Consider the following 225,573-nt stretch of genomic DNA (forward strand, 5'->3'; position numbering starts at 1 on the left):
GACAAGGGCTTCGCCGGACGCGAGTTCGAACGCGACATGACCGAGCTGGGCATCACGTTCGTGCGACCCGACCGCCGCGACGAGAAACGCCGCCACGGCAACCTGTCGATGATCCGGCAACGCATCGAATCGATCATCAACACCGCCAAACGACAACTCTCCCTGGAACAACACGGCGCACGCACCCCGCACGGCGTGCTCGCCCGCGTCGCTCAGCGCATGCTCGCCCTCGCCGCCGCGATCTGGCACAACTGGATCATCGACGCACCCGTCAAGCGCTCACTGATCGCCTACGACCACTGAAGATCCAGGAATCAATCATCTAGAACTTGATGGTGACCGGGAAGGGCCGTTCGGTCTCCAGCACGCCGCCTGCGCTGCGCGCGATCTCGACGTACCGCTCGCCCTGCAACTCCAGCAGCGTGGCCTCGACGACACGCGGCTCCGGGTCGACCATCAGGTAGTACTGGATGCCGGCTTTGGCGTACAGGCTGCGCTTCAGCCCTTCGTCGTTCAGCCGGGTACTCGGGGAGAACACCTCTCCCACGAGGACCACGTCGGAGACGGGGAACATGACGCCCGCCTCCCGCGGCGTCACGACGGTGAAGTCCGGGATGACGAGGCGCCCGCTGGAGAGCAGGACGTTCAGCTCGATCGTCGTCTGGAGGTGGTCCGGGCAGGCTGCTCGAAGGGCAGCCGCGGCGTCGAACACCAGGTTCTGGTGCCGGTAGGACCCGAGCGGGCTCACGAGGAGCATCCCGTCGACGAGCTCGATGCGCTGGCTGTTGTCCTCCGGCAGCGAGAGCACGTCGTCGAGCGACCAGGGGCCCACGTGCCTCGGCAACAGGTAGTCGGCTGGTGCCGTCTCCGCTGGAGCAGCCACAGGGCATCACCTCCGAAAACCGCCCGGCTGGCACCAGTGTGGCACGCCGGGCGAAGGACTGGCTTGTGCATGGAAAGACGATCGCAGGTCAGACCGACGATTCGCGGCGATTCAGGCCCCGTCCGACCCAGTTTCACTCGATCAGGTGTTCGAATTCGTGTCATGCTGTTGGCGGAACCACATGACCTTGAAAGGAGCACAAGAAAACCGCCCGGCCCGAAGGCCGAGCGGCTTCTCCCGAACCGGAGCCTGACCCGCGTCAGACGGTCGCGGCCGCAGCCGAGCGCACTCCCTTGGCGAGGTCCTCGGCCAGCGCGCGCACGGCACCGTCGCCGTCGGCCGCCGCCGACACGAAGGCGGAGCCCACGATCACGCCATCGGCGAACCCGGCGATCTCCGCGGCCTGCACTCCCGACCGCACACCGAGACCGACGCCGACCGGCATGGTCGTGTGCTCACGGACCCTGGCGACGAGTTCGGGAGCGGCGGACGACACCACGTCGCGGGCACCGGTCACGCCCATGACGGCGGTGGCGTACAGGAAGCCGGAGGACGCACGCGCGGTCATCGCGATGCGTTCCTCGGTGGACGAGGGCGCCACCAGGAAGATCCGGTCGAGGCCGTGCACCTCGGACGCGGCCATCCAGTCGTCCGCCTCGTCGGGCACGAGGTCCGGCGTGATGAGCCCGAGGCCGCCGGCGGCGGCGAGGTCGCGGGCGAACGCGTCGACGCCGTAGCGCAGCACCGGGTTCCAGTACGTCATCACGACCGCACGCCCACCGGCGTCGGCGACGGAGGACACCACGTCGAACAGGTCGCGCACGCGGAAGCCCGCGGACCGCGCCTGCTCGGCGGCGGCCTGGATCGTCGGGCCGTCCATCACGGGGTCGGAGAACGGCAGGCCGACCTCGACGAGGTCACACCCAGCTTCGATCATGGAACGGAGGTAGCCCTTGGACCCCTCGACCGTCGGGAAGCCCGCCGGCAGGTAGCCGATCAGCGCGGCCCGCGACTCGGCGCGAGCGGTGGTGAACACCTCGGACAACGACGACATCAGACCTGTCCTCCGTCAGCGAGGCCGAAGTACTTCACGGCCGTGTCCATGTCCTTGTCGCCGCGGCCGGAGAGGTTCACGACCAGCAGGCCGTCCGGACCGAGCGACGGGCCGAGCTTCAGCGCGCCCGCGAGCGCGTGCGAGGACTCGATCGCCGGGATGATGCCCTCGGTGCGGGAGAGCAGCGCGAACGCCTCCATCGCCTCGGCGTCGGTCACCGGGAAGTACTCGGCGCGGCCGATGTCCTTCAGGTGCGAGTGCTCCGGCCCCACGCCGGGGTAGTCGAGACCGGCGGAGATCGAGTGCGCCTCGGTGATCTGGCCGTCCTCGTCCTGCATGACGTACGACATCGCGCCGTGCAGCGACCCCGGCGTGCCCGCGGTCAGCGTGGCGCCGTGGCTCCCGCTGTCCAGGCCGGCCCCGCCGGGCTCGACGCCGACCAGGCGGACGTCGGCGTCGTCGATGAAGCCGTGGAAGATGCCGATCGCGTTCGAGCCGCCGCCGACGCACGCGACGACGGCGTCGGGGAGGCGGCCCGCCTTCTCGAGGACCTGCTCGCGCGCCTCGATGCCGATCACCCGGTGGAAGTCGCGGACCAGCAGCGGGAACGGGTGCGGGCCCGCGGCCGTGCCGAGCAGGTAGTGCGTCTCGTCGACGTTGGTGACCCAGTCGCGCAACGCCTCGTTGATCGCGTCCTTCAGGGTGCGCGAGCCGGACTTGACGGGGATGACCTCGGCGCCGAGCAGGCGCATGCGGGCGACGTTCAGCGCCTGCCGCTCGGTGTCGACCTCGCCCATGTAGACGACGCAGTCGAGGCCGAGCAGCGCGCAGGCCGTCGCCGTCGCCACGCCGTGCTGGCCGGCGCCGGTCTCGGCGATCACGCGCTTCTTGCCCATGCGCTTGGTCAGCAGCGCCTGGCCGAGCACGTTGTTGATCTTGTGGGAGCCCGTGTGGTTGAGGTCCTCGCGCTTGAGGAACACGCGTGCACCGACGCGCTCCGCGAACTTGGGAGCCTCGGTGAGCAGGGACGGACGGCCGGCGAAGTCCTTGAGCAGCCGCTGGAACTCGTTCACGAACTCCGGGTCGAGCCGCGCCTTGTCGTACTCCGCTGCCAGCTCGTCCACCGCCGCGATCAGGGCCTCCGGGACGAACCGGCCGCCCCACGGGCCGAAGTGGCCGCGTGCGTCGGGATCGTGCGGCGTGGGCGTGAACTGGCCCATCGGACAACTCCTCCAGCGCCGTCAGTGACGACGCTTCATCGACTGGGCCGCGGGCACGCGGGGTGCGAACCGGCGGTCACGAGCTTGTTCACGGCGGCCTTCGGGTCGCCGCTGGTCACGAGGCTCTCACCGACGAGCACCGCGTCGGCGCCCGCACCGGCGTAAGCCATCAGGTCGCCGGGGCCGGTCACGCCCGACTCGGCGATCTTGATCGTTTCGAAGGGAAGTCCCGGCGCGATGCGGCCGAAGACGTCCTTGTCGACCTCCAGGGTGTGGAGGTTGCGAGCGTTCACCCCGATGACCGACGCCCCCGCTTCGAGAGCGCGGTCGGCCTCCTCCGCCGTGTGCACCTCGACCAGGGCGGTCATGCCGAGCGACTCCACCCGGTCGAGCAGCGACACGAGCGCGTTCTGCTCCAGCGCCGCCACGATCAGCAGCACCATGTCCGCGCCGTGCACGCGCGCCTCGTGCACCTGGTAGGGCGCCACGATGAAGTCCTTGCGCAGCAAGGGGATCCGCACCGCCCGCCGGACCGCGTCGAAGTCCGCCAGCGACCCGCCGAAGCGGCGCTGCTCGGTCAGCACGCTGATCACCGAGGCACCACCCGCCTCGTAGGACGCCGCGAGCTCGGCCGGCTCGGGGATCTCCGCCAGCGCGCCCTTGGAGGGGCTGCGGCGCTTGACCTCGGCGATGACACCCACGTTCGGCCCGCGCAGCACCGACATCACGTCGAGCGGAGGAGCAGCCTTGGCCGCGCGCTCCTTGATGACGTCGAAGGACAACTGAGCCTCACGAGCGGCGAGATCCTCACGCACACCTTCGAGGATCGACTCGAGAACCGTCACAGTCTTGCTCCCCTTCCCGCTACGGGGATGCTAACCCCGCCGGAGTAACGCCCGAGCCACCGGGGGTTCGCTGTCCACGCAGCTGACCAAGGTCTTGCGGGTGTCACATGCACGAACGCGGATGGTTGATCTTCACACGTTCGAGGACGGAGTGCCGGGGTTTCCGTCGGCCGTCGGGTCGTCGCCGCGCTCCAGCGCGCGCCACATGTCGGTCTCGGGGTCGTCCGCGCGGGTCTTCTGCCCGCCCACACCGATCTTGGGCATGCGGGCACCCAGCAACGCCAGGAGCACGCCGGAGCCCACCACGAGCGCACCACCGGTCACGGAGAGCCAGTGCCCGGAGAACGCGGCCGCGACGCCGACGACGACCAGCAGCGCGCCGAGCACCCGCCGGGCCACACCGCTGAGCGCGACGACCGCCGCGACGGAGGCGAGGCTCAGCAGCGCCAGCGGGACGGACCCGGCGCCCCAGAACGCTCCCGCCGCGCCCACCAGCAGGAGCGCGGCGATCCACAGTGGACGGCTAGCTCTCGTCAACTGCCGGCGCCATCGTCTGGGCGGTGGCGATCGCGGCCAGCACCGCGCCCGCCTTGTTCAGGCACTCGTTGTCCTCGGCCAGCGGGTCCGAGTCGGCCACGATGCCGCCGCCCGCCTGCACGTACGCCACCCCGTCGCGCACGAGGGCCGTGCGGATCGCGATGGCGGTGTCGGCGTCGCCGGCGAAGTCGAAGTAGCCGACGACACCGCCGTAGAGGCCGCGCCGGGTCGGTTCGAGCTCCTCGATCAGCTCCATCGCACGCGGCTTCGGCGCACCGGACAGCGTTCCGGCGGGGAAGCACGCGGCGACCGCGTCGTAGGCCGTCTTGCCGTCGGCCAGCTCACCGGTGACGGTGGACACGATGTGCATGACGTGGCTGTACCGCTCGACCTTGAAGAAGTCGACGACGTGCACGGACCCCGGCTTGCAGACGCGGCCCAGGTCGTTGCGGCCGAGGTCGACGAGCATGAGGTGCTCGGCGCGCTCCTTGTGGTCGGCCAGCAGGTCCTTCTCCAGCAGCGCGTCCTCTTCCGGGTCCTCCGCGCGCCAGCGGGTGCCCGCGATGGGGTGCGTCGTCGCCTTGCCGTCGCGGACGGTGACCAGCGACTCCGGGCTGCAGCCGACGATGTCGAACCCGTCGAGGCGCAGCAGGTACATGTACGGGCTGGGGTTCGACGTGCGCAGCACCCGGTAGATGTCGAGCGCGTCGGCGTCCGTCTCGATCTCGAACCGCTGCGACACCACGATCTGGAACGCCTCGCCCGCCCGGATGGCCTCCTTGGCCTTCTCGACGGCCTCGAAGTGCTCCTCCTGCGACCGGCGGCGCCGGAACTCGGGCTTGGGCCGCGAGAACACGGCGGCGGTCGGCGGCGCGGGCGTGTGCAGGGCCGTCGTCATCTCGTCGAGGCGGCGCACCGCGTCGTCGTACGCCTCGTCGACGCGTTCCGGCGAGTCGTCCCAGTTGATCGCGTTGGCGATGAGCGTGACGGTGCCCTCGTGGTGGTCGAGCGCGGCCAGGTCCGTCGCGAGCAGCATGACGAGCTCGGGCAGCAACAGGTCGTCCTCGGCGATGCTGGGCAGCCGTTCCAGGCGCCTCACCGCGTCGTAGCCGATGTAGCCGACCATGCCGCCGGTGAGGGGCGGGAGGCCCGGCAACGGGTCCGTGCGCAGCACCTCGATGGTCTCGCGCAACGCCTGCATCGGGTCGCCGCCGTCAGGCAGGCCGACGGGCCGCGTGCCCGTCCAGAACGCCTCGCCACCCGTCGCCGTCAGCGCCGCCGACGACCGCACGCCGATGAACGACCAGCGCGACCACGAGCGCCCGTTCTCCGCCGACTCGAAGAGGAACGTGCCGGGCTGGTCGGCCCCGAGCTTGCGGTACAGGCCGACCGGCGTCTCGGCGTCCGCGAGCAGCTTGCGGACCACCGGGATGACCCGGCGGTTGGCCGCGAGCTCGCGGAACTCCTCACGCGTGGGGCTCACGGCCCCCAGACCAGCGGCGGCCACGGCCCCGATGACGCTCACCATGGAGACGATTGTTGCATAATTTCAACATTTGTTGAAATATGACCCTCGTGGAGCAAGTCAACCAGAAACGCCGAGGCAGGCGCGCCGCGGGCGAGGACACCCGGTCCGCGCTCATCGCCGCGGCCCGTGAGGTGTTCGTCGAGAAGGGCTACGACGGCGCCACCGTCCGCGCGATCGCCGCCAAGGCCGGCGTCGACGCCGCCATGGTCAACCACTGGTTCGGCGGCAAGGAGGGCCTGTTCGGCCAGGCCGTCCTGCAGCTCCCGTTCGACCCCGCCGAGGTCCTCAAGCGCCTGCTCGACGGCCCCGCCGAGGACGCGGGCGAACGCATCATCCGCACGTTCGTCACGGTCTGGGACGCCTCCGGCGGCGGCACGTTCGCCGCGCTGATCCGCAGCGTCACGAGCCACCAGGAGGTCGCGAAGGCGCTGAAGTCGTTCTTCGTCAACGCGATCTTCAAGAACGTGCTCGCCGCGTTCGGCGCCGACCAGCTCGAGCTGCGCGCCACGCTGTGCGCGACGCAGATGGTCGGGCTCGGCATCGTCCGCTACGTCGTCCAGTTCGAGCCGCTGGCGTCGGTCGACGCCGACACCGTCGTCAAGGCCATCGGCCCGAACCTGCAGCGCTACCTGACCGGCGATCTCGGCTGACCGGAGCCGTCAGCCGTCCGCGAGCAGCACCGTGGCGTCGAAGCACGTGCGGTCACCGGTGTGACAGGCGGCGCCGACCTGGTCGACCACAAGCAGCAGCGTGTCGCCGTCGCAGTCCAGCCTGACCTCGTGCACGTACTGCGTGTGACCGGACGTCTCGCCCTTCACCCACAGCTTCTGACGGCTGCGCGAGTAGTAGGTCGCGCGGCGCGTGGTGAGCGTGCGGTGCAACGCCTCGTCGTCCATCCACGCGACCATGAGCACCTCACCGGTGCCGCGCTGCTGCGCGACCGCGCAGACCAGGCCGTCCGGGGTGCGCTTGAGCCGCTGGGCCACGGCGGGATCGAGCGGGCTGCTCAACGGGGTCCTCCCAGGTGTTCACGAGCCGGTCCGGTGTTGAGCAGGACCACTCCGTAGATGTGCACGGCGGCCAGCACGCCGGACGCGACGCGGGCCCACGCCGGCCCCTCGGCCAGCACGATGACCAGGTGCAGCAGGCCGACCAGGACGAACATGATCATCGCCGGGTAGTGCATGAAGCGCAGCCGCAGCAACAACGACGCCGCCACCGGCAGCTCGACCAGCGCGATGAACAACGGCAGCTTCAGCACGTCCGCGTCCCCCGTCGAGCGCCACAACGCCAGCCCGACCACGAAGAACACCAGCGCCCCGCCGAACGCCACCGCCGAGGCCACCCGCACCTCGACCGGCTTCACCGCACCACGACACCCGCCTGGCGCAGGCCGTCCTTGACCTCGCCGATGCGCAGCTGCCCGAAGTGGAAGACGCTGGCGGCCAGCACGGCGTCCGCCCCCGCGGCGACCGCCGGCGGGAAGTGGTCGACCGCACCCGCGCCACCGCTCGCGATGAGCGGCACGTCGACCTCGCGCCGGACCAGCTCGATGAGCTCGAGGTCGAACCCGGCCTTGGTGCCGTCGGCGTCCATCGAGTTCAGCAGGATCTCGCCGACCCCGAGCTCCTGCCCCTTGGCGGCCCACCCGACCGCGTCGATGCCCGTGCCGTTGCGACCGCCGTGCGTGGTGACCTCGAACCCGGTGCCACCCGGAACCCGCCGGGCGTCGACCGACAGCACGATGCACTGCGCGCCGTACCGCTCCGAGCACTCCTTGAGCAGCTCCGGCCGCGCGATGGCCGCGGTGTTGAGGCTGACCTTGTCCGCACCGGCGCGCAGCAGCTTGTCGACGTCCTCAGGGCTGCGCACACCACCACCGACCGTGAGGGGGATGAACACCTGCTCGGCCGTGCGCCGGACCACGTCGTACGTCGTCTCGCGGTCACCACTGCTGGCCGTCACGTCGAGGAACGTCAGCTCGTCGGCCCCCTCGGCGTCGTACGCCCTGGCCAGCTCGACGGGATCGCCCGCGTCGACGAGGTTCGTGAAGTTGACACCCTTCACCACCCGGCCCCGGTCGACGTCGAGACAAGGAATGACACGGACCGCGACTGACATGCGGGAAAGCCTACAAGGACGCTCTCGCGGACTACGCTGCGACGCCATGATCACCGAACTGGGCCGGGGCAAGTACCTGCTGCTGACGACGTTCCGCAAGGACGGCACCCCGGTGCCGACGCCGGTCTGGGTCGCACCCGGCCCCGCCGACGGCGTGATCTACGCCTGGAGCGCCAAGGACTCCGGCAAGGTCAAGCGCATCCGCCGCAGCGGCGACGTCGAGGTCGGCCCGTGCGACGTGCGCGGCAACCCGCAGGGCCCCTCGGTCAAGGCCAAGGCCCGCTTGCTGGACGACTCCGCCAGCGACGACGCCCGCGCCCGCATCGCCAAGAAGTACGGCTTCTCCGGCTGGCTGATCATGACGGGCAGCAAGCTGCGCCGAGGCCGCACCGGCACGGTCGGCATCGAGATCACGTCCGCCGACTGACCCATCGACAGAACACGTTGACCGGACACGTCGACATCGAGCCTGACCCGTCAACCTCGACTCGACGCCGTCAACGTCAACGCGTCGTTGTCAAGGTCGACGTCGATGCCGACGTCGTTGTCGATGTCGACCACGCCAGTCAACGTCGATCCGGGCAATCAATGTGGACTGCACACGATCAATGTTGATTGCACGAATCAACATCGACTCAACGTCGACGACTCCAGATCAACGTTGCTCGATGCCCGTCAACATGGACGCAAACGTTGTCCTCACCTACCTCGATCTCGCCGATGACAACGTTGTCATACCTCGACCAACATCACGACCGTCGACATCGACGGGACGAATCAACGTTGATCGCGACGCGTCCATGTGGACTCAACGTCGACTGGACGCGTCCACATCGCAATCAACCTCCCTCGTCAACCCGACGTTGACGACGTGATCAACGTCAACCTAGAGTTGACGGCATGATCCAGTTGACCGACCTCATCGTCACGGTCGCTCAAGAGGCCGACGACGCCCTCACCCGCCTGGCGAAGGCGGTCGAGATGAGCGGTCAGCTGAACGAACTGGGCGACCACCTGATCGGCCACTTCGTCGACGAGGCCCGCCGGGGTGGTGCCAGCTGGGCGGAGATCGGCGAGAGCCTCGGCGTCACCAAGCAGGCCGCGCAGAAGCGGTTCGTGCCGAGGGAGTCGCCGGAGATCAGCAAGCCGTTCATGGACCGCTACACCCAGCGGTCGCGCAGGGTCATCGCGCTGGCGCGCCACCACGCGCGGTTCAGCGAGCGGATCGGGACCGAGCACCTGCTGCTGGGGTTGCTCGACGAGTCGGGCGGACTCGCGGCCAAGACCATCGCGAAGCTGGAGGCGGGCGAGGGCAGCACACGCATCGCCGTCCTGAACCGCCTCGACGCCGAGGCCAAGCAGCGTCCGGAGAAGCAGCCGTTCACCGCGCACTGCAAGAAGGCCCTCGAACTGGCCGTGCGCGAGGCGCTTCGGATGGGCCACATGTTCATCGGCACCGAGCACATCCTGCTCGGTGTCCTCCTCGCGACCGAAGGGACCGCGGCGGACGTCCTGCACACCACCGGTGTCACGCACGCCGCCGCGGCCGCTCACGTCGAGGCCGTCGTCAACCAGGCCGTCGGCGGCTACGCCACGGGCAACCGGGCGGGAGCCGGACCGGGGAACCACCACTCCATCGCCAGCCGCTCAGCCGTCGGCCACGCAACGATCAACCAGATGGTGGTCGACCAGGCAGCGACCAGACCAGTGGTGAGCAGCCCGGCGGCGGATCAGCCGGCAGTCGCCCCGGCCTCGGTCGTCCAGCCCGCGGCCCATGAGCCGACCGCCCACCAGCCGCCGGTCAGCCAGGATCCGGTCAGCCAGGATCCGGTCAACCAGACCTCGCCTGACGGAACCACAGCCGACCAGGCCGCAGCCGACTAGACCGCGATCACCCCGGCTGGGCACGCCCCACAGACCCGGCCGACAGGCCCCGGCCCACAGAACTCGGCCCGGTAAGGGACGTCCCGGCTGTGATCAACCCCGCCAGGTCACCCCGCCGGAGGCCACCTCGCTGGAGGCCACTTCGCCGGGGGCCACTTCGCCGGAGGTCACGCCGCGGAGGTCACCCCGCCTGAGGTCACCCCCGCCGGAAGCCGACCCGGCGGGGGTCAGCGGACCGCGGCGAGCGCCTGCGGGAGGGTGAACGCGCCCGCGTACAGCGCCTTGCCGATGATCGAGCCCTCGACGCCGTCACGCGAGAGCTTCGACAGCGCGACGAGGTCGTCCACGGTGGACACGCCGCCGGAGGCGATGACGGGGGCGTCGGTGCGGGCGCAGACCTCGCTCAGCAGGTCGAGGTTCGGGCCGGTCAGGGTGCCGTCCTTCGAGACGTCCGTCACGACGTAGCGGGCGCAGCCGTCGCGGTCGAGGCGGTCGAGGACCTCCCAGAGGTCGCCGCCGTCGGACGTCCAGCCGCGGCCCTTGACGCGGTGACCCTGGTCGGTGATGCGGACGTCGAGGCCGACGGCGATCTTCTCGCCGTGCGCGGCGATGGCCTTCGCGCACCACTCCGGGTTCTCCAGGGCGGCGGTGCCGAGGTTGACGCGGGCGCAGCCGGTGGCCAGGGCGGCTTCCAGCGAGGCGTCGTCGCGGATGCCGCCGGACAGCTCCACCTTGACGTCGAGCTCGCCGACGACGCGGGCGACGAGCTCACGGTTCGAGCCGCGGCCGAAGGCTGCGTCGAGGTCGACGAGGTGGATCCACTCCGCTCCGTCGCGCTGCCACTGCAAAGCCGCGTCGAGCGGCTCTCCGTAGTTCGTCTCGGTACCGGCTTCGCCCTGCACGAGCCGGACGGCGCGGCCGTCGGCCACGTCCACAGCGGGGAGGAGTGTGAAAGTCACCCGGGAAGCCTAGCGTCCCTGGTGCGGCCGCCCTCGGCGGCCGCTCGATCACGACAGGCTGGTCAGCCAGTTCTTCAGCAGGTGCGCCCCGGCGTCGCCGGACTTCTCCGGGTGGAACTGGGTGGCGCAGAGCGGTCCGTTCTCGACGGCGGCCACGAACTCGTCGCCCGCGTGGTCTGCCCACGTCACGAGCGGCGGCTTGATGTGGTCGGCTTCCTGCAGCTCCCACTTGCGCACGCCGTAGGAGTGGACGAAGTAGAACCGGGTGTCCTTGTCGAGGCCCGCGAACAGCTTGGAGCCTTCGGGGGTGCGGACCGTGTTCCAGCCCATGTGCGGCACGATCGGCGCTTCGAGGCGCTCAACGGTGCCGGGCCACTCGCCGCAGCCCTCGGTGAGCACGCCGTGCTCGATGCCGCGTTCGAAGAGGATCTGCATGCCCACGCAGATGCCGAGCACCGGGCGGCCGCCGGCGAGGCGTTCGCCGATGATCCGGGCGCCCCGCACCGAGTTGAGGCCCTCCATGCACGCCGCGTACGCGCCGACGCCGGGGACGACGAGGCCGTCCGCCTCGCGCGCCGCCTTCGGGTCTGCGGTCACCTCGACATGGGCCCCGACCCGCTGGAGCGCGCGCTCGGCGGAGCGCAGGTTGCCGGAGCCATAGTCAAGTACGACGACACGTGCCACGACCACCACTTTAGTCCGTCGGAACGGCTCCCTGCGTCACCGGGATGACGGGGAGCACGGCGTTGATCGGTTTCCTGCGGACGAGACGGCGGCGCAGGCCGACCATCAGCGCCGCGGTCAGCACCAGCACCAGGCCGGCCACGAGGTAGTACACGACCATCGGGACGCTGAGCAGCATGGTCACCAGCGCGGTGAGGACGATCAGCGGGAAGACGAGTGCGAGGGGCCATCTTTGCGCGTGCGGGGCGTCAAGCGTCCGCAGGACGAGGTCCGCGCGGCCCTCCTCGGTGAGCTCCGCCACCTGCGCCACCTCGGGCAGGCCCGCGGCGCGGAAGAAGCCGGGGATGGCGTCCTCGCCGTCGTCGAAGGCGTGGAGGCGTTCGAGCGCGGCCTTCCGGCTGGCCGGCGGGTAGAGGGTGGTGAGCCGGTCGATGGCGTCGAGCTGCCACTTCTCCGTCTCGCGGAGGTTGAGCAGGCTCACGGTGGAGCGGTCGATCATCTTCCCGGCCGCACCCGACTGCTTCGCCTCCGCCGAGAGCCGCAGGACGGCGTCACGCGTGCCCCACATGGAGGCGCGGCCGAACGCGGTGGTGAAGAGGTACAGCAGGGCGGCGTCGTCGTTCCAGACGGCCAGCGCGGCACCGCCGCCGATCTTGCGCACCCCGTTCGCCATGTATCCGGCCTCGCTGAGCCTGGTGTCCGGAGGAGGCAGCAGCACCGTGCCGGACTGCACCGGGACGAGCGCCGCGGGGCCCACGTTGCCGCTGTGCATGGCCTTCTGCAGCTCGGCGGCGTTCAGCGGGGTCCAGATCAGCATTCTCACGATCCACATCATTCCGCGTCGGCCGTTCGCGCCCACACGGACATGCCCGGCACGTCCCTTCTCCCGGCCCGAAGAAGCATCGAGGGCAGGGCTGGACCCGCGCACCCACTTGGCGCGGTCGTCTCCGTCCACATCAGACCAAGCCCCGACCCTGATCAGCGCCGTCCGCGGACGGCCACACGCGGGATGTGCACGATCAGGCATCTTGCCTGATCGTGCACACACCCGATTCTCAAACGGCGCGGGACGGCGCGCCGGTCCAGTCATCCCCCATGACCGCGAACATGCTCTTCACCCCCTGAAGAAACTCCTCACGGCGCCCCCCAACCCGACCACGTCCAGGTCGTGCGCCGCGTCGTGGTCCTCGGCAGTGCCGTAGTTGCGGAGCTCCGCGTGTCGTTTGACGCCTACACAACGCAGTCGGTGCGGAATCTGTTGCATCGCCACCGACACGAGATGCGCGGAGGTTCCCTCCAGGTACGGCTCGACCACCATGATGTCGGCGTGGTCCGTCTCCTCGACCGCCTTGCGCAGGCCGTCCGAGTCGAACGGCCGGACCGTGGCCGCGTAGAGAACCGTGAGGTCGGCGTTCTCGGATTCGACGGCTTTGAGGACACGGTCGAGCATCGGTCCGACGGCGACCACGACGCCCCGCTTCCCGTGGCGCAGCTCGGTGAACCCCTCACCCACCGGGTGCGCCTGTGCGTTCTCGTGCAGCGAAAGCCTGATGTAGACCCGGTTGTCGTCCTTCAGCGCTTGACGCAGCAGCGGCGTCACCTCGTCCGCGTGCCCCGGCACGTGCACGGTCCAGCCGGGAAGCGTGTCGAACAACGCCACGTCGCCGGGTGACTGGTGGGTGCGTCCCCACACGGGGTCGTCGTAGGAGCCTCCGATGCTGACGAAGACCGCGCCCACGTCCTGGTGACCGATGTCGAGCTTGATCTGTTCGTACGGCCGCTCGACGAGGAACGGGGCGTAGCTGTGCACGACGGGCCGCAGTCCGGTCAACGCCAGACCGCCCGCCACGCCGACCATGGTCTGCTCGCGGATGCCGACGTCGATGACGCGTTCGTGTTCCTGCGGGAACTCGTTGCTGGAGATGACGGCGGTGACGACGGCGACCCGAGGGTCGCGGTCCAGCTCCTCGTTGACGGTCCGGACGAACGCCTGGCGCATCGTGGTCATCAGTCGCCCCTCTCGATCTTGGCGATGACCGCGTGCGGGCGGTCGTGCGGTGCGGTCAGCGCGGCGAAGAGGGCTTCGTGGTCGCGCCCGTCGACCTCGGCGGTCTGCCAGCCCTCGACGGCGAAGCGCCGGGCGATGCCTCCGGGCCACCCGTACATCGCGGAGTCGTTGTCGACCACGACGGCGGTGAGGTTGGCGACGCCGAGCCTGGCCGCCACCGCGATCGCCTCGTGGTTGCTGCCCTCGTCCAGCTCGCCGTCGCCGACCAGCACGAACGTGCGCCCCGCGCTCCCGCCGATCCGCTGGCCGAGCGCTGTGCCGACCGCGATCGGCAGGCCGTGGCCGAGCGAGCCGCTGCTGATCTCCACGCCGGGGACGAGCACCCGGTCGGGGTGCTGGCCGAGCGGACTGTCCCACGACGTCCAGCCGTCCAGTGTGGACTCGTCGATGAACCCCTTCTCGGCGAGGACGGCGTAGTAGGCCATCGGCCCGTGTCCCTTGGACAGCAGGAACCGGTCGCGGCCGGGGTCGTCGGCGGTGGCGGGCGTGACGTTCAGGACGCGGTCGTAGAGGACCCAGAGCACGTCGATCGTGGAAGCCGCCGCCCACTCGTGCTTCTCGTCCCCGGCCATCCTCGCGAAGAGCTCCGGTATTCGTCGCATGGGACCAACTCTTCAACCTCGACCATGCTGGAGGTCAAGCGGTTACCATGATCGGGTGAGCAAGCTGCCGGAACTGCTGACCATCGGCCAGGTCGCCGAGCGCAGCGGTGTCCCCCACACCGCACTGCGCTTCTACGAGGACAGGGGCCTGATCGGCTCCGTCCGCACCGCGGGCAACCAGCGACGCTACCAGCGCTCGGTGTTGCGCCGCCTGGCTTTCATCCGCACCGCGCAACGCGTCGGCCTGACCCTGGAGGACGTCCGCGACGCACTGGCGCAGCTGCCGGACAACCGCACGCCCACGAAGTCCGACTGGGAACGCCTCTCCCGCTCGTGGAAGGCGGAGCTGGACGCGCGCATCGACGCCCTGTTCCGGCTGCGCGACCGGCTCACCGGCTGCATCGGCTGCGGCTGCCTGTCGCTGCGCAGCTGCGCGTTGCAGAACATCGACGACGAACAGGCGTCGCACGGACCCGGCGCACCCAAGCTCAAGCCCGCCCTCGAGGGCGGCACCGCCTAGAAACCTCACGGCGAGAAGGTGGCTTCGCGGCAAAACGGGTGGACACGCTGTGGTTTCCTGAGAACCAAATGGAAAACGAGAGAATCGTCCGCCTGTCGAAGCGGATGTCCAAAGCGCTGCGGCACCAGCCCGAGCGCGTCGGCCTCACCCTGGACGCGGCCGGCTGGGTGCCGGTGGCCGACCTTCTGACCGCACTGCGCATCTCCGCCGAGGAGCTGCGGGAAGTGGTGGAGCGCAACGACAAGAAGCGCTTCACGATCGAGGGCGACCGCATCCGGGCCAACCAGGGGCACAGCGTCGAGGTCGACCTCGGCCTGCCCGTCGCCACGCCGCCGGACGTGCTGTTCCACGGCACGGTCGCGCAGCACCTCGACGGCATCCTGCGGGACGGGCTCCGGCCCATGTCGCGGCACGACGTGCACCTGTCGCCGGACCGGGAGACGGCCCGGCGGGTCGGGGCTCGGCGTGGGCGGCCGGTGATCCTGCTGGTCGACGCCCTCGCCATGCACCGGGACGAGCACGAGTTCCGCCTCAGCGCCAACGGGGTGTGGCTCACCCGGCACGTTCCCGCGAGCTATCTGCGGACGGACTGAGTCAGCCGCACGTGAGGTCGTCCGGTGGCTCCGTGCCGACGTAGCGGCGCCATTCGTCCGGGGTCAGGGTGCGGTCGGCGGACTCGCAGGCCGCTCGAACCCAGTTCTCCTCGGTCAGGTCCCACGAGACCAGGCGCGTGCCGGAGATCGCGGTGACCAGGCGGTCCGGGCCGTCGAAGGCCAGGCCGACACGGCCGAACCTGCCCCGCTGGGAGACGAGCGGGAGGTGGCCGACCTCCTCGCCGGTGGTCAGGTCGGTGATGACGGCGACGTAGTCGCGGCGCACCTGGGCGGCGAGGGTGGTGTCGGCGGAGGCGACGATCCCCGGCAGGTAGGCGGGGTCCGTGGGGACCGTGCGGCGTTCGGTGCCCTCCGCGTTCGTGATCTCGATGGTGCCGGAGCGCTGGACCACCAGGTGGTCGTCGGTGAACGTCACGGCGTCGGCGGTGCCCTGCATCGAGCGGCGTTCGCCGGTGGCGGTGTGGACGAGCTCCACGGAGTCCGCTGTCGCCACGGCGACCACCGAGGTGTCGGCGCTGATGGCCGCGAGCCCGCCGGACGGCGGCCAGCCCGCCTGTTCCAGCGGGTGGTCCAGGGTGATGGTGCGTTCGAGCGCGAGGTCCGGGCCCGTGAAGACCTGGACGTCGCCCTTCTCGTTCACGGTGACGATGCGGTCGTCGGTCGCGTTGGCGCGCAGGGCGACCAGCTTCTCGGCGACCACGTCGCCCTTCCAGCGCTTGCCCGGCCGCAAGGGGCTGGTCTCCCAGGTCTCGCCGATGCCCTCGGGCAGCGTCACGACGTGCAGGCCGTCACCGGCCGCGTTCCAGGCGATCGGGCCGAACTCGCTGTCGGGGCTGGTGGAGTCGGCTTCCGGGCCCACGGCCACGTCGGAGCCCGCGGCGACGGCGGTCTTGCCGTTCGTCACCGCCAGCCACGGGGCGGGGCAGGCGTTGCACGACACCGGCGACCGCGTGGGCAGGGTTGTGGCCAGACGGGTGTTGCGGTTCAGGTCCCACAGCACCAGGCGGTCGCGGGACGCGGACACCAGGCGGTCCTGGGAGCCGAGGAACTCGACGAACTGGGTCTCGCCGTTGCCCTCCAGCCGCACCAGCTCACCCGCGCCGGTCATGTCGTAGACGTGGATCGTGCCGGTGTCGGCGACGGCGGTGCGCGTGCCGTCGTCGGTGATGGCGACGTGGGACGGGTTGGGGCGGCCGGCGCGCACCTCGGAGTTCTGCGAGTTGTAGTCGAACGACGGGCTGTCGGTGCGCCACACGCGGGTCAGGCCGTCGGTCGACCAGCCGAACTGGGAACCGTCTGCGGACGCGCCGATCCAGAAGCCGTTGGCGGGCAACACGAAGCCGGTCGCGGTCGACACCACCTCCTGGGTGGCGGCCGACCGGCGCACCCACTCTCCGGCGGACAGCTCCAGCAGGGTGTCGTCGTCGGGCAGCCGCAGCACGAGCAGCGGCAAGGACTTGGCCTCGCGCCGCACGTGGTCGCGCTTCTGTCCATCGTGGACGATGGTGGTCGAGGGCTGTTCCCCGCCGGACGGGTTGTCGCCGTACGTGCTGTAGAAGGCGCTGTACCGTCCGGACGGCGACACCGCCACCAGGCCGAACGTCTCCGAGTGCGGCAGCTCGAACCGTTGCACGTCACCGGATGCGGCTTCCCAGCGCACCGCCGTGCCGCGGGTGAACGCGGCGACCACGCCCCCGTCGGCGCTCGTCGCCACGGCTATCACCTCGTCCGAACCGACGCGCGTCTCGGAGCGGGCCGACGCCGTCAGGTCCAGCCGCACCACCCGGCCGTCTGCGGTCCCGGCCACCGCGACCTTGCCGTCGGCCGACGCGGCCAGCGCCGTCACCTCGCCGCCGACCTGCACGTAGCGGTGCAGGTGCGGGGAGGCCGTGAGGGACGCCAGCAGGGCGGACCTGGTCTGCGCGCCGGGCTCGGTCCGGTAGGCCCGAGCGGCGAGGGCCTGAGCCAGGGCCAGGTCGGTGCGCAGGTTCGCGGTGGCGGCCGACGCGAGACCGCGGGCCGTGGCGGCACGGGCCTGGGCGACGGCGTCGTTGCGTTGCACCACGGCGATCAGCGCCGCGACCAGCACGCCCACGGCCAGCACCGCCAGCGCGGTGACCGCGCCGCGGGCCAGCCGCATGGTGCGCCGGTGCTGGCGGACGTGCTCGCCGACCAGGTCGTCCTTGGGGACGCCGCGCACCGCGCTCGCGACGTCGGCGACGCACTCGCGCAGCAGCGGGTTCGAGTCGTCCACGTGCGAGGCCGAACGCAGCTGCCGCAGGTCGACCCAGCGCGGTTCCTCGCCCAGCGCCTTGCGGACGCGGGCGGGCACGGACTGCGCGTACTCGCCGGAGGTCAGGACGACGAGGATGCTCTGGGCCGACTTGTGCTCCAGCCACCAGTCCAGCTCGCGGCCGACCCACTCCGACGCCGCCGCCTCCGGCGAGGCCAGGAGCACGAGCCAGCGCGAGCGGGACAGGGCGTTCTCGATGGACGTCCACAGGCCCGGGTTGGCCGACAGGCTGGCGTCGTCGAGGAACACCCGCGTGGCGCGCAGCCGGTTCCAGGGCTTGGCGAACCGCTGCACGCCGCGCTGCAACGCGGGAGCCAGCGTCCCGTCGAGTGCCCGGCTGTACGAGATGAACGCGTCGTAGTCAGGCTCCCCCACGGGCCTGATTCTGTCGGTTCCGGACTAGATCAGCCAGAGCACCGCGCCGCCGACCGCCAAAACGGTCAGCACGAGCAGGATGACCGCCATCACCTTGGCGGTCTTCCACGTCGAGTACACGCCGCCGCCCAGGAAGCCCGCGAGGGCGAGCAGCCCGATGACGACGACCTCCTTCGGCATCTACAGCACGCCCTTGGTCGACGGCACGCCGCCGACCCGCGGGTCGGGCTCCACGGCCGCACGCAGGGCGCGGGCGATCGCCTTGTACTCGGCCTCCGCGATGTGGTGCGGGTCGCGGCCGTACTCGACGCGCACGTGCAGCGCGATCTGGGCGTGGAAGGCCAGCGACTCGAACACGTGGCGGTTCAGCACGAACGGGTAGTTGCCGCCGATGACGAACGAGTTGAACTGCTCCGGCTCGCCCCGGTGGACGGTGAAGGGACGGCCCGACACGTCGACCGCCGCGTGCGCGAGGGTCTCGTCCATCGGGATCCAGCAGTCGCCGAACCGGCGGATGCCCTTCTTGTCCCCCAACGCCTCGCGCAGCGCCTGCCCGAGCACGATCGCGATGTCCTCGACCGAGTGGTGGGCGTCGATGTGCGTGTCGCCCGTGGCGCGGACGATCAGGTCGAAGCAGCCGTGCACGCCGAACGCGGTGAGCATGTGGTCGTAGAACGGCACGCCGGTGCTGATCTCGACCTGGCCGGTGCCGTCGAGGTCGATCTCGACGTAGACCGACGACTCCTTCGTGGTGCGCTCGACCTTACCGACACGACTCACCGGCTGACCTCCTTGCTGGCCGCGAGGAAGGCGTCGTTCTCCTCGGGCGTTCCGATGGTCACCCGCAGGTGACCCGCGATTCCGACGTCCCTGATGAGGACGCCCTGGTCCAGATAGGACTTCCAGGTCTCCCGCGCGTCCTCGAACCAGCCGAACAGCACGAAGTTCGCGTCCGACGGCACGACCCGGAAACCCAGCTCCGTCAACGCGGCCATCACGCGGTCGCGTTCGGAGGCCAGCAGCGCCACCGACCCCAGCGTCTCGGCGGCGTGCCGCAACGAGGCCCGCGCGGCCGCCTGCGTGAGCTGCGACAGGTGGTACGGCAGGCGCACCAGCTGCAGCGCGTCGACCACGGCCGGGGCCGCCGCCAGGTAGCCGAGCCGGCCACCGGCGAAGGCGAACGCCTTGGACATCGTGCGCGAGACGATCAGCCGCGAGCCGAACTCGTCGAGCAGCTCGATCGCGCTGCGCTGCGGCGAGAACTCCGCGTACGCCTCGTCGACGACGATGATCCCCGAGGTGGAGGCGATCAGCAGGCGCAGGTCGTCGAGCGGGATCGACTGGCCGGTCGGGTTGTTCGGCGACGTCACGAAGACGACGTCCGGCCGGGTCTCGGCGATCACCGCGGCCGCCTTCTCCACGTCCAGCGAGAAGTCGGGACGGCGCGGCGTCGGCGACCACTCGGTGCGCGTGCCGGCGGCGATGATCGGGTGCATCGAGTACGACGGCTCGAAGCCCAGCGCGACCCGCCCGGGACCGCCGAACGCCTGGAGGATCTGCTGGAGGATCTCGTTGGACCCGTTGGCGGCCCAGACGTTCTCCGCCGTCAGCGGCACCGACGTGGCCTCGGTCAGGTAGGCGGCCAGGTCGTCGCGCAGCGCCACCGCGTCGCGGTCCGGGTAGCGGTGCAGGTCGCCCGCGATCTCCGCGACGGCCGCCACCACGTCCGCGGCCAGCGCGTCCGTCGGCGCGTACGGGTTCTCGTTGGTGTTCAGCCGGTACGGCACGTCGAGCTGCGGCGCCCCGTACGGCGTGCGTCCGCGCAGGTCCTCGCGCAGCGGCAGGTCGGACAGCTCGACCCTGGCTCCGATCACGGGCTTCATCGGGCGAACCTCGCGGTGACCGCCTGCCCGTGCGCGGGCAGGTCCTCGGCGTTGGCGAGCGCGACGACCTTGGCCGAGACCTCGCGCAGCGCGTCCTCGGAGTAGTCGATCAGGTGAATGCCGCGCAGGAACGTCTGCACGGACAACCCCGACGAGTGCCGCGCGCAGCCGCCGGTGGGCAGCACGTGGTTCGAGCCCGCGCAGTAGTCGCCGAGGGACACCGGGGCGTACGCGCCGACGAAGATCGCGCCCGCGGACCGGATTCGCGCCGCCACCTCGCGCGCGTCGCGCGTCTGGATCTCCAGGTGCTCGGCGGCGTAGGCGTCGACGACCCGGACGCCCTCGTCCACGGAGGAGACGAGCACGGTGCCGGACTGCTCGCCGGTCAGCGCGGTGCGGATGCGCTCCTGGTGCTTGGTGGCGCCGATCTGGCGCTCCAGCTCGGCGTCGACGGCGTCGGCGAGCTCCTCGGAGTCGGTCACCAGGACGGACGCGGCCAGCGGGTCGTGCTCGGCCTGGCTGATCAGGTCGGCGGCCACGTGCACCGGGTCGGCGGTCGAGTCGGCGAGGATCGCGATCTCGGTCGGCCCGGCCTCGGAGTCGATGCCGATGAGGCCGCGCAGCAGGCGCTTGGCCGCGGTCACGTAGATGTTGCCGGGGCCGGTGACCATGTCGACCGGTGCCAGCTCGGACCCGTCGGTGTCGACGGCGCCGTGCGCCATCAGCGCCACGGCCTGCGCGCCGCCCGCCGCCCACACCTCGTCGACGCCGAGCAGCGCGGCGGCGGCCAGGATGGTCGGGTGCGGCAGGCCACCGAACTCCGCCTGCGGCGGCGAGCACACGACCAGCGACTCGACGCCGGCGATCTGGGCGGGCACGACGTTCATGACGACGGTGGACGGGTAGACGGCGAGACCGCCGGGCGCGTAGAGGCCGACGCGGGCGACCGGCACCCACTTCTCGGTCACGGTGCCGCCGGGCACGACCTGCGTGGTCGTCTCGGTCCGGCGCTGGTCGGCGTGCACGCGCCGGGTGCGCGCGATCGTCTCCTCCAGCGCCTCGCGCACGGCCGGGTCGAGCGACGACAGGGCGGCCTGGAGCTCGGCGACGGGTACGCGGACCGCGGCGGGACGGACGCGGTCGAACTTCTCGGTGTACTCCAGAACGGCCTCGACACCGCGTTCCGCGACCGCGTCCACCACGGGACGCACGTGATGCAGCACCGCGTCCACGTCCACCTCGGCGCGCGGCACGGCGGCGCGCAGCTGAGCGGGGGTCGTGGTGCGACCTCGCAGGTCGATGCGGTTGAGCATGTCCCACAGCCTAGTTCCTGCGCAAAAGTGTCAACGGTCAGCCCGCTATCGGCGCTACTCAGCCCGTGAGCGCGCGGCCACGCTCTGTCGGGCACCACTCCGTCGCAAACCCCTGCTGATGATGGAGGAACGATGTTCAGCAAGAGCCGCGGCAAGATCGCCGCAGTGCTCGCCCTCTGCCTGCCCGTGCTGGTCGCGGGCATGGCCTCGCCCAGCACGGCCGACTCCGGCCGGTACCTGCTGGAGGTCACGGCGAACACGTCCGAGGAACGCACCAAGGTCGCCCAGATCGGGGTCGACGTCATCGGTGCGACCAAGCTCACCACCGTTTCGGTGGTCGCCGACAGGTCCCAGTACCGGGCCCTGAAGGCGACCGGGCTGCCGGTCAGGTACGTCGGCGACTTCGAGGAGCAGCTCAAGAGCCTCGGCAAGGTCGACTTCACCGACCCGAAGCCCGGCGAGGTCGGCACGCAGGACTTCCCGTCCGGCTACACCGGCTACCACAACTTCGCGGAGATGACGGCCGAGCTGGAGCAGACCGTCCGCGACCACCCGACGCTCGCGAGCCTGCGCAGCATCGGCAAGAGCTACCAGAACCGGGACATCTGGGCGCTCAAGATCAGCGACAACGTCGGCACCGACGAGAGCGAGCCGGAGGTGCTGTTCACCTGCAACCAGCACGCCCGCGAGCACCTCACCGTCGAGCAGTGCCTGCAGATCATCAAGCGCTACACCGACAACTACAGCAACTCCGCGATCAAGAACATGGTCGACAGCCGGGAGATCTGGTTCGTCCCGATGGTCAACCCGGACGGCGTCGAGTACGACATCGCGACCGGCTCGTTCCGCGGCTGGCGCAAGAACCGCCAGGGCAACGGCACCGACCTCAACCGCAACTGGGGCTACAAGTGGGGCTGCTGCGGCGGTTCCAGCGGTAGCAGCACGTCCGACACCTACCGCGGCACGGCGGCGTTCTCCGCGCCGGAGACCGCCCGCGTGCGCGACTTCGTGAACTCCCGCGTGGTCGGCGGTGTGCAGCAGATCAAGACGCACATCGACTTCCACTCGTTCTCGGAGCTCGTGCTGTGGCCGTACGGCTACACCCGCGCCGACACCGACACCGGTCTCAACGCGGACGAGGCGCGCGCGTTCCAGACGCTCGGCCGGCAGATGGCGGCCTCCAACGGCTACACGCCGGAGCAGGCGAGCGACCTGTACATCACCGACGGCAGCGTCGACGACTGGATGTGGGGCCAGCACAAGATCTGGTCCTACACCTTCGAGATGTACCCGAGCGGAGGCGGCCTCGACAGCTTCTACCCGCGCGACACCGCCATCGCCACGCAGACGGCGCGCAACAACGGCGCCGTCGACCTGTTCGTCGGCTACTCGGACTGCGTGAAGCGGATCATCGGCCAGACCTGCTGATCCTCTCCAGCGCCTGGTCGATCTCCTCGTGAGTGACGAAGTAGTGCGGGGAAGCCCGCACTACTTCGTCGAGGCCCCGCTTCGTCATGTCGATCCGGGTGGACGAGAGCTGCGAGACGGTGACGGCGACGTTCTCCTCCCAGAGCCTGTCCTTGAGCTCCACCGGCGGCACCCGGTCGCTGGTGAACGTGACGATGCCGGACCGGCGTTCGCCCAGGTCGTGGACGGTGATGCCGGGCAGGGCCGCCAAGCCCTCGCGCAGGTGCTCCGCGCGTTCCCGCACCTCGGTCTCGATCACGTCCGGGCCCTTGGCCAGCGCGTACCGGGCGGCCGCGATCAGGCCCAGCCGGTCGGCCACGTTGAACTCCCACAGCTCGAACACCCTGGCGTCGTCGCGCGGCTCGTACCGGCCGGGACCGGTCCACTCGGCGCCGCTGTGGTCGATCAGCCTCGGCCGCAGGCGCCTGCGCACGTCGTCGCGGACGACCAGCGCACCCGTGCCGCGCGGTCCGCGCAGCCACTTGCGGCCCGTGCACACGAGCATGTCGTAGTCGAGGCCGCGCAGGTCGATCTGGCCGGTGGACTGGCAGGCGTCGAGCAGCACCAGCGCGCCCGCCTCGCGGGCCTTCGCCGTGACCTCGCTGACCGGGTTGACCAGGCCGCCGTTGGTGGGCACGTGCACGAGCGAGATCAGCTTGACCCGCTCGTCCAGGTCCAGCGCGGCCACGTCGACCTGGCCGTGCCGGTCGGACGGCATGACCTCGACCGTCGCGCCGGTCTCCTCCGCGCGCCGCAGCATCGGCACGGCGTTGCCGCCGTACTCGACCTCGGTGACCAGGACGCGGTCGCCCGCGGCGAGCGGCACCGCGTCGAACGCGGCGAGCCACGACCGGGTCGCGCTGTCGGTGAAGGCGACCTCCGACGGCGCGCAGCCGAACAGCTCCGCGAGCACGCCGTAGCCCGCCTCCAGGTCGTCGTGGCGCTCGGCGGCGGCGCGGTAGCCGCCGACCTCGGTCTCCCGGCGCAGATGCCCGACCACCTCGTCGACGACGGGGGCGGGCGGGATCGAGGAACCGGCGCTGTCCAGGAAGATCAGGTCGTTCACCGGTCCCACTGTGCCACTCTCGAAACATGGGGGAGAAGACGTTCGACTACAGCGCTCAGGTCAGACCGTTCCTGTGGGTGTTCCTCGTCGTGACACCGCTGGAGATCTTTCTCGTCGACCTGCTCGTGCCGTGGTTCTGGCTGCGCGCGGCGCTGCTCGTGCTGGGGGCGTTGAGCGGGGTGCTGCTCGCGTGGCAGCTGTGGATGCTGCACCGGTTCAAGCACGCGGTCGACGACGAGCACCTGTGGCTGCGGTACGGCCGCGAGTTCGAGTACCGCGTTCCGCTGGCCGCCGTCGGCACCGTGCGGGAGGGCACGACCAGCCGGCCGCGGAACAGGACGCGGTCCGTGGAGGACGGCACGCTGGTGCTGTCGATCTCGTACTCCACCAACGTCGTCGTGGAGCTGACCGAGCCGCTGGAGGCCGACCTGGGCCGGCGCGGCGCGCACGAGGTGACCCGGATCGAGTTCTGGGCCGACAACCCCGGCGAGGTCGTGCGCGCGCTGCGGAAATAGGCTCCGCCGCATGGTGGAGATCCCCTACGGCAAGCGCATGCGGCCGCGCTACTGGCGGTTCCTGGTCATCACGGCGGTCGGGATCGCGCTCGTCGCGTTCGGGCTGGACATCCCGTGGCTGCTGGTCACCCTGTGCGTGCTGGGGGTCCTCAACGCCGTCGTCTGCGTGGGCGCCCTGTACGTCCTGCACAAGCAGCCGCACACGGTCTCCGCCGACGAGCTGCGGCTGCGTCAGCTCGGGTTCTTCGACTGGCGCATCCCCACCGCCGACCTCGGCGCCGCCCAGCTCGCCGAACGCACCCACAAGGGGCAGCGCAGCGTCGAGGTGATCGGCGACGCGCTCGTCGTCCAGTCGCTGACCAAGACGAACGTGTCCGTACCGTTCCGCGAGCCGCAGCTCGTCGACCTCGGCAAGACCGGTGCGCGGAAGGTCGCGCGGGTCGAGTTCTGGGCGGACGACCCGGAGAAGGCCGTCCGCGACATCAACGCCAGGACCACCTGACCGGGTCTACTTGGGCTCCCACTTGTCGAGGTTCCACCACGGTCCCCACGCCAGCGCGCCGTACGAGCTGGGGTCCACGATCGCCTCGTAGCCGTTCCACGAGTCGCGCATCACGTACGCGTGCTCGGGGAAGACCAGCACCACCATCGACGGCGCCGCGACGAACGCCTGCTGGAACAGCTTGTACGCCACCGCCCGCTGAGCCGGGTCGACGAGCCCGCGGCCGTGGTCGAGCGCCTCGTCCGCCGCCGCGCCGCCCTGGCCGCGCAGGCCGTGGAGCACCAGGTCCGGGTCGAACGTCGAGCCTTCGCCGTGCAGCAGCGCGTCGGTGCCGGTGCGCGGGCGGATGGCCTCCCACGACAGCCCGGCGAGCTGCACGTCCACGCCCACCGCCTTGGCGTCGGCGGCGAACGCGGTGGCGAGGTCGGCGCGCAGGTCGTCGCCCAGCGGGTACATCAGCGTGAAGCGGGCGGCGACGCCCTCGCGGACCCGGATGCCGTCGCCGCCGGGCACCCAGCCCGCCGCGTCGAGCAGGCGGGCGGCCTCCGCCTTGTCGAAGCGGAACTTCGCGGCCGGGTCGAACTCCTCGGCCAGCACGTCCGGCACCGGCGTGTACCCGACGGTGCCCTTGCCGTCCAGCAGGGTGTCGAGCATGCCCTGGCGGTTCGTCGCGTGGTTCAGCGCGAGGCGGATGGCGGCGTCGCCGGTGACCGGGTGGCCCGCGGGCAGCGAGACGGCCCGGTAGTCGGCGCTGCGGTGGTACTGCACGAGCAGGTTCGACCGGCCCCGGAACGTCTCGGCGAGCTTGGGCGGGAGCACCGTGCCGTCGAACTCGCCGTCCTGCATGCGGCGGGCGCGCTGGTTGTCGTCGCCGACGAAGACGACGGTCACCTTCTTGATCTTGGGCGCGCCCCCGAAGTAGTCCTCGTTGGCGTCCAGCACCAGCCGGTCGCCCTTGCGCCACTCCGCGACCTTGAACGGGCCGGTGCCGACCACCTCGCCGTCCGGCCTCGCCTGCTCGCTGGGCAGGATGCCGAGCACGAGCAGGTGCGGGAACGCCGCCTGCGTCTGCGACAGCGTGAAGCGGACCGTGGACGGGTCGAGCTGCACGACGCCCTTGAGCGTGCTGAACCGCTCCTTGACCGGGCTCTGCATCACGGCGCCGTAGGTGGCCAGGACGTCCTCCGCGCCGAACGTGCTGCCGTCGGTGAACTTCACGTCGCCGCGCAGCTTCACCGTCCAGCTCAGCCCGTCGACGGACGGTTCCGGCAGCTCGGCGGCGAGCTGGGGGCGCAGCGAGCCGTCCTGGCGGTGCTCGACGAGACCGTCGTAGATCTTCGACACGCCCTGTTCGCCGTAGCCGAGCAGCGGGTTGAGCGTGGTGGGCTCGTCCCGGTCCGCGAGCACGATGGACGTGCCGTTCTCGCCGCCGTCCGGACGCGGTGTGGCGGTCTCGGTGCAGCCCGCGACAGCCAGCGACACGACCAGGAGCAGCAGCAGAGGGGAACGACGCACGGGTCGGACCCTACAGTGATCCCCATGCGCATCGCCGTGAGTCAGATCAGCGCCACCACCGACCCCCGGTCCAACCTGGATCTGGTCCGCGACGCGGTGCGCAGGGCCGACGGCGCGCGGGTCGTGCTGCTGCCGGAGGCGACCATGTGCCGCTTCGGCGTGCCGCTCGGACCCGTCGCCGAGCCGCTGGACGGGCCGTGGGCCTCGGCGGTGCGGGAGATCGCCGTTCAGCACGACGTCGTCGTGGTCGCGGGCATGTTCACACCTTCCGGTGACCGCGTGACGAACACCCTGCTGGTGACCGGGCCGGACGTGCACCTCGGCTACGACAAGATCCACCTGTTCGACGCGTTCGGGTTCCAGGAGTCGCGCACCGTCGCGCCCGGCTCGGACGTGGTGACGTTCGAGGTGGACGGCGTCACGCTGGGCGTGGCGACCTGCTACGACATCCGCTTCCCCGAGCTCTTCCGCGCGCTGGCCGACCGGGGTGCGTCCGCTGTGCTGCTCGGTGCGTCGTGGGGCGCCGGTCCCGGCAAGAAGGAGCAGTGGGAGCTGCTGGTGCGAGCGCGCGCGCTCGACTGCACGTCGTTCGTCGTGGCGTGCGGCCAGGCGTATCCCGGCGATCTGGGGTCGTCGGCGCCGACGGGGATCGGCTACTCGACGGTCGCGGACCCGTTCGGCAACGTCGTGGCGCAGCTCTCGGACCAGCCGGAGGTGGCGGTCGTCGACCTGGACCTCGCGCAGGTGGAGCAGGCCCGCGAGGTGCTGCCCGTGCTGGCCAACCGGCGGCTGCGGTGACGCGCGTCATCGCAGCCGCTCTGCTCGTGTTCTCCGGCACACCACGACGGCACGCTGTACGTGGTGGAAGAGGGCGTGCTGATGCGCTGTACGTGAACCCGGTGGGTGCCCCGCTGTAGCGGGACCCCAGGTGTGTGTTCGAGTGAGCTTGACCTCCAGTTAGGTCGAGCCCACAGGATCGCGGACATGACTCTTCCGGAACTGCCCGAGTTCGTCCGCGACCGCAAGGAGCTCGACGGCTTCACGCTCTACCGCACCGGCGGGACGGCCGGTCCCGGCCAGAACGTGGGCTGCGTCGTCCTCGTCACGGTCGACACCGACGACGAGGCCACCGCCAAGGCGTGGGTCGACTCGGTGTTCACGGCGCTCGCGAGCGAGCCGAACCCGCACCCCGGCGGCATCTCCGCCGCCTTCCACGTCCGCGACGACGGCAAGCAGGTCGTCAACTACGCCGAGTGGGTCAGCGCGGAGGACCACGCCGACGCCGTGTCCGGCGGCAACGGCGTCGGTTCGGTCACCGCGGACTGGCGGCGGGTGCAGAACTTCCCCGGCGTCCGGCACGGCGGTTTCGCGCGCTACCGGCCGAGGGCACACGCCTCGGTGGAATGACGGCCGGGGGCCCGCTCACGCGGGCCCTCCCGCCTACCTCAGGTCCAGTCCCAGGTCGAGCGACGGCGACGAGTGGGTCAGGCCGCCGACCGCGAGGTAGTCCACCCCGGTCTCGGCATACCGGCGGGCCACGTCCAGCGTGAGCCCGCCGGACGCCTCCAGCTCGACGCCCGCCGGCTTGCGGCGCACGGCCTCCGCGCACTGCTCGGGCGTGAAGTTGTCCAGCAGCACCAGTTGCGCGCCCTCGGCGACGGCCTCGTCGAGCTGCTCCAGGCTGTCGACCTCGACCTCCATCAGCAGCTCCGGCGCGTGCTCGCGGGCAGCGCGGATCGCGGCGCCGACCGACCCGGCCGCGGCGACGTGGTTGTCCTTGATGAGGATCGCGTCGCCGAGACCCATGCGGTGGTTCACGCCGCCGCCGCAGCGGACCGCGTACTTCTGCAGCAGCCGCAGGCCGGGCAACGTCTTGCGGCTGTCGCGGATGCGCGCACCGGTGCCCTCCACCGCCTCCACCCACCGCGCGGTCTGCGTGGCGATGCCGGACAGGTGGCAGACCAGGTTCAGCGCGGTGCGTTCGACGGTGAGCAGGCCGCGGGTCGGTCCGGACAGCACCAGCGCGGGCTCACCGGGCACGGCCTTGCCTCCGTCGGTGGCCTCGAAGACCACCTCGACGTCGGGCAGGTAGCGCTGGAAAGCCGTGCGCGCCACCGACACCCCGCACAGCACGCCCGCGGCCCTGGGCGTGATCTCGGCGGTGGCGACGGCCTTCTCCGGCACCGTCGCCAGCGTCGTGGCGTCGAGGCCGTAGCGGAGGTCCTCCTCCAGGGCGAGCTGGATGACGCGGTTCGCGTCGTCCCAGTCGAGATCGAGCCGGTCGAAGCCGGTCATGCGACACCCTCCGCCAGTACTGGATCGGCCAGCACGGGCTGACCGGTCGGGGTGAGCCGGACGAGCTGGCTGCGCTGCCACGCGGCCGACCGCTCGGTGAAGTCGGTGCGGACGTGGCAGCCGCGCGACTCGGTGCGTTCCTGCGCCGCGGCGATCAGGGCGCGGGCGGCCAGCGTGAGCGCCGCGTCCTCGACCAGTTCCCGCGACTCCAGCTGCTTGTCCACGGTGGACACGTCGAGCACCGAGCCGACCACCGCGAGACCTTCGGCGTCGCGGCCGATGGCGGCGTAGCGGGACATCACGCGCTGCAGCATGTCGCGATCCGCCACCGGGGCCGACGGCAGCACCGGGTCGACGGCGCGCGCCGGTGCGATGAGCCCCACCGCGAGGTCGGCGGCCACGGCCTCGGCGGCACGGGTGCCGCAGACCAGACCTTCGAGCAGGCTGTTGGACGCCAGGCGGTTCGCGCCGTGCAGACCGGTGCGGGCGACCTCGCCGATCGCGTACAGACCGGTGACGCCCGTACGTCCGTCCACAGAGGACATGACGCCACCGCAGGCGAAGTGGGCCGCCGGGGCGACGGGGATCGGGTCCACCGCGGGGTCCACCCCCGCGGCGACGCACGCCGCGTACACGGTCGGGAAGCGCGTCGCCATGTCGTGCAACGACGTCGCGTCGAGGAAGACGTGGTCGTCGACGCCGCCGGGTTCGAGCGCCATGTGCCGGGTGATCGCGGCCGCCACGACGTCGCGCGGGGCCAGGTCCTCCAGCGGGTGCACGCCCTTCATCACGCGGGCGCCGGTCGCGTCGACCAGCACCGCGCCCTCGCCGCGCACCGCCTCGGTGACGAGCGGGCACCGGCCGCGGGCACCCCGGCCGGTGTAGAGCACGGTGGGGTGGAACTGGATGAACTCGACGTCCGCCGCCACCGCACCCGCCCGCAGCGCCAGCGCCAGACCGTCGCCCGTCGCGACCGACGGGTTCGACGTCGCCTGGTACATCTGGCCGAGCCCACCGGTGGCGAGCAGCACGGCGGGCGCGGTGAGCACACCGGGGACGCCGTTGCCGTCGAGCACCAGCAGACCGCCGACCGCGCCGAGCGGCGTCTTGACCGCGTCGACCGCGACGTGGTTCTCCAGCAGGGGAACCCGTCCGTCCACAGTGGCCTTGAGCAGCGCGCGTTCGACCTCGGCGCCGGTCGCGTCCCCACCGGCGTGCACGACGCGGAACGCGCTGTGGCCGCCCTCGCGGGTGCGCTCCAGCAGGCCGTCCGGCTTCGCGTCGAACACGGCACCGCGTTCACGCAGCCGCGCCACGGCCTGCGGGCCGTCGCCGATGACCGTCGTGACCGCCGCGGCGTCGCAGAGGCCCGCGCCCGCCGTCAGCGTGTCCTCGACGTGCCTGCCCACCGTGTCACCGGGGTCGTGCTGGTCCTCCATGACGACGGCGACGCCGCCCTGCGCCCAGCGCGTGTTGCCGTCGTCCCCCGCGGCCTTCGTGACGACCAGGACGCGCAGTCCCAGCTCACGAGCCCGCAGCGCGGCGGTGAGACCCGCCACGCCCGTGCCGACCACGATCAGGTCGGCTCGCGCTTCCCAGCGCGCGGCCATCACTCACCGCCGCCGGGCTGGCCGATCTCGATCATGCGCTGCACGGCGCCCTGGGCGCGCTTGGCGGTCTCCAGGTCGACGTGCACCTCGTCCAGGCCCTCGCGCACGCAGCGCAGCAGCGCGGCGGGCGTGATCATCTTCATGTAGGTGCAGGCGGCGCGGTCGTTGACGGCGCGGAAGTCGATCTCCGGCGCGGCCTTGCGCAGCTGGTGCAGCATGCCGACCTCGGTCGCGACGAGCACCTTGCGGGCGTTCGTGCTGCGCGCGGCCGTGATCATGTCGCCGGTCGAGAGGATCTTGACCTTCTCCGCCGGGACGATGCCCTCGCCGCTGAGGTAGAGCGCGCTCGTGGCGCAGCCGCACTCGGGGTGGATGAACAGGTCGGCGTCCGGGTTCGCGGCGGCGCGCTCGGCCAGCTCGGGACCGTTGATGCCGGCGTGCACGTGGCACTCGCCCGCCCAGATGTGCAGGTTCTCGCGGCCGGTCTCACGCTTGACGTGCGCGCCCAGGAACTGGTCGGGGCAGAACAGCACCTCGCGGTCGGCGGGGATCGAGCGCACCACGTCGACGGCGTTCGACGACGTGCAGCAGATGTCGGTCTCCGCCTTCACCTCGGCGGTGGTGTTCACGTACGACACGACGACCGCGCCGGGGTGCTGCGCCTTCCACTCGCGCAGCTGCGCGCCGGTGATCGAGTCGGCGAGCGAGCAGCCCGCGCGCTCGTCCGGGATGAGCACCGTCTTCTCCGGGCTCAGGATCTTGGCGGTCTCGGCCATGAAGTGCACGCCGCAGAAGATGATGGTCTGCGCGTCCGACTGCGCGGCGATCCGGCTGAGCGCCAGGGAGTCGCCTGTGTGGTGCGCGATGTCCTGGATCTCGGGCAGCTGGTAGTTGTGCGCCAGGATGACGGCGTCCCGCTCCTTCGCGAGGCGCAACACCTCGTCCCGCCACGCGGCGTTCGGCTCGACTCCGCCGTACACACCCGACGCGGTTCGCTCCACGGTTGCGGTAGCGACCATCACTGCCTCCTCGATCCGGGGTTTTCGCCTGTTGGTCGAAAACGTGGCCGATAGTATCAGCCGGATGGCCGGTGTGGGACACGAAGTTCTGGCAGCTGTGCTGCGGGTGAGAGGTGCGTCACTTCAGGTCATGCTCTGGGAGCGCGCACGGGAGCCACACGCTCACCGCTGGTCGTTGCCGGGTGGTGGCCTTCGGGACGAAGAGGACGTCGAGACCTCGATCCGCCGTCAGCTGGCGGAGAAAGTCGACGTGCGACAGTTGTCACACGTCGAACAGCTGGCCGTCTTCAGCGCCCCGGACCGCGTCCCCCCGCCCAGGGTGGTCGCGACGGCGTTCCTCGGGCTGGTCCCCTCCGACGTCGACCCCGAGGTCCCGTCCGACACGGCCTGGCACTGCGTCGAACAGCTGCCCCCGATGGCGTTCGACCACTCCTCGATCGTCCACCGGGCCCGGCACCGGCTCGCCTCGAAGCTGTCGTACACGAACCTCGGCTTCGCTTTGGCGCCACCGGAGTTCACCATCTCCCTGCTGCGCGACCACTACTCCGCGGCACTGGGCTACCGGGTCTCCGCGACGAACCTGCAGCGCGTCCTGTCCCGCCGCCTCCTGCTCGAACCCACAGGTGGCACCGCTCCCCCCGGCCCGTCGGGAGGCCGCCCCGCCGCACTCTTCCGGTTCAGCGCCAAGGGAATCAAGGTGACCGATCCGTTCGCCGTGCTCAGGCCGCCGGGATCCGGCCGTCCAGCAGGCGGGGGTGGCACCCCGTAACGTGACACGCGTGGCAGAGACGCTTCCGTTGTTCCCGCTGGGCACCGTGCTCTTGCCCGGAGCGTCGTTGCCGTTGCACATCTTCGAACCCCGTTACCGCCAGCTCGTCGTGGACCTGATGACGGGCTCGCTGTTCGGCCGCACGTTCGGCGTCGTCTGCATCAAGGAAGGCTGGGAGGTCGGGGCCGACAACGTCCGCTCCCTCCAGGACATCGGCTGCTCCGCCGACCTCCTCGACGCCCGCCCCCTGCCGGAGGGCCGCTTCGACATCGTGGCGCGCGGCGTGCGCCGCTTCCGCCTGCTCGACGTGGACGCGACCACCGCGCCGTACCTGCTGGCCCACGTCGACTACCTCGACGACGTACCGGTCCCCGCCGCCGCGGAGGAGGTCGTCCCGCTGCTGGAACGCGGCGCCAGGGCGGCCCACGAGCGGTACTGCGGCGCGGCCTGGCACCAGGAGGACTGGTCACCGCCCGCCGACGACGTGACCGTGGGAGACCTGTCGTACCTGCTGGCGGCGGACTGCCTGCTCCCGGTCGAGGACCGGCAACGCCTGCTGGAGGAACGGTCGCCGGCGCGGCGGCTGCGGTTGGTGCGGCGGATGCTGCACCGGGAGACGGGGATCTTGAGCGCGCTGCGGGCGGTGCCGGTGCCGCTGACGGAGTTCGGGCACGTGCCCAGCCCCAACTAGCCCCCGGGACGAACGGCTTTTGGCGGGCCGCGCGGGGCTGCGCCTGGGGCGGGTTCGTTTTCGCGGCTTGAGTCCGCCGAGCGGAAGCCCGGAGGCAGCGCCGTGGCCAGGCGGTCGACGCGGGCCACCTGCGCTCGCACCCGCACCACGCACGCGGGCCCCCTCCGTTCGCGCTACCCGCACCCAGGGCCTTTCGTTCGCGCTACCCGCACCCAGAGCCCTTCCGTTCGGCGCTACCCGCACGCGGGGCCCTTCCGTCCACACGACCGCCGCACGCACATAGAGACGCTCCACTCCCTCAACGCGTCCGCACGCGGGGCGCTTTCGTACTGTCACACAGTACGAAGGGCCCCCGCGTGCGGCGTTGCCCGGACCAGACCGACGCCTTGGCGGCGATCGTGGGATCGTTGGATTGTGGCCTTGTGGGATTGTTCAACAATCCCCTACTCTGAGGTCTCCGTCACACTCCACCACTCCTCCACCACGCTGCGAGGTGTCCCATGAGCACGACCACGACCGAGGACACAGGCCGCTTCGCCTGGTTCCGCAGTCTCGGACAGAGAGGCCGGCGCGCGTTCGTCGGCGCGTTCGGCGGGTACGGGCTGGACTCCTACGACTACTGGGTCCTGCCGCTGAGCCTGGTCGCGATCACCGGCTACTTCGGCCTCACCAAGGCGGAAGCGGGCCTGCTGGGCACGAGCACCCTGCTGATGAGCGCCATCGGCGGCGCGGTGGCGGGTGTCATGGCGGACCGGTTCGGGCGGTCCAGGACGCTGGTCATCACGGTGGCGGCGTACGCGTTCTTCACCGTTCTGTGCGGGTTCGCGACGAGCTACGAGACGCTGCTGGTCTTCCGGGCGTTGCAGGGCCTGGGTTTCGGCGGTGAGTGGGCGGCCGGGGCGATCCTCGTGGCCGAGTACTGCAAGCCGAAGTACCGCGGGCGCACGGTGGCGTTCATCCAGAGCGCGTGGGCGGTCGGCTGGGGGCTCGCGGTCGTCGTCAACACGCTGGTCGCGTCGCTGGCGGATCCGGCCATCAGCTGGCGGATCATGTTCTGGACGGGCGCGCTGCCGGCGGTCCTCATCTTCTACGTGCGCCGCAACGTCGACGACGCGCCGGAGGTCAAGGCGCAGCCCAAGGAACGCGGCACGTTCCCGAAGATCTTCGGGCCGGGCATCCTGAAGACGACGCTGTTCGCCTCGCTGCTCGCGACCGGTGTCCAGGGCGGGTACTACACGCTGGCCACGTGGTTGCCGGCGTTCCTGCAGACCGGGCGCGGCCTCACGGTCATCGGCACGGGCGGGTACCTCGCGTTCCTCATCTCGGGCGCGTGGATCGGGTACGTGAGCGGCGGCTACCTGACGGACTACCTGGGGCGCAAGAAGACCTTCACGCTGTTCGCGGTCGCGAGCGCGTTGCTGATCGTCGCGTACACGCAGATCCCCAACGGTGCCAACACGTTGGTGATGTTCCTCGGTTTCCCGCTCGGGTTCTGCATGTCCGCGATCTTCAGCGGGTTCGGCAGCTACCTGTCGGAGCTGTACCCGACCGCGCTGCGCGGCACGGGGCAGGGGTTCACCTACAACTTCGGGCGGGCGTTCGGTGCCGTCTTCCCCGGCCTGGTCGGGTTCATGGCCGACAAGCTCGGCATCGGCGGTGCGATGCTGTTCGGGGCCGCGGCCTACGGGATCGCTGTCGTCGCGCTGATCTGGTTGCCGGAGACGGTCAACAAGGAGCTCGAATGACGACCGCGGGCCAGGCGCCGGGACAGGCGCAGGCGAACCTGATCGCCGTGCCGAAGGACTGGGCGTACGACTTCCTGCTCTTCACCCACCGCAACCCGAAGCCGTGCCCTGTGCTCGACGTGCTGGACGCCGGTGAGACGGTCAGCGACCTCAAGCCGGACGCGGACGTGCGGACCCACGCGCCGCGGTACCGGGTCTGGGAGCACGGCGAGCTGGTGGCGGAGCCGGAGAACGCGACCAAGTACTGGCGCGACGACCTGGTGACGTTCCTGATCGGCTGCAGCTTCACGTTCGAGACGGCGCTGACGAACGCGGGGGTGCCGTTGCGGCACGTCGAGCAGGGCAAGAACGTGTCCATGTTCGTCACGGACGTCCAGTGCCGGCCAGCCGGGCGCCTGCACGGGCCGATGGTCGTGTCGATGCGCTGGATCCCGGAGTCCCTTGTGGACCTGGCGCACAAGGTCACCGCGCTCATGCCGTCGGTGCACGGGGCGCCGGTCGGCGCGGGCGACCCGCGGATGCTGGGGATCGCCGACGTCGGACAACCCGACTTCGGCGACGCGGTGGAGCACGAACCCGGTGACGTGCCGGTGTTCTGGGCCTGCGGGGTCACTCCTCAGGCGGTGCTGATGAGCTCTCGGCCGCCGTTCGCGGTCACGCACGCGCCGGGGCAGATGTTCGTGACCGACATGCCGGACTTCGCTTACCGAGTGGGGTAGGCGCGCCGGAGGGCGGTGCCTCAGCCGAGGCGCCGCCCCAGGTCGTCCAGGCCGTTCCACGCCGCGCAGCAGCCGTAGGCGAGGGACGCGGCCAGCGGCCACGCGAGGATTCCCCACCACGTCTCCAGGGCGGGCGCGACGAGCACGGTGTCGTTCGGCTGGATCGTCGGCGGCAGCGGGTACGCGCCCGCCGCGAGCGAACCGCCGAGCCACTGCGCGAACCACGCCGCCGCGGCCGATCCCGCTGTCATCGCCAGCATCACGACCGGGCCGCGCCGCTGCCGCAGCAGCCACACCACCATGCCCGTGACCGCGCCCGCGCCGAGGCCGATGAGCACGAACACCATCAGCGCGTCGAGCCGGTGGTAGCTCTCCACCCCGATCGGGTAAAGCCTGCTGTCCTGCGCCGAGACGATCTTGAGCTGGGCGGGCGCGAGCCACGACCACACGTACGCGGCGGGCAGCCCGCAGGCGAAGATCGTGAGCAGGACACCCAGTGCGGGCACCAGGTCCCGCTTCACCACGACCTTCGCCCGCGGCCGGACGTAGTGGTAGACGTACGGCGGCTCCGGCACGGGTTCGACGCGCACCGGCGCTGCTTCCTCGTCCATTCGCGAGAGGTTACTACCGCGACGAACCGGTCTCGCCATGACGGCTGCACCGCGCCGTCCAGCCGTCCGGGGTCACCTGGACGACCATCCGGCGCGCGCAGTGCGCGCAGTACCGGGGCGGGTCGATCACCGACAGGCGCTGACGGCAGACGGCGTGGTCGCCGTCCGCTTCCTCTTTGCCGCAGAAGGAGCAGTACACAGCGATGATCATCACAGGGTCTGGCTCAGCGCCTTGATCGGCATGGACAGCTCCTCGAGCATGTCGAGGTCCTGCTGCGCCGGGCGGCCGAGGTTGGTCAGGTAGTTGCCGACGATGATGGCGTTGATGCCGCCGAGCATCCCCTGCTTCGCGCCCAGGTCGCCGAAGGTCAGCTCACGGCCGCCCGCGAACCGCAGGATCGTGCGCGGCAGCGCGAGCCGGAACGCGCCGACCGTGCGCAGCGCCTCCGCGCCCTCCACGACCGGGTAGTTCTCGTACGGCGTGCCGGGGTTGGGGATGAGGAAGTTGAGCGGCACCTCGTCCGGCTCCAGCTCGGCGAGCTGCACGGCGAACTCGGCGCGCTGCTCCAGCGACTCGCCCATGCCGATGATGCCGCCGCAGCAGACCTCCATGCCGGCGTCGCGGATCATCTTCAACGTGTCCCAGCGCTCCTCCCAGGAGTGCGTGGTGACGACGTTCGGGAAGTGCGAGCGGGCCGTCTCGAGGTTGTGGTTGTAGCGGTGCACGCCCATCGCCACGAGCTCGTCGACCTGCTCCTGCGTGAGCATGCCGAGCGAGCAGGCGATCTGGATGTCGTTGCCGTCCTCGCGGATCGCCTTGATGCCGTCGCGAACCTGCGAGAGCAGCCGCTTGTCCGGGCCGCGCACGGCCGCGACGATGCAGAACTCGGTCGCGCCGGTCTCGCGGGTCTGCCGGGCGGCGCGCACGAGGCCGGGGATGTCGAGCCACGCCGACCGCACGGGCGACGGGAACTGGCCGGACTGCGAGCAGAAGTGGCAGTCCTCGGGGCAGCCGCCGGTCTTGAGCGAGACGATGCCCTCGACCTCGACCTCCGGGCCGCACCAGCGTTCCCTGACCTGGTGCGCGAGCTCGAGCAGCTCGGGGATGCGGTCGTCGGGGAGCTCGAGGACCTTCAGGACCTGCTCCTGCGACAGTCCGACCCCTCGTTCGAGCACCTGCTCACGAGCCTCGTCGAGCACGTCGATCTGTTCCGGAGCTGCGGTCACGGTCTCTCCTCCTCCTGTGGCCTGGCGAGCAGTCTGCCTCACTGAATCCTTCATCGTGCAGCGACGTAGGTCACTGGACCGCGAACTGAGCCGCGAACGTCTCCGGGTCGAACCGGCCGCCGAACCATGGCGAGAACGATCTTCTGGCGACGGTCAGGAAGTCCACGGAGCCGAGCTTCGTCACGCCCTGGGGCAGCGCGCCGAGCAACGGCGCGCCCGCCGCCTCCGGCAGGTCGGTGAGGTTGGTGAGCGAGGCGAGGTCGGGGTGCAGGGGCCAGCTGCCGACGACGACGCCGACCGCCTCCAGGCCGCGCCGCTGCAGCACCTCCGCCGTCAGGGCGGTGGCGTTGAGGGTGCCGAGGCCCGCCTGGGCGACGATCAGGACGGGCGCGTTGAGGGCCCAGGCGATGTCGGCGAGCGTCGAGCCGGTCTCGTCGAACCGCACCAGCAGCCCGCCCGCACCCTCGACCAGCACCAGGTCGTGGTCCGCGTCGAGCGCGGTCACCGCGGCCGCCACGTCACCGGGGTGCACGGTGGCCAGGCCGGCCCGTCTCGCCGCGGTCGCCGGGGCCAGCGGGTCGGGGTACCGCGCCAGCTCGCGGGTCGTCACGTCGCCCGCCAGCCGTGCGACCTCCGCCACGTCGCCGGGCTCGCCGGGCAGCAGGCCGGTCTGGGCGGGCTTGAGCACCGCGACCCTTCTGCCCTCTGCCCTGGCCAGCGCCGCGATACCCGCGGTGACGGCGGTCTTGCCGACCTCTGTCCCGGTTCCGGTGATCACCAGCACGCTCACGAAACCTCACCTTAGAGCGTGGCCTACGGTGACCACATGAGTGACGAGCCGATCGTGATGTACGGTGCCGAATGGTGTGGTGACTGCCGCCGGGCCAAGTCGTGGCTGACCCGCAACAACGTGCCGTTCACCTACGTCGACGTCGAGCACGACGACGCGGCGCGCGACAAGGCGGTCGAGATCTCCGGGCGCAAGAACATCCCCGTCGTGGTCCTGCCGAACGGCGAGTTCCTCGTCGAGCCGACCGACACTCAGCTCGCGGCCGCGATCACGCCCTGACAGATCGCCGCGATGTCGTCGTCCGTGCTGATGAACGGCGGCATCGTGTAGATCAGGTCGCGGAACGGCCGCAGCCAGACGCCCGCGTCGACGGCCGCACGGGTCGCCCGTGCCATGTCCACGGGCTCATGCAGCTGCACGACCCCGATAGCGCCCAGCACGCGCACGTCCCGCACTCCGGGCAACGCGCGTGCGGGCGCCAGTCCGGTCGTGAGCCCGGCCGAGATCCGTGCGACCTCGCGCTTCCAGTCCTGCGAGAGCAGCAAATCGATCGAAGCCAGCGACACCGCTGACGCGAGCGGGTTGCCCATGAACGTCGGCCCGTGCGCGAGCACCGGCACCTCGCCCTGGCTGATCCCGTCCGCGACGCGGGACGTGCACAGCGTCGCGGCCATCGACAGGTAGCCACCGGTCAGCGCCTTGCCGACGCACATGACGTCCGGGCTGACGTTCGCGTGGTCCGCGGCGAACAGCTCACCGGTGCGCCCGAAACCGGTGGCGATCTCGTCGAACACCAAGAGGACGTCGTGTGTGTACGCGAGTTCTCGCAACACATGCAGGTAGCGCGGGTCGTGGAACCTCATGCCGCCCGCACCCTGCACGACCGGCTCGACGATGATCGCCGCCAGCTCGTCGGCGTGCTGCTCGACCAGGTCTGCGAGGTGCTGGACGTACGCGGTGTCCAGCTCGGCCGGAGGCGCGTCGGCGAAGACCTGCTCCGGCAGGATTCCACGCCACAGCGAATGCATCCCGCCTTCGGGATCGCACACGGACATCGGGTTGAACGTGTCCCCGTGGTAGCCGCCGCGCCACGTCAGCAGCCGCCGCTTCTCCGGCCTGTCGCGCGACCGCCAGTACTGCAGGCACATCTTGACCGCGACCTCGACCGACACCGAGCCGGAGTCGCTCAGGAACACGTGCTGCAACGGCTCCGGCGTGATCTCGACGAGCTTCGCCGCGAGCCGGACGGCGGGCTCGTGCGTGAGCCCGCCGAACATCACGTGGCTCATCCGGCCCAGCTGCGCGGTGACGGCCGCGTCCAGCACCGGGTGCCGGTAGCCGTGGATCGCGGCCCACCATGACGACATGCCGTCGACCAGCTCACGACCGTCCGCGAGGGTCAGCCGGACACCCGCCGCCTCCGTGACGAGCAACGGCTCCTGGGTGCCCGGCATCGGGCCGTACGGGTGCCAGACGTGCGCCTGGTCGAGCTTCAGCAGGTCGTCCACCCGCCGAAGGTTATGCGAGGCGCACGGGCAGGGTGTGCAGGCCGTGGATCAGCGTGCTGTCCCGCCACACGAGCGTCTCCGGCTCCTCGGCGAGCTCGAGGTTCGGGAACCGCGCCAGCAGCTGCGTCAGCGCCACGTCGAACTCCAGCCTGGCCAGCGGCGCGCCCAGGCAGAAGTGGATGCCGTGACCGAACGCGAGGTGCCCCTGCGCGGACCGCGTCACGTCGAGCTCGGCGGGGTCGGGGAAGCGGTCCCGGTCGCGGTTGGCGGACGCGAGCGACACCAGCACGAGCTCGCCCGCGGGCACGGTCACGCCGCCGAGCTCGACGTCCTCCTTGGTGAAGCGGAACGTCGCGTGGTTGATCGGCCCCTCGATGCGCAGGAACTCCTCGGTGCTCGCCGGGATCAGCTCGGGCTTGTCCTTGAGCAGCTGGAGCTGGTCCGGGTTGCGCAGCAGCTGGTACACGGCGTTGCCGATGAGGTTCACCGTCGTCTCGTGACCCGCCACGAGCAGCAGGAACGCCATGGAGACGAGCTCTTCGGTGGTGAGCCGGTCGCCGGACTCGGTGGCGTGCACGAGCGCGGAGAAGAAGGTGTCGTCGGGCTCGGCCGCCTGCACCTTGCCGACGTGCTGGAGCAGGAAGCCCGCCATCGCCTGGCCGGCCGCCTGCACCTCCTCGGTGGTGCCGAAGGTCAGCAGCCGGTTGGTCCAGTCGCGGAACTCCTCGCGGTTGTCGATCGGGATGCCGAGCAGCTCGCAGATGACGGTGATCGGCAGCGGGAAGGCGAAGACCTCCAGCAGGTCGACCACGTCGCCGTCGTCCAGCTTCGCGATCAGCTCGGCCGAGATCTCCTCCACGCGCGGACGCAGCTGCTCCACGCGGCGGGCCGTGAACGCCTTCGTCACGAGCTTGCGCAGCCGGGAGTGGCCGGGCGGGTCCATGTTCAGCATGTGCTCGGAGAGCGCGTCGTCGATGACGCGGCGCCCGTGCGGCGAGTGCGCCTCGACGACCCGGCCGAGCTCGGCGGCGTCCTTGGCGAGCCTGGGATCGGCGAGCGCCGCCCGTGCCTCGTCGTAGCGGGTCACCATCCACACCTTGAGGCCGTGCGGAAGCCGGACCTCGTGCACGGGCCCCTCCGAGCGGAGGACCTCGTGCAGTGCGTGCGGGTTCTGGACGTAGTCCTCGGGAAGCTGGGTGAGTGTCGTCACCTCACCCAGTAAACCCCGTTTACTCAGCCCTCGCCACAATTTCTCGATCGGGTGACGAAATGGCGGGAATCGCCCTTTCGCCCACGAATTCGGTCATCGGGGACCTACCGCTGGATCGTGACCCCGCGGATCGTCTTGAGGTCGCCGAAGAGCGACGGCGTCGGCTGGACGCGGTAGTTCTCCACCACCAGCAGCTCCTTCGACCTGTCGCGCTTCTGCACCTCCAGGTGCACCGCCACGTGGCCCTCGTGCGACTTGAGGGTGATCTTCAGCTCCTCGATCAGCTCGGGCGTGAGCGTCTTCGTGGTGAGCCCGAGGACGAGCGGCGGCTCGGCGTCGGGGTTGTTCTCCGCGTCGCTGATGTCGAGCGGCACGACCCCGTCGCCGAAGATCGCCATCTTGTCCTCGCGCCAGTTCACGCGGCCCTTCACGCACACCGCGGAGTCGAGCTCCAGGTCGTCGCGCAGCACCTCGTAGGACTTCGGGAAGAACAGCACCTCGATCGAGGCGTCGAGGTCCTCGATCACGGTGATCGCCCACGGCAGGCCGTTCTTGTTCACCCGGCGCTCGATCGACGAGATCATGCCCGAGACGATCAGCTCGCCCTCCTTGGGCGGGTCGTCGAGCACGACCGCGATCGGGCGCGGCGCGAACTTGCGCAGGATGCGCTCGGCGCCGTCGAGCGGGTGCGAGGACACGTAGAGCCCCAGCATCTCCTTCTCGAGGCTCAGCATCTGCTTGCGCGGGTACTCCTCGGTGCCGAACTTGAGGTGCGCGAGCGGCGAGGTGCTGTCGTCCTGGTCGTCGGCGCTGTCCCCGCCGAACAGGTCGAACTGGCCCTCCGCCTCCTTGCGCTTGATCGGGACGACGGCGTCGACCGCGTCCTCGTGCACCTGGATGAGCGACAGCCGGGTGTGGCCGAACGAGTCGAACGCGCCCGCCTTGATCAGCGACTCGATCACGCGCTTGTTGCACGCGACGAGCTCGGACTTGTCCATGAAGTCCGTGAAGGACGTGTAGGCGCCCTTCTCCTTGCGGGTCTTGATGATCGACTCGACGACGTTCGCGCCGACGTTGCGGATCGCGCCGAGGCCGAAGCGGATGTCGGTGCCGACCGCGCTGAACCGCAGCGCCGACTCGTTGACGTCCGGCGGGAGGACCTTGATGCCCAGGCGGCGGCACTCGGCGAGGTAGACGGCCGACTTGTCCTTGTTGTCACCGACGGAGGTGAGCAGGGCGGCCATGTACTCGGCGCGGAAGTTCGCCTTGAGGTACGCCGTCCAGTACGAGATCAGGCCGTACGCGGCGGCGTGCGACTTGTTGAACGCGTAGCCGGCGAACGGGAGGATCGTGTCCCACAGCGCCTGGATCGCCTCGTCGGAGAAGCCGCGCGGGTCGGCCCGCATACCGGCCTGGAAGCCCTCGAACTCCTTCGCGAGGACCTCGGCCTTCTTCTTGCCCATCGCCTTGCGGAGCACGTCCGCGCGGCCCATCGAGTAGCCCGCGACCTCCTGGGCGATGAACATGATCTGCTCTTGGTAGACGATCAGGCCGTGCGTCTCGCCGAGGATCTCCTTGAGCGGTTCCTCGAGCTGCGGGTGGATCGGCTTGACTTCCTGACGGCCGTTCTTGCGGTCCGCGTAGTCGTTGTGCGCGTTCACACCCATCGGGCCGGGGCGGTACAGCGCGCCGACCGCGACGATGTCCTCGAACGACGTCGGCTGCATGCGGCGCAGCAGGTCGCGCATGGGGCCACCGTCCAGCTGGAACACGCCGAGCGTGTCACCGCGGCCGAGCAGCGCGTACGTCTCCGGGTCGTCCATCGGGAGCGTGTCGAAGTCCGGGACGGCGTCCTTGCCCCGGTTCATCTCGATGTTCTCGATGGCGTCGCCCATGACCGTCAGGTTGCGCAGCCCGAGGAAGTCCATCTTCAGCAGGCCGATGTTCTCGCACGACGGGTAGTCCCAGCCGGTGATGAACGAGCCGTCGTCGCGGTACCACAGCGGGATGGAGTCGGTGAGCGGGTCCTTCGACATGATCACCGCGCAGGCGTGCACGCCGGCGTTGCGGATCAGGCCCTCCAGGCCGAGCGCGGTGTCGAAGATCTCCTTCACCTGCACGTCGGTCTCGAGCAGCGAGCGGACCTCGGCGGCCTCGTTGTAGCGCGGGTGGCTCTTGTTGATGATGCCGTTGAGCGGGATGTCCTTCGCCATGATCGGCGGCGGCAGCGCCTTGGAGATCTTGTCCGCGATCGCGAAGCCCGGCTGGCCGTGGTGGACGCGCGCCGCGTCCTTCAGGGCCGCCTTCGTTTTGATGGTGCCGAAGGTGATGACCTGCGCGACCTTGTCGGCGCCGTACTTCTCGCTCGCGTACCGGATCATCTCGCCCCGGCGGCGGTCGTCGAAGTCGATGTCGATGTCGGGCATGGCGGTGCGCTCGGGGTTCAGGAACCGCTCGAACAGCAGGCCGTGCGGGATCGGGTCGATGTTCGTGATGCCGAGCGCCCACGACACCGCGGCGCCCGCGGCGGAACCACGGCCGGGACCGACGCGGATGCCCACGCTGCGCGCGTAGTTGATCAGGTCGGCGACGATGAGGAAGTACGCGGGGAAGCCCTTGTCGATGATGACCTTGGCCTCGTAGGCGCAGCGGTCGATGTACTCCTGGGGCACCTCGCCGCCGCGGAAGCGCCGCTCGAGCCCGCTCTGGATCTCCTTGCGGAACCAGGACGCCTGGTCCTCGCCCTCGGGGACCTCGAAGTTCGGGATCCGGTCCTTGGGGGACCAGATGTCGTCGTAGGACTCGACCATCTCCGCGACGAGCAGCGTGTTGTCGCACGCCTCCGGCAGGTCCTTCCAGACCTGGCGCATCTCCTCCGCGGACTTCAGGTAGTAGCCGTCACCGTCGAACTTGAACCGGTTCGGGTCGGTCAGCATCTTGCCGGACTGGACGCAGAGCAACGCGGAGTGCGTGTCGGCCTGGTCCTTGGTCACGTAGTGGCTGTCGTTGGTCGCGAGCGGCTTGATGCCGAGCTTCTTGCTGATCTCCAGCAGGCCCTCGCGGACCCGGCGCTCGATGTCGAGGCCGTGGTCCATGAGCTCCAGGAAGAAGTTCTCCTTGCCGAAGATGTCCTGGTAGTCGGCGGCGGCCTTGAGCGCCTCGTCGGCGTGGCCGAGCCGCAGCCGGGTCTGCACCTCGCCGGACGGGCAGCCGGTCGTCGCGATGATGCCCTCGGAGTGCTGCGCGACGAGCTCGCGGTCCATGCGGGGCTTGTAGTAGTAGCCCGTCTTGCTGGCCTCGGTGTGCAGCCGGAACAGGTTCCGCAGGCCCGTCGCGTTCTTCGCCCACATCGTCATGTGCGTGTAGGCGCCCGCGCCGGAGATGTCGTCGCCGCGCTGACCGGGGTCGCCCCAGAAGACGGGCTTCTTGTGCAGGCGGTTGTGCGGCGCGAGGTACGCCTCGATGCCGATGATCGGCTTGATGCCGGTCTTCTTGGCCGTCTGGTAGAACTCGTCGGAGCCGTACATGTTGCCGTGGTCGCTCATGCCGACCGCGGTCATGCCGAGCCGCTCGGCCTCCTCGAACAGCGGCGACACCTTGGCCGCCCCGTCGAGCATCGAGTACTCGGTGTGCACGTGCAGGTGCACAAACGAGTCCGCCACCGGCAACCCCCTTGTGTAGCAAGCGTTTCTGCGCGAACAAGGGACACTCACGTCCTAGCGCCAGCCAACCCTACAGGCCCCGCGCCGGGCCCGAGCCCATCGGCACGCCAGAGCCGCCAAACCACCTGATGGCGTGCGGTGTGATCACGATCAGCCGGGCGGTGACACGACGGCGGGCGCCGCCGGGTAGCGTTCGTTTTCGTGGTGGTCCCCGATCCCGTAGACGCCCGCCTGCTCGCCGTGCTGGCCGAGTCGGGCCGCGCAGCCGTGCACGAGATCGCCCAGCGCCTGGGCATGGACCCGCGCGAAGCCGCCATGCGCCTGATCACGCTCTCCGGCAGCGGCCTGCCCCTGCTCGTGGGCGTCGAGGGCGACCCGAACGGCCTGCGCCGCGCCCTCGCGAACGCCGCCGCCTACGGCAACTACTTCGGTCCGCCCCCGTCCGGCCCGTACGCCGTGCACCAGAGCGGCCCCCACCAGGTCCAGCAGCCGTACGGCCCGCAGGGACCGAGCAGCCAGCCGTTCCCCGCCCAGCCGCAGGCGGCCCAGCCGCAGACCGGCCCGCAGGCCACCTGGGGCCCGCCCCAGTCGGCCGGGTGGGTGCGCGCGGACCAGCCGCAGCCGCAGGCCAGGCCCGTCGCGCGCACCGGCAAGATCGGCTCGACGCTGGAGGCGGACAGCCTGGAGGGCGCCCACCTGCAGATCCAGCTGGTCGAGGTCGTCGACCCGGCGGACTTCCTGTTCACGGCGGCCGGCTACAAGCTCGCCGAGGGCGAACGGGCCGTCGTCGTGCACACCGAGGTGACGAACGCGTCGCAGGTCTCGTACACCTCGCTGCCGGACATGTACCTCGTCCTGGTCACCAAGACCGGCGAGACCGTGACGAAGGCGCCGGTGTCGCTGTCGTCACGGCCCGCGCACAAGCTCGGCGTGCAGCCCGGCGAGACGGCGGGCGGTCACACGGTGTTCGTGCTGCCGGACGCGACCGAGGTCATCCAGGTCCGCTGGAGCGTGCGTCCCGAGGTGGACCTCAACACGCTCGTGTGGACTATCGAGGACTGAGCACGTCCAGCGCCGCGGCGTGCAGGCCCGGCGCCGCCGCGAGGTACTCCGTGGTGGTCACGTCCCACGGTTCGCCCTTGAGACCGGTCACGACACCGCCCGCCTCCTGGACGAGCAGCACGCCGGACGCGTGCGCGCGCACGTTGTCGAACTGCCAGTGCAGGTCCATCCGCCCGGCCGCGACCTGGGCGAGCTGGTGCGTGACGGGCACCGAGACCCGGACGTAGATGACGTGGCCCAGCATCGCCCGGAACGAGTCACCGATCTTCGCCACCACCTCCCGGCTCTGGCCCGGCTTGGCCTGACCGGTGCCCGTCACGGCGCCGTCGAGCGACGTCTTGGCGGAGACCCGCACCGGCACGCCGTTGAGAAACGTGCCCCCGCCCTTCTCGGCCGTGAACATCTCGTCGAGCAGCGGAAAGTAGACGACGGCCAGCACCGGGACGCCGTCTCGGACGAGGCTCACACCGATGTTCCAGTCGGTCATGCCGTGGACCGCGTTCAGGTTGCCGCCGACCGGGTCGATCAGCCACCACTCGCCGGGGCCTAGCGGACCGGAGCCGTGCTCGTCGTCGAGCCACGTGGCGTCCGGGTTGATCGCTTCCAGCTCCGGCCTGAGCAGGTCGGCGACGGCGGTGGCGTTGCCGTCCATGGCGCTGACCATCTCGTCGCGGTTCGCCGGGCGGGACTCCGTCGAGTAACGCCGCAGCACGAGCGCTCCCGCGCGGCGGACGGCGTCGGTGGTGGCGGTGAGCATGGTGTCCTCCAAGATTGTCTGTTGTGCACGCTGATCTGAACTTGCTGACGGTGCTGGACGCCCTGCTGGAAGAGGGCAGCGTGATGGGGGCGGCGCAACGGCTGCACCTGTCGTCGCCCGCCGTGAGCCGCACGCTGGGCCGGATCAGGAAGGTGACCGGGGACGACATCCTCGTGCGGACGGGTCACACGATGACGCCGACGCCGTACGCGCTGGGGATCGCGGAGGAGGTGCACCGGCTGGTGCGGGAGGCCAACGCGGTGCTCTCGCCGAGCCGGGAGCTCGACCTCGCGTCACTGGACCGCACGTTCACCGTCCAGTGCCACGACGCGCTGGCGTCGTCGCTGGTCCCCGCGCTGGTCGGCCGGATCGCGGAGCAGGCGCCCGGGGTGCGGCTGCGGGTGCTCGCCGAGCACTCCGCCGACACGGACGACCTGCGGCACGGCCGGGTGGACCTGGAGCTGGGCGGCGGCACACCGGTCCTGCCGGAGTTCCGCTCGGAGACGCTCGGCACCGACGCGCTCGCCGTGGTGATGCGCGCGGGCCATCCGTGCACCGGCCGCCTCGACCTGGCGGCCTACGCGGCCCAGCCGCACGTGGTGGTGTCGCGGCGCGGCCGGCTCACCGCGCCGATCGACGCGGAACTGGAGGCCGGTGGCCTGCGGCGGAGGGTGATCGCGACCGTGGCGACGGTCCACTCGGCACTGCAGATCGCGGCGGCGAGCGATGCCCTGGTGACGACGACGGCGATCCTGTGCCGGCCGTTGGTCGACGCGTTCGGCCTGGTCACCGAGCCGTTGCCGGTCGAGTCGGCGGAGGCGGCGGTCAACTGCAACTGGCACCAGCGCTTCGACTCGGACCTCGCCCACGCCTGGCTCCGCGACCAGGTCAGGACGACTCTCGCGGACGTCCTAGGGCAGGGGTAGCGCGACGGCGCCGGGGAAGCGCGGGTCCTCCGCCTCGTCGAGCATCGCGGCGGCAACGGTCTCCCGGCTCACCTTGGCGGTGAGGTCGAGCGGCGGCGCCTGGTCCAGGCCGACCGTGCGCCGGCCGGGGCTCTCCGCCTCGTCGCTGAGCACCCCGGCGTGGAAGACGGTGCCCCCGGCGGCGAGGACGGCGGTGTCGGCCGCGACCTTGTCCGGCAGCCGGTCCCCGAGCAACCTGTCGAGGACGGCGGCGCCCTCACCCGCGGCCTCGGCGGACGGGCCGGTGCCGTAGGCGCCGAGCCAGAGGACGCGGCCCGGGCCCGCGGCGAGAACGGCCTTGGCGCCGTCGGACAGGACCCCGGCGACCTCCGTGCCGAGCGCGGACAGCACGACCGAGCCGGGGCCGACGACCGCGGCGATGCTCGCCGGGTCGCTCACGTCGCCCGCGACCTTGCGGAGGCGGTCGTGGTCCAAGGCGATCCGGGCGGGGTCACGGGCGATGGCCGTGACGGTGTGGCCGCGCTCCAGGGCCTGCCGGGTCAGAGCGAGACCGGTGCGGCCGGAGGCGGCGAGAACAGTGAGGTTCATGCCGAAAACGCTATTGAGCACACCGATTAACATCAAGTGCAACGTCGTCAACCGGTGATTTACCTGGAGTAAATCAGCCCTCGTCGCGGAGCTTCTCCAGCGCCTGCGCCAGGTCGTCCGGGTAGTCCGAGGTGAACTGGACCCATTGGCCGTCCGCGGGGTGGTGGAACCCGAGCTGCCGGGCGTGCAGCCACTGCCGCGAGATGCCGAGGCGCTTGGCCAGCGTCGGGTCGGCGCCGTAGGTCAGGTCGCCGACGCACGGGTGGTGCAGCGCCGAGAAGTGCACGCGGATCTGGTGCGTGCGGCCGGTCTCCAGGTGGACCTCGACGAACGACGCCGCGCGGAACGCCTCGATCACCTCGTAGTGCGTGATCGACGGCTTGCCGGAGTTCATCACCGCGAACTTGTAGTCGTGCTTCGGGTGCCGGTCGATCGGCGCGTCGATGGTGCCCTTGATCGGGTCCGGGTGGCCCTGCACGAGCGCGTGGTAGACCTTGTCGACGGTCCGTTCCTTGAAGGCGTGCTTGAGCGCCGAGTACGCGGACTCGGACTTGGCCACGACCATCACGCCGGTGGTGCCGACGTCGAGCCGGTGCACGACGCCCTGGCGCTCGGCGGCACCGGAGGTGGCGACGCGGTGACCGGCGGCGGCGAGCCCGCCCACGACCGTCGGGCCGGTCCAGCCCGGCGACGGGTGCACGGCGACGCCGACGGGCTTGTCGACGACGATGATGTCGTCGTCCTCGTGGATCACCTTCAGGCCCTCGACGGGGATCGCCTGCACGGTGACCGGCTGCGGCGGCGCGGGCAGCGTGATCTCCAGCATCGACCCGGCGGTGAGCCGGTCGGACTTGCCGACGACCCGGCCGTCGACCAGCACGTCGTCGGCGTCGGCGATGGCCGCGACGGCGGTGCGGGACAGGCCGAGCAGCTTCGCGAGGCCGGCGTCGACGCGCATGCCGTCCAGACCGTCGGGAATCGGCAGCGTTCGGTAACCGCTCACGCGGGGTCCTCGACCTTCTTCTGGCTGGGGTACGCCTCGTGGCACCGGAGCTGGGCTTCTTCACCAGCGACCACGCCAGGCAGAGCCCTCAACCTACCAGTCGCGGTTCATCCGGCCTCCCGCAGCCCGTCCGCCTGCGCAGGTACGGGCACCGGGGCGACCAGCGGCTCGGGGACCTCCTCGACGACGGTGCCGTCGTAGTCGTGGTGGCGCAGCGACAGCACGATGACCACGGCGCCGCCTCCCACGATCGCCAGGTCGGCGAGGTTGAACGCGGGCCACACGCCGCCGTGCGGGTCGAAGAGCGACAGGAAGTCGATCACGTGGCCGCGCATCGGCCCCGGTTCGCGGAAGAGGCGGTCGGCGAGGTTGCCGACCGCGCCGCCGAGCACCAGGCCGAGGCCGGCGGCCCAGCCCTGGGAGCGGAGGTCGCGCGAGATCTGGACGACGAACCCGGCGACGCCGAACGCGATCAGCGCGAGCACCACCGTCCACCCCTCCGCCGGTCCGAAGGCGGCGCCGGGGTTGCGGACGAACGTCAGGTGGAGCAGGCCGCCGAAGATCCGCACCGGGTCGCCGCCTTCGAGGCCCACCGCGGCCAGGGTCTTGGTGAGGAAGTCGGCGGCGAGCACACCGCCCGCGATCACCAGGGCGAGCCTCGTCTTCGGCTCCGGCAGCGAGCCGGTGATCGAGAACTCCACGGCGTCGTCGTCCGAGGCCGCCGGTTTCGCCTCTTCCGAAGCCGTGACCTGCGGTTCCGCGGGTTTCTCCGCTACCTCGGCGGAAACCTTCTCGTCGGCCTCGGGCGCGTCACTCAGCAGGTCGTTGTCCACTTAAGGGACTACGCGAGGAACGGTGGCAGGGTTCGGGTGTCGTTCTCGGGAACCCACCGGCCGTCCTGCTGCGTGTAGCTCCACTTCGGGCCCTCGGTGACGAGAGTGCGCAGTGCGGCCACCAGCCGGTCGACGTGCTCCGCCGTCGTGCCGAGGCCGATCGACGCGCGCACGGCCCGTTCCTCGTGCGACCCGAGCTTCTTGACCAGACGGCCCACGATCACGTGCGCGCAGAACGCGCCGTCGCGCACACCGACGCCGTACTCGGCGGACAGCGCCGCCGCGAGGAAGCCCGCGTCGAAGCCGGAGATCGTGAAGCTCACGACGCCGACCTTGTCCGCGTCGTTCAGGATCGACAGCTCGCGGAAGCCGGGGACCGTGCGCAGGCCCTCGCGCAGGCGCGTCAGCAGCTGCTGCTCGTGCGCGACGGTCTGCTCCCAGTGCCGCGACAGGATCTCGCACGCCGACGCGAGAGCGTGCACGCCGACGACGTTCGGGCTGCCCGCCTCGTGCCGCTCGGGCACCGCGGACCAGGCCACGCCGAGCCGGTCGCCGTGGTCGGTCACCTTCGCCGTCGCGCCGCCGCCCACCAGGTACGGCTGGGCCTGCTGCAGCCAGTCGGCGCGGCCGACGAGCACACCGGCGCCGAACGGCGCGTAGATCTTGTGGCCGGAGAACGCGACGTAGTCGACGTCCAGCTCACGGGCGTCGACCGGGCGGTGCGGGGCGAGCTGGGCGGCGTCGAGCGCGATGCGGGCGCCGTGGCGGCGGGCGACCTTCGCGAGCTCGGCGACGGGCCACAGCTCCCCCGTGACGTTGGACGCCCCGGTGACGATCACGAGCCGAGGACCGACCGGGGCGGCGGCCAACGCCCGGTCCAGCACCGCGGCAGCGGCACCGGACGACGACGGAGCGGGAACGCGCTGGACGTTCGACCCGCGCCACGGCAGCAGCGCCGCGTGGTGCTCGCTGTCGAACAGCACGACGGCGGTGTTGCGGGGGACGCTGCGGGCGAGCAGGTTCAGCGAGTCCGTGGTGTTGCGGGTGAAGACGACGGCGTCGGACGCGCGGGCTCCGACGAACCGGCGGACGCGGTCGCGAGCCTGCTCGTAGACGCGGGTCGAGACCTGCGAGGCGAACCCGGCACCGCGGTGGACGCTCGCGTACCAGGGCAGCAGCTCGTCGACGGCGTCGCGCACCTCCTGCAGGCACGGCGCGCTCGCCGCGTGGTCGAGGTTGGCGTACGTGACGCGCTCTCCGGTGACCAGTGGGACGCGCAGCTCGGCGCCCACGACGGCGGGCACGGCGGTGGTGGTTGCGGGGGTGATCGCGAGCGTCATCGAGCTGCCTCCGAGGCCAGGGGCCCCGTTTCTCGCGAAGGCCCGCGCTTGACCGGCGCCCTGCGCGCCGGACCAGGTCCTCACCAAGGGCACCCCACCGCGGTTGGAGGGTTGCCGGCCAGCAAGCTTGGGCTTGACGCTGGCTCTCATGACCTGCCGACGACGTTAGCGGAGGCGGGCGAGCCCCGTCGACACCCGATCACATGGTGAGAAGCCTCGGAGACCGATCATTCGCCGGTCTCGCCCTTCCAGCGCGCGTAGCGACCGGCCCTGTCGACGGCGCGGACGCGTCGCTCCGCGGCCTCGCGCGCTTCCTCCGTCGTGACGATGAGCAGCTGGTCATCGGTCTGCAACCGGGTCGTCGGCTGGGGCGTGAAGCTCTTGCCCGCGCGCACCACGAGGCTCACCGTGGCACCGCTGGGCAGCCGCAGCTCGGACATGTAGACGCCGTGCATCTTCGAGCCGCGCTGGATGCGCACCTGCAGCAGCTCGGCCCCCAGCTCGTCCAGCGGCGAAGCGTCGACCTGGACCTCCTGCGGCTCACCGGACCGCACCAGCCCGAGCCGCCGCGCGAGGACCGGCAGCGTCGTCCCCTGGACCACGGTCAGCACGATGACCAGCAGGAACACCACGTCGACGAGCTGGCCCGCGCCGTCGACGCCCTGGATCAGGGGGATCAGCGCGAACACGATCGGCACCGCGCCGCGCAGTCCCGACCACGAGAGGAACGCCTGTTCCCGCCAGGGCACCTTGAACGGCAGCGACGAGATCATCACCGACAGCGGCCGGGCCACGAACGTCAGCACGACACCGGCGACCAGCGCGGGGAACAGCACGTCGAGCAGCCGCAACGGCGAGGCGTACAGGCCGAGCAGCACGAACAGGCCGATCTGGGCGAGCCAGCCGAGCCCTTCCGCGAACGAGAGCGTGTCGGCGCGGTGCGGCAGGCGGGCGTTGCCGAGCACGAGCGCGGCCACGTAGGTGGCGAGGAAGCCGGAGGAGTGCACCAGGTCGGCCGCGGTGTAGGCCATGACGCACACGGCGACGGTGGCGAGCGGGTACAGACCGGTGGCGGGCAACGCCGCCCGTCGCAGCCCCACGGCGCCGAGGAACCCCAGCGCGATGCCGACGAGCGCCCCCGCCCCCAGCTCGTAGACCACCAGGAACGGCGCGGTCCAGGTGATCTCGTCCGACGAGGCGAGCAGCACGACGGCGATGTAGACCGGCGCGTCGTTGAGGCCCGACTCCAGCTCGAGCGCGCCGGTGAGCCGCGGGCCGACACCGAGTGAACGCAGCACGCTGAAGACCGCGGCGGCGTCCGTGGACGACAGCACCGCTCCCCACAGCAACGCCATCCGCCAGTCGAGCCCGAGCAGGTAGTGCAGGGCCGTCCCGGTCACGGCGACGCTGACCACAACGGCCACAGTGGACAGTGCCACGCCTAACCAGAGCGACGACTTGACCGCGTGCCAACGAGTCGTGATCCCGCCCTCGGTCAGGATGAGCACGAGAGCGGCGATGCCGAGCGACCGGGTGAGGTCGGCGTCCTCGAAGTTGATGCCCAGCACCGACTCGCCGAGCAGCACGCCGATCCCGAGGTACAGCAGCAGCGAGGGAAGTCCGAGGCGCGTCGACAACCGCACCGCGACCACGCTGACCAGCAGCACGGCGGCACCGATGCCCAGAACGACCGTCACATCACCCACCAGGACATTCTCGTGGATCACCACCGGACCGGACGCATCGGGCGCGTTAACAACTCCAGCCGTTCGCACCTGGCACGGCACCGGGTGACCGGAGCAGGTTGTCCTGTGGCTCAATCCCTACCCTGCACGGAGTTGAACCATGAGGATCCTGATCGCGCTGGCGGCGGCCCTGACGGTGGCCGGCGCAACGACGGCGGCCCAGGCGGCCGCTCCCGCGGCCCTGGCCGCGCCGAACATCTCGGTGGCGAACGTCCAGTCGCACCTGTCCCAGTTCCAGTCCATCGCGAGCGCCAACGGCGGCAACCGCGCGCACGGCCGCCCGGGGTACCTGGCCTCGGTGAACTGGGTGAAGAGCAAGCTCGACGCGGCGGGCTTCACGACCCGCGTCCAGCAGTTCACCAGTGGCGGCGCCACCGGCTACAACCTGATCGCCGACTACCCCGGCGGTGACACCGGCAACGTCGTCATGCTGGGCGGCCACCTCGACAGCGTCACGGCGGGCCCCGGCATCAACGACAACGGCTCCGGTTCCGCGTCGCTGCTGGAGATCGCCCTCCAGATGCGGGCGACGGGCTTCCAGCCGACGAAGCACGTGCGGTTCGGCTGGTGGGGCGCGGAGGAGCTCGGCCTGGTCGGCTCGACCTACTACGTGAACTCCCTGGCCACGTCCGACCGGTCGAGGATCAAGGCGTACCTGAACTTCGACATGACCGGGTCGCCGAACGCCGGCTACTTCGTCTACAGCGCGTCCGGCCAGCCCTCCGGGTCGCTCGCGCTGCAACAGCGGCTGCAGGCGGGCTTCACGTCGCTCAACGTCCAGACGGAGCTGACCAGCGTCGGCGGCCGGTCCGACCACGCGGCGTTCGCCCGCGCGGGCATCCCGGTCGGCGGCACGTTCACCGGCGCCGAGGGCACCAAGACCTCGGCGCAGGCGCAGAAGTGGGGTGGCACGGCCGGGCAGGCGTTCGACCGCTGCTACCACCGCTCGTGCGACACCACGTCGAACATCAACGCCACGGCGCTCGACCGCAACGCGGACGTGATCGCCTACGCGCTGTGGGCGACGGCGGCCTGATCACGTCGCGGTGAGCACCCGCACGGCCTCGTCGAGCACCGGTTCGGCGAGGCCGGGCAGGGTGAGCACCAGCTGTGCCTGGCCCAGGTAGAGGCTGAACGCGATCGACGCGCGTTTCCTCGCCTGGGCCTCGCCGAACCCGAGCTGCTCGAACAGCTCGGTCAGGTAGGCCAGGCGCTTCTCCGTGACGCGGCGCAGCACCGGCGCGATGACCTCGTGGCCGGCGGCGGCCTGCAACGCCATCTCGACCGAGCCCTTGCGCCTGCGGTCGAGCGCCGTCTCGAAGAGCGTCCTGAGCTTGTCGTGCGGGGTCCGCGCGGACTCGACCAGCTCGACGACCTTCTCGGTGTGCTCCCGCTCCCACCGCTCGACCGTCGCCTTCAGCAACGCCTCGCGGTTCGGGAAGTGGTGGTAGACGCTGCCCTTCGTGGCTCCTGCGCGGGCCGCGAGCGGTTCGATCGCCACGGCGGCGAGCCCGCCTTCTGCCAGCGCTCTCAGCGCCATCTCAGTCCAGTCGTCGCGATTCCGCCGCACCACGCTTCCATACGCTACCGTACGTTCCAGGAACATACGCCAGCGTATGGAGGGGGCAGGAGTGATCAGGAACGTCCACACCCGCGATCTCGGGGTGCCCGCGGGCCCGTTCGTCGAACGGATGCCGGAGCTGTGGCCGCCCGCGTGGGGCAGGCAGGAGTTCGACCGGCCGCTGGGGGCCGGCGCGGACGGCGGCCACGGCCCGATCCGCTACCGCTGCACCGAGCTCAGGCCCGGTGAGTCGGTCAGCTTCGAGTTCACCCGGATGTCCGGCACGCACACGCTCTCGGCGTCGGACACCGTCATCCGGCACGAACTGGTCCTGAACCCCGGTCCGGCGACGTGGCTGCGGTGGGCGTTCGTGGTCCGGTGGCTGCACGACGCGTGCCTGGAGGACCTCTTCGACAACTTCGAACGTGCCGCCGGACGCGAACCCGCCGCACCGGCCAGGTGGTCGTGGTGGGTGCGGCTGGTGCGCAAAGCCGTGGTGCGGCGGCAGAAGCAGCGCCAGTGAGCGGAAACGGCGTGCGCGGACCTGCCGCACACGCCGTTCCCAGTGCCCCGCCTACGCCTTCACGACCGCGACCTTGACCTTCAGGCCGTCGCCCACCGAGCCCTCGGACGTGCCCTCACCGAACAGGACCGACGACGTCAGCGTCTCCGCCTGCACGAACGACAGGTGCGGCTCCACCGCGGAACGCACCGACTCCGGCAGCTCCAGCGTCAGCGTGATCCGGTCGGACACGTCGAGCTTGGCGTCCTTGCGGGCCTGCTGGACCACGCGCACCAGGTCGCGCGCGAGGCCCTCTGCCTCCAGCTCGGGCGTCACGACGGTGTCGAGCACGACCACGCCCGCGCCACCCGGCAGCGCCGCCGTGGCGGCCGGGTCCGTCGCCACGAGCCGCTGCTCGTACTCGCCCTCGAACAGCTCGACACCGGCGGCGACGACCTTGCCGTCCTCGCTCGTCCAGTCACCGGCCTTGACGGCCTTGATGACCTTCTGCACGTTCGGCCCGAGCCGCGGCCCGGCCGCACGCGCGTTGACGACCAGCTGGAACTGCCCGTAGGAGTCGACGTCCGTGGACAGCGACACCTCCTTGACGTTGACCTCGTCGCGCACGATCCCGGCGAAGTCCTCCAGCGACGCCGCCACCGGCGACGCGACCGTGAGGCGCGCCAGCGGCAGCCGCACGCGCAGCTTGTTCGCCTTGCGCAGCGACAACGCCGTCGAGCACACGTCGCGGACCTCGTCCATCGCCGCCACGAGCGCGTCGTCGGCCGGAAGGTCGTTCGCCGACGGGAAGTCCGTCAGATGCACCGAACGGCCGCCGGTGAGACCGCGCCACACGACCTCGGCCGTGTACGGCAGCAACGGGGCCGCCACGCGCGTCACGACCTCCAGCACGGTGTGCAGGGTGTCGATCGCGTCCTGCTCGCCATCCCAGAACCGCTGCCGCGACCGCCGCACGTACCAGTTCGTCAGCACCTCCAGGTACTCGCGCACCAATTGGCACGCACCGGAGATGTCGTAGGCGTCCATCGCCGCCTGGACGTCGCGGACCAGGTCGTGCGTCTTCGCGAGCGCGTACCGGTCGAGCACGTTCGTCGAGTCGACGCGCCACGTGCCCTCCTTCCCGGCGGCGTTGGAGTACAACGCCAGGAAGTACCAGGAGTTCCACAGCGGCAGCACGGCCTGGCGCACCGCGTCGCGGATGCCGCGCTCGGTGACGATCAGGTCGCCGCCGCGCAGGATCGGCGACGCCATGAGGAACCACCTCATCGCGTCCGAGCCGTCGCGGTCGAAGACCTCGTTGACGTCCGGGTAGTTCTTCAGCGACTTGGACATCTTCTGGCCGTCGTCACCGAGGACGATGCCGTGCGCCACGCAGTCGCGGAACGCGGGCCGGTCGAACAACGCCGTCGCGAGCACGTGCAGCGTGTAGAACCAGCCGCGCGTCTGCCCGTTGTACTCGACGATGAAGTTGCCCGGGTAGTGGTTCTCGAACCAGTCGGCGTTCTCGAACGGGTAGTGCACCTGCGCGAACGACATCGAGCCCGACTCGAACCAGCAGTCGAGCACGTCCGGGACGCGCCGCATCGTCGACCTGCCCGACGGGTCGTCGGGGTTCGGCCTGGTCAGCTCGTCGATGTACGGCCGGTGCAGGTTGTCCGGGCGCACGCCGAAGTCGCGCTCCAGCTCGTCCAGCGACCCGTACACGTCCGTGCGCGGGAACTCGGGGTCGTCCGACACCCACACGGGCAGCGGCGAGCCCCAGTAGCGGTTGCGCGAGATGTTCCAGTCGCGCGCGTTCTCCAGCCACTTGCCGAACTGGCCGTCCTTGATGTGCCCCGGCACCCAGTTGATCTGCTGGTTGAGCTCGACCATCCGGTCCTTGAACTGCGTGACCGCGACGAACCACGCCGACAGCGCGCGCTGGATCAGCGGGTTGTTGCACCGCCAGCAGTGCGGGTACGGGTGGTCGTAGGTCTCGTGGCGCAGCAGCAGGCCCGCTTCCTTGAGGTCGCGGATGATCAGCTTGTTCGCCTCGAAGACGTGCACGCCCCGGTACGGCGCGACCTCGGCGGTGAACTCGCCGTCCGGCCCGACCGGCACGACGACCTCGATGCCCGCCGCGTCCGTCACGGCCTTGTCGTCCTCACCGAACGCCGGTGCGATGTGGACGATGCCCGTGCCGTCGTCGGTGGTCACGTAGTCGGCCGCGAGCACCTGGTGCGCGTTGGTGCGGCCCACGAAGAAGTCGAACGGTGGCAGGTACTTCCTGCCGACCAGGTCCGACCCCTTGCAGCGGGCGACGACCTCGGGCTCCTCCCCCAGCTCGCGCGCGTACGCGGCGACGCGGGCCTCGGCCAGCAGGTACTTCTCGCCGTCCGAGCCGACGACGGTCACGTAGTCGACGTCCGGGTGCACCGCGGCGGCCAGGTTGCTCGGCAGCGTCCACGGCGTCGTCGTCCAGACCAGGGCGCGCTCACCGGACTCCAGGCGCAGCGCCACCGTGACGGCCGGGTCCTGCCGGTCGCGGTAGGCGTCGTCCATCTTGGTCTCGGTGTTGGACAGCGGCGTCTGGCAGCGCCAGCAGTACCAGAGGACCCGGAAGCCCTCGTAGATCAGGCCCTTGTCCCACAGGGCCTTGAACGCCCACATGACGCTTTCCATGTAGTCGAGGTCGAGCGTCTTGTAGTCGTTCTCGAAGTCGACCCACCGGGCCTGGCGCGTGACGTAGTCGCGCCACTGGTCCGTGTACTGCAGCACGGACGTGCGGCACGCCTCGTTGAACTTCTCGATGCCCAGCTCGTCGATCTCGGCCTTCTGCGTGATGCCGAGCTGCTTCTCCGCCTCGTACTCGGCGGGCATGCCGTGCGTGTCCCAGCCGAACCGGCGCTCGACGTGCTTGCCGCGCATCGTCTGGTAGCGCGGCACGACGTCCTTGACGTAGCCGGTCAGCAGGTGCCCGTAGTGCGGCAGGCCGTTGGCGAAGGGCGGTCCGTCGTAGAAGACGAACTCGTTCTCGCCCTGCTCGCCCGCCGGGTTGCGGTCGATGCTCGCCTGGAAGGTCTGGTCGTCCTTCCAGTACCCGAGCACGTCCTGCTCGAGGTTCGGAAAGGACGGCTGCGCCGGGACCTCGTTCGCGCCGGCCCTGGGGTAGGCCATCTCCACTGCTCCTCGCGGTCTGGTGCGACACACGAGGACGACACGCCGGCCTTGCTCGGCGAACCGCGGTACCACCCCGCTTGCCCGCGTGAGGGCGGGCCTCTCGTTCTTCGGCTGTGACGGGCCGGTCCCGTCCGGTTCTACTGGGACGCTCGCGCGCCCGTTCTTCCGGAGGCTCCCCGGTGATGGCCGGATCGGTGCCTGTGACCACAGGATACGTGCAGGGGCAAACCGTATGCTCGCCGGATGACGTTGACCATCGCGTTGTCGGTCGTGCTGGCCCTGCTGTTCGTCGCGACGGGCGCGGGCAAGCTGTTCGGGGCGAAGGCGTCGCTCGAGGCGCGGGACCAGTTCCGGATGAACCCGGCGCTCTGGCGGACCATCGGCGCGCTGGAGTGGGCGGGCGCCGCGGGTCTCGTCGCCGGCCTCGCCTCGTGGGACTGGCTGGGACGCGCGGCCACCGTCGGGCTGGGGCTGCTGATGGCCGGCGCCACGATCACCCGCCTGCGGTTCGACTCGAAGCCGACGGGCGTCGTGCTCGACCTCGTCCTGCTGGCGCTGCTGATCCTGCTGCTGTTCCTGGACAGGTGACGAGGCGCTAAGCCCCGGGGGCGCACCGCAGCCCGTTGATCAGCAGCCGGACGAGGTGCCGCGCGTCGTGGTCCCGGTTCTCACCGGTCGCCCCGGCGCAGATGCTGCCGACCCCGCGCAGCAGCACGTGCGGGTCCTGACCGGGGACGATCTCACCCGCCGCCGCGGCCTCCTCCAGCAACCGGGCGCACACCGGCACCAGGTGTTCGAGGAAGTAGTCGTGCAGCGGGTCGTAGCACGACTCGCTGGACTGCAGCACCGTCGCCATCCCCTGCTTGGTGACGACGAAGTCGACGAACTGGTCGATCCACCGCACCAGCGCCCGGTGCGGGCTCGGCTCCGAGGCGAGCAGGGCGGGACCACTGGCCGACAGCGACTGCACCTGGGACCGGTAGACGGCGATGATCAGGTCGGCGCGGGTCGGGTAGTGGCGGTAGATGGTCGCGGTGCCGACCCCTGCGCGGGTGGCGATCTCGCGGATCGGCGCGTCGACCCCGGAGGTCACGAACACCGCGGCCGCGGCTTCGAGCACGTTCCCGGCGTTGCGGCGCGCGTCGGCGCGCCGCGCCTGCACCGCGGCACCGGGAACATCGCTCATGACCAAATCCTAGGCCGTCAGCCCCCGGCTCCCACAGGCGAACGCGACTCGGCCAGGTCACCCACGGCCAGCAGCACGTCCGCCAGCTCGCCGGGCACCGTGATCATGCAGTCGTGCCCGGCGTTCAGCTCGCGCACGTCGGCCGGTTCCCCGTTCGGCTGCACGGCGGGCACCGGGCGAGCCTCCAGACCCTCCGGCCTGATCGTGCAGTGGACGTGCGTGCGCGGGATCGCGTCCAGCGCGGGGTTGTCCATCGCGACCGCCTCGGCCAGGCACCGCACGGAGTGGTCGGAGAGCATCGTGTTCAGCCACGCCACGTCGACGGGGTCCGTGACGCCGAACAGCCCGAACGGCGGGGGCGGCGGAGGCAGCCGCCAGTCGTCGCCGACCATGCCGCGGGCGGCGGGCATGGCGTCGAACGCGCTCTCCCCGTGCTCCGGCACCATCGCGTCGAGGTAGACGAGCCGCGCGATCCGTTCGGGCACCTCGTTCGCCACCGCGGAGATCACCATCCCCGCGTAGCTGTGCCCGACCAGCACCACGTCACGCAGGTCCAGGTCGACGAGCAGCCGCACGACGTCGGCCGTGTGCGTGCGGAGCCCGGTCTCCGGCCCCATCAGGTGGCGGGTCTCGCCGTAGCCGGTGAGCGTCGGCGTGACCACCCGCCTGCCGCTCGCGCCGAGCAGCGGCACGACCCGCGCCCAGCACTGACCGCTGTGCCACGCCCCGTGCACCAGCACGTAGGTCACCGGCATGAGCCCTCCTCCATAAGTGGGACACTGTGCCGGTACGTTATGGGACAGTGTCCCACTTAGTCCAGGGCCACCGTCTCAGCACGTCGGGGACGGCTGCGCCGCACGACGACCACCACGGCGACGACCATCGCGAGCAGCACCACCGCACCGGCGATCGGCCCCAGCCACCGATCGAGGAAACTCGGCGCGGGCAGCGTCTCCCGCACGAAGGCCCGCACCCTGTTCCGCACATCGGGGTGCTTGTCGAGCGTCGTGAAGAACAGCTCACCCGGCATGCTCTCCAGAGTGGCGTTCGTGGCCGCGTCGGCCACCTCCCGGGCCTGCTCGGCCAGGTTCGGAGCCTCCAGATCCTCCTCGGCGTCCACCTGCTCCGGAGCGTCCTGCGGCTGTTTCTCCTCGGGGACGAGGATGAGCGAGGGAACCTGGACCGCCCCGATGCCACGCACGGCGTCCAGCTCGGAAGTGCGGGTGTAGAAGGCCCTGTACGGGGAGAGCAGGAACATCCCCTTCAGCCCCGGGATCCGTCCCGCCACAGTGGCGACCGCGGCGGCGCTGACGGCGATCCCACCCGCGACGATCGAGGAAGCCCCTCGCCGTTCGAGCTCCTTGGCGGCACCCAGCACGTCCTGGTCGAAGGCGTTCCGGACGTCGCGCAGCCGGAAGTCTCGATTTTCGTAGAAAAGCACCTGGTAGCCGTCGTCGGCCAGCTCTTGCGCCAACGGCAGCCAGTCACAACTGCTGTTCGACGAACTGCTCGCCAGCAGCACGCCAGTGGACCCGCTGCCGAGCACCACACCAGGCAGCTCGACGCCGTCCTCGGCTTTGAACTTGATCGCGTCCTCGCGCAGGTCGTCAGTGATGCAGGGAGGCAGTTCCGTCACCGGCTGCGCGGCGGCGGGCAAGACCTCGACCAGCATGAAAGCGGCCACGACTACGGCGATCAGGAGGGGTTTTCCCGGCACGGGTCTTCGCGGCATGGGGCGTTCATAGCGCCCGCTCGCGGCCCGCACCCGGGGTTCCGGCGAATCAGCCCACCGCGCGACTCTTTCGGACGAGCACCCGATCGGGGGTGCAGACAGCGCACGGGGTGAACTGGAGCTGGCGTGCCTCCTGCACCGGGAGACCCAGCGTGGGCCTCCCGGCGAGCCAGGAACACGAGCTCAGGTGGTACCGGGGCCGCTCGTCCAGCACCCGGACCTCGTCCACCAGATCGGCCACGACGAGCAGGTCCGCCGCGTCGGTGTCCTCTTCCGGTGGTTCCTCGTCAGCGGAGGGCGGGCCGGCGTCTTCCGGCTCCACCACCCGATGATCATCAGCTGCAAGATGTTGATCTACACTCTGCGTGTCGGCAGCGGGGTCCCCCGGTCGCCGCCGCCACCAGTCCCAAGCGAGGACCAGGGCGGCGAGCGTGCTCGCACCCACGGACGACCATGCCCAGACCATGCCGGACGTGGTCAGCGCGGGAACGAGCAACCCGAGGGCTGCCAGCACGAGAAGCAGAACTACGAAGAGCACCTAGCGAACAGTAGTTCAGCCCGCTTCGGCACGTGCGCCGAAGGAGTAGCCCTGGGAACGGCCCTCGGACGGTGCGGCGGGGCCGCGGTCCTGGAGGTCGCGCAGGGACGACTCGAGCATGGTCTTCAGTCGCGTGCGGTACTCGCGCTCGAACGTCTGCAGCTTGTCGATCTGCTTCTCGAGCGTGTTCTTCTCCTGGGTGATGTTGCCCATCACCTCGGCGTGCTTGCGCTGCGCGTCCCGGTCGAGCGCGGTGGCCTTCTCACGGGCCTGCCTCTCGAGGGTCTCGGAGCGCGTGCGCGCGTCGTTCAGCATGGTCTCGGCACGCGTGCGCGCCTCGTTGACCATCGTGTCGGCCTTGGCACGGGCCTCGGACAGCAACTGCTCGGACTTCGTGCGCGCCTCGGACAGCATGCCGTCGGCTTCGGCCTTGGCCTCGCCGGTCAGCCGGTCCGCCATCTCCTGGGCGAGACCCAGGACCTTCGCGGCCTGCACGTGGTGGTCACCACCGCCACCGGGGGACGTCTGCTCCATGACCGTGGGCGGCGGGACCGGCGCCAGGCGGCGCGGCGGCTCCTCCACCGGCATGCGGCTCGTCATGGGGCCGGCGGCAGCCTTGGCACGCGCGTCGTCGAGGTCGGCGCGCGTCGTCTCGAGCTGCTGGTCGAGCTGCTCGACCTGCTGACGGAGGTCGTTGTTCTCCTCGATCAAGCGGGCCAGCTCGCCCTCAACCAGGTCGAGGAACGCGTCCACCTCGTCCTCGTTGTAGCCCCGCTTGCCAATCGGCGGCTTGCTGAACGCGACGTTGTGCACGTCAGCGGGGGTCAACGGCATCGGATCACCTCTCGCACTCCTGGGCTGCGGTCATCCCACGGTTCCCCGTCACCTGGGATCTGCGAATCGCATCAGAATGATAACGACCAGCCACAGCACAATAATCGATAGGTCCAGCCCGACGCCCCCGATCCGCACCGTCGGGATCACCCGACGGAGTAGAAGTACCGGGGGGTCGGTGACCGTGTAGACGGTCTCCAGCGTCACGGCCACGCCACCGGCGGGGCGCCACTCCCTCGCGAACGTCCGGACCAGCTCGACCACGACACGCGCGGTCAGGAACAGGGAGAACGCGAAGAGCGCGTAGAAGATGACGAGAAGGATCGGGTCCACGGCTCAACTCTAGCCGTGGTTCCCGAACCCGCCCTCGGCCAGCTTCCGCCGGTCCTCCGCGGTGACGTCGACATTGGGGGGTGAGAGAAGGAACACCCTGCTGGTGATCTTGTCCATGGACCCGCGCAGAGCGAACGCGAGACCGGCCGAGAAGTCGACGAGACGCTTGGCGTCCGCGTCGTCCATGTCGGTCAGGTTGAGGATCACCGGGGTGCCGTCCCGGTAGTGCTCCCCGATCGTGCGCGCCTCGCTGTAGTTGCGGGGGTGCAGCGTGGTGATGCGCGCCATCGGGTTGCCCGCCGGCTCGGCGACCGGGCGCAGCCTGCTCACCGGCTCGCGCTGCGGCTCGACCGCCAGCGCACCGTGCACCGGCGCGTCGGCGGCCCACCGGCGCGTGGCCGCGGGCGCGACGCCGGGGCGCCGCGTCTCGGGCTCGTACTCGTCGGAGTCGTCGAGGTCGGACCGGTACCCGGAGCTCTGCAGCTCGGACCGGCCGGGCGGGAACACGCGGTTGCGCCGCGGGTACGGGTCGTAGTCGTCGGCCTCGGGGTACTCGGACCGGTAGTCGCCGTAGCGACCGCGCTCGTCGTCGTAGCCCGGGTCGTCTGCGTACTCGGCGGGGACCATCCCGAAGTAGGCCTTCAGCTTGTGCAAAGCGCTCATTCCAGCCCCTCCTCGGCGGTTCCCCACTCTAGGGACGGTGCGGACGGTCCCGAGGTTCCCGACAACCCTATGGCGAGGTTAGTCGCCGGTTGCCGAGCAACGCCGTTCCGACACGCACGCAGGTGGATCCGTGCGATATGGCATCTTCCAGGTCGTTGCTCATTCCCGCAGACACACCGACAGCAGTGGGATGATCATCACGCAAGCCTGATACCACGGAAGCCAACGCCTCAAACGCCCTTGCCGGCTTCATCGTGAGAGGCGCGACCGTCATCGCCCCCCGAAGAATAAGATCACCCGATCGTGTGATCACGCCAGCGAGTTCCGGAACATCCTCCACCGGACACCCCCCGCGCGACACGTCCCCGTCGATGCTGACCTGCAGCAACACGTCCAGCTTCGTCCCCGCGGCCCGCGCCGCTTTCGCGAGCGCCTCGGCCAGCCGGACGCTGTCGACGGAGTCGACCTGATCGGCCCACTCGACAACGGACTTCGCCTTGTTCCGCTGCAACCGCCCGACCATGTGCCATCTCGCTTCTTCGAGATGTCTCAATTGGCGGACCTTCGCACTCGCTTCCTGATCCCGGTTTTCCGCGAAGTGCCGCAACCCGAGCTCATAAAGGATCTCGACATCGCTCGCGGGCCAGGTTTTCGTCACCGCGAGCAACATCACCTCGTCCCGTCTCCGCCCCGACGCCGCACAGGCCAGAGCGATCCGTTCCTCGACCTCGGCGAGGTTCTCCGCGATCTCCGAGGCCCGGCTCACGACTCGACCCAGACGACCGAGGCGAGCCGCCCCGTGGGCGCCTCCCGCCGATGGCTGAACAGGTCCTTCTCCTCGAACGTGCAGCGCGGGTCCACCCCGATCTTGCCCACCCCGGCACTGGCCAGCTGGTTCCACAACCCGGCCCGCAGATCAAGCCCAGGCGTCCCCCGCCGCGTCTTGGACGCACTGCCAGGCAGGTGCTTCTCCACGTCTTTCTGCATGTCAGCGGGCACCTCGTAACACTCCCCGCACACCGACGGCCCGAGCAGAACCTCGATCCGCCCCAACTCGGCGCCCAACGCCATCATCGCCTTGAGCGCCTCGACGACGACCCCGACACGGGCCCCGACACGCCCGGCGTGCACAGCCCCGACCACACCGGCCTCGGCATCACCGAGCAGTACGGGCACGCAGTCAGCCGTCAACACGACAAGCCCCAACCCAGGCTGTTTCGTCACAACAGCATCAGTGGCCTCAAGCGCCTCCGCCCGAGGCCCGTCCACAGTGGCGACGGTCCGCCCGTGCACCTGCTCCATCCACACGAGACGATCAGCGGAAAGCCCGATCCCCTCGGCAAGCCGAACCCGGTTGGCCTCGACCGCCTCGAGGTCGTCCCCCACATGATCCCCGAGGTTGAACGACGAGAAGGGCCCTTTGGACACGCCACCGGCGCGGGTGGTGACTACACGACGAATGCGCACGACACCACCCTAGTTCGACCCGCACTCCCACCCACGCCCACCGGCCCAGGAAGCCCGGGCACGACGCGAAGCCGAGCAGTCCCGGGCAATGCGAGGCGCAAGCGACCGCAGGCGTGCCCCCGAACGAAAGACCCCCTGAGCCCAAACGCTGCCCAGGGGGTCCGACAAGATCATCCCCCGCCACAACGCCGAGGTCAGACCGGCAAAATCCTCACCGCCGCATGAACGGCGGCACATCCACCTCGTCATCAGGGTCGTCCGTGACCGGCACAGGCCGGGAAGGCAACGACCCGTTCTGCGGAGAAAGCGACCGAGGCACAGAGGGCACGTACCCGTTCCCCTGTCCAGGAGAGGACTGAGGCGGCACAGAACTGGGCGGAGTCTGCCGAACCTCGTGCTGGGAAACCGGCGGAGCCTGGTGGACCGGCGGAGCCTGGTGAACAGGCGCCTGCCCGGCATGCCCCTGACCAACGGGAGCCTGCGAAACCGGGGCCTGCCCCACAGGAGCCTGAGAAACCGGCGCCTGGGAAACCGGAGCCGCACCATGCGAAGGCGCGGCCGAGCCGGCCGCGATCGGCCCGGCAGAAGCCCGAGGCGGCGAAGACAACGCCGTCGGCTCCAGCTTCTTGTGCGTCGGCCCCCCACCGTCGAACCCGGCCGCGATCACAGTGACCCTGACCTCGTCACCCAGCGAGTCGTCGATCACCGTACCGAAGATGATGTTCGCATCCGGGTGCGCGGCTTCCTGCACCAACGAAGCGGACTCGTTGATCTCGAAGAGCCCCAGGTCGGAGCCACCGGCGATGGAGAGCAGCACCCCGTGCGCCCCCTCCATCGAGGCTTCGAGCAGTGGCGAGTTGATCGCCTTCTGCGCGGCCTGGACGGCCCGGCCCTCGCCTCTCGCCGACCCGATGCCCATCAACGCCGATCCCGCGCCGGACATGACCGACTTGACGTCGGCGAAGTCCAGGTTGATCAGACCGGGGGTCGTGATCAGGTCGGTGATGCCCTGGACACCGGAGAGGAGCACCTCGTCGGCGGAGCGGAAGGCGTCCATGAGGCTGACGCCGATGTCGCCGAGCTGAAGGAGGCGGTCGTTCGGGATGACGATCAGCGTGTCGCACTCGTTGCGCAGCGCCTGGATGCCGTCCTCGGCCTGCTTGGCGCGGCGCTTGCCCTCGAACGAGAACGGGCGGGTGACGACACCGATGGTGAGCGCGCCGAGCTTGCGGGCGATGGAGGCCACGACGGGCGCGCCGCCGGTGCCGGTGCCGCCGCCCTCGCCGGCGGTCACGAAGACCATGTCGGCCCCCTTGAGGACCTCCTCGATCTCCTCCCGGTGGTCCTCGGCGGCCTTGTGCCCGACCTCGGGGTTCGCACCCGCACCGAGGCCGCGCGTGAGCTCACGGCCGATGTCGAGCTTGACGTCGGCATCAGACATCAGCAGGGCCTGTGCGTCGGTGTTCACCGCGATGAACTCGACACCCTTGAGCCCGACCTCGATCATGCGGTTGACGGCGTTGACGCCGCCACCACCGATGCCGACGACCTTGATCACCGCGAGGTAGTTGTGCGGGGGCGTCATCGGATCCGCCTTCCTGATCGTGGTCCGCGCTGTGGTGCTGGGTGAGGATGCACCCGGATTGAAGCTCTCAACCTCTCGGCGAGGTCCAGAGTTATGTCAACCCCGTATGTTCCTGCTGGACGGTAAGCACCGGCGGTGCGTCGGTCCAGCAGCCACGCCGTAGGGTCCCAACACTGTGCGCTACTACTCCCCGGTCGTGCCGTCAAGCAGTACGCACGGCATCAAGCACGGCGCACCACAAGCCTAGTCGGAACCCGATCGCGGAGATCGTCTCCCCCGCCCTTCCACACTTGCACACCGTTTCCGGTGTTCGGCGTTACGTTCCCGATCATGATGACCAAGATGCTGGGCGTCGCGCTGGCCGCGATCGCCCTGGGGGCAGTGACGGTCGCACCCGCGGGTGCGGCGCCGGAGGGCAACACGATCGTCGAGATCACGAACGTGGCCAACGGCCTGTGCCTGGACTCGGTCGCGCCGATCGAGCACCGCATGAGCATGAGCGCCTGCGCCGGAAGCGCGGCACAGCGGTTCGAACGGATTCCAGCATCCACGGGCGGCGGGTCCTACCTGCGCGGCATCGACGGCCACTGCGTCGGCGGCACCTACCTGCTGGTCGAGCAGCAGTGCGCGCGCACCGAGGCCGGCCAGCGCTTCCAAGAGCTTCCGGACGTGGACGGAACGGTGCGGCTGGCGACTACGACCGATGCCGGGACCAGGTTCGCCGACACGTACTTCTACGAGGGCTACCGCGAAGTGATCATGGCGACGGACGACTCCCCGGGACCGACCCGGCTCTGGGTGGTGCGCGAGGTCGGGGTGATGCCGCCACCGCAGCTCGGGAGCGTGGTCAAGCTGAGATCCGCGAGCAAGGGCACCTGCGTGGCGGAAGGCCAGGGGGAGTTCAACCTGTCGAAGCCGTGCGACATCGCGCCGGGGTTCGACCGGCTCGACACGGGCGACGGGCGGGTCGCCCTGCGCAGCCAGGAGAGCGGACGGTGCCTGCAACTGCTCCAGTTCCCCGAGACCCTGGTGCACCTCCGGCCCTGTGACCTCGCCTCGGACGGCCAACTGTGGAAGCTCACCGGCGACGAACTGGACAACTACACGGTGGTGAACGGCGAGCAGTACCTGACGCCCTTCAACGGCCGGGTGATCGCCACGGAGAACTTTTCCCAGCACGTCCTGCAGCACTGGCAGCTGCTCCCCGCCTGACCGAGTGCACCCATCGGGTGAAAACGATCAAGGCGGCTAATGCCTCCCGGCAGAACCCGATGAACACGGCAGTCGTTCATCAACCTGGAGGCCCGTCTTGGCACCCGCATCCGCGTCCGTGCGCTCGCTCGTGATCGACGCGATCGTCCTGGAACTCGTCACGAGCAGGCCGGGAAGCCTGCTCGTGCGAGCGGTGAGAGCGTTGTCGAGGCGGAACGGGTGAGGGGGAGGAACATGAGCTGCCAGCCCGTCCCGCGCGCTTCGCACCCGCGAGTCCGCCGCTACCCCACGCCGTCACGGCCACCGAGGCCGCGACCCTGACCGCTGTCCGGTGACCACGGCGGTCACCGGAGCAGAGCGCGAAGAACTCAGGACACGGTCGCCAGGTCGGGCGCCGACACGTCGTACGTCGTGCCCGGCCTGGTCAGCAGCACGAGCAGCACCGCCGCCTTGCGCGGCGTGTTCTCCGAGCTGCCCCACCGCACCACGCGGTCCCCGGTCAGCGTCACCTTCACGTCGGCACCGGACGTCGCCGCCACCGACACGACCTCGGGCCGCAGCTTCTCCGGCAGCTCGTTCACGACGCCCACCACGGCGCGGGTCGCCGCGTCCGCGGGCGACGGTGCCGCCAGCACCAGCTCGGGCACGCCCGGTGCGGGGGTCGGCAGGACCGCGTAGTCCTTGCCGGTCGCGTCGACCAGGTGGAAGCCGTCCGGCAGCTTCACCGAGCCGACCGGGACGCGTTCGGTCACCAGCAGCTGGACGGTGCCGGGCAGCTGGCGTTCCACCTCCACGGCGGCCACGCGCGGCAGGGCGGCCACGCGGTCGTGGATGGCGTCGAGGTCCAGGCGCACCAGCGGGGAGCCCGGGGGGATGGCCGCGGCGGTGCGGACCTCGTCCTCGGTCAGCACCACGGAGCCGCGGACGTCCACCTCGCCGACGCCCAGCATCGGCGTGAAGTAGACGCAGTAGCCCAGGCCCACCACGGTGAGCACGGACAGGAGCGCGACCAGGCGGCGGCGCAGGATGATCCTGCGCCGCGCCCGGTACTCGGCGCTCTTCGGTCTCCGGTTCGCGGGACGCGTGCGCGTGGACCTGCCACGAACCGGGGCGCTCATGCCTGCTCTTCGCCCGACGGCGCCCGCTCGCCCGCCGACAGCGCGCTGACGATCTCGGGGCCGAGCATCGTGACGTCACCGGCGCCCATGGTGATCACCAGGTCGCCGTCGCGGACGAGGCCCGCCACCAGGGCCGGCACGCGGTCGAACGACGGCTCGTAGTGCACCGAGGCGGTGACCTGCTCGGCGATCAGGCCGCCGGTCACGCCGGGCTCGGGTTCCTCGCGGGCCCCGTACACGTCGAGCACGACGACCTCGTCCGCCAGGGACAACGCGGCGGCGAACTCCGTGGCGAACGTGCGGGTGCGTGAGTACAGGTGCGGCTGGAACACCACGACGACGCGGCCCGCTCCCGCGACCGGGCGGGCGGCGCGCAACTGTGCGTCGACCTCGGTCGGGTGGTGCGCGTAGTCGTCGTAGACCGACACGCCACCGGCGCGGCCCTTGAACTCGAACCGGCGCCGCACGCCGCCGAACGCCGCCAGCCCCTCCAGCAGGCCCGCCTGGTCCGCGCCCAGCTCCAGCCCCGCCAGCAGGGCCGCCACGGCGTTCAACGCCATGTGCTCGCCCGGCACGGACACCTTCACCTCGACCACGACGCCGTCGATCTCGACCGACGCCAGGCCACCGGTCTCCAGCGGCTTGTAGTCGACGAGACGCGCGTCCGCGGCGGTGCGGCCGTACTCGCGCACGCGGATGCCGCGCGCACGGGCCTCGGCGACCAGCCGGGCGGCACCGGGATCGTCCACACAGGACACCAGGACGCCGCCGGGCACGATCCGCTCCAGGAACGAGTCGAACACGGCCGTGTAAGCCTCGACGGTGCCGTGGTGGTCGAGGTGGTCCGCCTCGACGTTCGTCACGACGGCGACCGACGGCGAGAAGAACAGGAACGAGCCGTCGGACTCGTCCGCCTCCGCCACGAACACGCCACCGGTGCCCTGGTGGGCGTTGGCGCCGGACTCGTTCAGGTCACCACCGATCGCGAACGACGGGTCCACCCGGCAGTGCTGCAACGCGACCGTCAGCATCGACGTGGTCGACGTCTTGCCGTGAGTTCCCGCGACGCAGACGACGCGGTGGTCCTCCATCAGCGCGGCGAGCGCCTCGGCGCGGCGCAGCACCGTGATGCCCCGCTCGCGCGCCGCCGCGTACTCCGGGTTCGTGTCCCTGATCGCGGTGGACACCACGACCTCGGTCGGGCCGCCGACGAGCTGGCCGAGGTTCGCCGCGTCGTGCCCGACGGCGATCCGGGCGCCCTGGGCGCGCAGCGCCAGCACGGTCCGCGAGTCCTTGGCGTCCGACCCGGACACCTGCACGCCGCGGGCCAGCAGGATTCTCGCGATGCCGCTCATGCCGGCACCCCCGATGCCGACGAGGTGAACGCGTTCGAGGCTCATTTCTTGATCACATCCAGGACTGTGCGGGCCAGGACCTCGTCCGCCTCGCGCCGGCCGGTGCCGAGCGTCGCCGCGGACATCTGCGCCAGCCGGTTGCGGTCGGCCATCAGCGGCACGACGAGGGACGCGACCTTCTGCGGCGTCAGCTCGTCGTCCGGCACCAGCAGGCCACCACCGGCGGAGACCACGGGACCGGCGTTCAGCGCCTGCTCACCGTTGCCGATGGGCAGCGGCACGAACACCGCGGGCAGGCCGACGGCCGAGACCTCGGCGACGGTCATCGCACCGGAACGGCACAGCACGGCGTCCGCCGCGGCGTACGCGTAGTCCATGCGCTCCAGGTACGGCACCGTCACGTACGGCGGACGGCCCGGAACCTGTTGCACCGCAACGGAGTTCTTCGGCCCGTACGCGTGCAGCACGCCGACGCCGGCACGGGCGAACTCGGCCGCCACGGGTGCCACGGCCTCGTTGATCGACCGCGCGCCCTGCGAGCCGCCGAACACCAGCAGCGTCGGGGCGTGCGGGTCGAGGCCGAAGAACCGGCGGGCCTCGGCGCGCAGCGCGGCGCGGTCGAGCGACGTGATCGACTGGCGCAGCGGGATGCCGATGATCTGCGCGTCGGACAGGCCGGAGTCCGGCACGGCCGCCGCGACGTGCTCGGCGAACTTGGCGCCGACCTTGTTCGCGAGACCGGCCTTGGCGTTGGCCTCGTGCACCACGATCGGCACGCGGCCGCGGGCGGCCAGGTACGCGGGCAGCGCCACGTAGCCGCCGAACCCGACGACGACGTCCGCTCCGACGCGCTCCAGCACGTCGCGCGTCTGCTTCACGGCGCCGCGCACGTTCAGCGGCAGCTTCAGCAGGTCGAGGGTGGGCTTGCGCGGCATCGGCACCGGCGGGATCAGCTCCAGCGGGTACCCGCGCGCCGGAACGATCTTGGTCTCCAGACCGCGCGACGTGCCGAGGGCGACGACGCGCGCGTCCGGTCGCAGCCGCATGACCGCGTCGGCCAGCGCCAGTGCCGGCTCGATGTGGCCGGCGGTGCCACCACCCGCGACCACGATGCACGGACCACTGGGGGCAGGGTGCCCGGTCAAGACTTGCCTCCGGATTTGTCGGCTCAGGATGTGTCGGTCAGTTGTATCGCCCGCGCCCGCGGGCCGACCGGCCAGGTTCGGAACGGCTCTGGTTGACCCGGCGGGTGTCGCGGCGACGGTACTCCGAGGGAGGTGCGGACCTCCCCGCCACACGACGTTCGTCGACCACCGGAAGTTGCTGCGTGCGCCTGCCCGGTGCGCGCGGGGGCGAGGACGGGCGGACGGGCTTGCGCTTGGGCGGCGGCCGGTACGCCTCGGGCGCGGGCAGTTTCAGCAGGCCACCGACCCGGCCGGGACCGAGCGAGCGCAGCGCGGCCACGGCGTCGGGCTCGTGCCGGGCGCAGTTGGCGAGGATGCCGAACACGATCATCGTCGTGACGATCGACGTGCCGCCGGAGGAGATCATCGGCAGCGTGATGCCCGTGACGGGCAGCAGCCGCACGACGTAGCCGATGTTGATGGCGGCCTGGGCGACGAGCCACACCGTCAGCGTCGCGGACACGATCCTGATCCACGGGTCGGTGTTGCGCGACGCCACCCGCAGGCCCACCCACGCGAGGCCGCCGAACAGCAGCAGCACCAGCGCGCAGCCGACGAACCCGAGCTCCTCGCCGATGACGGCGAAGATGAAGTCCGACTCGACGTTGGGCAGGTAGCGCCACTGCGAGCTGCCCCGCGCGAGCCCCTTGCCGAACAGGCCGCCCTCGGCGAGCGCGAACATCGCCTGCCGGGCCTGAAGGCCGGCACCGAGCGGGTCGGCGTCCGGGTTGAGGAACGTCGTCACGCGCTGCAGCCGGTACGCGGCGCCGATCGCGAGCACGACGGCACCGGCCACCGCGCCACCGGCGATCACGCCGAACAGCCTCATCGGCGCGCCCACGAACCACAGCAGGCTGATCAGCACCACGCCGAGCGTGATCGTGCCGCCGAGGTCGGGCTGCAACATGACCAGCGCGAACACCAGCATCGCGACCGGCACGACGGGCACCAGCAGGTGCCGGTACTGCGACAGCAGCGCCCGCTTGGTGACCAGGACGTGCGCGCCCCACAGCGCGAGCGCGAGCTTCACGGCCTCGATGGGCTGGAACGAGATCGGGCCGAGCGTGAACCACGACCGGGCGCCACCGCGGACGTCGCCGAGCGGTGTCAGCACCAGCGCGAGCAGCAGCACGCCGATGCCCATCGCGGCCGTGGAGACGTGCCGGAGCTTGCGCAGCGGGAACCGCAGCATGAACCAGAACAGCACCGCGCCGATGCAGACGTAGATGAGCTGGCGCTGGAACACGCTGTAGGCGGACACGCCCGACGCGACCTGTCCCGGCGCCGATGCCGACAGCACCATCACCAGGCCGAGCACGGTGAGCATGCCGAAGATGGCGAGCAGGAGATGGAAGTCGGCGAGCGGACGGCTCAGCCACGCGGTCAGGCCGCCGCGCATCGACGCGACGCGGCCCGCGGGACGAACCTTCCGCTTGTTCCTCGGCTTGTCGGCGACGACGGTCACCAGATCATCGTCTCCTGTGTCAAGCGCTCGAACGGGGATTCCTGGGGCGTGTCGCGCCGAGAACCTACCGATCCGCCGCCAGCCTCCTGACGGCGTCGGCGAACGCCTGGCCGCGGTGGGCGTAGTCGGTGAACATGTCCATCGACGCGGCGGCGGGCGCGAGCAGCACCGTGTCACCCGGCTGGGCGAGCTCCCGCGCCGCGTGGACGACGGCCTGCATCGGCTCACCGGCCCCCGTGACGTCGAGCACGCGCACCGGGACGTCCGGCGCGTGCTTCGCCAGCGCCTCGGCGATGACGGCGCGGTCGGCACCGATCAGGACGACACCGCGCAGCCGGTGGGCCTCCGTGCGCACCATGTCGTCGACCGACGCGCCCTTGAGCAGCCCGCCGGCGATCCACACGACGCTGTCGTAGCCGCGCAGCGACGCCACCGCGGCGTGCGGGTTCGTCGCCTTCGAGTCGTCGACGTAGCGGACACCGGTGTCGTCGACGGTCACCAGGACCGAGCGGTGCGCCGCCGGTTCGAACGCCTCCAAGCCCTCGCGCACCGCCTCCGACGGCACCCCGTAGGCACGGGCCAGCGCCGTGGCGGCCAGTGCGTCCGCGATGCCGGGAGGCCCCGCCGGGCGGATCTTCGCGACCTCGACCAGCGGCTCGTCGTCGGCGAACGCCCGGTCGACCAGCCAGCCGTCGCGCACGCCGAGCTGCCCGTCCGCGGGCTCCTGCAACGTGAACCCGACCTGGTCGCGGGCGGGCGACGCCTCCAGCAGGTCGGCGACCAGGTCGTCGTCCAGCCAGCCGATCGCCACGTCGCCGGTGAGGACGCCCGCCTTGGCCCGCGCGTAGGCGTCCATGCCGCCGTGCCAGTCGAGGTGGTCCTCCGCGAGGTTGAGCAGCGCGCCCGCCTGCGGCCGCACCGACGGCGCCCAGTGCAGCTGGAAGCTCGACAGCTCCACGGCGAGCACCCGGCGCCCCGCCAGCAGCGCGTCCACGACGGGCAGGCCCACGTTGCCGCAGGCCACGGCGTCCGCTCCGGCCGCGTGCAGGATCGACTCCAGCATGCCGACCGTCGTGGTCTTGCCGTTGGTGCCGGTCACCGCGAGCCACACCGGCGGGTCGGCCAGCTCCGAGGCCATCCGCCAGGCCAGCTCGACCTCGCCGATCACCTCGACGCCCGCCGCCGCCGCGGCCGCGAGCAGCGGGCTCGACGGCCGCCAGCCGGGGCTCGTGACGACCAGGGACGTGCCGGCCGGCGGCTCGGTCAGGCCCGGCACCAGCTCGACGCCGTCGAGCAGCGTCTCCAGCGCGGCCAGCCGGTCCGGCGACGAGTCCGTCACCACGACCTCGGCGCCCGCCGCGAGCAGCGCCTCGGCGGCGGACCGCCCGGTCACGCCCGCACCGGCGACCAGAACCTTGGAACCGGCCAGCTTCGTCATGTGCCTAGAACCCGCCTGTGAGCCATTCGCTGTAGAAGACGCCGAGACCGAACATGCAGCAGATGCCCGCCATCAGCCAGAACCGGATGATGACCGTGGTCTCCGCCCAGCCCGCCAGCTCGAAGTGGTGGTGGAACGGCGCCATCCGGAACAACCGCCGCCGGGACGTGCGGAAGACCGCGACCTGCAACGCCACCGACAGGGCCTCGACCACGAACAGGCCACCGATGACGATCATCAGCAACTCGGTGCGGGTGGCGATCGCGAGACCGGCGACCAGACCGCCGAGCGCGAGCGACCCGGTGTCGCCCATGAAGATCTTCGCGGGGGCGGCGTTCCACCAGAGGAAGCCGATGCAGCCCGCCATCGCCGCCGCGGCGATCACCGCGAGGTCGAGCGGGTCGCGCACGTCGTAGCAGCCCGCCACCGCGTAGCTGGAGCAGTTGTAGCGGAACTGCCAGAACGAGATGACGACGTAGGTGCCGAACACCATCGCCGACGAGCCGCCCGCGAGGCCGTCGAGGCCGTCGGTCAGGTTCACGGCGTTGGACCAGGCCGCCACCATGCCGTAGCAGAAGACGATGAACCCGACGACGCCGAACGAGACCACGGTGATGTCGCGGACGAACGACAGGTTGACCGACGCGGGCGTCAGGCCGTCCTTGTTCGGGAACTGCAGCACCAGGATCGCGAACGTGATCGTCGCGATGAACTGGCCCACCAGCTTCGCCGTCTTGTTCAGGCCCAGGTTGCGCTGCTTGCGGATCTTGATGAAGTCGTCGAGGAAGCCGACCAGGCCGAGCGAGGTGGTCAGCATCAGCACGAGCAGGCCGGACGCCGTCGGGGTCTGCCCCGACGCCGAGGCCGACATCGAGTTCACCAGGTGCGTGCCGAGGTAGCCGGCCCACATCGCGACCAGGATGGCGACGCCACCCATGGTCGGCGTGCCGCGCTTGGTCTTGTGGTGCTGCGGGCCGTCCTCGCGGATCTCCTGGCCGAAGCCCTGCCGGGAGAAGATCTTGATCAGGTAGGGCGTCAGCAGGATCGACACCGCTAGTGCGATCGCGGCCGCGATCAGGATGCTCTTCACTTGGTTCCTGCCTCCAGCAGGGCCTCGGCGATGCGCCACAGGCGGTAGGCGTTGGATGCCTTGACCAGCACGACGTCACCGGGCCGGACTTCCCCCAGCAGCAGCTCGGTCGCCGCGTCCGCGTCCGGCACCAGGACCGATTCGTCTCCCCAAGATCCTTCCAGGTGCGCACCCTGGTGCATCGCGCGGGCCGCGTCACCGATGACGACCAGCTTGCTGATGTCCAGGCGCACCGCGAGGCGGCCGATCTCGTCGTGCTCGCGCACGGCGTCGTCGCCCAGCTCCGCCATCGGGCCGAGGACGGCCCAGCTGCGGCGGGCGGGCGTCGTGGCGCGCGAGATCGTCGCCAGCGCCTTCAGCGCGGCCCTGACCGAGTCGGGGTTCGCGTTGTAGGCGTCGTCGATGACGGTCACGCCGTCCGCGCGGTCGGTGATGACCATGCGGTGGGCGGAGACCCGTTGCGCGTCGCCCAGCCGCCGCGCGACCTCGGCGGGCGTGGCGCCCAGCTCCAGGGCGATGGCGGCGGCGACGAGCGAGTTGTTCACGTGGTGCGAGCCGCTGAGCGCGAGCTGGACCCGCGCCTCGCCCTGCGCCGTCCGCAGGGTGTAGCCGGCCCTGGCGTGCTCGTCGAGCTCGATGTCCACGGCGCGCACGTCGGCGTCCGGGTGCTCGCCGACGAGGACGACCTTGGCCTTCGTGCGGCTCGCCATGCCCGCCACCAGCGGGTCGTCGGCGTTGAGGATCGCCACACCGCCGTCCGCCTCGCTCGGCAGCGCCTCGACCAGCTCGCCCTTGCCCTGCGCGATGCCCTCGCGGGAGCCGAACTCGCCGAGGTGCGCGGTGCCGACGTTCAGCACGGCGCCGAACCGCGGCGGCACGACCTCGCACAGGTGCTCGATGTGGCCGACGCCCCGCGCGGACAGCTCCAGCACCAGGAACCGCGTGCCGGTGGTGGCGCGCAGTGCCGTCCACGGGTGGCCGAGCTCGTTGTTGAACGATCCCGGCGGCGCGACGACCTCGCCGTCCGGCCGCAGCACCTGGGCGATGAGGTCCTTGGTGGACGTCTTGCCCGCGGAGCCGGTGATGCCGACCGTCGTGAGGTGCGTGAGCCGGTCCGTGACGTACCGGGCGAGCTTGGCCAGCGCCGCGAGCACCGCGGCGCCCTCGCCGGTGGTGTCGCCCGCCAGCACGTACGCGCGGGCGTGCTTGACCTCGACCGGCGGCGCGATCACCGCGGGGGCGTCGACCTCCCGGCCCGCCAGCACCCCGGCCGCACCGGCGGCGACGGCCTGCGCTGCGAAGTCGTGCCCGTCCACGCGCTCACCGGGCAGCGCCAGGAACAGGCCGCCCTCGGTGATCTCGCGGGTGTCGAACTCGACGGAGCCGGTGACCACCGGCGAGCCGTCGGTTGCGTGCAGCCGTCCGCCGACGACCTGAGCGATCTCGGCGAGCGTGAGTGCGATCAACGGTGAGCCTCTCTGATCGCGGCGGTCAGCGTCTCGACGTCCGAGAACGGGTGAACCACGCCGGCGATCTCCTGTCCCGTCTCGTGTCCCTTGCCCGCCACGACGACGACGTCGCCGGGACGTGCGAGCTCGACGGCCTTGCCGATGGCGAGCTTCCTGTCCCCGATCTCCAGCACCTCGCCCCGGTTCGCGGCGGCGAGGGCCCCTTCGAGCATGGCGGCCCGAATGGAGGACGCGTCCTCGCTCCTCGGGTTGTCATCGGTGACGATCAAAATCTCGGACCGCTCCGCGGCGGCCTCGCCCATCAGCGGCCGCTTCGCGCGGTCGCGGTCGCCACCGCAGCCCAGCACGACGATCACGCGGCCGTCGGTCTTGGCGCGCACGGCGTCCAGGGCGAGCGCGACGGCGGCGGGCTTGTGGGAGTAGTCGACGACGGCGGTGAACTCCTGGCCCTCGTCGACGCGCTGCATCCGGCCGGGCACCTGCACGGTCCGCAGCCCCTGCGCGATGGCGGCGGCCGGGACGCCCTCCGCGTGCAGGCAGGCGATGGCCAGCAGCGCGTTCGCGACGTTGAAGCTGCCGGCGAGCGGCAGGTGGATCTCGATGTCGCCGTCCGGTCCGTGCGCGGTGAACGTCTGCTCACCGGTGGCGCTCACCTCGATGTCGCTCGCCGTCCAGTCCGCGGGCTTCGTGGTGGCGACGGTGATCGTCGAGTCCTTGACCAGCCGGGAGCCCCACTCGCCGTCGACGCAGACGACCTCGCGACGCGCGCGGCCGTCGAACAGCTGCGCCTTGACCTGGAAGTACTCCTCCATGTCGGCGTGGTAGTCGAGGTGGTCCTGGCTGAGGTTCGTGAACGCGCCGATCTCGAACTCGGTGGCGGCGACGCGGCCCATGTGCAGCGCGTGGCTCGACACCTCCATCGCCACGTCGGTGACGCCGCGCTCGGCCATCACCGCGAACAGCGCCTGCAGGTCCGGCGCCTCCGGCGTGGTGTGGGAGCTGCCGAGCTGCTCGTCACCGATGCGGGTGCCGACCGTGCCGATCAGGCCGGTGTGCTTCCCGGCGGCGCGCAGCACCGACTCGATCATGTAGGTGGTGGTGGTCTTGCCGGACGTGCCGGTGACCCCCCACAGCTTCACCTTGGCCGACGGACGGCCGTAGACGTGCGCGGCGAGCAGGCCGACGACCTCCCGCGGGCGCGGGTGGACCAGCACGGGGACGTCCTTGAGCGCCTCCCGTGCCGCACCGGCCTCGTCGGTCAGCACGGCGACGGCACCGTTGGCCAGCGCCGTCTCGGCGAAGTCGGCACCGTGCGCACGCGCGCCCGGCAAGGCGGCGTAGAGGTCTCCGGGGACCACGTGCTGTGCACGCAGAGTCACCCCCGTCACCTGGACGTCGGCATGTGCCGGCCTGGTCAGGTGCACGTCGGCCACCGCGGCGAGAGCAGCCGCGGAAGCAGGTCGGATGGTGTTGGGGCGGGGCGGGGCGGTCGCGACCTTGCCCTCGAGCTTGGCAGGCACGGGCAAGAGGCTACCGGCGTACTCACAGTGGCCGGGCGGCGCGTTGGCGTTCGGGTGATGATCAGCCGAGATGGGCCGTTCGGGTGGGTGCCGGCGCTGCTCTGTCCCGGCGAGCCCGTCCGGCCGCACAAGTTCCTGCCCGCTTCGTGACTTCCGGCCCTGTGTGCCGGGAGGCGCGCGCGGTGAGGTGGAGACCTGGCAGGAGGCGGAGATGAAGATGAGCACGGCGGTGCAGCCCAGGCGGTTCTCCTTCTGGGCACCTGATTTCAGTCGTTCCGTGACGGTCGGAGTGGACACTTCCGAGTCGGCCTACCACGCCTTCGAGTGGGCGGCGCGGCACGCGTGGTCACTGAGGACGGACCTCCAGGTGTACCTGGCGGACCCCGGTGACACGACCGTCCAACGTGTCCTGGAACGGCTCCCGATGCTCACGGCCCACTTCCGCCCGACCGGCGACGACCCGGTGGCCGCACTGGTGGGAGCGTCCGACTCCAGCGCGACCGTCGTCATGGGCTGCCGAGGAGAACAACACCGCGGCCTGGGCCTCGGCTCCCTCGTCCTCCCGGTGCTGCGCCGCGCACGCTGTGGCGTCGTGGTGGTGCGCGGACGCCCCCAGGCGATCCGCGGCGAGTACGGCTGGGTCACCGCCGCCGTGGGCGGGTGCGAGGACCCGGTCGTGCTGCGACGAGCGGTGGAACTCTGCCGCACCCGCCGCGCCTCACTGCGCCTGCTGCACGTCCACCCACCGGCCCAGCCCGGCGCCACCGTCCCCCGCGACGAGGCCGCGATCCGCCGAGCCGTGCTGTTCCTGCGCACCACCGCTCCCGAACTGACCCCCGACGTCGCCGTCGAGTCACGGCACCCGGCCGAGGCGCTGGCCGCGCTGGACTCGGACCTCGTGGTGGTCGGCAAGGGCGGGCAGCACGGCATCGGCCTGTTCACCCGCGCGGCGCTCTACCACGCGTCGTGCCCGGTGCTGGTGGCTCGGCCGGAACCCGTGCACGACAACCGGGTGATGCCTTAGCAACGAAGTCGTTCGGGCTCGCACGGGTTATCTAGCATGTCCCGATGCCGCCCGTCGCCGCTGCCACCACCCTCCGGGGCGCCCTGCTCGTCCTCGGCACGAACGACAAGGACGACCCGCAGTGGCTCGACGCGGTGAACCGTCGCCTGGGTGCGGTGCTGACCGGCATGAACATCTCCACGTCGATGCACGGCATCTTCGGCTGGATCATGCCGGGCAGTCCGGTGGGAGGCCGGGTGCTCGGGGCGAGGCAACGTGCCGTCGAACCGCTGCCGTCGCTTTCGACCGGCCGAGTCCGGCTGGAGGTGGTCACCTCCGTGCACACCGTGACGGTGGCGCTGGCGTTCTTCGACGTGCTCCGGAGCGCGGTGGCCGACCCGCTCTCCCTGCAAGCCCCCGCCGAGTGGCACCAGGAAGACCACTCGCTGGTGGTGCACCTCTACTCGGATTCCCTGCCGCCGCCTTCCGCCTCCCGGGATTTCCAGGCCCACCTCGCGGACGTCAGGCGATGGGCGGCTGACCGGTTCGAGCGGATCTCGCGCGTCCTGCACGGTGCCCTGAGGACACCTGCTTCCGAGTTCGCGTCCACAGTGGTCGAGAAGTACGCGGCGAGCTTCCTGGCGTTGACGACAGCCGTGCCCGAGTTCGTGGTGTGGGTGTCGCCCTCCGACCCGAACGCCACGTCCGGCCTGACCCACTGGCTGTCCTCCTGGCACGTGCGGCGCGAAGGCCCGCTGGGGGTGCTGGGCGACGTGAACCGCGCCGCTCTCCGCCAGGACACGCCGGACTTGCCGTCGATCGACCGGCTATACGTCAGCCCCGCCTTCCGCGTGACCGCGGCCGGGCCGTCGGCGAGGCTGGTGGACGACGGCTGGTGGACGACGGAGGTCCCGCTGCGCAACGATTTCGAACTGATGCTGGCCGGTCACCTCAGTAGTCCCCTGGGCATCTCGGCCCCCCTGCTGGTGATCGGCGACACCGGGTCCGGCAAGTCGACGGTGGCCAAGGTGCTGGCCGCCGCCCCGCCGATCGGTGACGCGGCCGTGGTCCGCGTCCCGCTGCGTGACGTGGCCCCGGACCGTGCAGTGGCCGACGAGGTCGACCGGGTCCTGCGCGGCCTCACCGGAGGCGCTCTCACCTGGGCGGATCTCGCCGACAGGGTGCCCGTCGTCGTGCTGGACGGCCTCGACGAACTGGAGGCCGACCGCGACTACCTGGAGGCGGTCTTCGACTTCCAGCGCATCGAAGCGGCACGGGGTCGTCCGACAGCCGTCGTCGTCACGTCGCAGACGTCGTTCGTGGACCGGTCGTTCCTCCCGGACGGCACTCGCGTGGTGCGGCTGGAGCCGTTCGACGAGGCGCGCGTCCGCGCCTGGGTCGACCGGTGGAACGAAGCCACCGCCGACACACCGCGCCGACGGCTGCCGATGCAGGCCATGCTCGCCCGGATGCCGCTGGCCAGCCGGCCTCAGCTGCTGTTCCTGGCTGCCTGCCACCTCACCGATCCGACAGTGCCGGAGCAAAAGCCCGGTTTTTCGACGACAGCACTTCTGGAGCAGCTGGCGGAACTGCACGCACGGCGTACCGGGTCCGATTCGAAGTCGCTCGCCTTGGCGGAAGTGGAGACGTTCTTCCGTCACCGCGAGTGGCGCGACCTGGTCGGGCTCCTCTCCGTCCGCAGGACGCGGTCAGGCCCCCTCGCCGACTACCAGATCGCCTCCTTCCTGCTGGAGGAGCTATCAGCACAGCCGGACGGTGACGACCTGGCCAGGCTGCTCCCGCTCAGGAGTCTGGCGAGCCGTCCGGCGATCCTCGAGATGCTGGTCGTGCTGGCCGACGAGATGCACGCGGGGAAGCGGTTCCAGTTGGCACGCGGCCTGAGTGCCAAGATCCAGCAGGTCACGCGTCCCGCGATGTACCGCCAGAACCTTCAGCTGCTGCTGTCGGCTGTGGGCCCCGGCTCCGTGAAGCAGGAGTCCGGGCGGAGCGGTGTCGAGTTCGTCCACCGCTCGCTGGAGGTGGGAACAACCGCGATCGGCCAGCTGACCTGGTCCGCCGACGGCGGCTTGGTCAGCGCCATCTCCGGTGACCGGCTCACGTTCCTCGATGTCGCGGGGGAGATCGCGGAAGTGGTCGAGAACCGGCCGAAGGCCAGGGACGTCGCCTGGCACCCGACCCGGCCGGTGGCCGCGATCGTGGAGGCGAACCACGTCGTGGTCGCCGGGTTCGACGGCCGTTTCGCTCGCGAGCTGTGCCGGGTGAGGAGCGGCACGCGGGTCAGCTGGTCACCTGACGGCTCGACGCTCGCGTTGCTCGACCGCCGCTCTCTGCGGCTCGTCGACGCCGCTACTGGTGTTTCCCTCGGCGAGCACATATTCGCCGAGGCAGGCCAGGAGGGCAGGGCGTACTTGCCCGCGCCTCGGTGGACCAAGAACGGACAGCACATCGTGGTCGTACGCCGAACCTTCCTGCTGCGAACCGTGGTGCACCTCGTCCGGGCCGAGGACCTGGTTCGGGTGTGGAGCAGCCGTCCCAATGGTGAGATGCTGGACTTCGCACCGTCCGACGACAACCTGAGGGGTGCGTTCGTCTCCCGGAGCGAGTCGGCGGTCCGCGTCCTGGACATCCGGAAAAGACTGACAGTGGCGGTGCTCAATGAGCACACCGCCCCGATCTTGAGCGCGAAGTTCTCCCCGGACGGGTCGCTGCTCGCCACGTTGTCGCAGGACAACACCGCCCGCCTGTGGCGGACACGGGACTGGCAGTGCGTCGCCACCATCGAGCGGACGAACGTCGAACGGCGCGGCGGGCTCGCGTTCCACCCCACGGAACCGTTGCTCGCGATCAAGGACGGGGCCACTTTCGACGTCGTGCGCCTTCACCGCGATGTGCTGGACTCGGCGGTGCTCGCCAAGACCGCGCGTCGCTACACCAACGCGAAGGTTGTGCTCGTCGGTGACACCGGCGTCGGCAAGTCCGGTCTCGGGCTGGTGCTGAGTGGGAAGCCGTTCGAGCCCACCGAGTCGACGCACGGCCGCAACGTGTGGACCTTCGAGAAGGCGCACGCCACCCTTTCGTCCGGGGACGTGCACACCAGGGAGACACTGCTGTGGGACCTCGCCGGCCAGCCCGGCTACCGGATGGTGCACCAGTTGCACCTCAACGAGGTGGCCGTCGCGCTGGTCGTGTTCGACGCGCGCAGTGAGACCGACCCGTTCGCCGGCGTGCAGTACTGGAGCCGGGCGCTCGCGCAGGCACAGCGGCTCGACGGTGCGGAGGGTGTGCGGATGCGCACGTTCCTCGTGGCCGCGCGAGCCGACCGCGGCACGGTGGCGGTGAGCAGGGAACGCATCCAGGAGACGATGAAGACCTTAGGGTTCGACCGGTACGTCGAGACCAGCGCGAAGGAGGGCTGGGGCGTCGAAGACCTGGTCAGGGAGGTGCGCGAGGGCATCGACTGGGACGAGCTGCCGGTCGTCAGCTCCACTGAGCTGTTCGAGGCGATCAAGGACTTCGTGGTCGAGGAGAAGCAGTACGGCCGGGTCCTGACCACTGTGGACGACCTGGCCCACAGCTTTCGCCGCACGCAGCTCGACACGACGTCCGTCGAAGAGCTGGTGGACAGGTTCTCGGCGTGCGTCGGACGTCTGGAGAGCGTCGGCGTGGTGCGGCGGCTGTCATTCGGTGACCACGTGCTGCTGCGGCCGGAGCTGCTCGACTCCTACGCGTCGTCGCTGGTGCAGGCGGCGAAGGACGAGCCGGACGGGCTGGGGTTCGTCCGTGAGGACGACGCGCTCGAAGGGCGGTTCCGGCTTCCCGCCGACGAACGGCTGACCAACCAGGAGCAGGAGCGGATCCTGCTCAACGCCGTCGTGCAGGAGCTGCTGCGGCGCGAGATCGCGCTGCGGGAGGTGACCGACAGGGAGGTCGACCTGATCTTCCCGTCGCAGTTCACCAGGGAGCGGCCGGACGCGCCGCGGTTGCCGGGCCAGGACGTCGTGTTCACGTTCGACGGGCCGCTGTACTCGATCTACTCGACGCTGGCCGTGCGGCTGTCGCACTCGCGGTTCTTCGAGCGGCACGAGATGTGGCACAACTCCGCGACCTACCTGGCCGACGCGGGCGGCACGTGCGGCATCGCGATCCGCGAGGTCGAGGAGGGCCGCGGCGAGCTGGCGCTGTTCTACGACGAGGCCGCGTCGCCGATCGTCCGGCGTCAGTTCGAAGCCTATGTCGTGGAGCACCTGGAACAGCGGGCCGGTGACGTCGAGCAGCGCCGGGTGCGGCGGTGCGGCTCGTGCGACTACGCCGTCACGGACGAGGTGGTGCAACTCCGGCTCGACCGCGGGATGACGACGGTGACGTGCCAGCTCTGCGACGGCGTCGTCCAACTCGTCGACGAGGAGCAGGCCGACGTGCGCCCCGTCGTCGAGGAGATGAACTCGCACGCCGACGCCCAGCGCGACCAAGACGTCACAGCGGTCACGTTGAAGGGCAAGCGCGACGACGGCGCGTACGACGTGTTCCTGTGTCACAACGAGCAGGACAAGCCGCTAGTCCTGGAACTCGCGACACGGCTGGAGGCTCGTGGGCTGCTGCCGTGGCTCGACGTCCACGACATCAAGCCGGGCTCGCACTGGCAGGTCGCGATGGCCGAGGGCATCGCGGCGAGCAGGGCCGCGGCCGTGATCATCGGTCCCGGCGGCCGGGGCCGGTGGCGTGAGGCGGAGATGGAGCTGATCCAGGACCTCGCGCTGGGCACCGACAAGCCGGTCATCCCGGTGATCCTCGACGGCACAGACGGCGAACCGGACTTCCCGGGTTTCCTGCGGATCCGGTCCGCCGTCGACATGCGCAAGCCCTACCCGGACCCGTTCGAGCAGCTGGTCTGGGGCATCACCGGCGAACAGCAGCGCTGGTCCTAGCAGGGTTTGCGGAGCACCGTCCCGGTCGTGCCCGCCACCGCCGCGAAGTACACCGACGCGCCCTTCTCGTCGATGTGCCTGCCGTTGAGCCGCACGACGCGGGGCGCGCTCCCGGTCTTGTTCGCGTTGACGATCACGGTGCCGCAGCGGAACTCGCGTTCGTAGACGTTGGTCGCCACCTGGTGGTGCTTTTCGAGCGGTGCGCCCAGGTTCCAGTCGTACTCGGCGCGCCACGGGGCGGGATCGCCGTAGCCGTCGGTCCGGCTGACGGGGGTGATCGCCGAGTGTTCGCCCGCGACCAGCAGGTAGCTCGCGTGGGCGTAGCGGAACGGCTGGTCGGCGCCGCTGTGGTGCGGCTGCACCCAGGTGATCTTGCCCTTGGCCTCGTTCGCGCTGATCTCGGCCAGCTGGCGGCTCCAGCCCTGCGGGTACTCGGAGAGCAGGTCGCGGTCGCCGAAGGTCAGCCACCACTCGTCGAAGCCGCCGTCGAGGTGCTGGACGTAGCGGTCCCAGGCGCCCTCGTGGAGGCGGGCGCCGGAGAGGTTCGCGACGGTCTTGAGGCCCGCGTCGACGAACTTCTGCCGGGTGTTGGCGAGCATCGAGACGTAGGCCGAGCGCATCGCCTCGTCGGTCGGGTAGGCGGGCGGGCAGACGCCCTCGTGGTAGGTGTCGCAGGTGAAGAGGGCGTTGTCCATGAGCACGCCGTCGAACGCCTTGCTGGACGCGATCACGTTGTCGGCCCACGCCTGCTGGTAGCCGGGGTTGCCGACGTCCATCTGCCAGTGGCCGGAGTAGCCGGAGTACTCGAAGCGCTCACCGCGCGGACCGTTCAGGAACCACGACGGATCGGCCTCGCAGTAGCCGACGCCGGTCGGCAGGTCGGCGTCGTCGACCCCGTCGGAGCACGCGTAGCTGCGGGTCGAGGAAAGGTCTTTGTAGACGAACGTCTGGATCTTCGGGTTCGCCGCCTTGAGCTTCTTCGCGAGTTCCGTCTCCCAGGCGTTCAGGACGACGTGGGAACGGCGTTTCGCCTCCGTTTTGATCATTGCGTCGGACACCGGAGTGCTGTTCATGTGAAGCCAGAAGGACTTCACGGGTGTGTTGACACCTGCGGCCTGAACTGCGGGAACAGAGGTCACTGCCAGAACTCCCGCCATCACCGTGCAAACGATCGAGAACACTCAGCACCCCATCTCGTCTCGAGCTCCGCTTTCGGAGCCGGGACGAGACGGGGCCGTGCCTCATTACGAAGGACTTTCTGTGACGCACGACAAAACAAGCCGCCGTCACGCGTGGAAGTGGTTCAACTCACTCAGAGCTGCAACTGCACGAACGGCGTCTGTTCCGCCGACATCGGCACCTTGAACCGCTGCGTCAGGAACGTCGCGATGTCGTGGAACACCGGCGACGCCGACTGGGCGTTCTCCGGGGCGTCGAGCATGACGCCGATGACGTAGCGCGGGTTGTCGGCGGGCAGGATGCCGGCGAACGTCGTCCAGTACTCCGACTGCGAGTAGCACTTGCAGGTCTGGTCGATCTGCTGCGCCGTGCCGGTCTTGCCCGCGATCTGGTAGCCGGGCACGGCGGCGGGCCTGCCGGTGCCGTTCTGGTTCGCGTCACGCGGGTCGGACTGGGTGACCGAGCGGAACATCTCGCGGACGGTCTTCGCCGTCTCCGGCGACACCACGCGCACGCCTTCCGGGCGCTGCTTCTCCGTCCGCGAGCCCTGCTCGCCGATCTCGGCGCGGACCAGCCGCGGCGGGACGCGCACCCCGTCGTTGGCGATGGCCTGGTACATGCCGGTCATCTGCAACAGCGTCATCGACAGGCCCTGGCCGATCGGGAGGTTGCCGAACGTCGAACCGGACCACTGGTTGAGCGGCGGCACGACGCCCGCCTCCTCCGCGGGCACACCGGACTGGGTGCGCTTGCCGAGGCCGAACTTGTCCAGCATCTCGGCGAAGCGCTCCTGGCCGACCTCCTGCGCGGCCATGAGCGTGCCCACGTTGGACGACTTCGCGAACACGCCCGTGAACGTCATGGGCACGGTCCCGTGCGACCACGCGTCCCTGATCACCCGGTCGGCGACCTTGATCGAGCCCGGCACCTGCAGCACGTCGTCCGGTTTGAACAGGCCGTACTCGACGGCCGCGGCGGCGGTGACGATCTTGTGCACCGAGCCTGGCTCGAAGTTCGAGGCCACCGCGCCGTTGCGCAGCTGGTCCTCCGACGCCGCGCCGAAGTTCGCCGGGTCGTACGTCTTGTCGTTGGCCATCGCGACGATCTCGCCCGTGCGGGCGTCCAGCACGACCGCGGAGCCGTTCTTGGCACGGGTCTTCGCCGTGTAGTCGCTCACGATCTTCTGCACGGCGTACTGCGTGTCGATGTCGATCGTCAGCTCCAGGCTCTTGCCCGGCTGCGGTTTCACGAGCTCGCGCTCGGTGTTCGGGATGACGACGCTGTCGTCGCCGGACATCGTGTCGACGACGCGGCGGCCCATGCGACCGGCCAGGAGGTTGTCCTGCGCGCTCTCCAGGCCGAGGATGCCCTGCGTGGTCGGCGGCTTCTCGTCCTGGCGCCAGTTCGCGGCGCCGATGATGTTCGCCGCCAGCTCGCCGTTGGGGTAGATCCGCTTCGAGCGGTACTCCGAGCCGATCTCCGCCGGGTACTTCTCGACGATCTTCGCGGCCTTGGCGGGCTCGGCCTCGCTCACCAGGACCTCGTAGCTGATGTCCTTCACCAGCCGCCGGTAGATCGTCTCCTCGTCGGTCTTCCAGCCGTTGACCTCGGGACCGAGGGTGCCCGAGATGAACTTCGCGACCTCACGCGCGTGGTCGTCGTAGGAGACCGGGTACTGCTCGGGGTCCTTCGCGCGGGCCTCGTCCCAGGCTTTCCTGGCGCGCTGCGGGAGGATGTAGAGCGCGCGCACCTCGATCGAGAACGCGAGCTGGTTGCCGTTGCGGTCGAGGATCGAGCCGCGCTCGGCGGGGATGTTCTGGTTGGTGATGCGCTGCTTCTCGGCCTGCTGCGCCAGCTCACCGGCCTGGATGCCCTGCACCTGCACGAGCTTGACGCCCGCGATGACCAGCGCGCCGATCAGCAGGAACCGGCCCACGGCGATGCGCACCTTGCTGTTGCCGCCCAGGCGTGCGGCGGGACGGGAACCGCGCACCGACAACGGGCGGCGCTGCCCCCTCTGCTGCGGACCCGGCATCAGCCACCCGCCGGAGGGGTCTGGCCCTGCTGCTCGCCACCGGGAGGCGCCTGGCCCTGCTGCTGCTCACCCGCCGGAGGCGTCTGGCCCTGCTCACCGGCGGGCGGCGTCTGGCCCTGCTGCTCACCGGCGGGAGGGGTCTCGGGAGGCGGCGGGGACGTCGACTTCGTCGGCGCGCTCGGCTTGCCGAACTCCTCGATCGAGCCGTCGGGGTTCTGCCGCAGCCGCGCCGGGTTCGACGGCTCGACCAGGCCCATCTCGGTGGCCCTGCGAGCGAGGTCGGTCGGCGACTCCAGCAGCGCGACCTCGCGCCGCAGCTGCTCCATCTGCAGGGTCAGCTTCTCCGCCTCCGACCGCGCCTCCTGCAGGCGGTAGGTGTCGGCGGCGGCCTGGGTCGAGAAGTACATGATCCCGGCGATGCCCGCGCCGAGCACGAGCATCACGAGGACGACGAACGGCGCCTTCGAGACGTGCTTGGGCTGCGGCGCCGAGGCACCGCCGCGCAGGTTCTGGGCGCGCTGGGCCCGCCGGGCGTAGGCGCGCTCGGCACCGGCCGTCCGCCGCCGGACCTTGTCCTTGTCGGCGGTCTTCTTCCTGGAGGGGTCTCGGGGCGACGACCCACCGACCCGTGCGGGTGCCGTCATCTCGGGTCTCCGATCCGTTCCGCCGCGCGCAGCCGCACCGGCGCCGCGCGCGGGTTGTCCTCGATCTCCTGCTCGGACGCAAGCTCCGCGCCCTTCGTCAGCAGTTTGATCTCCGGTCCGTGTCCCGGCAGCTCGACGGGCAGCCCCGGCGGGGTCTTCGACTTCGCCAGCTCCGCGAACGCGTGCTTCACCATCCGGTCCTCGAGGGACTGGTAGGACTCGACGACGATCCGCCCGCCCACGCCGAGCACGCCCAGCGCCGCGGGAAGGGCCAGCCGCAACGACTCCAGCTCGCCGTTGACCTCGATCCGCAGCGCCTGGAACGTGCGCTTGGCCGGGTGCCCGCCGGTGCGCCGCGACGCCGCGGGCACCACGGCGTAGAGCAGCTCGACGAGCCGGCCGGAGCTGGTGAACGGCTCCTTCTCGCGCTCCCTGAGCACCGCGGAGGCGATCTTGCCCGCGAACCGCTCCTCGCCGTAGGTGGAGAGGACCCGCGCGAGGTCGCCGTGCGAGTACGTGTTGAGAACGTCCGCGGCGGTCATGCCCGTGCCCTTGGACATCCGCATGTCGAGCGGGGCGTCCTTGGAGTAGGCGAACCCGCGTTCCTCCTCGTCGAGCTGCAACGAGGACACACCGAGGTCCATCAGCACGCCGTCGACGGTCTTGAAGCCGAGGTCCCGCACCGCTTCGGCGATGTGGTCGTAGGTGACGTTGACGAGGTGGACCCGGTCGCCGTGGTGCGCGAGGCGCTTGCCCGCCATCTCGATGGCCTGCGGGTCGCGGTCGAGCCCGACCAGCGTCAGCTCGGGGTGGGCGCTCAGCAGCGCGTCCGAGTGGCCGCCCATGCCGAGCGTCGTGTCGACGACGACGGCGGGCTTTCCCGCGAGCGCGGGAGCGAAGAGCTCCAGGACGCGGCCCAGCAGCACCGGAACGTGCCGCGGCTGATCCATCGTCCCTCGACTCCCCTGATGCGCGCGTCGGGTGACGTCAGGTCCCCGCCCGCCCGTCGGACCTGGCGCCGGGGAAGGTGCGCCAGGGCCGGTAGTCGAGCGGACCGAGGCCTCACGGCACCCGAATCGCGTGTGGAACATCCGGCCTGTTGCTCGGCTGACCGCCATCAGAAGACGCCCGGTATGACCTCCTCCCGAGCCGTGGCGTAGCCGTCCTCGTGCTCTTCGAGGTAGGTCTGCCAGGCCGCCGCGTCCCAGATCTCCAACCTGGTGAACGCGCCGACGACCACGCACTCCTTGGTCAGCCCGGCGTACCGCCGCAGTTCCGGCGCGATCAGGACCCGGCCCTGACCGTCCGGACGCTGCTCGTCCGTACCTGCGAACAGATAACGCTGATAGGCGCGTACGGCGTCGTTCGTGAACGGCGCCTCGGCGACCTTCCTCGCCATCTGCTCGAACTCAGCCCGGGGGAACACGTACAGGCAGTGGTCCTGGCCCTTGGTGACCATGAGACCTCCCGCCAGTTCGTCCCGGAACTTCGCAGGCAGTGTCAGCCGGCCTTTGTCGTCCAGACGCGGGTAGTGAGTGCCGAGGAACATCGGCAACCACCTCCCTCGCCGGGCGACGGACCGGCAGCGGGGCCCCCGTCTGCCCCACCGGCCGCCACAGTACCCCACTTTTCACCACAGTCAACGCTGAAACAGGTGCTTGGACACCTTCCACTGTCCTGTTTTCGCAGGTAGCGGACGTGGGGCGGCGTGGAGGGACGGTGGGGGAACCGATCGGGCACCACCTTCGCGGGTGAGGCTCCAGGCGCGATTTGCCACTCGAACGGCCTACAAAATTCGCCCGAAACCCGGGGTTGGGAGCCGAAGGTGGGGGAAGGTGGAAACTGGTGGAGCGAACCCCGATCGGGCCCGTCAGGTGTAGGGCACTTAGCCGTGGTTTGACACACTGCGTGAAACGCTCACACGTCCGTGTTCCGGACACGGCTGCTGGAGGTTTAGTGACACCGGGAAGCCCAAGCGCGAACTCGCACGCGCCGGTCGAACAGGTCCTGGGAGAGTTGCACGGCGCCGTCCAGCGGATCGCCGCCAACGTCGAACGGGTGCTCGTCGGCAAACCCGACGTGGTCCGTCTCGCTCTCGTGACCCTGCTCGCCGAGGGGCACCTGCTGGTCGAGGACGTGCCGGGCGTCGGCAAGACCTCACTGGCGAAAGCGCTCGCGCGCTCCATCGACTGCACCGTGAGCCGCGTGCAGTTCACCCCCGACCTGCTGCCGAGCGACATCACCGGTTCATCGATCTACAACCGGCAGGAGAACGACTTCGAGTTCCGGCCGGGACCGATCTTCGCGAACATCGTGGTCGGCGACGAGATCAACCGCGCCTCCCCCAAGACGCAGTCCGCGCTGCTGGAGTGCATGGAGGAGCACCAGGTCACGGTCGACGCGAACACCTACCCGCTCGGGTCGCCGTTCATGGTGATCGCGACGCAGAACCCCGTGGAGATGGAGGGCACCTACGCCCTGCCGGAGGCCCAGCGCGACAGGTTCACCGCGCGCGTCTCGATCGGCTACCCGGACCCGCAGGCGGAGCTCGCGATGGTCGACGAGCACTCCGGCCACAACCCGCTCGACGACCTGCGGCCCGTCTCGGACGCGGCGCAGATCCTCCGGCTGATCGAGGCCGTCCGCCGGGTGCACCTGTCCCCCGAGATCCGCCGGTACGCCGTCGAGCTGGTCTCGGCCACGCGGCGGCTGCCGGAGCTGCGCCTGGGCGCCTCGCCCAGGGCCACCCTGCACCTCGTGCGCGCCGCCCGCGCGCAGGCCGCGCTCGCCGGCCGCGACTTCGTGGTGCCCGACGACATCCACGCGGTGTCGATCCCGGTGCTCGCCCACCGCCTGGTGCCGACCGCGGAGGCGCAGGCCGCCCGCCGGTCCCCGGCGGACCTGGTCAGGGCGTTGCTGCAGCGCGTGCCGGTGCCGACGGCGGCACACGACCCTGGCGCGGCGTTCGTCCGCAGCATGAACAACAACAACGCAGGGACCCCACGCTGACGATGCGCACCGCACTGTCCGGTCTGACCACCCGCGGTAGATGCTTGCTGGCCGCGGGGTTCGCCGCCGGAGTGTGCGCCGCGGTCCTGAACGAGCGCGACCTGCTCAGGGTCGCCGCGTTCGTCATCGCGCTCCCGCTGCTGGCCGCGTGGCTCGCCACGAGGGCGCGCGTCGGGCTGCACGCCGCCCGCTACCTCGCGCCGAGCCGCGTGCCGGTCGGGGCTGCCTCCGAGGTGAAGCTCGACCTGCGCAGCACCGGCCGCCTGCCCACGGGCGGCCTGATGCTGGAGGACACGGTGCCGTACGCCCTCGGCGCGCGGCCGCGGTTCCTGGTGGAGCGGCTGCCCCGCAACACGCCCACGACGCTGCGCTACCCGCTCAAGCCGGTGATGCGCGGGGTGCAGCAGGTCGGCCCGCTGATGGCGCGGATCACCGACCCGTTCGGCCTCGCCGAGTTCGACCGCGAGCTTGCCGGCCGGTCGCGGCTCGTCGTCGTACCGCGGGTGGTGCGGCTCGCCGGGCTGCCCGGCGGTTCCGGCATGGGCGCGGGCGACGACGGCTCGGTGCGGCTGCGGGCGGGCCAGGGCGAGGACGACGCGGTCGTGCGGCCGTTCCGCCAGGGCGACGACCTGCGCAAGGTCCACTGGCGGTCGACGGCCCGGCGCGACGAGCTGATGGTGCGCGTCGAGGAACGCCCGTGGCGCGGCGGTACGACCGTCCTGCTGGACCACCGCCTGCACGCTCACCGTGGCAGCGGCCCGACGGCCTCACTCGAATGGGCTATCTCGTTCGTGGCGTCGATCTGTCTGCACCTGCACCACTTCGGGCACCAGGTGCGCCTGGTCTCCGAGGACGGCCGGGTGCTCGCGGGCGGGGCGGCCGACGGAGGGCACAGCGACCACGTGGTGCTGGACTCGCTCGCGGCGCTGCAGGCGTCGCACCGGCGTGAGCTGAGCGGCGGGACCGATCCCGGGGCGGGCCAGGAGGTCATCGCGGTGCTCGGCGGCGTGTCACCGGCCTCGGTCGACGAGCTGGTCCGGTACCGGCCGCGCGGCACGCGCAGCCTGGCCGTCCTGCTCGACGTGAACGCCTGGGCGGGCGGCACGGACACCCCGGCACCGGACCCGGAGGACGCGCGGCGGATGCTCGCCGGCGCGGGCTGGGGCGTGGCCGTCGCGCGGCCGTCTGCGTCGATGCAGCAGGTGTGGCAAGAGTTGTGCGCCTCGGCCGGCAACCGCGGGCCGTCCGTCCGGTCGGAGGTGGGCTGAGATGGGGACCCGTTCCGCTCCTCCGAGGGGCGCAGAGTCCGAGTGGTTCACGTCGGCGACGCCGTGGATCGCCGCGCTCGCCGTGCTGTGCGCGTCGACGGCGTTGTCCGGCGTGATCGAGGGCGACCTGTGGCTGGTGCGGATCGGCGTGGTGATCGTCGCGATCACCGTGACCGGTGCGTTCCTGCGCGCCACCAGGCTGCCTCCGCCGCTGGTCGCGATCGCCCAGGTCTTCGTGCTGTTGTGCCTGCTCACCGCCTTGCACACGCGGTCAGGCGTCTTCCTGTTCCTGCCGGGCCCCGACGCGCTGGGCGACCTCGGCGACGTGCTCGCGGAGTCGGTCGCGCAGGTGCAGACCGGGGTGCCGCCGGTGCACGCGACCCCGGCGATCCAGGCGCTCGTCGTGCTGGCGATCGGCCTGGTCGCCGTCCTGGTGGACACCCTCGCCGTCGCTGCCGCCGCTCCCGCGGCCTCCGGCCTGGTGCTGCTCTGCGTGTTCGCGGTGCCCGCGTCGCTGGCCGACGAGATGCTGCCGTTCTGGACGTTCGTGCTGGGCGCGGCGGCGTTCGCGATGCTGCTCGCGGTCGACGGCCAGCACCGGCACGAGACGTGGCGGGGCCGGCTCGGCACCGGTTCGGCCAGCGGGTCCGGCGGCTCCGCGACGACGGTGGCGGGCATCGCGATGGTGATCGCGCTGGTCGTCGGCGCCGGGTTCACCGTCGTCGGCACCGTCGGCAGGCTGCCGGGCGGTGGCTCCGGCAGCGGGGGCAAGGGCGGCATCGGGCTGAGCGAGATGACGTCGTTGCGCGGCATGCTGAACCGCGGCAGGACCACCGAGGTCTTCCACGTGCGCGGCCTGCCGGAGCAGACGTACATGCGCGCCACCACCCTCGCCCGGTACGTCCCGAACAAGGGCTGGGAACGCGGCTCCGACCCCGGCGGCCAGCCGGCGCGCGGCGAGCTGCCGCTGCAGCCCGGCGACCGCGGCGAGGGCAAGACGACGCGGATCAACATCGAGCCGCGCGACTGGAAGAGCTTCTGGCTGCCGACCTACGGCGCCGCCCGCCGCATCGACACCCCCGAGGACGACTACCGCTTCGACTCCAAGAAGGGCGTCATCTTCTCCCTGCGGGAGAAGGAACCGAAGCCCTACGAGCTCGACACCGTCCTGTCGGTGCCGTCCAAGCAGGCCCTGCGCCTCGCGTCCGGCCCCAGGAACCTCGTCGACGGCGAGTACTACCAGTTCGAGGGCGTCGAGCAGGAGGTGGTCGACCTCGCGAACGACATCGTCAAGGACGCCACCAACGACTTCGACAAGGCCGCCGCGCTCACCGCGTTCTTCAACAGCCCGACCAGCGACTTCAAGTACGACCTCAAGACCCAGGGCGACGTCACCAGGGACGCGCTGACCGACTTCGTGACGAAGACCAAGGTCGGCTACTGCGAGCAGTACGCCTCGGCGATGGCCGTGATGGCCCGCGTCGTCGGCCTGCCCTCACGAGTGGCGATCGGCTTCACCGCGGGCGTCGCCGCTCCCGACAACGCCTACCGCGTGATCAGCACCGACGACGCGCACGCGTGGGTCGAGATCTTCTTCCCGAACCACGGCTGGATGACGTTCGACCCGACCCCGATCTCCGACGGCCGCGGCGTCGTGCCGCCGTACCTGCGCGAGACCGCGCCCAACGGCGAAGAACAGCCCACGGCGCAGACCACCACCGAGTCGACGGCCCCGTCCGCGACGGGCTCCGCCCAGCCGTCCGCCGCCTCCGAGGACGACGGCGGCGACCAGACCGTGGCGCAGCAGAGCGGCACCGGCCCCGACACGTGGCACCTGTGGGCGTTGGGCATCGTGCTCCTCCTGGCCGCCCTCCTGACCGTCTTCGTGGTCCTCGCGCTGCTCGGCGTGATCGGCGCGGGCCTGGTGGGCGTGTCCTGGGCGCGCAAGCTGCTCGTCCCGGCGGCAGCAGCCCTGTGGCTGATCGGCGTCGGCCTCGCGGCGGCCCTGATCTCCTGGTGGATCGCGATACCGCTGGTGCTGCTCGGCCTCGCCCTCACCCCGCTGCTCGTGCGCGGCGTGCGCCGGCACAACCGCCTGCACGCCGTGTCCGCCCTCGGCCCGGACGCCGCGACCGCCGCGTGGAACGAGCTCCTGGCGGAGTCGGTCGACCGCGGCGCCCCCCTGCCCGGCGCCGAGACGATCAGGGCGGCCGCCCGCAGGCTCGCCCGCGAGCACAACCTCGACGAGGCGGGCAAGGCCGGCCTGCGCACGGTCATCGGCGTGATCGAACGCTCCTGGTACAGCGCCAACCCGGCCACCGACCCGGCCCTGCCCGGAGCACTGGCGGCCGTGCGGCAGTCGTTGCGGCAGAACGCCCCGCTGTCGCTGCGGGCCCGGCTCTTCCCGAAGTCGGTGTTGAAGCCGACACCCGCGCCGGTCGCTGCGGAGGAACGCGAGCCGGTCCCGGTCTAGGGGCCGGGTGGTCGGCCGCGGAGGCGGTTGGACAGAGGCGGCTGGGCGGAGGCGGTTGGCGGCGGCAGGGCCGGTCGCGGGGTTCGGCTGACACGCCTTGCCGGTTCGGCCCGCCTGTCGGCCGCAGTCGCGAGAGCGCGGCTCCGGCTCCGTGCTCCGGCTCCGGCTCCGGCTCCGGCTCCGGCTCCGTGCGAGCAAAGCGACGGGCCCGCTCCCCTGAAGGGTGCGGGCCCGTTGTCGTAGCTCTGTTCGTAGTGCCGGTTCGTGGTTTTCTGTCGTGGTTCCCGGAAGTCCTAGCGTTCCTCGTCGAAGCGACGACGGAACCGCTCTTCCATCCGTTCGGAGAACGAGCTGCGGCTGCGCGCTGGCTTGCCGTCTTCCTGCCCGGCCTCGGCGACCTGGTCACCGCGACGCAACGTCGTCAGGGTGATGAGCACACCGAAGAACATGAGCAGGAAGCCGAAGACGCTCACCACGGGAATGCTGGCGATCGCGAGCTGCGGCAGCATCACGCCGGTGATGAGCGCCGCCACGCCGACCACGAACAGCACGATGCCCTGTACACGACGCCGTTTGGACGGCCGCCGCAACTTGGCGCCTCGTACGGTGGATGCGAACTTCGGGTCTTCGGCGTAGAGCGCGCGCTCGATCTGGTCGAGCAGTCGCTGCTCGTGCTCGGAGAGTGGCATCGTTCCTCCTCCGGCACAGCGGTCGCGGGCGCCGGGTGTTCTCGGTTTCCGCCGAACCCGGCGGACGACCCACCCTGGGGACGTCATCCTCCAGGATACGAGTCGCGCGGCCCGGCGACTACCCAGTGGGCCTTCTCATACGGTCGGTTCTGTCACGCATCATCCTCCTGGGGCAGCGGTGAGGGTGCCGTGAGGCCCCCAACCGGCCCTTGTGGCTCTCCGCGCACCCCGTGCCCCGGCCGGTGGACGGGCCGGAGGGTGACGGCACGGTCGCTGCGCGTCTCACTTGGCAGGCGTCGTGACGGCCGCCGCACACCCGCGAACGGGTGTGCGGGCGGGGTTGAGCACCCCGCCCGCACATCGGCGTCCCGCGCGAGCCGCCGGTCAGCTCGCGATCTTGTAGGCGCGGATGATCGTCACCTCGCCCGTGTTGCCCGCCGCGTCGGTGGTCTTGGCGCGCAGCGAAGCGGCCTTCGCGCCCTTCGGGTGGTGCAGGAGGACGTTGTTGCCGGCCACCTGTGCCTTCTTCCAGGTTGCGCCGTCGTCGTACGACACCTCGACGGTGAGGCGCCGGACCTTCGGCGTGCCGTCCGCCTGCTCGACCTTCAGCGGGACGACCTGCACGCGGCCGTGCGCGGTGTCCTTGGCGTCGAGCTTCGGCTGGAAGCGCACGACGGTGAGCGGAAGGGTCTCGATGTCGGTGGTGGTCGCGGACTTGAAGGTCCAGCTGCCGCTCACCTTCGACGACAGTTCCGCGTTCTCCCGGCTGTGCACCATCTCGGCGCGGTAGGCGCCTGGTTCGGCCGGGACGTCGACCACCGCGCGCGGCGTCTCCGAACCGCCGACCTTCGTGCCGTTGTAGAACAGCTCGGTCTTCGCGGTTCCGGTGTAGAACCGGCCCGCGCCGCCGTTGGTGTCGGTGAAGAGCGGGACCTGCACCGCGATCTGGTCCTCGTACCTCGCGAGGCCGAAGCGGGGCGCGTCCGGCACCGACGGGCCGAGGACGGCGGCGCCGAAGGTCTGCGTGTGCTTCTTGCCGGCCTTGAAGGACTTGGCGGGCGTGTCCGCCGTGTACTCCAGCTCGCCGTCGGGGCTGATGAGGTCGTAGAGCCAGTTCCACTTGCCGGACGCGGTCGTGACCAGGTCGACGCCCCGGCCGCCGTCCGGCACCTCCGCGGACCAGCCGAAGCCGCCGCTGTCGTCCACCGGGTTCGGCAGCACGGCGATCTGGTGCCGGTGGCCTTCGCCGGCCGCCCTGACGACACTGGTGATCTCGGCCAGCTCCTTGGCCTTGGCGGTGCGCTCGTAGCCGGTCGGCATGCCCTTCTCGGTGTACATCATGCGATAGCTGACAGGCGTCCCGTCGGAGCGCGGAGTGCCCTTGGCCTGTTCGGCGAACGTCGTCGTCATGCCGTCCTTGGCCGGACCGACCTGGGCGGTCAGCGCCTGGCCCGCGAGGCCGTCGAAGAACGCCCAGCCGTGGAAGATCCGGCCGCTCGCCACCTCGGCGCTGAACCCGACCGTGCCGATCACGGCCGCCGCCGCGGGGTCGGGCGTCTTGAGCGCGACCGGCTTCGCCACGCGTGCGTCCAGCTCGATCTCGGTCGTGCCGGTCACCTGCAGCGAGGGCTGCACGATGAACGCGACCCGGTAGTCGTCGCTGATGACGCCGCTGTCGACGAGGTACTCGCCCTTCGGCAACCGGATCTTTCCGCCGTTGCCCGCGTACGCCTTGCCGGTCCCGGTGTGGATGAACGTCGTGCCGTGGTTCTCGGAGGGCTTGCCGTCGAAGCCGAGCACCGAGACGTCGACGTCGTAGCTCTCGACCTCGCGGTTGACGCTCAGCAGCGTGCGCAGGCCGTTCGACGCGACGATCGCGCCGGAGTAGGCGCCATCCGGTGCGGTGACCCTGGTGTCGGCGGTGACGGTGGCCTTGGCCTCGCCGCCGGCGGGCACCGTGACCTGCGCGGGCGACACGGTGATCAGACCGTCGGGCGAGGGCTTGCCGTCCGGCCCCTTGACCTCCACGGTGAGGTCGAGCGTCAACGGCTCGGTGCCCGCGTTGCGGTAGGTGATCTCCCGGACGACCTTCTCGTCGTCGTCGTGCGGCCACTGCCGCACACCGAAGTTGACGTTGCTCGGCTCGGAGACGACCTTCTGCTCCAGCATCGCCGGCACGTCGACCCGGCCGGTGCCCTGGTCGAACGGGGTCAGCGCCGGGTTCGCCTTCGCCGACGCCATCACGGTCGCCTTGAGCCGCTCCCCCGTCCAGTCCGGGTGCTGCTGCTTGAGCAGCGCGGCGACACCCGCCACGTGCGGGGTCGCCATCGACGTCCCGTCGAACGCGACGTGCCCCTGCGTACCGGCCTCGGCCGCCACGATCCCCACGCCGGGCGCGGTGACGTCCGGCTTCACGGCTCCGTCCACGGCCGGGCCGCGGCTCGAGAACGGCGCGATGCCGTCGTTGCGGTCGACGGCGCCCACGGTCAGCGCGGCCTCGGCGCTGCCGGGAGACCCGATCGTCTCCGGCCGGCCCGAGTTGCCCGCCGCGATCACGAACAGCGCACCGGTCTCCCGGGAGATCCGGTTGACGGCCTCCTCCAACGGGTCGATCTCCGGGCCGTCACCTCCGCCCAGGCTCATGTTGACGACGTCCGCGCCCTGCTCAGCCGCCCACTCCATGCCGGCGAGGATCCACGACTCGGCGCAGCCGCCGGGGAAGCACACCTTGCCGTCGAGGATCTCGGCACCCGGCGCGACACCGGGGTACTGCTCGCCCGTGCTGGCGATCGTGGACGCGACGTGCGTGCCGTGTCCGACCTCGTCGGTGTTGTCCGGCGACTCGGTGAAGTTCTTCTCGGCGATCTGCCTGCCCTGCAGATCGGGGTGCTGCTCGTCGACGCCCGTGTCCAGCACGGCGACCTTCACGCCCTTGCCGGTGACACCCGCCTGCCACGCCTTCGGTGCGCCGATCTGCTTGGTGCTGCGGTCGAGCACCGGCTGACGCAGGCCGTCGAGCCACACCTTCTCGACCGCGCCGCCGCGCAGCGACTCCCAGGCGCTGCCCGACTTCTCGGCCGTCCCGATCACCAGGTCCGCGGCGGAGCCCTTGACCGTCAACGCGGAGATGCTCGACCGTGCGCCCGCCGCCGGCCGCACGATCAGGGGCACCGTGCCACGCCGCCCGTCGTCGTAGCCGAACTCGACGAGCGACGTCACATCGAACAGTCTCGCGTCGAGCTTCCCACCGGCCACCAACGGAACCGCGTCGGCGGGCACGACGTGCTGGTGCCCGTCCCGCGTGAAGGTGCGCGCGGGGATCTTCTCCCGCCCGGCTCCCGGTACGTACCGGACGAGCCGGTCGCCCGACAGTTCGACCTTGTCGCCGGTGACCAACGTGACGCTCCGGCCGTGTTCCTCCGGCGCGAGCCCCTGCGCGTGCGCTACCGCGGCCGTCGCCGAAACGACGAGTCCCGCTGACAGCGCGAGCGCGGTGATCCCCCGACGGGCACCTCGCTGTCCTGCTCTCACTGGCTACCTCCAGTGCTCGGTTTGGTGATCCCCCAGTGACCGTAGGGACACCGAACGTCACAGCACCTCCCTCTGAAGACCGGTGCTTCTGGGAACGACGTCATCCCCCAGGAGCAGGTGAACTGGCCGATCGACTGGTTGACACGCCTCCTGTTCGTCCGGTTGCGACCGTTTTTCGGGATTGAGCCCCGACCGCCCGTCGTGCAGACTTCCCTTGCAGACGCTGTTCGTTGTTGCGCGGCGCTGGGGGCTTTTGGGGGAAAGGCGCAATTTCCATGCGTGTTCGTTCGCGCGCCGCTTTCGCGGTGTCGCTACTGGCCGGCCACTACCTGCTCGCCGCCGGACTGGCCGCCGGACTGCTCGCGGCGCAGACCTTCGTGCTGATCACCCACCCGTCCGCCGGCCTGCTGCTGACGGCCCTCGTACTGCCGGCCCTGTTCGCCCTGGCGAAGGGCATGGCGTTCCTGGAACGCCGCGGGAACCACGAGGCCCCCGGCACCCTCGTCGCACCGGACGAGCAGCCCGCCCTCTGGGACCTCGTCCGCCGCCTCGCCGCCGACGTCGGCACCAGGCCGCCCGACGAGCTCCGGATCGTCGGCGCCGTGCACGCCGGAATCTCCGAGGACTCCCGCTTCCTGGGCCTGCGCGTGACCAGGCGCGTGATGTTCATCGGTGCTCCACTGCTCACCTCCTTGACCGAGAAGCAACTCATCGCCGTGCTCGCCCACGAGCTCGCGCACCACTCCCCCGCGGACACGCGCCTCACCGCGACGGTGGTCTCCGGCCGCGCCGCGGTGCTGCGCACCGGTTCCCCCGTCGACGACATGAGCTGGTTCCAGCGCACGACGGTCCGGCTCTTCCGCGGTTGCGCCAGGCTGTACCTGCGTGTCTCCCACCCGATCGCCCGACGCCAGGAAGCCGCCGCCGATTGTTTCGCCGCCTCGCTCGCGGGCTCGTCCGCCACCTCGTCGGCCTTGCGGGAACTGCCGGTCATCGACGCCGCATGGCAGCTCTTCACCCAGCGCCACCTGACCGTCGCGTGGGAGCTCGGCTACCTCCCCACGACGTTCCTCGACGGCTTCGCCCGCCTGCGCACCTCACCGGACCTGCACGAGGCGCTCGAGGAGATCCGCGGGCAGGAGACCGACCCCGACCGGGGCCCGTTCGACGCGCACCCACCGCTGGCCGACCGCATCGCCGCCGTCGACGCGCTCGACCTGGACGCCGAGTCCGGCTGGGGCGACCGCCCGGCCCTCGACCTGCTCGCCGACCCGATGCCGCTGCTCGACGACGCCGTGCTGACCACGCTGGTGCCCGAGGCCGCCACGATGCACCGCGTCGACTGGTCCACCCTCGCCCACATCGGCGCCCGAGCACGCGTCGTGCACGACACCGAGAGGTTGCTGAACGCGGCCGCCACCGCGATGGACCAGCCGCCGTCGCTGACCACCGTCCTCGACGCGCTGGACGCGGGCCGCCTCGCCGACCTCGGCTCCGGCACGCCCGGCAACCCCGCCGCCGGCCCGCGCGCCCACCGCGAGATGGCGAAGGGCGAGGTGCTGCCCGAGCTGTCCGCGTTGGTGGCGCTGGCCTTCTCCGACGCGGGCCTGGCCCGCTGGGAGCTGGACTGGCTCGGCCGGACGACGTTCGTCACCTCCTCTCGCGACTTCGACATGACCGGCCACCTGGACGCCGCCGTCAGCGGCAGCACCGACGGCCTGCGCGGCGCCCTGGCCACCTCCGGCGTGGCCGCCGACTACCGCCCCGCGCGCTGACCGCGCCCGTCTGGAGAACCCGTTGGTGCTCTCGCTCCTCTTCAAGCCCAAGGAACTCCTCGCCGTCCTGCGCCTGCTGCGCGAGGCGAAGCGCCTGGGCGTCGAGATCGACGAACTGCCGCCCGACGTCGTGGCCACCCACGTCCTGCCGAGGACCCACCCCGAGCGGTACGGCCTCACCCCGGACGCCGAGGTGACGACCACCCCGCCGATCGAGGACCTCGCCCTGGCCGCCGTGCTCGACGACGTCCGGGCCGGCAACTGGGAGAACGCGGCCGACCTGGTCACGTCGACCGCCGGCGACTGGGACCGCCGCCAGCGCGTCGTGTCGGCACTGGCGGACCTTGCGGCCAAGGAGGACGCGTGGACGTACTCCTGGCTGGCCGCCCGCCCCGGCGACCCGCACTGGGTCGTGGTGCACGCGATGTCGCTCGTGTCCCTGGCTTGGGACATCCGCGGCAGCGCGCCCTCCTCCCAGACCACACGCGCACAGTTCGACGGCTTCCACCGCGTGCTGGCCGACGCGCGCGAAGCAGCCGAGGTGGCGGTCTCCCTGCTGCCGGACGACCCGACGCCGTGGGTGATGCAGCTGATGGTGGCGCGTGGGTTGCAGGTCCCGCACGACGAGTTCGGCGTGCTCTGGGAGGAGCTCGTGGCCCGCGATCCGTTGCACCACAACGGACACCTGCAAGCCCTGCAGTACTGGTGCCGCAAGTGGCAGGGGTCGGACGAGCTGGCGCTGGAGTTCGGCCTGGCCGCCGCGGCCAAGTCGCCCCGGTTCGCCGCCCTGCCGTTGCACGCCGCCTTCGAGAGCGGCTCGCCGGAGATGTGGCGGCGGGCCGCCGTGGTGAGGGCGGTGGACGTGCTGGTGGCCCGGCTGGAGGACGAGGGTGCCGATACCGGGGTGCTGCGGGGTGATCGCGGGTATGCGGCTTTCGGGCTCGTTCAGTTGGGAAGGTACGAGGAAGCTGTGGGGCAGTTCCGGGCTTTGGGGGCGTTCGCCGATGGAGGGCCCTGGGAGATGTTCGAGGAGCCTCGGATCGCGTTCTTGACCTTGCGGGGGATGGCGGTTCGGGCTGCTGTGAAGGGGAAGCGTGGGCGGAGTTGGGGCGGGCGGGGGCAGGTGGGCGGGTAGTCGCGGCCGGGGTGGTGAAGGGCAGGGGCGGGATAGAGGCGGGGCCGGGTCGGTGGGCCACGGGTCGGTGACGGTGAGGCGACCTGGGTGGGCGAGGCGGCTGACGGTTTGCCGCGCCGTGTGAGGTGCGCGAGCGGGTGGGGTTGGGTGGCTTCGGAAGGGTTCGGGCGGCCCCGGTGGGCGAAGGCACCGGGGCCGGTGGGTCAGCTGATGGCCAGTGGGGTTCGGGGGTGCGGGGCGGTTGGCGGGCGGCGCTCCAGGACGGCCAGTTCGAGTTGGCGGGCCGGGGAGTCGCCGAGGAGTTTGCGGGCCAGGGTGGTGCCCTTGCGCGGGGCGAGGGTCAGTTCTGCCCGTAGAGCTGGGACGCCCACGTAGTGGGCGACCTCGTCGAGGATTGCTTTGGTGTCCGTCACGGAGCGGGTGCGGCGGATGGCGTCCACGGCTGCTCGTTCGAGCGGTGCCACGTGGAAGCCCCTGCGGATGGTCGGGCGGGGTAGGCGGTCGGTTCGCTCCAGGCGGAGGGTGGCGTGGCCCCAGGCTCTCGAGTGGCGTGGGGCGAGCACGTGGATGGCGTCCGCCGTGGGCAGGACGGATCTCATGCCGTGCAGGTACAGGGCGTCGAAGGCCGTGAGCATGGCTTGGTCGCCTGCGTAGAGCAGGGCCGCTTGGACCAGCTGTTCGCGGGTGGGGCCTGCTCGGGAGAGCAGGAAGATGCCGGGGAACAGGCGTTGCCAGGGGCCTCCCGGGCGGGACCGCTGGTCGATCAGGGACGCGGACAGTCCTATGTGGAGCAGGGCGGCCACCGGGGCTACCCGGTGGACGAAGAGGGTTCCCAGGGCTTCGAGGTCTACGGGGTGGCGCATGGGTACAGCTTGGAGGTGGGAGGGAGGGGGTGGAGCGGGGTGAGGCGAATCTGTGGACAACTTCGGGGTTGTGGACAGGTCGCGATCATTCCGGCTTCGGTGCGGTCTCCCCTGTCCTTTCCGGACTGTCGCGCAGCAGGGAGGCCGGGCGGACGGCCAGTGAGCCGAAGCGGGAACGGGCCTGGTCAGCGGCCTGGTCGGCGTCGCGCCAGCCGTGCTCCGGGGCGTCGAAGATCAGTTGCTGGGCGGAGTCGGCGTTGTCAAGTCCCTCGATCCGGACACCGATCAGGCGGACCGCTCCCGGCGGGACCTGGGTGTCCAGCAGCTCGGCCGCGGTGCGGTAGACCTCCTGCGTCACGTCGGTGGCGACGGGGAGGGTGCGGGAGCGCGTGATCGTGGTGAAGTCGGCGAAGCGGACCTTGATGGAGACCGTCCGGCCCCGGAGTCCCTTGGCGCGCAACGAAGTCGCCGAACGTTCGGACAGGCGCAGCAGCTCGCGGCGCAGCAGGGCGCGGTCGGTGTGGTCGACCTCGAAGGTCTCCTCGGCGCCGATGGACTTCTCGCGCGACGTCGAGACCACCGCGCGGTCGTCGACGCCCGAGGCCAGGGCGTACAGGTGCTCGGCCAGTGCCACGCCGATCAGGCGGCGCAGGCGCGGCAGCGGGGTGGCGGCGACGTCGGCGACGGTGTGCAGGCCGAGTTCACCCAGGCGCGTAGCGGTTTTCGCGCCTACGCCCCACAACGCCGAGACCGGGAGCGGGTGCAGGAACTCCAGGACCGACGACGCCGGGACGACCATCATCCCGTCGGGCTTGCACATGCCGGACGCGAGCTTCGCGAGGAACTTCGTCGGCGCCACACCGACGGAACAGGTCACGCCGTGGTCGGCGAACACGCGGGACCTGATCATCTCGGCGACACCGCCGGGGGTCAGGCCGAGCCGGCGCAGCGCGCCACCGACGTCGAGGAACGCCTCGTCCAGCGAGAGCGGCTCCACCAGCGGAGTGATGTCGCGGAAGATCGCCATGACCCCGCGCGAGACCTCGTGGTACAGGTCGAACCGCGGCGGCAGGTACACGGCGTTCGGGATCAGGCGGCGCGCGTGCGCGGTCGGCATCGCGGAACGCACGCCGTGCTCACGCGCGAGGTAGTTCGCGGAACACACCACGCCACGTCCGCTCACGCCGCCGACCACGACCGGCACGGACTCGAGCTCGGGACGTTCGCGGATCTCCACCGACGCGTAGAAGGCGTCCATGTCGACGTGCAGCATCCGACAGCCCGTGTCGTCCGGCCAGACGCCGTCACGCGCGCGGAACTTGTCCACCAGGCCGCGCGGCAGGTTCGCACTGCGACCCATGACACCCCTCTCGAACGCCCGTTCGAGCGAAATCCTACAGTCGGTACACCCGTGCCGCGTTCTCCGAGGCCATCATCCGGGCGATGCGGTGGGCGTCCTCCTCGGGGAACGCGTCCCGCCGCAACCCGTCGGCGAGGAAGTCCGACAACGCCTGCCGGAACAGCAGCGCGCCGAGGTAGTACAGCTCGGGCAGCCCGAACGCGTCGGAAGAGAACAGGAACTTCCCGTACGGCACGATCTCCAGCGCCTCGGCGAACACGCGCGACGCCTGGTGTCCCAGCCCGTGCGTCGCCAGCCCGAGGTCGCAGAACACGTGCGGGAACACCTGCGCGAGGTACCCGGCCTGCCGGTGGAACGGGTAGTTGTGCAGCAGCAGCACGGGCACACCCATCCCTGCGGTGGCGCGCAGGAACGGCGTCAGCAGCGACGGGTCGCACCGGTGCAGGTCGAGGTCCGAGTCGCCGTAGCCCACGTGGAACTGCAGCGGCAACCCGGCGTCGAGCGCCTCGAAGGCCAGCCAGGTGATCACGACCGGGTCCGTCAGCCGCCCCGTCTCCCACGCCGACACGGCGGCGACCACGTCCGAGTCGGCCGGTCGGGCACCCGGCAACGCGAGTCCGCACCGGTAGGCCGCCACGGACTTGGCGCCCACAGCGGACGACGACGCGAGCCGTGCCCGCACCTCCGACAGCAACGACGACGGCGACACCAAGGACCGCAACGACTCCGCGAGTGACTCCAGCCGCACGACCTCCCGCGAACCGGCTCCGGACAACGCCGCCAACTCCTGCCCGGACAGCAGCCGCTCGGGCTGGAACCCGCCGTCCACGAGGAACGTGTGGATGCCGGACGCCATCAGGAACGTCCTCGACACCTCGGTGATGTGCAGAGAATTCCTCCTTTCGAGGTACTCCTCCGCCGACGCGTGCCGGGGCAGGTCGAGCAGCGGCGCGCACCACCGCCGCACCGCGAAACCGACCGCCGAGTCGAAGAACGTCCCACCCAGCCCCGAAATCCCGTCCGCTTCGAGCAGCAGCGACTCGAACTCCGCGCGCGTGCTGTCCGCGCGCAGCACGCCGTGGCAGTGGTGGTCGACGAGTCCGAGTTCAGCGACGAACGGCAGGATGCCCATAACCTTAGGATCGTGGACTCCGCGGAACGGGACCAGCGCTTCGACCGGGCGACCGAGCTCTTCGACGGGCTCAACACGAGGGGCGTGAGAGCGGTCGCGGTCACGTGGGTCGACAACAGCGGCATCACGCGCACGAAGTCCGTCCCGCTGCGCAAGCTCGCCCACGCGGCGGCGCACGGCGTCGGCTCGTCACCGGTGTTCGACGTGTTCCTCCTCGACGACCACATCATCCAGGGCCGGTTCGCCGGCGGACCGGTCGGCGACCTGCGGCTGCACCCGGACCTCGACCGCCTCACGGTGCTCGCGGGGCAGCCGGGCTGGGCGTGGGCTCCCGGTGACCGGCACTTCCAGGACGGCGCCCCGTACCCGATGGACCAGCGCCTCCAGGCCCGCAAGGCCGTGCACCGGCTCGCCGAACGGGGGCTCACCGCGCAGGCGGGCTTCGAGATCGAGTGGTGCGTGGGCAGGACCGGCACGGACGACTGGGTGCCCGCGACGAGCGGACCCGCGTACGGGCACGCGCGTCAGGTCGAGCTGTCCGACTACTGCGCAGACCTCCTCGACGCACTCGACCAGCAGGACGTCGAGGTCCTGCAGTTCCACCCCGAGTACGCGCCGGGCCAGTTCGAGGTCTCCACGGCACCGGAGGACCCGGTGGGCGCCGCCGACACCGCGGTGCTCGTCAAGGAGACGATCCGCGCCGTCACGATGCGGCACGGGATGCGCCTGTCCTTCTCCCCCAAGGTGATCAACGGCGGCGTCGGCAACGGCGGCCACCTGCACTTCAGCCTGTGGCGGGACGGCACGAACCTCTTCGAGGGCTTCCAGGACGAGGCGAGGCGGTTCAGCGCGGGCATCCTCGCCCACCTCCGCGCGTTGTGCGCGATCGGTTGTCCCTCTCTCGCGAGCTACCTCAGGCTCGTGCCGCAGACGTGGTCGGCGCCGTTCGTCGCGTGGGGCGAGGAGAACCGCGAGACGGCGCTGCGCCTGATCCGGGACAACATGGAGATCAAGTGCTTCGACCTGACGGCGAACCCGTACCTGGTCGTCGCGGGCGTGATCGCGGCCGGTCTGGACGGGATCGCGACCTCCGCTCCCTTGCCGGAGGGCCTGTCGGTCGACCCGGCGCTGCTCGACGGCGTCCCGCGGCTGCCCACGTCGCTCAGGGAGGCCGTGGACGAGTTCGAGCAGGACGCCGTGCTCACCGAGGCGTTCGGCAAGGAGTTCGCGGGCACGATCGCCGACGTGCGGCGCGGCGAGATGGAGCGCTTCAAGGACGCCAGTCCGCAGGGCATCGCCAACATCACCCGTTGGCGTTATTGATCTCCTTGCGCAGCCGCGTCAGCGCCCGGTGCTGGGCCACCCGCACCGCTCCGGCCGTCGACCCCACCGCCTCCGCCGTCTCCTCCGCCGACAACCCCACCATGACCCGCAGCACGACGATCTCGCGCTGCTTGTCCGGCAGCACCTGCAGCAGCTTCTTCATCTGTGCGGACAGCTCGCCCTGCATCGCCTGCTGCTCGGGACCGGCCGCGGTGTCCATCGACTCGGGCAGCTCGGGCACCGCCTCGGCGCGGTTGCGCGAGAAGCTGCGGAACGAGTCGGCGACCTTGTGCGCCGCGATCCCGTAGACGAACGCGAGGAACGGACGCCCCTGGTCGCGGTACGACGGCAGCGCCGTGAGAACGGCCAGGCAGACGTCCTGCGCCACGTCGTCCGCCGACGCGAACGTGCCGACGCGCGCACGGCAGTACCGGACCACCAACGGCCGGATGGTGCCCAACAGCCGGTCGATGGCCCTGCGGTCACCGGCCACAGCACGCGCGACGTGGTCGTCGGCGGCCTCGGGCCGGCCCGAGTAGTAGGACGGCGGCGGCGGGGCGACCGGCGTCGTGTCGCCGTCGGCCGTGCGGTCCACCAGCGCGTCGAGCGTCCCCTTCGACGCTGTGACCGGACCGGCCACCGACGAGCGCTCCAGCGCCTCCGGGGGCACCTTGCGGTGCAGGCCGGGTGTGAACTCCACGCAGATCACCGTTCCTCTTCTGGAAGCCGGCGCACGGAAAGACGTGCGCGCCGGATCCGTCCTTCGACCGCGCGCGGGGAGAGCCGCAGCAGCTCACCGATCTCCGCGTGCGAGTAGCCCTGGTCGTGGAGGAAGAGCAACCGCCTGCTGTCCTCGCTCAACGCGGCGAACGCTGTGTTGGCAGCCTGCTGCTCGACCACGGCGTCCTCGGGTGTCCCCGCGGTCGCGACGTGTTCGAGCGACGCCCACGAGTCGACGAGCCGCACGTCCTGCCAGCCGTTCACCCGTGTCTGCCAGCGGCGGTAGACGTTGGGGAACGCGAGCACGCAGGCGTTGACGAAGTACTCGAACAACGGCTGTCCGCGCTGCTCGGTCCACTCCCCGCCGAGCAGCCCTCGGTCGCGGAAGTAGACGAACCCCTCGTACACCGCGTCGCTGGCCAGCTCCTCGGCCTCCTGCAAAGGGATGTCCTGACGACGCAGGTAGCGACCCTGTTGCCCGCAGCGGGTGAACATCGCACCCGACCGGACCAGGTTCGTAACGGCGCCGAGACCTCGTCCGAGAAGCTTTCGGTGGAACTCGTGCCAGCGAGGCCCGGATAGGCCCGACTCCCGGAAGTGCTGAACCAGCACTCCGTCCGTGCGCAGCCGCTCGGCGGCAAGCGCTGAGTCCGAGCTTCCCATGCCCCCTCGTCCTTATGTCGGCGTCTTCCTGCCTCTAGGTATGTCGTTTGGGTACGTCCACCCCACGCACTCCGCACGACTAGTCACAAATGCAAACGCATGTCACCCGATCGGGACACTCAGAGCGGTGATCTCCTTGCGAAGCTTTCCCAGGGCGCGGTGCTGGGCCACACGAACGGCGCCCGGAGTCGACCCCACGGCCTCCGCGGTCTCCTCCGCCGACAGCCCCACGACGACGCGCAGCACGAGGATCTCGCGCTGCTTGTCCGGGAGGGTTTGCAGCAGCCGCCCGAGGGTCCCGTTCAGCTCGCCCTGGAGGGCGTGGTCCTCCGGCCCTCCGGTGTGCACGGCCTGGTCCGGCACGTCCGCCATCGGCTCCGCTCGGTTACGGGCGAGCGCCCGATGCGCGTCCGCGACCTTGTGCGCTGCGATGCCGTAGACGAACGCCAGGAACGGCCTCCCCTGCTCCCGGTAGTTCGGCAGCGACTGCAGGACGGCCAGGCAGACGTCCTGCGCGACGTCGTCCGCGGTCGTCGCGGAACGCCCCACGCGCGCGCGACAGTACTTCACCACCAGCGGGCGCAAGTGGCGAATTAGCTGGTCAATGGCCCTGCGATCGCCGCGCACGGCCAGGCTGACCAGGTCCGCGGACAAAGCCGATCTCTCCATCCGAAGTGCCCCCTCGTCGACGTCTCGGAGAGGAGACGTGCGACGCGTCACTCCTTATGCGGAAAGTATGGAGAAATTTCAAACGTCACCCTTTCGGAGCAACAGAACGCCGGGGCGCGTAAGCGTGGAGCAACCACTCCCGGTAATCGAGACAGGAGCGTTCAGCCGATCCAGTGAGTTGATGACGGTTCTTCGTCCAACGCCGTTCCTTTTCCACCACGACGTGCGACGGCCCGTCAGATCAGCTCCTCGACCCCCACCGACGCCCGCAGCTTCGCCAGCGCGCGGTGCTGGGCCACCCGGACCGCTCCCGGCGTCGACCCGGTCGCCTCGGCCGTCTCCTCCGCCGTCAGCCCCGCCACGACCCGCAGCAGCAGGATCTCGCGCTGCTTGTCCGGCAGCCCCCGCAGCAACTGGCCCAGCCGCACCGACAGCGAGCCGAGCAGGGCGCTCTCCTCCGGGTCGATGGCAGGCGACGGGCCGTCCGGCACCTCGGCGACCGGTTCGGCGCGGTTGCGGGCGGAGACCCGGTGCGCGTCGGCGACCTTGTGCGCCGCGATGCCGTAGACGAACGCGAGGAAAGGCCGGCCCTGTTCGCGATAGCTGGGCAAGGCCGTGAGCACCGCCAGGCAGACTTCCTGCGCCACGTCGTCCGCGGACGCATAGGCACGCTCTTGCCGGCCAACGCGCGCACGGCAGTACCGCGCGACGCGGGGTCGCACGGACGACAGCAGCCGTTCGACGGCCTGCCGGTCGCCCGCGACGGCGTCGTTGACCATGGAGGCCAGCAAGTCGGAACTTTCCATCGCGTCGGTTCCCTACGTCGGCAGCGGAAACATCATTTTTCGCCGCCGAGTCGTTCGGAACCACTCATCGGGACCACAAAAGTCTCGATCGCAAACGCTGTCAGGCGGTACGGCGGGCCAGCACGTGCAGGCGGGCGGCGACATCGCGGAGCGGGGACCGCGTGGCGGCGGCCAGTTCCAGCTCGGCGAGCGCGTCCGCGGCGCCGGGGTTGGCGTCGAGCACCACACCGGGCACCAGGTCAGAAACTACGCCGTGACCTTGCAGAATCTCGACACCCAGGCCGGATTCGCGAACGATTTTCTCAATGCTCGCGACGTCGAAGCGGCGCTGCAACGGGTCACGGGTGCCCGCGAGCTGGCCCGCGTCGTCGTCCAGGAGCCTGCGCGCGTCCACGATCCGGCCCGCGATGGCGCGGTGCAGGATCGCCGCGAACCGGTTCGCGACCAGCACCGACACCGCTCCGCCCGGCGTCACGGCGGCGGCCAGCGCGGCGAGTGCGGCCGGGGCGTCGTCCACCACCTCGAGCAGGCCGTGCGCGAGCACGAGATCGGCCTCACCCGCGGGAACACCCAGCGAGTCGGTGTCGCCCTGGACCGCGTCGATCGTCACGCCGGCCTCACGCGCACGGGTGTGCAGCGTGGCCAGGGCGTTCGGCGACGGCTCGACGACCGTGACGGCGCATCCCGCCGCGGCGAGTGGCACGGCCCACACGCCGCTGCCACCGCCGACGTCGAGCACACGCGGCTGTGCGCCGCCCCTGCGCTCCCGTGCGGCAGCCAGTTCGGCGTCGAGCACCCGTTGTACGGCGTCCGGTCGCATGGCCAACAGAGTAGGAGACCCTAGAGTAGGTCTGTGCATACGGTGTCCGTGCTCAGCCTCAAGGGAGGCGTCGGCAAGACGACGGTGGTGCTCGGCCTCGCGTCGGCCGCCCTCCGCCGCGGCGTCCGCACGCTGGTGATCGATCTCGATCCGCAGTGCAACGCCACCTCGACGCTGGAACCGGAGGAGTCCAAGGCGAGCATCTACGACGTCCTCCAGGACCCGTCCGAGGAGAACCTGGAACAGGCGATCCGCCCCAGCAGGTGGGGTGACGGCATCGACGTGCTGTCCGGGTCGGAGGACGCCGAGCTGCTCAACCACCCCGATCCGAACGAGTCGCGGCTGCACCGCTTAAAGGACGCGCTGCGCACGTTGCGGGACATGTACGAGGAGTTCCCGTACCAGCTCGTGCTGCTGGACTGCCCGCCGTCGCTGGGCCAGCTGACCAGGTCCGCGCTGGTCGCGGCGGACCGCGCGTTGCTCGTGACCGAGCCCACGATGTTCGCCGTCGCCGGTGTGCAGCGCGCGTTCGAGGCGGTGCAGAACGAGCGGGAGAGCAACAACGCCGACCTTCAGCCGCTGGGTGTCGTCGTGAACCGCGTGCGGCCACGCTCGCACGAGCACCAGTTCCGCATCGAGGAACTGAGGGACATCTTCGGTCCGCTGGTGATGCCGGTGGCGTTACCGGACCGTCTGGCGGTGCAGCAGGCGCAGGGCGCGTGCATGCCGATCCACGAGTGGGGCACGCCCGGCGCACGTGAGGTGGCGCTGGCGTTCAACCTGCTGCTCGCCCGCATCCAGCGCATCTCGCGCAGCCGGCGCCGGGCCGTGCACCAGGACTTCGACGACGACGAGATCCAGGAAGCGGTGGATGCCTGAGGGGGACACCGTCTTCCTGGCGGGCAAGCGCATGCACGACGCGCTCGCCGGCAAGACGCTGACCAGGGGCGAACTGCGCCACCCCCGCTTCGCCGCGCTCGACCTGGCCGGTCTCGACGTGCTGCGCGTGCGCACGTACGGCAAGCACATGTTCACGCACTTCTCCGACGGCAACAGCCTGCGCAGCCACTTCCGGATGGACGGCGCGTGGCACCTCTACCGGCCCGGCGAGCGCTGGCGGCGGCCCGGGCACCAGGCCCGCGCGGTGTTCGAGGTGGCCGACCGGCAGGCCATCGGGTTCGCGCTGCACGACCTCGAGTTCGTCCCGACCGAGCGGGAGAACGAGCTCATCGCCCATCTCGGTCCCGATCTCCTGGCGGAGGACTTCGACGCCGCTGAGGCCGTTCGGCGGTTGACCGCCGATCCTTCCCGGCCCATCGGGATCGCATTGTTGGACCAGCGGGTGATGGCCGGTGTCGGCAATCTCTACCGCGCCGAAGTCTGTTTCCTGTTGCGCGTTCTCCCGACCGCCCCGGTGTCGTCGGTGGACGCCGAGCGCGCGGTCGCGCTGTCGCGGAAGCTGTTGCAGGCCAACCAGTGGCGGCCGGAGCAGTCGACCACCGGAGACCTGCGCGTGCAGCACTACGTGTTCGAGCGGACGGGCAGGCCCTGTTTGCGCTGTGGCACAAGAGTCCGTTCGGACGAGATCGAGTCGAGATTCGTGTACTTCTGCCCAAAATGCCAATCTGATTGAACCGGGACGCTCTTCCGGCCGTGTCCCTCGACATGGCGGTAAATCTGGATGCGCTGCGCCCGGGCTTCACCGACGACCCGTACTCGGTGCTGAAGAGCCTGCGCGAGTCGGGTCCCGTGCACCGGGTCGACGCCCTCGGTGTGCCGATGTGGCTCGTGACCCGGTACTCCGACGTGCGGGCGGCGCTGGACGACCCCCGGCTGTCCTCGCACGGCTCCGCGCTCGCCGAACCCCTGCGCGGGCACCCGCACTTCGCGTCGTGGTGGTTCGGCGACCTGTCGGACCACATGATGAACAGCGACGCCCCCGACCACACGCGGCTGCGCAGCGCGCTGGCGAGCGTGCTGACGCCGCGCCGGATCGCCTCCATGCGCCCGCGGGTCGAACAGCTCGCCGTGACGCTGGTGGACGGCTTCGCGGACGCGGGCGAGTGCGACCTGATCGCGGACTTCGCGGCCCCGCTGCCGATCACCGTGATCATGGACCTGCTCGGCGTGCCCTCCGTCGACCAGGAGAACTTCCGCTACTGGGCCGACGTCGTCACGGGCCTGGCCGACGGTGACGCCGCCTCCGCCCGCGAGGAGGCGTCCGGGTACCTGCGCGACCTGGTGGCGCACAAGCGCACGTCCGGTGACGACGACCTGATCGGCGGTCTGGCCCGCGCGACCGGGGCGACGGCGCTGACCGACGACGAACTGGCCTCCCTGTCGTTCCTGCTGCTCGTGGCGGGCTACACGACCGCCGTGGACCTGGTCGGCAACGGCACGCTCGCGCTGCTGCGCAACCCCGAGCAGCTCGACCTGCTGCAGCGCTCGTCGTCGCTGCTGCCGGGCGCGATCGAGGAGTTCCTGCGGTTCGACGGCCCGACGTCGCACGTGCTGCGGTTCGCCGCGCAGCCGGTGACGATCGGCGGCGTGGAGATCCCCGCCGGTGACGTGGTGCTGCTGTCGCTGGCCTCCGCCGAGCACGACGACGCGCGCTACCCGCGGGCCGGCCAGCTCAACATCGAGCGGGCCGACCGGCAGCACCTCGCGTTCGGGCACGGCATCCACTTCTGCCTCGGCGCCCCGCTGGCGCGCCTGGAGGGCGACGTGGCGTTCCGGACGCTGCTGGGCCGGTGCGCCGGCCTCGCCCTGGACACCTCGCGGCCGCTCGGCTGGCGGGTGTCGCTGGGCAGCCGGGGGCTGCGGACGTTGCCGGTGACGTTCCGGACCAGGCCCGCGATGCCCCTCGACGAGCAGGCGACGATCAAGGTCCCCAAGCCGATGTAACGCTTTCGGGGGAAGTCGGCAATCATTGGCGTGAGTCAACCGATGGCAGTTCCCCGACATCCCCCCTCACCGCCCCCGACACCGGCGGCGCGCGCGTTCGAGGAGATCTACCAGTCCGAGTTCGACGTGGTCACGGCGTACTTCGCCCGGCGCACGTCGGACCCGCAGACGGCCGCGGACCTCACCGCGGACACGTTCCTCAACGCCATCACGTCGTTCGAGACGTTCGACCGCACCCGCGGCACCGCCAGGGGCTGGGTGCTCGGCATCGCCCGGCGGGTGTTCGCGCAGCACTGCGAGGCCGCCTCCCGCGGCCGTGACGTGGTGACGCGCCTGCACGGGCGGCGTGCGCTCGACCACGACGAGATCGCCGACCTGGTCACGCGCATCGACGCGGAGCGGAAGGGCCGCGAGCTCGTCGCGGCCATGTCGGCGCTCAACGCCGCCGAACGCGAGGCGATCGAGCTCGTGGACCTCGTGGGGATGGCACCGAAAGACGCGGCGAAGGTGCTGGGCATGTCGTCCGGCGCGCTGCGGATCAGGCTCTTCCGGGCACGCGGCAAGGTCCGCGGCCTGGTCTCGAAGGGGGAAGAACGATGAGCTTCAAGGACAACCTGCTCGGCGACCTGATGCAGGAGCACGGCCACGCCGTGCAGGAGATGCCGCAGCAGCCCCGCCGGTCCGGCCGGCCGGTGCTGGTCGCCGCCGCGGCGGTCGCCGTCGCCGGTGCGGCCACCGTGGCGATCACGGCCACGGGCGGCGCCCCGGAGGCGTACGCGGTCACCAAGAACGCCGACGGCAGCGTCACGGTCAGCATCCGGGACATCAAGGCCGTCGACGCGGCCAACGCCAAGCTGCGCGAGTACGGCATCGGCGCGAAGGCCGTGCCGATGTCGCGCGAGTGCGCCCCGCTCGACGAGAGCAGGATGGACCTCATCGACGGCTGGGAGATCCCCCGTCAGGGCGAGGACGGCTCCGTCACGATGAGCCCCGGCGACATCCCCGAGGGCTACCAGGTGCTGCTCGGCGTCTCGAACCTGCCCGGTCGCGGCACCGGTCTCGCGGTCACCGGCCCGGTCAGGACGCCGACGCCGGACTGCCTGGACGAGGTCGGTAGCTGACACGTGCCACGCGCCCACCCTGAACTGGCGTTATAGGGTGGGCGCGTGGTGTACAAGCAGGTGGTTCGCAGGGCGTTGTTCGGGATGCACGGCGGCGACGCGGAGCGGGTCCACGAGACCACGCTGAACGTCATGGCCCGGCTGAGCCCGGTGCTGAGGTTCGCCAGGGAGCAGAACAACCCCCGCACCGTCTTCGGCGTCCGCTTCCCCAACCCCGTCGGGCTCGCGGCGGGCCTGGACAAGGACGGGCGCGCGCTGCCCGCGTGGGCCGCGCTGGGGTTCGGGTTCGTCGAGGTCGGCACCGTCACCTGGCACGCCCAGCCCGGCAACCCGAAGCCGCGCCTGTTCCGGCTGCGCGAGGACGAGGCGATCATCAACCGGATGGGCTTCAACAACGCGGGTGCGCAAGCGCTTGCCGCGAAGCTCGACCGGACGCCGCTGAAGGCCCCGCTCGGCATCAGCCTCGGCAAGTCCAAGGTCACGCCGGTCGAGCACGCGGTGCAGGACTACCTCAGCTCGCTCACCGCGTTGCAGAACCACGGCGACTACTACGCGATCAACGTCAGCTCCCCCAACACGCCCGGCCTGCGCAGCCTTCAGGACAAGGGAGCCCTCACCGAGCTGGTCCAGACGCTCACGCGCGCCACGGACAAGCCGATGCTCGTCAAGATCGCGCCGGACCTCACCGACGACGCCATCGCCGAGGTCATCGAGGTGTGCGAGGGCAACGGCATCAAGGGGCTCATCGCGACGAACACCACCCTCGGCCGGGACGGTCTGCGGAGCGCCCACCGCGACGAGACCGGCGGTCTCAGCGGCAAGCCGCTCACCGGGCGCGCGAACGACGTGGTGCGCTTCATCACCAAGAACAGCGACCTGCCGGTCATCGGGGTCGGTGGCATCTCCAGCGCCGACGACGCCAAGCGCATGATCGACGCGGGCGCGAGCCTGGTGCAGATCTACACCGGGTTCATCTACGAGGGGCCGGGACTCGTGTCGAGGATCAACCGGGCCCTGCGCTGATCCGTCCACACCGGACGCGTCCACAAGGGAGGTCCGAAGTGGACCTCGGTCAGCTCCGCCGGGCGGCGCGCAGCCAGCGCATGATCGGGTGCAGGATCACGACGAGCAGCGAGCCCCAGACCATGCCGCCCATCTGGAGGTCGCCGACCTCGATGGTCAGGTCGCCGACGCCCGCGACCAGCGCCGCGCCGCCGACCAGTGCGTTCGCGGGGTTCGCGAGGTCGACGCCGCGGTCCATCCAGATCCGCACGCCGATCAGCACGATCAGTCCGTAGAGGACGAGCGTGCAGCCGCCGAGCACGCCCGGCGGGATGGTGCCGAACAGCGCGATGGCCTTGGGCGAGAACGCCAGCGCCGCGGCGAAGACGCCGGCGAACGCGAACGCCGCCGTGGTGTAGATGCGCGTCACGGCCATGACGCCGATGTTCTCGGAGTACGTCGTCGTCCCGGCGCCACCGCCCAGACCGGACAGGGCCGTCGACAGGCCGTTGGCGATGATCGCGTCGCCCGCGCTGCCGTCGAGGTTGCGGCCCGTCAGCGCCGCGACCGCCTTCACGTGCCCGACGACCTCGGCCACCAGCACGATCACGACGGGCAGCATCAGCAGCACGACGGACGGCCGCAGCTCGGGCTGGTGCAGCTGCGGCAGCCCCACCCACGCCGCCTCGCGCAGCTCGGTGAGCCGGGACTCCGGCACGGCGCCCGCGAGCAGTCCGCCGACCCAGATGGCGACGAACCCGATCAGGACCGAGAACCGGAACACCAGGCCGCGTCCCAGCACGCCCGCCACCAGGATCACGGCGGTCGTGAGCGCGGCCACCACGGGCTGCTCGGCGAAGTTCGACGTGGCCTGGTGCGAGAGGTTCAGGCCGATGATGATGACGACGGCGCCGGTGACGACCGGCGGCATGACCGACTCGAGCAGCCGCACGCCGAGCGCCTTGACCGCGATGCCGACGACGATCACGAGCAGACCGGCGGCGACGACCCCGCCGAGCTGGGCCGCCGTGCCCTGCTCCCGTGCCGCCATCAGCGGCGCCACGAAGGCGAACGACGAACCGAGGTAGCTCGGGACCCGGTTCTTGGTGATCACCAGGAACAGCAGGGTGCCCAGACCGGAGAACAGCAGCGTGGTGGCGACGGGGAGACCGGTGGCGGCGGGGACGAGCACGGCGGCACCGAACATGGCGACCAGGTGCTGCACGCCGAACCCGATGGTGAGCGGCCAGCTCACCCGTTCCTGGGGTGCGACGGTTTCACTGTCGGTTATCCGACCGTCCCCGTGCACGGTCCACAACGCCAACGCACTGCCTCCCGGCGTTTCAGCCGGTCCTCCCGCAGACCGGCCCCGGAATCCTGCCACGCCATGTAGTGGCCACGGCTAGATAACGGTCTGATAATCACACGATCGCCCTAAGGATCTCCAGAGAGAACCGCCGAATAGGCGCACGCAATCACAGAGCGTTACATTTTAGTGCGCTGAATAGCCGGAAACATCGCGCATCGCGGACGCCAGACCGGCGAGGTGGTCCGTCGCGTCGTCCAGCACCGCGCGCGGGTCCTGGAACTGGGTGCTCGCCGCGAGCGCCTTGCCCGCCTCGGCGACCAGCGCGCAGTAGCGGTCGACGCCGTCCGCGAGCTGGATCCGCAGCACCCGCACGCCCTCGACCAGCTGGGCCCGTTCCAGGGGAGGTGAGGTGTCCCTGGCGCGTTCGACGGCCTGCAGCTGCCCGGACACCGCCCGGATGGCCGCGGACGCCTCCTGGGCCGTCTGACGGGCGTGCTGCACGGACTCCGCCGGCATCGTGGTGAGCATGGGCGAGTCGAGCTGGCGCAGCAGCTCCGCCATCGCGTCCTCGGCGCTGTGCAGCTTCTCCATGGGGACGCGCGCGGCGGAGATGTGCGCGGGCAGCGGCGGCCGGGGCGGAGGCGGCGGCGACAACGCGAGGCGCTGCCGGGCCGCGCCCAGCTCCCGCAGCTTGAACCCGCTGCGCACGGCGAGCAGACCGGGCACGGCCGCGCCGATCGTGCCGCCGACGGCCGCCCACGTGCCGAGCACGCCGGTGAAGCCGAAGACGGCGAGCGTGCCGAAGATGGTGATCAGGATCAGCCAGAACGTGAGCACGGCGTTGGTCCGCTTGCGCTTGCGTTCGAGCTTCGCGACCGGGTCGTTCCACTTCTGCAGGCGGTAGCGGGCCTGCTCGGCCAGCGGGTGGCCCTGGAGCGACGCACCCAACTCGCCGACGACCTTGCGGACGATCTCGTTGTTGGGACGGTTTCTCCAGGGCTCCATGATCACCTGCTGACTCCTCCTGCCCCCGCGCCCGTCAGTTCTGGGCGGGTGGCACCTGCTGCTGCGTGGTCTTCTGGTCCTGCTGGACGCGCTGCGCGATCTCGGCCTGGATCTGCGCCGCCGCGCTGTTGCCCGCGGTGACCTGCTGCGGAGCGCCGGACTGGCCGCCCGCCATGGAGGCGCGGATCTGCTCGAGCCGCGACGAGCCGGCGAGCTGGGTGGTCGAGGCCTGCACCTCGAGCATCCGGCCCTGCACGGAGTTCTGGGCCAGCTCCGCCGACCCGAGCGCGGTCGAGTAGCGCTTCTCGATCTTGTCGCGGACCTCTTCCAGCGACGGCACGTTGCCGGGCGCCGCGAGCTCGCTCATCTGGTTCAGCGACGCGGAGACCTGCTCCTGCATCTTCGCCTGCTCCAGCTGGCTGAGGAGCTTGGTGCGCTCGGCCAGCTTCTGCTGCAGCATCATCGAGTTGCGCTCGACAGCCTGCTTGGCCTGTGCGGCGGCCTGCAGCGACTGGTCGTGCAGCGTCTTCAGGTCCTCGATGCCCTGCTCGGCGGTGACGAGCTGGGTCGCGAAACCCTGCGCGGCGTTCTCGAACTGCTGCGCCTTCTGCTCGTCGCCCTTCGCCCTCGCCTCGTCGGCGAGCACGAGCGCCTGGCGTGCGGACGCCTGCAGCTTCTCGACGTCGCCGAGCTGGCGGTTCAGCTTCATCTCCAGCTGCCGCTGGTTGCCGATCACGGCCGCGGCCTGCTGAGAGAGCGCCTGGTGCTGACGCTGCGCCTCCTCGATGGCCTGCTGGATCTGCACCTTCGGGTCAGCGTGCTCGTCGATCTTGGACGAGAACGATGCCATCAGGTACTTCCAGAACTTCACGAACGGACTGGCCATCTCCTACGCCCTGCCTTCTCGGTGCCGGTGTTGGATCCATCGTCTCAAGTGTGCGTCGGCGTATCCACCGACACGGGGAGATATCCGGGAACACCCTGACCCACCCCGGGACTAAGGAGAACACGTCTGACGACGCGCCCAATCCTGCCCGCACCCGCGCCCTGGGACGCGGTGACCCAGCGTGCTGTGGCCAAGCCGTTGTCTCCGCCCGGCATGCTGCGGTCGTTGTCAGTTGAACGCACGAACGCCCGTTGTTGTTGCACACGGTCACGTGGCGGAGGCCACAGACCACCCGGACGCAGGCGGCCCCGCTCGTCGTGGACGAGCGGGGCCGGTGACGACATGGTGATCAGGCCGCTACGACTGCCTTGGGCGTCTCGCCGATCTTGCTCGTGAGCCGGTGGCTCAGCATCGGCTGCAGGCGCAGGTCGGACAGGTCGTCCGAGAGAGTGGACGGCAGCACCCGGCCACCCTCCAGCTTGCCCCGCTCCGGACGACCGTCCGGGACGGTGTCGGGCACCGTGTCCGGCGTCTGCTGGACGGCGCCGATGTCGGAGGCGACGTGGTGCAGCAGCTCGGACAGCGGCAGTTCCAGTGCCTCGCAGATGGCCGCGAGGAGCTCGCTGGACGCCTCCTTGCGGCCGCGCTCCACCTCGGACAGGTACCCCAGGCTCACGCGGGCGGTCCGAGAGACCTCGCGCAGCGTGCGGCGTTGGTTGGTGCGGGCATGGCGAAGCCGATCACCGATCGCCTCGCGTAGCAGCACGGTCATCGCGCGCCTCCTTCCGGCCGGCCGTGTCCCTACGTTACCGATCGACACCGACAACGGGCAGTGACTTCCGAACACGTCCGCCCAGGGCGAACGAACGGCGGGTCGTCATTTGTTCCCGTCCGGGGTGATCAGCAAGTATTCCGACAGCAGGACCAGCGCTTTTTCCACGGCCGTGAAACGCACCGCTTTTCTGTCGCCACTCACAGTGATTGTCCGCACTGTGAACACTCCAGGCCCGCTCAAGCCGATGTGGACCGTTCCGGGAGCGATCCCGTCCTGCGGATCGGGTCCCGCGACCCCGGTGAGCCCGATCCCCCAGTCCGCCCGGCACCGCTTCCTGGCGCCTTCGGCCAGCTGGACCGCGACGTCCGGGTGCACGGCCCCGTGCTCGTCGAGCAACCGCTGGTCCACGCCCGCGAGCTCGTGCTTGAGGTCCGTGGCGTAGACGATCAACCCACCGCGGACCACGGCACTCGCCCCCGGTGTGTCGACCATCGTCGCGCACAGCAGCCCCGCGGTCAGCGACTCCGCCGTGGCGACGGTCTGCCCGCGCTCTTTCAGCAGCTCGACGACGTTCGTCACGCCACCGCCCTACCCGCGCGTGCCTTCATCTTGAACGCCCGGATGACGTAATCGATTCCCGTCACGACCGTGAGCACGAGCGCCAGCGCCATGATCGCCCACGCGAGCAGCTCCAGCACGTCGTTCTGCGGGAGCACGAACAACCCGATGGCGATGACCTGGGCCAGCGTCTTCGCCTTGCCGCCGCGGCTGGCGGGGATCACTCCGTAGCGGATCACCCAGAAGCGCAGCAGCGTGATGCCGACCTCACGGACGGCGATGACGATCGTGATCCACCAGGGCAGCACGTCCAGGATGCTCAGGCCCACCAGCGCGGACCCGGTCAGCGCCTTGTCCGCGATCGGGTCGGCGATCTTGCCGAAGTCGGTGATCAGCCCGTGCTTGCGGGCGAGAGTGCCGTCGATGTGGTCGGTGAAGCTCGCGACCGCGAAGACGCCGAACGCGATGAGCCGCCACGTCGTGTCGAAGCCACCCGCTTCGAACAGCGAGAACAGGAAGACCGGTACCAGTGCCAGCCTCGCCATCGTGAGGACGTTGGCGACGTTGAGCAGCGGGACCTTCCTGGCCTCTGTCATGTGCCCAGCACCTCGCAGACCAGGTCGACGCCCTCCGAGTCGACGACCCGGCACCGGACCAGGTCGCCGCGCTTGAGGTGCTCGGCGTCGAGCACGATGCACTCGCCGTCGACCTCGGGCGCCTGGTGCTCGGCACGGCCGACGCAGTCGCTCTCGTCGTCCTCCTCGTGCTCGATGAGCACGACGACCTCGGTGCCGACCCGGTCCTCCGCGCGCTGGCTCGTCAGCTCCTCGACCAGGTTGCCGATGCGCTGGACCCGCTCGGCGATCGTGTCGGCGTCGAGCTTGCCGTCGAGATCCTCGGCCTCGGTGCCGTCCTCGTCGGAGTAGCCGAAGATGCCGACCGCGTCGAGCCGCGCCTCGGTGAGGAACCGCTCCAGCTCGGCCAGGTCCTCCTCGGTCTCGCCGGGGAAGCCGACGATGAAGTTGCTGCGGATGCCCGCCTCGGGCGCGTGCTCACGGATCTGCCACACGAGCTTGAGGAAGCTGTCGGTGTCGCCGAACCGGCGCATCCGCCGCAGCACGTGCTCGCTGGAGTGCTGGAACGACATGTCGAAGTAGTTCGCGACCTTGTCGGTCTTCGCGATGGCCGCGACGAGGCTCGGCTTGGTCTCGGCCGGCTGCAGGTAGCTCACCCGCACCCGCTCGACGCCGGGGATGCTCGCCAGCCGCGGCAGCAGCTGCTCCAGCGCCCCCTGCTCACGCGGCAGGTCCTTGCCGTAGCTCGTGGAGTTCTCGCTGACGAGGAACAGCTCCTTGACGCCGTTCTCGGCCAGCCACATGGCCTCGGCCACGACCTCGTCCGGGTGCCGCGACACGAACGCGCCGCGGAAGCTCGGGATCGCGCAGAAACTGCACCGCCGGTCACACCCGGACGCGATCTTCAACGGCGCCACCGGCGCGTCGTCCAGCCGCTTGCGTTGGACCTTCGTCGGCCCCCAGCCGTGGCCGGGCACCTGCACGTCGTTCTTCGCCTCCTGGCGCTTCACCGGCGTGATCGGCAGCAACGTGCGCCGGTCCACCGGCACGTGCGACTCGACCGGCTTGCCGTGCAGCACGTCCTGAAGGCGCTCGGCGAGGTCGTTGTACTGGTCGAAACCGAGGACCGCGGCCGCCTCGGGAAGGCTGTCCGCGAGCTCCTTGCCGTACCGCTCGGCCATGCACCCGACAGCGACGACCTTCGCGCCCGTGTCGGAGGCGGCCAGCAACGTGTCGACCGAGTCCTTCTTCGCCTGCTCGACGAAGCCGCACGTGTTGACGACGACGACGTCGGCGCCCTCGTCCACCAGCTCCCAGCCGCCCTCACCGAGGCGTCCGGCGAGCTCCTCGGAGTCGACCTCGTTGCGGGCGCAGCCCAGGGTCAGCAGCGACACGCGTCGCGGAGTGGTGGGAGAAGACACGGTGCTCAGCGTAACCGGCCCTGGTTCGAGGGCTTGTACTAGTGCTTCAACAGCATCTCGACGAGGCGCCACACGTCGGTCGACGGGTTGCCCGCCGGCAACTCCTTCGCGCGCTTGATCGCCGCCTCGACGCGGTCGTCGAACCGGCTGAAGTCGAGCCGTTTGTCATATCCGGGCACGTACTCGGCCAGCAGGGCGCAGGCCGACTTGCCCTTCTCGATGAACGCGTTGTGAGCTTTGAAGTGCAGGAGGAGCCACAGCTCGAAGCACGGGTCGGACACCGCCAACTCGACCGAGGTGGCCCGTGCGCGAGTCCTGGCACGTTCGATGTCGAACTGGTCGACATCGACGACGCACCAGACAGCGTCGTACTCGGCTTCGTTGAAGATCCTCTTGGCGTAACCGACCAGGTTCAGCGGCGAATCGGTTTGTGCTTGACCTCGATCCGGACACGGCGCGCCCGCCGCAGGCCGGAGAAGTAGTCCGGCTCGGTTCGCTGACCGCCGCAGACGACGAGGATGCGCCCCGGGCGATCCGGCCGCCATCGCGAGCGCCGTCCACTTGAGTTCTCACGCGGACTCGTTGACACCTCGGATCGCCGAGGCGAAGTCCTCCTCGAAGAGATTCGGGACAGCACCATATCGGCCGGCGAGATAGCGGCGTTCCAGGTTTTCCTCGTTACGCGGCTTGAAATCGGTGAGCGGATAAATGGTGCTCGCACCCGTGCGAACATCCTTCTCCACGAACCAGATCTCGTCCCGGTCGAGCACCCCGTCCACGTAGGGAGGGTGCAGCAACGTCGCGTCGTGCGTCGTGAAGATCAGCTGGGCCCCTTCGGTGTTCGTGGCCGGATCGTGGAACAACGCGACGAGGCGTGTGGCCAGCAACGGGTGCAGGCTCGCGTCGAGTTCGTCGACCACGAGGGTGCCACCGTCTCGCAGGGTCTTGACCACCGCGGGCAGCAGCCCCAGCCAGGAGCGCGTCCCCGCGGACTCGTCGGAGAGATCGAAGCGCTCGTCACTGGAACCGTGGCGAAGCTCCACGCGCACCTCGACGTCCGGTTGCAGACCTTCCTCGACGGTGACCACGTCGGAGATTCCGAAGTCGGCCACACGCGCAAGCGAGACGATCTCGTCGCGCACTCGCGGATCACCGTGCAGAAAATCCACGATCGCGGCTTCGTCCACCAGTGATCCTGCTTCCATCCGGAAAACGAGGTCGGACGCGAACCAGTCGTACACCGAGCGGAAGGGTTCAACAGTCGAGCGTCCGGCAAAACTGAGGAAAAGAGCTTCCGGATGAACGAGAGAAACGGCGTCGTCCCAAAAATTCCTGCGCTCGATCTTCGTGCCGAACTTGAACTTGCTCCCCGCGCGCTCGAACAGCACTCGCTTGCGCTTCTCCGGATAGCTGTAGAGCCACTCCTCGACAACGACCGAGTCGTCTATCTCGAACCCATAGGTGTGTCGGACGCCTTCAAGCACGATCTCGGCGACGAACACCGAGGACCGGCGACGCGCCTCCTGGTCGAGCTTGAACGGGTGACGAGGCACCCCGCACCCGGCTTCCACACCCCGAACGAGTCACGAACGGCCTCGGCCATGAACCGCAGGCCGTCCAACAGGTTCGACTTGCCCGAGGCGTTGGCTCCGTAGATCGCCGTCACCGGCAAGGCCAGCCGGTCCTTCGAGTAGGCCGGCATGAGCAACAACTCGTGCTCGTCGAGGAAGGACCGGTGGTTCCCCAGACGGAAGCTGCGGAGCATCCCGAATACCTCCATTCACCAGCCAGAGGGCGATCTGTGCGATTAAACCGCACGGATCGCCCTCTGATGGCATCAACAGACGGGTTCATGCTCAGACCACACTGCCGTGGGACACCTTCCGGGACCACCGCATACTTGACGCTTGTGACCAGTGGGGTAGTCGTGCGGCGCGCCCGCACCAGTGACGTGCGCGCCATGAAGGCGTTGATCGACGGGTACGCGGGCAAGGTGCTGCTGGCCAAACCCCTGGTCACGCTGTACGAGGCCGTCCAGGAGTTCTGGGTGGCCGAGGCGGACGGCGAGCTGCTCGGGTGTGGCGCCCTGCACGTGATGTGGGAGGACCTGGCCGAGATCCGGTCCGTGGCGGTGTCGCCGATGGCGGTCGGGCGCGGGGTGGGGCATCGGATCGTGGCGCAGCTCATCGCGACGGCCAAGGAGTTGCAGCTCGCGCGGATCTTCGTGCTGACGTTCGAGACGAAGTTCTTCGGCAAGCACGGGTTCGTGGAGATCGAGGGCACGCCGGTGAGTCCCGAGGTCTACGAGGAGATCATGCGGTCGGTCGACGAGGGCGTGGCCGAGTTCCTCGACCTCAGCTACGTGAAGCCGAACACGCTCGGCAACAGCCGGATGCTGCTGGAGCTGTAACTCTTCGAGTAATTACTCGAAGAGTCTTGACTCGACTAGCTGGGGCTCGCCAGGATCTGTGGCGTGTCCGAATCGCTGACCATCGACGAGCTCGCCGCCCGGATCGGCCTGCCCAGTAGCACCATTCGCATGTACCAGACGAAGGGTGTGCTGCACGCGCCGAGACGGCAGGGGCGCGTGGCGTACTACGACGCCTCGCACGTCGAGCGGTTGACGTTGGTGCAGCGGTTGCAGCAGAGGGGTTTCTCGCTGCCTGCGATCGCGGAGCTGATTCAGGCGCGGGAGAAGGGCGAGTCGGTCGCCGCGGTGCTCGGCATGGGCGAGACCGAGGGGCCCGACGACTGGGTTCGGATCAAGGTGCGCGACATCCGGCACCTCGTTCCGATGGGAGAGGTCCAACCGCGACTCCTCCTCCGGGCCATGCGGTTGGGTCTTGTGCGGTGGAAGTACGGCTGGCCGCACGCGCGCCGCTGGGCACTCGAGGCGGGCGGCAGGCTCGCCGGTCTCCGGGTGCCCAGCGACGACGTCATGGACAGCTTCACGCGGCTGCGCACGGCGACGGACGCGATCGCCGCCGACTTCGTGCGGTTGTTCGAGCAGCGGTTCTGGCCCGAGCTGGCGCGCAAGGCCGGGGACGAGAACCAGCTGGAGAACGTGCGGGCGTTGCTCGTGGAGCTGACCTACACGGCGGAGACCGCTGTGGTGGGGACGTTGCGCGAGTCGATCAGGGACGCGGCGGAGGAGTTCGCCGCGCGGCACGGGTTGCTGCCCAGCGACGACTTCCAGCCCGCGTGGGCTGAGCAGCCGCTGCCGCCGATCGCCGAGAACCTGATGGACCCGGCCGGTGACCTGCCGAGCGAGCAGGAGATCGAGAGCTTCCTCCGGAGGGGGGACGAGGATGAGCCTGGTCGCTGATCCCGCCTGGCGCGCCCAGCTGCGGGACGAAGGACTCGTCGTGTACGCGGGGGCGGATCTCGCGTACCTGATGCCCGACCTGCCCGGGACGGTGGCCGTGGCGCTGGCGGGACTGTTCGAACCGGTGCTGACGGGGGTGGTTCGGACGGTCGACGAAAGCCGGTTGGGGGAACCGGTGCGCCGGCACGTGGCCCAGCTGAGGACCCTGGGCGCTCTCCGCCCGGCGGGGCTGCCCTCCGGCGACGGGGTGCCGATGAAGGTCGGCACGCTCGTCGTCGGGGAGGCGCCCGCCGGGCCGGTGGAGCGGTTGCCGCACGACGAGGAGCCGGACCTGCTGCTCGTCGTGCGGACGACCGGGACGCTGCTCGACCTGGTCGAGGTGGCGCGGTCCACCGAGGTCCCGCACCTGCTGCTGGACCTCGCCTACCACCACACCGCCGCGATCGGGCCGTTCGTCGTGCCCGGTTCCGGCGCGTGCCTGGCGTGTCTCGCGGTGCGGGCGGGACGGCGGTGGGGAGATCCGCCTCCTCCCCCGCGTCCGGCGGTGCTGCGTCACGAGTTCCCGATTTCTCTTGCACTGCAAGCGGTTCAGAACATCCGCGCGGGCTCCCTGGCGCTGCTCGACACGGTCGTGACCGTCAACCTCGACGAGTTCACCACGACCCGCGAGAGCGTTCTTCCGGCAGCCGGCTGCGAAATCTGCCCGACGGTCGAGGTCGGGCGCGTGACACTTCCCTGGGGAGACCATGAACGCGACGGCAGTACGGTTACCTGACCAGTTCTCACCCGGTGCGGTCGCCTCCAACGCCGCGACGCCCACCTGTTGCTGTTGTTGTTGCTGCTGCGCGATTTCCTCGGTCGGTGCGGCTGTGCAGATCCCGGCCGCATTGCACCAGGACACCAAAGACCTGCCGCGGCGCCGCAGCCTGCTCGTGCTGCCGTCCGCGCTCCTGCCCTTGCTGGTCTTCGCGTCGCCGTTCATCGTCGGCGCCACGTCGGCCGACCCGCACTGGGGCTGGTGGCTCGGTGGCATCGTCGCGGCACTGGGGTGGGCCGTCGCGTCCGGGTTTCTGGCCCGGTCGCCGAAGCCGTGGGCGAGCCTGGCCCGGCTGCTCGGCTGGATCGCGCTGTGGTGCCTGGAGCCGTTCGTGGCGCTGCCGCTGGTGGCCCTCCTGGCCGGGACGAGCGGGCTGGGGGACGCGGCGATCTGGGTCGGCGTCGGCCTCTACCTCTGCGGGGCGCTCGGGTTCGGCTACGCGCTCTTCCACCACTACCGGGCCAAGCGGTGAGGACCGTCGCGGAGGCGCTCGCCGAGCGCGCGGTCGGGTGGCGTCAGGGCGTGGTGTCCCAGCTGCACCCCGTGCCGCACAGCCTGTCCGATGTGGACCTGGAGGGCTGGGCGGCGGTGCCGGAGCCGTTCGCGACCGGCGGCACCTCCGGTGGCACGTCGCGGATCGCGGCGATCGCCGAGGCGCTGGAACGCCACGCCGCCGCGCGAGCACCGCTGGAGGTCGTCACCGAGGGCGAGTGCTGGCCGTTGGACCACTTCAGCCTTCACACGGTCGAGCAGCGCGTGGCGCCGAACTACCGCTACCGCAAGGGATACGTCGACACCCGGTACACGCGGGCGTGGACGTTGCCCGGCAACGAACCGATCCGCGTGCCAGCCGGGCTGGTGGCGTTGGACGCCTCGTACGGCCTCCCGGCGACGTCGTCCGGTCTCGCGGCGGGTCCGTCGACGACGAGTGCCCTGCTCAGGGCCGTGCAGGAACTGGTCGAACGTGACGCGTTCACGACGACGTGGCTGCACTCCATCGCACCGCCGCGGTTCACGACGGACCTGCCACACGGTGTGCAGGCGTTCGACCTCACCCCCGCGTACAGCCCGCACCCGGTGGTCTCGGTGGCGGGTTCGCTGCCGGTCGCCGGCAAGCCGCGTCCCACGCTCGGGCTCGCCTGCCGCGCCACGGTGGAAGAAGCGGTGCGGAAGGCGTACGAGGAGTGGGTGCAGGGCACCGTGTTCATCGAGGTGTGGTTGGCGCGCAACGGGGACACGCCCGTCGAAGAGCCCACCGACTTCGACCAGCACGCCGTGTACTACGCGACGAACCCGGCGAAGTGGGACGCGCTGCCGTGGTTCACAGGTCCGGAAGCCCCGCCACCGCCGGACGCGGCGGCCGTGGGCACCGCCGCTACCGAACTGACGGAGCTGGTGCACTCGCTGGACGACGCCGGTATCCGTCTCGCCTACCGCGAACTCACCACGCCGGAACTCTCGGCCGTCGGGCTGCACTGCGTGCGCGTGCTGTCCCCCGACCTCGCGCCGCTGCACGCCGACCACCGCTGGCCGCACCTCGGCGGACGGGCCCGCGAGCTCGGCTGGCGCTACCCGCACGCCACCCCGGGCGTGTTCCCGAATCCCGCACCGCATCCGCTGGGGTGACACCGATGTTCGAGGAATTCTGGGCCGCCAGCCGGTTCTCCCCGCTGCACCAGCGCAGGCTCGGCGAGCGGCTGCGCGACTTCCGGCCACAGCCCACGGTGATCGACCCGCTGGAGCTGCCCTCACCGCCCGTTCCCCTGCCCAGGCCGCAAGACCGGTTGCAGAAGCTCTTCCGGGCGCGGAGGAGCATCCGCGAGTTCACCGCGAAACCGTTGACGGACAAGCAACTCGGCACGGTCCTGGGTGCTCTGCTGGACAACAGCTGCCCGTCGGCGGGCGGGTTGCAGTCGTTGCGCTGCTACGCGTTCGTCGGCGGACGCGCGGTCCGCTACGACTTCCACCGCCACGCCTTGCAGGACATCGGTCCCGCCCCGGACAACCTCGCCGAGATCCTCGGAACGCCTTCCGCGCCACCACTGACGATCGTGCTGGTGCTGGCGGACGCCGAGCTGTTCGAGAAGTACGGCGAACGAGCGGGCCGGTTCGGCCTCGTCGAGGCGGGCGCGGCGGCCCAGACCATCTGCCTCCGGCTCGCGGAACAACGGCTGGGCGGCCACCTCCTCGGCGGGGTGGCGGACAACGAGATGCTGCGCGCGCTCGGCCTGCCGGCGGGACTGCGCGTGGCGACGGCGATCGCGTGCGGGCACGCTGTCACCTGACGTTCAGCCGATCGTGTCTACCGGGCTCAGTCGATCACCGCTACAACTGGGCGAGACCCTGCTCACATCCGAGGGAGCTCGCCATGTCGAAGACCCTGCGTTCGGCGTTCGTCGGTGCCGCCGCCACCCTGTCCCTGCTCTTCACCGTTGCCCCGGCGTCCGCCGTGGACGTCGTCGCGGTCACCGACGACTACCTCTACTCGAAGTCCCTCAGCCAGTTCACAACACTGCGCGCGCAGCAGCCGTACGCGGGCCAGCTCGACTGGTCGTCCGACGGCTGCTCGTCCTCGCCGGACAACCCGTTCGGCTTCACCTTCCTGCCGACCTGCCACCGGCACGACTTCGGCTACCGCAACTACAAGCGGCAGTCGCGCTTCACCGAGGCCAACCGGCTGCGCATCGACAACAACTTCAAGGCCGACATGTACAACCAGTGCGGTAGCAACTGGGCGTGCAAGCGGACCGCGGACGTGTACTACGCGGCGGTGCGCCAGTTCGGCGGCAGCGGTGCGTCGACGGCGAAGATCATGCAGCAGGCCGGCCTGAAGTAACCGGCGGGACGGGTTTCCGGCCGTGAAGCAGCCAGGGAGGGCTTCACGGCCAGAGACCCGGTGGTGCCGCTACTCGTCGCCGTCCGGACCGCCGCCACGCATCAGGTGGATCACCGAGTCCAGCTCGTCCGGCTTGATCAGCACCTCGCGCGCCTTCGAGCCCTCGGACGGGCCGACGACGCCGCGCGTCTCCAGCAGGTCCATCAGGCGGCCCGCCTTGGCGAAGCCGACGCGGAGCTTGCGCTGCAGCATCGACGTCGAGCCGAACTGCGACGTCACGATCAGCTCGGTCGCCTGCACCAGCAGCTCCAGGTCGTCGCCGATGTCGGCGTCGATCTCCTTCTTGTCGCCCGCCTTCTGCGCCGTGACGCCGTCGGTGTACTCGGGCTGCGCCTGGTTCTTGGTGAAGTCGACGATCTGGGAGATCTCCTCGTCGCCGACGAACGCGCCCTGGATGCGCACCGGCTTCGAGGCGCCCATCGGCAGGTAGAGGCCGTCGCCCATGCCGATCAGCTTCTCGGCGCCCGGCTGGTCGAGGATGACCCGCGAGTCGGTCAGCGACGACGTCGCGAACGCCAGGCGGGACGGGACGTTCGTCTTGATCAGGCCGGTGACGACGTCGACGGACGGGCGCTGGGTCGCGAGGACGAGGTGGATGCCCGCGGCACGCGCCTTCTGCGTGATGCGGACGATCGCGTCCTCCACGTCGCGCGGCGCGGTCATCATCAGGTCGGCCAGCTCGTCGACGATCGCCATGATGTACGGGTACGGGCGGTACTCGCGCTCCGAGCCGGGCGGGGCGGTGATCTCGCCGGACTTCACCTTGCGGTTGAAGTCGTCGATGTGGCGCACCCGGTTGACCTGCATGTCCTGGTAGCGCTGCTCCATCTCCTCGACGAGCCACGCGAGCGCCGCCGCCGCCTTCTTCGGTTGCGTGATGATCGGCGTGATCAGGTGCGGGATGCCCTCGTACGGCGTCAGCTCGACCATCTTCGGGTCGATCAGGATCATCCTGACCTCGTCCGGCGTCGCGCGGGCGAGCAGCGACACCAGCATCGAGTTCACGAACGACGACTTGCCGGACCCCGTGGAACCCGCGACGAGCAGGTGCGGCATCTTCGTCAGGTTCGCGGTGACCATGTGGCCCTCGATGTCCTTGCCCAGGCCCACCACCATCGGGTGCGTGTCCTCGAGCGTGGACGGCGAGCGCAGCACGTCGCCCAGGCGCACCATCTCGCGGTCGCTGTTGGGGACCTCGATGCCCACCGCTGACTTGCCGGGGATCGGGGCGAGCAGGCGGACGTTGTCCGTCGCGACGGCGTAGGCGATGTTCTTGGTCAGCGCGGTGATCTTCTCGACCTTCACGCCGGGGCCGAGCTCGACCTCGTAGCGCGTGACCGTCGGGCCGCGGGTGAAGCCGGTGACCTGGGCGTCGATCGAGAACTGGTCCAGCACGCCGGTGATGGCCTCGATCATCTGGTCGTTGGCCTTGCTGCGGGCCTTCGGCGCGTCGCCGTCCTTGAGGATCTCCGGCGGCGGCAGCTGGTAGTCGCCCTCGACGGCGCGCACGGCCATCGCCGGGGCCGCCGCGGCGGCCTTCTTCCCCTTCGGCGCGGGCACCGGTCTCGGCGCGGGCTCCGGCTCGGGTTCGGGCTCCTCCAGCGGGAGCTCCGGTTCCTCCGAGACGGTCTCCGCGGCCTGGCGGCGGCGCGACGGGCGGCGCAGGCGGGGCGGCTTCGGTTCCCGCTCCGGCTCCTCCTCCACGTCCACCGGCGGCTCGGAGGGCTCGCGGTGCACGAGGGCGCGAAGTCGTTGCGGCACCTCGCGAACGGGCCAGTGCAGCACGCACAGCAGACCGAAGACGAAGATCATCACGAGCAGCGGGCCCGCGACCCACGGGGTGAGGCCCTGCGCGAGGAAGCCACCGGCGAGGTAGCCGAGCGCGCCACCCGCGTCGCGCCGGGCGAGCGGGTCCGCCGGCAGACCGCCGATGAGGTGGAACATGCCCAGCACGCCGATGCTGATCAGCACACCGCCGACGACGAGCCGGAACCGCTCCTCCGGCTTGGAGTCCGTGCACATCAGCGTCACGCCGATGCCGAACAGCACGACCGGGACGATCACGGCGGGAAAGCCGACGGAGCTGCGCACGGCGACGTCGACCCACTGGCCGACCGGGCCGCCCGCCTGCCACCACACACCGGCGCCGGTGATCATGGAGAGCGCGATCAGGAACAGGCCGATGCCGTCCCGGCGGTGTTCGGGTTCGAGTCCCTTGGTGCCGGTGATCGCACGGACCACGCTGCCCACACCACGTCCCAGAGCGCCCCACACGGCGCTGATGGCGCCACCACCGCTCCTGCGCGGGGCGGGCTTTTTGGACGCGGTGGATCGCGTACGCGGCTTTGCTGGTGCTTTGCCGCGTGACGTGGTCTTTCTCGAAGTCCCTGTACGCCCGGCCATGTCTCTAAGGTAGTCCCTTGCGCCCCAGCAGCCCCGTTTGCAACTGGGACGCGTGCGAAAGCTCATGGTTCACCGGATCGTGTCCGATGTCCTCACGACACGCCGTACGCTGCGCGCGTGTCCACACCGCTCATCTGGCGCGTGCTCATGGCGATCGACCGTGGCTTCGTCGCGCTGACCGGCAAGCTCGAGGTGTCGGGAGACATCCCGAAGGAACTCCTCGGCAAGCCGTTGCTGCTGGCGTCCAACCACATCGGCAACATCGACCCGATGGTGCTCATCGCGGCGTGCCGCAAGATGGGCGTCAACCCGCGCTTCATGCTCGCGGGCGGCCTGCTCGACGCACCGGTCGCGGGCCCGATCCTCAAGGCGAGCGGCCACCTGCGCGTCGACCGGCGGTCCGCGAACGCGGGCGAGGCGATGCACCGGGCCGTCGAGGCGCTGCGCGAGGGCGGCGACCCGATCGCCGTCTACCCCGAGGGCAAGATCACGCTCGACCCCGGCATGTGGCCCGAGCGCGGCAAGACCGGTGTCGCACGGATGGCTCTCGGCGGCGGCATTCCGGTCATCCCGATCAGCCAGTGGGGGGCGCACGAGGGCGTCTACTGGGGCAACCTCAGCGTCGGCGGGTGGAGGGACCTCCTGCCGTACCTGACGTCCTGGCTGCGGGCGATCCGCAGGCGGCCGACGTTCAAGGTCCACTTCGGCAAGCCGGTGGACCTCGGCGACCTGAAGGCGGAGACGATGGGCGACGCCCGCCGGGCGCACGAACGCATCATGCTCGCGATCACCGAGGGCCTCGTGCCACTGCGTCTCGACGAGCCGGACCTGCCGCGCTTCCACGACCCGACGCGCCCGACGACCGGGACCTCCCCCTGGCGGCCCGCGTGACCGAGTAGGCCATCACGGTCACCAGCATCAGGAACGGCGCGGGGCTCCCGGTGCGGAGGCCGATCACCAGGTCGGCCACCGGAACCACCAGCGCCAGCACGAACATCCCGGTGCCCGCCGTGGGCAGCTTGACCTTCGGGTCCGCCCACGGCGTGCGCCCCCACGGCTTCGCGACGCTGAGCCACGTCTGGAACGCGAACCCGCTGATCATCAGCGTGGTGCCGATCGGCATCCACGGCGTGACGTGCCCGTGCGAGGCCGCCTCCAGCCGGTCGCTCAGGATGAAGATGCCGATGTAGAGCTGTGCGACCGTGATCGCGAACTTCGTGAGCACCCACCAGTGCCGGAAGTAGCCCCACGGCGTCGTCGCGCTGAGCATCATCCCGCTGAACGCGCTGGCCGCGCCCATGAACGCGAGCACGTGGTGGTCGAGCACCCGCGCCATCCGGAAGGCACTGACGTCACCGGTCTCCAGGCCGTACAGCAACAGGGCCAGCAACGCCACGGCCTGGCTGAGCCAGCCGACGGACGTGACGACGTGCAGCCACACCAACAGGGTCCGCGCTCGCTTCTGCATGACATGTAGCTTGCCTACATATCAGCGCGCGCACATCCGGGATGTCCCCTACTGAGCGACCCGGTCCAGCCACTCCCCCATGAGCGCGTCGAACAGCCCCGGCTGCTCGATCTGCAGGTTGTGCCCGGCGGTGTCGAGCACGGCGAACGACGCGTACGGGTAATGCGGCAGCAACGCGTACACGTCCTCGTAGCCCGTGATGTTGTCCTGCCTGCCGGTCAGGAACAGCGCGGGCCTGCGGTAGATCCCCAGCTCCGGCCCCTCGGACAGCTCCCAGCTGCCCTGGATGCGCGTCATCGCCGCTCGGTCCGCGAGCTCCAGGCCCGGCAGGATCTCCTCCGCGAAGCGCCGCGCCGTCTCCTCCGTCCGCACCACGGCCATGCCGTCGAAGTGCACAGCCACTTCGGGGTCGAGCTCCGCGCCGTCCGACCGCCGCACCTCCAACGACGGCACCGTGCGGTCGGCAGGCCACACCGCCGTACCGGTCGGGCAGATCAACGCCAGCCCTCGCACCTGGTCAGGACGCCGGTGCGCCAGTGCGCGGGCGAGATAGCCGCCGTAGGACTCACCGATCACGAGGAACGGCCCGTCGATGTGCGTGTCGACGAACTCCTCGACGGCGGCCAGCACGTCGTCGGTCGACCGCACGTCGTTCGCAGGCGACTTCCCCATCGCCGGCAGGTCGGGGTAGAGACGCCGGTAGCCCGGCCTGGCCGCGAAGAGCGGTTCCAGGCACCCGAGCATCAGGCGGTGGTCAGGGGTCCAGCCGTGGATGGCGAGCACAGGCGTGCCCGCGCCGATTTCTTCGAAGTGCACGAAGTCTTTCTATGCCAACTCGTGCAGCCTCGTACGCACTTCGGGGGCAAGCGGGTGGTCGTAGTCCTCGTAGATCGTCAACGCCTCCAGCAGGTGCGTGCGCGCGACCTCCACCTGTTCCGCGCTCGCCTCCCCCAGGCCGTGCAAGGCTTCCGCGAGGGTCTTGCGGTCACCGACCACGCGCAGGAGGTCCACCGCGCGCCGGAACGAGTCGCGGGACTCCGCGCGCTGCCCCAGTTTCAGCCGCGCCCAGCCGATGCTGACCAACGCCATCGCCTTGCCGTGCACCGCGTCGTGCGAGTCGAGCACGTCGAACGCCGTCCGCGCCGACGCGAGCGAGTCCTCGTACCTGCCGGCCAGCCGCAGGATGTCGCTCAGGAACAGCCGGGTGCCGCCCTCGCCGAACCACGACCCGACCTCCGCGTGGCGTTCGAGAGCCTCGCGGAACCGCTCGACGGCCAGGTCGAACTGGCGCAGGCCGCCGTAGGCCATGCCCAGGCCGGTCAGGCTCCACGCGGCGCCCTCGCGGTCGTCGATGTCGCGGCGGATCTCCAGGGCTCGGTCGAAGAGCTCCAGGGCGTCGGCGAAGCGCTGACCGCGGCAGGCCGCCAGGCCCTGCCCGTGGATCGCCCAGGAGCGGGCGGCCTGGTCGCCGTCCGCCGCCGCGGCGCGTTCGGCGACGCGGTAGCCGCGCGTCCACTCGTCCAGGGCGCTGGACACGATGAAGTAGTTCCACAGCGCGATCGGGATCTGCCAGGCCGCGGGGGAGCGCTCGTCCTCGGCCAGCCGTGCCGCGGCGAGCAGGTTGGGCAGCTCGGTGCGGCACCAGGTGAACGCCTCGTCGTGCGAGTCGAAGTCCTGTGTGGACAGTGGTGGCAGCAGGAACGCCGGGTGGTCCGGCGGCGAGAGGACCGCCCCCGCCGCGTTCGCGGTGCCGCGGTACCAGTCGAGCAGGCGGTGCACGGCCTCGGCGCGGGCCTCGGCGGACTCCTCGGTGGCGGCCAGCTCCGTCGCGTACAGGCGGAGCAGGTCGTGCAGGCGGAACCGGCCGCGCGCGACCTCCTCGATCATGTGGCCGCCGGTCAGCACGTCCAGCAACGCGCGCGCCCGCGACGGGGTCACGCCCGCCAGCGCCGCCACGGCGGCCAGGCTGACCTCGGCGCCGGGGTGCAGGCCGATGAGGCGGAACACCCGTGCCGCGTCGGGCTTGAGCGCCAGGTACGACCAGGAGAACGCGGCGCGCACGGCCGTGTCCTCGTCGTCGCCCGTCGCCAGCAGGTCCAGCCGGTCGCGCTCGTTCGCGAGGTCGCCCGCCAGGTCCGCGAGCGTGAGGTGCGGGCGCGTGACGACGCGTTCGGCCACGATCCGCACGGCCAGCGGCAGGTGCCCGCACAGTTCGACGAGCTTGGCCGCGGCGGCGGGTTCGGCGGCGACGCGGCCGGGCCCCACCGAGGACGCGAGCAGCGCCAGGCCCTCGTCGCGGGTGAGCGTCGACAACGTCATCGAGTGAGCGCCGTCCCGTGCGACCAGCCCGCCCAGGTGGTTGCGGGAGGTGACCAGGACCATCGACGACGACCGTCCGGGCAGCAGCGGGCGGACCTGGTCGGCCAGCCGCGCGTTGTCGAGCAGGATCAGCACGCGCTTGTTCGCGAGGACGCTCCGGTACAGCGCTGCCTTGGCCGACAGGTCGTCCGGGACGCGTTCGGCCGGCACGCCGACGCTTTGCAGCAGCTGTTGCAACGCGGCGGCGGCGCGCACGGGCGGCGCGGAGGCGTCGAACCCCCGCAGGTCCACGTGCAGCTGCCCGTCGGGGAAGCGGGACGCCATCTGGTGCGCGAACCTCACCGCGAGGGCGGTCTTGCCGACGCCACCCGTGCCGGTGATCGCGACGAGCGTCGGCGCGTGGTCGTGCGGGACGAGCTCGGCGAGCTTCGCGAGCTCCTTCTCCCGCCCGGTGAAGTCGCGGACCTCGTGCGGCAGCTGCACCGGCACGAGCGCGGGCGTGGCGGGCGCCAGGTGCGGGTCGTGCCGTCCGGCGAGGAGCTGTTCGTGGATGCGGCGCAGCTCGGGGCCCGGCTCGATGCCGAGCTCCTCGACCAGCAGCCGGCGCAGGTCGGTGAAGACGGCGAGAGCCTCGGCCTGTCTTCCCCCGCTGTACAACGCGGACATCAACAACCCATGCAGCCTTTCACGCAGCGGATGCTCGGTGACCAGCGTCGTGAGCTCGGCCGCGACCTCCGCCTCACGCCCGACGGACAGCATCAGCGCGGCGCGTTGCTCCACGGCCGTGAGACGCAGCTCGTCCAGACGTGCCCGCTCGACGGCGGCGAACGGGCCCGGCACGCCGTCCAGCGCGACACCCCGCCACAGCCCCAGCGCGAGGTCGAACGCGGCAATGGCCGCCGCCGGTTCGTCGCGCAGCCGTGCCGCCTCGTCCAGGTAGGTGCGGAACAGGGCGGCGTCGGTGCTGCCGGGCGGGAGCCGCAGCAGGTACCCGGCGTCCGTGGACAGCAGGACGGAGCTGGGTGCCCGCGAGGCCCGTCCCGGTTCGAAGAGCCGCCGCAACCCGGCGACGTAGGTGTGGATGCCGTTGTCCGCGCTCGCGGGCGGCTCGTCACCCCAGACCGCGTCGATCAGCTCGCTGCGGGACACCACGTGGTTGGCGCGCAGCGCCAGCACCGCCAGCACAGCCCTCTGCCGCGGCGGTCCGAGCGTGAGCTCCCGACCGTCGAGCGTCGCCGCGAGCGCGCCCAGCAGACTGACGCGCACCTCGTTCCGCACCACTCGTCCCACTTCGTCGCTGTCCGCAGCCACCCCGCAACCTATCGTCAGCGATCGTCCAGAGACCATCCAGAACCCGTACAGAGGGTTTCTCCACACTTCACTCAGGTGGATTGGGCCGAAATGAGGGGGCGCGGATGAACGCGGCCGAGGTGTTCGACGCGCTCGGACTGGAATACCAACGGGCGTGGTCGCACCAGCCCGCGCTGCACGGCACCCTCGCCTGGTTCGCCGCGACCCAGCCCTCCGGCTCGCGGGTGCTCGACATCGGGTGCGGCACCGGCGTCCCCGTGGCGCGCACGCTCGCCAAGGCGGGCATGAGGGTCACCGGCATCGACGTGTCGCCGGTGATGGTCGACCTCGCCGCCACGCAGGTCCCCGACGCCACGTTCCACAAGATCGACGTGCGCGACTTCGAGACGCCCGCCGGGTCGTGGGACGTCGTCTGCGCCGTGTTCTCCCTGCTCCAGATGCGGCAGGGAGAGATCGTCAAGACCCTCGGCCAGGTCTCCACGTGGCTGCGGCCCGGCGGGCACTTCTTCCTCGCGACCGTGCCCATCGACGTCGAGCAGGTGACGCTGCCGTGGATGGGCCAGGAGATCGAGGTGTCGTCGTTCTCCGAGGAGAACTACGAGAAGCACCTCGCCGACGTGGGCCTGCGGGTGGTGCGCAGGAGCCGCCCCGTGTTCACGCCGTCGTTCCCCGGAGCGACTCCCGAGGAGTCGCTGCACCTGGTGTGCCAGCGCTCCTAGCCGACAGTCGAGCGGCGTGATCCTGCCGGGGTCGCCGTCCCACCGCGGGTGCCGGGCCGTGCCTCGTCCCCCAAGATCGCGAGCATGTGCAGGATCTAGTGCTGCTCCGCGAGGGCACGGCCGATGAAGTGCGCGGACAGCAAAGCGAAGATGTACGCCTGCAGCACCTGTACCAGCGCCTCCAGGAAGAACAACCCGACCGCGAGCGCGAAGCCCACCGCCGACACCGGCTTGAGGTAGATCGGCGCGTTCAGCAGCACGAACTCGCTGCCGAGCGTGAACACCAGGATCAGCAGGTGGCCCGCGAACATCGCCGCGAACACCCGGATGGCGAGGGTCAGCGGGTCGAAGAAGAACTTCAGGATCACCTCGGTCGGGATCAGCAGGCCCCACAGCACCGGCTTCGGCACGTCCTTGACGACGAACTGGTTGCGCAGGTAGCCGCGCAGGCCGAACTTCCGGATGCCCACGAAGTGGTAGAGCGGGTAGATCACCAGCAGCGCGATGGCCAGCGGGAAGCCGCTGTGCGTGAAGGTCGGGAACTGCACCAGCGGGACCAGCCCGTAGAGGTTGTTCACCAGCACGAAGCAGAAGATGCTCACGATCAGCGACACGTACGGCGCGAACTCCTTCGCGCCGATCTGGTCCCGCGCGATCGTGTTGCGGCCCAGGTCGTAGACCGACTCGGCGGCGAACTGCCAGCGCGTCGGCACGAGCTCGAGCTTCCTGGTGGTGAGCAGGAAGAACGTCAGGATGATCACCACCGACAGCACCAGCAGGGCCTGCGGCTTCGTCACCGTGAGCTCGAACGGCAGCCCCAGCGGGTTGGTCCAGGTGAACATCGGCCGGAGCAGGATGTCGGCTCCACCGGGTGGCACGAACACGTCGTCGACGGCCATGTGGCGATCCCCCTCGTCCATGGTCTGGAACCAGAACCTAGCGAGGAGGTCACGAACGCGTCACGAGAACGGGCGGCGTTCACGCGAATGCGCGAACACCGCCCGTGAACTCGCAGGTCAGACGGGGATGACGGTCGGAACGATCATCGGCCGGCGGCGGTAGGTCTCCGCCACCCAGCGCCCGACGACCCTGCGCACGGCCTGCGCCACGCGGTGGGTGTCGGTGATGCCCTCGGCCTCGGTGCGCGCCAGCTCCATCTCCACCAGCGGCACGACGCCCTCCAGCGCCTTCGGGTCGTCGGAGAACCCGCGTCCGGAGATCGTCGGCGGGGCCACGGCGCGGCCGGTCGCGGTGTCGATGGCGACGGAGATCGAGATGAACCCGCCCTCGCCCAGCACCAAGCGGTCGGACAGGGTCGACTCGCCGACGTCGCCGACGGACAGGCCGTCGACGTAGACGTGTCCGACCACGACGCGCCCGGACACCGCGGCCTTGCCGTCGACCAGGTCGACGACGACGCCGTCCTCGGCGATCACCACGTGGTCCTCGGCGACACCGGTGGCCACGGCCAGTGCGGCGTTCGCGCGCAGGTGCCGCCACTCGCCGTGCACCGGCATCACGTTCGACGGCCGCACGGCGTTGTAGAGGAACAGCAGCTCACCCGCGGGCGAGTGGCCGGAGACGTGGACCTTGGCGTTGCCCTGGTGCACGACGGTGGCGCCGAGCTTGGCGAGGCCGTTGACGACGTTGAAGACGGCGTTCTCGTTGCCCGGGATCAGCGACGACGCGAGGATCACCGTGTCACCCTCGCGGATCGAGATCTGCCGGTGCTCGCCGCGGGCCATGCGCGACAGCGCCGACAGCGGCTCGCCCTGCGACCCGGTCGACACGAAGAGGACCTCGTCCTCCTGCATCCGCATGGCCTCGTCGAGGTCGACGAACAGGCCGTCCGGCACGTTCAGGAAGCCCAGCTCGGACGCGATGCCCATGTTGCGGACCATCGAGCGGCCCACGAACGCGACCTTGCGCTGGTACTGCACGGCCACGTCGAGCACCTGCTGCACGCGGTGCACGTGCGAGGCGAAGCAGGCGACGATGACCCGCTGGTCGGCCTTGCGGATGACGTTCTCCAGCACCGGGCCGATCTCGCGCTCGGGCACCACGAAGCCGGGCACCTCGGCGTTGGTCGAGTCGACCAGGAACAGGTCCACGCCCTCGTCGCCCAGGCGGGAGAAGCCCGCCAGGTCGGTCAGGCGGCCGTCGAGCGGCAGCTGGTCCAGCTTGATGTCGCCGGTGTGCAGCACGAGCCCCGCCGGCGTGCGGATGGCCACGGCCAGCGCGTCCGGGATCGAGTGGTTCACGGCGAAGAACTCGAGCTCGAACGGCCCGAACGGCTGCCGCTGGCCCTCGCGGACCTCGACCAGCCGGGGGTTCTGGCGGTGCTCCTTGCACTTCGCGGCGAGCAGCGCCAGCGTGAAGCGAGAGCCCACGACCGGCACGTCGGGACGCAGCTTGAGCAGGAACGGGACCGCGCCGATGTGGTCCTCGTGGCCGTGCGTGAGGACGATGGCGTCGATGTCGTCGAGCCGGTCCTCGATGGCGCGGAAGTCCGGCAGGATCAGGTCCACGCCCGGCTGGTCGTCCTCGGGGAAGAGCACGCCGCAGTCGACGACGAGCAGCCGTCCGGCGTGCTCGAAGACGGTCATGTTGCGGCCGACCTCGCCAATTCCGCCGAGTGCGACGACGCGGAGGCCGCCTTCCGGCAGTGCGGGTGGCAGTTCGGTCGATTGGGTCACGCGTTGACTCCCAGTTCGGCCGCGATGGCCTCGATGTCCTCGGCGGCGGCCGGCACCAGCGGCAGACGGGGTTCCCCCACGTCCAGTCCGCGCAGGCGCAGCGCAGCCTTCGTGTACGTCACGCCGGGTACCCGGCGGAAGGGTCGCAGCAACGGCAGCAGCGACTCGTGGATCTCCCTGGCCCGCGCCACGTCCCCCGACTCGAACGCGTCGGCCATGTCGCGGAGGCGGTCCGCCGCGAGGTGGCCGATGACGCTCACGAACCCGACGGCGCCGACGGACAGCCACGGCAGGTTCAGCGGGTCGTCACCCGAGTAGTAGGCGAGGTCGGTGCTCGCGAGCACCCGGCTGCCCGCGTGCAGGTCGCCCTTGGCGTCCTTCACGGCGAGAATCCGCGGGTGCTCTGACAGGCGCAGAATGGTGTCGACCTCGATCGGCACGACCGCGCGCGGGGGGATGTCGTAGAGCATCACCGGCAGCCCGGAGGCGTCGGCGACGGCGGTGAAGTGCGCGAGCAGGCCCTCCTGCGGCGGCCGCGAGTAGTACGGGGTCACGACCAGCGCGCCGTGCGCCCCCGCCTTCTCGGCCTGCTGCACCAGGTGGACGCTGTGCGCGGTGTCGTAGGTGCCAGCGCCGGCGACCACGGTCGCCCGGTCGCCCACGGCCTCGACGACGGCCGTGATCAGCGCGGCCTTCTCGCGGTCGGTCGTCGTGGGGCTCTCCCCCGTCGTCCCGTTCACCACCAGGCCGTCGTTGCCCAGGTCCACCAGGTGCTCCGCCAGCTGCTGCGCCTTGACGAGGTCGATCTCGCCGCGCGTGTCGAACGGCGTGACCATGGCGGTGAGAACGCGGCCGAACGGCCGGTTCGGCGCTGCGTACGGGCTTGCGGGCATGCGCAGAAACTACCCGAGATCAGACGCTCCGGTTCAACGACCGCACCCGTTGCACCGCATCGGACTCACCGCTGTATTCCACCCTGGCCTCGTCCCTGCCGAACGCGAGCATCACCAGCTCGGGCACCTCGCCCGTGATCACCACTCCGTTCGCGCCCTGCTTGGCCACGACGTGCTCACCGTCGGGACGGACCAGCGTGACACCGACGGGTGACTTCCGGTACGTCATGCGTGCCGTGAACGGCAGCACCTTCCACAGCACGGCCTCGCGGCGGGCGTCGTAGGGCCGCGGCTCCCAGCCGGGCTGTGCGCGGCGCACGTCCTCGTGGTGCACGAAGTACTCGGCGGTGTTCATCAGGTCGTCGATCGGCTTGATCCAGAACGGCGGCGTGCGCACCAGGTCGAGGAGCTCGCTCCACGCCTTGTGCGCGTAGCCGTCCTGGACCTTCTCCGTCCACTTCGCGAACGCGGGCAGCACCATGCCCGGCGCGATGTCGATGCGGCGCTCCCTGACCGCGAGGTGCGCGGCCAGGTCCCTCGCCGTCCAGGTGCCGCACAGCGTCGGCACGTCCGGTCCGAGCTCGGTCATCAGGTCCACGAGCGCTTTGCGCTCATCGCGGGCGAGGCTCACCCTCCCATTGCACCACAGCCCGGATCACGCCTCGTCCGGCTTGTAGCAGCCCTGGAAGCCCTCCGGCTTGGCCGACCGGTCGGCGAACAGCTTCACGACCTGGTCGCGGTTGAGGTTCTCCGGGTAGCCGGGCCAGTCGGGTTCCCGCCCGCCGACGTGCAGCTCGTCGAGCCAGTAGCCGGACTGGCCGGAGACCTTCTCGAACTCCAGGTCGCAGCCCTTCACGCGGACGACCACCTCGATGACCTTCTCCGAGGACTTGACCGTGCGCTTGCCGACCTTCTTGGACTTCTTCTCCTTCTCGGTGCTGGGCTCGCCGGGGTTGGCGAACCCGGCGGCCTTCAGCTCGGCGACGAACTTGTCCTCGTTGCCGGAGCACGCCGTCAGCGCGGCCACGCACCCGAGAACGAGCAGGACGGAACCGGTCCGTCTCCCCATGGTCAGCTTTCCTTCTTCGCGATGACGGACCCGTCGAGCTTGCCGCCGTCCCTGGCCGACGCGAGGCACCAGATCTTGCGCTTGGCGCTGCCGCTCTTGTCCTTGGTCCACGCGGTCTCGCTCGGCACCAGGGTCGTGAGCTTGAGCTTCGAGCCGTCCTTCACCCACTCCGAGTTCAGCGTCATCTCGCACCGGGCCACGCCGAGGCTCTTCAACGCGTCCACGCCCGGATACGCGGCGTCCGGCAGGCTCGACTGCGACGGCAGCGTGTCCACCGAGTCGAACACCTCGAAGTCGTGCGGCTCGTCGCACTCCTCGCGGGTCTCGGAGTTGAGCAGCTTCGCGGGCGCGACCTCGCCGATGCCGCACGTGTTCTCGTAGAGCTCGAACACCGGCACCTCGGCGCCCTCGCCGTAGGTGAGCGCGGCGCTGTTGCTGCCGCCGGGCGCCGTGAACGCCTTGTGCGTGAAGATGCCGCCGGTGAACGCCGCCGCGGCGAGCACGCCCGCGGCGACCAGCGCCAGGACGCGGTTGCGCTTCTTCTTCGCCGGGTCCACCGGCGGTGCCTGCTGGTACTGCTGCGTGACCTGCGGCGGGATGCCGGCGGGCGGCGTCGGCTGGTTGCCGATGCTGGAGAGCATCGCGCGGGCCTGCGGGCCCGACAGCCGGGCGTTCGGGTCGGCGATCAGCAGACCGGTGATGACGGCGCCGAGCACGCCGGTCGCCCGCGTGAGGCGCGGGGTCTCGCTCATGATCGCGTGCAGCGTCGAGGCCGTGGAGGAGCGTTCGAACGGGCTCCAGCCCTCGACGGCGTAGCAGAGGGTGGCGCCCAGCGCCCACAGGTCGGACGCGGGGGCGGCCTCGTGGCCGTGGATGCGCTCCGGCGACATGTAGGCGGGTGAGCCGATGAGGCTGCCGCTGGTGGTCAGGCGCGGGTCGTCGACGGCCTGGGCGATGCCGAAGTCGGTGAGCTTGACCCTGCCGTCCGGGCGGACCATCAGGTTGCCCGGCTTCACGTCGCGGTGCACGATCCCGGCCTGGTGCGCGGCCTCCAGCGCGGACAACGCCTGCAGCGCGATCGAGACGACCTGGTTCTGCGGCATCGGGCCGTGCGTGCTGATCAGCGTCGACAGCGTCGCCGCCTCGACCAGCTCCATGATGATGTACGTCGTGCCGTTCTCGTTGATGGCGTCGTACACCGTCACGATGGACGGGTCGTTGAGCTTGCCCGCGGTGCGTGCCTCCCGCAGGGCGCGCTCTTCGAGCACACGGCGTTCCTCGTGCGCGATGCCGTCCGGCAGGTGCAGTTCCTTGATCGCGACGAAACGCCCGATGTGGCGGTCCTGTGCGCGCCAGACGATGCCCATGCCGCCGCGGCCGAGCTCCGCCACGAGGGCGTAGCGGCCGGCGATGACGCGCGGTTCGACTGCCTGTCCTTGCAACGTGCGCTCCTCCAACTGGTGAGCCAGTGGGCGTAGACGGTACTTCAGACCACCCAGTCGGAGGATCGGTTCCTAGACTTCCGGCGCTACAACCAGTTCGTGACCTGCGGCACGCAACGCCACCACCGCACGGTCCAGGTCGGACTGCTTCACCAACAGGTGGTCCGTGTCGTATGTGGACAGCGCGAACAGCGAGACTCCCGCGGCGGCCAGCTCTCCCGCCAGCGCGGCCATGATCCCGGTGAGCGTGAACTCCAGCGGGCCGCGCACGGTGAGCAGCCGCCAGCCCTTCTCGGTGCTGTCGCCACCGAGGGGGAACGACGAGGGCGCGATGACCGACACCTCGTCCGGGGTCCTGGTCACCGACACGAGCACGCCGGTGAGGCCGAACAGCCCGGCGGGGACCTGAGCGTCCGGGGCCAGGCGCGTGACCGCGTACTCGCCGGGGAGGACGTCGACGATGAGACGCTTCATGGCCTCAGCCTTCAACCACGAGCGGGCTGGAGGCAACTTCCGTGCCGTCCGGGAGTGTCGAGACGACGAAGTCGGCGAACGCGTTGGGCGCGGCCTCGACCAGCTCGCGCAGGCAGGCGATGGCCAGCTCGCGCAGCTCGACGTTGATGTGCTCGGTCGCGCGCATCGCGATGAAGTGCCGCCACGAGCGGTAGTTGCCCGTCACGACGATCTCGGTGCCGGTGGCGTTGGGCAGCACGGACCGGGCGATCTGCCGGGCGCGGCGGCCGTTGACCGTCTTCTCCAGACTGTGCACGAGGTCCTCGTACGCCTTCAGGCTGGCCTCGGTCGCGGCGACGAACCGCGCGTGCAGCTCGGGGTCTGCGGCGACCAGCGACGGCTCGACGACGTCGGTCGGGTCGGTGCGCTGGGAGAGCTGCGAGTACGAGAAGTGCCGGTGCCGGATCAGCTCGTGGGTGAGCGAGCGGGGCAGCTCGGTCAGGTAGAGCGTCGCGCTGCCGTGCTCGAACGCGGCGAGGTGCCCGACGTCGAGCAGGTGGTGCAGGAACGTCGCGTTGGTGTTGGTCATGGGGTTGGAGCGGTCCCACGACTGGTAGCAGGCGCGTCCGGCGAACTCGACGAGCGCCGCGCCGCCGTCCGCGTCGGTCGTCCACGGCACGTCGTCCGGCGGGATGAACTCGGTCTTGGCCACCAAACGGACTCTCGGCATACCTGCGGACAGTAGTACTGACGCGCGTGGTGGTTGCACGATGTCAGAAGTGACGTCATAGTGGTGTCATGGATCTGTCGCCGTACATCGCGTCACTGCGTGAGGACCTGGCGACGGCCGCCTCGGCGGGGGACGACAACACCCGTCGAACGGCCGCCGCGTTGTCCGCAGCGCTCGAGCCAGCCGCGCGACTGGCGATCATGAACGCACTGTCCGACCTGGCAGCGGAGGTCACCGCCGCGCTGGACGGCCAGGTCGTGGACGTCCGCCTGGCCGGTCGTGACGTCCAGGTCGTGGTCACGGGCTCCTCGGCCCCCGAGCCGGAACCCGCCCCGCGTCAGGAGGTGCCGAACTTCGGCGCCGGTGACGCCACGGGTGACATCAGCCGCATCACGCTGCGCATGATCAACGAGCTCAAGTCGAAGGCCGAGGCCGCCGCGGCCGCCCAGGGCGTGTCGCTGAACTCGTTCATCCAGCAGGCGGTCGGCGGCGCGCTGCACGCCAAGCACAAGCACGAGCAGCACAAGGGGTGGAGCGGGAACACGAGCTCCGGCTCGCGGGTCCGCGGATGGGTGCGGGGGTGACCGGCATGAGCGAACCGTCAGGACCGGAGTCGTCCGGTGTCGTGCGTCAGCAGAGCTTCGAGCTCGCCGGGGTCGCCGAGATCGACATCTCGCTGCTCAGCGGACGGGTGCAGGTGCACCTGACCGACGAGCCCGGCGTGCACGTCGAGGTGCGGCACGACCCGGCGGCGGGCAACACCTGGACCGAGGGCCTCTCCAGCGTGCTGAGCTGGGTCAGCGGCCAGTTCGGCACGGACAGGCCCGCGCCCGCGGCGGGGCCGGAGGAGGCCGTGCGCGAGGCGCGCGTGGAGCTGCTCGGCAACCGCCTGCGCATCGAGTCGTCGAAGGCGCTGCCGTTGCGCGCCGTGCCGTTGTCCGTGGTGGTGAAGGCCCCCGCCGGGTCGCACGTGTCGTCGCGGACCGGCGCGGCCGACGTGACGGTCACGGGCAGTGCGGGCAGGCTCGACCTGAACACCGGTACGGGCGGCATCTCGGCCGACCGGGCGACCGGCGAGGCCAAGGTCAACTCGGGTGCGGGCACCGTCCGGCTCGGCACGATGCTGGGCGCGCTCAAGGCCAAGACCGGCGGCGGCGACGTCGAGGTGTCGTCGGTCGGCGGCACCAGCACGCTGATCACCGGAACCGGTGACGTCTGGCTGGGCGCCGTGCAGGGCAACGTGCAGGTGCGCACCGGCAGCGGCGACCTGACCGTGGCCGACGCCGCCTCCGGCGAGATCCACCTGGGCACCGGCTCCGGCCACATCCGGGTCGGCATCCGCCAGGGCACGCTCGCACGGGTCGACCTGGTCTCCACGTCGGGCACCGCCCGCAGCGAGCTCGACGTCTCGGCGGAGCCGCTGGGCGACGCCACGCTGTCGGTCACCGGCCGCACGGGCAGCGGCGACGCCGTGGTGGCCGCCGCCGCGAGCTGACCGGAGGGAACGCGGGGCCCTACGTTTCCTCCAGGGGAACGTAGGGCCCCCGCGTTCCTGCCGGGAGCAGGCCCGGTCAGGGCTCCTGGAACGGCTTCGAGCCGCCGGGGACGTCGTCCGGGAAGATCGGGCAGCGCAGCTCGCCGGTCAGGAACTTCCGGATGAAGCTCGAGAACGTCCCGTCGTAGGACCAGCTCTGCCGCAGGTCCGTGATCACCACGGTCCACTCGTCCGGGTCGCCGCGGGTGTACCAGAGGCAGTGGTCGTTGTTCACCGTCACGCCCCACGGCAGCAGGCCCGGCGAGTCGGGGTGCACGCGCAGCCCCGGCTGCCTGCGCAGGGCCCGCAGGACCTTCGGCGCCTGCGCCATCCAGTTCAGGAACCCCGCCCGCGCGGTGGGGTGCAGGATCCGGACGTAGCCGCCGACGATCAGCGGCGGGTACGCCTCGGCGAGGTGCACGTAGTCGGCCGGCAGCGCCGTGCCGGCCCGCGCCAGGACCGCGTCCCAGTCGACCGGGTCCGGACGCCGTTCCGGCGCTCCCAGCAGATCGATCCACTCGTCAGGCGGCACCGTTCACCTCCGTGACCCTCAAGCATCGCCTGTGCCACTCGGAACTCGGTTGTACCGCAGTCCATCGACGACCAGTGAGACAACCGCGTCGAACTGCTCCTGGACGTGCGGATTCCCCCACTCCTGGGCGTGAGCCGGGTGGTGGAACATCAGCGTCGCGTCCCACACCGCCTGTGCCGTGCTCTCGACGTCGTCCGTCACGAACTCGTGGGTTTCCACTCCGGCCGCGATGATGCTCGTGAGCTGCCCCACCAGGCATTCCAGGTGGTACGCGGAGACGACGCTGCTCTCCGCCACGAGCACCTTGAACGTCGTGAACAGCTCCAGGTCCTCGGAGTGCGAGCGCCGCTTGCGGTCGAAGAGCCGTTGCAGCCAGTCGCGCAGCACCTCGGCGGTGGTGCGGCCCTGGTCGAACGCGGGCGCCATGTGGGCGTGGATGTCGTCGAGCCAGCGCCTGGTCACGGCCTCCCGGAGGGCGGCCTTGGTCGGGAAGTGGCGGTAGACGCTGCCGTGGCTGACCCCGAGCGCCTTGGCGACGTCGACCACCGTCGCCTTGGCAGGGCCGTACCTGCGCAGCACCTCCTCGGTCGCCGCGAGGATCGCCTCCGCGGTCAGCGTCTCCGCCACTGCTCTCACCTCTCGCTGTCCAGCATCGCCATCTGCTCGGCCGCGTAGCGCGTGCCCGCAGCGGCTCCGAGGGGGGCGACGGCCTCGATCTCCGCCAGCTCCGCCTCGGTGAACGTCACGTCGACGGCACCGGCCGCCTCCGCAAGCCTCGCACGCTTCGTCGTGCCGACGAGAGGCACCACGTCCTCACCGCGCGACAGCACCCAGGCGATAGCAAGCTGGGCGACCGTGACGTCCTTGGCCCGCGCGATCTCGGCGAGCTTGTCGACGAGGGCCTGGTTGCGGGACAGGTTCTCACCCTGGAACCGGGGCGCGTGGCCGCGGTAGTCGCCGGCGTCGAGGGTGAGCGGCGTGGACGAGATCAGGCCGCGCGAGAGCACGCCGTACGCGGTGATGCCGATGCCGAGCTCACGGGTGGTCTCCAGGATCTCCCGCTCGACGTTGCGCTCCAGCAGCCCGTACTCGATCTGCAGGTCGGCGATCGGGTGCACCGCGTGCGCCCTGCGGATCGTCTCGGCGCCGACCTCGCTCAGGCCGATGTGCCGGACGTGCCCCTTCTCGATCTGCTCGGCGATGGCACCGATGGTGTCCTCGATCGGGACGGCCGGGTCGAGCCGCGCGGGCCGGTAGATGTCGATGTGGTCGGTGCCGAGCCGTTGCAACGAGTACGCGAGGAAGTTGGCGACCGCGACGGGTCGCGTGTCGAACCCGAGGAACGCCCCCTCGTAGTCGCGCAGGCCCCCGAACTTGACGCTGAGCTGCACCTCGTCACGACGGCCGCGGATGGCCTCGGCGACGAGCAGCTCGTTGTGGCCCTGGCCGTAGAAGTCACCGGTGTCGAGCAGCGTGACGCCCGCGTCGAGGGCGGCGTGGATCGTTGCGATGCTCTCGTCCCGGTCGGCCGGGCCGTAGGCGTTGGACATGCCCATGCAGCCCAGGCCGATGGCGGACGTGACCGGGCCGGTGGCACCGAGCTGACGCTTCTGCATTTCGAACCCCTTCGTCGTCTTCCGTGCTCCACCAGCATGCCCGATGGACTGACAGATTTCAATATCTGTCAGTCCAATAATGTCCGCAGGATTGACAAAAAACTTTTGAACATTCAAAGTCTTTTTTGCGATGAGAGACGTGATCTACCTGGACCGGATGGAGCAGGCCGAGACCCTGCTCAAACCGCAGCGCGTCGAGGTGCTGCGGCAGCTCGCCGCGCCGCGGTCGTGCACCGAGGTCGCCGAGGTGCTCGACCAAACGCCGCAACGCGTGCACTACCACGTGAAACAGCTGGTCAAGGCCGGTCTGGCCGCCCAGGTCGCCGAGCGCAGGGTGCGCGGCGTCCAGGAGGGCCTGTACCAGGCCGTGGCGCGGTCGTACTGGCTGTCGCCGCGGCTCGTCGGCCGGATCGGCTCGCGCGACGAGCTGGCGCTCGGGCACCTGGTGGACCTCGCCGAGCAGGTCCAGGCCGACGTGGCTGCGCTCGACAGGTCGAGCGAGCTGCCGTCCGTGGGCGTGTCCGGCGAGATCCGGGTGCGACCGGAGGAGCGCGCCGAGTTCCTGGCCGAGCTGCAGAACACGTTGCAGGACCTGTTCACCCGCTACGGCGGCGCGGAAGGGGACGCGTTTCGCATCGCCCTCGCCTGCTACCCCAAGGGAGACAACCGATGACCACCGGAACCGTCCGAGTCCGCACGACCGCGCCCGCCGCGAAGGTGCGCGAGGCGCTCACCAGTGCCGACGGGCTGCGGACGTGGCTCGCCGAACACGCGCACGTGGACCTGGAGGGCGGTGAGTACGAGTTCTGGGGCAGGTACACCCCGGAGGGCGAGCGCGGCCGGCAGAAGCTGCTGGGGTTCGACGACACGTCCGTGCGCTTCTCGTGGTTGCTGTACGACACCGAGTACACGGTCGAGATAGCGGTGGAGGAACGCGACGGCGAGACGGTCGTCGCGGTGGCTCAGTCCCCCTACCCGGCCTGGGGCACCGGCGAGGACCGCGACGAGGTGCTGCAGACGTACTGGCCGCTGGCGCTCGCCAACCTGGTCGAGCACGTCGAGGGCCGCCCGGTGCCGGGGCTGTGCGACTTCGGCTCGCCGGAGCAGCGCTACGAGCTCGACATCGCGGCGGCCCCGGCGGCGGTCCTGGACGCGCTGACCGACCCCGAGGTGTTCGCGCGGTGGTTCGGCGCCCGGATGGAGATCGAGCCGCACGTCGGCGGCCGGTGGGCGATGGGCAGCCTGGCCGACGAGCCGAACCCCGCGAAGGTCGTCGCGCTCGACGAGGAGCGGCTGGCGCTGGAGTTCCCCGGCGGGATGGTGGCGTCGTGGGAGCTCGAGGGCTCGGAGGGCAAGACCCGGCTGACGTTCGTGCAGAGCGGCTTCGACCCGGCGGCCCCGCCCTACGGGCCGTGGCTGGGGTGGCTCAGCGGGTTCGCCGACCTGCGCCGGATGCTGGAGCTGCCGGACTGGCGCCCCATGTGGCACTCGTTCGACCTCCCCGGCCTGCCCGACGGCGTGCTCGTCCTGGAGTGACGCCCGTCAGAACCAGGCCATGACCACGGCGGGGGAAGCCGCGAGGAAGCTGAAGCGCGCGAACCTGCCCACCATGCCGGTGGTGACGAACATGGCGGTGGACATGCCCGCGAACCCCGCGAGCACGCTCGTCGCCATGAACGGCGGCACCCCGACCAGCGAGCTCACCGCGTGCGTGCCGGCCATCCAGTTCGGGTGCGCCCGGCACTTCACGTGGATCCAGTCGCCCCAGCGGTGCACCCGCGTGCCGGGGCCGAACCAGCGCCGCAGCCGGGACGGCTTCTCCGAAGGCGTGCGGTGCAGGAACTTCGGCAGGTGGATGTCGCCGCGGGCGGCGAAGAAGTAGAGCAGCTTGCCCAGCACCTGACCCGCGGCGACCGAGAGGCCGACGATCCAGAACTCGACGTCCGGCCAGTGCGCGCACATGCCCAGCACGAACATCTCGATGCTGATCAGGGGAACGACCGCCGAGCCGAGTGCGACCCCGAACATGAGGCCGACCAGGGCTAGCACTCGACCGAGGTTACACAGATCTCAGTCGCCGAGGCGGACGCTCAGCTCACCGGTCACCCTGACCTCGCGCAGCGGGCGCCCGCCCGCGTCCAGGGTGCGCACCGTGCCGTCACCGGCCCAGCCCAGCCGCTCGTAGAAGTTCCGCGACGCCTTGTCCGCCTCGGGCACCCAGGCGATGCCCCTGGTCGCGCCGCCTTCGGCCAGCTTGCGCCCTGCCTCGGCGACGAGCCTCGTCCCGTGCCCGCGACGGCCCCAGCGCGGCTCGACGAGGACGCTGACGAGCGCCGTGGTGGCCGCGTCCGCGGGCAGCGAGCCGTCCGCCATCGCCACCTCCTCGTCGGGGGCCTTGCTGGCCACGACGAACCCGACGGTCCACTCCCCCTCGGTCGCCTTGAGGACCGCGCCCTGCCGGACCGCGAGCGCCCAGGCGTCGTCCGCGTCGAGCGCGTCCAGCACCTCCGGCGGGAGCAGCTCGGAGTAGGCGAGCCGCCACGTCTCCCGGTGGATGCGGACGATCTCCGCGAGGTCAGCAGCGGTGGCGGGGTGCACGCCGGCGTCGGCCATGTGCGCACCTTAGCGACGACGCGTCGCGGAAATGTCAGGGGTGCGTGGCAGCATCGAGCCGTGCAGAGGATGAGCGCGGACGTGGCACGCCGAATCGCCCTGGGAGCGCAGGGTTTCACCGACCCGAGGCCCGCCCTGGCCACCCGGAGACACCTGCAACGCGTGCTGTCGCGCGTGCAGCTGCTGCAGATCGACTCCGTGAACGTGGCCGTGCGCGCGCACTACATGCCGCTGTTCTCCCGTCTGGGCTCGTACGCGCCCGCGCTGCTGGACGAGGCGGCGTGGACGCACTCCGCCCGCAAGCCCCGCATGCTGGTGGAGACGTGGGCGCACGAGGCGTCCCTGGTGCCCGTGGCCGACTGGGCGCTGTTCCACTCGGGCGCGAAGAAGCGCGGCTGGTGGCAGAACTACCAGACCATCGTCGACCGCTCGCCCCAGCTCGTCGACGACGTGCTGGCCGCGGTGAAGGAGCTCGGCCCGATCGGCGCCGGAGCGCTGGAGAAGGCGCTGATGGGCGACTCCGGCCGCGCGAAGGGTCCGTGGTGGGACTGGTCGGAGGTCAAGCGGATCTGCGAGGTCCTGTTCGGCGTCGGCGTGCTGACGACGGGCACGCGCCGCTCGTTCGAGCGCCTGTACGACCTGACCGAGCGCGTCATCCCGGCCGACGTGCTGGCGAGGAAGCCGACGCCGGAGGAAGGCGCCCGCGAGCTCGTCCGGCGCGCGGCCGTGGCGCTGGGCGTGGCCACCGAACCCGACCTGCGCGACTACTACCGCCTGGCCCCGCGCCTGTCGCAGGGCGCGGTGGCGGAGCTGGTGGAGGAGGGCGTGCTGGAACCGGTGGCCGTCGACGGCTGGCGCGGCACCGCCTACCGCCACCACACCGCCACGGCACCCCGGCGCGTGACGGGCCGCGCGCTGCTGTGCCCGTTCGACCCGCTGATCTGGGAACGGGCGCGGACCGAACGCATCTTCGGCTTCCGGTACCGCATCGAGATCTACGTGCCGGAGCCGCGCCGCGTGCACGGCTACTACGTGTTCCCGTTCCTGCTGGACGGTCAGCTCGTGGGCCGCGTCGACCTCAAGGCCGACCGCGCCGCCGGGGTGCTGCGGGTGCAGTCGGCGTGGGCGGAGGACGGGGTGGACCGGCCTCGGGTGGCCGTGGAGCTGGCGGGCGAGCTGCGGCACATGGCCGACTGGCTCGGGCTGGAGGACGTGCTCGTGGTGCAGAAGGGAGACCTGGCGGCGGAGCTGGCGGTGGCAGCGGCGGCGTGACGCGGCGGCTCCTGGCTGGTCCGGCGGCCCGTGACCAGGCGAGCGGCAGCCCGCGCCCCAGCCCACCAGTCACCCGGCACGGCCAGCCACCCAGCACACCCGGCCCCGGACGAGCGACGACCCCGGGTCGAGGACCCGGGGTCGTCGGTCAGCCGTGCAGCTCGATCGCTTTCCGCATGGTCTCGCGGGCCCGGCCGCGGTCCCCCGCGACGTCGTAGGCGTACGCGAGGCGGAACCAGGGCCGCCAGTCGTCCGGCGACGCCTCGACCTCGGCCCGCCGTTCCTCGAACCAGGCGTCGGCCGCGTCCCTGTCGACCCGCCCGGAGGGGCGGCGCGGCAGGTGCGAGACGTCCGGCAGCAGCCCGTCCGCGGCGAGCTCGCGGGCCATCTTCTCGGTCTCCCACCCGAACCGCAGGTTCGAGTACACGGTCCAGACGCCGATGAACGGCAGGATCAGCACACCGATGCCGAGCAGCACGCCCACGAGCTCACCGGTCCGCAGCAACGCGACCGCCCTGCCGAAGAGCAGGACGAAGTAGAGCGCGAGGGCCGCGACCAGCAGCCCTACCGTGACGCGGACCTTCACAGGTCGAGGTACTTGTCGAGGCCGACGGCGAGCCCCGGCCGGGACACGATCTCCCGGACGCCGAGCACGACGCCGGGCATGAACGACGTGCGGTGCAACGAGTCCTGGCGGATCGTCAAGGTCTCGCTCTCCCCGCCGAACACGACCTCCTGGTGGGCGATCATGCCGGAGATGCGCAGCGAGTGGACCCGCACGCCGTCGACGACGGCGCCACGCGCACCGGGCTCCTCCTGCGTCGTCGCGTCGGGCATCGGGTCCATGCCCTCCCGCGCGGCGGCGATCAGACGGGCGGTGTGCGCGGCCGTGCCGGAGGGAGCGTCGGCCTTGCGCGGGTGGTGCAGCTCGATGATCTCGGCCGACTCGTAGTAGCGGGCCGCGATCTCCGAGAAGCGCATGAGCAGCACGGCGCCGATGCCGAAGTTCGGCGCCACCAGCACGCCGACGGACGGCTGGTCCGCCAGCAGCGCTTCGACGGCGGCGAGCTTCTCCGTGTCGAAGCCGGAGGTGCCGACCACGCAGTGGATGCCGTTCGCGACGCAGAACGCGAGGTTGTCCATCACGACGTCGGGGTGCGTGAAGTCGACTGCGACCTGCACGCCCGCGTCCGCCAGGGTCTGCAACGGGTCGTCGGCGTCGATCTGCGCCACGACCTCCATGCCCTTCGCGGCCTCGACCGCGCGGACCACCTCGGAACCCATGCGGCCCCGCGCGCCGAGAACTCCGACGCGAATCATGCAATCACCTCGTGTACCTGGTCCGGCAGATCGTCGGCGTGATCGTAAGGGCCGACCACCGCGGCGGCGACGGGACGGCGCAGCAGATCACGTGCGAGCAGTGCCACTTCGTCCGCGGTCACCGCGTCGATCCGCGCGAGCGTCGCCTCGACGCTCAGGTGGTCGCCGTAGTTCAGCTCGGACTTGCCGATGCGCGACATGCGGGAGCTGGTGTCCTCCAGTCCCAGCACGAGCGCGCCGCGCAGCTGGCCCTTGCCCCGCGCCACCTCCGCGTCCGACAGCCCGCCGCGGGCAACGTCCACGAGCACCTCGCGGATGACGCCGGCCGTCTCGCCCAGGCGGTCCGGCTGGCAGCCCGCGTAGACGGAGAACGTGCCGGTGTCGGCGTAGAGGCCGACCGACGAGTACACCTGGTACGCGAGGCCGCGCCGTTCGCGAACCTCCTGGAACAGCCTCGAGCTCATGCCGCCGCCGACGGCCGCGTTCAGCACGTTCAGCGCGAACCGGCGTTCGTCGTGGCGGTCGAGGCCCTTCATGCCGAGCATGAGGTGGGCCTGTTCGGTGTCGTCGGTGTGCAGCACCAGCTTGCGGGCGTCGGCGATGCGCGCGCGACCCGTCCGTGGCGCCACCGCGCTGCCCTCCCGCGACAGCCGGTCACCGATCGCCTTGCGCACCAGGCGCATCACCTGCGCGTGCTCGACGTTGCCCGCGACGGCGAACACCATGCGTGGCAACGTGTAGCGCTTCTTGTAGAACGAGTAGAGCGCGTCCCGTTCCATGTTCTGAATGGACTTCTCGGTGCCGAGCACCGGGCGTCCCAGCGCGTGCCCGCCGAACAACGCCTCGATGAACGCGTCGTGCAGCAGGTCCTCGGGGTCGTCGTCGCGCATCGCGATCTCTTCGAGCACGACACCGCGTTCGGTCTCGAAGTCGCGCGGGCCGCAGACGGCCTCGAACACCACGTCCGACACCAGGTCCACCGCGAGCGGCAGGTCCTCGTCCAGGACGTGCGCGTAGTAGCAGGTGTGCTCCTTCGCGGTGAACGCGTTCAGCTCGCCGCCGACCGCGTCGATCTCCTCCGCGATGGCCGCCGCCGTGCGCCGCGAGGTGCCCTTGAACAGCAGGTGTTCCAGATAGTGCGCGGCACCCGCGACCTCGGGCCGTTCGTCACGGGACCCGACCTGCACCCACAGCCCCACCGAGGCGGACCGCACGCCGGGGATGCGCTCGGTGATGACCCGCAGGCCCGACGGCAGCATGCTGCGCCGCACCTCCGAGCCCGCGGACGACTCCAGCACCCGCGTGGTGCCGGGCCGCTGGAGATGTCCCGGCGTCGGAGTACGCGGACGGCCGCGGGTGGGTGCACCCGCGGCCGTCACGTTGTCGTTCGCACTCACTCTGCGGGAGCCGCCTCGGCAGCAGCTTCCGCGGCGGGAGCCTCAGCCGGCTTGGCGGCCTCCTCCTCGGACACCACCACCAGGCTGATCTTGCCGCGCTGGTCGATGTCGGCGATCTCGACGCGGAGCTTGTCGCCCACGTTGACGACGTCCTCCACCTTCGCGATGCGCTTGCCGTTGCCCAGCTTCGAGATGTGGACGAGGCCGTCCTTGCCGGGCAGCAGCGAGACGAACGCGCCGAACGCGGCCGTCTTCACCACGGTGCCCAGGAAGCGCTCGCCGACCTTCGGCAGCTGTGGGTTCGCGATCGCGTTGATCATGCCGATCGCGGCCTCGGCCGAGGGGCCGTCCGCCGCGCCGACGTAGATCGTGCCGTCGTCCTCGATGGAGATGTCGGCACCGGTCTGCTCGGTGATCGAGTTGATCATCTTGCCCTTCGGGCCGATGACCTCGCCGATCTTGTCGGTCGGGATCTTCACCGACGTGACGCGCGGCGCGAAGGCGCTCATCTCGTCCGGGTCGGAGATGGCCTCGGCCATGACCTCGAGGATCGTGTAGCGCGCGTCGCGGGCTTGGCCCAGCGCCTGCGCCAGCACCTCGGACGGGATGCCGTCGAGCTTCGTGTCGAGCTGGAGCGCCGTCACGAACTCCTTGGTGCCCGCCACCTTGAAGTCCATGTCGCCGAACGCGTCCTCGGCACCGAGGATGTCGGTCAGCGCCACGTAGCGGGTCTCGCCGTCGACCTCGTCGGAGACGAGACCCATCGCGATGCCGGAGACCGGCGCCTTCAGCGGGACACCCGCGTTCAGCAGCGACAGCGTCGAGGCGCAGACCGAGCCCATGGACGTCGAGCCGTTGGAGCCGAGGGCCTCGGACACCTGGCGGATCGCGTACGGGAACTCGTCGCGCTTCGGGAGCACCGGCATGAGCGCGCGCTCGGCCAGTGCGCCGTGGCCGATCTCGCGGCGCTTCGGCGAGCCCACGCGGCCGGTCTCACCGGTCGAGTAGGGCGGGAAGTTGTAGTGGTGCAGGTAGCGCTTGTGCGTCTCGGGGGACAGCGAGTCGATCTGCTGTTCCATGCGCAGCATGTTCAGCGTGGTGACACCCAGGATCTGGGTCTCGCCGCGCTCGAACAGCGCCGAGCCGTGCGTCCTCGGGATCACGGCCACCTCGGCGCCGAGGTCGCGGATGTCCGTAAGACCGCGGCCGTCGATGCGGACCTTGTCGCGCAGGATGCGCTGGCGCACGAGCTTCTTGGTCAGCGAGCGGAACGCGGCGCCGATCTCCTTCTCGCGGCCCTCGAACTGCTCGGCCAGCTTCTCGAGCGTGGCGGCCTTGATCTCGTCGAGCGTGGTCTCGCGCTCCTGCTTGCCCGCGATGGTCAGCGCCTGGGCGAGCTCACCCGCGGCGGCCGCCTCGACGGCCTCGAACGCGTCGGCCTGGTAGGCCGGGTACGTCGGGAAGTCACCGGTGGCCTTCGCGGCGACCTGGGCGAGCTGCGCCTGGGCCTCGCAGAGGACCTTGATGAACGGCTTGGACGCCTCGAGACCGGCGGCCACGACCTCCTCGGTGGGGGCGACGGCGCCCTCGCCGATCAGGTCGATCACGTTCTCGGTGGCCTCGGCCTCGACCATCATGATCGCGACGTCACCGGACTCGACGACGCGGCCGGCGACGACCATGTCGAACACGGCCTTCTCGAGCTGCTCGTGCGTCGGGAACGCCACCCACTGGCCCTCGATCAGCGCGACGCGGACGCCGCCGATCGGGCCGGAGAACGGCAGGCCGGCGAGCTGCGTCGACGCGGACGCGGCGTTGATCGCCACGACGTCGTACAGGTCGGCCGGGTTCAGGCTCATGACCGTGATGACGACCTGGATCTCGTTGCGCAGACCGTCCACGAAGGACGGGCGCAGCGGACGGTCGATCAGGCGGCAGGTGAGGATGGCGTCCGTGCTCGGACGGCCCTCGCGCCGGAAGAACGAGCCGGGGATGCGGCCCGCGGCGTACATGCGCTCCTCGACGTCCACCGTGAGGGGGAAGAAGTCGAAGTGCTCCTTGGGGTGCTTCGACGCCGTCGTGGCGGAAAGCAGCATGGTGTCGTCGTCCAGGTACGCGACCACGCTTCCGGCGGCCTGACGCGCGAGGCGCCCGGTCTCGAAGCGGATCGTGCGCGAGCCGAACTTGCCGTTGTCGATTACGGCAGTCGCCTCGTGGACTTCAGTGTCCGTCATTTACTTGTTACTCCTCGTCTTCGGGCCGCTCACGCGATTTTGACGAGGCCGGTCTTCGATCGAAGTCCTCTGGGGCGTGTCCACCAGAAGACCACTACCGAGGACCGGCGCGGAAACTGCGTCGCGCGACGCGGGCCCTGTTCAGTTCCTCTTCGCAACCAGGGATCTTGTATACACCCGGTTGAACGCCGAGGGGGAGTGACCGGCCGGTCACTCCCCCTCGGCAGATGTCACCTGCGCAGACCGAGGCGCTGGATCAGCGCGCGGTAGCGGTTGATGTCCACCTTGGTCAGGTAGTTCAGCAGACGGCGGCGACGGCCGACCATCAGCAGAAGACCACGGCGGGAGTGGTGGTCGTGCTTGTGCTGCTTGAGGTGCTCGGTGAGGTCGGCGATGCGCTTGCTCAGCAGCGCGACCTGCGCCTCGGTGGAGCCGGTGTCGCTGTCGTGCAGCCCGTACTCGCCGAGGATGGACTTCTTCTGCTCCGTGGACAGTGCCACTGGGTGAATCTCCTACTTGTTCAGGTCCGTGCGGCCCCACGCCCGCCGAATTGCGGGCCGGGGTAGCCGGTGCTGGCCGCCACGGACCGCAGCCAGACCCAACTGCGAAGGTTATCAGGCATGCTGCTCAGCGGCGCGCTGACGTGCGCAACCCCACCCGTGCCACAGGCGTGTGGACGCCGTTCGCACTGCTCACGAGCACTGCTTCCGACGGCTGCCACGGGCTGCTCAGGAACTCCGGCATCGCCTGGCCCCGGTACCCGTACGCCACCGTCAGGTGCGCGGACCAAGTGTCGTCCGCGCCCGCTGCTCTTGCCAACTCATTTAGATCGCCGGCTATTCCCGCCCACAGCACCTTCCCCCGAAACGTGCCGAAGTTCCGCAGCCGCAGCTCGGGCACCTCGTGCCCTTCGAGCGCCGCGAACCGCCGCTCATCGGCGGTCTCACCGTGGAAGCAGAGCGTGATGTGCCACTTCTCCCGCTTCGTCAGGGCGAGGCCGAGTCCGGGGTGGAGCACCGCCGCCAGCTCGTCGACGACGTACCGCGGCGGGTACAGCGCGGTGAACAGCGTCACCGACCGGCGGCCCTGATGACCCGGCGGAACAGGTCGGCGATGGCCGGGAAGTCGTCGGCCAGCAGGTCGGCGGCCTGCTGCAGCTCGGTGCGGTCGGCGACGCGGCGCAGCACCGGGTACGCCACGCTCTCGTCGCTGTTGACCGGAAGCGAGTCGCGCGACACCGTCGGCTTGGACTCGCGCACGTCGTCGAGCGCGCGCTGCAACGCCTCGGGCGCCCCGGTCGCCACGTCCGGCGTGAGCACCTTGCGCTCGAGCATGATCATGCGGGCGAGCACGGCCGGGTTGCCGATCTTGGCCCGGCGGCCGCTCATCACCTGGCTGAGCATCGGCGCGCTGATCCCCAGCACGTCGGCCAGCTGGGCCTGGGACACGTTGAAGGCCACGACCAACCGGCGAACCCGATCACCCAGGGGTTCCCCGTACCACTCCCGCTGTAGCGCAAGGTTGCGCTGAACGATCTTGTGGTCCTCCACCGTCGGCCTCTCCAGTAGCCCGTTCTCCGCCCCGCATCCTGCCAGCACGAAGTCTCTCAGATGCCCACTTCGCCTGATCTGACGTTCACGACTCCGAGAGCAGTTCCCTCGTCCTGTCCACGTCGGCGTGCATCTGCTCGAGGAGGGCCTCCACCGAGTCGAACTTCTCCATCTCGCGCAGCCGCTCGACGAAGTCCACCGCGACCCGCTGGCCGTAGTAGTCCTCGTCGACGTCGAGCACGAACGCCTCGACGCGGCGCTCCCGGCCGGAGAACGTCGGGTTCGTGCCCACGCTCACCGCGGCCTTGAGCTTCTTGCCCTTGCCGTCGGTGAACCAGCACGCGTAGATGCCGTCCGCCGGCACCGCGGCGAACTTGGGCGTCGACAGGTTGGCGGTGGGGAACCCCAGGTCCTTGCCCCGCCCGTCACCCTTGACGACGATCCCTTCGAGACGGTGCGGGCGCCCGAGCGCCTCGGCCGCCGCCTTCACGTCCCCGGCGTCGATGCACGCGCGGATGTAGGTGGACGAGTACGTCACCTCGTCAGCGGACACCAGATCAGCCCCCTCGGTCACGAATCCGAACCGCTGTCCCAGCCGCCGCAGCAGCCCGACGTCCCCCGCGGCCTTGTGCCCGAAGGTGAAGTTCTCGCCGACGACGACGGCCGCCACGTGCAGCTTCTCGACCAGCACCTCGTGCACGAACTCGTCGGCGGGCATCCGCGAGGTCTCCAGGCTGAACGGCACGACGACGAAGTGGTCGACGCCGAGCGCCTCGACCAGCTCGGCGCGCCTGCGCAGCGTGGTGAGCTGGGCCGGGTGGCTGCCGGGGCGGACCACCTCGGAGGGGTGCGGGTCGAACGTCATCAGCACCGACGGCAGCCCCCGCTCGGCGGCGAGCTCCACCGCCCTGCCGATGAGCACCTGGTGCCCTTTGTGGACACCGTCGAACACACCGATGGTCACCACGCAGCGGCCCCAGCCGCCGGGGAGGTGGTCGAGACCGCGCCAGCGTTGCACGGTGATCAGCCTACGTCGGCCGTCCTGAGCGCTGCTCGGCACCTGTCTCAGCCCGCCGGGCTCAGCACCACCACCGGTTTGCAGGCGGTGCCCTCGTCCTTGGCCAGCGCGATGACGTGCCCGTCCGGCCCGAACACGCCGTAGGTCCCGTCGATGCCGCCCGCGCGCAGCCGCTGCCCGTGCGACAGCGCCGACGCCTCGGCCGGTGCGATCTCCCGGCGCGGGAACGCCGTGGCCACGGCGGCGTCGAGGTCGAGCGACAGGCCGGGCGTCTCCTCCAGCTGCTGCAACGTGCGCGCCACCCGCAGGTCGAACGGCCCGACCCTGGTGCGCCGCAACGCCCCCAGGTGCCCGCCGACACCGAGCGCCGTCCCCAGGTCACGCGCCAACGCGCGCACGTACGTGCCGGAGGAGCACTCGACCATCACGTCGAGCAGCACCTGCTTGCCCTCACGACGCGTGAACAGCACGTCGAAGCGGTGCACCGTCACCGGCCGCGCGGGAATCTCGACCTGCTCACCCGCGCGGACCCGCGCGTAGGCGCGCTTGCCGTCGATCTTCACCGCGGACACGGCCGACGGCACCTGCTGGATCGGCCCGGTCAGCTTCGCCACCTCGGCGGCGACCGCCTCGTCGGTCACCCCGGACGCGTCCTCAGTGGACAGGACCTCGCCCTCGGCGTCGTCGGTGGTGGTGGCCGCGCCGAGCACGATCGTGGCGAGGTACGCCTTGCTGTCGAGCGCGAGGTGGCCGAGGAGCTTCGTGGCGCGCTCGATGCCGAGCACCAGCACCCCGGTGGCCATCGGGTCGAGCGTGCCGGCGTGCCCGACCTTGCGGGTGCCGAGAATTCTGCGCACACGCGCCACCACGTCGTGCGAGGTCATGCCGTCCGGCTTGTCGACGACGACCAGGCCCGGCGCAACAGAGGGTTTCACGTCCGGAAATCCTAAGCGACGCGCAGAGCGTCCCAACGGCGACGCCGGATCTGCACGGGCACGGCCTCGCCGCGCGCCGCCGCCTCGAACACCGCGGCACGTCCGCGCCGCCACCACACGAGCATGCGCCAGCCGCCGAACACGAGGATCAGCACGCAGAAGCTCAGCGCCACCCGGAACGCGGTGACCGGGGCCAGGACGCCCTCGACCAGGTCCAGCAGCACGCCGACGCCCAGCGCGGTCACCGTCACCGCGAGGAAGCCCCCGACGTTGACCAGGCCGCTCGCCGTGGACTGGCGGTGCGCCGGGTTGTAGTCCCGTGCCAGCGCGAACGCCACGCCGGAGATCGGGCCGCCCACGGTCAGCACGACGAACACCGCGGCGATGACCGGCGCCGGCACCCGTCCGCCCGGCCACAGCAGCAGCACGGCCCACCCGGTGAGGGCGAACGCGAGGAACCCGACCGAGATGGGCATGCGCCACTCGGGGTTGCGCGAGAACAGCCCGCCGATGACGGGCCCCGTCACGATGCCGCCGATCACGAGCAGGCCGAGGGTGGTCGACGCGGCTTTGGGGGACATCCCCTGCGCCTGCACGAGGTACGGGTAGCCCCACAGCAGGCCGAGGACGGCCGGGGTGGACATGGTGCTGAAGTGCGCCCAGAACCCGAGCCGCGTGCCGGGCACGGACCACGCCTGCCGCACCTTCGGCCAGAGCTGTCCCAGCGGCACCGGTTCGGGCTTCGGCGCCACGAACCCGGTCGGCACGTCGCGGATGCGCAGGAACGCCACGGACGCGTACAGCGCCGTCAGGCCGCCCGCGATGAGGAACGCCCACGTCCAGCCGATCGAGCCGAGCATCAGCGTCAGCGGCACGGTCGCCACGAGGTTGCCGACGCCGCCGATAGCGGCCGTGATGGCCACGACGAACGAGTACTGCCGTGGTGGGAAGTGCGACGCGACGATGCGGATCACGCTGATGAACGTCATCGCGTCACCCATGCCGAGCACGGCTCGTGCGAGCAGCCCGATGCCGTAGGAGCCCGCGATGGCGAAGAGCACCTGGCCGGTGCCCATGAGCAGGGCGGCGACGGTGAGCACGCGGCGCGGCCCGTAGCGGTCGACGAGCAGGCCGGTCGGGATCTGCATGACGGCGTAGACGCCGATCTGCAGCACGGTGAAGACACCGAGCTGGGCGGGCCCGAGACCGAAGCGGTCGCTCGCTTCCAGACCGGCCACGCCGAGCGTGGTGCGGTGGAAGAGAGCGGCGAAGTAGACGAGTACGGCGGTGGTCCAGATCAGCCACGAGGTCCTGGTGGCACGATCGACCGGCGGCACGGGCACGCTCCAAGAATTGAAGGCGGGCGAATATTAGTTACATCGCCTAAGCAACCTTCTTGGTAACGATCTCATTCCGTGAGGTCCGCCACAGGCCCGTCCTCACGGGGACTTAGCGGACCGCCCCCACCACGGCCCACTCCCCCGACCGCGCCCGCCACAGCACCGCGACGAGCCGCAGCACCATGAACGCCGACAGCCCCGTCCAGATGCCGGCGAGCCCCCAGCCGAACGCGAGCGAGGCCCACACCATCGGCAGGAACCCGGCCACCGCCGACGCGAGCGTCGCCGTCCGCATGAACTTCACGTCACCCGCGCCGAGCAGCACGCCGTCCAGTGCGAACACCACGCCCGCGATCGGCTGCAACGCGACGAAGAACCACCAGGCGTGCGGGATCTCGCCGAGCACCCCGGGGTCGGAGGTGAACGCCCGCGGCAGCACGGAGTAGAGCGCCGCGAACACGACGCCGAGCCCGCAGCCGAACACCAGGCCGTACCGGGTGACCTGCCAGGCCAGCGTCTCCGCCTGCTTGCGCCGCGACGCCCCCAGTGCCGCCCCGACCAGCGACTGCGCCGCGATCGCCAACGAGTCGAGCACGAGCGAGAGGAACGTCCACAGCTGCAACACGATCTGATGCGCACCCAACGCCCCGACGGACGTCCGTGCCGCCACGGAGGCCGCGCTGATGAAGCACGCCTGGAACGCCAGGCTCCGCAGCACCAGGTCACGCCCCATGCCGAGCTGCGCGCGCATGGCCGTCCACTGCGGCCGCAGCGACACGTGCTCCGCGAACAGCGCCTTGAAGAACAACCCGGCCGACAGCACCTGCGCGACGACGTTGGCGACCGCCGAGCCTTCAAGCCCCCAGTCGGCACCGTAGACGAGCGTGGGACACAGCACCGCGCTGATGCCGTTGCCGACGAGGATGTACTTCAGCGGGCGTTTCGTGTCCTGGACGCCGCGCATCCACCCGTTGCCGGCCATCGTGACGAGGATGAACGGCGCCCCGAACAACGCGATGCGCACCCACCGCACCGCCGCGTCCGCGACAGCGCCGTCACCCGCCAGCAGCTCCGCCAACGGCCGCGCGAACAGCTGCCCCAGCAGCACGACGAGCACACCGGCCGCCAGCGCGAGCCACGTCGCCTGGACGCCTTCCTCGACGGCCTCTTGGCGCCGTCCGGCCCCGTGCAGCCGCGCCGTGCGCGCCGTCGTGCCGTACGAGAGGAACGTCAGCTGCGTGGACACCTGCGTGAGCAGCACACCGCCGAGCGCGAGCCCGGCCAGCGGCAACGCCCCGAGGTGCCCGACCACGGCCGTGTCGACGAGCACGTACAACGGCTCGGCCGCCAGCACGCCGAGCGCGGGCACCGCCAGCCCGATGACCCGCCGAGCGGGAACCCGATCCTCCACCCGACGAACCTATGCGCTGACCCGCGCTCCCGTCCGGTGACACCAGCCACTCAGGACCGCTGCGGCAGCCCGAACACCCGCTCCCGCGCCACCGCGAGCGCCGAGTGCAGCGCCCCCGACCGCACGGGGTTGGCCGTGATCCGCGCGAGCCGCACGGGCGTCCTCGGCACCACCAGCTTCCGCAGCTCGGCCGACACCAGCTCGCACAACCTCTCACCGCCGGCCTGCGCCACCCCGCCGGAGAGCAGCACCAGCTCCGGGTCGAGCACGCACACCACGTTCGCCAGCCCCGACGCGATCCTGCGAGCGAGGTCCGACAGGAACGGGCTTCCGTCCTCCTCCGAGGCCAGCGCCTTCGTGACCGCGTCGAGCCCGCTCTCGGCCTTGATCCCGTGCGTCGCCGCCAGCTTCACGATCGCGTCACCGTCGACCAGGTCGCCGTAGCGGCCACCGGGCACCTGCATCGAGTCGACCTCACCGGCGCCACCCGTGACCCCACGCAGCAGCACACCGCCGACCACGACCGCGGACCCGATCTCGTCGGCGGGCCAGAACAGCACGAAGTTCCGCACGCCCACGGCCCCGCCGGAGCTCATCTCCTCCAGGGCGGCCAGGTTGATGTCGTTCTCGATCGACACCGACGTCCCCAGCAGGTCCCGCAAGGTCGACGGCAGGTCGACGTTCACGAGCCCCGGCAGGTGCGGCGCGAACCCGAGGTACCCGGTGGCGGGGTCCACCGCCCCCGGCATCCCGACGACGACGTGCGACAACGCGTCGAGCCGCAACCCGGCCAGCGCCGCCGCCCGCTGCACGGTCTCGCGAAACGCCCGCAGCGTGTGTTCCTTGGGCATGGGCGCACTGTGCTCGGCGAGCAACGCCCCGGTGATGTCGGAGACGACCACGTCGATCAGCTCAGGCGTCATCGCCACCGCCGCCACGTACCCGACAGCCCCGTTGACGGCCCACATCTGCGCCCGAGGGCCACGCCCACCCCCGCGCAACCCGGTCCGGACGACCATGCCGTCCTCTTCCAGGCGCGCCAGCAACTGGGCCGTAGCAGGCTTGGACAGCCCGATGACCTCTTCCAGCTCGGCCCGCGTCATCGCCCCGCTGCGCAACAACGTCTCGATGGCGGCCCGGTCGTTGATCTCCCGCAGCAGCCGCGGACTACCAGTCCGAGTCATGACCCCACCCGTTCCAACGCGCCTTTCAACGCCGCCACGACCTCCGAGGACTCCCCCTCGAACGTGAACCCGGCAGCCAGCCGATGCCCGCCACCGCCCAGCACCTGAGCCACCTCACGGACATCGACGAGCCCGACCGCCCGCAACGACACGGACCAGCTCCGAGGCGCCAGCTCCTTCAGGACAGCCGCGACCTCGGCCTCAGCAGCGGAGCGCACAACGTCGATCACGCTCTCCACCTCTTCGGCCCGAACCCCCCGAGCGTCCTCGAGCCCGACAACGGCGTGCACCAGCCCCAGCCCACCGGCAGCACCGGCATCGAGCTCGGCCCTGGCCAACACCCGCGACAACATCCCGAGGTAGGCGAAGGGGTGCTCGTCCATCAACGGCCGGGTGACGCTGTAAGCGTCAACCCCGGTCTCCAGCAACCGAGCGGCAATCCGATGGGCCTCGGGACCAGCCTTCCGAAAACCCCCGGTATCGGTGACGAGCCCCGCGTAAATGCACCGCGCGATCGGCTCGTCAACCTCGACATCCATCTCGTCGAGCAACTTCAACGCGATGAGCGCGGTGGCCTCGGCATGCTCATCAATGCAATGCACAGTCCCGTACCGCGTGTTCGACACGTGGTGGTCAACAACGATGACCGGCCCCCGAGCACGACCGACCCGATCCCCAAGAGGCCCGAGCCGCTGCACACTGCCGGTGTCCATCACAACCAACAGCTCGGGCTCAGCGGGCACCTCGTCCCGGTGCACCAACAAGCCGGCCGTGTCCAACACCTTCAAGCTCTCGGGCACAACCTCAGGCGACCCGAACGAGACACGCACCGAAACCCCACGCCGGTGCAACGCAAGACCCACAGCCAACGCGCTGCCGAGCGTGTCGGCATCGGGGTTGATGTGCCCGAGCAGGGTCACATCACGGGCGTCAGCCAACAGCCGAGCAGCCTCGGCAATGGTGGTGCTCAGATCGTCTGCCACAGGAAGACGTTAGCCGTTAACACCCTCAACGCACCCAGGGTCCCCAAGAGACACAGCACACCCGCACACGCGAACAGTCGGCTTTTCCGGCGAAGCCGGTGGGGTGGTCCCGTCACGAGCAGTGCTGACGCGTTCGCCGCACTGCTCGTGACGGGACCACCCCACGACTCAACCGAACTACGAGCCCAGGCGTGCCCTCCACCCGGCCCCGTCTTGATCAACCGGCAGGGTTCCGGAGCCCCGCGCTTCACACCCCGCGAGACTCCCCGTCAGCCAGGTCGTCATCCTCGGAATCCCGAGGAGCCTTGTAAGGATCAGCCTCCCCGGCAGGAGAAGCCCCGGCAGCCAACCGAGCCACCTCGGCATCAGCGGCCTGAGCCCGAGCCAGCAGCTCGTCCATCTTCCGAGCGGCATCGGGCACGGTGTCGGTGACGAACGTCAGCGTGGGCGTGAACCGAACCCCGGTCTGAGCCCCGACCAACGACCGCAGAACACCCTTGGCCTTCTCCAGAGCGGCGGCAGCCCCAGCCAGATCAGGCTCAGAGTCCAACCGCTCACCCAGAACGGTGTAGTAGACGGTCGCGTCGTGCAGGTCCCCGGTCACCTTGGTGTCGGTGATCGTGACGCGAGCCAGGCGAGGATCCTTGACCTCGTGCTCCAGTGCGGAGGCGACGATCTGCGAGATCCGCTTGGCGAGCTTGCGGGCACGTGCCGTGTCGGCCACGAGCCTCCCCTTCCTAGTCGTCCTCCGGCCCGACGAGACGCGTCCGGGCGGAGAGCAGTTCCAGTTCGGGCCGTCCCGCCACCAACCTCTCACAGCCGGCGAGAACGTCCCTGACATGCTCCGAGTCGGCGGCGACGACCGCGACGCCGATCAGAGACCGGCGGTGCAGGTCGAGGTGACCGGCTTCGGAGACGGCGACCTCGAAGCGCCGGCGCAGCTCGGCCACGACGGGCCGCACCACCGAGCGCTTCTCCTTGAGCGAGTGGACGTCACCGAGAAGCACGTCCAGTTCCAGAATTCCTGCGTACACGCGCAAGATCCTCCAGAAGAAAAGGGTGCGAAGCCACCGGTTAAAGCGGCTCCGCACCCCCATCGTCACCTGACTAGGCGCGCGGCTTCTCGCGCATCTCGAAGGTCTCGATGATGTCTTCCAGCTTGAGGTCGCTGTAGTTGCCGAGCGTGAGACCACACTCGAAACCTTCGCGGACCTCGGTGGCGTCGTCCTTGAACCGCTTGAGCGAGCTGATCGGGAGGTTCTCCGCGATCACCTTGCCGTCACGGAGCAGGCGCGCCCTGGCGTTGCGGCGGATCTCGCCCGACAGGACCATGCAACCCGCGATCGTGCCGACCTTGGAGGACTTGAAGACGTCGCGGATCTCGGCGCGGCCGAGCTGGACCTCTTCGTACTCCGGCTTGAGGAGACCCTTGAGGGCCGCCTCGATCTCGTCGATCGCCTGGTAGATGACCGTGTAGTACCGGACGTCCACGCCTTCGCGGTTCGCGAGCTCGGTCGCCTTGCCCTCGGCCCGGACGTTGAAGCCCAGGACGATGGCCGAACCGGCCACGGCGAGGTTGATGTCGCCTTCGGTGATGCCACCGACACCGCGGTGGATCACGCGCAGCTCGACGTCGTCGCCGACCTCGATCTTCATGAGCGCGTCCTCGAGGGCCTCGACGGTACCCGAGTTGTCACCCTTGATGATCAAGGTGAGAGCGCTGGTTTCCTTGAGCGCGGCGTCCAGGTCCTCCAGGCTGACGCGCTTGCGCTTCGCCGCGTTGGCGGCGTTGCGGGTGCGGGCCTGACGACGCTCGGCGATCTGCCGGGCGACGCGGTCCTCGTCGACGACGAGGAACGAGTCACCGGCGCGGGGCACCGAGGTCAGACCGATGACCTGCACCGGACGCGACGGGGTCGCGACGGTGACGTCATCGCCGTGCTCGTCGACCATGCGGCGGACGCGACCGTACGCGTCACCCGCGACGATCGAGGAGCCGACGCGGAGCGAACCGCGCTGCACGAGCACCGTGGCGACCGGACCGCGACCGCGGTCGAGGTGCGCCTCGATCGCGACACCCTGGGCCTCCATGTCCGGGTTGGCCCGGAGGTCCAGCGAGGCGTCGGCGGTCAGCAGGATGGCCTCGAGGAGGCTGTCGATGTTGATGCCCTGCTTCGCCGAGATGTCGACGAACATCGTGTCGCCGCCGTACTCCTCGGCGACCAGCCCGTACTCGGTCAGCTGCTGGCGGATCTTGGAGGGGTTCGCCCCCTCCTTGTCGATCTTGTTGACCGCGACCACGATCGGCGCCTGAGCGGCCTGCGCGTGGTTGATGGCCTCCACGGTCTGCGGCATCACGCCGTCGTCAGCTGCGACGACGATGACCGCGATGTCGGTCGCGTTCGCACCACGGGCACGCATGGCGGTGAACGCCTCGTGACCAGGGGTGTCGATGAAGGTGATGAGCCGCGGGTTGCCCTCGAGCTCGGTCTGCACCTGGTACGCACCGATGTGCTGGGTGATGCCACCGGCCTCGCCCTCGTGCACCTTCGCCTTGCGGATGGTGTCGAGCAGGCGCGTCTTGCCGTGGTCGACGTGACCCATGACGGTGACGACCGGCGGACGGACCTGCAGGTCGTCCTCGTCGCCGGCGTCCTCGCCGTAGGTGATGTCGAACGTCTCGAGCAGCTCGCGGTCCTCCTCCTCGGGGGACACGACCTGCACGACGTAGTTCATCTCGGTGCCGAGCAGTTCCAGGATCTCGTCGGACACCGACTGCGTCGCCGTGACCATCTCGCCCAGGTGGAAGAGCACCTGCACGAGCGACGCCGGGTTGGCGTTGATCTTGTCGGCGAAGTCGGTCAGCGAGGCACCGCGCGGCAGGCGGATCGTCTCGCCGCTGCCCTTGGGCAGGCGGACGCCACCGACCGAAGGCGCCTGCATGTTGTCCATGTACTCCTGGCGCTTCTGCCGCTTGGACTTGCGTCCGCGGCGCGCCGGACCACCCGGACGACCGAAGGCACCGGCGGTACCGCCACGACCGGCGCCACCACCGCCACCGGGACGGCCGCGGAAACCGCCGCCACCGGCAGGAGCACCGCCGCCACCGGGACGGAAGCCGCCACCGGCGCCACCGCCACCGCCACCGGGACGGAAGCCGCCACCGGCGCCACCGCCACCGCCGCCGCGGAAGCCACCGCCGCCGCCACCGCCGCCACCGCCGCGGAAGCCGCCACCGCCGCCGCCCCCACCGGGACGACCGCCGCCGCCACCGCCACCGGGACGGCCACCGCCGCCACCGGGACCAGGACGGTTACCGGCGGGACGACCCGGCATCATGCCGGGGTTCGGCCGCGGGGGCATGTTGCCCGGGTTCGGGCGAGGACCGCCCTGACCGGGGGCAGGACGAGGACCGCCCTGGCCGGGGCCGGGACGGGAGCCGCCCTGCGCGGCGGCCGGGCGCTGACCGCCCTGACCGGGCTGGCCGCCCTGACGGGGGTTCGCCGGACGCGGGTCGCCGGGCTTCGGGCCGGACGGGCGGTCGCCCTGCTCCGGACGCGGGCCGGGACGGGGCCCCGGACGCGGCGAGGGAGCGTTGCCGCCACCGACGCCGAACGGGTTGTTGCCCGGACGCGGGGCACGCGGGCCAGCCGGCTTGGGAGCCTGCGGGCGCGGGGGCACCACGGACGGGGACTGGCCACCCGCGGACGCGGCCGGAGCCTGCGGCTGCTGGGGCTGTTGCTGCTGCGGAGCCGGGCGCGGGCCCGGACGCGGGCCACCCGGCTTGGCGCCGGGAGCCGGGGACGCCTTCGGAGCGGCGGGGGCCTGCGCGGCGGGTGCCGCGGGGGCCGGAGCCTCCTGCTTCGCGGGCTGGGGTGCGGGCGGGGCCGGAGCCTGCGCGGCAGGAGCTGCCGGAGCGGGCTTGGGCGCCTGCGGACGCGGTGCGCCGGGCTTCGGGCCGGGGAAGCCCTTCGGAGCCGCGGGCTTGTCGGCTGCCGGCTTCGGCTCCGCCGGTGCGGAGGGCGCCGCGGCAGCAGCGGGTGCGGGTGCCTTGGGCTTCGGAGCGGACGGCTTGGGAGCCGGCTTCGAAGACTTGGCTTCGTAGGCGTCACGGAGCCGCCGGGCCACGGGGGCCTCGACGGTCGACGACGCGGACTTCACGTATTCGCCTTGTTCGGCGAGCTTGTTCAGAACTTCCTTGCTCGTAACACCGAGCTCTTTCGCGAGCTCGTGCACGCGGGCCTTGCCTGCCACTGGTCTCCTAGGTCGTGAGGCCGGTGGGCAAGTCCCATCGACCTCGTCTTAACGTCGCGCGTTCATGTCTTCAGCTTCACGGCTGACTCATGACGGGTCGACCTGCTTCCTTGTTTCCTGCCGACCGGGAGGCTGTCCCCCGGCCGTCTTCCCTTGCCGCCACTTCTCCAAGTGCTCGCGCAACAAAGCGACGTCGAGCGGTCCCTGAACCCGGAGGGCCCGTGGAAATGCCCGTCGCCGCTCGGCGTTGCGCAGGCAGTCGAGATCGAAATGCAACCAAGCACCCCGACCTGGCAGCCGCCTGCGGACGTCCGGAACCACCGATCCGTCCACCGCGACCACGCGCAGCAGCTCAGAGGGCAACGTCCGGGCACGGCAGCCAATGCACGTACGAGCTGGGCCGATGTGTTTGGTGGTCGAACCCGACGTTGAACCGTTGATGAGTCTATCCCCTGGAGCTCATTCAGCCGAACTGGATGTGACCGCACCCGCGGCCGGCGACTCCGCGTCGCTGCGGATGTCGATGCGCCAGCCGGTCAGGCGGGCGGCCAGGCGGGCGTTCTGGCCCTCCTTGCCGATCGCGAGCGACAGCTGGAAGTCCGGCACCACGACCCTGGCCGTCTTGGCCCTCTCGTCGAGGACCGTGACAGACACAACCTTCGCAGGTGACAGCGCATTCCCGACGAACGTGGCCGGGTCGTCCGAGTAGTCGATGATGTCGATCTTCTCGCCGCCGAGCTCGTGCATGACGTTGCGCACGCGGGCGCCCATCGGGCCGATGCAGGCGCCCTTGGCGTTCACCCCGGAGACCGTGGATTTGACCGCGATCTTCGAACGGTGACCTGCCTCACGTGCCACCGCGGGGATCTCCACGGTGCCGTCCGCGATCTCCGGGACCTCGAGGGCGAACAGCCGCCGGACGAGGTTCGGGTGCGTGCGCGAGAGGGCGATCTGGGGGCCGCGGGCGCCGCGGGAGACGCTCACGACGTAGCACTTGATCCGCTCGCCGTGGTTGTACTGCTCGCCCGGCACCTGCTCGGCCGGCGGCAGCACGCCCTCGGTGTCACCCACCTGGACGACGACCATGCCGCGGGCGTTCGCGCGCGCGTCGCGCTGCACGACGCCGGCGATGATCTCGCCCTCCTTGGTGGCGAACTCGCCGAACGTGCGCTCGTGCTCGGCGTCGCGCAGGCGCTGCAGGATGACCTGGCGCGCGGTCGTGGCGGCGATGCGGCCGAAGCCCTCCGGCGTGTCGTCCCACTCCTCTTGCACGACGCCGTCGGGACCCAGCTCCTGCGCGAGCACGCGCACGACACCCGTCTTGCGGTCGATCTCCACCCGCGAGTGCGAGTGGTGCCCTTCGGTGTGCTTGTAGGCGGTCAGCAACGCTGACTCGATCGCCTCGAGAACCGTTTCGAAGGGGATGTCCTTTTCACGTTCGATCGCCCTGAGGGCGGCGATGTCGACGTTCACCTCGGCTCCTCCTTCGGTGCTTTCCGAGTGAGCCGAGCCAGTTCTTCGACCGGCGGCTGCTTGAACTCGATCTCCATGACCGCGCGTTCGATGTGGCGGTACTCCACGCGCCGCAGCTCGCCCTGGTGCAGCAGCTCGACCCCGGTCTCGTCGCACTCGCCGACCCGGCCGAACCACTCCGGCAGGTCGGCCTGCTTGATCTTCACGAGACGCAGGTGCGCGCGCTTCCAGTGGCGCGGACGGGTGAGCGGGCGGTCGACACCCGGCGAGGTGACCTCGAGGGTGTACGGCCCGTTGATCAGGTGGTCGTGCGCGTCGAGCGCGGCGGAGACCACGCGGCTCGCCTCGGCGACCTCGTCGAGCCCGATGCCGTCCTCGCCGTCCACGACGACCTTGACCAGACGGCGGCGCCCAGCCTGATTCACGTCGAGCGCGTCGAGGTCGAAGCCGGCGGCTTCGAGAGCTTCCCGCACAACGGGTGCTAGCTGCGCGGAAAGCTCTCCGCGCGGCGGGCTGGACACGTGGTGACTCCTTCAGATCGAACGCATGGAAACCCCGGCCGACGCTGTTTCGGCGGCCGTGGACGCCCAGGGTATCTCGTTCGCCGGGCTCCCACCGCGCCCCCACGTCCTCGGCAGGGGGCTGGCAATATGGGGCCGCGTGATCTCCGATTCGGTCAGCCGCCGCCGCGTGCTGCTCGCGGTGGCCGCCGCACCGCTCGCCGTTGCGTGCACCACAGAGTCCGCCCCGCCCCCTCCGCCGGACCCGTTGTCGGCCCTCGCCGCGCAGGCGCGCGCGGACGCCGCGCTGGCCAAGACGCTGACGACACCGGCGGCCGCCGAGATCGCGAAGGCCCGCGAGACGCACGCGACCCTGCTGCAGGCCGAGGTCGACCGCGAACGCCCGCCGCTGTCGTCGACGGCGCCGCCCGTGCCGACGGCACCGCCCACGCCGCCCGACCCGCTGGCGGCGCTGCGCACCGCGCTCGACGGCGCCGCCCGCGAAGCGTCGGTGCTCGTCCCCTCACTGCCCTCGTACCGGGCAGGTCTCGTCGGTTCGGTGGCGGCGGGCTGCGCCTCGCTGCTGGAGGTGCTCTCGTGAACGTGGACGCCGTCCAGACCGCGCTCGGGACCGAGCACGCGGCGTTGTGGACCTACGGGCTCGTGTCGGCGTTCCTGGGCGACCAGGCCGCGGCCGTCGCGGAGGGCTCGACCGCGCACCGGGCGCGGCGCGACGTGACGGAGCGGTGGCTGCGGGACCACGGCGCGACGCCGAACCCGCCCGCGGCGGCCTACCTGCCGCCGGCACCGGTCTCGGACGGGCCGTCGGCGCTCGCCGCGCTCGCGGCCGTGGAGCAGGACACCTGCGCCGCGTGGAAGGGCGTGCTGGAGCGGACGGACGACAAGGACCTGCGGACGTCGGCGCTGGAGTCGCTCACGGCCGCCGCGGTGCGGGCGACCCGGTGGCGCAAGATGGCCGGGACGAACCCGGCATCGATCACGATGCCGGGCGTCGCGTCCGGGTGAGGCGGCTCAGCTGCCCGCGAAGTCGGACGCGAGCCTGATCGCGTCCGCGGAGACCTTCTTCATCTCCTTGTTGTGCGTCAGCGCGTCGGGACCTCTGGCCGGCGAGTCCGACTCGACGATCACGACCTCCTGGTCGCGCTGCTCGGAGGCGTAGCCGCCGTTGGCCAGCGTGGTCAGCGGCGGGACGCTGACGGCCTTGGCCAGCACGAGGTCCTTGACGTTGCCGGTGCCGTCGGTCTCGGTGAGCTCCTTGAGCTTGCGGGCCTCGTCGGCCGTGCGCATCTTCACCACGGACACCGACGAGTACACGACCCGTCCGTCCGGCAGCTTGGCCGTGTAGAACGCACGGGTCAGCTGCAGGCAGGGCGTCGCCTTGAAGAACGCCTGCGTCTGGCCGGTCGACTGGGCGGCGCAGTCGCTGTCCTTCACCGGATCGGGCAGTTCCGGGACCGTGGCGAACTCGTACTCACCCGCGGTCTTCTGCGGCTGCGAGACGGGTTGGTCCACCGGGGCCGACGGCTGCAACACCCACCACACGAAGCCCGACACGAACGCCACGCCGACGAGCGCCAGCGCCTTGCCCACCCAGGTCGTCTTGCGAGGGGGTGCGGGAGGCGGCGGCGGGGGCTGGTGCCCCTGGCGGTTGCTCATGATCGACTGGAGCTTCATCAGCTCGTCGGCCGGGTAGAGCGGTGCGGTGTCGGTCGGCCTCGGCGGAAAGCGAGGCAGGTTCTGTGTCACCTCTTCAGGTGACTGACGTGGCTCCGACACGGGACAAACCGTAACTGACGGCGTTCAAGCGGACGCTTCGAGCACCCGATCAACATCTTCAGCCGTGTTGTACAGGTGGCACGCATACCGCGTGTGACCTGCGCGAACCGAGGACACCACGCCCGGAACGGGCGGTTTGCCCACTGAGATGATCGCCGAACCTCCCGCCGGGCGACCCAGGCCCGTGAGGAGGCGATCCGCGAGACCGACGCAGTGCGCACGCACCGCGCCGAGATCCAGCGACGCGAGCCACGGCAGCGCCACCGCCGCGCCGACGTGCGAGATCCACGTCGGCGAAAGGTCGAACCGCCGTGCGTCCGGACGGAGCACGAGATCGGTGCCGTAGTTCTCGCCGGTGCTGTACCAGTTCGCCGCCACGGGCCGGAGGAAGTCCATCCGGTCGGGACGCACCGCCATCCACGCCGCGCCCCGCGGGGACAGCAGCCACTTGTACGCGACGCCGACGACGAAGTCGGCCCACGCCACCGACAACGGCATCCAACCGGCGGCCTGCGACACGTCCAGCAGCACCGGTTTGCCCGATGCCCGCAACGCTTCGAGATCGGCGATCTTGCCGTCCGCCGACTGCACGACGCTCACGGCGACGAGGTCGCACTCGTCCACCGAGGACACGATCTGGTGCCCGGCCGCGACGAACGGCAACGAGACGCTGGTGAACTCACCGGGTTCGACGAAGACCTTCGACCCGGCGGGAAGTGCCTGGGCGACCAGCGAGACGAACTGCGAGACCGTGGCACCGCACGCGACCGACGTCGCCGGTACGCCGATCAACGCGCCGAACGCCGCACGAGACGTCTCGACGGTCTCGGTGAAGGAGGACGAGGTGTCCTGACCGCGTCGCCACCTCTCGTGGGCGGCCGCGACAGCGTCGGCGACGTGCCGCGGAGGCACGCCGATAGACGCCGTGTTCAGGTAACCGGGCGTGATGTCGAAGACCGCGCCGAACGCCTCACGCATGCGCAAGCCGCTTGTCGCGCTTACGACGCGCGTAGACCTGCTTCCTCACCTTCGCGACCACGGTCCCATCCTGCCCGACGACGTCCGTGTCGAACCAGACGAGCGCCTTCTTGCCGTCCTCGGTCTGCTCCAGCACCTGTTCGACGTGCTCGTCGGTCAGCCGGAACTCCGCGGTGACCGTGCCGCGGCCGGGCGAGACGAACTGGATCTCACCGGCCTGGTCCCACACCACGTGGTCGCCGAGCTGGCGGAACAGCAGAAGCGCCCAGAACGGGTCGGTCATCGAGAACAGCGACCCGCCGAAGTGGGTGCCGAAGTAGTTGCGGTTCCACGGGCGCAGGCGCATCCGCACGCGCGCGTACCGGTAGTCGGCCGAGATCTCCTCGACGCGGATGCCCGCGAACAGGAACGGGGGCCACAGGTTCATCCCGAAGCGCAGGTGCCTCGCCTTCATAAAAAACAGTGTTACACAACCTCCGCCAGGCTGTCCGCAACTTCTTCCGGCGAGGGCATGTGACGTATCTCTTCCGCCACCTGACCTGCGGCCTCCCGGTGGCGTCCGTCCACGAGCAACAGTCGCACGCACTCCGCGACCGACTCCGCACTCACCGCGCCGGGACGCACCGCCGCTCCCGACTCGACGAGCGCCTTCGCGTTGCCGAACTGGTCGGCGCCGCGCGGCAGCACGACCTGTGGGACCCCCTCGGCAAGTGCGGTCAGCATCGTGCCGCTACCACCGTGGTGCACGACGACGTCGGCCTGCTTGATGACCTCCGCCTGCGGCTGCCACCGCCCCGGCGCACCGACCACCACCTGGACGTCGAGGGCCGCGAGCCCGGCCGTCACCGTGGCGATCAGGTCGTCGTGGCCGAACACGGTGCCGAACGTGACGTAAACGAGCCTGTCGTGCGTGCGCACCGGAACCTCACCGGGCGTCCCGTGCGGTACCGGCCGCAGGAGGACGCGGTCGTCGGTGAAGGCGCTGTCCTGCAACGAGGGCGGGCAGATGTCCAGGTGACGGCCGCCTTCCGGCCGCGCCAGCCCGATGCCGTCGGGGAACATCCGCCCGAAGCCGTGCCACAGCACCGGGAACGCCCTGCGCCTCGCCTCCCGGAACACCCCGGGCACGGCCCAGCCGCTGATCACCAGGTCCGGCAGCAGGCGCTCCAGCTCGGGCGCGATGTCCTCGGCGTAGATCTCGCCGAACACCAGGCCGGGGCGGAACGGGCGCAGCCCCAGCCGGTCGAGCTCGGGATGCAGCTCCTCGCCCACCGCGAAGTGCACCTCGTGCCCGGCGGCACGCAGCGCGAGCGCCAGCGGGACCATCGGATAGGTGTGGCCGACCGTCGCCATGCCGGCGAAGAGGACGCGCATGACGCGACGTTACTGCCGTTCGTTCGTAAGATCGCGGTCATGCGCAGCGAGGAGATCCAGGTCCGCACCGGCGGCGAGGAGGTCGTCCACGACCTCACCCGGGAGTGCCAGCGGTTCCTCGACCAGGAGAACGGCGACGGCCTGCTGCACGTGTGGGTGCCGCACGCGACCGCGGGCATCGCGATCATCGAGACGGGCGCGGGCAGCGACGACGACCTGCTGACCGCGTTGGAGCGCATCCTGCCCCGCGACGTGCGGTGGCGGCACAAGCACGGCACTCCGGGTCACGGCCGCGACCACGTGATGCCCGCGCTGGTGCCGCCGTACGCGACGATCCCGGTGCTAGGCGGTGTGCTCACGCTCGGCACCTGGCAGTCCGTCTGCCTCGTCGACACCAACGTCGACAACGCCGTCCGCACGGTCCGGCTGAGCTTTCTCGCCGGCTAGCAGCAGCACGACACCGGCCAGGGCCATCCCGCCGAACACCCACCACTCGGTGCTGACGGACCCGTCGTACATGAGGCTGCGCAAGCCTTCGGCGGAGAAGCGGAACGGCGTCCACGACCACAGGACCGCGCGGTAGACCGGGTTGAGCAGCTCCGGCACCTGACCCGCCACAGCGGGCGCCATCAGGTAGAAGACGCCGAGAACGGCCATCGCGCGGATGCCGAGGTGCTTGAACAGCCCCGCCTGCAACAGTGCGAACGAGACGCCGACGGCGAGCAGGAAGCCGATGGCGGTGACGCTGAACGTGACTCCCCACCAGGCAGCCAGCGCGACACACACCCCGGCGACCAGCACGGCGGCGGTCAACGCCGACAGCGGCCGGAAGCGGCGTCCCTTCAAAACCACGAACAGCACCCCCGTGACCATCCCTCCGACCCACAGCAGGGCGCTCGCGGCGAGAGGCACCGTCCGTTCGGCCGCGGACACGGCCGGGGAGCCGGCCGTCAGCTCCAGACCGGCGCCCTGCGCGATGCCGGTCAGCACCTGCTGCGCGAGCTGCGTGCCGGACGGGTTGACGGCGGGGTTGAGCAGCAGGGTCGCCCGTGGCGGCGAGACCTCCAGCACGCCGTAGACCTCCTTGTCCGCCAACAAGGTGCGGGCCTCGTCGGCGGACACGGCCCTGACGCCGACCTCGGGCGAGGCGGCGGCCGTGACGCGGTCCGCGAGCGGCGGAGGCGCCACGACGGCGAGCGGGACCTCGTGCGGGTGCACGGTCGCCTGCACCCCGAAGGTCAGCAGTCCCAGGAGAAACGCCACCACCGCGCCTGCGACGGCGGTGACCAGCGCGGTGCGCATCACGGGCCTCCAAAGTTCATCACACGTTGAATTACGACCGCACGCTACGCCTGATGAAGTTTTGAAGTCAACGCGTGATGAATTAATGGGCTGTCAGACCCACGATGTACCGTTTGCCCGTGACGTACCCAGGTGGCGGACAGGGCGGCTGGAACGACCAGCAGGGCTGGGGCCAGCAGCAAGGGGACTTCCCCAGCGGCAACTACCAGGGCGGCGGCTACCCGCAGTCCGGCGGCTTCCCCCAGCAGGGCCCGTACCCGCAACAGGGCCAGTACCCCCAGCAAGGCCAGTCCCCCCAGTACCCCGAGCAGGGCCAGTACCCCCAGCAGGGCGGCTACCCACCGCCGGGCGGGTTCCCGCAGCAGGGCTACGGCGGCTACGGCGGCCTGGGCGTGTACGGCGGTTTCGACGACGAGCCCCCGAAGAGCAAGAAGACGCTCTGGCTGGTCATCGGCGTCGTCGTGGTGGTGCTGCTCGGCGGTGGCGGCCTGACGTGGTTCCTGCTGTCGGGCAAGGACGACCAGACCGCGCAGCCCGGCCCCTCCACCTCGTCCGCGCCGCCCAGCACCACCACCTCGCAGCCGGCCGACGGCGCGTGCCCGAAGAACGACGGCGCGCAGTGCGTGAAGACGACGCTCGGCTTCACCTACGAGGTGCCGAAGGCGTGGGACATCCTCGACGGCGCCACCATCCCGGTCGAGAAGTTCGAGGGCGTCGCGCTGAGCGGCATCACCTCGTACGGCGACTACACCTGCGAGGGCAACGCGTTCACCAAGGGCACCAACGGTGGCGCGCTGCTGCCGAGGGGCGACATCAACCAGACCGCGACCGAGTTCACCAAGGCCGTCTCGGCGCAGTACTACTCGTCGGGCGGCGCTCCGAACATCGACGTGACGCAGCCGAAACCGGTGAAGATCGAGCACACCCAGAAGGACGGCAAGAAGGTCGTCATCGAGGGCGTGCAGGTGGACGCGACGGTCACGCAGTCCGGCAACAAGTGCCTGGCCAGCAAGGGCATGGTGAAGGTCGTCCTGCTCAACGGCACCACGAAGCTGCACGCGTTCGTCGTGAACGCCGACCTGGAGGGCGGCGGTGGCGGCACCAACCCGCCGCTGCTCAAGGAACAGGACCTGCAGAAGATCATCGAGTCGATCGTGCCGACGACCTAGGACGTTCTGGAAGACGACGAAGGCGCCGGACGGGGAAACCCGCCCGGCGCCTTTCGTTCGGCTACGGTTCGGCTCAGCCCCGGACGACCCGGACGAGGTGCTCGACGACCTCGGCCACCGGCACGTCCTGGCGCTCACCGGACTTGCGGTCCTTGACCTCGACGACGCCGTCCTTCAGGCCGCGCCCGACCACCAGGATCGTGGGCACGCCGACGAGCTCGGCGTCCGCGAACTTCACGCCGGGGCTCGCCTTGCGGTCGTCCAGCAGCACCTTCAGGCCGGAGTCGCTGAGCTGCTTCGCGAAGTCCTCACCGGCCCGCAGCAGCGTCTCGTCCTTGCCGGCCACGACGACGTGCACGTCCGCGGGGGCGACGTTGCGGGGCCAGATCAGGCCGCGCTCGTCGTAGGACTGCTCGGCGATGGCCGCGACCAGCCGCGAGACGCCGATGCCGTACGAGCCCATCGTGATCCGGACGGGCTTGGAGTCCGGGCCGAGGGCGTCGAGCGAGAACGCGTCCGCGTACTTGCGGCCGAGCTGGAAGATGTGGCCGATCTCGATGCCGCGCGCGGCGACGAGCACGCCCTTGCCGTCCGGCGAGGCGTCGCCCTCGCGGACCTCGGCGACGTCGATGACGCCGTCGGGCGTGAAGTCGCGGCCCGCGACGAGGTCGACGACGTGGTGGTCGGCCTTGTCCGCGCCCGTGACCCACGCGGTGCCCGTCACGACGCGGGGGTCGGCGAGGTAGCGGATGCCGTTGCCCTGGATCGCGCCCGGCCCGATGTAGCCCTTGACCAGGAACGGGTTCTTGGCGAAGTCGGTCTCGTCGACCATCGCGACCTCGGCGGGCTCCAGCGCCGCCTCCAGCCGCTTGAAGTCCACCTCGCGGTCACCGGGGACGGCGACGGCCAGCAGCTCCCAGTCCTTGCCGGGGTGCTTGAGCTTGACCAGGACGTTCTTCAGCGTGTCCGCCGCGGTGAACTTGCGGTCGGTGTTCGCGTTGAGGAAGTCCACCAGCGTCTCGATGGTGGGCGTGTTCGGCGTGTGGTGCACCTGCGCGGCGGGCTTGTCGTCGATCGACTGCGCCGGGGGCACGGGCGTGGTGACGGCCTCGACGTTCGCCGCGTACCCGGACTCCGTGCTGCGCACGAACGTGTCCTCACCCGTCTCGGCGACCGCGAGGAACTCCTCGGACGCCGAGCCGCCCATCGCACCGGACGTGGCCGACACGATCACGTACTCGAGGCCGAGGCGGTCGAAGATGCGGATGTAGGCGTCGCGGTGGTCCTGGTAGGACTGGCTCAGCCCCTCGTCGGTGAGGTCGAACGAGTACGAGTCCTTCATCAGGAACTCGCGGCCGCGCAGGATGCCCGCACGGGGACGCGCCTCGTCGCGGTACTTGGTCTGGATCTGGTAGAGCGTGACCGGGTAGTCCTTGTACGAGCTGTACTCGCCCTTCACGGTGAGCGTGAACAGCTCCTCGTGCGTGGGGCCCAGCAGGTAGTCGGCGCCCTTGCGGTCCTTCAGGCGGAAGATGTTGGGCCCGTACTCCTCCCACCGGTTGGTCGCCTCGTAGGGCTCCTTGGGCAGCAGGGCAGGGAACTGGATCTCCTGCGCGCCGAACGCGTCCATCTCCTCGCGGACGACGGCCTCGATGTTGCGCAGGACCCGGAGCCCCAGCGGCAGCCAGGAGTACCCGCCCGGCGCGACGCGGCGGACGTAGCCGGCGCGCACCAGCAGCTTGTGGCTGGGCACTTCGGCGTCGGCCGGGTCCTCGCGAAGAGTGCGCAGGAACAGCGACGACATCCTGGTGATCACGGTGGGTACTCCTCGTTCACGGGCTGTTGGAGCAGCCTACTGGTTGCCCCGTCCTGACTTGCGCGGCGGCTCTCACCGCCCCGGACCGCACCGGCCGGAATTGTCGGACCCCCTGAGTAGCGTCGCTCCCATGTCCCTGACCATTGACATGATCACGCTCGACACGGGCGACGCCCGCAAGCTCGCCGGCTTCTGGACCGCCGCGCTCCGCACCACCGTCCAGAACGACTGGGGCGACTTCATCGTCCTCGCGCCGACGTCCGACGGCGGCCCGGCGATCGGCATCCAACAGGTGCCGGACGCGACGCCGGGCAAGAACCGCGTCCACTTCGACACGCACGTGGCCGACCGCGAGGCGGAGGTCGCACGGCTGGTCGCGCTCGGCGCCACCGAGGTGGGCGTGCACAGCATGCCCGGTCTCGTCTGGTCGGTGCTGGCCGACCCGGACGGCAACCAGTTCTGCATCGCCCAGTCGGAGGAGGAGCTGTAGCGCGGCGCTCTGGGGGGTTCGCGGACGCCTGGCCGGTTCCCAGCCGTCAGGCGTTGGCGGGCCGGTGTTCCCGGCGCGGGCCCTGGGCGAGTGACTCGCCCAGCGTCACCTCCGCCGGCGTCACGGCGTTCATGTGCTCCACGCCAACCGAAGCTACGGGGAGGTGCTGAGCCCGACAACCGAATAACCCGTTGCCTCCCCGGCACCGGCGCCGCGATCCTGCGCGCGATGACAACTCCGAAGATCGCACCGCTGCACCAGGACCTGACGTTCCACGGCCCGTTGTCCGAGGAACGCGCCGCCCGCCTGATCCGCTCGCTGCTCCCCCTCGACGGCGCCCACGTGCTGGACGCGGGCTGCGGCTGGGCGGAGTTCCTGTTGCGCCTGCTGGCAACCGAACCCACCGCCACCGGCACGGGAATCGACCTGGACGCCGAAGCCATCGCCCACGCGCAGTCCAACGCGGACGCCCGCGGCCTCACCTCCCGCGTCACCCTGCACGTGGGCGACGTGGCCCAGCACGAGCCGGACCGCTTGTTCGACGCGGTCATCGTCAACGGCGCGAGCCAGGTGTGGGGCGGCGACCCGTCGCAGCACACCGCGAACGCCCTCACAGCAGTGCGCGCACTGCTGCGCCCAGGCGGAAAACTGTTGCTGGGCGAAGGTTTCTGGGAACAGGAGCCCACCGAGTCCCAACTGTCCGCGATGCCGATCCCCCGCGACCAGTACGGCTCCCTGGCGGACCTGGCCGACCTCGCCCACACCCACGGCTACCGCCTCCTGGCCGCCGAACAGGCAAGCCTCGACGAGTGGGACGTCTTCGAGAACGGCCACGCCCTCGCCTGGGAACGCTGGCTGCGCGCCAACCCGGACTCACCCCACGCCGACGAGGTCAGGGCACGGGCCGACACCCACCGCGGCTACCGGCTGCACGGCTGGCGAGGCACGCTCGGCCTGGCCTACCTGACCCTGCAGGCCCCGTAGGGCCCCGGAGCGCTCCCCTCGCGCCTGTCACGTGAGTAGCAGCAGCGCCGCGTGCCACGGGGGTGCAGGGCACAGGGCACAGGGCACAGGGCGACGGTAATCGCCGCGGCGGCACGGATGGGTGCTGCCACCACTCCGCCAGCCACAGCACTCACCAACCACCGCCCCCTGTGACACCACTCGCCGCAGCCGCCCACCCGCCGCGAAGGCGCCAGCCCAGCGCGAGCCATGTCCACCCCTGTCCGGCGGCGACCCGGCACCCGCAAACGCAGCGAACACGCCCCTCCCCCACACGACGAAGGCCGTCTCCCCCGGTTCAACCAGGAGAGACGGCCTTCGCACCGTGCATCAGGAACGCGTCAGCGGAACCGCGTCACCGGCTCCGCGTCGGCGCGGTCAGTGCTGGGGCGCGCGGCGCGGGCGACCGGCCCGCTCCGTCCGCCCGAACGCGCGGCCGCCTTCGGAGCGCTCCGCGCGGCGGGGTCCGCCTTCTGCCGAGCGGCGCGGGCCGCTGCGGAACTCGCCGCCCTCGGAGCGGCGGGCTGAGCCACCGCGGTACTCGCCGCGGCCACCGGCCGCGGGGGCACCGAAGCGGCGGCCACCGCCGCCGCTGCGGCGGGCCGGCTTCTCGCGTTCGACGACCGGCTCGCCGCTCGGGATGCGGGCGCCGGTGATGCGGATCAGCTCGTCGTCGCCGGGGCGCACCTTGGTGCTCTCCGGGCGGATGCCCGCGCGGGCGGCCATGCCCTGGACCGCGCGGCGCTGGTCGTGCGTGACCAGCGTGACGACCGTGCCGGACTGGCCCGCGCGTGCCGTGCGGCCCGCGCGGTGCAGGTAGTCCTTCGGGTCGGCGGGCGGGTCGACGTGGACGACCAGCGAGACGTCGTCGACGTGGATGCCGCGGGCGGCGACGTCGGTCGCGATCAGCACCGGCGTGGTGCCCTCGCGGAACTCGCCGAGCACGCGGGTGCGGGCGCTCTGCGCCTTGCCGCCGTGCAGGGCGCCGGCGTGGACGCCGACCGAGCGCAGCTTCTTGGCGAGGCGGTCGACGTGGTGCTTGGTGCGCACGAACATGATCGTGCGGCCCTCGCGGGCGGCCACCTCGGTCACCACGTTCTGCTTGTCCTCGGCGGAGACGAAGAGCAGGTGGTGCTCCATCGTCGTGACGCTCGCGGTGGCCGGGGCCACCGAGTGCGTCACCGGGTTGTGCAGGTACTGGCGGACCAGCTTGTCCACGTCGCCGTCGAGCGTGGCGCTGAACAGCAGGCGCTGGCCGTCCTGCGGGGTCAGGTCGAGGATCGCGCGGACCTGCGGCATGAAGCCCATGTCCGCCATCTGGTCGGCCTCGTCCAGCGCGGTGATCTCGACCTGGGACAGGTCGCAGGTCCCCTGGCGGACGTGGTCGGACAGGCGGCCCGGCGTCGCGATGAGCAGGTCGACGCCGCGGCGCAGGTGGTCGATCTGGCGCGGGAACGACGTGCCGCCGACGACGACGCGGCACCACAGGCCCAGCGAGCGGGCGTGCGGCATGAGCGCCGTCTCCACCTGCATCGCGAGCTCGCGGGTCGGGACGAGGATGAGGCCACGCGGCTTGTGCGGCGTGGAACGGCCGCCCGCGAGGCGGGTCAGCATCGCGAGACCGAACGCCAGCGTCTTGCCGGAGCCGGTCTGGCCGCGGCCGAGGATGTCACGGCCCGACAGCGAGTCGGGCAGGGTGGCCGCCTGGATGGGGAACGGCTCGGTGATCTCGTTGGCGACGAGCGAACGGATCAGTGCGTCGGCCAAGCCGAGCTCGGCGAACGAGGGCAGCGGGCCTTCCGGCAGCGTGCTCTCGAAGTGCTCGGCGACGATCGGCTCCTCGACCCGCTGCTGCGGACGCGAGGAGTTGCCCTGGCGACCCGAGCGGCGCCGCGGTGACCTGCGGCTGGAAGAGCGCTCGGAACGACCTTCGGACATTGATGGCAAAACAAACCTCCGAGACATGGCACGTCTCAAGGCTGCCCCGCGCTACCGCGGTGCCAGTTCACAAGGACGGGCCCGGCGTGGTGGTCACGCCGTGATGAGTGGGTGGACGCACCGGTCAACGGCGGTCAAGCCTTCATCGGTGCTCTTACAGTCTAGCCGATCACCGCCACCGCGTTGCGCGCCCGGCCGTGTCGTTGGACACTGCCGGGCGCGCACCCGGCTCAGGACATGCCCGCCGCGTCGAGCAGCGTGCTGACCAGCGCGGACGGGTCCGCGATCTCCGGCGGCAGGCCGCGCGAGGCGAACCAGCCGCTGATGTTGCGGACGTCGCGGTCGAGGAACTCCGGCCCGCGGGGGTTCGCGACGAGGTCGACGACCTGCGGCAGGTCGATCACGACGAGCCGGCCGTCGTGGACCATCAGGTTGAACGCGGACAGGTCGCCGTGCGTGAGGCCCGCCTCGGCGAGCGTCGTGAGCATCGCGACCAGCTGCCGCCACAGGTCGAGCAGCTCGTCCTCGTCCGGACGGGCCTGGGCGAGCCGCGGTGCGGCGTTGCCCTCGTCGTCGCCGATGAACTCCAGCAGCAGCTCGGTGCCGCTGCGCTGCACCGGATACGGCACGGGCGCGCCGATCTGCCACAGCCGGGTTAGCGCGGCGAACTCCGCGACCGCCCACTGCTCCGCGATCAGGTTGCGCCCGAACGCGGTGCGGTTCTGGATCGCCCGCATCTCGCGGGACTTCTTCATCCGGCGGCCTTCCAGATATCCCGCGTCGCGGTGGAACATCCGGTGGTCGTTGCTGCGGTAGCGCTTGGCGGCGAGCAGGCATGCCCGCTCACCCAGCGCGCGCTCCAGCAGGAAGACGTCGGCTTCCTTGCCGGTCTTCACGATGCCGAGCTCGCGGTCCACGGCGGCCAGTTCCGTGACGAGCCATTCGGGATGCGGTTTCGGCCCCTGCTCGGCGTCGCCCCACGTGGACCAGCGGTCGCCGTCCTCGGGGGTGTCCGCGGTGCTGAGCTGGTCCTCGCGCAGACGTGCGATCCGCAGCTTTTCTTCTTCGGTCATGCGGCCGCGGCGCGTCGGCTCCGCGTCGTCGGTCCGCTTGGCGCGCTTTCCCTTGCGCCGCATGGTGTCGGCGTCGTCGATGGAAGATTCGTAGCGCTCGTAAAGATCGTGCTCGCGCACGGTGGGGTCTCCTGAACGGTGAAGGTGACCGCCCCACTGGCGCTCTGCGATCAAACGGTGCTGATCAGGCGCGAAGGGCGGAGGGACGGGTCGCAAATGCGGTGCCACGTCCAATGACAGGCTCTGACATCACGCACCTCCTCGATCCCTCACGCCGTACTTCGGCGAGCGAAGTCTCCCCGGACCGCCCGCCGGTCCGCAACCGAATTAACCGGTGATCAGGTCCGCGGTCTTCTCCCCGGTCACGACCATCGTCAGCCCGGCCTTCTTCGCGAGCTTGACCAGCCCTTTCAGGTCACCGGGCTCGGCGCTCGCGGTCGCGATGGCACGGGCGAGCAGCCCCTTGTGCGCCTTGTTGAAGTGGCTGACGACCTTGCCCTCGGTGGTGACCACCCGGACGACGACGGCGTGCGGAACCTTCGCAAGGCTGGAGTAGGCGCCGGACCGCAGGTCGACGACGAACTCGTCCGCCTCACGGAGCACAGGTTCGAGCGACGGCTTCCACACCGTGCGCAGACTGCCCAACGACGGGAGCGCACTACCGCCCGACAACCGATACGCGGGCACAGGATCACCACCACGCACGACCCCGAACAGCGCCGACGCGACGGCGAGCCGCCGGAAGGCCCGCTCCTTCTCGACCTTCTTCAGCGACGGGAAGTCGAGGTTGTCGTAGAGCACGCCGGTGTAGCGCAGCAACGCGGGCGTCGTCTCCGACGTGCGCAGCGCCGCGTTGCGATGCACCTCGTCGACTTGCCGTTCGGAGATGTCGAGCGCTTTGAGGCTCGCGGGGACGTCCTTCGCGAGGTCGGCCAGCGCGGACACGAGCTTGTCGCGCACGGGGTTGAGCTCGGGGAACGACAGCGCGTCGAGGTCGAGCGGCGCGCCCTCGCCGCCGATCGCCTTGGTCTCCGACGGGGGAAGCAGCACCAGCACGCCCGCAAGCGTAAGGCAAGGCCACCCACCGGCCGTCGCGGCGACCACGGGGTGGACCTTCCTTTTCCTGCTCGGGTTCACCGCGCCCGTTAACTCTTTCGAGGGATACCGGTAACACCTTAATCATCATCGCCGACAGGCGAGACACAAGCAGTTTCCATTCCAGCCCGAAAAACGGTCGGGAGCTGTCGTCATGTCCTACCCGCAGTCACCTCATGATCCTGGCCAGCAGTTTCAGCAGCAGATGCCGCCCGGCCAGGTTCCGCAGTACGCGCCGCAGTACATGCCTCAGCCGCCGAAGAAAAAGGCCAGGAAGTGGCCTTGGGTGCTGGGCATAATCGCCGTGCTGATCGTCGCGATGGCGATCAACTCCAGTCGCAACGACTCCGACGAGAACAGCACCGCGGGCAACGCCACGGGTGATGCTCAGCAGACCGCGCCCGCCGCCGCGCAACCGGCGGCCAAGAAGACCGTGGTGTACGAGGTGACCGGCGCGGGCCAGGCCATGTCGATCACCTACACGACCGACGGCATGACCTCCACCCAGCAGGAGGGCGACGTCCAGCTCCCCTGGTCGAAGACGATCGAGCTGCCGACCGGCGAGGCGCTGCAGATGGTGTCGATGATCGTGCAGGCAGGGCAGGGCACCACGGAGATCGCCGGGAAGATCACCGTGGACGGCACTGTCGTCAAGGAGGGCAAGTCCTCCGGTCAGTACGCCATGCTGAGCATCAACGAGAACATCGGCACCCTCGGCAGGTGACCGGAGCTCAACCGTCCACTTCGGACGCCTGGCCTCCGATGCCCGCCACCGGCCCCACCACGATGATCGCGGGCGGGCGGATCGCGTGCTCCTTCATGTCGGCGTCCAAGGACTCCAGAGTGGACCGCAGCACCCGCTGCGCCGAGGTGCTGCCCTCCTGCACGACGGCCACGGGCGTGGACCCAGGACGGCCCTCCATCAGAGCCGAAGCGAACGCACCGGCGCGTTCGACGGCCATCATCAGCACGACGGTGCCCTGCAGGCGTGCGATGGCGGGCCAGTCCACGAGTGAGCGCGGGTCGTCGGGGGCGACGTGGCCGGAGACGACGACCACCTCGTGGGCCACCCCTCGGTGCGTCACGGGGACACCGGCGAGGGCGGGCACGCCGAACGCGGACGTCACGCCGGGCACCACGGTGACCGGGATGCCCGCCTCGGCGCACGCCAGCAGCTCCTCGAAGCCGCGGCCGAAGACGTACGGGTCGCCGCCCTTCAGGCGGACGACGAACTTGCCCTCCTTGGCGCGGTCGACGAGGGTCTGGTTGATGAAGTCCTGCGTGGCCGCGCGGCCGTAGGGAATCTTCGCCGCGTCCACGACCTCGACGTGCGCGGGCAGTTCCTCCAGCAGCTCGCGGGGGGCCAGGCGGTCGGCCACCACCACGTCGGCGTGGGCCAGCAAGCGCTTGCCCTGCACGGTGATCAGCTCGGGGTCGCCGGGGCCGCCGCCGACGAGGGCCACGCCCACGGGTGGGGCCGCCTGGTCGGCGATGCGGCCGTCGCGCAGGGCGGCCACCAGGCCGTCGCGCACCGAGGCGGAACGGCGGTGTTCGCCGCCTGCCAGGACGCCGAGCAGCATGCCGTCGTGCGTGCCGGTGGCGGGGGTGACGGCCGTGCCTTCGACGGCGATGTCCGCGCGCACGCAGAACACGCGCTGCGCGAGTGCCTCTTCGCCGATCTGCGCGTTCACCTCGACGTCGGACGTGCACGCGACGACGTACCAGGCGCCTTCGACGTCACCGGCCTGGAAGCGGCGCTGGTGCCACGTCAGCTCCCCCGCGTCGACCATGCCCTGCACGGCGGGGGTGACGGACGGCGACACGAGGTCGACGGCCGCGCCGGACGCGATCAGGCGGGGCAGCCTGCGTTGCGCGACGGTGCCACCGCCGACCACGAGGACGCGCCGGCCCTTCAGGTCGAGACCGGCCAGGTAGTGCTGTTCGAAGGGCATGGGTAGAAGCATCCACACGGGACCGGCCGTGTCCAGCCGGAAGGGAACATGGTCACAGCGGCAACAGCTCGAACGACGTGGCCAGAACTCCGCCGTACCGTTTGCCCACCGCCTCGGCCATCGTCCGCAGGAACGTCTCGGGGTCGGCCATGTCGCCGCTCAGCGCCTCCAGATACGCCTTGTGGGCGCGTAGTGACGCCACCGAAGCGTCGAACGAGGCGGTGATGTCCACGGCGTGCGTCGCCAAGGGCGAGGACGCCGCCGCCACGTACTTCACGCCGTCCCACTTCTCCTGTCCCAGATCCTGGAAGAGCCACCGGTTGCCCGCGTCGCGCACGGCGTCGACGGTGGCACGTCCGACGGCGATGTGGTCGGCCATGTTCAGGCCGCCGCCACCGGGCCAGGTTTCCCGGAAGTTACCGGTGATCACGACTTCCGGGCGGTGCCGGCGGATCGCGCCCGCGATGTCGCGCCGCAACGGGACCCCGTACTCGATGAGGCCGTCCGGGTGATCCAGGAACTCGACGTCCGTCACGCCGACGACCGCGCACGACTCGATCTGTTCCTGCACGCGCAACGGACCGCAGACCTCAGGGTCCATCGTGTCGATGCCGGCCTCACCACGGCACGCGAGCAGGTAGGCGATCTTCTTGCCCTGCGCGGTCCAACGCGCGATGGCGCCCGCACCGCCGTACTCCATGTCATCGGGGTGGGCGACGACGACGAGAGCGCTCGACCAGTCCTCCGGCATAGCTTCGAGATCAGACATGCGTGCAGGGTGCGCGCAGAGCACGCACCCTGCAACAACGAGCGCTTACAGCTGGGCGTTGATGACCGAGTAGTACGGCGCGATGCGGCCGTACACGCCGGGGTAGCCCGCGGCCGCGCAGCCACGGCCCCAGGAGGTGTCACCGATCAGCTTGCCGCCGTAGACCAGCGGGCCACCGGAGTCGCCCTGGCAGGCGTCCACGCCGCCCTGCGGGAAGCCCGCGCACACCATGGACGTGTTGCTGTACTGCGAGTACGCCGACTTGCAGGTGGCGTCGGAGGTCAGCGGCACGTTGGCCTTGAGCAGGTAGCGCGAGGCCGACCCGCCGGAGGACGTGGTGCCCCAGCCGAGGATGAGCGCCGAGTTGCCCGCCGCGTAGAGCGAGGTGTCCGACGGGGTGGCGAGCGGCAGGGTCGCCGAGCTGATGTTGCGGTCGAGGGTCAGCACGGCCACGTCGTAGCCCGCGGTCGCGGTGGTGTAGCTCGGGTGCACCCAGATCCTGGTCACGGACGCGACCGTGCCCGCGGTGCTCTGCTTGTCGTCACGGCCGTGCACGACGCGCACGCTGGAGGCCGAGCTGCCCTTCACGCAGTGGGCGGCGGTGACGACCTTGTTGGTCTTCACGAGCGTGCCGCCGCAGAACTGCGAGCCGGAGGTGGAGGCCAGGTAGACGACCCAGGGGTACGTCGAGGTGCTCGCGCGCGTGCCGCCGACGATCATCGGCGAGACGTCGTCGGCGTTGGCGGCGGGAGCGACGAAGAAGATGCTCGCGAGCGCGGACACCACGACGGACACGATCAGGCGATGCAGGGTTTTCGCCATGTTGCCAGTCCTTCCCGAGGACGCTGGACGGTGCGGAGAAGTGCAGGGTGTGGAGCACTGACGCACACAGCGTCACCGGGGGTGAATCGGCGGCATAACCGACTTTCGTCGGACAAGTCCCGCTTGACGGTTGACTCAGCCGTCCCCGACACCGGGCACGACGATTACGTCCGCGTTAACCGGCAGGTCCAGCGTCGGACCGGCCCCGAAAGCGACGAACGCGACCGCCGCGCCGCTCGCGGCCAGTTCGGTCGCGCCCCCGTGACGGATCTCCGTGCCGGAGCGCAGAATCGGCGTGACCGCCTCGATCGCCTCCGGTGTGCCGACGACGAACGCGGCCCGCCGGATCTCGGCCTCCGCGCGGGGCGTGCGTTCCTCCGCGGGGCCGGGACCGAGGCCGACCAGCGCGAGCCGGCCGCGCGGCAGCACCCGCGCCGCGGCCACCGTCACCTTGTCCCGCTTGAACTTCTCGGCGGCCAGCTCGACCGGTGCGCCGCCGCCGATCTGCCGTGCGCCGCGCAACGCCGCCGCTTCCGCGACGCTGGCCGTGCCCATCGAGTTGCGCACCACCGAGCTCGGGTTCGGCACCCCGATCTCCGCGAGCTCCTCGGTCGGGAACGTCAGCAGGTCGGCGGTGTCGCCGTGCCAGAAACCCCAGTCCTCCACCGCGTCCACGATGCCGGGCTCGTCCGCCTTGGCGTCCAGGGTCGCGAACGCCTTGATGGCGCGCAGGTCGAGCCCGCCCTGAGCGTCCAGTTCCGACAGTGCCGCGCCGATGCTCGTGGCGGACGCACCGCGCGTCGACCCCACGCCGACGACGAGCGTGCGCGGCACGATCCGCAGCACGTTCTTCTTCGCCGCGGCGGCCCGGTCGTCGACGACGATCACCCACGTCGCGTTCTCGCCGTCGGCCACCACGTTCGGCGGCAGCGCGGGCAGCGGGAAGCTCAACGGGTTGCGCAGCACCACCTTCTCGCCCGCCTCGATGGCCTCGACGCACGCCGCGACGTCGCCCTCCACCCTGGCGTCGAGCTGCTCGGCCAGGTCGTCCAGCACCGAGTCGACCGACGGGCCGCCGGTGACGACGGGGGCGAGGTTCAGCGCGTCGGCGACCTGGCGGGTCAGGGCCGCCGCGTCACCGGCGAGCGCGACGGCGAACCGCCGGTCCACGCACACCACGGCCGGGTCGGAGTCCTTGCCGCGCACCAGTGGCGCGATCAGCCGCACGACCGATCCCGCGTCCAGGAAGAACACGGCCGCGTCGAGGCGGCTCCACAGGTTCGAGGCCGCGATCTTGACGGGACCGTCCGGGACGACGGCGTCCGGGCCGAGGAGACCGGCGAGGTCGGCGGCGTCACCGCGGTCCGCCGGTCCCGCGAACACACCGATCACTTCTTGGTTCCCCACAGCACGGTCACCGGGACGGCCGGGGCGAACCCCGAGTCGAGCAGGCGGGACGCGGTCCAGTGCACGCCCTCCACCTCGTAGCCCGCGGCCTGCAACGCGTCGCGGGCGGGCACGATCTCGTCCACGCTCTCCGTCGCGACGACCACGCGCTTGGCGGACACGGCCGCGCTCGACTTGACCGCCGCCAGGTCCCCGCGGCCGACGAACACGGCATCCGGGCGCGGCAGCGCGGACGGGTCCGGTTCGGACTCCTCGACGCGGACGTCCACGCCGTGCGCGGAGGCGTTCGCGATGATCCGCACGCACTGCACCGGATCGGGCTCGACCGCGATCACCGCGGCACCCAGCCGGGCGCACTCCACACCCACGGCACCGGACCCGGCCAGCACGTCCCACACCAGCACGCCGGGCCGCGGCGCCAGGCGGGCCAGCACGAACGCGCGGACCTCGGCGCCCAGGACGTGGGTGCGGCTCGCGAACGCGTCGTCCGGCAACGCCCAGCCGTCGTTGGAGCGCAGGAACTCGTTATCGGCCAGGCACAGCACGGCCTCGGGCGCCGTCCAGCGGCGGGTGACCGCGTCCTTCGGGTCGATGGGGACCAGCTCCTCGCCGTCCGCGACGAGCAGCGTGCGGCGCCAGCCCGCGATGCCCGCGCCGATCTCGGCGGGACCGATGCCCTCGGCCAGCCGCACGACGACGGCGGAACGGGCACGGCACACGTTCAGCGCCGGACGCAGACCGTCCGCCGCGTCGACGACCTCGACGGGACGCCCGGCCGCCTCGCGCAGCTTCTCCACGGCGGCGGACATCAGTTACCGGGGGTGCGCTTGGCGGCCTTGCGGGACTTCTTCTGGCCCGACGCCTTGGGGTCGGACGTGGAGGCGCGGACCGTGGGCGGCTTGGGCTTCTCGGCCGCGACGACGGTCAGCTTCGGCTTGGCTCCCGATTCCTCGGCCGGCTTGCGCACCGACTGCTGTATCCCCTCGACCGCCGTCCACGCCGGATTGGACTCCGCCGGTGCGCCCGCCGGCACGGGAAGCGGCGCGGGGATCGGCTCGTCCGTGCGGGTCGCGAGGCGCGAGGCGGCCCGGCGCGACCAGCGGGTGGGGCGGGCGGCGCGGAGCGGCTCCTCGACGGACGTGGTGGCCGAGGCCGAGACGCGCCGCGTCGGCGGCTTCACCGCCTCGCCGACCAGGAACAGCGTGGGGCGGTACAGCTTGTGCTGCTTCACCACCGACTCCAGCTCACCGACCGTGGTGTGCACGAGCACCTCGTCGGCCTGGCTCACCTTGTACGCCACCACGACCGGCGTCTCGGCGGTGTAGCCGCCTTCCAGCAGTTTCTCGACGAACTGGCCGGTGCGCGCGCCGGAGACCGTCGCGGCCATCGTCGTCTGCAAGGCGGCGAACTCGCGGACCTGCTCGCTGCTCTCCGGCGCGATCAGGACGGCGGAGGACGCCGTGGTCGTGGTGATCTCCCTGCCGATCTTGGCGGCAGCGGCGGCGACGACGGACACGCCCGGCACCACCTCGACGTCGAGACCGAGCCGCAGGCACAGGTCGTGCTGGTCCTGGACACCGCCGCCGGTCGCCGCGTCGCCCGCGTGCAGGCGCACGACCTTCTGCCGGGCCGCGGCGGCACGGCGGTACAGGTCGGTGATCTCCTCCTGCGTCACGCGGGAGAAGTCGACCAGCTCGGCCTCGGAGCGGGCGTGCTCGCGCACGCACTCGGCCTCCACCGCGCTGGGAGCCCAGATGACGACGTCGGCCTCCGCGATGCGGCGAGCGCCGCGGAGGGTGATGAGGTCGGCGGCACCGGGACCGGCGCCGACGAAGGAGACCCGACCGGTCGTCGTCACGACAGCTCCACAGGGGTTTCGGCGAGAGGCTTAGGCGATGACCGTACCGCCTGCCGATCCGGCCACGAACGGGTGGCAGGCGCGCACGAAACGGGCCACCGCCTCCGGGTCGCCCGCCGGGTGCGTGTGCAGGTACGACGCGTGCACGCCCCCTGTCACGAAGCCTTCCGCCACCGGCCGCGAGTCGGCACCGCGCCAGTGCCACGCGGGCGGGTCCGAGTGCGGGACGGACAGCCGGGTGCGGTGGAACTCGTGGCCCGTCACGCGGCTGCCCGGCAGGTGCAGCGGTGAGCCCGCGGACGCCACGGCGTCCCGGTAGCCCAGCGTCAGCTTCGGCGTCATGACCCCGTCGGCGTCGAGCACCCCGCACATCGGGTGGCCGTCGAGCGAGCGCGCGAGGTAGAGCAGCCCGCCGCACTCCGCGTGGACCGGCGCACCCGACCGCGCGAACCCGCCGATTGCGGCACGCAGCTTCTCGTTGCGCGACAACGCTTCCGCGTGCTGTTCGGGGAACCCGCCCGGCAGCACCAGCCCCGCTGTGCCCGCCGGGAGGTCCTCGTCGCGCAACGGGTCGACGACGGCCACCGCCGCGCCCGCCGCCTCCAGCACCTCGACGTGCTCCGCGTAGCCGAAGGTGAACGCCGCACCTCCCGCCACCGCGATCACCGGCTCGTCCCGGACGCGCTCGACCTCGGGTTCCCACGCGGCGACGGCCATCGACGGCACCGACGACGCAAGAGCGCGCACCGCGTCGAGATCGACGTGCGCTGCGACAGCGGCAGCGATGGCGTCGACAGCGGCGACGGCCTCCGCACCGTGCTCGGCGGCCGTCACGAGGCCGAGGTGCCGTGACGGCAGGGAGAACCGCGGGTCGCGCGGCAGCACGCCGAGCACGTCGAGCCCGACCTCGTCGCACGCCGACCGCAGCACCTGTTCGTGCCGCTCGGACCCGACCTGGTTGAGGATCACGCCGCCGAGCCGGACCGTGGGGTCGTAGCCGCGGAAGCCGTGCAGCAACGCGGCGAGCGACCGGCTCTGCCCGCGAGCGTCCACGACGAACAGCACGGGAGCGTTGACCAGCTTGGCGACGTGCGCGGTGGAGCCGATGCCCGCGGTGCCGACGCGACCGTCGAACAGGCCCATCACGCCCTCAACCACGGCGATGTCGCAGCCCTTGGCGCCGTGCGCGAACAGGCCGGGGACGCGGTCCTCGCCGACCAGCACCGGGTCGAGGTTGCGGCCGGGCCTGCCGGTGGCGAGCGAGTGGTAGCCGGGGTCGATGTAGTCGGGCCCGACCTTGAACGGCGCGACCCGCGACCCCGCCCCGCGCAACGCGGCCATCAGTCCCGTCGCGACCGTCGTCTTGCCGCTGCCGGAGGCCGGGGCCGCGACGACGAGCCGGTTCACCACTCGATCCCCCGCTGGCCCTTCTGCCCGGCGTCCATCGGGTGCTTGACCTTGGTCATCTCCACGACGAGGTCGGCGGCTCCGACGAGCTTCTCCGGCGCGTACCGGCCGGTGATGACGACGTGCTGGTGGCCAGGACGGTTCGTGAGGGTGTCCACGACCTCGTCGACGTCGATCCAGCCCCAGTGCAGCGGGTAGGTGAACTCGTCCAGCACGTAGAGGCCGTGGCGTTCGGCGGCGAGGCGGCGGGCGATCTCCGCCCAGCCCTCGCGCGCGGCTGCGGCGTGGTCGTCCTCGGTGCCCTGCTTGCGGGTCCAGGACCAGCCCTCGCCCATCTTGTGCCACTCGACGGCGCCACCCTCGCCGGTCTCGTCGTGCAGCCGTCCGAGGGCGCGGAACGCGGACTCCTCGCCCACCTTCCACTTGGCGGACTTCACGAACTGGAACACGCCGATGTCCCAGCCCTGGTTCCAGCCGCGCAGCGCCATCCCGAACGCCGACGTCGACTTCCCCTTCATCTCACCGGTGTGCAGCATCAGCAGCGGCCGGTTGCGGCGCTGCCGGGTGGTCAGGCCGTCCTTCGGCACCTCGACCGGTTGTCCCTGCGGCATGACGATCTCCCCTTCACGCTGCCCGGACGACGCCGGCGAGGTGGTCGGCGCTCAGCTGGTCGAGCCGCACGCAGGTGCCGCACAACGCGTCGGCGACCTTCTGCGCCAGGCCGAGCCGGACGTGGCCCTGTTCGCAGTCGACGACCACGACGGCGGTCTGTTCCAGCAGGCCGGCGGCCTTGATGGCGTCCTTCGCGGGATCACCGCCCAGGCCGGACGACGTGGCACGGCCGTCGGTGAGCAGGACGACGAGCGGGCGCTTGCGCGGGTCGCGGAGCCGTTCGACCTCCAGGACCTTGTGCGCCTTGAGCAGGCCGTCCGCGAGCGGCGTGCGGCCTCCGGTGCGCATCTTCCTGAGCCTGGTCGCCGCCGCGTCCACGGAGGTGGTCGGCGGCAGGGCGACCTCGGCCTGGTTGCCGCGGAACGTGACGACACCGACCTTGTCCCGGCGCTGGTAGGCGTCGCGCAGCAGCGAGATCACCGCGCCGCTGACGGCCGACATCCGCTTCTGCGCGGCCATCGAGCCCGATGCGTCGACCACGAACAGGACGAGGTTCGACTCCTTGCCCTCCCGGACGGCCCTGCGCAGGTCACTTCCGGCCAGCACGAGTCCGGGCCCTCTGCGCCCGCGTGCCTTCTGGTGCGGCGCGGCGGTGGCGAGCGTGTCGACCAGATGCAATCCGTGTCCATCCACTGTGGACGATCGAACGACCCTGCCGGTCTTCGCGCGGGCCCTGGAACGCTTGCCGGGCGCGCCTTCCCCGACCCCGGGGACCTCCAGCACGCGCGCCTTGAACGCGGGCGAGGGCTCCGGCGCCGGACGGTCGGCGGGCGCGTTCCCGTTGCCGCGCGGACCTTCCTGCGGTTCGGGCAGCTCCCCGCCACCGGGCCCGTCGTCGTCCGGTCCGTCGTCCGGTTCCGGGTCCTCGGCGTGCTCGGCCGCCTGCCGCATGGCGTCTTCGAGCTGCTGCTCCTCGATCCCGGGCTCGTCGAACGGGTCGCGGCGGCGCCGGTGCGGCAGGGCGAGCCGGACCGCGGACTCGACGTCCTGCTCCTCCACGGCGTCCGCGCCCCGCCAGGCCGCGTGGGCGGTGGCGGCACGAGCCACGACGAGGTCCGCCCGCATGCCGTCGACCTCGAAAGCCGCGCAGACAGCGGCGATCCTGCGCACCTCACCATCCGGAAGGGACACTCGCGGCAACCTTCCCCGCGCGTCCGCGATCCGCTGCTTCAGCGCCGCGTCCTGCCCGGCCCACCTCGCCGCGAACCCCACCGGATCGGCCTCGTAGCCCAGCCGCCGCCGGATCACCTCGGTGCGCACACCGACGTCCCGCGACGCCTTCACCGACACCGTCAGCCCGAACCGGTCGAGCAGCTGGGGCCGCAGCTCCCCCTCCTCGGGGTTCATGGTGCCGACCAGCAAGAACTGCGACGGGTGCGACACCGACACACCCTCGCGCTCGACGTGCGCACGCCCCATCGCCGCCGCGTCGAGCAGCAGGTCCACCAGGTGGTCGTGCAGCAGGTTGACCTCGTCGACGTAGAGCACGCCCCGATGCGCCGCGGCCAGCAACCCGGGCTGGAACGCCCGCACGCCCTCCGTCAGCGCCTTCTCCAGGTCGAGCGACCCGACCAGCCGGTCCTCCGTGGCCCCGACGGGCAACTCGACCAACCGCGCGGGCCTGCGCTCAACTCCGTCGTGCGGCGCGTCCGGGCAGTCGCCTGTGCCAGGCGCACAGCCGAACCGGCAGCCCTTCGAGACGTCCAGCTCCGGCAGCAACGCGGCGAGGGCACGCACGATGGTCGACTTCGCGGTCCCCTTCTCGCCTCGGACGAGAACGCCCCCGATGCCGGGGTGCACGGCGTTCAGCAGCAGGGCCAGCCGGAGGTCGTCATGTCCGACGACAGCCGAAAAGGGGTACATGCGGTGAAGTCCTTCCTCGGGTGTCCACGCCCGTGGTCGGTGAGTAAGAGGGGGGACGAGTTCCTGACTCCCGGTTCTCGCGAACCGGTCACAGTCGCGGGACGGCGCCGGATTCCCACCGGCTTCCTCGCGCTCCCCTCACAGCAACGGCATCGTCGCACCCCGCGCTCACCTGACCAACAGCCAGGTGAGCGACATCGCCTTCGCGTCAGGAAAGCGTGCGGGACCTGACGGCGGTCAGGAACGCGGTCAGCGCCGGACGGCCGACGTCCAGACGCGGCCCCTCCGGGTTCTTCGAGTCACGAACCGCGCCGTGCCACGCCACTTCGACACACTGACCGTTGCCGCCGCTGTAGCTCGACTTACGCCACTGGGGAGTCATCCGTGCTCCACTCCTAGGTGCTCTCGCAGGACTTCACCAGGCTATCCAGCCAAGCGACCGTGTCAGCCTCCGACAGCGAGATTTTCACGATGCGCTCGAAAACCTCGGCGTACCGCCCGATCTCGTGCGACCTCTCGTGCCAGACACTGCCGTTCTCGTTCTCCAGGTAGACGCAGTCCATGTCGTCGAAGCCCTCGGGAAACCGCAGCATCGTGAACGATCCCTTCATCGCCGGATGCGCGCCGGCCTCGAAGGGGAGCAAGGTCAAGGTGATGTTCGGCCTCTCGGCGAGCGCCCGCAGGTGGAGGAGCTGATCACGCATCACCCGCGGATCTCCCACGCGGCGCCGGACGACGGCCTCGTTGAGCACGAGCCGGAGGTGAGGCGGCTCAGGCCGGTCGAGAATCGCCTGCCTCGCCCGCCTCACCTGGACGATGCGCCGCATCTGGCTCGTGCTGAGATCGGGGAAGAACGCCAGCACGATCGCTTCGGCGTAGTCCGGCGTCTGCACCAGCCCGTCCACGATCTCCGAGGCGTAGGTCCAGATCTCCTCCGCCTCGGGTTCGAGGTCGACGTACGTGCCGAACCACTCCGGGATGTCGTCGCGGAACTCCACCATCCAGTCGTCGGTCTCGTCGTCCGCGGCGATCAGCACCAGCTGGTCGATCTTGGACTTGCTCATGCCCAGCTCGCGGCCGAAGAGCTTGATGTGCCGGACGAGGATGGCCTGCCGCGCGTTCTCGATCTTGCTGATCGTGCCGGGGACGAGCCCGACCTCCTTGGCGAGCGTCCGCACGGACATGCCCAGCGCCTCACGGGCGGTCTGCAGTTCCTTCGCGAGCTTGCGACTGCGCAGAGTCGGGCCAGGACGTTTCTTCATGGATTCTCCGTACGAATGTCGTTTCGCGGAATTCAACACACGTGCGCGCCACGAGGAAACACAAGTCACCCGGTCGAGCTATCCAAAAGAAACGTTTCTGCACAGTACCGTCTGCTCTGCCCGTTCCGCGCCGCTCTCGCAGGTGGTGCGGGGTGAGCCCGGACGAAGAGGTGACGTGATGAGGTTCCGCTGGCTGCCCGCTGACCGTGCGCGGCACGCGATCGTGGACGAATTCCCGTTCTGGGGCGACAAAAGGACGCTGTGCGGCCTGGACGTGACGATCGACCACGAACCGACGAAGCTCGAATGGCTGTGGTGGACCTGTCCGGCGTGCGACCGCGCCTGGCGCGATGCCGCCGGGAACAAGCTCGGGGTGAACGCGTGACCGGCGAGGACTGGACACGCGTCGAGCAGCTCGGCATGGCGGTCCGCGCGGTGAAGCCCACGAACCCGCACGCGGCGCTGCTGCTGTCCGACGGGCTGACCCGGCTGCTGGGCAACCAGGCCGACGAACAGCGGGCCGCGCACCTCGACGAGCTGGGCGAGCTGCTCATCCGGCTCGGGGTGGACTACCGGGAACGGGCGGCGGCCCTGCGCGTGGTGACCATCGACGCCCACCCGTCTTGAGAGCGCGTCACGGCCGGTTCACCCGGCAAGTGCGGTGCGAACAGACCGCCGTGCCGACGCCCGCACCGACCCCCAACAACGCCCCCGCCGCCACCGCCACGCAACCGCTTGCCACCCACACGCAGGGCGCTTTCGTACTATCACGCAGTACGCGGCGCCCCCGCGTACTGCACAACAGGCAGTCACAGCAGGGCGCGGAACACCGCCCAAACCGCCACCTCGCCGACCGTCCACGCCACCGCCGACACCGCCACACAACCGCCTACCACCCACACGCAGGGCGCTTTCGTACTATCACGCAGTACGCGGCGCCCCCGCGTACCGCACAACAGCAGTCACAGCAGGGCGCGGAACTCTGCCCAGGCCGCCGCCACCTCGTCGGCCGTCCACTCCAGGGCCGGTTCCGCCACCGTCACCTCGGTCTTCGCAAGCGTCCCGTCGCGCCAGAACCGGCCTAGGAAGTCGCCGCTCAGCTCCGAGAGCCGCGCGGGGTCGCCCGGCAGGTGCAGCGCGAACTGGTGGGTGTGCGGCTCGGGCAGGCCCATCGCGGCAGCCACGACCTTGGCGTGCTCGACGTACAGACCGAGGCGCGGCAGCACGGTGTCGAGGCCGTGCAGCGCCGAGACGGCGGCCGGCCACTGCTGGAACAGCATGCCGCCGTAGCGATGCCGCCACACGCGGGCCTGGTCGATGAAGTCGGCGCTGCCGGCGAGCGCGGCGCCGGAGATGCCCTCCAGCGACTTGTAGAACGACACGTAGACCGAGTCGAACAGCCCGGCGATCTCCGCCAGCGGCTTGCCCAGGCCGTGGGTGCTCTCCCACAGGCGGGCGCCGTCGAGGTGCACGACCGCGTCGCGTTCGCGGGCCTGGTCGACCAGCGACGTCAGCTCGTCCCAGGTGGGCAGGACGAACCCGGCCTCGCGGTCGGGCACCTCCAGCAGCAGCGTCCCGTACGGCTCCGGGCAGGTGGCCACCTCCGCGTTGCGGACCTTGATCGGGCGCAGGCCGGACAGGACGGTCAGCGCGTCGTCCTCGTGGTGCAGCGGGTGCGCCTGCGGGTGCATCGCGACGATCGGGTTGTGGGTGCGGTCGGCCCAGCACTTCAGCGCGATCTGCTGGGCCATCGTCCCGGTCGGCACGAACAGCGCCGCCTCGGTGCCGAGCAGGTCGGCCACGCGCTCTTCGAGGACGCCCACCGGGCCGCCGTCGCCGTAGCGGTCGGGGTCGGCGTCCGGCACCGGGCCGAGCGACTCCAGCAGCGACTTCTTGTGGACTCCGGAAAGGCGGCGGTTCAGCACTCCCGCATCAAACCTCAGCCGGGCGGGTGACGGCCACCGACTTCGGCGCGCGGAACGACAGCAGGTTCAGCCACTCCGGTTCGGGGCCGGTGAGGCGCAGCGACGGCTCGTGGGCCGCCACCGTCCGCAGTGTCACGGCGGCTTCCAGCCTCGCGAGGCCCGCACCCAGGCAGAAGTGACGGCCGTAGCCGAACGCGAGGTGGCGCGGGTCGGTCTCCTTGCCGCTCAGCAGCAGCACCAGCTCGGCTCCGGCCGGGACGCGCACGCCGGACAGCACGACCTCGCGCGCGGTCAGGCGGCGCCACGTCACCACGGGCGTGTCGGTGCGCAGCACGTCCTCGACGAACTCCTCGGCGACGCCCGGCGAGGAAAGCCGGGCCCACAGGGGACGGTCGGCCAGCGCCTTCCGCAACGCAGTGGACAGCAGCTGGGTCGTCGTCTCCTGTCCCGCGATCAGCAGGAAGTAGCAGAGGCCCGCCGAGTCCTCCGCGGACACGCCCGCGTCGGCCAGCGCGCGGAACAGCTCGCCGTCGCGGGCGTGGTAGCGCTTGACCAGCCACTGGTGGAACTCTCCGACGTCGTCGACCAGCTCCAGCTGCCGCTCGCGGGTGATGTCGCCCCAGAAGAACTCCAGCGAGCCCGTGCTCCAGCGCTTGAGGGTCGGGATGTCGACGTTCTCCAGGCCGAGCAGCTCCATCAGCACGATCGCGGGCAGGTCCCACGCGAGCGAGCGCACGAGATCCGCGCCACCCAGCCGTTCCAAAACGAGGGAGCGGATGCGAGGCTCCGCTGCGGCGACGCGGGCGGGTGTGAAGAACGACGCGACGAGGCGCCGCAGGGCGGTGTGCGACTCCGAACCGTTGTTCGCGAGCGTCGGCGGCAACGAGAAGCGGGCCCTCACCAGGGTGCGCAGCGCGGCCGGGGCGACCGGGGTGACGGCGGTCAGGGCGTTGTCCGGCAGGAACGTCACCGGGTCGGCCAGCACGGCGCGCACGTCGTCGTAGGCCGACACCACCCAGCGGTCGCCGGCGAGCTGCACCGGTGAGGTGAGCTCGGCCCGCGTGAAGGTGAACAGGTCCACGAGCGGCACGCTAGTCGGCGGATGGGAGACTCAGTCGGTGACCGTGAGCACAACCGAGGCAGGGTCCAGCGGCGATGGGTCCGTGTTCGACTGGATCGACGTCCGTTCCGAAGCCCGCGCCAAGGCGGGTCTGACGCGGCGGGTGCGTCCGCGCACCTCGGACTCGACCGACCTCGACCTCGCCAGCAACGACTACCTGGGCCTCGCGAAGGACAAGCGGGTCGCGGGCGCCGCGGCCGCCGCCACGCTCAAGTGGGGTGCGGGCTCGACGGGGTCCCGCCTGGTCACGGGGTCGACGGAGCTGCACGCCGAGCTGGAGTACGAGCTCGCGAACTTCTGCGGGTCGCAGTCGGCACTGGTGTTCAGCAGCGGGTACATGGCGAACCTGGGCGCGGTCACGGCGCTGTCCGGCCCCGGCACGGCGATCGTGGCCGACCAGCACATCCACGCGTCGCTGATCGACGGCACCCGGCTGTCCAAAGCGGACGTGGTCGTCGCGGACCACTGCGACGTCCGCAAGGTCCGGCACGCGCTGGAGACCCGCGGCAAGCGGCGCGCGATCGTCGTGACGGACTCGGTGTTCAGCGTCGACGGCGACATCGCCCCGCTGAACGAGCTGCACGAGGCGTGCCGCGCGACCGGCGCCGCCCTGGTCGTCGACGACGCGCACGGCCTCGGTGTCGTCGGGCCCGGTGGCCGCGGCGCGGTCGCCGAGGCGGGCCTGATCAAGGCGCCGGACGTCGTCACCACGCTCACGCTGAGCAAGTCGCTCGGCGCGCAGGGCGGCGCGGTGCTCGGGCCGAGCCGGGTGATCAAGCACCTGGTCGACACCGCCCGCACGTTCATCTTCGACACCGGGCTGGCGCCGAGCAGCGCCGCCGCGGCCCTCGCCGCGATCAAGATCCTGCGCGAGGAGCCGGACCGCCCCGAACGGGCGCTGACCGTGGCGCACGACCTGAGCAACCGCCTGAAGGAAGCCGGCTTCCAGGCCAGCACGCCGACCGCCGCCGTGGTGAGCGTCCGGGCGCCCGGACCGGAGCAGGCGTTCCGGTGGGCGGAGGCGTGCCGCACGAGCGGCGTCGTCGTCGGCTGCTTCCGCCCGCCGTCGGTGCCGGACCAGATCAGCAGGCTGCGGCTCACCGCGCGCGCCGACCTGACCGAGGCCGACATCGAGCGCGCGGTGCGCGTGATCAAGGAGTGCGCCGCATCCGCAGGTGTGGAATCCCGTCCTCGATGAACTCGTCGCCTTCGACCACGAACCCGAAGGTCGCGTAGAACGGCGCGACGTACGTCTGCGCGTCGAGGACGCACGGCTTGTCGCCCACGTCCGCGAGCACGGCCTGCATGAGCCTGCGGCTGTATCCGCGACCGCGGGCCATGCGCGCCGTGACGACCCGTCCGATGCGCAGGACGCCACCGGGGTCTTCGAGGAGCCGCAGGTAGGCGAGCGGAGCGGGTGTCCCGTCTGCTTCCAGCCAGAAGTGCCGTGTGCCCGGTTCGAGGTCACGGCCGTCCACGTCGCAGTAGACGCAGTTCTGCTCGACGACGAAGACGTCCTGGCGCAGCCGCAGGATCGCGTAGAGCTGGGCCGGGGTCAGGTCGAGTCCCCACTGACGGCGCAGGGTGGCGGGAAACTGAGTGGTTCGCACCGCTCCTTGGATATCAGAAGCCCAGGACCTGCCGGTAGTGAGCCAGCCTGGTGTAGACGCCCGGTTCGGCCGGGCGCGCGCACCCCCGGCCGAACGACACGACGCCCGCGAGCCTGCCCCGCACGACCAGGGGCCCGCCCGAGTCGCCGGTGCACGCGTCCTTGCCGCCGCGGCCCGCGCACAGCATCGCGCCCTGCCGGTAACCCGGTTCCTTCCGCAGGCACTCCTGGTCGGACAGGATCGGCACCGTCGCCTTGCGCAGCGTCATGGCGGGCGGGCTGTTCTCCGCGGTGCGGCCGTAGCCGAGCACCACGCCCTCGTCGCCCGCCTCGCCGACCGCGATCGTCCGGTGCGGCAGCGGCCGGGCCAGGGTCAGCACCGCGACGTCGTCGCCCCCTGTCACCTCGCGGTACTCGGGGTGGCGCCACACGGCCGCGACCTCGGCGACGACGCCCTCGTCCTTGGTCCGCAGGTCGGTGCGGCCGGCGACCACGCGCAGCTGCTCCGGCGCGCGCTGGGTCGCGGTGATGGCACCCTTCGCCGTGGCGCAGTGCGCGGCCGTCACGACCTTGTCCGCGGCGACGAGCGCGCCACCGCAGATGAGCTGACCGTCCGCGGTGGTGATCGCCACAACCCACGGGGTGTCCGCCACCGACCCGGGTTCCCCGCCGACGATCGCCTGCGCCGTCGGCGCACCGCTGACCAGCGAGATCGCCGCCGCGAGCACGGCAGTTCGCTTACCCCTCAAGGACCACTCCTCGTTGCGCCAGGTGGACGATCGGTCACCTACCGTAGCGACCGCACTGAGACGGCGTCAAAACCGGAGATTCTCGTGTTAGTGTCGGGTTACACCGAAGATTCTTCGGTCAATGACTTAGATCACAGGGGTATGCACGGTGTTGTTCGACTTCGGCCAGGTTCCGGCCTTTCTCATCGCGTGCGCGGTCGTCATCGTGACCCCCGGTGTCGACGCGTTCCTGCTCCTGCGCACGTCGTTGCGCTCCGGGACTCGCGCCGGGCTGCTCGCGCTGGGCGGCATCCACACGGCCGCGGCGTTGCAGGTCGCCCTGGTGATCTCGGGCCTCGGCGTGCTGCTGGCCCAGTACCCGGTGGTGCTCACCGGACTGCGCTGGGTCGGTGCCGCCTACCTGCTCTACCTGGCCGTTTCCATCACGCGCGGGCTGATCCGGCGCAGTGGCGGCGAGACGGAGGAGGTCATGAGCGCGCGGCCGTTCCGGCAGGGCTTCCTGACCAACATCACGAACCCGAAGATGATCCTGTTCGCGCTCGCGTTCCTGCCGCAGTTCATAGGATCGGGTGAACCGGCCCCTCAGCTCGCGATGCTCGCCGTCATGTTCCTCGGCCTCGCCGCGGTCTGGGAGCTGATGATCGTGCTGGCGGCCTCGCGCGTCGCCGGGCGGCTCAAGCGGCCCGGTGTGACGACGGCGCTGGACGCGGTGTGCGCGGCCGTGTTCCTCACGATGTCCGTCGGTCTCGTGGTCTGACGCGCAGCAGCGGCAGGACGCGGCCGGGAATCGACCCCGACGGCGTCCCGCCGATCCTCTCGGCGCCCATCCGCAGGTAGAAGCCTTCCGCGTGCGGATCGGCCTCGACGTCGAGCCGCTCGAACCCGGCCGCGTCCGCCTCCGCCAGCGCGTGCTCCCACAGCACCCGGCCCAGGCCGGTGCCGATCCGGTCCGGCCGGACCCACAGGTTGCCCAGCTCACCGTGCGGCGGGGCGCCGTCGAGGCTGTAGAAGCCGACCACCTCGCCGTCCAGCACGGCGACGACCACGCGACGGGACTCGACGTCGGCCGCGGTGAGCGTCAGCTCCTCGCGCACCGACTCCAGGAACGCCTCGTCATAGCCCCAGTGCGCCTTCGCGGCCTGCGCCACCGCGCTCAGCACGCCCGCTTCGTCCGGCCTGGCCCGTCGCAGAGTCACCACGCGGACCAGGCTCGCACGAAGGGCCGTTCTACGACTCGGGGTACACGACGGGACGCAGGTCCTGGGCGTACCGGGAGAGCTGGACGTAGACGCCGGGCTTGCCCCGGCGCGCGCAGCCCTCGCCCCACGACGTGACGCCGATGAGCTTGCCGCCCACGACGACCGGCCCGCCCGAGTCGCCCTGGCAGGTGTCGACCCTGCCGCCCTCGTAGCCCGCGCAGAACATGTCCGCCGACACGAACTGCGGGTACGCGTCGAGGCAGTAGTCGTCCGGCTGCACCGGCACGGTGGCCTGAAGGAGGTAGCGCGACGTCCTGCCGTTCTCCGCCGTGCGGCCCCAGCCGAGCACCCGCACCCGCGTGCCGGGCTCGTAGAGCGCCGCGTCCGCCTCCTCGGCGAACGGCAGCGGCTCGTACGGCAGCGCCTCCGGCAGCGTCAGCACCGCGACGTCCTCGCCCTTGTCCGCCGAGACGTACTGCTTGTGGATCCAGATGGACACGGGTGCCACCGACACGCCAGACCGCCGGTCCTGCTTGTCCTCCCGCCCGGCGACGACCCGCAGGTCCCTCGGGGAACGGCCGAGCGCGCAGTGCGCCGCGGTCAGCACCTTCGCCGGCGCGACCAGCGTGCCGCCGCAGAACTGGTTGCCGCGGACGTCGGTGAGGTGGACGGCCCACGGGTTGGCCTCGATGGACGCCCGCTCACCGCCGATGATGCGCTCATCGGCGGCGGCGGTGCCTACCGCGGCCGTGGCCAGCAATGCGGACAGAACCAGCACGAGGAGTCGTCTCATGACTCCACATGGTAGCTACTGAGATGCTCCATTTGGAGCAACCTTGTTCCAGACCTTCCCCGCCGCGCCCATGACCGTCTCGCCGATGTCGTTGATCGTCTTGATCAACGGGTCGGCGGAGGCGCCCATCGACTCCTTGTACGACCGGGCCGCGCTCTTGAGGTCGTCGGAGAGGTTGGTGGCAGGCCGGTCGTCCTCGCGGCGCGCGTACGAGCCGGTCAGGATCTCGCGGTACTCCTCGCTCGCCGACCAGCGCTGCAGCTCGGCGGCCCGCACCACGACCAGCGGGTGCGTGCGCTCCTCGGTGTGCAGGAGCTTGAGGATGCTGTCGCGGATGTCCTCGACCTCCTCGTACTCCTTCGCCTGGGCGAGGAACTCGGCGATGTCGACCTGGCCGCCGACGTCGCCCGCGAGCGCGACGTGCGCCCGCAGCGCCGCCTGCGGGTCCTGGCAGGCCAGCAGACCGGCCCGGTCGCAGGACAGCTCGGTCTTGCGCTGCCACTCGCGCAGCGCGGCGATGACCGCGCGCATGGCGAGCGCGCCCGCCGGGACCCACGCGAACGACTGCTGGATGCCGATCAGGCGCTTGAGCAGCGTGTTGTAGAGCGCGTGGCCCGACATCACGTGGCCCATCTCGTGCCCGATGACGAACCGCAGGCTCTCGTTGTCGAGCAGCTTCACCAGGCCGGAGGTCAGCACGATGAACGGCGTGTCGATGCCGCTCGTCCAGGCCGCCTCGACGGGGTGCCGCTGCACGTACAGCTCGGGCACGGTCTGCAGGTCGAACGCGGCCGCGACCTCGTTGCGGATGCGGTCGAGGTGCGGGTACTGCTTCGGGCCGACCCGCACGGACGACGCCACCTGCAGCAGGCGCTCACCCCGTTCGGAGAAGGCCGCGGCGACCGCCTTGAGGACCGGTGCCACGGCGGGCACCGCCCTCAGCACCGCGAGGGCGCCTCGGTCGGCCGGGTGTTCGTAGGCGCGCGGGCTGATCCCCGGGAAGCGCACCCTGGATGACTGTTCGATGTCCCCCGTCATGTGGCCAGGTTAGACACGATCCGGACACCGGTGCACGGAATCGGAGCAGGACCGTTGCAAACTTGCGCCGTGAGCAGCGACGAAGACACCACCGTTCTGCCGTTGAGCGGCGGAGCATCGGCCACCCTGGTCCGCCGCCGGGCCGCGGCGAACGACCGCGGGGCGATCCTCTACGTGCACGGCTTCGCGGACTACTTCTTCCAAGAGCACGTGGCCGAGCACTACACAGCCCAGGGGTACGACTTCTACGCCGTGGACCTGCGCGGCTACGGGCGTTCGCTGCGTGACGGCGAGCTGCCGAACTACACGACCGACATCGAGGTGTACTTCGAGGAGATCGACGCCGCCGTCGCGAAGGTGCGCGAGGAGCACAGCCGCGTCGTGCTCATGGGGCATTCGACCGGTGGGCTCACGACGTCGTTGTGGGCGCACGAACGCAGGGCGGGCGAGCTCATCGACGCGTTGGTGCTCAACAGCCCGTGGCTGGACGTCGTCGAGCCGCCGCTCATGCGCCGGGTCGTGAAGCTGCTCGGCAAGGTCGCGCCCAAGGCGAAGGTCCGCGCCAACCTCGGCGAGGCGTACGGCGCGGCGATCCACCGCTCGCGCAACGGCGAGTGGGACTTCGACCTGCGGTGGAAGCCGCTGGCCGGTTTCCCGGTGCTGGCTGGCTGGATCCGCGCGGTGCTGATCGCGCAGGAGAAGGTCCACAAGGGCCTCGACGTGCCGGTGCCCGTGCTGGTGCTGCACTCCGACAAGAGCGTGCTGAACGCTCGCGAGTGGAACGAGGACGTGTCGAAGGCGGACGCCGTCCTCGACGTCGAGGCCATGCGCAAGTGGGGCCCGAAGCTCGGGACGTCGGTCAAGGTCGTGGAGATCAAGGGGGGCATGCACGACCTCTTCCTGTCGGCGCGACCGGTGCGCGAGGCGGCGTTCGCGGAAGTCGACGAGTTCCTGAAATCGGCTTGACCTCTCGATAGGTCGAAGTTCGAGACTGGTCGTCATGAACATCGACTTCAACGCCTGGTACGCGCTCGAAAGCGCGATGCAGGACGAGAAAAGCCGTCGCGTGAGCCGGGCGACGTTGAAGCGTGTCGTCCGGTTCGCCCACCCGCAACGGCGAGCCGTGTACGCCCTGCTGGCCACCAGTGCGGTGGCCGCTGTGCTGGCCGTGGCGTCACCGGTGCTGGCCGGTCGCGTCGTCGACACCATCATCGGCGGCCAGGACTTCGGCCTGGTGCTGTGGCTCGCTCTGGCGATCGCCGGTGTGGCGGTGCTGGAGGCCGGGTTCTCGCTGGCGGAGCGCTGGCAGTCGGCACGGGTGGGCGAGGACCTGATCCTGCGGCTGCGGCAGTCCGTCTTCGACCACGTGCAGCGGATGCCGATCGCGTTCTTCACCCGCACCCGCACCGGCGCTCTGGTCTCGCGGCTGAACAACGACGTGATCGCGGCGCAGCGGGCGTTCTCCGAGACCATCTCCGGCGTCGTCACGAACGTGATCGCGCTGGTGCTCACCCTGGCCGTGATGCTGACGCTGTCGTGGCAGGTCACGGTGCTCGCGATGGTGCTGCTGCCGATCTTCCTGATCCCGGCGCGGCGGATGGGCAGGCGGCTGGCGTCGATGCACCGCGAGGCGGCGAACCTCGACTCGGCGATGACGACGCAGATGACCGAGCGGTTCTCCGCGCCGGGCGCGACGCTGATCAAGCTGTTCGGCCGGCCCGCGCTGGAGAGCGCCGAGTTCGGGGCGCGGGCGCGGCGGGTGCGCGACATCGGCGTCCGCACGGCGGTGGCGCAGTGGCTGTTCCTGGTGGCGCTGACCCTGGTGTCGTCGCTGGCGCTGGCGCTGGTCTACGGCCTGGGCGGCTGGTTCGTGTTCGCCGGGGAGATGGCGCCGGGCACGATCGTGACGCTCGCGTTGCTGCTGACCCGGCTGTACGGGCCGTTGACGTCGCTGGCGGGCGCACGGGTGGACGTGATGACCGCGCTGGTGTCGTTCGAGCGCGTCTTCGAGGTGCTCGACCTGCCGCCGCTGATCAAGGAGAAGGAGCAGCCGGTCACCGTGCCGGACGGCCCGGTGTCGGTGGAGTTCGCCGACGTCCGCTTCGCCTACCCGTCGGCCGACAAGGTGTCGCTCGCGTCCCTGGAGGAGGTCGCGACGCTCGACACCCGCGGTGGTGAGGAGGTCCTCGGCGGGGTGTCGTTCACCGCCGAACCGGGGTCGCTCGTCGCGCTGGTCGGGTCGTCGGGCGCAGGCAAGTCGACGATCGCCTCGCTGCTGCCCCGCCTGTACGACGCCGACTCCGGCAGCGTGCGGCTGTCCGGTGTGGACGTTCGCGACCTGTCGTTCGACTCGATCCGCGAGACCGTCGGCATGGTGACGCAGGACGGCCACCTGTTCCACGAGACGATCGGCGCGAACCTGCGGCTCGCCGCTCCCACCGCCACCGACGAGGAGATCTGGGACGCGCTGGACCGGGCGCGGCTCGCGGACCTCGTGTCGTCGTTGCCGGACAAGCTCGACACGGTGGTCGGCGAACGCGGCTACCGGCTCTCCGGCGGGGAACGGCAGCGCCTCACCATCGCCCGGCTGCTGCTCGCGAAACCGCGCGTGGTCATCCTGGACGAGGCGACCGCGCACCTGGACTCGCGCTCGGAGGCGGCGGTGCAGGAGGCGCTCGTCGAGGCACTGGCGGGCCGGACGTCGCTGGTGATCGCGCACCGGCTGTCGACGATCCGCGCGGCCGACCAGATCCTCGTGATCGACAAGGGCGAGGTCGTCGAACGTGGTACGCATGAGTCGTTGCTGGCCAAGGAAGGCCACTACACCAAGTTGTACCGCACGCAGTTCAGCGAAGAACCGATCGGAGCGCCGTGACCATCCCCTCGCCCGACAACCTCTACCCCTTGCCGGACATCGCTCGCACGGTGCTGCTCAGGCCGTTGGTGAAGAACCCGCAGATCGAGGTCGGCGAGTACACCTACTACGACGACCCGCAGCACGCCGAGGAGTTCGAGCAGCGCAACGTCCTCTACAACTACGGCACGGAGAAGCTCGTCATCGGCCGGTACTGCGCGCTCGCGGAAGGCGTGCGGTTCATCATGGCCGGCGCCAACCACAACATGGCGGGCCCCTCGACGTTCCCGTTCACCATCTTCGGCGGGCTGTGGGCGGAGAAGACGCTGGACATCGCGCTGGGGGCGCCGAGCCGCGGCGACACGGTCGTGGGCAACGACGTCTGGATCGGCTACCAGTCGATGATCATGCCCGGCGTGCGCATCGGCAACGGCGCGATCATCGCGGCCGGGTCGGTCGTGGTGTCGGACGTGCCCGCGTACGGCATCGTCGGCGGCAACCCGGCGAAGGTGCTGAGGAAGCGGTACAGCGACGAGGAGATCGAGCTGCTGGAACGCGTCGCGTGGTGGGACTGGCCGGTGGAGAAGGTCACCGAGCACGTCCGCGTGATCATGTCGGGCACTCCCGCCGAGCTGGCCGAGGTCGCGGACTGACGGCGTCCGGGTGAACTTTCCCGGAGTTCACGCCGGCCGCGCGATCATCGCCTCATGGAGTACGACCGCTACTGCGACCTGACCATGCGCGGCGGCACCGCCAGCGGCGTCGTCTACCCGCTGGCCGTCGCGTCGCTGGCGCGCCACTACGAGTTCAAGCAGATCGGTGGCGCGTCGGCGGGCGCGATCGGCGCGGCGTTCGCGGCGGCCGCGGAACGGGGTCGTGCCTCCGGCGGGTTCGACAAGCTCGCGGGGATCGTCGACTGGTTCGCCTCCGGCACGGGTGCCGAGCGGTGGCGGATGGCACAGCTCTTCCAGCCCGCCGAGAAGACGCGCGCGCTGTACCGGATCGTCGTCGCGACCATGCAGAAGCGCGAGACCACCGGGCGCAGTGCGATCACGTGCCTGTTCTTCGCGTTGCTGGGGGCCGTGGGGTGGCGGGCGAAGTCCGTGCTCGCGCTGATGGCGCTGCTGTGGCTGGGCGGGCCGGTGCTGTGGTCGGCGTGGCTCGCGCCCGCTCAGTACGCCACCTGGCTCGCCGTCGGGGTCACGGTGCTGGCGGTGACGTGCCTGGCGTTCGCGCTGTGGCCGTTGCGGTCGAGCCTGCCCTGGCCCGCCTGGCTGTTCGCCGCCGTGCCGCTGGTGCTCGGGCTGGTGTTCTCCCGGCACTACGCGACGGCGGCGGTCGTCCTGCTGGTGTGGCTGGTGCTGTCGCTGGCGGCGGTCAGCGCGTTGACCGTCACGTACGGGTTCGCGATGCAGCGGTTCCTCAAGAACAACGCGCGCTCCCTCCACTTCGGACTCGTCCCCGGCACCGGTTCCTTCACGCCGTCATGGCTCGACCGGCTGGCGGGCGTGCCGAAGCCGACCGGCGTCCCGCCGCTGGCCGACTGGATCGCCGACAAGCTCGACGAGCTGGCGGGCACCGAACGCGCGCTGACGTTCGGCGACCTCGGCGAGCTGAACCTGGTGCTGATGACCACCGACCTGTCCGAGGGACGCCCGTACCGGTTGCCGTTCAAGGACAGCTGGCAGTACTGCGAGAAATGCCTCGACTACGTGCTCCCGCACCGCGTGGTCCAGCAGCTCGACGGCCCCGTCACCGACGCGGAGTGCCCACTGCACCCGCACTCGCCGTTGCGCGACCTGCCACCCCGCGAGGACCTGCCGGTGGTGCTGGCCGTGCGCATGTCGCTGTCGTTCCCCGGCCTGATCGCCTCCGTGCCGCTGTGCCGCGACGGACGCGTGCACTGGTTCGCCGACGGCGGTATCACCAGCAACTTCCCGATCCACTTCTTCGACACGCTGCTGCCGCGCTGGCCCACGTTCGGCCTGAGCCTGCAGCCCTACCCGGACGGCGACACGAACGAGGTGTGGCTGCCGGAGCAGGACGCGTCGACCTCCGGCACCCGGTACACGCCGCTGGACTCCGTGCCGCGCTTCGTGCTGTCCATCCTGGACACGTTCCTCGACTGGCGCGACACCATGCAGTCCGCACTGCCCGGCTACCGGGGCCGCATCGCGCACGTCCGCCAGGCAGGCGACGAGGGCGGCTCGAACCTGTTCATGCCACCCGCGACCATCCGCAAGATGGCACTGCGCGGCCAGCACGCGGGCGACCTGCTGCGCGAACGATTCCAGCAGCGGCACAACACCGACCGCTACCGCTGGATCCGGCTGCGCATCGCCCTGCGCGAGTACCACGAGCTGGGCGTGCAGGCCGCGGACCGCGACGCCCTGTACGACGACGTGCTGGCCCGGTTCGAGATCCCGGAGGAGCTGCACGAGTGGTTCCGCACTCCCCCGGCCGACGGCGACCCGTACCGGGCGGACATCGAGGTCGCGCTGGACCACGTCGGCCGGCTGAAGGACGACGGGCCGTTCGACGGCGCTCCCCCGGTGGACCCGGATTTGCGGCTGACGCCACCGGAGTAGCTGCTCAGGCCGGGGTGATCGTCCAAGCTCCGCTCGACGACACCTGCACGAGCGCGGGTCCGTCGAACGGCACCGTGCCCTCGTAGCCGCCGATGTGGTTGACCGCCAAATCGATGACGCTGGTCGAGATGGAGACGACGTGCACGGTGAAGTTGCTCTCGCCGTTGTTCGTGATCTTCGCTTTGCTCGCGTTTCCCGTGTAGAGGACGACGCTGTCACCATTGCCCGACATCGGTCCGCTCGCGATGGTGGCCATGTCCAGGTCGCCGACGGTCAACGTCCACGCACCGGTCGCGCCGACCGTCAGGCTGGTCGTACGGCTCCCGTCCCGCATGTCCATCCACATCTGCCCGCTGTATGGACCGATCTCGTTGACCAGCAAGGATTCGAAGCCGTTCGACTTCAGAACGGTGTTGCCGGCACACGCCGGGCATTCGAACTTGACGATCTTCAGTCCGAGCGGCCGGTCCAGTGTGATCACGTCGTCTCCGGCCCCGTTGAACACGGATGGCGGAAGCTTCGGCTGAGTCGTCGTGGTGGTCGTGGTGGTGGTCGTTGTCGTCGTCCTCGTGGTGGTGGACGACGCGACCGAACTGGCTCCGGCGGCAGTCGAGTCCTTGCGCGAAGAACTGCTGCCCAAGGCGACCGCGACGATCAACAGCACCGCCATGCCCGCTGCCAGCCACACGACCGCGTGCGAACTTTTCTTCTCAGACAACGAGTTCTGGGCTTGCTGCGGCTCGGCCAGTGCGCCCGGCTGCGGTTGCCACTGCGCGTTTTGCGGCTGCTGGGCAGGCGATTGCCCCTCGGGTGCCTGCATCGGTTCGGTCATCGGTCTCACCTTCGAGAACTGGGGGTTGGCACGAGCAGCCGGCTCTCCCGATGCTTCGGCAACCAGTCACGGCGCGTTACCAAGAACCCCATTTCGTCACCCATTGGAACGAACAGCCTTGACCGCTCGCGCTAGCCTGGGCTCGTGACGCGATTCAGCCACCCCCGGCCTGCGTGGGTGGCGCGCGCGTAAGACCTTCCCGCCGGTCGGGGGACCTCCGCATCCAGGAACCCAGACCAGACGGGAAACCCCATGTACCGCACCGAAGAGCTCGTGCACGCCCTGAACGTCCGCGACCTCACCGACCCCGCCCAGGGCCCGCACGCGCTGCAACTGCTCATCGCCGACCTGAAAGCCGCCCTCCCCGACCCGCAGGAGGTGCGGCACCACCCGCTCGTCCCGGTGGAGCACAACTACGAGCGCCTCGGCTACCCGGCGGACGCGATCACCAGGGACGTCCGCTACACCCGGTACGTCAGCGAGACGTGCATGCTGCGCAGCCACACCACCGCGATGGTGCCGCAGGCACTGCGTGACGCCACACCGGACGTCACGTTGCTCTGTCCCGGCCTCGTCTACCGGCGTGACACCGTCGACCGCCTGCACACCGGCACGCCGCACCAGCTCGACGTCTGGCGGATCTCCCGCGGCCGGGAGTCGTTGGACGACCTCATCCACACGACCGTCACCACGTTGCTGCCCGGCAGGCGTTACCGCACGGCCGACGCGCAGCACCCGTACACCACCCACGGCAAGCAGATCGACGTCGAGCACGACGGCGAGTGGGTGGAGGTCGGCGAGTGCGGGCGGGCCGCGCGGCACGTGCTCGGCGAGCACCCGCACGGGCTCGCGATGGGGCTCGGGCTGGACCGGGTCCTCATGCTGCGCAAGGGAGTCCCGGACATCCGGCTGCTGCGCAACCCCGACCCGCGCATCGCCGGCCAGATGCTCGACCTCGACGCCTACCGGCCCGTCTCACGGCATCCGGCGGCCATCAGGGACATCTCGGTCATGGCCGACCTCCACGACGACGCCGAGACGCTGGGTGACCGCATTCGCGCGCTCGTGCCGGAGGACGTCGTCGAGGAGATCCGGATCCTGAGCGAGACGCGCACGGAAGACCTGCCGCCGCACGTGCGAGAGCGGCTGGAAGCACAGCCCGGACAGAAGAACGTGCTCATCCGCGTGACGATGAGGGCGCCGGAACGCACCCTCACCGACCGCGAGACCAACGAGATCAGGGACCGCCTGCTTCAGGGCTTGCGCGCGACGGCGCCGTAGATGCCCGTGTGGTCCTCGTAGGAGTCCGGGCGCCACTCGTTCACCGCGACGACGCCCGGCTCCAGCAGGTCCAGGCCGTCGAAGAAGCGGGTCACCTCGGCGTGGGTGCGCGGGGAGAGGGCGTTGTCGGACCTGTTGTAGATCTTGCTGACCCTGGCGGCCTCCGCGCGTTCGGCGTCGGTGAGGTTGTCCAGGGTTGCGTGCGTGATCGCGAGGTAGGACCCGGACGGCAGGTTCTCCACGTACTCGGCGACGGCCTGGTACGGGCTGTCCGAGTCGGGGACGAAGTGCAGCGCGGCGATGATCAGGACGCCGATCGGGCGGGAGAAGTCGAGCGTCTCGCGGGCACCCTCCAGCACCGCGGAGGTGGCGCGCAGGTCGGCGAGGACGGCGGTGGCGTTCGGGTTGTCGGCGAGCAGCGCGTTGGCGTGCGAGACGGCGACGGGCTCGAAGTCGACGTAGACGACGCGGGCGTCCGGGTTGTCCTGCTGGGCGATCTCGTGGACGTTGCCCACGGTCGGGATGCCCGACCCCAGGTCGAGGAACTGCTCCACGCCCTCGGCGACGAGGTGCCGCACGACCCGGCGCAGGAAGGAGCGGTTCGCCTGCGCGCTCTGCACGACGCCCGGGAAGATCTGCTCCACCTGCTTGGCGGCGGCCCGGTCGGCTTCGAAGTTGTGCGAACCGCCCAGGTAGTAGTCGTACATCCGCGCCACGCTCGGGCGCGTCACGTCGACCGTGGCGGGGACCCACTTCAGCTCTTCCATCACGCGCGCATCCTCACCCCTGCGCCGCACAGGTGTCCACCGCCACCCGCGCCAATGGTCATCATGTCCCGCTATCGGGGCTGCTCGCTCACAGCGAACGCCCGGAAGGAACACCACCCGGCTGAAGTTGGTTGAGCGGTACAGACTCAACTTTGGAGGGTGATGGAGATGGGCGAGACGTTGGCCCTGCCGGTGCTGCCGCTGGACGACGTTGTGGTGCTCCCCGGCATGGTGGTGCCGATCCGCATCTCCGGTGCGGACGCCAGCGCCGAGGCCCGTGCGGCCGTGGACGCCGCGACGACGGCCGCGAACCATCAGGTGCTGCTCGTACCGCGGCTGGACGGCAAGTACGCCGCCGTGGGCACGCTGGCCGAGATCGAGCAGGTGGGACGCCTGCCGGGTGGCGAACGCGCCGCCGTCGTGCGCGGTACCAAGCGCGTGCGCATCGGCACGGGCACCACGGGACCGGGCGCGGCGCTGTGGGTCGAGGCGACCGTCGCGGACGAGTCCGAGATCACCGACCGCACCCGTGAGCTCGCGAAGCAGTACCGCGCGATCGTCACGAACATCCTGCAGACGCGCGGCGCCTGGCAGATGGTCGACTCGGTGCAGCAGATCACCGACCCGTCCGCGCTGGCCGACCTCGCGGGCTACGCGCCGTACCTGGACGAGAAGCAGAAGATCTGGCTGCTGGAGACGTCCGACGTCACCGAGCGGCTGGAGAAGCTGGTCGAGTGGGGCCAGGCGCACCTGACCGAGCTCGACGTCAGCGAGACGATCGCGAAGGACGTCAAGGAAGGCGTCGAGAAGCAGCAGCGCGAGTTCCTGCTGCGCCAGCAGATGGCCGCGATCCGCAAGGAGCTGGCCGAGCTGGACGGCAAGCCGGCGACCGAGGAGGAGGACTACCGCGCCCGCGTCGAGGCCGCCGACCTGCCGGAGAAGGTCCTCAAGGCCGCTCTGGCCGAGGTCGACAAGCTGGAACGCACCTCGGAGCAGTCCCCCGAGGTCGGCTGGATCAGGACGTGGCTCGACACCGTCCTGGAGATGCCGTGGAACACCCGCACCGAGGACTCCTACGACATCAGGGCGGCGCGCGAGATCCTCGACGCCGACCACGCGGGCCTGGACGACGTGAAGCAGCGCATCACCGAGTACCTGGCCGTGCGCAAGCGCCGTGCCGACCGCGGCATGGGCGTCGTGGGCGGGCGCCGGTCCGGCGCCGTGCTCGCGCTGACGGGCCCTCCCGGCGTCGGCAAGACGTCGCTCGGCGAGTCCGTGGCACGGGCGATGGGCCGCAAGTTCGTCCGCGTGGCGCTGGGCGGCGTGCGCGACGAGGCCGAGATCCGCGGCCACCGCCGCACGTACGTCGGCGCGCTGCCGGGCCGGATCGTCCGCGCGATCAGCGAGGCGGGGTCGATGAACCCGGTCGTGCTGCTCGACGAGATCGACAAGGTCGGCTCCGACTACCGCGGCGACCCGACGGCGGCGTTGCTGGAGGTGCTGGACCCGGCGCAGAACCACACGTTCCGCGACCACTACCTGGAGGTCGAGCTCGACCTGTCCGACGTGGTGTTCCTCGCGACCGCGAACGTGCTGGAGTCGATCCCGGCGCCGCTGCTCGACCGCATGGAGCTCGTGCAGCTCGACGGCTACACCGAGGACGAGAAGGTCACGATCGCGAGCGAGCACCTGCTGCCGCGTCAGATCGAACGCGCCGGCCTCACGCCGGAGGACGTCACGTTCGACCAGGCCGCGCTGCGCCAGCTGGCCAGCGAGTACACGCGGGAAGCCGGTGTGCGGCAGCTGGAACGGGCCCTCTCGCGCATCCTGCGCAAGGTGACCGCGAAGGTGGCGCTGGGCGACCAGGAGCTCCCGGTCGCGGTCGACCAGCCGTCGCTGCGGTCGTACCTGGGCAGCCCGAAGAACACCCCGGAGTCGGCCGAGCGCACCTCGGTGCCGGGCGTGGCGACGGGCCTCGCCGTCACGGGCGTGGGCGGTGACGTCCTGTTCATCGAGGCGTCGCTGGCCCCGAAGGACACCGGCTCGACCGGCGTGACGCTGACCGGCCAGCTGGGCGACGTCATGAAGGAGTCGGCGCAGATCGCGCTGTCGTACCTGCGCTCGCACGACGAGAAGGCCGCGGCGCTGGCCGACCGGGGAGTGCACATCCACGTCCCGGCGGGCGCGGTGCCGAAGGACGGCCCGTCCGCGGGCGTCACGATGACGACGGCACTGGCCTCGCTGCTGTCCGGCCGCCCGGTGCGCTCGGACGTGGCGATGACCGGCGAGATCTCGCTGACCGGCCGGGTCCTGCCGATCGGCGGCGTGAAGCAGAAGCTCCTGGCCGCCCACCGCGCGGGCATCACGACCGTGCTGCTGCCCCAGCGCAACGAGCCGGACCTGGACGACGTGCCGGAGTCGGTGCGCGAGCAGCTGACCGTGCACTTCGTCTCGGACGTGGCCGAGGTCCTGGAGCACGCGCTGTCGAAGGAGGCCGCCACGACCGCGGCGGCCTGACACCACCAAGGTCCCTCGTGGGGCAGCAGCGGCGACTGCTGCCCCACGAGGCTTTTCACCGCTACAGACCCACGTCGATGACAAGCCGGTTCGGGCTCGTCAACGTGAAGACCCGGTGCCAGGACGCGGGGTTGGCGTACCCGACGGCAACCCCCAGCGTGGCCTCGAAGTCGCAGGTCAGCGCAACCCCGCGAACGTTGCTCAGGCCAGGCGTCGCGAAGTTGCGCGACCCCGTGTACGTGGGGTTCCCGTTGTCGTCGTGCGCGGCCGCGCCGATCAACGTGACCGACAGGATCTCCTGAACGCCACCACCAGCGATGGTGACCGGTTCACCGGACCCGCACTGGGACACCGAGGTGACCTCGCTGACCCGGTGCTCCGACGGCAGTCCGGACAGGTCCAGCACAACCCGGCTGAACCCGGCGTGCTGCCCGGTGCGAATGCCCGACAACGTGGGCGTGCTCTGCGCCGACGCCGTCGAGACGAACGTGAAGACCGACAGCACCACGACCAGTACCGCGGCAAGACGTCTGTGCATCTTCGTGCCCCCTCTCTCAGGGCTCATCGATGACCTATAGACGTGTGACTCAGGCCACAGTTGCGTCAGTGGTCGATGTCGACCACATACCGCAGCGGATCGGCCAGGTAGTACCCCCGATAGTTCGCGCCGGCCCGCCCCACCCCGATGGCGATCGACAGGTCAGCCTCGAAGTCACACGTGAACACCACACTCACAGCCGTGGGCAACCCGGTCGCGAACCTCCGCGACCCGGCATACGAATGCCCGTCGGCGGGCTGCAACCGCACCTCCACGAACTCCACCCCCGGCGCCGAGATCGGCTTGCCGGAGCCGCAGTTCTCCACCGCCGGAACCACCTGCACGCTGTCCGGGACCGGTTCCCCGCTCAGGTCGAACACCACCCGGTCGAACCCCGCGTGGTGCCCGGTGCGCACCCCCGTCAACTGCGCGTACCCGGCGGCCTCCGCCACCGGCACAACGCCCGCCGCCATCCCCAAGGCGACGAGCACTGCCGCGATCCGCTTCATGAATCCCCCTAGATCCACCAGCTCCCCGGAAACTCCGGGCCATCCATGGTCCTGCGAACACCCCGCCCCCGCCGGACAATCGCCGAACTCACGCCCCCAGCCCGCCGAACAGCCTCCGCGACACCACGGGGATAGGCTCGAACCGATCACCGCAAAGGAGGAGTTCCATGAGCCTCGAGCGCCCAGTCGCTCCGGACCCCTACCTGCTGCTCCCGCAGGTAGACGCCTTCACCGTCACCTCAACGGACGTGCAGAACGGCAAGCAGCTCCCCGAAGCCCAGGTCTTCGAAGGCGGCAACACCTCACCCCAGCTCTCCTGGTCCGGTTTCCCGCCGGAGACAAAGAGCTTCACCGTCACCTGCTTCGACCCGGACGCCCCCACCCCGTCCGGCTTCTGGCACTGGGTAGCGGTGAACCTCCCGGCCACCACCACCAGCCTCGACACCGGTGCGGGCGCCTCCGACGAGACCCTCCCGGCCCCCGCCTTCCACGTCCGCTCCGACTACGGCACCCGAGCCTTCGGCGGAGCCGCCCCGCCCAAGGGCGACCACCCGCACCGCTACTTCTTCGTGGTGCACGCGGTGGACGTGGAGAAACTGGACGTGGACCAGGACGCCACCCCCGCCGTGGTCAGCTTCAACCTGGCCTTCCACACCCTCGCCAGGGCCATCATCACCCCCAGCTACCAGCACTGACGCACGCGACGGCGAAGCCACGAAGGCGAGCACCCCGGTCTTGGCTTTCCGGCGAAGCCGGGGTGGTCCCCTCGAAACGCGCGGGAACACCCCACCGCCGAAGATGGTTGGATCCAGGCGTGAGGCACTTCGACCTGGTCATCATCGGCACCGGCTCCGGCAACAGCATCCCGAACGAAGCCATGGCGGACTGGCGGATAGCCATCCTCGAGAAGGGCACCTTCGGAGGCACCTGCCTGAACGTGGGCTGCATCCCCACCAAGATGTTCGTCCACACCGCGGACCAGGCCGCCGCCCCGCACAACGCCCGGAAACTGGGCGTGGACGCAACCCTCAACGCGGTCCACTGGCCACAGATCCGCGACCGCATCTTCAACCGCATCGACCCGATCGCGGAAGGCGGCCGCAACTGGCGAGCCAACGAGAACGCCAACGTGACCGTCTACGAGGGCACAGCCAGGTTCCTGGACCCGCACACCATCGACACGGGCACCGGCGAGACGATCACCGCCGACCGGATCGTCCTGGCGGCGGGCAGCCGTCCCACCGTCCCCGACATCGCGGACCTGGACTCCACCGGCTACCACACCAGCGACTCGATCATGCGCCTCGACGAGCTGCCGAAGAGTCTCGTCATCGTCGGCAGCGGGTTCATCGCCTCCGAGTTCGCGCACGTCTTCGGCAGCTTCGGCGTCGACGTCACGGTGATCGCCCGGTCGAACCTGCTGCTGCGCCACGAGGACCTGGAGATCGCGGGCCGCTTCACCGAGATCGCCGCGAAGAAGTGGGACGTGCGGCTGCAGCGCAAGACCACGCGCGCCGAGAAGACCGCCACGGGGGTCCGCCTGCACCTGGAGGGCCCGAACGGCGCGGAGACCGTCGAGGCCGAGCAGCTGCTCATCGCGACGGGCCGCCGCCCGAACACCGACCTGCTGGACGCCGCGAAGGCGGGTCTCGACCTGCACCCGGACGGCCGGGTCAAGGTCGACGAGTTCCAGAGGACCAGCCAGGACCACATCTTCGCCCTGGGTGACATCAGCTCCGACCACCAGCTCAAGCACGTGGCCAACCACGAGGCGCGGGTCGTGCAGCACAACCTGCTGAACCCGGACGCCCCGAAGAAGTCCGACCACCGCTTCGTGCCGGCCGCCGTGTTCTCCAGCCCGCAGATCGCGAGCGTCGGTCTCACCGAGGAGCAGGCGAAGGAGCGCGGCATCCGGTACGTCTCCGCGAGCCAGGCTTACGCGTCCATCGCGTACGGCTGGGCGATGGAGGACACGACGGGCTTCGCGAAGCTGCTCGCCGACCCGGCGACCGGTCAGCTGCTCGGCGCGCACATCATCGGGCCGCAGGCGTCGACGGTGATCCAGCCGCTGATCCAGGCGATGAGCTTCGGGCTGGACGCGAGGACGATGGCGCAGGGCCAGTACTGGATCCACCCGGCCATGCCGGAGCTCGTGGAGAACGCGCTGCTGAACCTGCCGCTGGACTGAAAGTCCCGAACAGCGGGGACTTCCGCCGCTGCCGCGCGCCGCGGTGACGGGCAACGATGCAGCGATGACCGACAGAGTGCTCGTCGCCTACACGTCGAAGACCGCCGCCACGAACGACATCGCCGAGATCATCGGCTCCGAGCTCGCGGGCTGCGGCCTGCGGGTCACGGTACTGCCGGTCGCGGCGGCCGAGACGCTGCTCGGGTTCGGTGCCGTGATCCTGGGGGACGCCGCCGCGCGGGACGCGCACCGCTTCGTGCGGCGGCACCGGGTTCCGCTCGGACACACACCGATCTGGCTGTTCCACCGCGGCAGCCCGCCCGTTCCCGGTGACGTCGCGCGCATGGTCCGGCGGCTCGGGGCGGGCGGCGCCGTCAGCTTCGGCGGCGCGGCACCGGACGGCGACCGGGCACGGGCGTGGGCCCGCTACCTGGCCGACCGGCTCACGATGCTGCATCGCGGTTTCGTGTCCAACTGACGCCCCGCACAACCGCCGACTACGCCTGCTGGATGCGCACCGTGTTGCCTGCCGGGTCACGGAACACGCAGTCACGGGCACCCCACGGCTGGGACGCAGGCTCCTGCACGACATCGGCGCCACCCGCCTGCAGCTTGTCGAACACGCCGTCCAGATCGGGCGTGGACAGGTTGATGAACGCGTACGAGCCGTTCTCGATCATCTCGGCGATGGCGGTGCGGTGCGCGTCCGTGAGCCCGTCGGCCATCGCCGGTGGTTCCAGCACCACCGAGGAGCCCGATCCCGCGGGTGCGACGGTGATCCAGCGCATCGTGCCCTGGCCGACGTCGGCGCGGACCTCCCAGCCGAGCAGGTCACGGTAGAAGGCCAGCGAAGCCTCGGGGTCGGTGTGCGGGAGGAACGTGGCGTGGATGTTGATTTCCATGCCGACAACGCTAGGAGCTGCGGGAACGCGATGCTTCTCGATTCCTGACCAGCTCGGCGGGGCCTCACACGTAGCGGGGGCGTCCGGCGATCATGCCCAGCACGGTCAGGGCGGCGAGCAGCACGAGCTGCAGCGTCAGCGACACCGTCCACGACCCGGTGGCGTCGCGCAGCAGGCCGAACGCGAACGGGCCGGAGGCCGCGATCAGGTAGCCGATGCTCTGCGCCATGGCCGAGAGCCGTGCGGTGTCCGAGGTGGACTTGCCGCGCAACGACATGATCAGCAGCGCCAGCGGGAACATGCCCATGCCGACCCCGATCAGCACCACCCAGAGGCCGGGGGCGGCGGTGGGGGCCACGAGCACCCCGAGCACGCCCGCGAACGACAGCACGCCGAGCGCCAGCACGACGGGGCCCTGGTTCGCGAACCGGGCGGCGATCGGCGGCACCATCAGGCTCACCGGGACGCCGAGGAGCATGGTGACGGCGAGCAGCATCCCGGCGGTGTTCCTGTCGACGCCGGAGTCGATGAGGATGGCCGGCAGCCAGCCCATGACGGTGTAGGCGAACAGCGACTGCAAGCCGAAGAACACCGTGATGACCCACGCCAGCGGGCTGCGCAGCAGCGACCGCTTCTCGACCGGCGTCACCGAGCGGACGACCGTCGACGAGGCACCGTGCCGTGCTCCCACCGACCACACGACCAGCGCGCCGAGCGACAGCATCGCCCACGCGCCGACGGCGAGCCGCCACGAGCCGAAGTGGTCCTCCAGCCAGGGCGTCAGCGCGGCGGCCAGTGCGGCGCCCGCGGCGAGCGTTCCCGTGTACACACCGGTGAGCAGGCCGACCTTCGTCGGGAAGGACGCCTTCACGACCACCGGGATCAGCACGTTGGACACGGCGATCCCCGCGCAGGCGATGAAGGTGCCGCCCAGCACGACCCACGGACCGTCGATCACGCGCAGCACCAGGCCGAGCGTGAGCACCCCCAGGGACAGGCCGATCGCGCGGGCCATGCCGAGGCGGCGGCCGAGCCACGGCGCCGCGAACGCCGCGAAGCCGAAGCAGAGCGCCGGAACGGCCGTGAGCGCGCTCGTCCAGGCGGCCGAGACGCCCAGCGCGGCGCGGACGTCGCCGAGAACCGAGGCCAGGCTGGTGACCGCGGGCCGGAGGTTCGCGGCGGCGAGGGCGACGCCGATCGCGAGCAAGGTGGTTCCGATAAGCGGTACGTGACGATTCTCGACGACCGTCACCCTGCGACCCCGATCGGTGGCAGGCTGTGCGGCAAAGGTCGTCTGCTGAGTCACGCGCACTACTATCGCAGACGTAGGATGTTCGGATGAAAGGATGACGCTGTGCCGTTGGCCACTACCCGGCGCGCCGGCCTCGTCGACCAGGTGATCGACCAGATGCGAGGAGCGATCACCAGCGGCGAATGGCCCGTCGGGCAGCGCATCCCGCCCGAACCCGAGCTGGTCACCGCGCTCGGGGTCGGTCGGAACACGGTTCGCGAGGCCGTGCGCGCCCTCTCCCACGCCGGTCTGCTGGAGGTGCGCCAGGGCGACGGCACGTTCGTCCGCGCCACCAGCGAGCTCTCCGGCGCGGTCCGCCGGATGTGCGGGTCGGAGCTGAGGGAGGTCCTCCAGGTCCGCCGCACCCTGGAGGTCGAGGGAGCGCGTCTCGCCGCCAAGCACCGCACAGAAGAAGAGCTCGCCCGTCTCACCACGCTGCTGCGGCAGCGCGACGCCGCCGTGGAGGCCGAGCGGTGGGCCGAGGTCGTCGAGCACGACACCGCGTTCCACGTGCTGCTCGTCCGGTGCTCGCACAACACGCTCCTAGCGGAGCTCTACCAGGGCTTGACCGAGGCCGTCAAAGCTTCGGTGGCGGCCTCTGTCGACGTCACCCTGCCGGGAACCGACCAGGTGTCGCACACGGGGCTGCTGGACGCGGTCCGCGACGGGGACCAGGAGAAGGCGGCGAGCGAGGCGGGTGGGTTCTTCGAGGAGCTGATCGAGAAGTTCTGCTAGGCACCGCGGACGAAGGAGTCCGCACGAGCTCAGAGCGTGGGGGCCATGGAGATCACGCCGTTCCGCATCGAGATCCCGCAGGCCGAGGTCGACGACCTCCGCGCGCGGCTGTCCCGCACGCGCTGGCCGGAGGACGACCTGCCGGGGGTGGGCTGGTCGTACGGCATCCCGCTCGACTACCTGCGTCCGCTCGCCGAGTACTGGGCGGACGGGTTCGACTGGCGCGCGCAGGAAGCGCGTCTCAACTCGTACCCGCAGTTCACCACCGAGATCAGCCACCAGCGCGTGCACTTCCTGCACGTCCGCTCGCAGAACCCCGACGCGACGCCGTTGCTGATGGTGCACGGCTGGCCGGGTTCGGTCGTCGAGTTCCTCGACGTGATCGAACCGCTGTCGCAGGACTTCCACCTCGTCATCCCGTCGATCCCCGGCTTCGGCTTCTCCGGGCCCGTGAGCAGGCCGGGCTGGAACGTCCTGCGCGTCTCGTGGGCGTTCGCGAAGCTCATGGAGGGACTGGGCTACGACCGCTACGGCACGCAGGGCGGCGACTGGGGTTCCGGCATCGCGCAGGAGATCGGCCGCGTGTTCCCCGAGCACGTCATCGGCGTGCACGTGAACATGCTCCAGACGTTCCGGCCGAGCGGTGTCAACGACCTCGGCCCCGAGGAGATGCGCGCGCTGGAGTCGCTGGACCTGTACCAGAAGGAGCTTTCCGGCTACATGCACTTGCAGCGCAGCCGGCCGCGCACGTTGTCGTACGCGCTCACGGACTCCCCTGTCGGGCAGCTGGCGTGGATCGCGGAGAGGTTCCACGACTGGACGGACAACGAGGGCGTGCCCGAGGACGCCGTGGACCGTGACCAGATGCTCGCCAACGTGTCCGTGTACTGGTTCACCGGCACCGCGGGTTCGTCCGCAGCGCTGTACAAGGAACAGGCCGCTGCCTGGGGCAAGCAGCAGCCGTCGACGGTGCCGACCGGCGTCGCCGTGTTCCCGCACGACCTGAGCGTGCCCGTGCGGTCGCTGGCGGAGAAGATGATCCCGTCGATCGTGCATTGGACGGAGTTCGACCGCGGTGGGCACTTCGCCGCGATGGAGGAACCGGACCTGCTGGTCCAAGACATCAGGAAGTTCTTCGGATCACTGTGAGCACAACACTTTCCAACCGCACCCTCAACCGCACGCTGCTGGCCCGCCAGCTGCTCCTGCACCGCACGGACATGCCGGTGGTGCGGGCGGTCGAACACCTCGGCGGCTTGCAGGCGCAGGCACCGATCCCGCCGTACCTGGCGCTGTGGACGAGGCTCAAGCCGTTCAAGGTCGACATGCTGAGCAAGCTCATCATCGACCGCTCGCTGGTGCGGATGACGTTGTGGCGCGGCACGTTGCACCTCATCTCCGCCGACGACGTGCACCTGATGCGCACGGCGTTGCAGCCGGAGCTGAACAAGTGGGCGAAGATCGTGATGCCGCCCGCCACGCGGGTCGAGATCGACCTGGACAAGCTCGCCCGGCTCACCCGCGAGTACATCGACGGCGAACCCCGCACGGTCGCCGAGATCGGCGCGTACCTGGAGGAGCAGTTCCCCGAGGCCAAGGCGCGGGAGCTGTCGACGCAGGCGCAGATGCTGGTGCCGATGATCCAGGTGCCGCCGCGCGGGATCTGGGGCGTGGGCGGCATTCCGCAGAACGTCGCGATGGCCACGTGGCTCGGCCGCGAGCTGCCGGAGCGGGCGGACGTCGGTGAGCTGATCGTGCGGTACCTGCGTGCGTTCGGCCCGGCGACGCTCGCCGACATGCAGGCGTGGTCGCGGCTGATCGGCCTCAAGGCGCACGCGAAGGACCTCGACCTCGTCGAGTACAGGAACGAGGCGGGCAAGGTGCTGCTCGACGTGCCGGACGGCGTGATCGTGCCGGAGGAGACCCCGGCTCCCGCGCGGTTGCTGCCCGCGTTCGACAACGTGCTGCTGGGCCACGCGGACCGGACGCGGATCATGAGCGAGGACGCGCGGTCGCGGTGGGGCGCGGTGCGCAACGGCGTGTTCCCCCCGACGTTCCTCGTCGACGGGTTCCTGCGCGGCACCTGGAACGTCGTGGAAACCAGGGACACGGCGACGCTCACGATCGAGCCGTACTTCAAGACCACCAAGAAGGACATGGCGGGTGTGGTCCGCGAAGCCAAGGCCGTGCTGAAGGTGATGGCACCGAAGAAGGCACACGTCGTCGCTGCCCCTTAGGGCGGATTTTCTTGTCCTGACGGGTGTCTGGCGGTCGTGTTCGCCACGTGAGCGGTCGTTCAGGCTCTGGGCATGGCCGCACGCCGAGAAGCCGAAGTGAAGGCAGAGGCAACCAGCGCACTCGCGGACGGCAAGCGCAAGGTGGCCATCTCGGAGAGTACGCACGCTCTGCTCGCTTTGCAGCGCAACGCGGGCAACGCCGCGGTCGGCGCGCTGATGGCCGCCAAGCAGAAGCAGCCGGACGAGGCGACCATCGACGCCGCGTTGTCGGAGGTCCGACGCGGCGAGCCTGATGTCGACGTGGTCGAGAAAGGGCTGAAGGCCGCGCAGAGCGCCGGTGTGCCGGTGACGCTGGAGGGTCCGAAGCCGCCCGCGTCCGCACTCGCCGTGACGACGACGGGGTTCGGCCCGAACGCCGTAGCGCCCAAGAAGCCAGTGCCACCACCGAAACCGGTGCCCGCCAAGTCGAAGCTCGGCACCGCGGGAGCGAAGCCCGCGGCGAAGACCGGTGGCGCACCGGCGAAACCGGCGGCGGCGCCCGCACTGCCCGCCGTCGCCG

Annotated in this window: 224 protein-coding genes, 1 pseudogene and 2 riboswitches (1 of these 227 only partly in view); of the genes and pseudogenes, 74 read left to right on the plus strand and 151 right to left on the minus strand. The window is 70.6% G+C overall.

Annotated features, from left to right (window positions below):
- Positions 1-303, plus strand: a pseudogene (locus BLT23_RS17105) (IS982 family transposase); the annotation flags it as partial.
- Positions 304-322: 19 nt separating this feature from the next.
- Here BLT23_RS17105 and BLT23_RS17110 read toward each other — a convergent pair.
- From BLT23_RS17110 to BLT23_RS17135, 6 genes are all read right to left on the minus strand, one after another.
- Positions 323-883: a Uma2 family endonuclease gene (locus BLT23_RS17110; protein WP_090050485.1), complete on the minus strand. Its 561-nt coding sequence runs from the start codon at positions 881-883 to the stop codon at positions 323-325.
- Between the two features lie 259 nt (positions 884-1,142).
- A complete protein-coding gene (gene trpA / locus BLT23_RS17115; protein ID WP_090050487.1) occupies positions 1,143-1,937 on the minus strand; it encodes a tryptophan synthase subunit alpha in 795 nt (264 codons plus the stop codon).
- The gene (gene trpB / locus BLT23_RS17120; RefSeq protein WP_090050489.1) at positions 1,937-3,157 is read right to left on the minus strand and encodes a tryptophan synthase subunit beta; all 1,221 of its coding nucleotides are present in this window, start codon (positions 3,155-3,157) and stop codon (positions 1,937-1,939) included. The genes trpA and trpB overlap by 1 nt, the downstream gene beginning before the upstream one ends.
- A gap of 35 nt (positions 3,158-3,192) precedes the next feature.
- On the minus strand, positions 3,193-4,002 hold the full coding sequence (trpC, locus tag BLT23_RS17125; protein WP_090050491.1) for an indole-3-glycerol phosphate synthase TrpC: 810 nt from the start codon (positions 4,000-4,002) through the stop codon (positions 3,193-3,195).
- 132 nt (positions 4,003-4,134) lie between these two features.
- Positions 4,135-4,539 carry a Trp biosynthesis-associated membrane protein gene (locus BLT23_RS17130; protein ID WP_090050493.1) on the minus strand — a complete coding sequence of 135 codons (405 nt, stop codon included), beginning with the start codon at positions 4,537-4,539 and terminating at the stop codon, positions 4,135-4,137.
- Entirely contained in the window at positions 4,526-6,067 is a 1,542-nt protein-coding gene (locus tag BLT23_RS17135; protein WP_090050495.1) for an anthranilate synthase component I, read from the minus strand. The genes BLT23_RS17130 and BLT23_RS17135 overlap by 14 nt, the downstream gene beginning before the upstream one ends.
- A 38-nt stretch (positions 6,068-6,105) precedes the next feature.
- On the opposite strand from BLT23_RS17135, the gene BLT23_RS17140 reads away from it, so the two are divergent.
- Positions 6,106-6,717 carry a TetR/AcrR family transcriptional regulator gene (locus tag BLT23_RS17140; protein WP_090050497.1) on the plus strand — a complete coding sequence of 204 codons (612 nt, stop codon included), beginning with the start codon at positions 6,106-6,108 and terminating at the stop codon, positions 6,715-6,717.
- Positions 6,718-6,726: 9 nt separating this feature from the next.
- On the opposite strand, the gene hisI is transcribed toward BLT23_RS17140, so the two are convergent.
- The 3 genes from hisI to hisF are packed head-to-tail and all read right to left on the minus strand — an operon-like array spanning position 6,727 to position 8,188.
- Positions 6,727-7,077, minus strand: coding sequence for a phosphoribosyl-AMP cyclohydrolase (hisI, locus tag BLT23_RS17145; RefSeq protein ID WP_090050499.1), 351 nt, complete (start codon positions 7,075-7,077; stop codon positions 6,727-6,729).
- Positions 7,074-7,433: a hypothetical protein gene (locus tag BLT23_RS17150; protein WP_090050501.1), complete on the minus strand. Its 360-nt coding sequence runs from the start codon at positions 7,431-7,433 to the stop codon at positions 7,074-7,076. The genes hisI and BLT23_RS17150 overlap by 4 nt, the downstream gene beginning before the upstream one ends.
- The gene (hisF, locus tag BLT23_RS17155) at positions 7,430-8,188 is read right to left on the minus strand and encodes an imidazole glycerol phosphate synthase subunit HisF (RefSeq protein ID WP_090050503.1); all 759 of its coding nucleotides are present in this window, start codon (positions 8,186-8,188) and stop codon (positions 7,430-7,432) included. The genes BLT23_RS17150 and hisF overlap by 4 nt, the downstream gene beginning before the upstream one ends.
- 46 nt (positions 8,189-8,234) lie before the next feature.
- Between hisF and BLT23_RS17160 the strand changes: the two genes are divergently transcribed.
- Positions 8,235-8,615, plus strand: coding sequence for a PPOX class F420-dependent oxidoreductase (locus BLT23_RS17160; protein ID WP_218133781.1), 381 nt, complete (start codon positions 8,235-8,237; stop codon positions 8,613-8,615).
- 473 nt (positions 8,616-9,088) lie between these two features.
- Positions 9,089-10,072, plus strand: coding sequence for a Clp protease N-terminal domain-containing protein (locus BLT23_RS17165; protein WP_090050508.1), 984 nt, complete (start codon positions 9,089-9,091; stop codon positions 10,070-10,072).
- A 227-nt stretch (positions 10,073-10,299) separates the two neighbouring features.
- On the opposite strand, the gene priA is transcribed toward BLT23_RS17165, so the two are convergent.
- The 5 genes from priA to BLT23_RS17190 all read right to left on the minus strand — a co-directional run bounded on the left by priA (position 10,300) and on the right by BLT23_RS17190 (position 14,385).
- Positions 10,300-11,031 carry a bifunctional 1-(5-phosphoribosyl)-5-((5-phosphoribosylamino)methylideneamino)imidazole-4-carboxamide isomerase/phosphoribosylanthranilate isomerase PriA gene (gene priA, locus BLT23_RS17170; protein ID WP_090050511.1) on the minus strand — a complete coding sequence of 244 codons (732 nt, stop codon included), beginning with the start codon at positions 11,029-11,031 and terminating at the stop codon, positions 10,300-10,302.
- Positions 11,032-11,079: 48 nt separating this feature from the next.
- Positions 11,080-11,715: an imidazole glycerol phosphate synthase subunit HisH gene (gene hisH, locus BLT23_RS17175; RefSeq protein ID WP_218133782.1), complete on the minus strand. Its 636-nt coding sequence runs from the start codon at positions 11,713-11,715 to the stop codon at positions 11,080-11,082.
- Between the two features lie 10 nt (positions 11,716-11,725).
- Positions 11,726-12,532, minus strand: a complete 807-nt coding sequence (locus tag BLT23_RS17180) for a hypothetical protein (protein ID WP_090050514.1) — start codon at positions 12,530-12,532, stop codon at positions 11,726-11,728.
- Positions 12,533-12,829: 297 nt separating this feature from the next.
- The gene (locus BLT23_RS17185; RefSeq protein WP_090050517.1) at positions 12,830-13,723 is read right to left on the minus strand and encodes a transketolase family protein; all 894 of its coding nucleotides are present in this window, start codon (positions 13,721-13,723) and stop codon (positions 12,830-12,832) included.
- Complete coding sequence (locus BLT23_RS17190) at positions 13,723-14,385, minus strand: thiamine pyrophosphate-dependent enzyme (protein ID WP_090050520.1); 663 nt, start codon at positions 14,383-14,385, stop codon at positions 13,723-13,725. Before BLT23_RS17190 ends, BLT23_RS17185 begins: the two co-directional genes overlap by 1 nt.
- 55 nt (positions 14,386-14,440) lie before the next feature.
- Here BLT23_RS17190 and soxR point away from each other — a divergent pair, with 55 nt between their 5' ends.
- Together soxR and BLT23_RS17200 are read left to right on the plus strand one after the other, a co-directional pair.
- Positions 14,441-14,905: a redox-sensitive transcriptional activator SoxR gene (gene soxR / locus BLT23_RS17195; protein ID WP_090050523.1), complete on the plus strand. Its 465-nt coding sequence runs from the start codon at positions 14,441-14,443 to the stop codon at positions 14,903-14,905.
- A 68-nt stretch (positions 14,906-14,973) separates the two neighbouring features.
- Entirely contained in the window at positions 14,974-15,498 is a 525-nt protein-coding gene (locus BLT23_RS17200; protein WP_090050525.1) for an RNA 2'-phosphotransferase, read from the plus strand.
- Between the two features lies 1 nt (position 15,499).
- Here the strand turns inward: BLT23_RS17200 and BLT23_RS17205 are convergent, their stop codons facing one another.
- The 5 genes from BLT23_RS17205 to hisD are packed head-to-tail and all read right to left on the minus strand — an operon-like array spanning position 15,500 to position 21,383.
- Positions 15,500-18,187: a TIR domain-containing protein gene (locus tag BLT23_RS17205; protein WP_090050528.1), complete on the minus strand. Its 2,688-nt coding sequence runs from the start codon at positions 18,185-18,187 to the stop codon at positions 15,500-15,502.
- 24 nt (positions 18,188-18,211) lie between these two features.
- Positions 18,212-18,367, minus strand: a complete 156-nt coding sequence (locus tag BLT23_RS40775; protein WP_176946791.1) for a hypothetical protein — start codon at positions 18,365-18,367, stop codon at positions 18,212-18,214.
- Positions 18,368-18,967: an imidazoleglycerol-phosphate dehydratase HisB gene (gene hisB, locus BLT23_RS17210; RefSeq protein ID WP_090050531.1), complete on the minus strand. Its 600-nt coding sequence runs from the start codon at positions 18,965-18,967 to the stop codon at positions 18,368-18,370.
- Complete coding sequence (locus BLT23_RS17215) at positions 18,964-20,070, minus strand: histidinol-phosphate transaminase (protein WP_090050534.1); 1,107 nt, start codon at positions 20,068-20,070, stop codon at positions 18,964-18,966. The genes hisB and BLT23_RS17215 overlap by 4 nt, the downstream gene beginning before the upstream one ends.
- Complete coding sequence (gene hisD, locus BLT23_RS17220) at positions 20,067-21,383, minus strand: histidinol dehydrogenase (protein WP_090050538.1); 1,317 nt, start codon at positions 21,381-21,383, stop codon at positions 20,067-20,069. Before hisD ends, BLT23_RS17215 begins: the two co-directional genes overlap by 4 nt.
- A gap of 132 nt (positions 21,384-21,515) precedes the next feature.
- Between hisD and BLT23_RS17225 the strand changes: the two genes are divergently transcribed.
- Positions 21,516-22,811 carry a M14 family metallopeptidase gene (locus BLT23_RS17225; protein ID WP_090050541.1) on the plus strand — a complete coding sequence of 432 codons (1,296 nt, stop codon included), beginning with the start codon at positions 21,516-21,518 and terminating at the stop codon, positions 22,809-22,811.
- Here BLT23_RS17225 and BLT23_RS17230 read toward each other — a convergent pair.
- Positions 22,792-23,916: an aminotransferase class V-fold PLP-dependent enzyme gene (locus tag BLT23_RS17230; RefSeq protein WP_245744010.1), complete on the minus strand. Its 1,125-nt coding sequence runs from the start codon at positions 23,914-23,916 to the stop codon at positions 22,792-22,794. The genes BLT23_RS17225 and BLT23_RS17230 overlap by 20 nt on opposite strands.
- Before the next feature lie 26 nt (positions 23,917-23,942).
- On the opposite strand from BLT23_RS17230, the gene BLT23_RS17235 reads away from it, so the two are divergent.
- The gene (locus tag BLT23_RS17235) at positions 23,943-24,431 is read left to right on the plus strand and encodes a hypothetical protein (RefSeq protein ID WP_090050545.1); all 489 of its coding nucleotides are present in this window, start codon (positions 23,943-23,945) and stop codon (positions 24,429-24,431) included.
- A 10-nt stretch (positions 24,432-24,441) separates the two neighbouring features.
- On the plus strand, positions 24,442-24,933 hold the full coding sequence (locus BLT23_RS17240) for a hypothetical protein (protein ID WP_090050549.1): 492 nt from the start codon (positions 24,442-24,444) through the stop codon (positions 24,931-24,933).
- Positions 24,934-24,939: 6 nt separating this feature from the next.
- On the opposite strand, the gene BLT23_RS17245 is transcribed toward BLT23_RS17240, so the two are convergent.
- On the minus strand, positions 24,940-26,448 hold the full coding sequence (locus tag BLT23_RS17245) for an ABC transporter substrate-binding protein (RefSeq protein WP_090050550.1): 1,509 nt from the start codon (positions 26,446-26,448) through the stop codon (positions 24,940-24,942).
- 24 nt (positions 26,449-26,472) lie between these two features.
- On the opposite strand from BLT23_RS17245, the gene BLT23_RS17250 reads away from it, so the two are divergent.
- Together BLT23_RS17250 and BLT23_RS17255 are read left to right on the plus strand one after the other, a co-directional pair.
- Entirely contained in the window at positions 26,473-27,246 is a 774-nt protein-coding gene (locus BLT23_RS17250; RefSeq protein WP_090050554.1) for a carbon-nitrogen hydrolase family protein, read from the plus strand.
- A 186-nt stretch (positions 27,247-27,432) separates the two neighbouring features.
- Positions 27,433-27,855 (plus strand): antibiotic biosynthesis monooxygenase, encoded by a 423-nt coding sequence (locus BLT23_RS17255; RefSeq protein ID WP_090050557.1) that lies wholly within the window; start codon positions 27,433-27,435, stop codon positions 27,853-27,855.
- Positions 27,856-27,888: 33 nt separating this feature from the next.
- On the opposite strand, the gene nadC is transcribed toward BLT23_RS17255, so the two are convergent.
- Genes nadC through nadA form a run of 3 tightly spaced genes read right to left on the minus strand, consistent with a single transcriptional unit; the run spans position 27,889 to position 31,372 of the window.
- On the minus strand, positions 27,889-28,743 hold the full coding sequence (gene nadC, locus BLT23_RS17260; RefSeq protein WP_090050560.1) for a carboxylating nicotinate-nucleotide diphosphorylase: 855 nt from the start codon (positions 28,741-28,743) through the stop codon (positions 27,889-27,891).
- Positions 28,740-30,353 (minus strand): L-aspartate oxidase, encoded by a 1,614-nt coding sequence (locus tag BLT23_RS17265; protein WP_090050565.1) that lies wholly within the window; start codon positions 30,351-30,353, stop codon positions 28,740-28,742. Before BLT23_RS17265 ends, nadC begins: the two co-directional genes overlap by 4 nt.
- Positions 30,353-31,372 (minus strand): quinolinate synthase NadA, encoded by a 1,020-nt coding sequence (nadA, locus tag BLT23_RS17270; protein WP_090050567.1) that lies wholly within the window; start codon positions 31,370-31,372, stop codon positions 30,353-30,355. Before nadA ends, BLT23_RS17265 begins: the two co-directional genes overlap by 1 nt.
- 64 nt (positions 31,373-31,436) lie before the next feature.
- Between nadA and BLT23_RS17275 the strand changes: the two genes are divergently transcribed.
- From BLT23_RS17275 to BLT23_RS17290, 4 genes are all read left to right on the plus strand, one after another.
- Complete coding sequence (locus BLT23_RS17275; protein WP_176946792.1) at positions 31,437-32,141, plus strand: NUDIX hydrolase; 705 nt, start codon at positions 31,437-31,439, stop codon at positions 32,139-32,141.
- A gap of 10 nt (positions 32,142-32,151) precedes the next feature.
- Positions 32,152-32,832, plus strand: a complete 681-nt coding sequence (locus BLT23_RS17280; RefSeq protein ID WP_090050570.1) for an LON peptidase substrate-binding domain-containing protein — start codon at positions 32,152-32,154, stop codon at positions 32,830-32,832.
- Positions 32,833-33,332: 500 nt separating this feature from the next.
- Complete coding sequence (locus tag BLT23_RS17285) at positions 33,333-34,577, plus strand: MFS transporter (protein WP_090050573.1); 1,245 nt, start codon at positions 33,333-33,335, stop codon at positions 34,575-34,577.
- Positions 34,574-35,296: a putative hydro-lyase gene (locus tag BLT23_RS17290; RefSeq protein ID WP_090050579.1), complete on the plus strand. Its 723-nt coding sequence runs from the start codon at positions 34,574-34,576 to the stop codon at positions 35,294-35,296. Before BLT23_RS17285 ends, BLT23_RS17290 begins: the two co-directional genes overlap by 4 nt.
- 20 nt (positions 35,297-35,316) lie before the next feature.
- Here BLT23_RS17290 and BLT23_RS17295 read toward each other — a convergent pair whose 3' ends face one another.
- The 4 genes from BLT23_RS17295 to bioD form a co-directional block, all read right to left on the minus strand.
- On the minus strand, positions 35,317-35,907 hold the full coding sequence (locus tag BLT23_RS17295; protein WP_090050581.1) for a DUF2567 domain-containing protein: 591 nt from the start codon (positions 35,905-35,907) through the stop codon (positions 35,317-35,319).
- A 13-nt stretch (positions 35,908-35,920) separates the two neighbouring features.
- Positions 35,921-36,118: a biotin synthase auxiliary protein BsaP gene (gene bsaP, locus BLT23_RS17300; RefSeq protein ID WP_090051177.1), complete on the minus strand. Its 198-nt coding sequence runs from the start codon at positions 36,116-36,118 to the stop codon at positions 35,921-35,923.
- Positions 36,118-37,134, minus strand: coding sequence for a biotin synthase BioB (bioB, locus tag BLT23_RS17305; protein ID WP_090050584.1), 1,017 nt, complete (start codon positions 37,132-37,134; stop codon positions 36,118-36,120). The genes bsaP and bioB overlap by 1 nt, the downstream gene beginning before the upstream one ends.
- Before the next feature lie 70 nt (positions 37,135-37,204).
- Positions 37,205-37,924 carry a dethiobiotin synthase gene (gene bioD, locus BLT23_RS17310; RefSeq protein ID WP_090050587.1) on the minus strand — a complete coding sequence of 240 codons (720 nt, stop codon included), beginning with the start codon at positions 37,922-37,924 and terminating at the stop codon, positions 37,205-37,207.
- A 36-nt stretch (positions 37,925-37,960) separates the two neighbouring features.
- Here bioD and BLT23_RS17315 point away from each other — a divergent pair, with 36 nt between their 5' ends.
- Positions 37,961-38,203, plus strand: coding sequence for a glutaredoxin family protein (locus BLT23_RS17315; protein ID WP_090051178.1), 243 nt, complete (start codon positions 37,961-37,963; stop codon positions 38,201-38,203).
- Here the strand turns inward: BLT23_RS17315 and BLT23_RS17320 are convergent.
- From BLT23_RS17320 to dnaE, 3 genes are all read right to left on the minus strand, one after another.
- The gene (locus BLT23_RS17320; RefSeq protein WP_245744037.1) at positions 38,176-39,378 is read right to left on the minus strand and encodes an adenosylmethionine--8-amino-7-oxononanoate transaminase; all 1,203 of its coding nucleotides are present in this window, start codon (positions 39,376-39,378) and stop codon (positions 38,176-38,178) included. The two genes, BLT23_RS17315 and BLT23_RS17320, sit on opposite strands and share 28 nt — an antisense overlap.
- 64 nt (positions 39,379-39,442) lie before the next feature.
- A complete protein-coding gene (locus tag BLT23_RS17325) occupies positions 39,443-40,642 on the minus strand; it encodes a cytochrome P450 family protein (protein ID WP_090050593.1) in 1,200 nt (399 codons plus the stop codon).
- Positions 40,643-40,746: 104 nt separating this feature from the next.
- Positions 40,747-44,259, minus strand: a complete 3,513-nt coding sequence (gene dnaE / locus BLT23_RS17330; protein ID WP_090051179.1) for a DNA polymerase III subunit alpha — start codon at positions 44,257-44,259, stop codon at positions 40,747-40,749.
- A gap of 246 nt (positions 44,260-44,505) precedes the next feature.
- Between dnaE and BLT23_RS17335 the strand changes: the two genes are divergently transcribed.
- Positions 44,506-45,366 carry an AsnC family protein gene (locus BLT23_RS17335; RefSeq protein WP_090050596.1) on the plus strand — a complete coding sequence of 287 codons (861 nt, stop codon included), beginning with the start codon at positions 44,506-44,508 and terminating at the stop codon, positions 45,364-45,366.
- Here BLT23_RS17335 and BLT23_RS17340 read toward each other — a convergent pair.
- Positions 45,353-46,123 (minus strand): inositol monophosphatase family protein, encoded by a 771-nt coding sequence (locus BLT23_RS17340; RefSeq protein ID WP_245744011.1) that lies wholly within the window; start codon positions 46,121-46,123, stop codon positions 45,353-45,355. The genes BLT23_RS17335 and BLT23_RS17340 overlap by 14 nt on opposite strands.
- Positions 46,124-46,146: 23 nt before the next feature.
- On the opposite strand from BLT23_RS17340, the gene BLT23_RS17345 reads away from it, so the two are divergent.
- A complete protein-coding gene (locus BLT23_RS17345) occupies positions 46,147-47,049 on the plus strand; it encodes a LysR family transcriptional regulator (RefSeq protein WP_090050602.1) in 903 nt (300 codons plus the stop codon).
- On the opposite strand, the gene BLT23_RS17350 is transcribed toward BLT23_RS17345, so the two are convergent.
- The 5 genes from BLT23_RS17350 to BLT23_RS17370 form a co-directional block, all read right to left on the minus strand.
- Positions 47,035-47,637: an NAD(P)-dependent oxidoreductase gene (locus tag BLT23_RS17350; RefSeq protein ID WP_090050605.1), complete on the minus strand. Its 603-nt coding sequence runs from the start codon at positions 47,635-47,637 to the stop codon at positions 47,035-47,037. The two genes, BLT23_RS17345 and BLT23_RS17350, sit on opposite strands and share 15 nt — an antisense overlap.
- 73 nt (positions 47,638-47,710) lie before the next feature.
- A complete protein-coding gene (locus tag BLT23_RS17355; RefSeq protein WP_090051180.1) occupies positions 47,711-48,595 on the minus strand; it encodes an RluA family pseudouridine synthase in 885 nt (294 codons plus the stop codon).
- 152 nt (positions 48,596-48,747) lie between these two features.
- Positions 48,748-49,473, minus strand: coding sequence for a signal peptidase II (locus BLT23_RS17360; RefSeq protein ID WP_245744012.1), 726 nt, complete (start codon positions 49,471-49,473; stop codon positions 48,748-48,750).
- 8 nt (positions 49,474-49,481) lie between these two features.
- On the minus strand, positions 49,482-50,813 hold the full coding sequence (locus BLT23_RS17365) for an aminotransferase class V-fold PLP-dependent enzyme (RefSeq protein ID WP_090050608.1): 1,332 nt from the start codon (positions 50,811-50,813) through the stop codon (positions 49,482-49,484).
- A gap of 39 nt (positions 50,814-50,852) precedes the next feature.
- Positions 50,853-50,967: riboswitch (SAM riboswitch) on the minus strand.
- Between the two features lie 73 nt (positions 50,968-51,040).
- Positions 51,041-52,519: a potassium/proton antiporter gene (locus BLT23_RS17370; RefSeq protein ID WP_090051182.1), complete on the minus strand. Its 1,479-nt coding sequence runs from the start codon at positions 52,517-52,519 to the stop codon at positions 51,041-51,043.
- A 139-nt stretch (positions 52,520-52,658) separates the two neighbouring features.
- On the opposite strand from BLT23_RS17370, the gene BLT23_RS17375 reads away from it, so the two are divergent.
- Positions 52,659-53,594, plus strand: a complete 936-nt coding sequence (locus BLT23_RS17375) for a M28 family metallopeptidase (RefSeq protein ID WP_090050611.1) — start codon at positions 52,659-52,661, stop codon at positions 53,592-53,594.
- Here BLT23_RS17375 and BLT23_RS17380 read toward each other — a convergent pair whose 3' ends face one another.
- Positions 53,595-54,131, minus strand: coding sequence for a TetR/AcrR family transcriptional regulator (locus BLT23_RS17380; protein WP_245744013.1), 537 nt, complete (start codon positions 54,129-54,131; stop codon positions 53,595-53,597). It lies immediately after the preceding gene.
- A gap of 58 nt (positions 54,132-54,189) precedes the next feature.
- Here BLT23_RS17380 and BLT23_RS17385 point away from each other — a divergent pair, with 58 nt between their 5' ends.
- Positions 54,190-54,642: a hypothetical protein gene (locus BLT23_RS17385; RefSeq protein ID WP_090050617.1), complete on the plus strand. Its 453-nt coding sequence runs from the start codon at positions 54,190-54,192 to the stop codon at positions 54,640-54,642.
- 51 nt (positions 54,643-54,693) lie between these two features.
- On the opposite strand, the gene ileS is transcribed toward BLT23_RS17385, so the two are convergent.
- Positions 54,694-57,798 carry an isoleucine--tRNA ligase gene (gene ileS / locus BLT23_RS17390; RefSeq protein ID WP_090051183.1) on the minus strand — a complete coding sequence of 1,035 codons (3,105 nt, stop codon included), beginning with the start codon at positions 57,796-57,798 and terminating at the stop codon, positions 54,694-54,696.
- A gap of 246 nt (positions 57,799-58,044) precedes the next feature.
- Between ileS and BLT23_RS17395 the strand changes: the two genes are divergently transcribed.
- The gene (locus tag BLT23_RS17395; protein ID WP_090050620.1) at positions 58,045-58,389 is read left to right on the plus strand and encodes a DoxX family protein; all 345 of its coding nucleotides are present in this window, start codon (positions 58,045-58,047) and stop codon (positions 58,387-58,389) included.
- Positions 58,390-58,396: 7 nt separating this feature from the next.
- On the opposite strand, the gene BLT23_RS17400 is transcribed toward BLT23_RS17395, so the two are convergent.
- The 10 genes from BLT23_RS17400 to ftsZ form a co-directional block, all read right to left on the minus strand.
- Positions 58,397-58,987 (minus strand): TetR/AcrR family transcriptional regulator, encoded by a 591-nt coding sequence (locus tag BLT23_RS17400; protein WP_090050623.1) that lies wholly within the window; start codon positions 58,985-58,987, stop codon positions 58,397-58,399.
- A gap of 17 nt (positions 58,988-59,004) precedes the next feature.
- Positions 59,005-59,742, minus strand: coding sequence for an alpha/beta fold hydrolase (locus tag BLT23_RS17405; protein WP_090050626.1), 738 nt, complete (start codon positions 59,740-59,742; stop codon positions 59,005-59,007).
- 56 nt (positions 59,743-59,798) lie between these two features.
- Entirely contained in the window at positions 59,799-60,719 is a 921-nt protein-coding gene (locus tag BLT23_RS17410; RefSeq protein ID WP_143035960.1) for a hypothetical protein, read from the minus strand.
- Between the two features lie 49 nt (positions 60,720-60,768).
- Complete coding sequence (locus tag BLT23_RS17415; RefSeq protein WP_090050631.1) at positions 60,769-61,257, minus strand: hypothetical protein; 489 nt, start codon at positions 61,255-61,257, stop codon at positions 60,769-60,771.
- Between the two features lie 15 nt (positions 61,258-61,272).
- Positions 61,273-62,091 carry a DivIVA-like cell division protein Wag31 gene (gene wag31, locus BLT23_RS17420; RefSeq protein ID WP_090050633.1) on the minus strand — a complete coding sequence of 273 codons (819 nt, stop codon included), beginning with the start codon at positions 62,089-62,091 and terminating at the stop codon, positions 61,273-61,275.
- 48 nt (positions 62,092-62,139) lie between these two features.
- Positions 62,140-62,415, minus strand: coding sequence for a YggT family protein (locus tag BLT23_RS17425; protein WP_090051184.1), 276 nt, complete (start codon positions 62,413-62,415; stop codon positions 62,140-62,142).
- Between the two features lie 18 nt (positions 62,416-62,433).
- Positions 62,434-63,087 (minus strand): cell division protein SepF, encoded by a 654-nt coding sequence (locus BLT23_RS17430; RefSeq protein WP_090050635.1) that lies wholly within the window; start codon positions 63,085-63,087, stop codon positions 62,434-62,436.
- A gap of 67 nt (positions 63,088-63,154) precedes the next feature.
- Positions 63,155-63,853, minus strand: a complete 699-nt coding sequence (locus BLT23_RS17435; RefSeq protein WP_090050637.1) for a YggS family pyridoxal phosphate-dependent enzyme — start codon at positions 63,851-63,853, stop codon at positions 63,155-63,157.
- The gene (pgeF, locus tag BLT23_RS17440; RefSeq protein ID WP_090050640.1) at positions 63,850-64,554 is read right to left on the minus strand and encodes a peptidoglycan editing factor PgeF; all 705 of its coding nucleotides are present in this window, start codon (positions 64,552-64,554) and stop codon (positions 63,850-63,852) included. The genes BLT23_RS17435 and pgeF overlap by 4 nt, the downstream gene beginning before the upstream one ends.
- A 211-nt stretch (positions 64,555-64,765) precedes the next feature.
- Complete coding sequence (gene ftsZ, locus BLT23_RS17445) at positions 64,766-66,139, minus strand: cell division protein FtsZ (RefSeq protein WP_090050642.1); 1,374 nt, start codon at positions 66,137-66,139, stop codon at positions 64,766-64,768.
- A 330-nt stretch (positions 66,140-66,469) separates the two neighbouring features.
- On the opposite strand from ftsZ, the gene BLT23_RS17450 reads away from it, so the two are divergent.
- The gene (locus BLT23_RS17450) at positions 66,470-67,351 is read left to right on the plus strand and encodes an RICIN domain-containing protein (protein WP_143035961.1); all 882 of its coding nucleotides are present in this window, start codon (positions 66,470-66,472) and stop codon (positions 67,349-67,351) included.
- Between the two features lie 368 nt (positions 67,352-67,719).
- Here BLT23_RS17450 and BLT23_RS17455 read toward each other — a convergent pair whose 3' ends face one another.
- The 8 genes from BLT23_RS17455 to BLT23_RS17490 form a co-directional block, all read right to left on the minus strand.
- On the minus strand, positions 67,720-68,469 hold the full coding sequence (locus BLT23_RS17455; RefSeq protein WP_090050646.1) for a cell division protein FtsQ/DivIB: 750 nt from the start codon (positions 68,467-68,469) through the stop codon (positions 67,720-67,722).
- Positions 68,466-69,869: a UDP-N-acetylmuramate--L-alanine ligase gene (gene murC, locus BLT23_RS17460; RefSeq protein ID WP_090050649.1), complete on the minus strand. Its 1,404-nt coding sequence runs from the start codon at positions 69,867-69,869 to the stop codon at positions 68,466-68,468. The genes BLT23_RS17455 and murC overlap by 4 nt, the downstream gene beginning before the upstream one ends.
- Entirely contained in the window at positions 69,866-70,969 is a 1,104-nt protein-coding gene (gene murG, locus BLT23_RS17465; RefSeq protein ID WP_342713669.1) for an undecaprenyldiphospho-muramoylpentapeptide beta-N-acetylglucosaminyltransferase, read from the minus strand. Before murG ends, murC begins: the two co-directional genes overlap by 4 nt.
- Positions 70,970-71,006: 37 nt before the next feature.
- On the minus strand, positions 71,007-72,407 hold the full coding sequence (gene ftsW / locus BLT23_RS17470; RefSeq protein ID WP_090051186.1) for a putative lipid II flippase FtsW: 1,401 nt from the start codon (positions 72,405-72,407) through the stop codon (positions 71,007-71,009).
- Positions 72,408-72,537: 130 nt separating this feature from the next.
- Positions 72,538-73,911, minus strand: a complete 1,374-nt coding sequence (murD, locus tag BLT23_RS17475; protein ID WP_090050652.1) for a UDP-N-acetylmuramoyl-L-alanine--D-glutamate ligase — start codon at positions 73,909-73,911, stop codon at positions 72,538-72,540.
- 4 nt (positions 73,912-73,915) lie between these two features.
- Positions 73,916-75,001 carry a phospho-N-acetylmuramoyl-pentapeptide-transferase gene (gene mraY / locus BLT23_RS17480; protein ID WP_090050655.1) on the minus strand — a complete coding sequence of 362 codons (1,086 nt, stop codon included), beginning with the start codon at positions 74,999-75,001 and terminating at the stop codon, positions 73,916-73,918.
- Positions 74,998-76,467: a UDP-N-acetylmuramoyl-tripeptide--D-alanyl-D-alanine ligase gene (locus BLT23_RS17485; RefSeq protein WP_090050657.1), complete on the minus strand. Its 1,470-nt coding sequence runs from the start codon at positions 76,465-76,467 to the stop codon at positions 74,998-75,000. The genes mraY and BLT23_RS17485 overlap by 4 nt, the downstream gene beginning before the upstream one ends.
- Positions 76,464-77,990: a UDP-N-acetylmuramoyl-L-alanyl-D-glutamate--2,6-diaminopimelate ligase gene (locus BLT23_RS17490; protein WP_281248852.1), complete on the minus strand. Its 1,527-nt coding sequence runs from the start codon at positions 77,988-77,990 to the stop codon at positions 76,464-76,466. The genes BLT23_RS17485 and BLT23_RS17490 overlap by 4 nt, the downstream gene beginning before the upstream one ends.
- Positions 77,991-78,267: 277 nt before the next feature.
- On the opposite strand from BLT23_RS17490, the gene BLT23_RS17495 reads away from it, so the two are divergent.
- Entirely contained in the window at positions 78,268-79,014 is a 747-nt protein-coding gene (locus BLT23_RS17495; protein ID WP_176946793.1) for a universal stress protein, read from the plus strand.
- 44 nt (positions 79,015-79,058) lie between these two features.
- Positions 79,059-83,939: a TIR domain-containing protein gene (locus BLT23_RS17500; protein ID WP_090050664.1), complete on the plus strand. Its 4,881-nt coding sequence runs from the start codon at positions 79,059-79,061 to the stop codon at positions 83,937-83,939.
- On the opposite strand, the gene BLT23_RS17505 is transcribed toward BLT23_RS17500, so the two are convergent.
- The 5 genes from BLT23_RS17505 to mraZ form a co-directional block, all read right to left on the minus strand.
- Complete coding sequence (locus BLT23_RS17505) at positions 83,936-84,985, minus strand: putative glycoside hydrolase (protein ID WP_176946794.1); 1,050 nt, start codon at positions 84,983-84,985, stop codon at positions 83,936-83,938. The two genes, BLT23_RS17500 and BLT23_RS17505, sit on opposite strands and share 4 nt — an antisense overlap.
- A 266-nt stretch (positions 84,986-85,251) precedes the next feature.
- Positions 85,252-87,153, minus strand: coding sequence for a peptidoglycan D,D-transpeptidase FtsI family protein (locus BLT23_RS17510; protein WP_090050669.1), 1,902 nt, complete (start codon positions 87,151-87,153; stop codon positions 85,252-85,254).
- The gene (gene ftsL / locus BLT23_RS17515) at positions 87,153-87,797 is read right to left on the minus strand and encodes a cell division protein FtsL (protein ID WP_090050671.1); all 645 of its coding nucleotides are present in this window, start codon (positions 87,795-87,797) and stop codon (positions 87,153-87,155) included. Before ftsL ends, BLT23_RS17510 begins: the two co-directional genes overlap by 1 nt.
- A complete protein-coding gene (gene rsmH / locus BLT23_RS17520) occupies positions 87,794-88,747 on the minus strand; it encodes a 16S rRNA (cytosine(1402)-N(4))-methyltransferase RsmH (protein WP_090050673.1) in 954 nt (317 codons plus the stop codon). The genes ftsL and rsmH overlap by 4 nt, the downstream gene beginning before the upstream one ends.
- A 167-nt stretch (positions 88,748-88,914) precedes the next feature.
- Positions 88,915-89,346 carry a division/cell wall cluster transcriptional repressor MraZ gene (gene mraZ / locus BLT23_RS17525; protein ID WP_030471832.1) on the minus strand — a complete coding sequence of 144 codons (432 nt, stop codon included), beginning with the start codon at positions 89,344-89,346 and terminating at the stop codon, positions 88,915-88,917.
- 407 nt (positions 89,347-89,753) lie between these two features.
- Here mraZ and BLT23_RS17530 point away from each other — a divergent pair, with 407 nt between their 5' ends.
- From BLT23_RS17530 to BLT23_RS17540, 3 genes are read left to right on the plus strand one after another with little or no spacing between them, the layout of a single operon-like run.
- Positions 89,754-90,806 (plus strand): AAA family ATPase, encoded by a 1,053-nt coding sequence (locus BLT23_RS17530; protein WP_425434389.1) that lies wholly within the window; start codon positions 89,754-89,756, stop codon positions 90,804-90,806.
- Between the two features lie 2 nt (positions 90,807-90,808).
- Positions 90,809-92,074, plus strand: a complete 1,266-nt coding sequence (locus BLT23_RS17535) for a DUF58 domain-containing protein (RefSeq protein WP_090050676.1) — start codon at positions 90,809-90,811, stop codon at positions 92,072-92,074.
- Between the two features lies 1 nt (position 92,075).
- Entirely contained in the window at positions 92,076-94,547 is a 2,472-nt protein-coding gene (locus BLT23_RS17540) for a transglutaminase TgpA family protein (RefSeq protein WP_090050678.1), read from the plus strand.
- Between the two features lie 293 nt (positions 94,548-94,840).
- Here the strand turns inward: BLT23_RS17540 and BLT23_RS17545 are convergent, their stop codons facing one another.
- Complete coding sequence (locus BLT23_RS17545; RefSeq protein WP_090050681.1) at positions 94,841-95,236, minus strand: DUF3040 domain-containing protein; 396 nt, start codon at positions 95,234-95,236, stop codon at positions 94,841-94,843.
- Between the two features lie 384 nt (positions 95,237-95,620).
- On the minus strand, positions 95,621-98,767 hold the full coding sequence (locus BLT23_RS17550; RefSeq protein WP_090050683.1) for a S8 family serine peptidase: 3,147 nt from the start codon (positions 98,765-98,767) through the stop codon (positions 95,621-95,623).
- A 275-nt stretch (positions 98,768-99,042) separates the two neighbouring features.
- Between BLT23_RS17550 and BLT23_RS17555 the strand changes: the two genes are divergently transcribed.
- On the plus strand, positions 99,043-100,542 hold the full coding sequence (locus BLT23_RS17555) for a M48 family metallopeptidase (RefSeq protein WP_090050686.1): 1,500 nt from the start codon (positions 99,043-99,045) through the stop codon (positions 100,540-100,542).
- Between the two features lie 22 nt (positions 100,543-100,564).
- On the plus strand, positions 100,565-101,677 hold the full coding sequence (locus BLT23_RS17560; RefSeq protein ID WP_090050688.1) for a hypothetical protein: 1,113 nt from the start codon (positions 100,565-100,567) through the stop codon (positions 101,675-101,677).
- A gap of 203 nt (positions 101,678-101,880) precedes the next feature.
- On the opposite strand, the gene BLT23_RS17565 is transcribed toward BLT23_RS17560, so the two are convergent.
- The 3 genes from BLT23_RS17565 to BLT23_RS17575 form a co-directional block, all read right to left on the minus strand.
- On the minus strand, positions 101,881-102,540 hold the full coding sequence (locus tag BLT23_RS17565) for a hypothetical protein (RefSeq protein ID WP_090050690.1): 660 nt from the start codon (positions 102,538-102,540) through the stop codon (positions 101,881-101,883).
- 85 nt (positions 102,541-102,625) lie between these two features.
- Positions 102,626-103,900: a DNA polymerase IV gene (locus tag BLT23_RS17570; protein WP_090050692.1), complete on the minus strand. Its 1,275-nt coding sequence runs from the start codon at positions 103,898-103,900 to the stop codon at positions 102,626-102,628.
- A 34-nt stretch (positions 103,901-103,934) separates the two neighbouring features.
- On the minus strand, positions 103,935-105,032 hold the full coding sequence (locus tag BLT23_RS17575) for an amidohydrolase family protein (RefSeq protein ID WP_090050695.1): 1,098 nt from the start codon (positions 105,030-105,032) through the stop codon (positions 103,935-103,937).
- Between the two features lie 12 nt (positions 105,033-105,044).
- Here BLT23_RS17575 and BLT23_RS17580 point away from each other — a divergent pair, with 12 nt between their 5' ends.
- Entirely contained in the window at positions 105,045-106,355 is a 1,311-nt protein-coding gene (locus tag BLT23_RS17580; protein WP_090050697.1) for a type I glutamate--ammonia ligase, read from the plus strand.
- On the opposite strand, the gene BLT23_RS17585 is transcribed toward BLT23_RS17580, so the two are convergent.
- The 5 genes from BLT23_RS17585 to BLT23_RS17605 all read right to left on the minus strand — a co-directional run bounded on the left by BLT23_RS17585 (position 106,336) and on the right by BLT23_RS17605 (position 110,033).
- Positions 106,336-106,848, minus strand: coding sequence for a sigma-70 family RNA polymerase sigma factor (locus BLT23_RS17585; protein WP_245744039.1), 513 nt, complete (start codon positions 106,846-106,848; stop codon positions 106,336-106,338). The two genes, BLT23_RS17580 and BLT23_RS17585, sit on opposite strands and share 20 nt — an antisense overlap.
- A 212-nt stretch (positions 106,849-107,060) precedes the next feature.
- Entirely contained in the window at positions 107,061-107,570 is a 510-nt protein-coding gene (locus BLT23_RS17590) for an RNA polymerase sigma factor (RefSeq protein WP_143035963.1), read from the minus strand.
- 270 nt (positions 107,571-107,840) lie between these two features.
- Positions 107,841-108,407 carry a sigma-70 family RNA polymerase sigma factor gene (locus BLT23_RS17595; protein WP_090050703.1) on the minus strand — a complete coding sequence of 189 codons (567 nt, stop codon included), beginning with the start codon at positions 108,405-108,407 and terminating at the stop codon, positions 107,841-107,843.
- Between the two features lie 236 nt (positions 108,408-108,643).
- Positions 108,644-109,213, minus strand: coding sequence for a sigma-70 family RNA polymerase sigma factor (locus BLT23_RS17600; protein ID WP_090050705.1), 570 nt, complete (start codon positions 109,211-109,213; stop codon positions 108,644-108,646).
- 100 nt (positions 109,214-109,313) lie between these two features.
- On the minus strand, positions 109,314-110,033 hold the full coding sequence (locus tag BLT23_RS17605) for a class I SAM-dependent methyltransferase (protein WP_090050708.1): 720 nt from the start codon (positions 110,031-110,033) through the stop codon (positions 109,314-109,316).
- Positions 110,034-110,066: 33 nt separating this feature from the next.
- Between BLT23_RS17605 and BLT23_RS17610 the strand changes: the two genes are divergently transcribed.
- From BLT23_RS17610 to BLT23_RS17635, 6 genes are read left to right on the plus strand one after another with little or no spacing between them, the layout of a single operon-like run.
- A complete protein-coding gene (locus tag BLT23_RS17610; RefSeq protein WP_090050711.1) occupies positions 110,067-110,912 on the plus strand; it encodes a ParA family protein in 846 nt (281 codons plus the stop codon).
- The gene (locus BLT23_RS17615; protein ID WP_090050714.1) at positions 110,905-111,666 is read left to right on the plus strand and encodes an Fpg/Nei family DNA glycosylase; all 762 of its coding nucleotides are present in this window, start codon (positions 110,905-110,907) and stop codon (positions 111,664-111,666) included. The genes BLT23_RS17610 and BLT23_RS17615 overlap by 8 nt, the downstream gene beginning before the upstream one ends.
- 32 nt (positions 111,667-111,698) lie before the next feature.
- A complete protein-coding gene (locus tag BLT23_RS17620; protein WP_143035964.1) occupies positions 111,699-112,937 on the plus strand; it encodes a cytochrome P450 family protein in 1,239 nt (412 codons plus the stop codon).
- Positions 112,938-112,979: 42 nt separating this feature from the next.
- Positions 112,980-113,537 carry an RNA polymerase sigma factor gene (locus tag BLT23_RS17625; protein WP_090050721.1) on the plus strand — a complete coding sequence of 186 codons (558 nt, stop codon included), beginning with the start codon at positions 112,980-112,982 and terminating at the stop codon, positions 113,535-113,537.
- On the plus strand, positions 113,534-114,058 hold the full coding sequence (locus BLT23_RS17630; RefSeq protein ID WP_090050724.1) for a hypothetical protein: 525 nt from the start codon (positions 113,534-113,536) through the stop codon (positions 114,056-114,058). Before BLT23_RS17625 ends, BLT23_RS17630 begins: the two co-directional genes overlap by 4 nt.
- 45 nt (positions 114,059-114,103) lie before the next feature.
- Positions 114,104-115,081, plus strand: coding sequence for a quinone-dependent dihydroorotate dehydrogenase (locus BLT23_RS17635; protein WP_090050728.1), 978 nt, complete (start codon positions 114,104-114,106; stop codon positions 115,079-115,081).
- Positions 115,082-115,130: 49 nt separating this feature from the next.
- Here BLT23_RS17635 and BLT23_RS17640 read toward each other — a convergent pair whose 3' ends face one another.
- The 10 genes from BLT23_RS17640 to BLT23_RS42265 all read right to left on the minus strand — a co-directional run bounded on the left by BLT23_RS17640 (position 115,131) and on the right by BLT23_RS42265 (position 123,369).
- Complete coding sequence (locus BLT23_RS17640; protein WP_342713671.1) at positions 115,131-116,315, minus strand: uracil-xanthine permease family protein; 1,185 nt, start codon at positions 116,313-116,315, stop codon at positions 115,131-115,133.
- A 237-nt stretch (positions 116,316-116,552) separates the two neighbouring features.
- A complete protein-coding gene (gene pspM, locus BLT23_RS17645; protein ID WP_090051190.1) occupies positions 116,553-117,374 on the minus strand; it encodes a phage shock envelope stress response protein PspM in 822 nt (273 codons plus the stop codon).
- A gap of 34 nt (positions 117,375-117,408) precedes the next feature.
- Positions 117,409-118,260 (minus strand): PspA/IM30 family protein, encoded by an 852-nt coding sequence (locus tag BLT23_RS17650; RefSeq protein ID WP_090050733.1) that lies wholly within the window; start codon positions 118,258-118,260, stop codon positions 117,409-117,411.
- Between the two features lie 349 nt (positions 118,261-118,609).
- Positions 118,610-119,032, minus strand: a complete 423-nt coding sequence (locus tag BLT23_RS17655; RefSeq protein WP_090050735.1) for a helix-turn-helix domain-containing protein — start codon at positions 119,030-119,032, stop codon at positions 118,610-118,612.
- 105 nt (positions 119,033-119,137) lie between these two features.
- The gene (locus BLT23_RS17660) at positions 119,138-119,614 is read right to left on the minus strand and encodes a CinA family protein (protein ID WP_090050737.1); all 477 of its coding nucleotides are present in this window, start codon (positions 119,612-119,614) and stop codon (positions 119,138-119,140) included.
- Positions 119,611-120,189, minus strand: a complete 579-nt coding sequence (pgsA, locus tag BLT23_RS17665; protein WP_090050742.1) for a CDP-diacylglycerol--glycerol-3-phosphate 3-phosphatidyltransferase — start codon at positions 120,187-120,189, stop codon at positions 119,611-119,613. The genes BLT23_RS17660 and pgsA overlap by 4 nt, the downstream gene beginning before the upstream one ends.
- Positions 120,186-121,589: a 30S ribosomal protein S12 methylthiotransferase RimO gene (gene rimO, locus BLT23_RS17670; RefSeq protein WP_176946796.1), complete on the minus strand. Its 1,404-nt coding sequence runs from the start codon at positions 121,587-121,589 to the stop codon at positions 120,186-120,188. The genes pgsA and rimO overlap by 4 nt, the downstream gene beginning before the upstream one ends.
- A gap of 38 nt (positions 121,590-121,627) precedes the next feature.
- Positions 121,628-122,134, minus strand: coding sequence for an RloB family protein (locus BLT23_RS17675; RefSeq protein ID WP_090050744.1), 507 nt, complete (start codon positions 122,132-122,134; stop codon positions 121,628-121,630).
- A 24-nt stretch (positions 122,135-122,158) separates the two neighbouring features.
- On the minus strand, positions 122,159-123,142 hold the full coding sequence (locus BLT23_RS17680; RefSeq protein WP_281248855.1) for an AAA family ATPase: 984 nt from the start codon (positions 123,140-123,142) through the stop codon (positions 122,159-122,161).
- Positions 123,034-123,369 carry an AAA family ATPase gene (locus BLT23_RS42265; protein ID WP_425434390.1) on the minus strand — a complete coding sequence of 112 codons (336 nt, stop codon included), beginning with the start codon at positions 123,367-123,369 and terminating at the stop codon, positions 123,034-123,036. The genes BLT23_RS17680 and BLT23_RS42265 overlap by 109 nt, the downstream gene beginning before the upstream one ends.
- 129 nt (positions 123,370-123,498) lie before the next feature.
- Here BLT23_RS42265 and BLT23_RS17685 point away from each other — a divergent pair, with 129 nt between their 5' ends.
- The 7 genes from BLT23_RS17685 to BLT23_RS17710 all read left to right on the plus strand — a co-directional run bounded on the left by BLT23_RS17685 (position 123,499) and on the right by BLT23_RS17710 (position 128,567).
- Positions 123,499-123,999, plus strand: a complete 501-nt coding sequence (locus BLT23_RS17685) for an amino-acid N-acetyltransferase (RefSeq protein WP_245744014.1) — start codon at positions 123,499-123,501, stop codon at positions 123,997-123,999.
- 63 nt (positions 124,000-124,062) lie between these two features.
- Positions 124,063-124,914 (plus strand): MerR family transcriptional regulator, encoded by an 852-nt coding sequence (locus tag BLT23_RS17690; RefSeq protein WP_245744015.1) that lies wholly within the window; start codon positions 124,063-124,065, stop codon positions 124,912-124,914.
- Positions 124,898-125,689, plus strand: coding sequence for a hypothetical protein (locus BLT23_RS17695; RefSeq protein WP_090050752.1), 792 nt, complete (start codon positions 124,898-124,900; stop codon positions 125,687-125,689). The genes BLT23_RS17690 and BLT23_RS17695 overlap by 17 nt, the downstream gene beginning before the upstream one ends.
- A gap of 94 nt (positions 125,690-125,783) precedes the next feature.
- On the plus strand, positions 125,784-126,203 hold the full coding sequence (locus BLT23_RS40780) for a hypothetical protein (protein WP_176946797.1): 420 nt from the start codon (positions 125,784-125,786) through the stop codon (positions 126,201-126,203).
- Positions 126,200-127,357 (plus strand): YcaO-like family protein, encoded by a 1,158-nt coding sequence (locus tag BLT23_RS17700; RefSeq protein ID WP_176946798.1) that lies wholly within the window; start codon positions 126,200-126,202, stop codon positions 127,355-127,357. The genes BLT23_RS40780 and BLT23_RS17700 overlap by 4 nt, the downstream gene beginning before the upstream one ends.
- A 5-nt stretch (positions 127,358-127,362) precedes the next feature.
- Positions 127,363-128,016 carry a nitroreductase family protein gene (locus BLT23_RS17705; protein ID WP_143035965.1) on the plus strand — a complete coding sequence of 218 codons (654 nt, stop codon included), beginning with the start codon at positions 127,363-127,365 and terminating at the stop codon, positions 128,014-128,016.
- Between the two features lie 83 nt (positions 128,017-128,099).
- Positions 128,100-128,567 carry a phospholipase gene (locus BLT23_RS17710; protein ID WP_090050759.1) on the plus strand — a complete coding sequence of 156 codons (468 nt, stop codon included), beginning with the start codon at positions 128,100-128,102 and terminating at the stop codon, positions 128,565-128,567.
- 69 nt (positions 128,568-128,636) lie between these two features.
- On the opposite strand, the gene BLT23_RS17715 is transcribed toward BLT23_RS17710, so the two are convergent.
- Entirely contained in the window at positions 128,637-131,030 is a 2,394-nt protein-coding gene (locus BLT23_RS17715; RefSeq protein ID WP_090050762.1) for a DNA translocase FtsK, read from the minus strand.
- A gap of 147 nt (positions 131,031-131,177) precedes the next feature.
- On the opposite strand from BLT23_RS17715, the gene BLT23_RS17720 reads away from it, so the two are divergent.
- Complete coding sequence (locus BLT23_RS17720; RefSeq protein WP_090051192.1) at positions 131,178-131,921, plus strand: lysophospholipid acyltransferase family protein; 744 nt, start codon at positions 131,178-131,180, stop codon at positions 131,919-131,921.
- Here the strand turns inward: BLT23_RS17720 and BLT23_RS17725 are convergent.
- Genes BLT23_RS17725 through BLT23_RS17735 form a run of 3 tightly spaced genes read right to left on the minus strand, consistent with a single transcriptional unit; the run spans position 131,818 to position 136,128 of the window.
- Positions 131,818-132,498, minus strand: a complete 681-nt coding sequence (locus BLT23_RS17725) for a hypothetical protein (protein WP_176946799.1) — start codon at positions 132,496-132,498, stop codon at positions 131,818-131,820. The two genes, BLT23_RS17720 and BLT23_RS17725, sit on opposite strands and share 104 nt — an antisense overlap.
- A gap of 48 nt (positions 132,499-132,546) precedes the next feature.
- On the minus strand, positions 132,547-133,314 hold the full coding sequence (locus tag BLT23_RS17730; RefSeq protein WP_090050764.1) for an alpha/beta fold hydrolase: 768 nt from the start codon (positions 133,312-133,314) through the stop codon (positions 132,547-132,549).
- A gap of 9 nt (positions 133,315-133,323) precedes the next feature.
- Positions 133,324-136,128, minus strand: a complete 2,805-nt coding sequence (locus BLT23_RS17735; protein WP_176946800.1) for an AfsR/SARP family transcriptional regulator — start codon at positions 136,126-136,128, stop codon at positions 133,324-133,326.
- Between the two features lie 104 nt (positions 136,129-136,232).
- Here BLT23_RS17735 and BLT23_RS17740 point away from each other — a divergent pair, with 104 nt between their 5' ends.
- Complete coding sequence (locus tag BLT23_RS17740; protein WP_090050770.1) at positions 136,233-136,847, plus strand: class I SAM-dependent methyltransferase; 615 nt, start codon at positions 136,233-136,235, stop codon at positions 136,845-136,847.
- Between the two features lie 95 nt (positions 136,848-136,942).
- Here the strand turns inward: BLT23_RS17740 and atpB are convergent, their stop codons facing one another.
- The 8 genes from atpB to thyX form a co-directional block, all read right to left on the minus strand.
- The gene (gene atpB / locus BLT23_RS17745; protein ID WP_090050772.1) at positions 136,943-137,746 is read right to left on the minus strand and encodes a F0F1 ATP synthase subunit A; all 804 of its coding nucleotides are present in this window, start codon (positions 137,744-137,746) and stop codon (positions 136,943-136,945) included.
- Between the two features lie 117 nt (positions 137,747-137,863).
- The gene (locus BLT23_RS17750) at positions 137,864-139,543 is read right to left on the minus strand and encodes a ribonuclease J (RefSeq protein WP_090050775.1); all 1,680 of its coding nucleotides are present in this window, start codon (positions 139,541-139,543) and stop codon (positions 137,864-137,866) included.
- Positions 139,540-140,436, minus strand: coding sequence for a 4-hydroxy-tetrahydrodipicolinate synthase (gene dapA / locus BLT23_RS17755; RefSeq protein WP_090050776.1), 897 nt, complete (start codon positions 140,434-140,436; stop codon positions 139,540-139,542). The genes BLT23_RS17750 and dapA overlap by 4 nt, the downstream gene beginning before the upstream one ends.
- Before the next feature lie 19 nt (positions 140,437-140,455).
- Positions 140,456-141,067 carry a TIGR03085 family metal-binding protein gene (locus tag BLT23_RS17760; RefSeq protein ID WP_090050778.1) on the minus strand — a complete coding sequence of 204 codons (612 nt, stop codon included), beginning with the start codon at positions 141,065-141,067 and terminating at the stop codon, positions 140,456-140,458.
- Between the two features lie 24 nt (positions 141,068-141,091).
- On the minus strand, positions 141,092-141,505 hold the full coding sequence (locus tag BLT23_RS17765; RefSeq protein WP_090050780.1) for a hypothetical protein: 414 nt from the start codon (positions 141,503-141,505) through the stop codon (positions 141,092-141,094).
- Positions 141,506-141,507: 2 nt separating this feature from the next.
- The gene (locus tag BLT23_RS17770; protein ID WP_245744016.1) at positions 141,508-142,947 is read right to left on the minus strand and encodes a serine/threonine-protein kinase; all 1,440 of its coding nucleotides are present in this window, start codon (positions 142,945-142,947) and stop codon (positions 141,508-141,510) included.
- Positions 142,948-143,019: 72 nt separating this feature from the next.
- Positions 143,020-143,421 carry an ACT domain-containing protein gene (locus tag BLT23_RS17775; protein ID WP_090050782.1) on the minus strand — a complete coding sequence of 134 codons (402 nt, stop codon included), beginning with the start codon at positions 143,419-143,421 and terminating at the stop codon, positions 143,020-143,022.
- Between the two features lie 4 nt (positions 143,422-143,425).
- Positions 143,426-144,130, minus strand: a complete 705-nt coding sequence (thyX, locus tag BLT23_RS17780) for an FAD-dependent thymidylate synthase (RefSeq protein ID WP_090050785.1) — start codon at positions 144,128-144,130, stop codon at positions 143,426-143,428.
- Positions 144,131-144,198: 68 nt separating this feature from the next.
- Here thyX and BLT23_RS17785 point away from each other — a divergent pair, with 68 nt between their 5' ends.
- Complete coding sequence (locus BLT23_RS17785; protein WP_090050787.1) at positions 144,199-144,714, plus strand: toxin-antitoxin system HicB family antitoxin; 516 nt, start codon at positions 144,199-144,201, stop codon at positions 144,712-144,714.
- Positions 144,715-144,719: 5 nt separating this feature from the next.
- Positions 144,720-145,625, plus strand: a complete 906-nt coding sequence (locus BLT23_RS17790; protein WP_090051194.1) for a DUF4097 family beta strand repeat-containing protein — start codon at positions 144,720-144,722, stop codon at positions 145,623-145,625.
- Between the two features lie 76 nt (positions 145,626-145,701).
- On the opposite strand, the gene BLT23_RS17795 is transcribed toward BLT23_RS17790, so the two are convergent.
- Genes BLT23_RS17795 through BLT23_RS17805 form a run of 3 tightly spaced genes read right to left on the minus strand, consistent with a single transcriptional unit; the run spans position 145,702 to position 147,812 of the window.
- On the minus strand, positions 145,702-146,196 hold the full coding sequence (locus BLT23_RS17795) for a hypothetical protein (RefSeq protein WP_090050790.1): 495 nt from the start codon (positions 146,194-146,196) through the stop codon (positions 145,702-145,704).
- 18 nt (positions 146,197-146,214) lie between these two features.
- Positions 146,215-146,823: a TetR/AcrR family transcriptional regulator gene (locus BLT23_RS17800; RefSeq protein ID WP_218133783.1), complete on the minus strand. Its 609-nt coding sequence runs from the start codon at positions 146,821-146,823 to the stop codon at positions 146,215-146,217.
- Between the two features lie 5 nt (positions 146,824-146,828).
- Complete coding sequence (locus tag BLT23_RS17805; protein WP_090050795.1) at positions 146,829-147,812, minus strand: aldo/keto reductase; 984 nt, start codon at positions 147,810-147,812, stop codon at positions 146,829-146,831.
- Between the two features lie 130 nt (positions 147,813-147,942).
- On the opposite strand from BLT23_RS17805, the gene BLT23_RS17810 reads away from it, so the two are divergent.
- Together BLT23_RS17810 and BLT23_RS17815 are read left to right on the plus strand one after the other, a co-directional pair.
- Positions 147,943-148,485, plus strand: a complete 543-nt coding sequence (locus BLT23_RS17810; protein ID WP_090050798.1) for a winged helix-turn-helix domain-containing protein — start codon at positions 147,943-147,945, stop codon at positions 148,483-148,485.
- Positions 148,482-149,348 (plus strand): SRPBCC family protein, encoded by an 867-nt coding sequence (locus tag BLT23_RS17815; RefSeq protein WP_090050801.1) that lies wholly within the window; start codon positions 148,482-148,484, stop codon positions 149,346-149,348. The genes BLT23_RS17810 and BLT23_RS17815 overlap by 4 nt, the downstream gene beginning before the upstream one ends.
- 6 nt (positions 149,349-149,354) lie before the next feature.
- Here BLT23_RS17815 and BLT23_RS17820 read toward each other — a convergent pair whose 3' ends face one another.
- Positions 149,355-149,852 (minus strand): YqaA family protein, encoded by a 498-nt coding sequence (locus BLT23_RS17820; protein WP_245744042.1) that lies wholly within the window; start codon positions 149,850-149,852, stop codon positions 149,355-149,357.
- A 30-nt stretch (positions 149,853-149,882) separates the two neighbouring features.
- Entirely contained in the window at positions 149,883-150,425 is a 543-nt protein-coding gene (locus BLT23_RS17825; RefSeq protein WP_090050806.1) for a GNAT family N-acetyltransferase, read from the minus strand.
- A gap of 69 nt (positions 150,426-150,494) precedes the next feature.
- Between BLT23_RS17825 and BLT23_RS17830 the strand changes: the two genes are divergently transcribed.
- Positions 150,495-151,697 (plus strand): winged helix-turn-helix domain-containing protein, encoded by a 1,203-nt coding sequence (locus BLT23_RS17830; RefSeq protein ID WP_090050809.1) that lies wholly within the window; start codon positions 150,495-150,497, stop codon positions 151,695-151,697.
- Positions 151,698-151,845: 148 nt separating this feature from the next.
- Here the strand turns inward: BLT23_RS17830 and BLT23_RS17835 are convergent, their stop codons facing one another.
- The 19 genes from BLT23_RS17835 to rimP all read right to left on the minus strand — a co-directional run bounded on the left by BLT23_RS17835 (position 151,846) and on the right by rimP (position 171,317).
- A complete protein-coding gene (locus BLT23_RS17835) occupies positions 151,846-152,283 on the minus strand; it encodes a tetratricopeptide repeat protein (RefSeq protein ID WP_090050811.1) in 438 nt (145 codons plus the stop codon).
- A complete protein-coding gene (gene dapB, locus BLT23_RS17840) occupies positions 152,280-153,017 on the minus strand; it encodes a 4-hydroxy-tetrahydrodipicolinate reductase (protein ID WP_090050814.1) in 738 nt (245 codons plus the stop codon). Before dapB ends, BLT23_RS17835 begins: the two co-directional genes overlap by 4 nt.
- The gene (locus tag BLT23_RS17845) at positions 153,014-154,414 is read right to left on the minus strand and encodes a M16 family metallopeptidase (RefSeq protein ID WP_090050817.1); all 1,401 of its coding nucleotides are present in this window, start codon (positions 154,412-154,414) and stop codon (positions 153,014-153,016) included. Before BLT23_RS17845 ends, dapB begins: the two co-directional genes overlap by 4 nt.
- Positions 154,411-156,648 (minus strand): polyribonucleotide nucleotidyltransferase, encoded by a 2,238-nt coding sequence (locus tag BLT23_RS17850; protein ID WP_090050820.1) that lies wholly within the window; start codon positions 156,646-156,648, stop codon positions 154,411-154,413. Before BLT23_RS17850 ends, BLT23_RS17845 begins: the two co-directional genes overlap by 4 nt.
- A 230-nt stretch (positions 156,649-156,878) precedes the next feature.
- A complete protein-coding gene (gene rpsO, locus BLT23_RS17855; RefSeq protein ID WP_030471762.1) occupies positions 156,879-157,148 on the minus strand; it encodes a 30S ribosomal protein S15 in 270 nt (89 codons plus the stop codon).
- A gap of 127 nt (positions 157,149-157,275) precedes the next feature.
- The gene (locus BLT23_RS17860) at positions 157,276-157,722 is read right to left on the minus strand and encodes a 2'-5' RNA ligase family protein (protein WP_090050823.1); all 447 of its coding nucleotides are present in this window, start codon (positions 157,720-157,722) and stop codon (positions 157,276-157,278) included.
- Entirely contained in the window at positions 157,719-158,198 is a 480-nt protein-coding gene (locus BLT23_RS17865) for a helix-turn-helix domain-containing protein (RefSeq protein WP_090050826.1), read from the minus strand. Before BLT23_RS17865 ends, BLT23_RS17860 begins: the two co-directional genes overlap by 4 nt.
- 85 nt (positions 158,199-158,283) lie before the next feature.
- Positions 158,284-159,216, minus strand: a complete 933-nt coding sequence (locus tag BLT23_RS17870) for a bifunctional riboflavin kinase/FAD synthetase (RefSeq protein WP_090050828.1) — start codon at positions 159,214-159,216, stop codon at positions 158,284-158,286.
- Between the two features lie 47 nt (positions 159,217-159,263).
- On the minus strand, positions 159,264-160,151 hold the full coding sequence (gene truB / locus BLT23_RS17875; protein WP_281248856.1) for a tRNA pseudouridine(55) synthase TruB: 888 nt from the start codon (positions 160,149-160,151) through the stop codon (positions 159,264-159,266).
- An 11-nt stretch (positions 160,152-160,162) separates the two neighbouring features.
- Positions 160,163-161,488, minus strand: a complete 1,326-nt coding sequence (locus BLT23_RS17880) for an MFS transporter (RefSeq protein ID WP_090051196.1) — start codon at positions 161,486-161,488, stop codon at positions 160,163-160,165.
- Between the two features lie 112 nt (positions 161,489-161,600).
- Positions 161,601-162,902, minus strand: a complete 1,302-nt coding sequence (locus tag BLT23_RS17885; protein WP_090050832.1) for an MATE family efflux transporter — start codon at positions 162,900-162,902, stop codon at positions 161,601-161,603.
- A gap of 50 nt (positions 162,903-162,952) precedes the next feature.
- Positions 162,953-164,086 (minus strand): ROK family transcriptional regulator, encoded by a 1,134-nt coding sequence (locus BLT23_RS17890; protein WP_090050835.1) that lies wholly within the window; start codon positions 164,084-164,086, stop codon positions 162,953-162,955.
- Positions 164,083-165,069 carry a DHH family phosphoesterase gene (locus BLT23_RS17895; RefSeq protein ID WP_090050838.1) on the minus strand — a complete coding sequence of 329 codons (987 nt, stop codon included), beginning with the start codon at positions 165,067-165,069 and terminating at the stop codon, positions 164,083-164,085. Before BLT23_RS17895 ends, BLT23_RS17890 begins: the two co-directional genes overlap by 4 nt.
- Before the next feature lie 247 nt (positions 165,070-165,316).
- The gene (rbfA, locus tag BLT23_RS17900) at positions 165,317-165,793 is read right to left on the minus strand and encodes a 30S ribosome-binding factor RbfA (protein WP_090050840.1); all 477 of its coding nucleotides are present in this window, start codon (positions 165,791-165,793) and stop codon (positions 165,317-165,319) included.
- A 13-nt stretch (positions 165,794-165,806) separates the two neighbouring features.
- A complete protein-coding gene (locus BLT23_RS17905; protein WP_090050842.1) occupies positions 165,807-166,103 on the minus strand; it encodes a DUF503 domain-containing protein in 297 nt (98 codons plus the stop codon).
- A gap of 73 nt (positions 166,104-166,176) precedes the next feature.
- Positions 166,177-169,323 carry a translation initiation factor IF-2 gene (gene infB, locus BLT23_RS17910; protein WP_090050843.1) on the minus strand — a complete coding sequence of 1,049 codons (3,147 nt, stop codon included), beginning with the start codon at positions 169,321-169,323 and terminating at the stop codon, positions 166,177-166,179.
- An 87-nt stretch (positions 169,324-169,410) separates the two neighbouring features.
- The gene (locus BLT23_RS17915) at positions 169,411-169,665 is read right to left on the minus strand and encodes a YlxR family protein (protein WP_425434391.1); all 255 of its coding nucleotides are present in this window, start codon (positions 169,663-169,665) and stop codon (positions 169,411-169,413) included.
- 117 nt (positions 169,666-169,782) lie between these two features.
- Entirely contained in the window at positions 169,783-170,796 is a 1,014-nt protein-coding gene (nusA, locus tag BLT23_RS17920; RefSeq protein WP_090050850.1) for a transcription termination factor NusA, read from the minus strand.
- Entirely contained in the window at positions 170,793-171,317 is a 525-nt protein-coding gene (gene rimP / locus BLT23_RS17925) for a ribosome maturation factor RimP (protein ID WP_090050851.1), read from the minus strand. Before rimP ends, nusA begins: the two co-directional genes overlap by 4 nt.
- Before the next feature lie 139 nt (positions 171,318-171,456).
- Between rimP and BLT23_RS41665 the strand changes: the two genes are divergently transcribed.
- Both BLT23_RS41665 and BLT23_RS41670 read left to right on the plus strand, forming a co-directional pair.
- The gene (locus tag BLT23_RS41665) at positions 171,457-171,897 is read left to right on the plus strand and encodes a hypothetical protein (RefSeq protein ID WP_245744017.1); all 441 of its coding nucleotides are present in this window, start codon (positions 171,457-171,459) and stop codon (positions 171,895-171,897) included.
- Positions 171,894-172,322, plus strand: coding sequence for a ferritin-like domain-containing protein (locus tag BLT23_RS41670; protein ID WP_245744018.1), 429 nt, complete (start codon positions 171,894-171,896; stop codon positions 172,320-172,322). The genes BLT23_RS41665 and BLT23_RS41670 overlap by 4 nt, the downstream gene beginning before the upstream one ends.
- Before the next feature lie 6 nt (positions 172,323-172,328).
- Here BLT23_RS41670 and BLT23_RS17935 read toward each other — a convergent pair whose 3' ends face one another.
- Genes BLT23_RS17935 through BLT23_RS17950 form a run of 4 tightly spaced genes read right to left on the minus strand, consistent with a single transcriptional unit; the run spans position 172,329 to position 175,445 of the window.
- Positions 172,329-173,063, minus strand: coding sequence for a hypothetical protein (locus BLT23_RS17935; RefSeq protein WP_090050854.1), 735 nt, complete (start codon positions 173,061-173,063; stop codon positions 172,329-172,331).
- A 54-nt stretch (positions 173,064-173,117) separates the two neighbouring features.
- Positions 173,118-174,071 carry an aminotransferase class V-fold PLP-dependent enzyme gene (locus BLT23_RS17940; RefSeq protein ID WP_090050857.1) on the minus strand — a complete coding sequence of 318 codons (954 nt, stop codon included), beginning with the start codon at positions 174,069-174,071 and terminating at the stop codon, positions 173,118-173,120.
- Entirely contained in the window at positions 174,064-174,525 is a 462-nt protein-coding gene (locus BLT23_RS17945) for a DUF4442 domain-containing protein (RefSeq protein WP_090050860.1), read from the minus strand. The genes BLT23_RS17940 and BLT23_RS17945 overlap by 8 nt, the downstream gene beginning before the upstream one ends.
- Positions 174,526-174,536: 11 nt before the next feature.
- Positions 174,537-175,445 (minus strand): glycosyltransferase, encoded by a 909-nt coding sequence (locus BLT23_RS17950; RefSeq protein ID WP_090050863.1) that lies wholly within the window; start codon positions 175,443-175,445, stop codon positions 174,537-174,539.
- Positions 175,446-175,484: 39 nt separating this feature from the next.
- Here BLT23_RS17950 and BLT23_RS17955 point away from each other — a divergent pair, with 39 nt between their 5' ends.
- The gene (locus tag BLT23_RS17955; protein WP_090050866.1) at positions 175,485-175,892 is read left to right on the plus strand and encodes a YjbQ family protein; all 408 of its coding nucleotides are present in this window, start codon (positions 175,485-175,487) and stop codon (positions 175,890-175,892) included.
- On the opposite strand, the gene BLT23_RS17960 is transcribed toward BLT23_RS17955, so the two are convergent.
- Positions 175,788-176,747, minus strand: coding sequence for a YhgE/Pip domain-containing protein (locus tag BLT23_RS17960; RefSeq protein ID WP_090051197.1), 960 nt, complete (start codon positions 176,745-176,747; stop codon positions 175,788-175,790). The two genes, BLT23_RS17955 and BLT23_RS17960, sit on opposite strands and share 105 nt — an antisense overlap.
- A 119-nt stretch (positions 176,748-176,866) precedes the next feature.
- Between BLT23_RS17960 and BLT23_RS17965 the strand changes: the two genes are divergently transcribed.
- Positions 176,867-177,916: a DUF8017 domain-containing protein gene (locus tag BLT23_RS17965; protein ID WP_143035966.1), complete on the plus strand. Its 1,050-nt coding sequence runs from the start codon at positions 176,867-176,869 to the stop codon at positions 177,914-177,916.
- A 73-nt stretch (positions 177,917-177,989) separates the two neighbouring features.
- Here BLT23_RS17965 and BLT23_RS17970 read toward each other — a convergent pair whose 3' ends face one another.
- A complete protein-coding gene (locus BLT23_RS17970; protein ID WP_090050872.1) occupies positions 177,990-179,732 on the minus strand; it encodes a proline--tRNA ligase in 1,743 nt (580 codons plus the stop codon).
- A gap of 130 nt (positions 179,733-179,862) precedes the next feature.
- On the opposite strand from BLT23_RS17970, the gene BLT23_RS17975 reads away from it, so the two are divergent.
- Both BLT23_RS17975 and BLT23_RS17980 read left to right on the plus strand, forming a co-directional pair.
- A complete protein-coding gene (locus BLT23_RS17975; protein ID WP_090050875.1) occupies positions 179,863-180,222 on the plus strand; it encodes a VOC family protein in 360 nt (119 codons plus the stop codon).
- Positions 180,223-180,450: 228 nt separating this feature from the next.
- Positions 180,451-181,206, plus strand: coding sequence for an SAM-dependent methyltransferase (locus tag BLT23_RS17980; protein WP_090050878.1), 756 nt, complete (start codon positions 180,451-180,453; stop codon positions 181,204-181,206).
- 396 nt (positions 181,207-181,602) lie between these two features.
- On the opposite strand, the gene BLT23_RS17985 is transcribed toward BLT23_RS17980, so the two are convergent.
- The 3 genes from BLT23_RS17985 to yaaA all read right to left on the minus strand — a co-directional run bounded on the left by BLT23_RS17985 (position 181,603) and on the right by yaaA (position 185,291).
- Complete coding sequence (locus BLT23_RS17985) at positions 181,603-183,162, minus strand: DEAD/DEAH box helicase (protein ID WP_090050881.1); 1,560 nt, start codon at positions 183,160-183,162, stop codon at positions 181,603-181,605.
- Positions 183,163-183,392: 230 nt separating this feature from the next.
- Positions 183,393-184,355 (minus strand): serine protein kinase RIO, encoded by a 963-nt coding sequence (locus tag BLT23_RS17990; protein ID WP_425434392.1) that lies wholly within the window; start codon positions 184,353-184,355, stop codon positions 183,393-183,395.
- Positions 184,356-184,562: 207 nt separating this feature from the next.
- Positions 184,563-185,291, minus strand: coding sequence for a peroxide stress protein YaaA (yaaA, locus tag BLT23_RS17995; protein ID WP_090050884.1), 729 nt, complete (start codon positions 185,289-185,291; stop codon positions 184,563-184,565).
- Positions 185,292-185,484: 193 nt separating this feature from the next.
- Between yaaA and BLT23_RS18000 the strand changes: the two genes are divergently transcribed.
- Positions 185,485-186,054 (plus strand): MmpS family transport accessory protein, encoded by a 570-nt coding sequence (locus BLT23_RS18000; RefSeq protein ID WP_090050887.1) that lies wholly within the window; start codon positions 185,485-185,487, stop codon positions 186,052-186,054.
- A 7-nt stretch (positions 186,055-186,061) separates the two neighbouring features.
- Here the strand turns inward: BLT23_RS18000 and cobA are convergent, their stop codons facing one another.
- From cobA to BLT23_RS18055, 11 genes are all read right to left on the minus strand, one after another.
- Entirely contained in the window at positions 186,062-187,282 is a 1,221-nt protein-coding gene (cobA, locus tag BLT23_RS18005) for a uroporphyrinogen-III C-methyltransferase (RefSeq protein ID WP_090050890.1), read from the minus strand.
- A gap of 52 nt (positions 187,283-187,334) precedes the next feature.
- The gene (locus BLT23_RS18010) at positions 187,335-188,051 is read right to left on the minus strand and encodes a PIG-L deacetylase family protein (RefSeq protein WP_090050893.1); all 717 of its coding nucleotides are present in this window, start codon (positions 188,049-188,051) and stop codon (positions 187,335-187,337) included.
- Between the two features lie 45 nt (positions 188,052-188,096).
- On the minus strand, positions 188,097-188,873 hold the full coding sequence (locus BLT23_RS18015) for a S1 family peptidase (RefSeq protein WP_090050895.1): 777 nt from the start codon (positions 188,871-188,873) through the stop codon (positions 188,097-188,099).
- A 135-nt stretch (positions 188,874-189,008) separates the two neighbouring features.
- A complete protein-coding gene (locus BLT23_RS18020) occupies positions 189,009-190,265 on the minus strand; it encodes a cobalamin biosynthesis protein (RefSeq protein ID WP_090050898.1) in 1,257 nt (418 codons plus the stop codon).
- Positions 190,262-191,089 (minus strand): hypothetical protein, encoded by an 828-nt coding sequence (locus BLT23_RS18025; RefSeq protein WP_090050900.1) that lies wholly within the window; start codon positions 191,087-191,089, stop codon positions 190,262-190,264. The genes BLT23_RS18020 and BLT23_RS18025 overlap by 4 nt, the downstream gene beginning before the upstream one ends.
- The gene (locus BLT23_RS18030; RefSeq protein WP_090050902.1) at positions 191,089-192,138 is read right to left on the minus strand and encodes a cobalt-precorrin-4/precorrin-4 C(11)-methyltransferase; all 1,050 of its coding nucleotides are present in this window, start codon (positions 192,136-192,138) and stop codon (positions 191,089-191,091) included. The genes BLT23_RS18025 and BLT23_RS18030 overlap by 1 nt, the downstream gene beginning before the upstream one ends.
- 30 nt (positions 192,139-192,168) lie before the next feature.
- Positions 192,169-193,545 (minus strand): cobyrinic acid a,c-diamide synthase CobB, encoded by a 1,377-nt coding sequence (locus tag BLT23_RS18035; RefSeq protein ID WP_090051199.1) that lies wholly within the window; start codon positions 193,543-193,545, stop codon positions 192,169-192,171.
- Positions 193,542-194,156, minus strand: coding sequence for a cob(I)yrinic acid a,c-diamide adenosyltransferase (cobO, locus tag BLT23_RS18040; protein WP_090050905.1), 615 nt, complete (start codon positions 194,154-194,156; stop codon positions 193,542-193,544). Before cobO ends, BLT23_RS18035 begins: the two co-directional genes overlap by 4 nt.
- Positions 194,157-194,169: 13 nt before the next feature.
- Positions 194,170-196,080 carry a putative cobaltochelatase gene (locus tag BLT23_RS18045; protein ID WP_090050907.1) on the minus strand — a complete coding sequence of 637 codons (1,911 nt, stop codon included), beginning with the start codon at positions 196,078-196,080 and terminating at the stop codon, positions 194,170-194,172.
- A 37-nt stretch (positions 196,081-196,117) separates the two neighbouring features.
- Positions 196,118-196,252, minus strand: a riboswitch (cobalamin riboswitch).
- A gap of 36 nt (positions 196,253-196,288) precedes the next feature.
- Positions 196,289-196,462 (minus strand): DUF397 domain-containing protein, encoded by a 174-nt coding sequence (locus tag BLT23_RS18050; protein ID WP_090050910.1) that lies wholly within the window; start codon positions 196,460-196,462, stop codon positions 196,289-196,291.
- A gap of 13 nt (positions 196,463-196,475) precedes the next feature.
- The gene (locus BLT23_RS18055; protein WP_090050913.1) at positions 196,476-197,342 is read right to left on the minus strand and encodes a helix-turn-helix domain-containing protein; all 867 of its coding nucleotides are present in this window, start codon (positions 197,340-197,342) and stop codon (positions 196,476-196,478) included.
- Positions 197,343-197,520: 178 nt separating this feature from the next.
- Between BLT23_RS18055 and BLT23_RS18060 the strand changes: the two genes are divergently transcribed.
- Together BLT23_RS18060 and BLT23_RS18065 are read left to right on the plus strand one after the other, a co-directional pair.
- Positions 197,521-197,727 (plus strand): HC3 family zinc finger protein, encoded by a 207-nt coding sequence (locus BLT23_RS18060; protein ID WP_090050915.1) that lies wholly within the window; start codon positions 197,521-197,523, stop codon positions 197,725-197,727.
- Positions 197,724-197,969 (plus strand): hypothetical protein, encoded by a 246-nt coding sequence (locus tag BLT23_RS18065; RefSeq protein WP_090050917.1) that lies wholly within the window; start codon positions 197,724-197,726, stop codon positions 197,967-197,969. Before BLT23_RS18060 ends, BLT23_RS18065 begins: the two co-directional genes overlap by 4 nt.
- A 335-nt stretch (positions 197,970-198,304) precedes the next feature.
- Here BLT23_RS18065 and BLT23_RS18070 read toward each other — a convergent pair whose 3' ends face one another.
- Entirely contained in the window at positions 198,305-199,267 is a 963-nt protein-coding gene (locus BLT23_RS18070; protein WP_218133784.1) for a threonine aldolase family protein, read from the minus strand.
- Positions 199,268-199,274: 7 nt separating this feature from the next.
- Positions 199,275-200,348 carry a cytochrome P450 family protein gene (locus tag BLT23_RS18075; protein WP_218133785.1) on the minus strand — a complete coding sequence of 358 codons (1,074 nt, stop codon included), beginning with the start codon at positions 200,346-200,348 and terminating at the stop codon, positions 199,275-199,277.
- A gap of 37 nt (positions 200,349-200,385) precedes the next feature.
- Here BLT23_RS18075 and BLT23_RS18080 point away from each other — a divergent pair, with 37 nt between their 5' ends.
- The gene (locus tag BLT23_RS18080; protein ID WP_245744019.1) at positions 200,386-201,585 is read left to right on the plus strand and encodes an 8-amino-7-oxononanoate synthase; all 1,200 of its coding nucleotides are present in this window, start codon (positions 200,386-200,388) and stop codon (positions 201,583-201,585) included.
- Here BLT23_RS18080 and BLT23_RS18085 read toward each other — a convergent pair.
- Together BLT23_RS18085 and BLT23_RS18090 are read right to left on the minus strand one after the other, a co-directional pair.
- Positions 201,539-201,997 (minus strand): GNAT family N-acetyltransferase, encoded by a 459-nt coding sequence (locus BLT23_RS18085; RefSeq protein ID WP_090050928.1) that lies wholly within the window; start codon positions 201,995-201,997, stop codon positions 201,539-201,541. The genes BLT23_RS18080 and BLT23_RS18085 overlap by 47 nt on opposite strands.
- Before the next feature lie 13 nt (positions 201,998-202,010).
- Complete coding sequence (locus tag BLT23_RS18090; protein ID WP_218133786.1) at positions 202,011-202,745, minus strand: serine protease; 735 nt, start codon at positions 202,743-202,745, stop codon at positions 202,011-202,013.
- A 148-nt stretch (positions 202,746-202,893) separates the two neighbouring features.
- On the opposite strand from BLT23_RS18090, the gene BLT23_RS18095 reads away from it, so the two are divergent.
- A complete protein-coding gene (locus tag BLT23_RS18095; RefSeq protein ID WP_090050933.1) occupies positions 202,894-203,502 on the plus strand; it encodes a LysE family translocator in 609 nt (202 codons plus the stop codon).
- Here BLT23_RS18095 and BLT23_RS18100 read toward each other — a convergent pair.
- The 3 genes from BLT23_RS18100 to BLT23_RS18110 are packed head-to-tail and all read right to left on the minus strand — an operon-like array spanning position 203,474 to position 205,775.
- Complete coding sequence (locus BLT23_RS18100) at positions 203,474-203,944, minus strand: GNAT family N-acetyltransferase (protein WP_090050936.1); 471 nt, start codon at positions 203,942-203,944, stop codon at positions 203,474-203,476. The genes BLT23_RS18095 and BLT23_RS18100 overlap by 29 nt on opposite strands.
- 28 nt (positions 203,945-203,972) lie before the next feature.
- Positions 203,973-204,737 (minus strand): S1 family peptidase, encoded by a 765-nt coding sequence (locus tag BLT23_RS18105; protein ID WP_090050939.1) that lies wholly within the window; start codon positions 204,735-204,737, stop codon positions 203,973-203,975.
- Positions 204,738-204,752: 15 nt separating this feature from the next.
- Positions 204,753-205,775, minus strand: a complete 1,023-nt coding sequence (locus BLT23_RS18110; RefSeq protein WP_090050941.1) for a M48 family metallopeptidase — start codon at positions 205,773-205,775, stop codon at positions 204,753-204,755.
- Positions 205,776-205,844: 69 nt separating this feature from the next.
- Between BLT23_RS18110 and BLT23_RS18115 the strand changes: the two genes are divergently transcribed.
- Genes BLT23_RS18115 through BLT23_RS42050 form a run of 4 tightly spaced genes read left to right on the plus strand, consistent with a single transcriptional unit; the run spans position 205,845 to position 211,217 of the window.
- Positions 205,845-206,741: an alpha/beta hydrolase gene (locus BLT23_RS18115; RefSeq protein ID WP_218133787.1), complete on the plus strand. Its 897-nt coding sequence runs from the start codon at positions 205,845-205,847 to the stop codon at positions 206,739-206,741.
- A gap of 34 nt (positions 206,742-206,775) precedes the next feature.
- A complete protein-coding gene (locus BLT23_RS18120; RefSeq protein WP_090050944.1) occupies positions 206,776-208,650 on the plus strand; it encodes an ABC transporter ATP-binding protein in 1,875 nt (624 codons plus the stop codon).
- Positions 208,647-209,282, plus strand: coding sequence for a CatB-related O-acetyltransferase (locus BLT23_RS18125; protein ID WP_090050946.1), 636 nt, complete (start codon positions 208,647-208,649; stop codon positions 209,280-209,282). Before BLT23_RS18120 ends, BLT23_RS18125 begins: the two co-directional genes overlap by 4 nt.
- A gap of 54 nt (positions 209,283-209,336) precedes the next feature.
- Positions 209,337-211,217 (plus strand): patatin-like phospholipase domain-containing protein, encoded by a 1,881-nt coding sequence (locus tag BLT23_RS42050; RefSeq protein ID WP_090050949.1) that lies wholly within the window; start codon positions 209,337-209,339, stop codon positions 211,215-211,217.
- Positions 211,218-211,221: 4 nt separating this feature from the next.
- Here BLT23_RS42050 and BLT23_RS18135 read toward each other — a convergent pair whose 3' ends face one another.
- Positions 211,222-212,049: a hypothetical protein gene (locus tag BLT23_RS18135; protein WP_143035967.1), complete on the minus strand. Its 828-nt coding sequence runs from the start codon at positions 212,047-212,049 to the stop codon at positions 211,222-211,224.
- A gap of 252 nt (positions 212,050-212,301) precedes the next feature.
- Here BLT23_RS18135 and srmL point away from each other — a divergent pair, with 252 nt between their 5' ends.
- Positions 212,302-213,330, plus strand: coding sequence for a PheS-related mystery ligase SrmL (gene srmL / locus BLT23_RS18140; RefSeq protein ID WP_090050953.1), 1,029 nt, complete (start codon positions 212,302-212,304; stop codon positions 213,328-213,330).
- Here srmL and BLT23_RS18145 read toward each other — a convergent pair.
- Positions 213,303-214,097, minus strand: a complete 795-nt coding sequence (locus tag BLT23_RS18145; RefSeq protein ID WP_090050956.1) for an SAM-dependent methyltransferase — start codon at positions 214,095-214,097, stop codon at positions 213,303-213,305. The two genes, srmL and BLT23_RS18145, sit on opposite strands and share 28 nt — an antisense overlap.
- A 168-nt stretch (positions 214,098-214,265) precedes the next feature.
- Here BLT23_RS18145 and lon point away from each other — a divergent pair, with 168 nt between their 5' ends.
- Positions 214,266-216,614, plus strand: coding sequence for an endopeptidase La (lon, locus tag BLT23_RS18150; protein ID WP_090051202.1), 2,349 nt, complete (start codon positions 214,266-214,268; stop codon positions 216,612-216,614).
- Positions 216,615-216,675: 61 nt separating this feature from the next.
- Here lon and BLT23_RS18155 read toward each other — a convergent pair whose 3' ends face one another.
- On the minus strand, positions 216,676-217,152 hold the full coding sequence (locus BLT23_RS18155) for an AMIN-like domain-containing (lipo)protein (protein ID WP_143035968.1): 477 nt from the start codon (positions 217,150-217,152) through the stop codon (positions 216,676-216,678).
- Positions 217,153-217,217: 65 nt separating this feature from the next.
- Positions 217,218-217,661, minus strand: a complete 444-nt coding sequence (locus BLT23_RS18160) for an AMIN-like domain-containing (lipo)protein (RefSeq protein WP_090050959.1) — start codon at positions 217,659-217,661, stop codon at positions 217,218-217,220.
- 167 nt (positions 217,662-217,828) lie between these two features.
- Here BLT23_RS18160 and BLT23_RS18165 point away from each other — a divergent pair, with 167 nt between their 5' ends.
- From BLT23_RS18165 to BLT23_RS18175, 3 genes are all read left to right on the plus strand, one after another.
- Entirely contained in the window at positions 217,829-218,356 is a 528-nt protein-coding gene (locus BLT23_RS18165; RefSeq protein ID WP_090050960.1) for a YbhB/YbcL family Raf kinase inhibitor-like protein, read from the plus strand.
- A gap of 119 nt (positions 218,357-218,475) precedes the next feature.
- Positions 218,476-219,849 carry a mycothione reductase gene (locus BLT23_RS18170; protein WP_090050961.1) on the plus strand — a complete coding sequence of 458 codons (1,374 nt, stop codon included), beginning with the start codon at positions 218,476-218,478 and terminating at the stop codon, positions 219,847-219,849.
- A 64-nt stretch (positions 219,850-219,913) separates the two neighbouring features.
- Positions 219,914-220,327 (plus strand): hypothetical protein, encoded by a 414-nt coding sequence (locus tag BLT23_RS18175; RefSeq protein WP_090050962.1) that lies wholly within the window; start codon positions 219,914-219,916, stop codon positions 220,325-220,327.
- 19 nt (positions 220,328-220,346) lie between these two features.
- Here BLT23_RS18175 and BLT23_RS18180 read toward each other — a convergent pair whose 3' ends face one another.
- A complete protein-coding gene (locus BLT23_RS18180) occupies positions 220,347-220,751 on the minus strand; it encodes a VOC family protein (RefSeq protein WP_090050963.1) in 405 nt (134 codons plus the stop codon).
- Positions 220,752-220,815: 64 nt separating this feature from the next.
- Positions 220,816-221,958 (minus strand): MFS transporter, encoded by a 1,143-nt coding sequence (locus BLT23_RS18185; protein WP_245744020.1) that lies wholly within the window; start codon positions 221,956-221,958, stop codon positions 220,816-220,818.
- 147 nt (positions 221,959-222,105) lie between these two features.
- On the opposite strand from BLT23_RS18185, the gene BLT23_RS18190 reads away from it, so the two are divergent.
- The 4 genes from BLT23_RS18190 to BLT23_RS18205 all read left to right on the plus strand — a co-directional run.
- On the plus strand, positions 222,106-222,777 hold the full coding sequence (locus BLT23_RS18190) for a FadR/GntR family transcriptional regulator (protein ID WP_090051204.1): 672 nt from the start codon (positions 222,106-222,108) through the stop codon (positions 222,775-222,777).
- Positions 222,778-222,822: 45 nt separating this feature from the next.
- A complete protein-coding gene (locus tag BLT23_RS18195) occupies positions 222,823-223,926 on the plus strand; it encodes an epoxide hydrolase family protein (RefSeq protein ID WP_090050964.1) in 1,104 nt (367 codons plus the stop codon).
- Positions 223,923-225,014 carry a winged helix DNA-binding domain-containing protein gene (locus BLT23_RS18200; RefSeq protein WP_090050965.1) on the plus strand — a complete coding sequence of 364 codons (1,092 nt, stop codon included), beginning with the start codon at positions 223,923-223,925 and terminating at the stop codon, positions 225,012-225,014. The genes BLT23_RS18195 and BLT23_RS18200 overlap by 4 nt, the downstream gene beginning before the upstream one ends.
- Before the next feature lie 96 nt (positions 225,015-225,110).
- Positions 225,111-225,573: the beginning of a phage tail protein gene (locus tag BLT23_RS18205; protein WP_090050966.1), read on the plus strand. The gene runs 3,338 nt beyond the window's last position; the window shows 463 of its 3,801 coding nt (coding positions 1-463); it begins with the start codon at positions 225,111-225,113; its stop codon lies beyond the right edge, outside the window.

Source organism: Lentzea fradiae, from assembly GCF_900100955.1.
Taxonomy (GTDB): Bacteria; Actinomycetota; Actinomycetes; order Mycobacteriales; family Pseudonocardiaceae; genus Lentzea; species Lentzea fradiae.

What these genes read in the sequence shown, in the direction of transcription:
- BLT23_RS18160 (WP_090050959.1), bottom strand. Translation starts at nt 217,661, where the DNA reads ATGAAGCGGATCGCGGCAGTGCTCGTCGCCTTGGGGATGGCGGCGGGC.
- BLT23_RS17960 (WP_090051197.1), bottom strand. Translation starts at nt 176,747, where the DNA reads ATGCGCACCGCGCTGGTCACCGCCGTCGCAGGCGCGGTGGTGGCGTTT.
- BLT23_RS17590 (WP_143035963.1), bottom strand. Translation starts at nt 107,570, where the DNA reads ATGTTCACCCGCTGCGGGCAACAGGGTCGCTACCTGCGTCGTCAGGAC.
- lon (WP_090051202.1), top strand. Translation starts at nt 214,266, where the DNA reads ATGGGCGAGACGTTGGCCCTGCCGGTGCTGCCGCTGGACGACGTTGTG.
- BLT23_RS17350 (WP_090050605.1), bottom strand. Translation starts at nt 47,637, where the DNA reads ATGAACCTCACTGTTCTCGCCGCCTCCGGCCGCACCGGTCTCGCTCTG.
- BLT23_RS17400 (WP_090050623.1), bottom strand. Translation starts at nt 58,987, where the DNA reads ATGAGCGATGTTCCCGGTGCCGCGGTGCAGGCGCGGCGCGCCGACGCG.
- ftsZ (WP_090050642.1), bottom strand. Translation starts at nt 66,139, where the DNA reads ATGACGCCCCCGCACAACTACCTCGCGGTGATCAAGGTCGTCGGCATC.
- hisD (WP_090050538.1), bottom strand. Translation starts at nt 21,383, where the DNA reads ATGCTCAACCGCATCGACCTGCGAGGTCGCACCACGACCCCCGCTCAG.
- BLT23_RS17135 (WP_090050495.1), bottom strand. Translation starts at nt 6,067, where the DNA reads ATGGTGAGCGTCATCGGGGCCGTGGCCGCCGCTGGTCTGGGGGCCGTG.
- BLT23_RS17375 (WP_090050611.1), top strand. Translation starts at nt 52,659, where the DNA reads ATGAGGATCCTGATCGCGCTGGCGGCGGCCCTGACGGTGGCCGGCGCA.
- BLT23_RS17945 (WP_090050860.1), bottom strand. Translation starts at nt 174,525, where the DNA reads ATGAAGGCGAGGCACCTGCGCTTCGGGATGAACCTGTGGCCCCCGTTC.
- BLT23_RS18025 (WP_090050900.1), bottom strand. Translation starts at nt 191,089, where the DNA reads ATGTCCGCCGCCGTGGAGAAGCTGCGCGAGGCGGCCGGGCGTCCCGTC.
- BLT23_RS17830 (WP_090050809.1), top strand. Translation starts at nt 150,495, where the DNA reads ATGAGCGCGGACGTGGCACGCCGAATCGCCCTGGGAGCGCAGGGTTTC.
- BLT23_RS17695 (WP_090050752.1), top strand. Translation starts at nt 124,898, where the DNA reads ATGAGCCTGGTCGCTGATCCCGCCTGGCGCGCCCAGCTGCGGGACGAA.
- BLT23_RS17570 (WP_090050692.1), bottom strand. Translation starts at nt 103,900, where the DNA reads ATGGGTCGCAGTGCGAACCTGCCGCGCGGCCTGGTGGACAAGTTCCGC.
- dapB (WP_090050814.1), bottom strand. Translation starts at nt 153,017, where the DNA reads ATGATTCGCGTCGGAGTTCTCGGCGCGCGGGGCCGCATGGGTTCCGAG.
- BLT23_RS18055 (WP_090050913.1), bottom strand. Translation starts at nt 197,342, where the DNA reads ATGAAGAAACGTCCTGGCCCGACTCTGCGCAGTCGCAAGCTCGCGAAG.
- BLT23_RS17655 (WP_090050735.1), bottom strand. Translation starts at nt 119,032, where the DNA reads ATGACCGTGCTGCTACGCGAGGCGATCGGTGATCGGCTTCGCCATGCC.
- BLT23_RS17225 (WP_090050541.1), top strand. Translation starts at nt 21,516, where the DNA reads ATGTTCAGCAAGAGCCGCGGCAAGATCGCCGCAGTGCTCGCCCTCTGC.
- cobO (WP_090050905.1), bottom strand. Translation starts at nt 194,156, where the DNA reads ATGCCGCAGGGACAACCGGTCGAGGTGCCGAAGGACGGCCTGACCACC.
- BLT23_RS17890 (WP_090050835.1), bottom strand. Translation starts at nt 164,086, where the DNA reads ATGACTCGGACTGGTAGTCCGCGGCTGCTGCGGGAGATCAACGACCGG.
- cobA (WP_090050890.1), bottom strand. Translation starts at nt 187,282, where the DNA reads ATGCCCTTCGAACAGCACTACCTGGCCGGTCTCGACCTGAAGGGCCGG.
- BLT23_RS17705 (WP_143035965.1), top strand. Translation starts at nt 127,363, where the DNA reads ATGTTCGAGGAATTCTGGGCCGCCAGCCGGTTCTCCCCGCTGCACCAG.
- BLT23_RS17565 (WP_090050690.1), bottom strand. Translation starts at nt 102,540, where the DNA reads ATGCGCCACCCCGTAGACCTCGAAGCCCTGGGAACCCTCTTCGTCCAC.
- BLT23_RS17630 (WP_090050724.1), top strand. Translation starts at nt 113,534, where the DNA reads ATGAGCTTCAAGGACAACCTGCTCGGCGACCTGATGCAGGAGCACGGC.
- BLT23_RS17785 (WP_090050787.1), top strand. Translation starts at nt 144,199, where the DNA reads ATGGATCTGTCGCCGTACATCGCGTCACTGCGTGAGGACCTGGCGACG.
- BLT23_RS17450 (WP_143035961.1), top strand. Translation starts at nt 66,470, where the DNA reads ATGATGACCAAGATGCTGGGCGTCGCGCTGGCCGCGATCGCCCTGGGG.
- BLT23_RS17715 (WP_090050762.1), bottom strand. Translation starts at nt 131,030, where the DNA reads ATGGCCGGGCGTACAGGGACTTCGAGAAAGACCACGTCACGCGGCAAA.
- BLT23_RS18000 (WP_090050887.1), top strand. Translation starts at nt 185,485, where the DNA reads ATGTCCTACCCGCAGTCACCTCATGATCCTGGCCAGCAGTTTCAGCAG.
- BLT23_RS17595 (WP_090050703.1), bottom strand. Translation starts at nt 108,407, where the DNA reads ATGGAGAGATCGGCTTTGTCCGCGGACCTGGTCAGCCTGGCCGTGCGC.
- BLT23_RS18145 (WP_090050956.1), bottom strand. Translation starts at nt 214,097, where the DNA reads ATGGAAGAGCTGAAGTGGGTCCCCGCCACGGTCGACGTGACGCGCCCG.
- BLT23_RS17710 (WP_090050759.1), top strand. Translation starts at nt 128,100, where the DNA reads ATGTCGAAGACCCTGCGTTCGGCGTTCGTCGGTGCCGCCGCCACCCTG.
- BLT23_RS18180 (WP_090050963.1), bottom strand. Translation starts at nt 220,751, where the DNA reads ATGGAAATCAACATCCACGCCACGTTCCTCCCGCACACCGACCCCGAG.
- BLT23_RS17805 (WP_090050795.1), bottom strand. Translation starts at nt 147,812, where the DNA reads ATGCAGAAGCGTCAGCTCGGTGCCACCGGCCCGGTCACGTCCGCCATC.
- BLT23_RS17250 (WP_090050554.1), top strand. Translation starts at nt 26,473, where the DNA reads ATGCGCATCGCCGTGAGTCAGATCAGCGCCACCACCGACCCCCGGTCC.
- BLT23_RS17775 (WP_090050782.1), bottom strand. Translation starts at nt 143,421, where the DNA reads ATGAAGCGTCTCATCGTCGACGTCCTCCCCGGCGAGTACGCGGTCACG.
- BLT23_RS17355 (WP_090051180.1), bottom strand. Translation starts at nt 48,595, where the DNA reads ATGCGCGTCGACGCCGGCCTCGCGAAGCTGCTCGGCCTGTCCCGCACC.
- pgsA (WP_090050742.1), bottom strand. Translation starts at nt 120,189, where the DNA reads ATGACAGAGGCCAGGAAGGTCCCGCTGCTCAACGTCGCCAACGTCCTC.
- wag31 (WP_090050633.1), bottom strand. Translation starts at nt 62,091, where the DNA reads ATGCCGTTGACCCCCGCTGACGTGCACAACGTCGCGTTCAGCAAGCCG.
- BLT23_RS17180 (WP_090050514.1), bottom strand. Translation starts at nt 12,532, where the DNA reads ATGCTGATCTGGACCCCGCTGAACGCCGCCGAGCTGCAGAAGGCCATG.
- BLT23_RS17850 (WP_090050820.1), bottom strand. Translation starts at nt 156,648, where the DNA reads ATGACGGACACTGAAGTCCACGAGGCGACTGCCGTAATCGACAACGGC.
- BLT23_RS17815 (WP_090050801.1), top strand. Translation starts at nt 148,482, where the DNA reads ATGACCACCGGAACCGTCCGAGTCCGCACGACCGCGCCCGCCGCGAAG.
- BLT23_RS17510 (WP_090050669.1), bottom strand. Translation starts at nt 87,153, where the DNA reads ATGCCGGGTCCGCAGCAGAGGGGGCAGCGCCGCCCGTTGTCGGTGCGC.
- BLT23_RS17235 (WP_090050545.1), top strand. Translation starts at nt 23,943, where the DNA reads ATGGGGGAGAAGACGTTCGACTACAGCGCTCAGGTCAGACCGTTCCTG.
- BLT23_RS17740 (WP_090050770.1), top strand. Translation starts at nt 136,233, where the DNA reads ATGAACGCGGCCGAGGTGTTCGACGCGCTCGGACTGGAATACCAACGG.
- dapA (WP_090050776.1), bottom strand. Translation starts at nt 140,436, where the DNA reads ATGCCCGCAAGCCCGTACGCAGCGCCGAACCGGCCGTTCGGCCGCGTT.
- BLT23_RS17605 (WP_090050708.1), bottom strand. Translation starts at nt 110,033, where the DNA reads ATGCGACCGGACGCCGTACAACGGGTGCTCGACGCCGAACTGGCTGCC.
- BLT23_RS18105 (WP_090050939.1), bottom strand. Translation starts at nt 204,737, where the DNA reads ATGAGACGACTCCTCGTGCTGGTTCTGTCCGCATTGCTGGCCACGGCC.
- BLT23_RS40775 (WP_176946791.1), bottom strand. Translation starts at nt 18,367, where the DNA reads ATGCCGAAGGAGGTCGTCGTCATCGGGCTGCTCGCCCTCGCGGGCTTC.
- BLT23_RS17975 (WP_090050875.1), top strand. Translation starts at nt 179,863, where the DNA reads ATGTCCCTGACCATTGACATGATCACGCTCGACACGGGCGACGCCCGC.
- bsaP (WP_090051177.1), bottom strand. Translation starts at nt 36,118, where the DNA reads ATGATCATCGCTGTGTACTGCTCCTTCTGCGGCAAAGAGGAAGCGGAC.
- BLT23_RS18120 (WP_090050944.1), top strand. Translation starts at nt 206,776, where the DNA reads ATGAACATCGACTTCAACGCCTGGTACGCGCTCGAAAGCGCGATGCAG.
- BLT23_RS17405 (WP_090050626.1), bottom strand. Translation starts at nt 59,742, where the DNA reads ATGCCGGTGACCTACGTGCTGGTGCACGGGGCGTGGCACAGCGGTCAG.
- BLT23_RS17340 (WP_245744011.1), bottom strand. Translation starts at nt 46,123, where the DNA reads ATGCTCACCGCCACCACCGACGCCGTCCGCCGCGCGGGAGCGCTCGTG.
- nadC (WP_090050560.1), bottom strand. Translation starts at nt 28,743, where the DNA reads ATGACCGGCTTCGACCGGCTCGATCTCGACTGGGACGACGCGAACCGC.
- BLT23_RS18165 (WP_090050960.1), top strand. Translation starts at nt 217,829, where the DNA reads ATGAGCCTCGAGCGCCCAGTCGCTCCGGACCCCTACCTGCTGCTCCCG.
- trpA (WP_090050487.1), bottom strand. Translation starts at nt 1,937, where the DNA reads ATGTCGTCGTTGTCCGAGGTGTTCACCACCGCTCGCGCCGAGTCGCGG.
- BLT23_RS17600 (WP_090050705.1), bottom strand. Translation starts at nt 109,213, where the DNA reads ATGGAAAGTTCCGACTTGCTGGCCTCCATGGTCAACGACGCCGTCGCG.
- BLT23_RS17540 (WP_090050678.1), top strand. Translation starts at nt 92,076, where the DNA reads ATGGGGACCCGTTCCGCTCCTCCGAGGGGCGCAGAGTCCGAGTGGTTC.
- BLT23_RS18135 (WP_143035967.1), bottom strand. Translation starts at nt 212,049, where the DNA reads ATGACCGAACCGATGCAGGCACCCGAGGGGCAATCGCCTGCCCAGCAG.
- BLT23_RS18015 (WP_090050895.1), bottom strand. Translation starts at nt 188,873, where the DNA reads ATGGCGAAAACCCTGCATCGCCTGATCGTGTCCGTCGTGGTGTCCGCG.
- BLT23_RS17725 (WP_176946799.1), bottom strand. Translation starts at nt 132,498, where the DNA reads ATGCAGAAGCGAGCGCGGACCCTGTTGGTGTGGCTGCACGTCGTCACG.
- trpB (WP_090050489.1), bottom strand. Translation starts at nt 3,157, where the DNA reads ATGGGCCAGTTCACGCCCACGCCGCACGATCCCGACGCACGCGGCCAC.
- mraZ (WP_030471832.1), bottom strand. Translation starts at nt 89,346, where the DNA reads ATGTTCCTCGGCACTCACTACCCGCGTCTGGACGACAAAGGCCGGCTG.
- BLT23_RS17985 (WP_090050881.1), bottom strand. Translation starts at nt 183,162, where the DNA reads ATGTCCGAAGGTCGTTCCGAGCGCTCTTCCAGCCGCAGGTCACCGCGG.
- BLT23_RS17410 (WP_143035960.1), bottom strand. Translation starts at nt 60,719, where the DNA reads ATGCCGCGAAGACCCGTGCCGGGAAAACCCCTCCTGATCGCCGTAGTC.
- BLT23_RS17675 (WP_090050744.1), bottom strand. Translation starts at nt 122,134, where the DNA reads ATGGCGGCCGGATCGCCCGGGGCGCATCCTCGTCGTCTGCGGCGGTCA.
- BLT23_RS17825 (WP_090050806.1), bottom strand. Translation starts at nt 150,425, where the DNA reads ATGGCCGACGCCGGCGTGCACCCCGCCACCGCTGCTGACCTCGCGGAG.
- pspM (WP_090051190.1), bottom strand. Translation starts at nt 117,374, where the DNA reads ATGGAGCCCTGGAGAAACCGTCCCAACAACGAGATCGTCCGCAAGGTC.
- BLT23_RS17720 (WP_090051192.1), top strand. Translation starts at nt 131,178, where the DNA reads ATGGCGATCGACCGTGGCTTCGTCGCGCTGACCGGCAAGCTCGAGGTG.
- BLT23_RS18010 (WP_090050893.1), bottom strand. Translation starts at nt 188,051, where the DNA reads ATGTCTGATCTCGAAGCTATGCCGGAGGACTGGTCGAGCGCTCTCGTC.
- BLT23_RS17275 (WP_176946792.1), top strand. Translation starts at nt 31,437, where the DNA reads ATGGCCGGTGTGGGACACGAAGTTCTGGCAGCTGTGCTGCGGGTGAGA.
- rsmH (WP_090050673.1), bottom strand. Translation starts at nt 88,747, where the DNA reads ATGGATCAGCCGCGGCACGTTCCGGTGCTGCTGGGCCGCGTCCTGGAG.
- BLT23_RS17505 (WP_176946794.1), bottom strand. Translation starts at nt 84,985, where the DNA reads ATGATCAAAACGGAGGCGAAACGCCGTTCCCACGTCGTCCTGAACGCC.
- BLT23_RS17545 (WP_090050681.1), bottom strand. Translation starts at nt 95,236, where the DNA reads ATGCCACTCTCCGAGCACGAGCAGCGACTGCTCGACCAGATCGAGCGC.
- BLT23_RS17255 (WP_090050557.1), top strand. Translation starts at nt 27,433, where the DNA reads ATGACTCTTCCGGAACTGCCCGAGTTCGTCCGCGACCGCAAGGAGCTC.
- BLT23_RS17165 (WP_090050508.1), top strand. Translation starts at nt 9,089, where the DNA reads ATGATCCAGTTGACCGACCTCATCGTCACGGTCGCTCAAGAGGCCGAC.
- BLT23_RS17365 (WP_090050608.1), bottom strand. Translation starts at nt 50,813, where the DNA reads ATGACGCTCGCGATCACCCCCGCAACCACCACCGCCGTGCCCGCCGTC.
- BLT23_RS17790 (WP_090051194.1), top strand. Translation starts at nt 144,720, where the DNA reads ATGAGCGAACCGTCAGGACCGGAGTCGTCCGGTGTCGTGCGTCAGCAG.
- BLT23_RS42050 (WP_090050949.1), top strand. Translation starts at nt 209,337, where the DNA reads ATGGAGTACGACCGCTACTGCGACCTGACCATGCGCGGCGGCACCGCC.
- BLT23_RS17160 (WP_218133781.1), top strand. Translation starts at nt 8,235, where the DNA reads ATGATCACCGAACTGGGCCGGGGCAAGTACCTGCTGCTGACGACGTTC.
- BLT23_RS17625 (WP_090050721.1), top strand. Translation starts at nt 112,980, where the DNA reads ATGGCAGTTCCCCGACATCCCCCCTCACCGCCCCCGACACCGGCGGCG.
- BLT23_RS17620 (WP_143035964.1), top strand. Translation starts at nt 111,699, where the DNA reads ATGGCGGTAAATCTGGATGCGCTGCGCCCGGGCTTCACCGACGACCCG.
- atpB (WP_090050772.1), bottom strand. Translation starts at nt 137,746, where the DNA reads ATGGCCGTCGACGACGTGTTCGTGCCACCCGGTGGAGCCGACATCCTG.
- BLT23_RS17200 (WP_090050525.1), top strand. Translation starts at nt 14,974, where the DNA reads ATGGAAAACGAGAGAATCGTCCGCCTGTCGAAGCGGATGTCCAAAGCG.
- dnaE (WP_090051179.1), bottom strand. Translation starts at nt 44,259, where the DNA reads ATGCTCGACGGGGCGGCCAAGGTGTCGCCGCTGTTCGAGGAGGCCGAG.
- ftsL (WP_090050671.1), bottom strand. Translation starts at nt 87,797, where the DNA reads ATGACGGCACCCGCACGGGTCGGTGGGTCGTCGCCCCGAGACCCCTCC.
- BLT23_RS17765 (WP_090050780.1), bottom strand. Translation starts at nt 141,505, where the DNA reads ATGGGGAGACGGACCGGTTCCGTCCTGCTCGTTCTCGGGTGCGTGGCC.
- BLT23_RS17265 (WP_090050565.1), bottom strand. Translation starts at nt 30,353, where the DNA reads ATGGCCGCGCGCTGGGAAGCGCGAGCCGACCTGATCGTGGTCGGCACG.
- BLT23_RS17615 (WP_090050714.1), top strand. Translation starts at nt 110,905, where the DNA reads ATGCCTGAGGGGGACACCGTCTTCCTGGCGGGCAAGCGCATGCACGAC.
- nadA (WP_090050567.1), bottom strand. Translation starts at nt 31,372, where the DNA reads ATGGTCGCTACCGCAACCGTGGAGCGAACCGCGTCGGGTGTGTACGGC.
- BLT23_RS17320 (WP_245744037.1), bottom strand. Translation starts at nt 39,378, where the DNA reads ATGCCGGGCACCCAGGAGCCGTTGCTCGTCACGGAGGCGGCGGGTGTC.
- BLT23_RS17575 (WP_090050695.1), bottom strand. Translation starts at nt 105,032, where the DNA reads ATGGGCATCCTGCCGTTCGTCGCTGAACTCGGACTCGTCGACCACCAC.
- BLT23_RS17810 (WP_090050798.1), top strand. Translation starts at nt 147,943, where the DNA reads ATGAGAGACGTGATCTACCTGGACCGGATGGAGCAGGCCGAGACCCTG.
- BLT23_RS17950 (WP_090050863.1), bottom strand. Translation starts at nt 175,445, where the DNA reads ATGCGCGTCCTCTTCGCCGGCATGGCGACGGTCGGCCACACCTATCCG.
- BLT23_RS42265 (WP_425434390.1), bottom strand. Translation starts at nt 123,369, where the DNA reads ATGGAGGTATTCGGGATGCTCCGCAGCTTCCGTCTGGGGAACCACCGG.
- BLT23_RS17555 (WP_090050686.1), top strand. Translation starts at nt 99,043, where the DNA reads ATGCGTGTTCGTTCGCGCGCCGCTTTCGCGGTGTCGCTACTGGCCGGC.
- BLT23_RS17650 (WP_090050733.1), bottom strand. Translation starts at nt 118,260, where the DNA reads ATGGCCAGTCCGTTCGTGAAGTTCTGGAAGTACCTGATGGCATCGTTC.
- BLT23_RS17315 (WP_090051178.1), top strand. Translation starts at nt 37,961, where the DNA reads ATGAGTGACGAGCCGATCGTGATGTACGGTGCCGAATGGTGTGGTGAC.
- murD (WP_090050652.1), bottom strand. Translation starts at nt 73,911, where the DNA reads ATGACGAAGCTGGCCGGTTCCAAGGTTCTGGTCGCCGGTGCGGGCGTG.
- BLT23_RS18060 (WP_090050915.1), top strand. Translation starts at nt 197,521, where the DNA reads ATGAGGTTCCGCTGGCTGCCCGCTGACCGTGCGCGGCACGCGATCGTG.
- BLT23_RS18050 (WP_090050910.1), bottom strand. Translation starts at nt 196,462, where the DNA reads ATGACTCCCCAGTGGCGTAAGTCGAGCTACAGCGGCGGCAACGGTCAG.
- BLT23_RS17190 (WP_090050520.1), bottom strand. Translation starts at nt 14,385, where the DNA reads ATGCGACGAATACCGGAGCTCTTCGCGAGGATGGCCGGGGACGAGAAG.
- ftsW (WP_090051186.1), bottom strand. Translation starts at nt 72,407, where the DNA reads ATGCGCGGCGGCCTGACCGCGTGGCTGAGCCGTCCGCTCGCCGACTTC.
- BLT23_RS17455 (WP_090050646.1), bottom strand. Translation starts at nt 68,469, where the DNA reads ATGAGCGCCCCGGTTCGTGGCAGGTCCACGCGCACGCGTCCCGCGAAC.
- BLT23_RS17430 (WP_090050635.1), bottom strand. Translation starts at nt 63,087, where the DNA reads ATGAGCGCTTTGCACAAGCTGAAGGCCTACTTCGGGATGGTCCCCGCC.
- BLT23_RS17395 (WP_090050620.1), top strand. Translation starts at nt 58,045, where the DNA reads ATGACGTTGACCATCGCGTTGTCGGTCGTGCTGGCCCTGCTGTTCGTC.
- BLT23_RS17500 (WP_090050664.1), top strand. Translation starts at nt 79,059, where the DNA reads ATGCCGCCCGTCGCCGCTGCCACCACCCTCCGGGGCGCCCTGCTCGTC.
- BLT23_RS17285 (WP_090050573.1), top strand. Translation starts at nt 33,333, where the DNA reads ATGAGCACGACCACGACCGAGGACACAGGCCGCTTCGCCTGGTTCCGC.
- BLT23_RS17295 (WP_090050581.1), bottom strand. Translation starts at nt 35,907, where the DNA reads ATGGACGAGGAAGCAGCGCCGGTGCGCGTCGAACCCGTGCCGGAGCCG.
- BLT23_RS17535 (WP_090050676.1), top strand. Translation starts at nt 90,809, where the DNA reads ATGCGCACCGCACTGTCCGGTCTGACCACCCGCGGTAGATGCTTGCTG.
- BLT23_RS18195 (WP_090050964.1), top strand. Translation starts at nt 222,823, where the DNA reads ATGGAGATCACGCCGTTCCGCATCGAGATCCCGCAGGCCGAGGTCGAC.
- murC (WP_090050649.1), bottom strand. Translation starts at nt 69,869, where the DNA reads ATGAGCCTCGAACGCGTTCACCTCGTCGGCATCGGGGGTGCCGGCATG.
- BLT23_RS17940 (WP_090050857.1), bottom strand. Translation starts at nt 174,071, where the DNA reads ATGCGTGAGGCGTTCGGCGCGGTCTTCGACATCACGCCCGGTTACCTG.
- srmL (WP_090050953.1), top strand. Translation starts at nt 212,302, where the DNA reads ATGTACCGCACCGAAGAGCTCGTGCACGCCCTGAACGTCCGCGACCTC.
- BLT23_RS18175 (WP_090050962.1), top strand. Translation starts at nt 219,914, where the DNA reads ATGACCGACAGAGTGCTCGTCGCCTACACGTCGAAGACCGCCGCCACG.
- BLT23_RS18045 (WP_090050907.1), bottom strand. Translation starts at nt 196,080, where the DNA reads ATGTACCCCTTTTCGGCTGTCGTCGGACATGACGACCTCCGGCTGGCC.
- ileS (WP_090051183.1), bottom strand. Translation starts at nt 57,798, where the DNA reads ATGGCCTACCCCAGGGCCGGCGCGAACGAGGTCCCGGCGCAGCCGTCC.
- thyX (WP_090050785.1), bottom strand. Translation starts at nt 144,130, where the DNA reads ATGCCGAGAGTCCGTTTGGTGGCCAAGACCGAGTTCATCCCGCCGGAC.
- hisF (WP_090050503.1), bottom strand. Translation starts at nt 8,188, where the DNA reads ATGTCAGTCGCGGTCCGTGTCATTCCTTGTCTCGACGTCGACCGGGGC.
- BLT23_RS17140 (WP_090050497.1), top strand. Translation starts at nt 6,106, where the DNA reads ATGACCCTCGTGGAGCAAGTCAACCAGAAACGCCGAGGCAGGCGCGCC.
- BLT23_RS17185 (WP_090050517.1), bottom strand. Translation starts at nt 13,723, where the DNA reads ATGACCACGATGCGCCAGGCGTTCGTCCGGACCGTCAACGAGGAGCTG.
- BLT23_RS17240 (WP_090050549.1), top strand. Translation starts at nt 24,442, where the DNA reads ATGGTGGAGATCCCCTACGGCAAGCGCATGCGGCCGCGCTACTGGCGG.
- BLT23_RS17955 (WP_090050866.1), top strand. Translation starts at nt 175,485, where the DNA reads ATGCGCAGCGAGGAGATCCAGGTCCGCACCGGCGGCGAGGAGGTCGTC.
- BLT23_RS17980 (WP_090050878.1), top strand. Translation starts at nt 180,451, where the DNA reads ATGACAACTCCGAAGATCGCACCGCTGCACCAGGACCTGACGTTCCAC.
- BLT23_RS17215 (WP_090050534.1), bottom strand. Translation starts at nt 20,070, where the DNA reads ATGAAGCCCGTGATCGGAGCCAGGGTCGAGCTGTCCGACCTGCCGCTG.
- BLT23_RS17290 (WP_090050579.1), top strand. Translation starts at nt 34,574, where the DNA reads ATGACGACCGCGGGCCAGGCGCCGGGACAGGCGCAGGCGAACCTGATC.
- BLT23_RS18155 (WP_143035968.1), bottom strand. Translation starts at nt 217,152, where the DNA reads ATGCACAGACGTCTTGCCGCGGTACTGGTCGTGGTGCTGTCGGTCTTC.
- BLT23_RS18110 (WP_090050941.1), bottom strand. Translation starts at nt 205,775, where the DNA reads ATGACGGGGGACATCGAACAGTCATCCAGGGTGCGCTTCCCGGGGATC.